The following is a 178,157-nucleotide window of genomic DNA, read 5'->3' as shown; positions in this document are numbered from 1 at the left end:
AGCGCGCGGCGCGCGCCCAGCGCGTCGATCTCGCGCGCCAGGTGGGCGAGGCTGCCGGCGCCGAAGACCACGCGCTGCGGCTGGCTGGTGTAGACGAAGTCGCGCATGGCCATGGCATCAGCGCTGGAAGTGCGGCGGGATCTGCGCATCGATGTTGACCCAGACGCTCTTGACCTGGGTGTACTCGCGCATCGCATCGAAGCCCATCTCGCGCCCATAGCCGCTCTGGCCGACGCCGCCGAAGGGCGAGCCCGGGTTGACGCGCTTGTAGCTGTTGATCCAGACCATGCCCGCATGCAGGTCGCGCGCGACCCTGTGCGCGCGCTGCAGGTTGCTGGTCCACAGGCCGCTGCCGAGGCCGTAGTCGGTGCCGTTGGCGATCTGCATCGCCTCGGCGTCGTCCTTGAAGGTGAGCACGGTGACGAAGGGGCCGAAAACCTCCTCCTGCGCCACGCGGTCGCGCCACGACTTTGCGCGCACCACCGTCGGCTCGACGTAGCAGCCTTTCGCGAGTTCGCCGCCGGGCGAGCTGCCGCCGGCGAGCAATTCTCCGCCCTCGCCTTTCGCCACTTCGACATAGCTCAGCACGCGTTCGCGGTGCTGAGCGCTCGTGAGCGGACCCATCTCGGTCGCATCGTCGAGCGGATTGCCAAGCCGGATGGACTTGGCGAGCGGAATGAACTGGTCGAGAAAGGCGTCGGCGATCTTCTCGTGCAGCATCAGGCGCGAGCCCGCGATGCAGGCCTGCCCCTGGTTGTGGAAGATGGCCCAGGCGCTGCCGTTGACGGCGGCGGGCAGGAAGGCGTCTTCGAACACGATGTTGGGCCCCTTGCCGCCGAGTTCCAACTGCACCTTCTTGAGGTTGCCGGCACTGGCCTGCACGATGCGCCGGCCGGTGGCGGTGCTGCCGGTGAACGCGATCTTCGCGATCTCGGGATGCTCGGCGATGTACTGGCCCGCGACGCTGCCCAGCCCCGGCAGCATGTTGACCACGCCGGCGGGCATGCCGGCCTCGGCCATGAGCTCGACGATCTTGAGCGAGCTGAGCGGCGTGATCTCGGCCGGCTTCATCACGATGCAGTTGCCGGCCGCGAGCGCGGGCGCCATCTTCCAGCTGGTGAACATGAGCGGGAAGTTCCACGGCACCACCTGGCCCACGATGCCGACCGGCTCGCGCAGCGTGTAGTTGAGGAAGCCCTCCTCCACCGGAATGGTCTCGCCCTGGAACTTGTCGGCCATGCCGCCGAAGTAGCGGAAGCAGGCCGCCGTGCGCGGCACGTCGAGCTTGCGCGAGTCGCGCACCGGATGGCCGGTGTCCAGCGATTCGAGGCGCGCGAGCTCTTCGGCGTTGGCCTCGATCAGGTCTGCGAGCTTGAGCAGAATGCGTCCTCGGTCGGCCGCGGCCATGCGGCTCCAGGCCGGGAAGGCGCGCTTCGCCGCGGCCACGGCACGGTCGACGTCGGCCTTGCCGGCCAGCGCGACTTCCACGATGGTCGAGTTGTCGTGCGGATTGAGCGTGGCCAGCGTCTCGCCCGACTCGGCGTCGACGAATCGGCCGTCGATGAAGAGCTGGTGGCGGATGGGGGTCTTGAGGCCTGCGGCCTGCTGGATGTCTGCGAGCTTCATGTCTTCAACCAGGGGTAGCGGGCCGTGTCCTTGCCGGCGTAGTCGGGATCGAGGTAGATGAAGCAGCGCTGGATCAGCCAGTCGCGCACCTCGAACACGTCGCACCAGCGGCCCGCGCCCCACTCGGGCACGCCCGCGCGCCAGGGCCCGTCGGCATGCTCGCCGTAGCTCGTGCCTTCGCAGGCGAACAGGTCGGTGCCCGAGAAGATCCAGTTGAAGCCGGCGTAGTCGTGGCGGATGGATTTGCCGCGGCTGCCGACTTCGCCGAAGAGCTTGCCGATCTCGTCCTTGCCGTTGGCCAGGCCCCATTTCGGAAAGTAGACCTGCGCGTCGCTCGCGAACAGGTCGAGGATCGAGCCGCCGGTGGAAGTGACGCCGCCGTTGTCGTAGGCCTTGAGGTATTCGAGCGCCACCGACTTGCGTTGCTCGTCGGTCATGGTTTGACGTGTGAGGGCCATGGTGTGTCTCCTTCTTTCACTTCTGCGATTGCATGTACTCGATGAGCGCGGCGCGCTTCTTCGGGTCGTCCTGGAAATAGACCATCGTGTTGCCCGGCGCGACCGCCTGGGTGTCGGTGAGCCACTTGTCGAGCAGCGCGCGATCCCAGGTCTTGCCCTTCATCGCGTCGACGTATTGCTTGGAGTAGGTGAAGCCGCCGTTGGCCGCCGCCGGCCTTCCGAGCAGGCCGAACAGGTTGGGCCCGACGCCGTGCGGCTCGCCCTTGCCGAAGCTGTGGCACTGGGTGCACGCGGTCTGCGCGAGGCGTTGGCCGGGCGATTGCGCGTGGGCCAGGTTCGCGGCGAGCGCCAGCACCGGGATGAGGAGCCAGGCCTTCATGCTGCGCTCCTGCCCTCGGCATGCGCCGCGTTCGCCGCGCGGTAGGCGAAGGCGATGATCGGCCCCAGCGTCGCGCCGCCGGCCCAGTAGGCACGGCCCGAGGCCGAGGCGACGCAATTGCCGACGCCGTAGAGGCCGGGGATCGGCCGGTCGCGGCCGTCGAGCACGCGGCCGTGCGTGTCGGTCTTCGGTCCGCCCTTGGTGTCGAGGGTGCCGGCGACGACCAGCGCCGCGTAGTACGGGCCGGCATCGGCCAGCGGCCACATCGTCGGGTTGGCGCGGCCCGGCTCGGCTTTCACGTCGCCGTTGAAGAGCTGCTCGACGATGCGCTCGCCGCGCTGGAAGTCGAGGTCCTTGCCGGTTTTCGCGAACTGGTTGAAGCGCGCGATGGCAGCCTGCAGGTTGGGCAGGAAGTCGGGCGCGAGCTTCGCGCCGCCGGTCGCGCCCGCGTACTTGGCCAGGCGCTCGTCGATGGCACGTGCCAGTTCCGCGAGCGTGGCGCCCTTGATCACATGGCGGTCGTCGGTGCCGGGCGGCACGATCAGCCGGCCGTATTCGGCGCTGGCCGAGTGCTGCTGCGAGCGCTGGTCCCAGACCGCGATGCGCACCAGGTTCGGGTACTCGGCCTTGGCGCCGTCCCATTCGAAGAAGGTCTGGGCCAGCTCGTTGTACTGCAGCTTCTCGTTGACGTTGCGCCGGCCGTACTTGTTGACGAAGAGCATCGAGTCGCCGGCCACCGAGAACATGCCCGAGATCGAGCCGTCCTTGGCGATCGCCTTCTCCAGCGGGATCGGGCAGGTCCAGGCGTAGTTCATGTTGCGCAGCTGAGCGCCGAGCGGGCCGGCGATCTGCACGAAGTCGCCCTCGTTGCTGGGCGCCGCGCAGCCGCCGTAGATCGGGCCGTTCAAGAAGTTCTTGCGCAGCTCGACGTTGTGCGTGAAGCCGCCGGTGGCGAAGATCACCGCCTTCCTCGCGCGCAGCCGTACCGTGGCATCGAGCTCGTCCTTCGCTTCGACGCCGATCACGCGGCCGGACTTGTCCTGCAGCACCTTGGTCACGCGCATGCCGGTGCGGATCGGAATGCCCTCCTGCCGTGCCTTGGCCGACAGCGTGCGCACCGCCACCAGGCCGCCGTCGGACATGCTGGGGATCGCGTCCTTCGGCACCAGCACGCGGCCCTTGGGCGCCTTGTCTTCCGGCAGCTCGGCGAAGTAGTCGGGCACGTCGGCCACGTGGCGATAAGGCAGCGCGCCCTTGGCCGCCAGCAGCTCGGCCGCCGGCGAAGCGCTGTCGTAGAAAGCGGAGCACATGTCGTACTCCCATGGCGTGAGGCCCAGGCGGGGATGCGCCGGATCGTAGGTCTGCGGGCTCGACAGCCGCGCCACGTACTTCAGGAAGTCGGGCTTGGGGTCGGCGATGCCGGCCTTCTTCATCGCCTCGTTGTTCGGCACCCAGTACCAGAACGCGGCCTTGGCTGTGGTGCCGCCGATGCTGCCGGCTTTCTCGAGGATCACCGCGCTGTTGCCCTGCCAGCGCGCGAACAACGCCGAGGCCAGGCCGCCGCAGCCGCTGCCGCAGACCACGACGTCGTAGCTCGCGTCGAAAGTCGGTGCGGCTTCGGCTTCCTGCGTCGAAAGGCCCAGCGTCGCCGCAGCGACGGCCGCCGAGCCTGCGCCGGCCTGCTGGATGAATCGTCGGCGCGAAGCTGCGCCGGCATCGGACCGGATGCGGTCTGCCATCTCTTGTCTCCTAAACACAGAAGGACGCGCCGCTCCGCGGCGCGTTTTCCTCTAGAACGTTACGGGGATCTCGGGGCTCTCGCCCTTCTGGATCTCATAGACCAGGCTCGGCGAGCCGTTCTCCCACACCAGCAGCATCGAGCGCTTCGGGCTGAAGCCCTGGTGGCGGCAGTAGGCGGGCATGGCGGCCATGTCGCCGGCCTTCATGATCACGCGGGCCATGGGCTTGCCGGTGTTCTTGTCGCCGCAGTCCCAGTGGATCTCGTCGGTCATCTGGAAGAACCACTCGACCCGGTCGTTGCCGTGGATGATCGGCAGGATGTGCTCCTCGGTGGTCGGGCACATGAAGCTGTGCTTCACCACCGAGGTGAAGCTCGGGTTCCAGGTGACCTGCGAGCGGCTCAGGAAGCCGAAGAGATTGAAGGCATGCACCTCGTTCTCGAAGCCGGGTTCCGGATGCAGCTCGGGCTCCCCCTGCGGCACGTCGGCGAAGGCGCGGTTGACCGGCGCGCCGGTGTCGTCGCTGCGCAGTCGGAGGTCGTCCTTCAAGCCGACGCAGCGCTTGGCGAGCTCGCGCGCCCGGGTGATCTTGGCGGTGTTGTTGCCTTTCTTGCGACCGTAGGGCGAGCCGGTTTCCTGCGGTGCGCTGAAGGGGTCGAAGCTCTCGTTGGTCCAGTCGTCGAGCATGGCTTCGAAGGTGGCGCGGATCTGCGCGGTCGGGAAGTTCTCCAGCAAGTCGATGCCGGCTTCCTTCATCGTGCCGTTGAAGCTGCCGGCGTAGAGATCCACCGACTGGTAGTGGTTGACGGTGCCGACCACGTCGTCGAAATTGACCCAGCCGTAGAAGAAGCCCCAGGCCACGTCGCGCATCAACGCGCGCAGGTAGTTGCCGGCGTCCATGGTGTGGCTCATGGGCCGGCCGTCCTTGGTCTTCCAGGTGATGTGGACGAAATACTCGTCGCGCCGGAAGCCGAAGCTGCCGAGCGAGAAATCCTTGTAGCCAAGCGCGGCGTCGGGCTGCGACGCGATGACCTTGGCGAGTTCTGCGGGTGCGTTCATGTTGTATGACTCCATTGTTTCGATGCTGGCTGCTGTCCCCTTCGGGGAACACCGCGGAGCCGGCTTTGCCGGGCCGCTGGTGTTGCCCCCGGAGAGGGGGTTGGCGTAGCGACACGAAGTGCGCGCAGCCTGGGGGTGGTCAATGTGTCTGGCAGATCTCGGCCCACTTCTCGACCGAGAGTTCGCCCTTGCAGGTCTGCAGCACGATCACGCCGGGCTCGCCGGGCGCGCGAAACTGGTAGGCCGTGTTCTTGGGCAACAGGCCCTGGTGGCCGCGCGTGAGCTTCATCCAGCCCATCTTCTGGCCCTTGGGTTCGCCCTTCACGAGCACGGCGCCGTTCTTCTCTTCGTCGGCGACGGTTTGGGAAGCGTCGAGCTTGGCCAGGTGGATCTCGACCTCGCCATCCATCACCAGCGCGAACTCGTCGTGCGCGCAGGTGTACCAGGATGAGGCGCCTTCGGCGCGCAGGGTCTCGAGCACGTAGATCTGGTTCTGGCCAAACACGACCTTCTCGTAGGGCTTGCTCTTGCTCGCGATCTCGAAACAATTCGAGAAGGCGTAGTGGCGCACGTCGTCGGCGATCGGCTCGACATGGCCTTTGTCGAAATGCTTGAGGGACCCGAAGCGGGTCTGGTAGCCGGTAGTGGTCATGGGGCTTGTCTCCTGGGTCGTCGAAGCAGCGGTGTGCTGCGATGGCTGAACTCTAGGAAACGAAAGCCCCCTCGGGTAGGGCCTAAATGCGGGCCGCATTGTTCGGCAGATCCGCTCAATCCGCAGGGTTAACCCGGGAGCGGAACGAACGGATAGCGTCCTACTCGCTGGGATGAGGAGGCGGCAGGCCGCTCATGGAAGCCTGATGAAGCGCTGAGCGGTCAAGGGCTCGAGCACGGGAATGTTGACGAAGGTGCTGACCGCGAACGCCAGTCCGAGCAGCAGCACCAGCAACACGAGGCCGCGCTCCTTGAAGAGCTTCTCCGGCTTCTGGGCCGCCGAGCCGGGCTGCATGGAGAGCGCGAGGTACTGCCCGAAAAGCGCCACCACGAGCGGCATCAGGATGAGGTATTCGATGCGGTACTTCAGCAGGAAGACCGCCAGGAAGAAGGCCGACAGCATCGCGTAGACGAAACACGAGACCGTGAGCGAGGTGTCCGTGTAGCCCGCGAAGCTGACGCGATAGCGCACGAGCAGTCCGCGGCCGTGCGAGGCCACGATCTCCCTGTACTCCGACAGTCGCTTCGCCGCCATGAGGAACGCGCCGCCCAGCCAGTAGGAAAGGATGACGGAGCCGGGCGGCACGGTCGTCGGATCGATCATGGCCCAGCCGATCGTCAAGCGAAGGGGGTTGTTGACCGATTCCGAGATCACGTCGAGGTAGGCCTTGTCCTTGCTTCGCAGCGGCGGCACGTTGTAGACCAAGCCCTGCAGCGCGAACAGCACGGCGACCAGCAGCATCGTCCCGCTCGCCAGGTATGCACTGCCGATGCCCAGGGCCAGCCAGCAGAACCACTCCAGCAGCACCCAGCGGCCGAGCAACTGGCGCTGGACGGCCGAGCGCTGCGACTTGGTCGGGTGGTGCCTGTCGGATTCACGGTCCAGCCATTCGTTGATGACGTAGTTGGCGGACGCGATGCCGACGGCCGAGAGCAGGCCGAGCACGACCTGCTGCGCGACGTCGTCGGCATGAACCCCGCGCAGCAGGTACGCCAGGACCATGCCGGGAACGATGAGGATGTGCTTGGTGCTGTGGTCCAGGCGTGCGATGGCGAGGTAGTCGGCGGGCCGTCCGGCTTGCCGGGCGGCGGGGCGCGAATGCGAGGCGGGTGCGGAAGACATGGGCGTTGCTGTGTTCCATTGTTCGATGGGGCCGGGTATCAGCGATCGAGCACGTAGACATCGAAGCTCTCGTCGCTGCAGCAGGCGGGCGCAAAGCGCTCGATGCGACGCGTGGCCGCAAGGAACCGCTCCACCTGTTCGGGGCTGGTGGACAGCGTCCAGCTGTAGCCCTCGGTGATCGTCCGCGCGGGTGCCGAACGATCCAGCCGCTCCGCGAGAAGGATGACGACCGGCTGGCCGGTCGAGTCGCGCACGCGATGCGCATCGGCCAGGATGTCGTCCAGGGTGAGGGACTGGCGGGCGCGCCGCGTGAACACGACAACCTTTCCGAATCGCTGCTCGCGCATCAGGTAGGTGCGATTCGCAACGTAGTACGCGAGCGGCTCGACCAGGTAGTCGGGATCGCCCAGGATCGTCGCGTCGCGCAATTCAGGATGCCGCGCCATCAGCCGCCCGAAGTCACGGCTGCGGCTTTCCGGCGCATCGGCCTGGGCGAGTTGGGCCAGCTTGAAGAGTCCGCCCGGGACCTGGAGCAGAACGATGGCCACGAACAGCGCCGCGCCCATCTCGCCCACGCGCCGCCGCAGGGCGAAGCCGCCAGGCGACGGTGCGGCCTCGCGCCACACGATCCAGTACAGCGAAACGAGGAACATCAGCCAAAGCGCCTGATGCCGATAGCTTCCGGGATAAAGAAACGCAAAGAAGACGCAGAAGCCGAAAAGCGCCACCCAGACGGCGACCAGTGCAGCGGGCCGGCGCACCAGCCCGAGCGCGCTTCCGACCATCAGCACCGAGGTCAGGATGTAGAGCGCAAGGGTCCGGGGCTGATCCTCGCCGGACAGAGGCTCGAGCAGATCGCTGAAGAGCCGGTATCCGGACACTTCGCCGAACGAGGACGAGGGCAACAGCAAGGCCTTTGCCATCGCCGCAGCGGTGCCGCCTTCCGGCCGCGCGATCTGTGCCGCGTCGTTGAATGGCGGATAGATGGTCGCGACGCACAGCGCCGCGCCCAAGGCCGCGAGGGCCGCGTTCAGCGCGAAGTTGCGCCACGCGCGCGCTGGCGCGGGAGGCCGTTGCCAGGCCAGGTCGAGCATCCAGAAAAGCGCGAATGCGCCCGCCAGCAGCACGGCATGCGCGCTGGAGTTCGCGAGCACCAGCAGGAGCAAACCCAGCGCGATGCCGCGGTCCCGATATCGTCTATAGAGGGTGGCGAACGCGAACATCGCCAGCATGCCGATGCCGTAGTTGCGCGCCACCACCGCGTATTCGTACAGCCCGGCCTGGCCGAGCAGCACGCCGGCGATCAGCACCCATCCGAACGGCGAGTGCCGTGTCAGCAGGCAGGCGGACGCGAGTGCCACCAGGAAGGACACGGCAGGCAGGACCACCGGCGACGCCACGACGGTGTGCGCTGCGCGCAGCAGCAGGTACCAGATCACTGGATGGCCTTCGCCCTGCAGGCCGCGCAGCATCGCCAGCATGCCCTCGCCTTGCAAGGCCAGCGACAGCGCGCGCACCTCATCGCGCCAGAACACGTGGCGCGACATGAGCGCGAGCACGAGCAAGGTCCAGACCGCCACCGTGGCGACAGCGAAGCCCTTGCCTGCTCCCGAGCGTGCCGGCGAGAAGACCCAGCCGGAAGTGTTCATTGATGGTCCCTTTGAACAGCCTGCGCCGCTCTCCAGCGGCAAGGCGCGCGGTCAATGCGACGCGGCCTGCGAGTTGCCCGTTTCTGTGAAACGCCGGTGTGAGTTTGTGAAGAGATGTGGCGCGCTTTTCATACCATGCGCTCGTGCCCAGAGCACGGCTCGTCGGCACCACATCGAAACACCAGAGTGCGTCATTGAAGGCCCGCCTTCTGTCAGCGAGATGTCAATGCTCTGTAGGAATTGCGCCAACGGCGGCGTTCAGGCGGCTCCGTATCTAAGCGTCTGCAATCAAATCGGCCGGCAGCAAGCCGCGCTCGATCATCGCGGCATCCCACGGCGGCACGCGCGAGAAGGCCGCGGTGATGTGCTCGATGAAAAGGCGCAGCTTGAAGGCGTTGCGCGAAGTGCCCGCATAGACCGCGCTGAGCGAGAACGAGGACAGCTGGTGTTCGGGCAGCACCACCTGCAGATCGCCGCCCAGGATCGCATCGCCCGCCACCAGCGTCGGCAGGCAGACGATGCCGGCATGTTCGAGCGCGTATTCGCGCAGCAGGTGCACGCTGTTGGTCAAGAGCGCGGCGCTCATGTAGATCGTCACCTGCTCGCCTTCGTGATGGAAGGTCCAGCGGTCGCGGGTCGGATAGCCGGAATAGAGGCCGAGCGTGTGCTTGTGCAGGTCGCGCGGACTCTGCGGCGCGCCGTGCGTGCGCAGGTACTCGGGCGTGGCGCAGAACACGCGGCGCACCGGGAAGAGCGGCCGCGAGACGAGTTCGGTGGAAGCGGCCGGAAAGATCTGCAGCGCACAGTCCACGCCGGTCTTGACCGGATCCACCACCGCGTCGCTCACGATCAGTTCGAGGTGGATGTCGGGGTAGCTGACCTGGAAGGCGCGCAGCAGCGATGCAAAGTGGCCGAGCACGAAGCCGGTCAGCGCGTGGATGCGCAGCGTGCCGGTCGGCCCGGCACGCGCGCCGCGCATCTGGTCCATGATGTCATTGGCCCGCCCGACCAGTTCGGTGCAGTCGCGCAGGAAGGCCTGCCCGACGTCGCTGAGCCGCACGACCCGCGTGCTGCGGTGGAAGAGCGGCGCGCCGACGTGGTCTTCGAGCTGCTTCACGCGGCTGGTGACCACCGACTTGGCCACCCGCATCTGCCTGGCGGCCTCGGCGAAGCTCTGGGTCTGCGCGACGCGGACGAATGTCTCTATGTTTTCGAGGCGGTCCATCGATTCAGCGCGACACCCATGCCGCCGGCGCGCCCGGCCTCTCTTCGCTCATTGCAGGGCGCGGGCAGCGCCGAGGATCACGTCTTCGGACGGGAGCTTGCCGATGCCGGCCATGCCCTCGGCGGCGCACTCGATGTCCATCCAGCGCACGATGCCGTCGCGATCGATCATGAACATCGCCTTCAGCTGCGGCCATTGCCGATCGATATCGGCCAGGTCGGCCGGCGTGTTGACGTAGCCGTCGAGTTCCTGCAGCACCCTGCCGGCCTCGGGGATCGGCAGCGGCTCGGGCAGTTCGCCGGTGGGGTTGATCCGGGTGGTCTCCATCTCCTGCATCATCGCCGGCGTCGGCTCGGGCTTCGGCACCCTGAACGCGCGGTGCGTCGTCAAATCGGGGTCGGACGCCAGCCGCAGCCGCGTCGGCCTGAACTTGAAATACAGCCGCGCGTTCTCCGGCGCCGTCGCCACCACGGCCAGGCTCTCGACGCCCAGCGCCTTGAGCTTGCCCTCGAGCGCGCCGAGCTGGACGATCTGTCGTCGGCAGAACGGACACCACAGGCCGAGCATCAGCGAGAGGAACAAGGGGCTGCGCCCGCGGTAATCGGCGAGCGAAACGGTCTCGGGCCCGGCCACTGCCGGCAGCGCGAAATCGGGGGCGGGTTCGCCCGGCATCACGGGTTGACTCATCGCGGATGTCATGTCGAGGCTCCTTCCGGCAGGTTCAACAAAGGAACGGAAGCACCATCAGGGCGTCGGGCTCGAGGCCGGCGCGTTCGCAAACCGCCTGCGCCTTCGCGAGATAGGCCTCGGCCTCGGCCGGGCGCCCAGTGTCGAGATACAACGTTGCCAAACCATCGTAGCAGGGAAAGAGCAGTTGAGGCTCGTCGACCTGCTCGGCCAATTGCAACGCCTCCCGGTACCACGCGAAGGCGCGCGCATGATCGCCATGGCACTGGTGGATCTGGGCCAGCACGATCAGCGGCACCGCGAGGTGATCGAGCAGCCCGAGCCGGCGGTCCAGGCTGGCCGCGGCGTGCGCCGCCGCGATGCCCTCGGCCTCGCACCGATTGGTCAGTGCGCAGTAGGCCACCGCCAGGTTGGCATACAGCCGCGACTGGAAGCCGAGGTCACCGACCTTCTTGGCGGTTTCGAGTCCGCGCAGGCAGGTCTCGATGCTGCGCTGCGGATCGAGCGACGCGTACAGCACGCCCAGGTTGGTGTAGCCGCGGCAGGCCGCCTGCAGAAGGTTGTTGGCTTCGGCCTCGGCGACGCTGCTTTCGATATGCCCCACCGCCTCGACCGGCCGCCCCAGGCGCGCCAGCGCGATGCCGAGCGTGTTGCATGCCTCGGCGCGCACGACGTTGGCCTCACGCGTGCGCCCGGTGGCATCGGCGGGCACCTCGGCCAGCGCGCGCTGCGCCAGCGTCAGGGCGGTGGCGTTGTCGCCGGCACGAAAGGCGAGCCGGCCCATCTCCTGGAACAAGTGCGCGCGTTCGATCGCATCGCCGTCTTCGCCCAGGCGAGCCAGGCCGGCGTTGAAGCAGGCACCCGCGCGCTCGCGCTCGCCGGCCTCCCAGTGCAGGCCGCCGATCTTGCGCAGCAGGCGCGCAGCCCGCACCGGATCGCGCTGCCCTTCGACCGCCCGCTGCACGAGCTCGTAGTGCGCCAGCGCCTCGGCGCGCCGGCCCTGCAGGCCGAACAGGTCGCCGAGCCGCTCGCGCGCGTCGAGCTCCGCGGCCTCGACCTCGGCCGCTGCGGCAGCCGTGTCCACCGATGCCTCGGCCAGAGTGCGCAGCGCGCGCTCGTAGTGGCGGATCGCGTCGTCGTTCGCATAGACCGCGCGCGCCCAGTCGCCGGCGGCCAGCAGGTAGTGCGCGCCACGCGCCTTGTCCGGCGACAGGCTCCAGTGGTGGCCCAGCGCCTCCAGCTCGGCCAGGCGGCGCGGGCCGCGGCCTTCGCCATCGGCCGGGGCCTGCGCATCCGCGCCGAGCTCGGCTTCCAGCGCGCGGCCCGCGCGCTGGTGCAGCTCGGTGCGACGCGCCAGCAGCAGGTTTTGATAGGCCACCTCGTGCAGCAAGGCGTGCGTGAAGCGCCAGCGTTGTTCGCTGGACCCGTCGGCGCGAATCAGGTCGGCCACGGCCAGCCGGTGCAGCGCCGCCTCGGTCGACCTCGGCTCGCTTGCGATGCGCTGCAACAGCGCGCGGTCGAACTCGGCCCCCAGCACGGCCGCTTCCTGCAGCGCCCGGCGGTCCTCGGCGGCCAGCCGGTCGATGCGCGACAGCAGCAGGCCATACAGCGTGGGCGGAACATCCGGCGCGTCGCAATCTGCCGCGCACACCCAGCGCCCTTGCTTGCGCACCAGCAGGCCACGGCCGGCCAGGCTGCGCACGACTTCCTCGACGAACAGCGGGTTGCCGCCGGCGCGGGCCGCGACGAAATCGCGCATCGGCGCCAGGCCGTCGTCGGCAGCAGGGGCTCCGAGCAGATGGTTCACCAGCGAGCGGGCGTCCTCGTCGCCGAGCGGGCCGAGCTCGACCGTCGAGTGCTCGGCGAGCAGGGTGCGCAGCGCGCGCCCATCGGGGCGCTGCGAGACCAGCAGCATCAGGGGCCGGTCCGCCAGCTGGTCGACGACCTCGCGCAGCAGGTCCACCGAGGCCGCGTCGGCCCATTGCAGGTCGTCGATGACGACCATGACCGGCTGCCGCGCCAACCGCCGCTCGAGCAGAGCGCGCGCCGCCAGCGTGATCTGGCGCTGCAGCTGTTCGGGTTCGATGTCGCGGGGGCGGGCCTCTTGAATGCCGAGCAGGTAGTTCAGCACCTGCGCCACTGCATCGGCCTCGTCCGCATCGGCACCCAGGGCCTGCAAACCCTGTTGCAGCTTGCGCCGGGCCGCCTCCAGCGTGTCGGCCTCCTCGACGCGGTAGGCCTCGCGGAACAGCGCGCCGAAGGTGCCGTAGGTCGGCTCTCCGAGCGACGAGCAGGTGGTGCGGCGCACGACCGTCGCGGCGAACCGGCCGTCGCTTTCGAGCCGCGCGAACAGCTCGGCAAGAAGGCGCGACTTGCCCGCGCCGGCCTCCCCGATCACGCTGACGAGCTGGGCCTGGCCGCGCTGCATGCGGTCGCATGCGGCCAGCAGGCACGCGATCGCCGCGTCGCGCCCGACCAGCGGCGCCGCCAGTCCGAGTTCGGCCAGGCCGCGCGCGGAGGCCAGATCCGTGCGCGCGCCGGCCAGGCGGTGAACCCGCATCGGCTGCACCTTGCCGCGCAGCGCCAGCTCGACGGCCGGCTCGAAGGCGAAGCGGTGCCGCACCATGGCCTGCGTCGCCTCCGACACCAGCACCGTGCCCGGCTCGGCGGCCGCGAGCAGCCGCGAGGCGGTGTTCACGGTATCGCCGGTGACCGCGTAGGCGCTGCCGGCGCCCTGCCCCAGGCTGCCGGCCACCACCGCGCCGGTGTGGACGCCGATATGCAGCGTCACGGGTCGCCCGAGGCGCGCCGCCCACTGCCGGCTCAGGCGGTCCACGCGTTGCATCATTTCCTGCGCGGCCTCGAGCGCACGCAGCGGGTCGTCCTCGTGCGCACGCGGCGCGCCGAACACCGCCATCACCGCATCGCCGACGAACTTCTCGACGAAGCCGTCGTAGTGCGCGATGGCCTTCGCCATCGTCTCGAACAGCGCGTTCTGGAAGCTGCGCAGCGTTTCGGGATCGAGCCCTTCGGCCAGCGAGGTGAAGCCCGTCAGATCGGCGAACAGCACGGTGACCTGGCGTCGGTCGCCCTCTTGCTCAGAGTTGTTCTGCGCCGGATGGCGCGCCGCGCCGCAGCGCGGACAGAAGGCGAAATCCGAGTCGCTGACGCAACCGCACGCCGGGCAAAGACAGGTCGTGGCCATTGGAGCCCGATGCTGCGCCACTTCGGGCCATTGCGCCACTGGCAAGCATGCTTGCTGCTAACCTCGACCCATGTTCAATCCCTCCCAAGAGGAAGTGCGTCGTTTCTTCTGCGACGTCTTCGCCAAGAGCCGCCAGGGCCTGCCGATGGAAGCGCTGGAAGTCATCGCCAGCCGCTGGATCGACGAACACCCCGAGTACCACGCCGACCTGGCCGATGCCGATGCCGCGGTGGCGCGGGTCTACGACGGCAAGGACGGGCGCGAGAACCCGTTTCTCCATCTCTCGATGCACCTGTCGATCAGCGAGCAGTGCTCGATCGACCAGCCGCGCGGCATCCGCCAGGCGGTCGAGCTGCTGGCCGCGCGCCGCGACTCGCTGCTCGATGCGCACCACGAGGCGATGGAATGCCTGGGCCGGATGATGTGGGAGAGCCAGCGCGCCGGCCGGCCGCCCGACGGCGAGGCCTATGTGGCCTGCGTTCAGCGGCGCGCCACGCGCGACTGAGCCATACCGGCCTCGCGCAGCAGCGCGATCAGCGCCTGCCGCGCGGCCGAAGGCTCGGCATCGCTGCGCAACAGCAGACCGACCGGCTCTTCGGTGCCGGCGGTGTCGATCGCCAGCCGCACCAGCTGGCCGCTCGCGAGGTCGTCGCGCGCGGCGCCGATGGGCGTGAACCAGACGGCGTCGGAACGGATCAGCAACGCGCGCGCCACCGAGAGATCCAGCGTCTGCGTCACGTGCGCGGGCAGGCGCAGACCCAATCCGGAAAGAAAGCTCTCGGTGTGGTGGCGCGGGATGGTGCCTTCTCCGTAAATGACGAGCGGATGGCGCAGCACCTCCTGCACCGAAGGCGCGCCGCTCGCCAGTGGATGGCCGGCGCGCGCCACCAGCGCCAGCGGCTCCGTGTAGAGCAGCTCGAAGGTGAGCCCCGCCATCAGCTGCGGGTCGCTCATGCGGCCGGCCACCAGGTCCAGCTCGCCCGCGCGCAGGGCATCGAGCAACGGGCCGTTGGCGCCGGTCTGCACCTGCACCTGCAGCGTGGGCAGCCGCTCGCGCAGCGCCGCCAGCGCAGCGGGCAGCAAGGACGGGGCGACGCTCGGCAGCGCGCCGATGCGCAGGCGCTGCGGGCGCGTGCCCGACGCCGGCATCACGGCCTCGGCGCTGGCATCGAGCGCTTCCAGCACGCGCAGCGCATGCGCCAGCAATTGCTCCCCGGCCACAGTGAAGCCCTGGATGCCGCGCCGGCCGGCGCTGCCGCGTTCGACCAGCCGGGCGCCGGCCAGGGTTTCGAGCTCGGCCAGGGTCTTCGATACCGCCGGCTGGCTCAGCGCCAGGCGCTCGGCCGCCCGCGCCAGGTGGCGCTCCTGCGCCACCGCCACCAGGCAGCGCAGGTGCCGCAGCTGGACGCCACGGACGAAGGCTTCGGAACTGGCCGCCATCGAATTACTGTTGGTTATGAAAAATCGCCAAGACGTCAATTTACATCAGCAATGCGCATGAATAGAGTCGGCTTCATCCCCACGATCCCGGAGACAAGCCCATGACCACACTCACGCCGCGCGACTGGCCCAGCCATCCCTCCTACGTTTATTCCGGCTACAAGTCGACCGCGAAGCGCGGGCCGCTGCAGCCGCTGATTCCGCTCAAGGCCTCGCTCGGCGAACTGCGCCAGCCGGTCTACGGCCACAGCAGCATCGGCGAGCTCGACCACGACCTGACGCGCAACGCGCGCAAGAATGGCGAGCCGCTGGGCGAACGCATGATCCTCACCGGCCAGGTGCTCGACGAGCGCCGCCGCCCGGTGCGCAACACGCTGGTCGAGCTGTGGCAGGCCAACGCGGCCGGCCGCTACGTGCACAAGGTCGACCAGCACGACGCGCCGTTGGACCCGAACTTCCTCGGCGCCGGCCGCTGCCTGACCGACAACGAGGGCCGCTACCGCTTCCTCACCATCAAGCCGGGCGCCTACCCCTGGGGCAACCATCCCAATGCATGGCGGCCGCAGCACATCCACCTGTCGCTGTTCGGCGAGCACTTCGCGAGTCGCCTCGTGACGCAGATGTACTTCCCCGGCGATCCGCTGATGCAGTACGACCCCATGATCACCGGCACGCCGGAGAAGGCGCGCAACCGACTGGTCTCGGACTTCAGCCTCGACGTCACGGAGGACGGCTATGCGCTCGGCTACGTGTTCGACATCGTGCTGCGCGGCGCCGACGAAACGCCCTTCGAAACCCGTTGAGCCAGGAGACACGCACCATGATGAGCGCACTCGAAACCAATTTCGGCCAGACCCCTTCGCAGACGGTCGGCCCCTACTTCGCCTACGGCCTCACGGCCACCCAGTACGGCTACGACTTCGACCAGCCTTTCGACGCAGTGCTCGCGCTCGATGGCGCGCGCGGCGAACGCATCCGGATCGAGGGCCGCGTGATCGACGGCGACGGCAAGCCCATCAACGACGCGCTGGTCGAGATCAGCCAGGTCGACGGCACCGGCGCCTATCCGAAGTCGGTCGAGGATGCGCAGGCCATCGGCTTCCGCGCCTTCGGCCGCGCCGGCACGGGCACCGATCCTCAGAACCGCTTCGTCTTCCACACCGTCAAGCCCGGCGCCGAGACGGCGGGCGAAGCGCCGCACATCAACGTGATCGTGCTGATGCGCGGCATGCTGCTGCACGCCTTCACACGCATCTATTTCAGCGATGAGGCGAAAGCCAATGGGGAGGACAAGGTGCTTGCGAGCGTACCGGCCGAGCGCAGGAAGACGCTCGTCGCCGAGCGCAGCGAGACGGGCGGGGCCGTGACCTATCGCTTCGACATCCACATGCAAGGCCCGCAAGAGACCGTCTTCTTCGATGTATGAACGACGGCTGACAACAAAAAGGCCCGAGAGGCTGGACAAAAACAAAGCCCGCTTGAAAGCGGGCTTTGTCCTTCTGTGGTGTGCGCTTCTTATTTGGCCCGGTGGATGCGCGATTCCGGCACCGTCTTCAATTCGCCCGGCAGCGAGCTGATGTAGCTGGCCAGGTCCTTGAGTTCGGCATTGCTGAACTTCTTGGCCTGGCCGCTCATCACGCCGTTGGAGCGGCCGATCTGCAGGTTCTTGTCGACCTTGTAGGACCTCAGCGCCACGTAGAGGTAGTCGGCATGCTGACCCGCCAGCTTGGCCACCGTGCCGTCGTTCGGGGTGTTGAAGTTGACGCCGTGGCACTTGGTGCAGGCGTTGTCCTTGTCGCGCGAGATGAGGGCCTGCACGCGTTCGCTCGGCTGCTTGACGGCGGTGGCCGGCGGCGCGTCGCCTTCCTGCACGCCGAGCTGGCTGTAATAGGCGGCGAGGTCGGCGACGTCCTGCTCGCTCAGCGTGTCGGCGATGGCGCGCATGGTCGGGTGCTTGCGGTCGCCGCCCTTGTAGGCTGTGAGCGCCGAGGCGATGTAGGTGGCGCTCTGGCCCGCGATCATCGGGACCTTGTGGATCTCAGGGAAGCTGGCCTGGTAGCCGATGATGCCGTGGCAGCCCACGCACATCGCCACTTTCTTCGAGCCGTTTTCGGCATTGCCCGTGATCTTCTGAGCTTGGGCCGAGACCGTCACGCAAGCGACAGCGAAGGCAAACATCGTGGTCAACAACTTGTTCATTTTGCGCGCACAATCTCGTGGAGATACAGATTTCAGATCAACTTTTGATTATATGCGGGGGCCCTCTGCGGTCCCATGCGTGAAGCACCGGGCGTTGCGCGTCGCAGTTGAATGATGTGTCATTTCATCCACCCTGCTCCACGCCACTCATGAAATTCAAGGGTTCCGACAACTACGTCGCCACACAGGATCTGATGCTCGCGGTCAACGCCGCCATCACGCTCAAGCGCCCGCTGCTCGTCAAGGGCGAACCCGGTACCGGCAAGACGATGCTCGCGGAAGAAGTGGCGCAGGCACTCGACCTGCCGCTGCTCCAGTGGCACATCAAGTCGACCACCAAGGCCCAGCAGGGCCTCTACGAATACGACGCGGTGAGCCGGCTGCGCGATTCGCAGCTCGGCGACGCACGCGTGAAGGATATCCACAACTACATCGTCAAGGGTGTGCTGTGGCAGGCCTTCACCTCCGACGAGCCAGTGGCGCTGCTGATCGACGAGATCGACAAGGCCGACATCGAATTCCCGAACGACCTGCTGCGCGAGATCGACCGCATGGAGTTCTACTGCTACGAGACGCGCGAGCTGATCCGCGCCAAGCACCGGCCGGTGGTCTTCATCACCTCCAACAACGAGAAGGAGCTGCCCGACGCCTTCCTGCGCCGCTGCTTCTTCCACTACATCAAGTTCCCCGATGCCGACACGATGAAGAGCATCGTCGCGGTGCATTTCCCCGGCCTCAAGCAGGAGTTGCTGGCCTCGGCCATGAAGACCTTCTACGACGTGCGCAACCTGCCGGGCCTGAAGAAGAAGCCTTCGACTTCCGAGCTGCTCGACTGGCTCAAGCTGCTGGTGGCCGAAGACATTCCGCTCGAGGCGCTGCAGAGCAAGGACGACAAGGTCGCGGTGCCGCCGTTGGTGGGCGCGCTGCTCAAGAACGAGCAGGACGTGACGCTGTTCGAGAAGCTCGTCTTCATGCAACGCCACAACCGATGAGCGAAGGCCGCCAACCCACCCGCCAGTTGCTGCTGCTTGGCGTGGCACAGGCGGTCATGTTCGTCGTTGGCGCGCTCCTGGGCCGCTGGCTCGGCCTCGCGCTCGGCTTCGACGCCCTGGGCAACGGCGGCTACAGCAACAGCGCCATTGCCGGCATCCTGCTGATCGGCCTCGGCGGCGGTGGCGGCGTGCAGATCGCACGCGCCTGGTACATGCGCAAATACGGCTCTCCGAGGAGTTGACGATGGGGTTTGTCGAGCCAGTCACGCTCAGCTCGCGCGGCATCGCGCTGGTGCCGCTCGCGCTGGCGCACGAAGAAGGCCTGCGCGCCGCAGCGGCCGACGGCGAGCTGTGGAAGATCCGCGTCACCTCGGTGCCCGAGCCGCAGGACACGCGCGGCTACATCGAGAGCGCACTGCAGATGCGCGAGGCCGGCAACCGCTTCGCCTTCGCGGTGACCGACGAAGCGAGCGGCACCGTGCTCGGCTCGACGAGCTATCACGACATCCTGCCCGCGGTGAAGCGCGTCGAGATCGGGTACACGTGGTACGCCAAGCGCTGCCAGCGCACGCACGTCAACACCACCTGCAAGCTGCTGATGATGACGCACGCCTTCGATACCCTCGGCTGCCACGTGGTCGGCTGGCGCACGGACAATTTCAATCACGCGTCGCAGCGCGCCATCGAACGCCTCGGCGCCAGGAAGGACGGCGTGATCCGCGGCCATGCCCTACGCCGCGACGGCACGATCCGCGATACGGTGATGTACAGCCTGCGATCGGGCGAGTGGCCCGAGGTGCGCGCCCAGTTGCTCTATCTGCTGGACAAGCCGCGTCCCGAACCCAAGGAGTGATGCGCCATGCTGATCGACTTCTTCTACACCCTGCGCTCGGCCAAGCTGCCGGTCTCGGTCAAGGAATACCTGACGCTGCTCGAAGCGCTGCAGGCCGACGTGGTGGGCCCGAACTCCGACGATGCCTTCGGCCTCGACGACTTCTACTACCTCTCGCGCACTGCGCTGGTGAAGGACGAGAAGCACTACGACAAGTTCGACCGCGCCTTCGCCGCCTACTTCAAGGGCGTGGAGATCGTGACCGACTTCACCAAGGAAGTGCCGCTCGACTGGCTGCGCAAGACGCTGGAGCGCGAGTTCACGGCCGAGGAGAAAGCCAAGATCGAGAAGATGGGCTGGGACGAGCTCATGGAAACGCTCAAGAAGCGCTTCGAGGAGCAGAAGGAACGCCACGAAGGCGGCAGCAAGTGGATCGGCACCGGCGGCACCTCGCCCTTCGGCCACGGCGGCTACAACCCGCAGGGCGTCCGCATCGGCGGCGCGGGCAAGAACAAGAGCGCGGTCAAGGTGTGGGACCAGCGCGCCTACAAGGACTACGACGACAGCCAGGAACTCGGCACGCGCAACATCAAGATCGCGCTCAGGCGGCTGCGCAAGTTCGCGCGCGAGGGCCACGAGGACGAGCTGGACCTCGACGACACGATCCGCTCGACGGCGGCCAACGCCGGCTACCTCGACATCAAGATGCGGCCCGAGCGCCACAACAACGTCAAGGTGCTGTTGCTGATGGACGTGGGCGGCACGATGGACGAGCACATCCAGCGCGTCGAAGAGCTGTTCTCGGCCGTCAAGACCGAGTTCAAGCACCTCGAGTTCTATTACTTCCACAACTGCGTCTACGACTTCATGTGGAAGAACAACCGGCGCCGCTTCTCCGAGAAGTTCGCGACCTGGGACATCATTCGCAAGTACAACAAGGACTACAAGCTGGTCTTCGTCGGCGACGCCACCATGAGCCCCTACGAGATCCTGCAGCCGGGCGGCAGCGTCGAATACAACAACGAGGAAGCCGGCGCCGAGTGGATCCAGCGCCTGACCCACGCCTTCCCGAAGTTCGCATGGATCAACCCGGAGCCGCAGGGCGTGTGGCAATACCGGCAAAGCATTGCCGTGATGCAACAACTCGTGTCGCATCGCATGTATCCGCTTACTCTCAAGGGCCTCGAAGAGGCCATGCGACTGCTGTCAAAATAGCCCCCGCATGCAGCAAGCACGCGGCGGGATAGGCCATCCGTAGAGCCGCAAACGCGTAAAAAAGTTGTCACAACGTTGAGACCTCAGGTTACAGTTAACACCTAAGGATTCAAATAAGGCGTTTTGTTGACGCTGCGTCCGCAGGAGGTGTGCCATGTCTGCCGTGCTTTCTTTTCCGCTGGACTCCCCGGTACTCGAGCAGCCTTTGGCCGGCGCATTGCTGGAAGCGCGATTCCAGCCACCGGCCGATTTCATCAGCATCCGCGGCATGCGCCTGCCACGTGCCGAGCTCGTCGACCGCTCCCTTTTTGCACCCGAGCAGCGCGAACGCCTGCACCAGAAGTTGCTGGCCGCCTCGCCGTTCCCGCACCTGGTTCTCGAGAACATCTTCCACCCGACCCTGCTGGAGCTCGTGGCCGAAGAGTTCGACATGCTTCCCGACGGCGGCTGGGCCGACATCAAGACCCAGTACGAATCGACGCGCCGCTCGGTGCTCGGCGTGGCGCTGGGCCCGGCCTCGCAGCTGTACTTCGACATCATCAATTCGGGCTGGTTCATCGACTGGCTGTCGTCGCTCAGCGGCGTCGATTACCTGCTGCCCGATCCCAAGCTGTTCGGCGGCGGGCTGCACGAAAGCAGGACCGGCGCAACCTTCGCCGTGCACCGCGACTTCAACCGTCACCGGCATCTGGGGCTGAAGAACGAGATGGTCTTCATCACCTACCTCAACAAGGGATGGGACCCGGCCTGGGGTTCCGGGCTCGAACTCTGGGACAAGAAGCAGGACCGCTGCGTGACCACCGTGCAGCCCGAGTTCGGCCGCACCATCGTGCTGCCGCACGGCCCCGCGAGCTACCACGGCCACACCAAGCCGCTGCAGGCGCCGGACGGCCGGCCGCGCCGTTCGGTCGCCGCCTACTACTACACCAGCCCGCTCGCCGGCAAGCAGCACGGGGACGAATCGGCCTCGGTCTTCATGAAGACGCACCGCGTCGACCGCGTCAAGGCGCTGGCCCGCATGCTGACGCCGCCTGTGGTCTGGCTGCTGGCGCGAAAGGTCAGCGGGCGCGCCTGAAAAAGGAGCCCCGCGCTCCCCCGCCCGTCGAGGGCGCCCTCTGCGCATGCTGTCAAAATGGCTGCATGCTCAGGGTGGTTCGCTCTCTCGCGCCGGCGTGGATGCCGGCGTTCTTTTGTGCAGGCACCCTTCTGTTGCAAGGGTGCAGCCTGCTGCCGAAGAGCGAGCCGGCGGAAACGCAAACTGCCGCGAGCCCGGTAACCAGCAGCGACAGGCCGGCATCGCAGCGCGACGCGTTCACGGTGGAGGTGAAGGCGCCCGACACGGTGCGCGACTACCTCGTGCGCAATCTCGAAATCCAGCGCTACCGCCAGCTCGACGATCTCGGCGCGGCCGAACTCTCGCGCCTGATGGTGGCCGCCGAAGGAAACGCACGCGAGCTGCTCGGCACCCTCGGCTACTTCACGCCCACGCTCACGCTGGAACTGCGCGAGACGCCTGAAGCCAAGGCGCCGCGCGAGGTGACGATCACGGTCGAGCCCGGCGAACTCACGCGCGTCGCCAACGTGCAGATCGGCTTCGGCGGGCCGATCGAGAGCGACGCCGCGGCCGAGACCCAGCGCGACACGATCCGCACCGACTGGCCGCTGCGCGCCGGCCAACCCTTCACCCAGCTGGCCTGGGACAACGCCAAGGCCGCCACGCTGCGCAGTCTGACGGCCAAGCGTTTCCCCACCGGCAGCATCAGCGCGAGCCGCGCCGAAATCGACGCCGACCGCAGCGAGGCCAAGCTCAGCCTCAACTACCAGTCCGGCCCGGCCTACCGCTTCGGCCCGCTGGACGTGCGCGGCAGCGAGCGCTACGACGCCGACGGCACGCGCCGGATCGCGCGCATACCCACCGGCAGCGACTACGACCAGCAGAAGCTGCTCGATGCGCAGCAGCGCCTCGCGAGCAGCGGCTACTACGACTCCGTCTTCCTGACCCTCGACACCGACGGCACCAACCCGCTGTGGGCGCCGGTCATCGCCCAATTGCGCGAAGCGCCGCTGCAGAAGGTGGTGCTGGGCGTCGGCTTCACCACCGACAGCGGGCCGCGGCTTTCGATCGACCACATCCACAACCGCATGCCGCTGCTCGGCTGGCGCGCCGTCTCCAAGCTCTCGGTGGACCGCGAAACCAAGTCGCTGGGCACCGAGTGGAACGCGATCCCCGACGACAAGGGGTGGCGCTTGTTCGGCTCGGGTCTGCTGAAGAACGAAACCTCCGGCAGCTACAAGGTCGACAGCGGCCGGCTGCGCGGCGGACGCAGCAAAGCCGGCGACCACATCGACTTCAACTACTTCCTGCAGTACGACTACACGCAGAACCGCGGCATCGCCGCACCGCCGTCGGCCTCGGCGCTGAGCGTCAACTGGGGCTGGACCGGCCGCTACTTCGACAACGCAGGCGCACCGACGCGCGGCCACGGCCTGGCGCTGGAGCTCGGCCTCGGCTACACGCTGACCGGCGAGCACCTGCCCTTCACGCGCGTCTACGGGCGCTGGCTCGGCATCGTGCCGCTCGGCACCGTGAAGAGCGACGACGGGACTCAGGCCCGCAGCGGCCGCATCCAGCTGCGCGCCGAGGCCGGCGCCCTGGTGGCCCAAGATCGCGCGCAGATCCCCTCCACGCTGATGTACCTGACCGGCGGCGACACCACGGTGCGCGGCTACAGCTACCGCCAGATCGGCACCGTGCGCAGCGACGGCCAGATCGTCGCCGGCCGCTACCTCGGGGTCGCCAGCGTCGAATGGCAGCGCCCCTTCGTCTATCGCGGAAAGATGACCGAATGGGAGAGCACGGTGTTCGTCGATGCCGGTGCCGTGGCCGACAAGCCCGGCGAACTCAAGGCCAAGGTCGGCGTCGGCGTGGGCGCGCGCTGGCGCAGCCCGGTGGGACCGGTGCAGGCCGACCTGGCCTACGGCGTGGACACGAAGAGATTCAGGCTGCACCTGCGGCTGGGCTTCACCTTCTGAAATGCAGGAACAGACGCAGTCCCCCGCCCCGTCGCCGAAGCGCTCGCTCGGCCGCCGTGCGCTGCGCGCACTGGCCTGGAGCCTCCTCGGCCTGGTCGTGCTGGTGGCGGGGCTCACGGCCGGCGCCTGGTGGTGGCTGGGCTCGAACGAATCGCTGGCCTTCGCACTCGCGCGCGCCGCGCTCTACCTGCCCGCGGGCCAGACACTGGAAAGCCGCGAAGTCACGGGCTCGCTGCGCGCGGGCGGGCGCATCGGCTGGCTGCGCTGGCAGAGCGAAGCGCTGGCGGTGGAAGTGCACGAGGCGAAGATCGGCTGGCAGTTGGCGCCGCTGCTGAAGCGCAAGGTGCAGCTCGGCGAAGTGCATGCGGCGCAGCTGCTCATCGAGCGTCGCGGCCCGGTCGACGACAAGCCGCTCGAGCCCCTGGAGCAGATCGTGCTGCCGGTCGAGGTCGAGCTGCCCTTCCGCATCGACGAACTGCGCTGGGTCGGCCCGCCCGCGCTGCAGGCCACCCAGCTGGCCGGCAGCTACCGCTATGCCGGCGCCGAGCATCAACTCGAGGTGAGCGGCGTGGACATCGCCGACGGCCACTACAGCGCGCGCGTCAAGCTGCAGGGTCCGGCGCCGATGGCAATCGATGCCGCGCTCGACGGCCGGGTGCGCGCCCCGCTGGCCGAGGACCGCGGCATCGACGTGCTGGCCCAGGCGACGGTGAAAGGCACGCTCGCCGGCGCCGATGCGCGGCTCGCGGTGGCGGCGCAACTGAAGCCGGCCGAAGACAGCACGGCGGCGCCGATGCAGGCGCAGCTCGACGCCCACATCGCGCCCTGGCTGCCGCAGCCCGTGATCGACGCCAAGGCCGATCTGCAGAACGTCGACTTGGCCCGCCTGTGGCCCGAGGCGCCGGCCACGCTGCTGAGCGGCAAGGTCGAGGCCGGCCCCGACGCGGGCAGCTCAGGCGCCGCCACGGTCTGGCAGGCCAGCGCCGACATCCGCAACGCCGAGCCCGGCCCCTGGGACACCGGCAAGCTGCCCGTCGAGCGGATCGAGGCGCGCGCCAGCTTCGACGGCACGACCTGGACCCTGCCCCAGGCGACCGTGCGCGCCGGCGGCGGCCGCATCGAGGCCGAGGGCCGCTGGAGCCCCGCACCCGCGCCGTGGCAAGCGCGCGCGAAGGTGCGCAGCGTGCGTCCCGGCGCGCTGCATACCGAGCTTGCCGGCGCACCGGTGAGCGGCAGCATCAATGCCGAGCAGCGCGGCGAAGCGCTGATATTCGACGTGGCGCTGCAGGCCGAGGGCGGCGCCGGCAGCAAGGCGATGGAAGGCCTGCGCCTCGACCGCGCGCTGGCGCGCGGCCAGTGGCAGGCGCAGGCGCAGGTGCTGGAGCTGCGCGCGCTGCGCATCGAGGCATCGAACGCCAGCGTCGAAGGCAAGCTGCAGGCGCGCGTCGCAGACCAGGCCGCGAGCGGCGACTTGAAGCTTGCGATGCCGGGCGGCGGCGCCCAGGTGCAAGGCCGCATCGCGCCGGCCAGCGGCGGCGGCGAGATCAAGGCCCAGGTCGACGATGCGGCCGCGCTGCAGGCCTGGGTCGAGCGCCTGCCCGGGCTCTCGGCCGTGTTCGCAGGCATGACGGCGCAAGGCAGCGCGCGGCTCGATGCCAGTTGGCAAGGCGGCTGGCAAGCCGTGCAGCGGCGCCTGCAGAACGCCAGCGAACCGGCGCCGCGCGGCTCGGCCGAGCCCACGCTGAAAGCCAACCTGTCCGTGCCGCGCCTGGACCTGCGTCTGGCGCCGCCCGCCAACGGGCCCGCGACCACCGTGCTGCTGCGCGAGCTGCGCGCCGAACTCGCCGGCAGCCTGGCGCAGGCCACGCTGGACTTGAAGGGCGAGGCCCGCAGAGGCACGCAGAAGTTCACGCTCGACACGCGCGCCAGCGGCGGCCTGGAGCGGGCGAAGCAGTGGCGCGTCGCGGTCGCCAGCTTGCGCGCGCAGATGCAGGACAGCGCCGCCGCCAGCACCGGCCCCTGGACCGTGGAGCTGAGCCGCACCGTCAGCGCCACGCTGCGCAGCGGCACGGCTGACCGCCTCGACGTGGAGGCCTCCGCCGCGGCCGCCACGCTGCGCGGACCGGCGCCCGGCACCGTGCGCATCGAGTGGGAACCCCTGCGCTACAGCCACCGCGGCGGCGCCTCCAACCGCGCCTTCCGCCTGCAATCGAAGGGCCGCCTGCAGGGCCTGCCGATGGCCTGGGCCGAGGCGCTGGGCGGTGGCGCCGCGCTGGCCGAGGTCGGCATCAGCGGCGACCTGCTGTTCAACGGCGACTGGGACATCGATGCCGGCGATGCGCTGCGCGCGCGCGCCCGGCTCAGGCGCGAAAGCGGCGACATCCGCGTGCAGGCCGGCGAGGCCGCGCTGGTCACGCGCATCACGAGCCGCGGCACCGGCAGCGCGAGCGAACGCAGCATGAACGCGGCCGGCGACGGCCCGAGCACGCCGGCCGGCCTGCGCCAGGCCGAGCTGCGGCTCGATGCCGAGGGCGATACCGTGCGCGCCGGCCTGGCCTGGGACAGCGAGCGCGCCGGCCAGATCAACGCCGAAGCCAGCACGCGCGTGCAGCAGCGCGCGGGCGGCTGGCAATGGGCGGCCGATGCGCCGCTGGCCGGCCGCGTGACGGCGCGCCTGCCCAATCTCGGCGTCTGGTCGATGCTGGCGCCGCCGGGCTGGCGCGTGGCCGGCACACTGGAGGCCGACGCCGCACTCTCTGGCAATCGCGCGCTGCCGCGCTGGAACGGCACGCTCGGCGCCGACAAGCTCGCGCTGCGCGCGCTGGTCGAGGGGCTGGACCTGCGCGACGGGCGCCTGCGCGCGACGCTCACCGGCGAGCGCATCGAGATCACCGAGTTCACGCTCAAGGGCGGCACCGGCAGCAGCGCGCGCATCCCGGGCCAGAGCGGCAACCTCAGCACTGCGGCCAGCGAGGCCGCGAGCGATGGCGGCACGCTCTCGGCGCGCGGCGAGCTCAGCTGGGGCGCGGCGCCGGCCGCCGGCACCGGCATCCGCATGGCCATGCAGGCCCAGCTGCGCGCGCTGCGCATGCTGGTGCGCAGCGACCGCCAGGTCACGCTCTCGGGCGACCTGCAAGCGCGGCTCGACGGCGGCCAGTTCAGCGTGCGCGGCAACCTCAAGACCGACCGCGCCGTCGTCATCCTGCCCGACGAGACCGCGCCCGGCCTCGGCAGCGACGTGGTGGTGCGCTCGGCCGCCAAGGACCGCGAGGCCGCCGAAGCCACCCGGCGCCAGGCGGTGCGCGACGATGCGCAGGTGGCCAAGGCGCAGACCGCGAAGCCGCCCGACATCGCGGTCAACTTCGATCTCGGCAATGATTTCGCGGTGCAGGGGCGCGGCCTCACCACGCGGCTGGAGGGCAAGCTCGACATCCGCAGCACCGCGTTGAACGCGCCGCCGCGCATCACGGGCGAGGTCAGGACCGTCAAGGGCCAGTACCGCGCCTACGGCCAGCGGCTGGACGTGGAAACCGGCGTGGCGCGCTTCAACGGCCCCTTCGACAATCCGGCACTCGACATCCTCGCGATCCGGCCCAACATCTCGCAGCGCGCCGGCGTCCAGATCAGCGGCACCGCACAGACGCCACGCGTGCGGCTGTATTCCGAGCCCACGCTGTCGGACGCGGAGACGCTGTCGTGGGTGGTGCTGGGCCGCGCCTCGGCCACCAGCGGCGGCGAATCGGTGCTGCTGCAGCAGGCCGCGCTGGCCTTGCTGGGCGGGCTCGGCAAGGGCGGCACCGGCGGCGGGCTCGCGAGCCGCTTCGGCCTCGACGAAATCGGCTTCAAGGGCCCGGGCAGCGGCGGCGACCTGCGCGAATCGGCCGTCACGGTGGGCAAGCGCATCTCCCAGGATTTCTACGTCACCTACGAGCGCAGCCTCTCGGGCACCCTCGGCTCGCTGTTCATCTTCTACGACCTGACCCGCCGCCTGACCCTGCGCGGCCAGGCCGGCCAGCAGAGCGGGATCGACCTGATCTACACGGTGAAGTACGACTGAACTGGTAAAGTCGCCATCGCCTTCGTCCTCGTAGTTCAATGGATAGAACGGGGTCCTCCTAAGACTCAGATACAGGTTCGATTCCTGTCGAGGGCACCAGTAAGTTGTTGATTTGATTGATATCGTTTGACGGCCGGGACAAGCGCGGGGCGACGCCCCGCGTGCAAGTGAAGCTGAGTCGCTTGGTCTGATGCCCTCGCAGTTCGGGGCCACGCAAGCCTACGAAGCGTGCGCATGCGGGTGGCCGGCAGGCGTGCTTTTTTATGCCCGCGCGTTGGAATTCGCGACAGCCGCCGGCATCGAGGAACCGCCCGTCAAGGGCGGGCGCCGAAGCAACCTCTACCAGCGCCGACTGACTGTCAGTTCCAAGCGTAGGGCGGCAAACTTAAACCGGGCTTAGGAAGCCGCCTACCAATTCTCCAAGGGCGGTCGAGCCACTGGGGAGCACGTGAACTTCCTTTTTAAGGTCATTCACCTGTGGAAGCCATCGCGGCTGCGACCTAATATTCGATCATGGAACCAAATCGAGACCCCGCCGAGGTTTTCGAAGAGCTGGCTGTGATGGCTGGCCTCCTGAAGGCTGGTGAACCGGTCCCGCCCGCTGTGCGGACCTTTGCTGAATGTGTAGTCACCGAGTGCGCTGCGCTCGGCGATGGCTATGGCACCGAAGATGGGACCGCAGGGGACCAGATACGGGCCAGCTTTCTTGAGTAGCGACCCTCGTCTGTACGAGGCTATGGGGCGCCTTCACCAAGCTTCAGGACGGCCTTGAGCGGTCCTGACGGCCGGGGGAAACTGGCACGCCGGATCGGCCAGGCGCTCGCCGCTGAGGTCTACTCAGTGCTGCGCCCACAGGGGCCGGGGGAGATATGCCATGTCCCTTTTCTTTGCAGCCGCCGAAGCCTTGATCGCCGACTATCTGAACGGACGCACCTTGCCGGAGGCCGTGCACAAGGCTGTAGTGCTTGCGGCCCGAACACGACTGCTCCACGGGGAGGAGCCCGTCCTTGACGAGGCGCTGTGCAGTGACATTGACCGCGAGGCGAATGAACCGATTCCGTCATCGGCTAAGGGAATCCGAGCGGGTCTCTAACCGGCCCGAAGGCTGTCGAGGGGCACTTGCCGACTAGGCAGAGCGGTGGTGGCGAATGTCCAGCCAATCCAGCAGCGTCGTGATGGTCAGGCCGGCGAATGACGCAACTTCCAAGACCAGCGCCACAACGACAGCCAGCAGCTGCGGGTCGGGCAGATCGAACTCGAGGAGATCCAAGAGTGAACGCTCTGGCGGAGGGGCTATGGGCGGAGGTGGAAAGACAATCTCAACCCCGACCAAGCTGGACAGCGAGATCGTCGCCAGCAGGAACATCCAGGCAAACAACCGTTGAAGTCTCTTGCACATCTCTGCTGGTGACCCCATGTCGCTTTGTCCTTTCCAACCCCAGTTCGGCCGTATCGCCTCATCCGACAAGGGCGCGCTGGCTATTGCATCCGAGAGTACGCCTTAAGTATTCATGGCTCCATAGGCGCTTTGTCATGACGCACATGGCTGCAATGCACCGGGGCACCGCGGAGGCGACAGCAGCGGCTGCCAGAATTCGCCCATGACCGCCCACCCCGCAGCACACGACCTCGCCGTCCTCATCGGCCGCTTCCAGCCCTTCCACAACGCCCACCAGGCCCTGCTGAAGAAGGCGCTCGAAGCGGCACCGCGCGTGGCGGTGGTGATCGGCTCCGCCTTCCAGGCGCGTTCGCCGAAGAACCCCTTCAGCTGGCAGGAGCGCGCGGAGATGATCCGCCTTGCACTGCCGGGGGCCGACCGCGAGCGCGTGCTCTTCGTGCCGATGCGTGACCACTTCGACGACGAGCGCTGGTTCGCCGAGGTGCGGCAGGAGATCGATGCGGCGCTCTCCGCGCAAGGTGCATCCCTGCCCTCGTCGACCGTGCTGATCGGCCACGTCAAGGACGCCACGCGCGACTACCTCCACGGCTTCGAAGGCTGGACGCTGCAAGCGGTGGAGCGCGTTCACACCGCGAGTGCGAACGCGGTGCGCGCCGCGATCTTCGGCAACGCGAAGGACGCGCCGCAAACGCTGGCCCGCGCCGTGCCGGCGAGCACTCTCGCCTTCCTGCGCGCATGGATGGCCGCGCCGCTGTTCGGCCAGCTTGCGCAGGAGTGGGAGATCCTCCGACAGCACGACGAGTCATGGGCCGCATCGCCTTACCCGGTGGTGCTGGTCACGGTCGATTGCGTCGTGAAATGCCGCGACCACGCGCTGCTGATCCGCCGCGGCCATGCGCCGGGCAAGGGCCTGGCCGCGGTGCCGGGCGGCTTTCTCGAACAGCGCGAGACCACGCTGCAGTCCGCGCTGCGCGAACTCGAGGAAGAAACGCACCTCGATCTTCCGGCCGCCACGCTGCTCGCCTGCCTGGCCAGCACCGAGGTCTTCGACCGCCCCGATCGCAGCCAGCGCGGCCGCACCATCACCCACGGGCATTTCTTCGATCTGGGCGATCGCGAGCTGCCGGCGGTGCGCGCGGACGACGACGCCGAGGCCGTCGAGTGGGTGCCGATCGGCGAACTGTGCGCGCGCGAAGAGCAGTTCCTGGACGACCACTTCCAGATGCTCGATCACTTCCTCGGGCTGCTGCCCCGGCCGGCCGCGCTGGCCTGAGCCTTCTTCGCTTCAGGCGAGCGCTTCGGCCGCGAGCGGCGTGCTCGCGCGCCCGCGCTGCAGGGCTTCGATCTGCTCGGCCAGGTAGAGCGCATCGCGCGCCACGCCGGAGAAACGACCCGAGCCCCAGGTGTGCAGCCACGGCAGCCCGAGGAAATAGAGCCCGGCCTGCTGCGTCACGCCGCGCAGGTGCATCGGCTCGCCGCGCCCGTTGAACACCGGCGCATCGACCCAGGCGAAGTCGGGCAGGAAGCCGATGCACCACAGCACGCTCGTGATGCCCGACGCGCGCAGGCTCAGCGTGGCCCGTTCCTCGGCGGGCTCCCACACCGGCACGTAAGGAACGCCCGGCGGCGCATCGATGCCGTTGCCGGCGATGAACTTGTCGATCGACGCATTGATGCTGTTGAAGACCTGGTCCGCATGATCCAGGTGCTCGCGCAGGTTGGGCTGGAACTGCAGCAGGTCGCCGTCGAGCCCGGTCAACAGGCCGTAGAGCTCCATGCCCTCCAGCGCGAAGCGGCGCAGGTCGATGTCACGCCCGCCGTCGCGGCCGGTCACGTAGTGGTTGGTGTTGTCGCGCACGCCTTCGCGCAGCGGATGCTCGGTGACCGGCATGTCGTAGTAGTTCATGTCGGCCAGCCAGTCGACCACGTCCTTGCCGCGGTAGAAGCGCGCGCAGCGCGGCGCATTGCCGGTGGCCAGGAACACCTTGCGGCCGGCGAGGTGCAGGTCTTCGGCGATCTGCGCGCCCGACTGCCCGCAACCCACCACCAGCACCGCGCCCTCGGGCAGCTGCGCCGGATTGCGGTACTGCGCCGAGTGGTACTGCACCACCGACGAGGGCAGGCGCTCGGCCATGCGCGGCACCACCGGCTTGTGGTAGCCGCCGGAGGCCACCACCACCTGGTCGGCGGTGAAGCGGCCGGCGCTGGTCTCGACCGTGAAGCGATCCGCCTCGCCGGCGCGCGAGACCTTGTCGACGCTCACGCCTTCGAGCGCGGGCGCCTGCACCTGCTCGACGAAGCCGGCCAGCCAGGCATTGAGCTCGTCCTTGACCATGAAGCCGTGCGGATCGCTGCCGGTGTAGGACCAGCCGGGCAGATTGCACTGCCAGTTGGGCGTGACCAGGCAGAAGGAATCCCAGCGCTGCGTGCGCCAGGTGTGGACCAGGCTGCGCTTCTCGATCACCAGGTGGTCGATGGCGCGCTGCTGCAGGCAGTGACTCATCGCGAGGCCGGCCTGGCCGCCGCCGACGATGATGATGCTGTAGTGGGTGCTTGAAGTGGTGGGCATGTGGGGCATCTCGAAAAGGAGGCGAAGAGAGGTCAATCGAAGGCGATCACGGTGACCTGCACATCGGGCTCGTCGCCGAAGCGCAGGGCGATGGCCTCGATCTCGGCCAGCTGGTCCATCGCCTGCGAACAGGCGAAGCCGTACTTGGCGCGCACCCGCTCGGAAGCGATGACCAGCGCCTCGCGCACGCGGGCCACGAAATCGCCGAGCGCGTAGCGCTGGCCGGGGATCAGGTAGTCCTGCACCACGAGCGAAGGCGAATAGCAGCGCGTCTCGCTCTGGTCGGGCCAGCGCACGTTGAAATGCATGACGGGCATGGTGTTTCTCCCTTCAACGGCGTCGGTAGAGCGCGACATGGCGCTCGGCGCTCGTGGCCCAACTGAAACGGCGGGCAAGACGTTCCGAGGACCGGGCAATCCAATCGGGTGATGCACTGTCCAATGCGGCCGCGATCGCGCGGGCGATGGATTCCGGGTCGAGGGGATCGGCCCAGCTGCAGTCCTCCGCGTCCAGATACTCGGTGAAGGGCGCGATGCGCGAGACCACGACCGGCACGCCGCTGGCCAGCGCCTCGAGCACGACCAGGCCGAAGCCTTCGCGCACCGAGGGCATCGCCACCGCGTCGGCCAGCCGGTAGAGGCCGGGCATCTCGGCATCGGCCAGCGGGCCGGTGATCAGGAGCGGCTGAAGAGGGCCGGTCGGCAGCTCGGCGGCCCGCACCAGCGCGGCGAAGTCGTGCGCGTACTTCGCGTGGTCCAGCAGGCTCGCGCCGCCGGCCACCACGAGCTGGAGATCGGGCCGCGTGGCGCGCAGCCGGATGAAGGCCTGCAGCAGGCGCAGCGTATTCTTGCGTTTCTCGACGCCGCCCACGGCGAGCAGCACCGGCGCATCCGTGCGAATGCCGAGCCTGCGCGCCAGCGCTGCATCGCCCGCTTCGGGCACGGGCGTGAAGCGCCGGGTGTCGATGCCGTTCCATACCTCCGATGCGTCGATGCCGTGCTGCTTCGACAGCACCTCGTGCCACTGGCGGCTCAGGCAGAACACCTGGCTGGCTTCGGTGACCGAGCGCTGCTGCCAGCGCATCAGCTGCGCGTCAGCGAAATCGTCGAGATGGTGGACGGTGCGCACGAAGCCGTCGATCAGTCCGCGTTCGCGCAGGGTGGCCAGCGCGTTGCCGCCGATGCCGTCGTGGCAGTGCAGCACGTCGAAGCGGGTGTGCTGCAGCAAGGCCGAGAGGTGCGAGACATAGGCCTCGATGCGCTGGCCGACCATCTCCACCATGTTGCGCGACGCGCCGGCGACCGGCACCAGTTCGGTGGCGCAACGCACGGGCCGGAAGAAGTTCTGGCCCGGTGCGGCCGGCGCCATCACAGTGACCTGGTGGCCGGCATCGTGCAGGGCATGGGCGAGCTCGATCGTGTGCACCACGCCGCCGCGCGGGTTGACCGAATGCGTGAGCAGGCCGATCTTCAGCGGCGCCTGCGTGCGGCCTTCGTCACGCATGGAGCACCTGCGCATCGGCAGCCTCGCAGATGAAGGCGTCGCGGTTCAGGTCCCAGAACAGTTCGCGCTCGGCGCCCTGCTTGAGCACCAGCGTGCGCGTGTCGTTGACGTCGCCCACCACGGCACAGGCGAGGTCGCGCGCGGCAAAGCGGGCCAGCACGCCGGCAAGCTTCTCGGGGCGCACGCTGAGGATGAAGCCGTAGCTGGGGAAGGAGCTCAGCCAGCGCAGCAGGGGCACGCCGGCCGGACGCGGCATAGCGTCCAGGTCGATCACTGCGCCGGTCTGCGAGCATTCGAGCAGCATCAGCGCCGTGCCCACGGCACCGGCCATGCTGATGTCCTTGGCGGCATCGCAAAGGCCCGCTTCCGCCAGCTGCGGCAGCAGCTCCAGATCGCCGCGCAGCCGCGCGGCCGGGGCGCGGGTCGATGCGTTCCAGTAGGGGAAGGGCTCCTCGTAGGCGCCGCGCAGATCGACGGCCATCACGAGCTGGTCGCCGGGGCGCGCGGAGAAGCTGGTCAGCAGCTTCCGCGCGCGGCCCAGGATCGCCACCGCCAATTGCGGGCGCGTGCTGCGATTGTTGCTGTGGCCGCCGACGATCGGCACCGCGTATTTCGCCGAGGCCTCGGCCATGCCCTTGAGCATCTGGTCCGCCGGGTCCATGCCGGCGCTCCAGAGCGCATCGACGACAGCCGTCGGCCGGCCGCCCATCGCGTAGATGTCGCTCACGTTGACCATCACCGCGCAGTAGCCCGCGAACCAGGGCATGCGTTCGATGAAGTCCTCGACCAGGCCTTCGATGGCGAAGAGCAGATAGCCGCCCTGGCCGTCGGGAATGGCCGCGCAGTCGTCGCCCAGCGGCACCACCTGCGACAGGTCGGCAGCGCCGCCCGGCAGCGCCTGGCCGAGCGCCGACACGATATCGGAGATATCGCGCTTGTGCGCGAAGCCGCGGCTCGCGCGCAGCTCGGCAACGATCTCGGCCAGGCTTGTCATGCGGTGCCCTTGCGACGCGACACGAAACCGCTCACGGCATCGTGGCAAGGCGGATAGAAGTCCAGCTCCGCCTGCATCTCGGTGTGCGGCCGTCCGTGGATGGCCAGTTCGCCGAGCGAGCGCCAGTGCAGCTTGTGGAAGAGCGCCACGTTCTGCGACTGCACATGCGCCAGAAAAGTCTCGCAGCCCTGCGCATGCGCGCGCGACACGGCCAGCCGGATCAGCGTCGCGCCCAGGTGCCCCTGGCTGCGGAACGAGGGATGCACCGCCAGCCGCGAGCCCCACCAGAGGCCCGGCGCCGCTTCGTGGATGCGCACCGTGCCCACCACCTGGTCGGGCATGCCGCCGAGGCAGGACATGGCCACCAGCAGCTGGGCCTGCGCATCGATCGCATCGCGGTCGTCGCCGGCGAAGATGCCTTGCTCGATGCAGAAGACGGCGCGGCGCAAGGCATGCGCCTCGTCGCGCTCCCAGGCCTGCGCGGCCTCGCGCACGAGGAACTCGACCGGCGCGTACTGCAAGGCCGGTTCGACGACGTCATCGAGGATGCAGGGCATGTTCAGCTTTCGTAGACCGACAGCGACGAGCAGGCGCCGCACTTGCCGCAGCCGGCCTTGATGTCGCTGGACCGGAGATTGGCTTCGCCCAAGCTGCGGCCGAGCGGTTGCAGGATCGATTTCATGAACTCCGGCGAGGGCGCAGGATGGTCTTCCAGCGGCGTCCCGCTGATCGGCACGAAGGGCACCACGAAGGGATAGACGCCGAGCACCAGCAGGCGGTCGCAGATCTCCAGGATCGCTTCGCGCGTGTCGCCCAGCCCGGCCAGGATGTAGGTGCTGACCTGCCCCCGGCCGAACACGCCGACCGCCGCCTCGAAGGCGCTCATGTAGCGCGCGACCGGCACGCTGGCCTTGCCAGGCATCACGCGCTCGCGCACTTCGGGCGTCACCACTTCGAGGTGCATGCCCAGCGAGTCGATGCCCGCGGCCTTCATGCGATGGAACCACTGGTCGTCGTCGGGCGGCTCGCACTGGCCCTGGATCGGAATGTCCACCGCCGCCTTGATCGCGAAGGCGCTCTCGCAGAGGATCCGCGCGCCGCGGTCGGTGGCGTTCGGCGTTCCGGTGGTCAGCACCATGTGCTTGACGCCATCGAGCAGCACCGCGGCGCGCGCGACCTCGGCCAGCTGTTCGGGCGTCTTGCGCGCGATGGTCCGTCCCGCCGCGAGCGACTGGCCGATCGCACAGAACTTGCAGCTCTTCTTCCGGCTCTCGTAGCGGATGCAGGTCTGCAGCACGGTGGTGGCCAGCACGTCCGAGCCGTGCAGCGTCGCGATGTGCGAGTACGGCACGCCGTCGAAGGTCTGCATGGCATAGAAGCGCGGCTGCTTCGGAAAGCTGATGCGCGCGATCGGGATGCTGCCGCGCGTGAGGGTGCTGCGGCCTTCCGCATCCGGCGCCTGCGCCGTGAACGGCGAGTTCCACGCGCTCGAGGTGTGGACCGGCACCATGATCGTGTGGCCGTCGACTGTGACGGCCTTGTGGTCCGACGGCCCCGCGCCGCCGCGGCGGCTGGCCGCGCCGGCGCCCGGATCAGCCAGCCGCAAGCCGAAGGACTGCAGCTCGGTCATCAGTTGCCGGCTCGATGGGGTTTGGCTCGTGGTCATGGCGGGTGCTCCCGGTGTCGTTGGATGAAGTGCCCGATGCGGGCGTGCCGTGCATGGGCTGCGTGGTCGTGGCGGGGCGGTCGTTCAACGCCAGGCTAAGGAGCTCGGGCCGCGCGTAGTGGCCGACCGAATCCATCATTCGCTTGCGCTTGGCAATCAAGGCCATGTCGAGGTCGGCGATCACCATGCCCTCGCCCTCGGTGAGCGGCGGCGCCAGGTGCTTGCCTTCGGGCGAGACAATGGCCGTGTGGCAGCCGCCGCGCAGCGCCTTCTGCAGGCCTTCGTCGGGCGTGACGGCGCGGATCTGTTCGTCGGCCAACCAGCCCGTGGCATTGACCACGAAGCAGCCCGACTCCAGGGCGTGATGGCGGATCGTGACCTCCATCTGCTCCGCGAAGATCGGCCCGACCAGCGAGCCGGGGAACTGCGCGCAGTGGATCTCTTCGTGCTGCGCCATCAGGCTGTAGCGCGCCAGCGGGTTGTAGTGCTCCCAGCAGGCCAGCGCGCCGACGCGGCCGACCCGCGTGTCGACCACCTTGAGCCCGGCGCCGTCGCCCTGGCCCCAGATCATGCGTTCGTGGTACGTCGGCGTGATCTTGCGGCGCTTGAGCGCAAGGCGGCCGTCGGCGTCGAAGACGAGCTGCGTGTTGTAGAGGCTGCCGTGGTCGCGCTCGTTCACGCCCAGCACCACGACCACGCCGCGCGCCCTGGCCCGTTCGGCCACCGCGTCCGTCACCGGGCCTGGCACCACGACCGCCCGCTCCATCAGCCGCAGATGGGCCGGGCCCTGCTGTACCGGCGGCTGCACGAAGGAGAAGTACGGGTAGTAGGGCACGAAGGTCTCGGGGAAGACCGCGAGCTGCGCGCCTTTGGCCGCGGCTTCGTCGATGGCCTCGCAGACCTTGTTGACTGTGCCGTCGGGGTTCTCGAAATCGGGCGCGATCTGAATCGCAGCGGCCCGGACGATGCGTGGTGTCGACATGGCAGCGCCCCGGTTCACAGCGTCCAGGTGTCCAAAATAAAGGCGTTGGCCTTGCGATGCAGCAGGATGATGTCGAGCACGTCGAGCGGATTGATCGGCCTGATGCCCGGGATCAGCGCGCCTTCGCCATGGCCGTACAGCGCCTGCAGCGCGAAGCGGCAGGCGTAGACCTTGCCGCCCTCTTCCATGAACTTGGTGATCTGCTTGTTGAAGTTCTGGTGGCCCGGAAAAGCTTCGTCGCCGAGCGTCGGAAAGCCGCGCTGCACGCCCAGCGTGACGCCGGGGCCGTACAGCAGGATGGAAGTCTCGAAGCCCTTGCGCTTGAGGCGCGTGGCCTGCAGCAGGTTGACGAAGCCGATCGAGCCTTCGAAGGCGACCGTGTGGAAGGTGACGAGCGCTTTCTCGCCCGCTTCTGCCTTCACGTCTTGGAAGACTTTTTCTTCGTAGTCGACGAGGTGTTCGCCGGCGGCGTTCGCGGGTTTGAGGACTTTGGGCATGAGGTACTCCGGTAGAGGAAAAGACGTTGATCGGTGGGTTGCGCGCCCTTCGATTTCGCACGCTCTGTGCCACTGGCCGGCGGCCTGTTTGCGATCAAGTCGCGATCAACGAGAAGCGGTGCGGCCTGCGGCCCGGCAAAAAAATTCCGAGGCCCGCCAAAGGGCCGCCGGACGAGGTTCAGGTGGCCGCTTTTGCACTCGATTGAGGCACCCGCCATGCAATCAATGCACCCGATCAATGGACCTGCATGCACGCGATCAATGCATCCGGGCCAGAGAAGCCCGGCACGCTTCATGCGTCGAATGTGCTGCGCCCATGCAATCAACCCATGCGATCAACCACCCCATGAGCAAGACCACCCAGCAATGGCAAAAGCGCCTGGAGAGCAGCAACAAGCCGGCCTACCTGCTGCTGGCCGACCTGATCGCCGACGACATCCGCACCGGCCGCCTGATCGCGCGCGACAAGCTGCCCACGCTGCGCGACCTGGCGGCCGATCTGCATCTCAACTACACGACCGTTGCACGCGGCTATGCAGAGGCGCGCAAGCGCGGGCTGATCGATTCGCGCTCGGGCACCGGCACCTTCATCCGCGGCGGCAGCCCGAGCCTTCCGCTGCGCGGCGGTGGCGGCGCCGAAATGACGATGAACCTGCCGCCCGAGCCGCAGGATGCGGCGCTGTTGGAACGAATGAGCGAGAGCGCCGGCCGCGTCATGGCCGAAGCCGGCATGTACGAACTGCTGCGCTATCAGGACTTCGGCGGCACGGCGCGCGACCGCGAAGCCGGCATGCAGTGGATCCGGCCCCGCGTTCCCGATTGCCGGCTGGACCAGATCCTCGTGTGCCCCGGCATCCACAGCGTGCTCACCGCGCTGTTCTCGCAGCTCGCGCGACCGGGCGAGCTGATCTGCGTGGAAGCGCTGACCTACCCCGGCGTGAAGGCGATCGCGACCCAGCTCGGCATCCAGCTGCATGCCCTGCCGCTCGACGAGGAGGGGCCGATGGGCGAGTCCTTCGAGCATGCCTGCAAGACGCTGCGACCGAAGGCGCTGTACTGCAACCCCACGCTCAACAACCCGACCACGGCCACCATGTCGCGCGCACGCCGCGAGGCGCTGGCCGACATCGCGCTGCGCTACGCCATTCCGATCATCGAGGACGACGCCTACGCGATGCTGCCGCGGCAGGTGCCGCCCGCCATCGCCACCCTGGCGCCGGAACTGACCTACTACATCACCGGCTTCTCGAAGACCCTGGGCGCGGGCCTGCGCAGCGCCTACGTGCGCTCCCCCGGCGCGCGGCAGTCGCAGCGGCTGGCCGGCGCGATGCGCGCGACCACCGTGATGTCATCGCCCATCACGAACGCGCTGACCACGCTGTGGGTGGAAGACGGCACGGCCGACGCCATGCTGCAGGCCATCCGCGCCGAGTCCACCGTCCGGCAGGCCCTGGCCAGCCGGCACCTGGGCGCGCACGGCATCGCCGCGCAGAGCGAGGGCTTCCATCTGTGGCTGCCGCTTTCCTCCGCCTGGAGCCCGGTCGAGTTCGCTTCCTACCTGCGCACGCAGAACGTCGGCGTGGTCGCCAGCGCGGCCTTCTCCACCGACGGCACCCCGCCGGAGGCGGTGCGCATCTGCCTCGGCGGGCCGATGTCGCGGGAGGCGTGCGACCACGCGCTGCGCCTGATCGCCGACACGCTGGCCCATCCGCTGCATCCGCACGCCACGGTGATGTAGCGCCCTGTAGGCCAACGCCCACGTGCGCGCATTGCCTTCTCCGGCAGGGCGGGAGGGGGGCGACGGCTAACCTGCTTGCACATTCAGTTCCTCCTCCCGGCGCTACGGCGCCGTTGCACAGCGCCCAACGGGGCGCTGTTTTTTTGCTGGCTGCTCAGTGCGTCTGGCGGCGCAGCGCCTGCACGTCGGCATGCAGCGAAAGCGCCCAGGCGCGGCGATCGCGGCCCCAGGCAGGCTGGGGCTCGCCGAAGCGCACGATCGCCAGCAGCGGCGGCGCCTTCAGCACCTGCCACAGCGAGCTGGCCAAGTTGTCGTCGTCGATGTAGCGCGGCGCCTGGCTGGTTTCGCCGGTGGCGGCATCGGCAAAACGCAGCGCGATGGGCTGCACCGGCGCGCCCGAGGAGATGGCGGCCTGCAGCAGGTTGGCGTGGAAGGGCAGCACGCTGCTGCCGTCGCTGGTGGTGCCCTCGGGGAACACCGCGATCAGGTCGCCGTTCTTCAGCGCCTCGGTCATGTGGTGCACCACGCGCAGCGCATCGCGGCGGCGTTCGCGCTCGATATACAGAGAGCCGGCACCGTTCGACAGCGTGCCGATCAGCGGCCAGTACTGCACGTTCGCCTTGGAGACGAAACGCACGTGGCGCGCCGCGTGGATGGCGAGGATGTCGAGCCACGAGAGGTGGTTGCTCACCATCAGCACCGGCCCGTGGGTCGGCGGCGTGCCCTGCACCACGAGGCGGATGCCCATCAGGGTCAGCATGCGCTCGGCCCACTGCTGCACGCGCTGCTCGCGCTCCGCGGGCGAGAGCTTGTGGAATTGGCTGCGGATGGTCCACCAGCCGACATGCGCGTGAGCCAGGGCGCGCACCAGCTTCAGGAAGGCGGACAGGGCCTGCATCGCGCGGTGTTCCCCCGGTCAGCCGTGGACCAGCCGTCCGTCCACCAGCGTGAAGCGCGCCTGCCCGCGCAGCGCGTAGCCGCCGAAGGGCGTGTGCTTGCCCTGGCTGCGCAGCGCCTCGGGCCGTACCTGCCATTCGAGCGCGGGATCGACGACGCAGAGGTCGGCGGCCAGGCCCGGCGACAGCCGGCCCGCTTCCTCGACGCCGATCAGCTTTGCCGGCGCCGCGCTCACGACCTCGATCGCGCGCGCCAGTCCGGCGCCGCTCTGCTCGCCCCATTGCAAGGCCAGCGGCAGCAGCAGTTCGAGCCCCGTCGCGCCCGGCTCGCTTTCGGCGAAAGGCAGGGTCTTGGCATCGGCCTCCACCGGCGTGTGATCGGACACCAGCGCGTCGATAGTGCCGTCGGCCAGCCCGGCGGAAAGTGCATCGCGGTCGCGCTGCTGGCGCAGCGGCGGGTTGAGCCGCGCGCGGCTGTCGAAGTAGCCGATGTCGGTGTCGGCCAGGTGCAGCGAGTTGATGCTGACGTCGCAGCTGAGCGGCAGGCCTTCGGCCTTGGCGGCGCGCACCAGGGCCACGCCGGCCGCGCTCGACAGGCGGCACAGGTGCACGCGCGCGCCGGTGCTGCGCATGAGTTCGACGATGGTGAAGATCGCGATCGTTTCGGCCGCGACCGGCACGCCGGCCAAGCCGAGCCGCGTGGCGAGCGGGCCGCTGGCGGCCACGCCCTTGCCCAGGTCGCGGTCCTGCGGGCGCAGCCACACGGTGTAGCCGAAGGTGCTGGCGTAGAGCAACGCGCGCTGCAGCACCTGCGTGTTGCCCAGCGGGATGTCGGCCTGGCCGAAGCCGATGCAACCGGCCTCGGTGAGCTCGGCCATTTCGGTGAGCACTTCACCGGCGAGGCCGCGCGTGAGCGCGCCGAGCGGGAACAGGCGCGCGCTCTGCATCTTCTCGGCGCGGAACTTGAGCATCTCGACCAGGCCGGGCTCGTCGAGCACGGGGTCGGTGTCGGGCGGGCAGACCAGGCTGGTGACGCCGCCGGCCACCGCCGCGGCCATCTCGCTTTCGAGCATGCCTTCGTGCTCGTAGCCGGGTTCGCGCAGCCGCGCGGCCAGGTCGACCAGGCCGGGCACGACGAGGCAGCCCTGGGCATCGAGCGTGCGGTCGGCGCGGAAGTCGGCGGGTGTGCTGCCGATGGCGAGCACCTTGCCGTCGGCGATGGCCACGTCGGCCTGGCGGTCGATGCCCGACGCAGGATCGATGACGCGCCCATTGGTGATCAGGATTTTCATGCTTCGTTTCCGGCGACGATGCTCATCACGGCCATGCGCACCGCGATGCCGAATGTGACCTGCGGCAGGATCACGCTCTGCCGGCCGTCGACCACGGCCGAGTCGATCTCGACGCCGCGGTTGATCGGCCCCGGATGCATCACGATCGCATCGGGCTTGGCGAGCTGCAGCTTCTCGGGCGTGAGGCCGTAGGTCTTGAAGAATTCCTGCGACGAAGGCAGCAGCGCGCCGCTCATGCGCTCGTTCTGCAGCCGCAGCATGATGATCACGTCGCAGTCCTTGATGCCTTCCTCGAGCGTGTGGCACACGCGCACGCCCATCTGCGCCATGTCGCCCGGCACCAGCGTCTTGGGGCCGACCACGCGCACCTCGGCGCAGCCCAGCGTGGTGAGGCCGTGGATGTCGGAGCGCGCCACGCGCGAGTGCAGCACGTCACCGACGATCGCCACCGTGAGGTTGGAAAAGTCCTTCTTGTAGTGGCGGATCGTGTACATGTCGAGCAGCCCCTGCGTCGGGTGCGCGTGGCGGCCGTCGCCGGCATTCACCACGTGCACGTGCGGGGCGACATGTTGCGCGATCAGGTAGGGCGCACCCGATTCGCTGTGGCGCACCACGAACAGGTCGGCCGCCATCGCGCTCAGGTTGGCGATGGTGTCGAGCAGCGATTCGCCCTTGGTCGCCGACGAGCGCGCGATGTCGAGGTTGATGACGTCGGCCGACAGCCGCTTGGCCGCGATCTCGAAGGTAGTGCGGGTGCGGGTCGAGTTCTCGAAGAAGAGGTTGAACACGCTCTTGCCGCGCAGTAGCGGCACCTTCTTCACCTCGCGGTCGCTCACGCTGGTGAAGTTGGCGGCGGTGTCGAGGATGTGGGTGACGATGTCCTTCGGCAGACCCTCGATCGAGAGCAGGTGGATCAGCTCGCCGTTCTTGTTGAGTTGGGGGTTGCGTTTATAGAGCATCAGGCTTTTTCCACTTTGAAGCTGAATACGCCTTTGTCGTCATGCGCGAGGGCGAGCGATTGCTCGGCGGGTAGCTCGAGCTTGGCCGCGGCGAAGTCGGCCGCCACCGGCAGCTCGCGCCCGCCGCGGTCGACCAGCACCGCCAGCCGCACGCAGGCTGGCCGGCCGAAGTCGAACAGCTCGTTGAGCACCGCGCGCAGGGTGCGGCCGGTGTAGAGCACGTCGTCGAGCAGCAGCACGTCGGCGCCATTGACGTCGAAGGGCAGATGGGTCTGCGCGCTCGCGGCCAGGCCCCGGCGCGCGAAGTCGTCGCGGTGCATGGCCGAGGAGATGGTGCCGGGCGCGCCCGGCAGCCCCAAGTCCTTCTGCAGCCGCTCGACCAGCCAGGCACCGCCGGAGGTGATGCCGACCGGGCGGGTGTCGGGCCGCATCAGGGATTTCACGCCGCGCAGCAGCTCGAGGTAGAGCGCTTCGGCGTCGGGAATGGAGTTCACGGAAGGCTCCTCAGGAACTGTTCAAGAATGATGCAGGCCGACGCGGCATCGGCATCGCGCGCACCCGAGGCCAGCGCCTCGGTTGTGCTGTAGCGCTCGTCGACCTCGTAGACGGGCAGCCCGAAGCGGCCTCTCAGCTGGCGGGCGAAGCGCTGGGCGGCCCGGGTGTTGTCGTGCGGCGCGCCGTCGGGGTGGTAGGGAACGCCGACCACCAGAGCGTCGGGCTGCCACTCGCGGATGCGGGCTTCGACCTGGGCAAAGCGTGCGTCGCCCTCGGCCTTGATGGTGGCTTGCGGCGTGGCGCTCTTCAACAGCCGGTTGCCGCTCGCGACACCGGTGCGCTTCTGCCCGAAGTCGAAGGCCAGGAAGCTTTGGAAATGGGAGGGAACGGAAGCAGGAGGGGCAGCGCTGTCAGGCATCGCCAAAACCCTCACGCATGCCCCGCGTCGGGCGACAGCGTCCAGGCCTCGAGGCCCAGCAGCGACAGGGCCCGGTCGTAGCGCTGCTCGATCGGCGTGTCGAAGATCACCGCCGGGTCGGCAACCACCGTGAGCCAGCTGTTCTCGGCCAGTTCGGATTCGAGCTGGCCCTCGCCCCAGGCCGCGTAGCCGAGCGAGACCAGCACCTTGCGCGGGCCGGCGCCGGTGGCCAAGGCCTCCAGCACGTCCTTGGAAGTGGTCATCTCCAGCCCGCCAGGAATGGTCATGGTCGAGGCGTAGACGGATTCGTTGGGCCTCTCGGCATCGGAGAACACCGGCTCATGCAGCACGAAGCCGCGCTCGGTCTGCACCGGGCCGCCCTGGAACACGGGCGCGCTGCCGAGCTCGGGGCGCGAGAGGTGGAGCTCGATCTTCTCGAACAGCACCTTGAGATTGATGTCGCTGGGCTTGTTGATCACCAGGCCGAGCGCGCCGCGCTCGCTGTGTTCGCAGAGGTAGACCACGCTGCGGCTGAAGGCCTTGTCTTCCAGCCCCGGCATCGCAATCAGGAAGTGATGCGTGAGGTTCATCGGGGCAGAATCGGAGGCCATGCCGCCGATTTTACTGGCCGTCGACAAAAGCTATCCCAAGGGCCTGATGTGGTTCCGCCGCGACCTCCGGGTGGACGACAACGCGGCGCTCTACCACGCGCTGCGCAATTGCCGGCAAGTGGTCTGCGTGTTTGTCTTCGACCGCGCGATCCTCGATGCGCTGCCGCGCGTGGACCGGCGCGTGGAATTCATCCGCGAATCGCTGGTCGAGCTCGATGCCGAGCTGCGCGCGCTGGGCGGCGGGCTGATCGTGCGCCACGCGGTGGCCGAGGACGAAATCGCGCCGCTGGCGCGCGCGCTGGATGTGCAGGCCGTGTTCGCGAACCGCGACGACGAGCCCGACGCCCTCGCGCGCGACGCCAAGGTTTTCGGCGCGCTCGCCAATGCCGGCATCGCCTTCCACACCCACAAGGACCAGGCCGTCTTCGAACGCGACGAGCTGCTGACCCAGACCGGCCAGCCTTACACGGTATTCACGCCCTACAGGCGCGCCTGGCTGGCCAAGGTCGATGCCTTCTATCTGAAGCCCTACCCCGTGCGCGGCTACGCCGATGCGCTCGCGCCCGCGCCAGAGAAATTCAGCGCGCCGGTGCCGACACTGGCGGAGATCGGCTTCGAGCCCAGCAATCTGGCCGAGCTCGACATCCCGACCGGCAGCCAGGGCGCCGCCGCACTGGTGGGCGACTTCTTCCAGCGCATCGACCGCTACGACACGGCGCGCGACTACCCCGCGGTGCGCGGCCCCAGCTACCTGGGCGTCCACCTGCGCTTCGGCACGGTCTCGATCCGGCAGCTCGCGGGCATGGCGCACCAGCTCTCGCAGCAGGGCGGCGCGGGCGCCGCGACCTGGCTCGGCGAGCTGATCTGGCGCGACTTCTATTTCCAGATCCTGGCCCACCATCCGCATGTGGCCGAGGGCGGCGAGTCGCGCAGCTTCAGGCCGGAGTACGACAAGATCCAGTGGCATCACGGCAAGCACGCCGACCTGCTGTTCGACGCCTGGTGCCAGGGCCAGACCGGCTACCCGCTGGTCGACGCCGCGATGGCGCAAATCAACCAGAGCGGCTACATGCACAACCGGCTGCGCATGGTGGCGGCCAGCTTTCTGTGCAAGGACCTCGGGCTGGACTGGCGGCGCGGTGAGCGCTACTTCGCGCTGCACCTCAACGACTTCGAGCTGTCGTCGAACAACGGCGGCTGGCAGTGGGCGAGCTCCAGCGGCTGCGATGCGCAGCCCTACTTCCGGATCTTCAATCCCGTGACGCAAAGCGAGCGCTTCGACCCCGAAGGCAAGTTCATCCGCCGCTACCTGCCGCAGCTCGCGAAGCTGCCCAACGCGGCGATCCACGCGCCATGGACCGCCAAGCCGCTGGAGCTGGAAGCGGCCGGGGTGAAGCTGGGCGAGAACTATCCGAAGCCGATCGTCGACCACGCCGAAGCGCGGGAGCGGACGCTGCAGCGCTATGGGGTGGTGCGCCAGGCGCTCGACAAGAGAAAGGGCAGCGCCTGAGGGCCCTGCCCCATCCGGCTCAAGCCGCCATCGCCACCGGCACCTCGGCGCTGGTGTAGCTGCGCACCAGCCGCAGCAGCTCTTCTTCGGAGTAGGGCTTGCCGAGGTAGTGGTTGACGCCCAGCGCACGCGCGTGATCGCGGTGCTTCTCGGCGATGCGCGAGGTGATCATGATGATCGGCAGGCCGGCCAGCGACTCGTCGGCGCGGATGTTGCGCGCGAGGTCGAAGCCGTCCATGCGCGGCATCTCGATGTCGGACAGCACCACGGCCGGCCGTTCCTGCTGCAGGCGTTCGAGCGCCTGCAGGCCGTCGGCCGCCAGCGACACGCGGTAGCCTTCGCGCTGCAGCAAGCGCTGCGTGACGCGCCGCACCGTGATCGAGTCGTCGACCACCAGCACCAGCGGAATCTGCGGCGCCGGCTGGGGCAGCGCGGGTTCTGCGCTGCGCACGCCCTGCGACGACGACGCCGCCGCTGCGCCCTTGGCCTGAAGCTGGCGCGCTTTCTCGCCATGCACCGCGGCCAGCGCGACGGGGTTGTAGATCATCGCCACCGCACCGGAAGCCAGCACCGAGATGCCAGCCATGCCCGGCAGCCGCGAGAGCTGCGGCCCGAGGTTCTTGACCACGACTTCCTGGTTGCCCAGCACTTCGTCGACGTGCAGCGCCACGCGCTGCTGCGCGCTGCGCACCATGACGATGGTGTTGGTCTTGCCGATTGCGCGGTCGCTGCGCGCCGAGGACTGCAGCAATGCGCCGGCCCAGAAGAAAGGCACCTGCTCGCCGGCGAAGGCATAGCGCTGGTTGAGGTATGCGGTTTCGAGTTCGGAGCCGCTGGCGCGCTGAACCAGTTCCACCAGGTTGGACGGCACGCCGATCGAGGTGGCGCCGGTGCGCAGCATGACCACGTGGGTCACGGCGGTGGTCAGCGGCAGCACGAGCTTGAAGCTGGTGCCCTCGCCCGCCTTGCTCTGGGTTTCGATGCGGCCGCCGAGCGCCGCGATCTGCGCGCGCACCACGTCCATGCCGATACCACGGCCGGCCAGCTCCGACACCTGCTCGGCTGTCGAGAAGCCGGGCTGGAAGATCAGTTCGGCGGCCTCGTCTTCGCTGAGCTTCTGGCCTTGGGCGATCAGACCCAGGGACTGCGCGCGCTCGACGATGCGCTTGTGGTTGAGGCCCGCGCCGTCGTCGCGGAAGCTCACCGAGACGTCGTTGCCCTCGTGGTGCAGTTCGATGACGATCAGGCCGCTGGCATCCTTGCCGGCCTTCTCGCGCGCCGCCACGTCCTCGATGCCGTGCGCGACGCAGTTGCGCAGCAGATGCTCGAAGGCGGGCGTCATGCGGTCCAGCACGCCCCGGTCCATCTCGATCGAGCCGCCGACGATGTCCAGGCGCACCTGCTTGCCGGTGTCCTTGGAGGCCTGCCGCACCACGCGATAGAGACGCTCGGAAATGCCTTCGAACTCCACCATGCGCGTGCGCAGCAGCCCGCGCTGGAGTTCGCGCGTCTGGCGCGCCTGCGCGCTGAGGTCGTCTTCGGTCGCCTGCACGGTCTTCTGGAGCGTGCGCTGGACGGTCGCCACGTCGTTGACCGACTCGGCCATCATGCGCGTGAGTTCCTGCACGCGCGTGAAGCGGTCGAACTCGAGCGGGTCGAAGCCCTGCTGCGAGTCCTTGGCCTGCGCGAGGCGCGATTGCATCTGGCTTTCGGCCTGGACCTCGATGTCGCGCAGCTGCTGGCGCAGGCGGTCCAGGTTGCCGGTGAGGTCGCCCAGCGAGCTGCGCAACTGGCCCAGTTCGGCCTCGAGCCGCGAGCGCGTGATGATGACCTCGCCGGCCTGTGCCACCAGGCGGTCGAGCAGGTGGGTGCGAATGCGCACCGCCTGGCTCGAGATGTTGCGCAGCGGCGTGAGCGCGGACGGCGAGGGCAGCGCCACCGCGCGGCGCGCTGTATCGGCCTCGGCGACGGGTGCCGGCTCGGGCGTGCCTGCCTTCGGCTCGGCCGTGTCGGCTCGCGCTTCTGCTGCGGCCGATACGGCGGGCGCTGCCGGAGCGGCAGCGACCACCCGCTGCACCAGCTCGGTCTGGATGGCGTCGTCGGCGGCACGCAGCCCGTCGAAGGTGGCCTGCAGCGTGTCGAAGCGGGTCAGCAAGTGCTCGATCGCCTGGCGGTCCGCACCCTCGGCGCTGATCGCCTCGATCTCGGATTCCATGCGGTGGGCACGTTCGCCCAGTCGCATGGCGCCGGCCAGCCGGGCACTGCCCTTGAGCGTGTGCAAGGTGCGCAGCGTGGAGGCGCGGGGCGCCGGATCGTCGGGATGCTGCGACCACTCGCGCAATGCCGTGCCGAGCTGAGGCAGCAGTTCGGCCGCCTCTTCCTCGAAGATCGGGAACAGGTCGACGTCGATCACGTCGGTGACGTCGATCGCGTCCTCGGAATCGTCGAGCGCCACATCGGCCACGGCGAAGCGCAACGAGGCTGCGGACCCGATCGCCGCTTCGCCCATGTCGAGCGGCATCGGCGAGGCGGCGACATCGCGCAGCGCGCGCATGGTTTCTTGGGCGGGCTCGTGCAGGAAGCCGGCGGCGAACTGGTGCAGCAGGCGCCGCAACTCTTCGGCCGCCGTCACCAGCACGGCGCCCTGCGCCGGCGTGCCGCGGCCCTGCATGTGCAGATGCTGCAGCGCCGCCTCGATCGAGCGCGCCATGTCCGACAGGCCCTGGAAGCCCACGGTCGCGGAACTGCCGGCGAGCGAATGGGCGAGCCCGATGGTCGAGTCCGACACGCGTTCGTGCGATTCGAGCGCCCACTCGCCGACCTCGATGGCCAGCTGGCGCGACCATTCGTCGGCTTCGTTGAGATAGACGTTGTAGAGCGCGATGCCGATGCGAAGCGGGCCGATCACCTTGACCTGGTCGTCGGCGCTCGGTGCGGCCGGACGCTCGGGCTCGGCTTCGGGCCCTGCGCTTGCCGCAACCGCCTCGGGTTCTGCTTGCAGCGCTTGCGGCAGTTCTTCCAGCGCCTCCTCGGCGAGCGCCGGGGCTTCGGGCTCCGGCATGGCTTCAGGCTCGACGTGCAGCGCCTGTGCCGGCTCCGGCGTCGGCTCGGGTTCCGCCACGGGGGCCGGGATCGAGGCAGGAGCCTCGAAGACGGGCTCGGCCGGCAGCGCCAGCGCCGGCTCGATCGAGACGTGCGCGGTTTCGAGGAAGTCGATTTCTTCGAGCTCGGCCGGCGGCACGGGCTCTTCCAGCGCAGGGGCCGGCTTGGCTTCGAAATCGAGGAAATCGGTCGAAGCGAAGTCGTCGGCGGAGGCGGTGGCGGAAGGAGGCACCGGCTCCGGTGCGGCCTCGCTCGGCGCCTCGAAAGCCATCGGCGCCATGTCGAGTTCGAGCTCGGGCAGTTCCGGCAGGGGCAGCGGTTCGGGCTGCGCGTCGGGCGCAGCCTTGGCCTCGGCCATCGTTTCTTCGGCCGCGATGTGGCGCGCCGCTGCCACCAGGGCTTCGGCATCGGCCACGCGCGCCGGCGGCGCGATCGGCTCACCCGTGCGCAAGGCTTCCGCCACGCTGCGGAAGGGTGCGGATTGCCAGCCGTGCGGCTCGTTGGCAGCGATGGCTTCGACCCACTTGGCGAAGTCCGTCAGTGCGCGCTTGGTGCCGGCAAGCAATTCGGGCGTAGCCGGACGCTGGTCGGCCAGCCAGGTGTTGAGCACCTGCTCGAAGGACCAGGCAGCCTCGCCGAAATCCATCAGCCCGACCATGCGCGAGCTGCCCTTGAGGGTGTGGAAGGCGCGCCGCAGCACGGTCAGCTCGCCGTTGTCGTCCGGCTGCGCGCCGAGCGCCGACACGGCAGCCAGGCCGTTGTGCAACACCTCGCGGGCCTCGTCGAGGAAGATGTTCTGGAGATCGTCTTCCTCGAGCTCCGTCACTTCGGTGTCGGGCAGGGCCTCCAGCGGTGCGGGGCCGGTGATCTTGGCGGTCCAGCTCGCGGTGGCCTTGCTGAATTCCTCGATCGGCGAAGGCGCCTTGCGGGTCGGGCCGGCCAGCGCGGCGAGCTTGGCCGCGATCTGCGCATCGACTTCCTCGACGCTCAGCACGGTGTCGGTGACCGAGACCGGTCCCGATGCGGAGGCAAAGGAAACCGGCGCCGTCGCTTCGGGCTCGGCGGTGTCGTTGGCCTGGCGGCCCATCAGCGGCTTGAGCTCGCCGGCTTCGCCGTCGAACACGAACAGGCGCTTGGCCAGCGCCGGCTGGTAGCCGAGCATGTCGATCAGGAAGCCCAGCGCGCCGAGGTTGTTGCCGAGCGCATCGAAATCGCTGGCTTCGGTGGCGGCGGCTTCCTCGGCCAGCAGTTGGTCGACGTTCTCGCGCATGCGCTGCACGGTCTGCGCGGCCTGGTCGAGGCCGAGCACCGAGAACACGCCGCGCATCTGCAGCAGCTGGGTCGGTACCGTACGCAGCACGCTCTTGTCGGCCGGGCGGCGGAAGAACTGGTCGAGCGACTTCTCGAGTTCGCTCAGGTGGGCGCGCAGTTCGCCGACCACCGTGCCCATGGTCTGGCGGTCGCTCACGCGGCGATAGAGCTCCTCCATCCACGGCTCGAGCGGTTCCGAACGGCCGCCTTCGCGCACGCGTTCGATGCGGCCGGCCAGTTGCACCGTGCGGGCCGTCAATTGCCGGTCGTGCGGATCGAGATCTTCGAAGGCGGCTTCGAGATAGAGGACCGAGGTCGCGACTTCCATCGCCAGCTCGGTGGCCGGCGGCTTGCCCGAACGCAGCGAGGCGTCGACCGCATTGTTCAGGGCCTGCACCATCGGCAGGCTCGGCGGATGCAGCTTCTGCAGCGATTCGCCGAGCTGGGCGAAGGTGTCGGCCACCTGCCGCGTGCGCGAAACGTCGCCGCCCGAGAGCGCCGACCACATTTCCTTGGCGGCCTCGATGCGCTTGCGTGCCTGCGCGAGTACCAGCGGGTCGAAGCGGCCGAATTGTTCGATCGCGTAGTCGACCTTCTGCTCGTTGGCCACGCCCCAGGCGACGCGCACCGCGCGCAGCGTGGCGGCTTCGTCGCGCGGGCCGGGCACGGCTTGCGCGCAGAAGAACAGCAGGTCCTGGCCGAGGCGGTCCGACACCGTGTTGTCACCGCGCGCCAGGGTGGCGTACTGCAGCAGCACGCGCGAGGCCGCGCGCTTCACATGGGCATCGGTCGGAATCAGCGACAGCGCCAGGGCTTCGAAGAAGCCGGCCGCGAGGGTCCAGAAACTGGCGACGCGCGGCACCGAGGCGCCGCGCCCCAGGCCCAGGCACAAGGCCTGAAGGCGCCGCGCGGCATGGTCGTCGCCGCTCTTGACGATCTTGAGCACTTCGCGGTCGAGCTTGGAGCGGACCGCCGGGTCGTACACCAGCGCGGTCTGCGTCGGCGCCGGCTTGATCTCGACCCAGCGCCAGCTCATGCTCCACAGGTCGGCCGGGTGGACGCGTTCGTTGCCGACCAGTTCCAGCACGTCGCGGTACTGGGGGAACAGCGCGACCGAGGACACGGTCTTGCCCGCCAGCAGCGCATTGAGGAAATCGGTGGCGGCGAAGCCCGCGCGGTCGATCTTGTGGACGGCGGCTTCGGTGCAGCGCGCCGGCTCCGTGATGAAGCTCTGGACCGCGAACTCCATCGCGCCCAGCACCAGCGCCGGCGCCGTATGGCCCACCATCTGCAGCGCACCGACGGCTTGGTGCAGCTGCTGCCGCGCCAAGCGCAGCGGCGTGGTGTCGGTCTCCGGGGCGCTGCCGGCCTCGCGGGCAAAGCGCCGCAGCGTCTTGCTGACGTTGTCGAGCGACTTCTGAATTTCTCCGAGCACCCAGGCCAGCGGCCCGAGATCTTCGGTGGCTGGCGCGTTGCCAGCTACTGGGGCGGTGGCAGGGCTTTGAATCGACACGTTCTGCGCTCGGCGTTCAGACAATCTTGAAACGTGACACCGACTGGCGCAGTTCCTCGGCCATGTGCGAGAGCTCGCGGACCTGCTGCGCGGTGGTGCGCGTACCTTCGCCGGTCTGCTCCGTCACGGCGAAAATGTGCTGGATGTTGGCTGCCACGACGTTGGCCGAATCGGCCTCGCGGGACGCGGACTGCGAGATCTGCTCGATCAGCTCGGCGAGGCGGCGCGACACGCGGTCGATCTCGGACAGCGCGGTACCGGCGTTGTCGGAGAGCTTGGCCCCTTCCACCACACCCTGCGTGGAGCGCTCCATGGCGCCGACCGCATCCTGCGTGTCGGTCTGAATGGCCTTCACCAGCGCGGAGATCTGACGCGTGGCGTCCGCCGAGCGTTCGGCCAGTCGCTGCACTTCTTCCGCCACCACCGAGAAGCCGCGGCCGGCCTCGCCGGCCGACGCGGCCTGGATGGCGGCGTTGAGCGCCAGCACGTTGGTCTGTTCGGTAATGTCCGAGATCAGCTCGGTGATTTCACCAATCTCCTGCGAGGATTCGCCGAGGCGCTTGATGCGCTTGGAGGTTTCCTGGATCTGGTCGCGGATCGAGTTCATGCCGCCGATCGCGTTCTGCACGGCCTGCAGGCCGGAGGAAGCGGCTTCCAGCGACTGGCGCGCCACCGTGGCCGACTCTTGCGCTTGCGAGGACACGCCGTTGATTCGCTCGGCCATCGTCAGCACCGACTGGCCGGTTTCGCGAATCTCGCGCAGCTGTTCGGTCGAGGCAGCGAGCAGCTCGGTCGAGGTGCTTTCCACCTGCGACGTCGTCTGCGCCACACGCGTGGCCGTGTTCTGCACGTTGCCCACCAGCAGGCGAAGTTCTTCCACCGTGTAGTTCACCGAGTCGGCGATGGCGCCCGTGATGTCTTCGGTCACCGTGGCTTCCTGCGTCAGATCGCCTTCGGCCACCGTTTGCAGTTCGTTCATGAGCCGCAAAATGGCCGCCTGGTTGGCGGCATTGACGCGGCCCGCGTCTTCGCTCGCGCGCTCGGCAGCGAGGCGTTCGCGCTCGGCAGCCAGCGCACGTTCGCGGCCTTCGCGCACCTGCACGAAACCGATCGCACCGGCCAGCGCCAGCGCGGCCAGCGACAGCACGAACAGCATCACCACCGTGCCGGCGCCGAGGCCGGTGCGGGCAGAGAGCTTGTCCTGCAGGTCGCCGAGCGAGGTGCGCAGCGGTTCGCTGTCGGCCAGGATGGCGGCCTGCGCTTCGCGCGCGGCGACCAGGCCCTGGAGGTTGCCCAGAATGGCGCCGGCTTGCGTGCGCGTCTGTTCGTAGGTCTTGAGAATGGCCTCAAGCTGCTGGCGCGTCTGCGGATCGCGCGAGCCGGGCAGGCGCTGCTGGGCATTGCCCTCGAGCAGGCCGCGCGTGACTTCCTGGAAGGTATTCAGGTCCTTGCCGAGCAGGAACACGGCGTCGGGGCTCACACCTTCGACCGTGAGGAACTCGTTGGCCGACTTGCCGATGCGCTGTGTCAGCATCACCAGCTGGCCGGCGGCCGAGATCTCCGGCAGGCTGGCGTTCTGCTGCATCTTGAGCGAGGCCACGGTCTCGGTCATTTCGAGCAGATCCGAAGACTGGCGATTGATGTCGCGCAGCGCGTTACCGACCTGCGTCAGGATCTGCTGCTGGGCCAGCACGGCCTTGGCGCTCTTGTCCGCGCGCTCGACCAGCGGCGTGATCTTGCCGAGCTCGGCGTCGTACTGGCCGCCCACGCGCTCCAGCTTGAGCGAATCGTCGCCGTTCGCCAGGCCCTGCACGCGCCGCGTGAGGTCATCCGAGCTGTCCTTGACTTCCGCGAAGGCGGGAACGTTGCCCACCAGCGCCTGCGAGACCGACTTGGCGAGACGCTGCGACTGCATCAGCGACTGGCCGGTGGCCGCGACCTGTTGCGCCAGCCGTTCGGCGCGCAGGATGGCGGAGCCGGCGACGAGCAGCAGCAACAGCACCACGGTCGCGAGCACGATCGCGAGCACGCGCTGCTGGCGCGCCGGGTTCGAGCGCAGCGAGCGCACCGCGCCCGCGGGCCCCGGCGGAACCGCACCCTGTGTTTCGGCCTGCGCCGGTTCATCGAGGCTGCCGGCCGGCGCCTGGTCGTTGGCGGCGTCCATGGCGAGGACCGCGTCCGGCGTCGGCTCGGGCACCGAATCGCGTCGGATGCGCACCGTCTTTTCTTCGGGCGGCTGCAGGGTTTCGACGCTGTCGAGCGACAGTGTCGAAGCGCTGTCGACGCGCAGGGTGCCGTTGTCGCCCGCAGGCAGGAATTTCTTGAACTTGTCGGCGATCGAGCTCACGGTCGGTCCTTCAGGTAGTGATCGGTGCCAAGCGTTCCGCTCAGGCGCCGATGCTCAAAAATTGAGGTTGCTGGGATAGCGCCTGCAGGTTGATTTCCTGCCAGCGCCCGCCGGCGGCGTCGGTGTACGAATGTCCCAGCCAGGCCGGGGCGTCGCCATCCGGGGCCTGCGATTCGGTGAAGGCTTCGACGCCGCGCAGACCGACCAGCCGGTCGATCAGCAAGGCGCAATTGACTTCAAGCATCTCGTTGAGTGCAACGAGGCGTGATTGGGCGCGCGCCGCTTCGCTCTGCACGGGTGCGGCGGCCGAGCCCGAGGCGAAAGTGGAAAGCTGCACGATGCCGTACAGCCCGCCGCGCAGGTTGGCAACGCCCAGGAACCAAGGCTCGGTGTACGGCACGGCCTGCGGGGGCGTCCACGGAAAAATCTCGCCGGCGTGGCCGAGCGGAAACAGGTACTTCGACTCACCCGCCTCCACGGCGAGCCACGAAGCGGAAACGCCCGAGGTGCGCGCCGCCTGCAGGCGGCTGGCAAGCCGGGACTGGAATGCGCGGAGAGCGTCGCGGTTGGCCATGTACGGAAAACTGTCGGATCAGGCGAGCGCGCTGATCTTTGCCATCAGCTCGGCGGCATTGACCGGCTTCACGATGTAGTCGCGGGCACCCTGGCGCATGCCCCAGAGGCGATCGGTTTCCTGGTTCTTGCTCGTGCACATGATGATCGGCACCGATGCGTATTGCGGATTGCGGGCGATCGCGCGCGTGAGCTGGAAGCCGTTCTGGCCCGGCATCACAATGTCCATGAGGATCAGGTCGGGCTGCTCTTCCTCGAGCCGGCGCATCGCGTCCTCGGCATTCTCGGCGGTTTTCACCGAAAAGCCGTTCTTTTGAAGAAGTTCGGTGAGAAAGATCAATTCCGTCTTGGAATCGTCGACCACGAGTACCTTGCGAATAGCCATTACTGCACTTCCTGCGAAACGATGCCGAACTGCTGCACAGCCTGGAGCAGTTGGTCTTTGGTGAAGGGTTTGGTGAGATAGTCCTGCGAGCCGACCATGCGGCCGCGCGCCTTGTCGAACACGCCATCCTTGGAGGAGAGCATCACGACCGGGACATTGGAAAAATGGGCGTTGCGCTTGATGATGGCGCAGGTCTGATAACCGTCGAGGCGCGGCATGAGGATGTCGCAGAAGATGAGGTGCGGCTTGTGATCATTGACTTTCGACAATGCGTCGAACCCGTCTTCGGCCAGCAGGACCTCGTGGCCTCCCTGCTTGAGGAAGATCTCGGCGCTGCGCCGAATGGTGTTGCTGTCGTCGATGACGAGCACCTTGTAACCCGATCCGTTCGCGCTCATTCGCACGCTCCTTTAATACCACGATGACCGCAACGCCCTCGACGAGGGACGCAAAGAAGCACGCCCTATGCCATGCTTCAGATTTCAACCATTTCGAAGTCTTCCTTGCGCGCCCCGCATTCGGGACAGGTCCAGTTCATCGGAACATCTGCCCATGCCGTGCCGGGCGCAATACCATCTTCTGGCACTCCCACCGCTTCGTCGTAGATCCACCCGCAAATCAGGCACATCCAGGTTTTCGTATTCATCGCAGCTTAAAGTCCCTGTTCATAGAATGCAACGATCGTATCCAAACGTATCAACAAAACCCGTGACAAGCGTCTCAGATATGCCACCATCTGGTGAGCCCTGTGGCGTATGACAACTTTCCTACTACCACCAGAGCACGACCGCAAAGTGAGCGATCTTACCGACCCCCCGAACGATGAAACCGCCGAAAGCGAGTTGAATCCGCCGTGCGTGCTGGTCTTCAACGCGAGCGATCCGAGCGGAGCCGGCGGCCTGGGCTGCGATGCCCTGGCCATGGCATCAGTCGGCGCCCACATGCTGCCGGTCGTGACCGGCGCCTACGCGCGCGACACCGCTGAAATTTTCGATCACTTCACCTTCGATGAGGAGGCCGTCGCCGAACAGGCGCGTGCCATTCTCGAAGACGTGGAGGTCCAGCTCATCAAGGTGGGCTTCGTCGGCTCGCCCGAGAACCTCAGCACCGTGGCCGAGACCGCGACCGACTATCCCGAAGTGCCGGTGGTCGCCTACATGCCCAACCTCTCCTGGTGGGAAGACACGCAGATCGAGGCCTATCTCGATGCGTTTCGCGAGCTCGTGCTGCCGCAGACGACCGTGCTGGTCGGCAACCACAGCACGTTGTGGCGATGGCTGCTGCCGGACTGGGCCGGCGAGCGCCCGCCCACCGCGCGCGACATCGCCAAGGCGGCCGGCGAAGTCGGCGTGCCCTACACGCTGGTGACCGGGCTGGTCCTGCCCGATCAGTTCATCGACAACGTGCTTGCATCGCCGCAGTCGGTGCTAGCGAGCGAGAAGTACGAGCGCCTCGATGCCGTGTTCGCCGGCGCGGGCGACACGCTCTCCGCCGCGCTGGCCGCGCTGCTCGCCAGCGGCACCGACCTGGTCGCGGCCACCACCGAAGCGCTGAGCTACATGGACCGCTGTCTCGATGCCGGCTTCCGCCCCGGCATGGGCCACGTGCTGCCCGACCGCCTGTTCTGGGCCCAGCCCGAGGACGACGAAGACAACGACGACGATCCCGCCTCTCCCACTGACTTTGCCCTGCCTCCACACGACACTCGCCACTGATGCCACACGCCACCGACAAGAACGACATCCTCTTCGAGCGCGCCCGCGCCGTGATTCCAGGCGGGGTCAACTCGCCCGTGCGCGCCTTCAGGGCCGTCGGCGGCACGCCGCGCTTTGTCAAGCGCGCGCAGGGCGCCTACTTCTGGGATGCCGCGGACCAGCGCTACATCGACTACATCGGCTCCTGGGGACCGATGATCCTGGGCCACGGCCATCCCGCAGTGGTCGATGCGGTACAGCGCGCCGTGACAGAGGGCTTCTCCTTCGGCGCACCGACCGAGCGTGAGATCGAACTCGCCGAAGCCATCCTGGCACTCGTGCCGTCGATGGAGATGGTGCGCCTCGTGAGCTCCGGCACCGAAGCCGCGATGAGCGCGCTGCGCCTGGCGCGCGGCGCGACCGGGCGCAAGTACATCATCAAGTTCGAAGGCTGCTACCACGGTCACGCCGATGCGCTGCTGGTCAAGGCCGGCTCGGGCCTCGCGACCTTCGGCAACCCGACCTCGGCCGGCGTGCCGCCCGAGGTGGTGCAGCACACGCTGGTCCTCGAATACAACAACCTCGCGCAGCTCGAGGAAGCATTCACGCTGCATGGCCACGAGATCGCCTGCCTGATGATCGAGGCGATCGCCGGCAACATGAACTTCGTGCGCGCGAGCGCCGCCTTCGCCCAGCGCTGCCGCGAGCTCTGCACGAAGCACGGCGCGCTGCTGGTGTTCGACGAGGTCATGACCGGCTTCCGCGTCGGCCTGCAGGGCGCCCAGGGCGTGCTGGGCATCACGCCCGACCTCACGGTGCTGGGCAAGGTGATCGGCGGCGGCATGCCGCTCGCGGCCTTCGGCGGTCCGCGCGCGATCATGGAGCAGCTCGCGCCGCTCGGGCCCGTGTACCAGGCCGGCACGCTCTCCGGCAACCCGGTGGCCACGGCCTGCGGCCTCGCGACATTGAAGGAAGTGGCCAGGCCCGGCTTCTTCGACGCGCTGTCACACAAGACCCGTACGCTGGTCGACGGGCTGAAGTCGGCCGCCGCGGCGGAAGGCATCGCCTTCAGCGCCGACAGCGAAGGCGGCATGTTCGGCTTCTTCCTGCTTGATGCGCTGCCGCAGAACTACAGCACGGTCATGACCACCGACAACACGAAATTCAATGCCCTGTTCCACGGCCTGCTCGACCGCGGCGTCTACATAGCGCCGGCGCTGTACGAGGCCGGCTTCGTGAGCGCGGCCCACAGCGACGAAGACATTGCCGCAACAGTCGAGGCGGCGCGCCAAATCTTCAAGACGCTGCGCGCATGAGACTCCGCAGCTTGCCGCCCTGGCTGGTCCTCGCGCCCGGCCTGGCCTTCGCGCAGGCCGATATCGGCAAGGCCTGGTTCAACGCCGGCTACTTCTCCCATCACTTCGACCGCGACAAGGGGCTGGCGGACGGCAACCCCGGCCTCGGCATCGAATGGCCGCTCGACGAGACCTACTCGCTCACCGCCGGCCTGTTCCGCAACAGCGACCGCGAGCGCTCGCACGCTCGCATTACGTCGGGCTATACGTCATTCCCTTGGAGTTCCATGGCGTGAAGTTCGGCGCCGTGGTCGGCGCCTTCGACGGCTACCCGCGGTCCAACAACGGCGGCTGGTTTCCGGCGCTGATCCCGACCGCGGCCATCGAAGGCAAGAACTGGGGGCTCAACATCGCCATCGTTCCCAACATCAGGAACCGGCTCTACGGCGCGATGAGCTTCCAGCTCAAGTACCGCTTCGGAGCCTAGGGCCTGCTAACAGGCCCTCTAGTGCCTGAAATGGCGCACGCCTGACAGCACCATGACCACGCCGCGTTCGTCCGCGGCATCGATCACCTCCTGATCGCGCATCGAGCCGCCGGGCTGGATCACGCAACTCGCGCCGGCATCGACCACCACGTCGAGCCCGTCGCGGAACGGAAAGAAGGCGTCGCTCGCGACCGCCGTGCCTTGCAGCGACAAGCCCGCGTGCTGTGCCTTGATGCTCGCGATGCGCGCCGAATCGAGCCGGCTCATCTGGCCGGCGCCGACACCCATGGTCATGCCGTCGGCGCAGAACACGATCGCGTTGCTCTTGACGAACTTCGCGACCTTCCATGCGAACAGAAGATCCTGCAGCTGCTGCGGCGTGGGTTGCTTCTTGCTCACCACCTTGAGCTCGTCGATCGAGAGCTCGCGGTTGTCGGCGGTCTGCATCAGGAGGCCAGAACCGATGCGCTTCACGTCCACCGCGTTGCGGCCGTTGTCCCAGTCGCTGGTGCCGCCCGGCGGCAGCGCGATCTCCAGGATGCGCACATTGACCTTGCTCTTGAACACCTCGAGCGCCTCCGGCGCATAGCCCGGCGCCATCAGCACTTCGACGAACTGCTTGCTCACAGCTTCGGCCGCGGCACGGTCCACCGGCCGGTTGAAGGCGATGATGCCGCCGAAGGCCGAGGTCGGATCCGTCTTGAAGGCCTTGGCGTAAGCCTCGTGTGCATCCTTGCCCACGGCAACGCCGCAGGGGTTGGCATGCTTGACGATCACGCATGCCGGCGTGTCGAAGCTCTTCACGCACTCCCAGGCCGCATCGGCATCGGCGATGTTGTTGTAGCTGAGCTCCTTGCCCTGCAGCTGCTTGGCCGTGACCAGCGAACCGGGCGCGGGGTACAGGTCGCGGTAGAACGCGGCCTGCTGGTGCGGGTTCTCGCCGTAGCGCAGGTCCTGCAGCTTGATGAAGCGGCCGTTGCTCTGCGCCGGGAAGAGCGCATGGCTGCCGTCGCCCTGAATGCCCGAGAGGTAGTCGCTGATCGCGCCGTCGTACTGACTGATGCGGTTGAAGGCGGCGACGGAGAAGGCGAACCTGGTCTTGTCGCTGAGCTTGCCGTCGGCCTTGAGCTCGGCCAGTGCCTGCGGGTATTGCGCCGCGTCGGTCAGCACGCCGACGTCCTTCCAGTTCTTCGCCGCGCTGCGCACCATGGCCGGGCCGCCGATGTCGATGTTCTCGATCGCGTCCTCCAAGGTGCAGCCGGGCTTGGCCACCGTGGCTTCGAAGGGGTAGAGGTTGACCACCAACAGGTCGATGGTGTCGATGCCGTGCGCCTTCAGCGCCGCCATGTGCGCCGGCACGTCGCGCCGCGCCAGCAGGCCGCCATGCACCTTGGGATGCAGCGTCTTCACGCGGCCGTCGAGCATCTCGGGAAAGCCGGTGAGCTCGGCCACTTCGGTCACCGGCAGGCCGGCATCGGCCAGCAGCTTGGCGGTGCCGCCGGTCGAGAACAGGCGGATGTCCAGCGCGTGGAGCGCCTGCGCGAATTCGAGGATGCCGGTCTTGTCGGAAACGGAAATCAGTGCATTCATCAAGGACTACTTCAGGAGTTTGTGTTCGACCAGCTTTTTTCGAAGCGTGTTGCGATTCAGGCCCAACCACTGCGCGGCCTTGGACTGGTTGCCTTCGGCCCGCGTCATCACGACGTCGAGCAAGGGTTTCTCCACCACGCGCACCAGCATCTCGTACATGCCATCGGGTTCGGTGCCGCGCAGGTCACGGAAATAACTGTCCAGACTGTTGCGCACGCAGTCTTCGATATGTTTCTTGCTCATGGCCCTCTTCTCTTCTTCTGTTCTTCAATTCATGCAGGCACTTCGGCTGCCTGCTCATCCCTTTGCGCTTGCGCGTCATCGGCGACCGGAATGCGATCCATCCGTGCGGCCAGCGTGTCGAAAAAATCGGCCACCGCGGCGAGTTGCGCGTCGCAGTCCTCGATGGTGTTCATCCGGCCCCTGAATTCCTCGCCGTCGGGCAGCGTGCGGACGTACCAGCCGATGTGTTTGCGCGCGGTGCGAACACCGCTGTAGTCGCCATAGAGCGCGTAGTGCTGCTGCAGATGGTCGAGCATGAGGCGGCGCACCTCGGCCACGAGCGGCGGCGCGAGCTGCGTTCCGGTCGCGAGGAAGTGCGCGATCTCGCGAAAGATCCACGGCCGCCCCTGCGCGGCACGGCCCACCATCACGGCGTCGGCGCCAGTGAGTGCGAACACTTCACGCGCTTTCTCGGGCGAGTCGACGTCGCCGTTGGCGACCACCGGCACGCGCACGGCCGCCTTGACGGCCGCAATGGTGTCGTATTCGGCCTGGCCCTTGTAGCCCTGCTCGCGCGTGCGGCCGTGCACCGTGAGCATCTGCACGCCGGCCGCTTCGAAGCGGCGCGCCAGCGCCACCGCGTTGCGATGGTCTTCGCTCCAGCCGGTGCGCATCTTGAGCGTGACCGGGACCTTGTGCGGCATCGCAGCACGGACCACCGCCTCGACGATCTCGAGCGCCAGCGGCTCGTCGCGCATCAGCGCCGACCCGGCCCACTTGTTGCAGACCTTCTTGGCCGGGCAGCCCATATTGATGTCGATGATCTGGGCACCGCGCTCGATGTTGTATTGCGCCGCCTCGGCCATCATGGCTGCATCGGTGCCGGCGATCTGCACCGCAATGGGGCCCGGTTCGCCATCGTGGTTCGCGCGGCGCGAGGTCTTGAGCGAACCCCACAGCTCCTTGCGCGAAGTGACCATCTCGCTCACCGCGTAGCCCGCACCGAGTTCGCGGCACAGCATGCGGAAGGGCCGGTCGGTGACGCCCGCCATGGGCGCAACGAACAGCCGGTTTTCCAGCGCGATGTTGCCGATCTGCAGGGTCATGGAGGGAAAGTTGGCACGCGCCTGGCTGCTGAAAAATGAGGCACGATTGTAGCGGCGCGAAGCGAGAGGCGCTGAAACGATTTGCGATTTCATCGAGTTTCATCGCGCACGCGGACAGCGTATACGCCGACGCTGCATAACACCGCGCCTTTCTATACTCCGGCGCACATGCAAGCCTGGCTCGACTCACTCTTTGCGCTTCTTGCGCTGCCGCAATTCGGGCTCAGCACCCTCTTCGTTGCTGCCTTCGTGTCGGCGACCCTGTTGCCGGTCGGCTCCGAGCCGGTGCTGTTCGGACTGCTCAAGCTCAATCCCGAAATGTTCTGGTCCGCGGTCGGCGTCGCGACGATCGGCAACACCTTGGGCGGCATCGTGGACTGGTGGATCGGCTACGGCGCACACAAGGTGGCCGACAAGTATTCGCACTCCAAGCACCATCTGCGTGTGCTCGGCTGGCTGGAACACCTGGGGCCCAAGGCTTGTCTGCTGGCCTGGCTGCCGATCGTCGGCGATCCGCTCTGCGCGGTCGCGGGTTGGCTCCGGCTCTCGTTCTGGCCTTGCGTGATCTACATGGCGATCGGCAAGTTCGCGCGCTATGTCACGATGACGATTGCCCTTCTCTACATCTGGCCAAATTGAGGCGGCCGCGCCATCAGGTCAAGAGCCCGTACGGCCCGCCACGCTCGAGCGCGCGCATGTAGGCCGGCCGTGTATGGATGCGCTCCAGATAAGCCATGAGCTTGGGCCGCGACGCATCGAGCCCGCCGCGCGCCAACGCGGCTTCCACCGGAAAACTCATCTGGATGTCGGCGCCCGAAAACGCATTGCCGGCAAACCATTTGCTCTTGTCGAGTTCGCCTTCCATGAAATCCAGATGGCTCTTGATGTTCGGCATGATGAAGGCGGCCTTGGCCTTGCCCGCGATCGCCTTCGCGATCGGCTTGGCGAAGAAGGGCATCTTCGCCTTCTCGATCTGGTCGAACATCAGCTTCAGCAGGAGCGGCGGCATCGCCGAGCCTTCGGCGTAGTGCAGCCAGTAGCGGTAGCGCAGCGCTTCGGTCGTGCCCGCCGCCGGCGCGAGGCGGCCATTGCCGTAGCGCTCGATCAGCGTCTCGACGACCGCACCCGACTCCGCGAGCGTGTGGCCTTCGTCGGTCGTCACCACCGGCGACTTGCCCAGCGGATGCACCGCGCGCAAGGTGGGTGGCGCGAGCATGGTCTTGGGATCGCGCTGATAGTGAACGATCTCGTAGGGGAGCTCGAGTTCTTCGAGCAGCCAGAGTACGCGTTGCGAACGGGAGTTGTTGAGGTGGTGGACTGTGATCATGGCGAGCTGAAGTGCGAACGGGTCAGGAGCTGAACAGGAAGTTCATCACATCCCCGTCCTTGACCACGTACTCCTTGCCTTCCGCCCGCATCTTCCCGGCATCCTTCGACCCCTGCTCGCCCTTGAAGGCGATGAAGTCGTTGAAGGCGATGGTCTGGGCGCGGATGTAGCCCTTCTCGAAATCGGTGTGGATCACGCCGGCCGCCTGCGGGCCGGTGTCGCCGACGTGGATGGTCCACGCGCGCACTTCCTTCACGCCGGCGGTGAAGTAGGTCTGCAGGCCCAGCAGCGTGTAAGCCGCGCGGATCAGGCGATTGAGGCCCGGCTCTTCCTGGCCGATCTCGGCAAGGAACATCTTCTTGTCTTCCTCGTCCATGTCGGCCAGCTCGGCTTCGATCTTGGCGCAGATGGCGACCACGGGCGCGTTCTGCGCGGCGGCGTATTCGCGCAGCCGGTCGAGGAAGGGGTTGTTCTCGAAGCCGTCCTCGGCCACGTTGCCGACGAACATCGCGGGCTTGGCGGTGATCAGCGAGAACTGCTTGATCAAGGGCTTGTCTTCCTTGCTGAACTCGATCGCGCGCACCGGCTTGTTCTCGTTCAGCGCGGCCTGGCATTTCTCCAGCAGCGCGACCAGCTTGATCGCCTCCTTGTCGCCCGAGCGCGCGGTCTTGGTGTGGCGGTGCAGCGCCTTCTCGACCGTGGCCAGGTCGGCCAGGCACAGCTCGGTCTGGATCACCTCGATGTCGGAGATGGGGTCGACCTTGCCCGCAACGTGGATCACGTTGTCGTCCTCGAAGCAGCGCACCACATTGACGATGGCGTCGGTTTCGCGGATGTGCGCGAGGAACTGGTTGCCCAGGCCTTCGCCCTTGCTGGCGCCGGCCACCAGGCCCGCGATGTCGACGAACTCGACGATGGCCGGCACGATGCGCTCGGGCTTCACGATCTCGCTCAACTGGGCGAGCCGCGGATCGGGCACTTCGACCACGCCGACGTTCGGCTCGATGGTACAGAAAGGATAGTTCTCGGCCGCGATGCCTGCCTTGGTCAGCGCGTTGAAAAGGGTGGACTTGCCGACGTTGGGCAGGCCGACGATGCCGCACTGGAGACTCATGGCGGGGCTTTCAGAATGCTTTGGGGAACCGGGGATTTTAGGCGCCCGGCCTCGCTTCAGTCGAAGCGCAGGTTTGCGACTACCGTCTGGCCGCGCTTCAGCATGTGCTCCACGCCCTGCAGCACGATCGCATTCATGCCGAAGGTGATGGCGCCGTCGACGCGGGCGTCGGCGCGGTAGGTCCGCAGCATGTCGCCCACTTCGGGGCTGCTTTCGGCCGTGGCCGGGTCGATGTCGGGGATCGAGCAGCGCGAGCAGGGCTTCACCGGTCGAAGTTGCGCCTCGCCCTCGGCGGTCGCGATGTACAGCGTGTCGACGCGGTCCTCGTCGTGCGCCTCGATGCCGGCGAGCACGACGTTGGGGCGGAAGCGCTCGATCCCGACGGCGCCGTGGCCGGCCGCGGCCAGCCGCGCGTTGAGCTCGGCCAGCGAGCCCTCGCTGACCACCAGCAGCGGATAGCCGTCGGCGAACTGGTTGGGTGCCTCGATATCGCCGGTCCACTGGAGGCTCGACAGCCGCTGGTGCTCGGGATCGAAGCGCACCAAGCGCAGCTTCTGCGGCCGGCCCGGCTGCGAGAGGAAGTCGCTGAACCATTGGGCCGCGATGTCGCCCATGTCGTAGGCCGGCACCTCGTCCTTCCACACGCGCACGCGCACCGGCGCTTCGACGCGGTCGAAGGCGATGTGCAGCGCCAGCATGCCGGGTGCGCGCAGCACCATCTCGGAATGCTTCATCTGCGGCCGGATCAGCGCCATGCGCGGCAGCTGGCGCTGGGTGACGAACTCGCCGTTCTCGTCGACCACCATCCAGGCGCGGTCGAACTCCAGGCCGGTCTCGATCAGCAGCGCCTCGGGGAGCTCGACGCCGGCGCAGGACTTGATCGGGTAGACGAACAGGCGGGCGATGGTGGCTTGGAGGTCGAAGTCGGAGGCAGTCACGTGGAGGTCCTTGGGCTGAAGCCGGTGATTGTCCCGCACGACGCCCGCCGGGAAAGGCAGGCTCCTACAATGCCCCGATGGCTCTTCCACCCGAGGTTTGCATTCGCGGCGCCGGCATCGTCGGCCGCACGCTCGCGCTGCTTTTGGCGCGCGAACGCGTTCGCGTGGCGCTGGTGGCGCCGGCCGCGGCCCCCCCGGGGCAGGATGTGCGCGCCTACGCGCTCAATGCGGCCTCGAAGGCGCTGCTCGAATCGCTGCGCGGCTGGCCCGATGCGGCGCATGCCACGCCGGTGCGCGAGATGCTGGTCTACGGCGACGAAGGCGGCCGCGTGCAGTTCCATGCCGCGCGGCAGAAGGTCGAGGCGCTGGCCTGGATCGTCGATGTCCCCGCGCTCGAGCAGCAGTTGAGCGACGCGGTGCGCTTCCAGCCGCGCATCGAGATCGTCGCCGAGCCCGTGCCGGCGCCGCTGACGGTGGTCTGCGAAGGCCGCATCAGCGCCACGCGCGAAACACTGGGCGTGCGCTACGAAGTGACGCGCTATCCGCAACACGCGATCGCGGCGCGGCTCCAGGCCGAAGAGCCGCACGACGGCGCCGCGCGCCAATGGTTCAACGACAAGGGCGAAGTGTTCGCGCTGCTGCCGCTCGGCGACAGGCAGCTCGCGCTGGTGTGGTCGGTCGACCAGCTGCGCGCGCCGGCCCTGCTGGCACAGACGGCCGACGAGTTCAACACCGCGCTGCACGACGCCAGCCACGGTGCGCTCGGTGCGCTGCGGCTCACCAGCGAGCGCGCGGCCTGGCCGCTGCAGCGCGCCATCGCCGACCGCTGGACCGGCCAGTTCACCGACGGCAGTTCCTGGGCGCTCGCGGGCGATGCCGCGCACACGGTGCATCCGCTTGCAGGCCAGGGCTTGAACCTGGGTCTGGCCGATGCCGCAGCATTGGCCAACGTGATCAAGGACCGCGACTACTGGCGCAGCGTGGGCGATGCCCGGCTGCTGCGCCGCTACGAGCGGGCCCGCCGCACCGACGTGCTCTCCATGAGCCTGGCCACCGACGGCCTGCAGCAACTCTTCGCGCACAGCGCCGATCCGTTGCCGGCGCTTCGCAACTGGGGCATGCGCGGCTTCGACCGCACGCGGCTCGTCAAGAACTGGATCGCGAAGCAGGCCATGGGCCTGCACTGAATTCCGCCGGAAGAAACAACACCATGAAATCCGCTCCTGCCCTTTTTGCCGCGCTGACTCTGGTCAGCACCCTGAGCGCCAGCGCCGGCGAGGCCGAGATCCGCCAGAACCTCGCTGCGCGCATTCCGCAGTTCGCGAAGATCGACGAGATCACCAAGTCGCCGATGCCCGGCCTCTACGAGGTGCGCATCAACGGCTTCGAGATCTACTACACCGACGAGCAGGGCAACTACCTGTTGCAGGGCAACCTGATCGACGTGAAGGCGCGCCGCAACCTCACCGAAGAGCGGGTCGAGAAACTCAGCGAGGTCGCTTTCGACAAACTGCCCGTGAAGGATGCCTTCAAGATCGTGCGCGGCAACGGCAAGCGCAAGCTGGCGGTGTTCGAGGATCCGAACTGCGGCTACTGCAAGCAGTTCGAGCGCGACCTGACCAAGGTCGACAACGTGACCATCCATCTCTTTCTCTATCCGGTGCTGGGGCCGGACTCGGTCGTGAAGTCGCGCAACATCTGGTGCGCCAAGGACAAGGCCCGTGCCTGGACCGACTGGATGGTGCGCGGCGTCGCGCCCGAGACCGCCGAATGCGACACCAGCGCGCTCAACCGCAACCGCGAGTTCGGCCAGAAATACAACATCACCGGCACGCCCACGCTGATCTTTAGCAACGGCACGCGCGCGCCGGGCGCGATCCCGGCCGAACAGGTCGAAAAACAACTCGCCGCTGCCAACTGATGGCGGCGCCGGCCATCCACTACCGCGTCGAATGCGCGGACCGCAACGCGCACCTGTTCGCCGTCACGCTGACCATCGAGCGGCCTGCCGCGCAGCAGCGCGTCGCATTGCCGGTCTGGATTCCGGGCAGCTACCTGGTGCGCGAATTCGCAAAGAACCTGCAGCAGTTGCAGGCATCGCAGGGTCGGCGCAAGCGGGCCCCGCAGCAACTCGACAAGCACAGCTGGCAGATCGATTGCGCGCCGGGCAAGCCCCTGGTGCTGCGCTACCAGGTCTGCGCCTACGACAACTCGGTGCGCACCGCGTGGCTCGATCGCGACCGCGGCTTCTTCAATGGAACCAGCCTGTGCCTTCGCGTCGAAGGCCAGACCGATGGGCCGCACGCGATCGAGGTGCTGGCGCCGCCGCTCTTGGCGCCGGGCGAGCGCTGGTCGTGCGCGACGGCGCTGAAGCCCGCCAAGGTCGACCGCCGGGGCTTCGGCAGCTACCTCGCCGCCGACTATGACGAGCTGGCCGACAGCCCGGTCGAGATGGGCATGTTCTGGAGCGCCGAGTTCGAGGCCTGCGGCGTGCCGCATCGCTTCGTGGTCGCAGGCGCGCCCGCTTCTTTCGACGGCGAACGGCTGATCGCCGACACGCGTGCCATCTGCGAGACGCAGATGCGCTTCTGGCACGGCGACAAGGTCGGCAAGCGCGGCGGGTCCAAGCCGCCGCATGACCGCTACGTCTTCATGCTCAACGCGGTGGATGACGGCTACGGCGGCCTCGAGCACCGGCACTCGACGGCGCTGATCTGCACCCGCCGCGACCTGCCCCAGCTCGCCGTCAAGAAACAGCCCGAGGGCTACACCACGCTGCTCGGGCTGATCAGCCACGAGTACTTCCACACCTGGAACGTGAAGCGCCTGCGACCCGCCGAGTTCGCGCGCTACGACTACGGACAGGAGAACTACACCCACCTGCTGTGGCTGTTCGAGGGCTTCACCAGCTACTACGACGACCTGCTGCTGCGCCGCGCCGGCCGCATCGACGACACCGGCTACCTGCGCCTCGTCAACAAGACCATCAACCAAGTGCTGCAGGCGCCGGGCCGGCTGGTGCAGTCGGTGGCCGACGCGAGCTTCGATGCCTGGATCAAGTACTACCGGCAAGACGAGCAGACGGCCAACACCACGATCAGCTACTACACCAAGGGCGCGCTGGTGGCGCTGTGCTTCGACCTCACGCTGCGCGCCGAAGGCAAGGGCTCGCTCGACGAGGTGATGCGGCTCTTGTGGAAGAAAAGCAGCGGCGGACCGATCGACGAAGCCGCCTTCGCCGCCGCGCTCGAAGCCGTTGGTGGGCGCTCCTTCGTCGAGGAGATCGCGAGCTGGGTCCACTCGACCGAGGAACTGCCCCTGGCCGATCTGCTGCGCAGCCACGGCGTCGTCGCGCTCGAAGACCCTGCGCAGCGGGCGCAGGAACTCGGCCTGCGCGTGGCCGAGGCGAACGGCAGCGTGCAAGTCAAGATGGTGCTGCGCGGCGGCGCGGCCGAGCAGGCCGGCTTCTCGGCCAACGACGAATGGATCGGCATCGAGCTCGGCGCCTCCAAGGGCCACAAGGCGCAGGGCTGGCGGCTCGGCAAGCTCGATGACTTGGCGCTTTATCTCGGGCCGCTGAAGAAGATCACGGCACTCGTCGCGCGCGACCGGCGGCTGCTGCGCCTGCCGCTCACGCTGCCTGGCGACGTGACGACCTGGCGCCTCGCCGCGCAGGACCCGGCCAAATTGACGCGCTGGCTCGATCCGCAGTAAGACCTTCCCCTCTGTTCGTTTCAAGGAGACCCGCATGAGCTACGAGAACATCGAAGTCCGCACCGAGGCCGGCAAGGTCGGCATCGTGACGCTGAACCGCCCCAAGGCGCTGAACGCGCTCAACGATGCGCTGATGACCGAGCTCGGCAATGCGCTCAAGGCCCTCGACGCCGACGAGGCGATCGGCTGCATCATCGTCACCGGCAGCGAGCGTGCCTTCGCCGCGGGCGCCGACATCGGCGCCATGGCCAGTTACAGCTTCACTGACGTCTACAAGGGCGACTACATCACGCGCAACTGGGAAACCATCCGCAGCGTGCGCAAGCCGGTGATCGCGGCCGTGAGCGGCTTCGCGCTCGGCGGCGGCTGCGAGCTCGCGATGATGTGCGACTTCATCATCGCGGCCGACAACGCGAAGTTCGGCCAGCCCGAGATCAAGCTCGGCGTGATCCCGGGCGCCGGCGGCACGCAGCGCCTGCCGCGCGCGGTGGGCAAGGCCAAGGCGATGGACATGGCCCTGACCGGCCGCATGATGGACGCCGCCGAGGCCGAGCGCTCCGGGCTGGTGAGCCGCGTCGTGCCCTACGACAAGCTCATGGACGAGGCGCTGGGCGCCGCGCTGGTGATCGCCGACTTCTCGCAGGTCGCGGTGATGGCGGCCAAGGAGTCGGTCAACCGCGCCTTCGAGAGCAGCCTCGCGGACGGCGTGATGTTCGAGCGCCGCCTGTTCCACGCGCTCTTCGCCACTGCCGACCAGAAGGAAGGCATGGACGCCTTCGTGAACAAGCGCAAGGCCGCGTTCAAGCACCAGTAAGGCGGCCTTAGCGCGGCGCTGCCGGCGGCGGCCCGGCCTCGGGTTGCGCTGCGGCCTCCGGCGCCTGCACCGCGTTGCGCAGGGCCTCGTTCAAGGCGGCCAGCGCCGGCGCCGACGGCGCGCCGGTGGCGGGCAGCGCACGGCCTTCGCGCCAGCGCACCTGGCCGCGCGCGACTTCGAACACCGCCAGCACCTCGCCGTTGCGCTCGAGCGAGATGCGCCATTCAGGCGTGGACACCAACGGCTGTCCGCCGACCGCCGTGATGGCGGCCGATCCCAGCAGCGCATTGAGATCGAGCGCTTCGGCGCGCGACAGGCTGCGGCTTGCGCCGCCGCGCTGTGCGATCGTGATGCGATTCCATTGCGAAAGCGCCGCGAAGGTGGGCGGCTCCGTCGCCTCGGTTCGCACAGTCGGAGACGCAGGGCGTGCCGCGCGTGCGGCACCGGCCGCATCGCCCGGTGCGACGAGCCCGGCCGGCGGGCTCGCCGGAGGCGCAAAGGCTTGTTTGGCCGCGGCTTCTTCTTCGCGACGGGCTCGGGCGGCGAGGGAATCCCGCGGCGCGGGACGTGCCGCCGCGTCAGCCGAAGGTTCGGCCGGCACGACGGGCGCGGCCGGGGTAGGCGGTGCGGACTGCGCAGCAGGTGCTTGGGGTGTTTCCTTCTTCTTGGACTCGGCTTCATCGGCCTGAGGGCGCGCCAGTGCCGGCGGCGGCGCGGGTGCTGCCGGTGCCTCCAGCACAGGTGCAGGCGGTGCCGATGACGGAACGGAAGCCGATTCGGTCGGCGGCGCAGGCACGGTCGAAGCCGGCGGAGCGGGCACAGTAGGCGCGGCAGGTGCCTCGACGCGCGGCGCCTGCGCAGCGACCATCGCCTCCCCGTCGGGCCGCGCGCCCGGCACCGGCTCGCGCTGCCAGAGCACGGTCACCAGCGTCGCGACCAGCACGGTGGCGAAAGCCGCGTTCCATGGCATGCGCGAGCCGCCGCCCAAGCCCACCAGGCGTTGCCACCACGGCCGCGCCTGCGGCTCCCGCGCGTGCGTGATGGAAGCCGGCGCTACGGCGTCGTGCGCCCGCTCCAGGATCGCCTTGCGCAGCCGCCAATGGGGCACCGAAGTGTGGTCCGGTGCATGCGCCAACGCGCGCCGCAGGGCGTCGTCTTGAAGATCGTTGTCCGTGCTCATGCCCGAAGCTCCAGCACCGACAGATAGCGCTCCATGCACCCGCGCAGCTTCTTCAAGCCATAGCGCAGCCGGCTGCGAACGGTCTCGAAGCCGACGCCGAGCGTGTCGGCCAGCGCTTCCACCGTGAAGCCGTCTTCGTGGTGCAGCAGGAAGGCGGCGCGCTGTTCGTCCGGCAACTCGTCGAGGCAGGCCAGCAGGCGGCGGCCAGCGGCGCGCCAGAACGCGAGCTCTTCGGCCGATGGGTGCGCGGCAGCGGAAGCCGTGCCGCCATCGCTCAGCAGGCCGCGGCTGAACAGCTGCGCGGCCTCGAGCCCGTCGCCGTCTTCGTCGTGGGCATAGAAGGACACCTCGCGGCCGCTCAGGCGCAGCCGGTCCATCGCCAGGTTGTGCGCGATCGTGAAGGCCCAGGTGCGCCAAGTCGCGCCCTGCGGCGAGAAGCTCTCGCGCGCCGCGATGATGCGCATCCAGGTGTCCTGGAACACCTCGTCGACTTCGGCCGCGAGCCGCACGCCGAGCAGGCGCCGGACGAAGCGGAACAGCGCGCTTTCGTGGCGGGCATAGAGCGTGTCGAAGGCGCTTGCGTCGCCGCCTGCGTAGGCGAGCATCAGCTGATCGTCCGGCATGGCGTCGTGGAGGGCGGCGTTCGCAACAGAGGGGGCAAGCATCGGCAGATTTTCACCTCACGTTCTACGGACTGCGCCGCCGTTCGGGGTTAGCACCCCCTCAAAAAATATCGTCGGGACTTAACCCGACCGACGCCGCCCCGCCGTATCAGCCTGCATCCACAACCCGGAGCTGCTGATGACCACCCGCCTTTCCCTCCTTCGACGCCCGCTCGTCGCACTGCTGTGCGCCCAGCTTCTCTTGAGCGCCTGCAGCGCCACCGAACTCGCACCCGGCGCCGCGCGCTGGCCCACGCCGGCGCCGCAGCCCGAACCCGCGAACTTCCCTTCGCCGCAGTGGCCGGGGAACGTGGTCACGCGCACGGTGCCGAATTTCGAGGCGCCCTCGGCCACCCATTGCGCGAGGCCGGTGCAGACCTACGAGACGCCGGGCCGCACGGGGCAGGACGCACGGCGCGATGAGGCGCCCGCCGTTTACGGCGAGGCCCGCCCATCTCTGAGTCGCGAAGCCAAGTCGAAGCGTAGCGCGCCGGGCGAGGCGGCATCCGATGCCGCGGTCGCCATGCCGGCGCCTGCGGCTCCCGCTGCCGGCGCAACCAGGGAGGCACTGGTCGCCGAAGCCGAGGCGCCGCGCTTTGCACCGCCGGCGCCCAGCGCGCAACCCATTCAACGCCCCCGGCCGCAACAGCAGGTGGTCAGCGCCGGCATGGTCGACGACAACGCCGACTTCTCGGCCTACCTTCAGTTCCGCCAGCGCACCCAGGTGGCGCATCGCGAGCGCGATGTGAGCGAGCGCTACCTGCTACAGGTGCGCAACGCACGCGGCATGGCCGTGCCCGATGCCGAGGTCGCGGTGCAGGCCGCGAACGGCGCCGCCATGTGGGCCCGCACCGACACGGCCGGCCGCGCCTGGCTGCATCCCAACGCCTTCGATCCCTCGGGCAGCCAGGTGTACGAAGTGGCTGTGCGCAAGTACGGCCAGCAGGGCACGACCTTCCTGCGCCGCGGGCAGAAAAGCGCGGTCGAGCTGGTGCTGAATACGGCCGCTGTCCCGCAGCGCGCGCGCCTGGACCTGGTCTTCCTGATCGATGCCACCGGTTCGATGGGCGACGAGATCGGCAAGCTCAAGAGCACGCTGCGCACCATCGCCAACGAGGTGGCGCAACTGCCGAGCCGGCCCGACACCTGCTTCGGGCTGGTGGCCTACCGCGACCGCGGCGACGCCTTCCTCGTGCGCCGACACGACTTCACCAACGACCTGGGCGCTTTCCAGACGGTGCTCGATGCGCTGCAGGCCGCCGCCGGGGGCGACTACCCCGAGGCGATGAACGAGGCGCTGCACGAGACCGTGCACCGGCTGAGCTGGCGTGGCACCGGCGCAACCCGCCTGGTGGTGCTGCTGGCCGACGCGCCGCCGCACCTCGACTACGGCGGTCCGCAATACGACGACGACATGATGGCCGCGCTCGGCAAGGGCATCAAGGTGTTCAGCGTGGGCGCGAGCGGGCTCGACAAGCAGGGGGAGTACGTGCAGCGCCAGATCGCGCAGTACACCGGTGGGCGCTTCGTATTCCTGACCTACAGGGAGGCAAGCAACCCCGCCAGCGGGCCCGGCCGCGAGACGGTGCACGACGTGAGCAACTATTCGGTGCAGACGCTGGACCGGCTGATCGTGCGGCTGGTGACGGAGGAACTGGCGAAACTCCCGAAGGCCGGCTGAAGGCCGTAGAGCCGGCTATAATCTCGGGCTCGGCTCTTTAGCTCAGTCGGTTAGAGCGATGGAATCATAATCCACAGGTCCGCGGTTCGAGTCCGTGAAGAGCCACCAAACCCGCCAAGAAAAGCCCGCTATCGCATCGGTAGCGGGCTTTTTTCATTGCCTTGCCAAGCGCCGCGCGCGAGCCTAAAAAGTCAGGCCGCACATCGCCTACGAGGAGTCGCCATGCCCGACGATCTGAGTCATTTCAAGCCGCTGGACCCCGGCCGGGTCAATGCCCTCGACCCCGTCGAGCTGCAGTACTGGTGCCAGCAGCTTCGCTGCAGCGAGACCGAGCTGCAGGACGCGCTGTCCAAGGTGGGCGACCACGTGACCGCGGTGCGCGATCGGCTGGCATCGCGTGAGTAGAGGCGCCCCTAGTTCTTGGGGCGCCAAGCGCTGAGGAATTCGGAGGTCTTGTCGTTCTGCCGCCGTGTCGCAGCAGCATCAGCCGAGGCGGACGAGGACGGCGAGGCGGAAGCATTGCCATTGCTGTCCTGAGGCTGCGCAGCGGGCGCACCGCTGCCCTTGCAGCCCGTCATGCACAGCACCAGCGTCGCCAGGCCGGCGACCGCAACCCACGATGTCTTCACAGTCAATTCCCCCGGTTTCGCCGTCCAGCCTGATGGCTGGCTTCGACGACCGTGAGCCTAACTGTTTTTGAAAACCAAAGCTCTAGTGTTCAGCACAAAAAGTCAGCAACAAGTACTACTTTTCTCACGCACATCGCGCTCGCCTGTAGCCATAATGTGCTACATGAAACTCCGTGGCAATGATGCTCCAGACGAGCCAGAGGACGAGTCCGACTACTCCTCCCTTGCGCCGCTCAACCGGGCGCATCTGACGCACGAGCCGGTTCGCCGCGTCCCGACGTGGGCCGGCTTCGCGTGCGCCGTGGCATTGGGTGCGGCGGTGGTCGAGGCGCTCCGGCGCCTGCTCGGTCACTGAGCGCCGAGCGCCAGCCCCGAGATCGATTCTTCACCGCCGGCGAGTGCTTCGGCGCGTGTCAGGATGCCCTGCAGGATTCCCGGCAGCTCGAACACTGCGCGGTTGTGCATCTTGTGGGTCGCGGTGCGGTAGTTGTCCAGATCGCGGACCAGTTCGTCCACCGCGCCGGGCACCTTGGCATAGCTCGCGCATACCAGGCCTACCCCATGCTCGCGCACCCATTGGGCGTTGTAGCGCTCCTGCGGCAAGGTCCAGCTGTTGCACACCACGATCACCGGCAGATGCAGTTGCACCGCCTCGCTGACACTGCCCGGGCCGGGCTTGCCGATGAAGAAGTCGGCCAGTTGCATGTAGCGGGCGACGTCGGGCGTGAAACCCAGCACCAGCCGCGGCGCGCGCGCCGGTTGTGCGCGCAACGCTTTGGCGAGCGCTTCGTTGTGGCCGCAGGCCAGGATGAGCTGGGTGTCGGGCAGGCGCTTCGCGATGCCGAGCATGGCCTTGGAGCCTTGCCCGCCGAAGAGCACCAGGCCGGTTGGGCGATCGGGGTCCAGCCCCAGGCGGCGGCGCTCGGCAGCCCGATCGACGGACTCTGTCTCGTAGAAGGCCGAACGGATCATCATTCCCGAGGTCGCATGGATGCGATCATCCGTGTAGCCCGCTTCACGTGCCTGCTGCACGGCGCGTTCCGAGCCGCAGACGAAATGCTGGTCCTGCCCTTTCTCGATCCAGAAGTGCGGCGGGTGATCGGCCAGATCGGTCAGCACCGTCACGTAGGGCACGCCCGGCAGCGCCGAGGCGACCGACTCGTAGAGCGGCCGGTTGAAGTTCGGAATCAACGACACCACCATGTCCGGCTCGGTCGCCAGCCAGTGCTGCTGCAGCGGGCGCACCAGCTTCGGCTTGGCCCAGCGAATCACGGCCTGCAGCACCTTGAGCTCGTGCGCCAGCCCGATCGTCCAGCCGCGCGCGAGCCGCTTGTTGTAGACGTCCTCCGGGTCCATGCCGGTCAGCTTGCGAAAGCTGTCCTTCGGATCCAGCACTTCGCGCAGATTGACCAGGCGCACGGTCCAGGGCAAGCCCTCGCGCTGGATGGCCGCCTCGAGCGCCAACGCGGAGGCACGGTGCCCGCCGCCGGCGTCGAAGTAGACGAGGTCGACGGTTCGCTGGGCCGGGTGGCGCGAGGAAGTCGATGGCGCGCGCGTCATGCGTGCGCCGGCTCGCGCCGGGAAGCGGCCCGCCCGGCCCGGGTCGCGACCGGCATGTGCTCTGCCCAGCGCAGGATTTCGAGCCTGCCGTCGGCATGCTCGGCCAGCGCCGTGAGGCTCTCGACCCAGTCGCCGTCGTTGGCGTAGAGGATGCCATCGATGTCGCGCAGCACGGCATGGTGGATGTGCCCGCAGACCACGCCCTGCACGCCGCGCTTGCGGGCCTCGCGCGCCACCGCGTTCTCGAAGTCGCCGACATAGCTGACCGCGCGCTTGACCTTCTGCTTCAGGTACTTGGACAGCGACCAGTAAGGCAACCCCAGGCGCGCACGCAGCGAGTTGAGATACCGGTTCAGCTTGAGCGTGAACTCGTAGAGCGAGTCTCCCACGTGGGCCAGCCACTTCGCGCACTGGATCACGCCATCGAACAGGTCGCCGTGCATGATCCAGAGCTTGCGGCCGTCAGCCGTCTCGTGGATCCATTCGTCGGCCACGTCGATGCCGCCGAAGTTGTGATGCAGGTACTTGCGCGCGAACTCGTCGTGGTTGCCCGGAATGAAGATCACGCGCGTGCCCTTGCGCGCCTTGCGCAGCAGCTTCTGGATCACATCGTTGTGCGGCTGCGGCCAGTACCAGTGGCGGCGCAGCTGCCAGCCGTCGATGATGTCGCCGACCAGGAACAGGGTCTCGCACTCGGTGTGCTTCAGGAAGTCGAGCAGCGCCTTCGCCTGGCAGCCGGGCGTGCCCAGGTGCAGGTCGGAAATCCAGAGGGTGCGATAGCGTTGGGGAGGACGCGTGACTTCCTCGTCTTCCGCGGAGGAGGACAGGTCGGCCGTGTTGCGCCATGCACTAAGAAAAGCGTCATCGCGTTGCATGGGTCGTCATCGTCGCCAGCGCGGATGACGGCGCCGTGGCGACGCGGTGAAGCTTCAATGACAGTGCAAATGCGCCACGGCGGCGCTGTCATCCGGCCGCGCAGCGGTGAATCTCGATGGTCGAGTGCCTGATTTCTTCGTGCATCGAAAAGGTCGCACGAACGTCATCGGGCGTCAGCGTTGACGAATGCGTGACAACGCTCAATGCGCACGCATAGGCGCCCTGGCCGACGCGCCACACGTGCAGATCGGCCACGCGCGTTTCCGAATCCGCCAAGCCCTGCTCCACGCCCTCGCGGATCTCGTCGACCACCGGATGGTCCATCTCGCGGTCGAGCAGCACCTTGCCGGTTTCGACAAGCAATCCCCGCGCCCAGCTCGCGACCAGCACGGCACCGACGATGCCCATCAGCGGATCGAGCCAGGCCCAGCCGTAGAGCCAGCCGCCGGCGAGCGCGACGATGGCGAGCACCGAGGTCGCGGCGTCGGCCACGACGTGCAGGTAGGCGGAGCGCAGGTTCAGGTCATGGCCGTGATCGTGCGCGTGGTCGTGATGGGCGTGGTCGTGGTGGTGATGCGCACCACCACCACCGAGCAGCCGCGCGCAAAGCAGGTTGACCAGCAGCCCCAGCACGGCCACGACGATCGCTTCCTTGTAGTGGATCGCAACGGGCGACCACAGCCGCTCGAGCGAACCCACCACCATCAGCACCGCGACGCCGAGCAGGAACAGCGCGCTCGCAAAGCCACCCAGCACTTCGATCTTCCAGGTACCGAAGGCGAAGCGCCGGTCGCCGGCATAGCGCCGCGCCGCCGCATAGGCGAAGGCGCTGAGCCCGATGGCCACGGCGTGCGAACTCATGTGCCAGCCATCGGCCAAGAGCGCCATCGAGTTGAACCACCAGCCGGCGCCGATTTCCAGCAGCATGGCGGCGGCCGTGATCCACATCACGAGCCGCGTGCTGCGTTCGGCGGCATGGCTGTCGCCCTGGAATCGGTGTTCGTGCTGCCACCCGCTGAGATCGTGCGTATGCATGAAAAAAGACCCTCAGTTGCCGAACATGTCGCCGTCGCGCTGCGGCGCCGCGACGCCCAGATGCCGGTACGCGGCCAGCGTGGCGATGCGCCCGCGCGGCGTGCGCTGCAGGTAGCCCTGCTGGATCAGGTAGGGCTCGATCACGTCCTCGATGGTGCCGGCCTCCTCGCCGATGCTGGCCGCGATGTTGTCCAGCCCGACCGGACCGCCGTCGAAGCGGTGGATGACGGCCTCCAGCAGCTTGCGGTCCATCAGGTCGAAGCCCTGCGGGTCGACATCGAGCATGGCCAGCGCCTTGTGGGCCAGGTCTTCGGTGATGCGCCCGTCGCCCTTGACCTGCGCATAGTCGCGCACGCGGCGCAGCAGGCGGTTGGCGATGCGCGGCGTGCCGCGCGAGCGGCGTGCGATCTCGAGGCCGCCGGCCTCGTCCATCGGCACGGCCAGCAAACCGGCGCTGCGGCGCACGATGCGCGCCAGTTCCTCGGCCGTGTAGAACTCCAGCCGCGCGACGATGCCGAAGCGATCGCGCAGCGGATTGGTCAGCATGCCGGCGCGCGTGGTGGCGCCGACCAGCGTGAAGGGCTGCAGGTCGAGCTTGATGCTGCGCGCCGCCGGGCCCTCGCCGATCATGATGTCGATCTGGTAGTCCTCCAGCGCCGGGTAGAGGATTTCCTCGACCACCGGCGAGAGGCGGTGAATCTCGTCGATGAAGAGCACGTCGTTGCGCTCGAGGTTGGTGAGGAGCGCCGCCAGATCCTTGGGCTTCTCGAGCACCGGGCCCGAGGTCTGGCGCAGGTTCACGCCGAGCTCGGCCGCGATGATGTGAGAGAGCGTGGTCTTGCCGAGGCCCGGCGGGCCGAAGAGCAGCACGTGGTCGAGCGCCTCGGCGCGGTGGCGGGCGGCGCCGATGAAGATCTCGAGCTGCTCGCGCACCTTGGCCTGGCCGACGTACTCGTCGAGCAACTTGGGCCGCAGGGCGCGCTCGATCGCCTCTTCGTTGGGCGAGGCGGGCGCGGCGGAGACCACGCGTTGCGGGGCCGGAGCGAAATCGTCGGTCTGGATGGTCATGGGCGGTAGGCTGAAGGAACAGTTTAGTCGGCCGAACGGCCATCCGAGTGCAGCACCGGGGCCTCCGAGACGGATGCCTCGTGCAGAATGCGCGACCGAGGAGGGTACGAGAAGCGTGTCGATCTACGAACTGAAGCCGCGATTCCAGGCCCTGCTGCGGCCGCTGGTCGTGCGCCTGCACGCCATGGGCGTCACGGCCAACCAGGTCACCGTGGCGGCCTGCGCGATCTCGGTCGCGCTCGGCCTCTGGCTCTTCTTCGCCGCGCCCTCTCCGGCCGCCTTCGCGCTGATCCCGCTCTGGATGTTCCTGCGCATGGCCTTCAACGCGATCGACGGCATGCTGGCGCGCGAGCACAACCAGCAGAGCGCGCTCGGCGCCTTTCTCAACGAGCTGACCGACGTGCTCTCCGATGCGGCGCTCTACCTGCCCTTCGCGCTGGTCGCACCGTTCAGCCCCTTCTGGGTCGGCGTCGTGATCGTGCTGGCGGGCTTGAGCGAGTTCACCGGCGCGCTGGGCCCGACGGTGGGCGCCTCGCGCCGCTACGACGGTCCGCTCGGCAAGAGCGACCGGGCCTTCGTGTTCGGTGCGCTCGGCCTCTACATCGCGCTCGGCGGCCCGCTGCCGGCATGGAGTGCATGGCTCATGCCGATCGTCGCGGTGCTGGTGGCCTGGACCATCGTCAACCGCATCCGCCGCGCGCTGGCCGAAGCCGGCGCCGCAACCCGCACCTGAGACGAGAAATCCGAATGACCGACGCCCGCGTGCCACACGAACACCACTTCAGCACCCACGACGACGTGTCGCTGTTTTACCGGCACTGGCCGGCGACGGGCAGCGCGCGGCGCGGCGCCATCGTGCTGTTCCACCGCGGCCACGAGCACGGCGCACGCATGGCGCATTTGGTCGACGAGCTCGATCTGCCGGACTTCGATTTCTTCGCCTGGGATGCGCGCGGCCACGGCAAGTCCCCGGGCCAGCGCGGCTACAGCCCGAGCTTCGCGACCTCGGTGCGCGACGTGCAGACCTTCGTCCAGCACATCGCCAGCGCGCATGGCGTGCCGCCCGAGGACATCCACGTGATCGCGCAGAGCGTGGGCGCGGTGCTGGTCGCGACCTGGGCGCACGACTATGCGCCCCGGGTGCGCGGGCTCACGCTGGCTTCGCCGGCCTTCAAGGTCAAGCTTTACGTCCCCTTCGCGCGGGCCGGCCTCGGGCTCATGCACAAGCTGCGCGGGCTGTTCTTCGTCAACAGCTACGTGAAGGCGAAGTTCCTCACGCACGACCCCGAACGCATCGCGAGCTACGAAAGCGATCCGCTGATCTCGCGGCCGATCGCGGTCAACATCCTGCTGGGCCTTTACGAGGCGGCCGATCGCGTGGTGGCGGATGCCAATGCGATCACGCTGCCCGTGCATCTGCTGATCTCCGGCGCCGACTGGGTGGTGCATCACAAGCCGCAGCACCTGTTCTTCGATCGGCTCGGTAGCGCGATCAAGACCAAGTTGGAATTGCCCGGCTTCTTCCACGACACGCTGGGCGAGAAAGACCGCGCGCCCGCGGTGCAGGCGATCCGCGAATTCATCCTGCGCCTGTTCGACGAGGCGCCGCAACCCGTCGACCTGCGCTCGGCCCACCTGAGCGGCGAGACCGCCGATGAATCGCGCGCGCTCGCCGAGCCGCTGCCCGCCCTGTCGCCGCGCAGAGCCTACTGGGCGATCACCCGTGGAAGCCTGCGCTTCGGCGGCCTGCTGTCGCGCGGCGTGAAGCTGGGGCACGAGACGGGTTTCGATTCGGGCAGCACGCTCGACTATGTCTACCGCAACGAGCCCCGAGGCGCCGGGCCGATCGGTCGCTCCATCGACAGAACCTACTTGAATTCCATCGGCTGGCGCGGCATCCGGCAGCGCAAGGTCCATGTCGAAGAGCTGCTCCGCGAAGCGATGGAACGACTGGCCGAGCAGCACCGCGAAGTGCGCCTGATGGACATTGCCGCCGGCCACGGCCGCTACGTGCTCGACGCGGTGCAGGCCAGTCCGGTCAAGGCCGGCTCGATCCTCTTGCGCGACTACAGCGACATCAACGTGCACGACGGCCGCGCGCTGATCGCCGAGAAGGGCCTGGAAGATGTCGCGCAGTTCGTCCAGGCCGATGCCTTCGACCGCCTGGGTCTCGCGAGCGTGGTGCCGCGGCCCACGCTGGCGGTGGTCTCGGGCCTCTACGAACTCTTCCCCGACAACGAGATGGTGAGCCGCTCGCTGGCCGGCGTCGGCGACGCGGTGGAAGACGGCGGCTACCTGGTCTACACAGGCCAGCCATGGCACCCCCAACTGGAGATGATCGCGCGCGCCCTCACCAGCCACCGCCAGGGCGATGCCTGGGTCATGCGACGCCGCACGCAGGCCGAGATGGACCAGCTGGTCGAAGCGGCAGGCTTTCGCAAGATCGACCAGCGCATCGACGAATGGGGCATCTTCACGGTCTCGCTGGCCGTACGCACCGGTCCATGAAACCCTCGCGCGGACCACGGCCCTGGAAGCGCGCCGCCGCCTGGCTGGCGCTGCTCGGTCCGCTGTTCTATGCCACCTACGGCTTCGCCAACTGGTGGGCCGCAACACGCGCGCACGTGCCGGTGCTGGTGTTCGAGTGGGAGCGGGGCGTGCCCTTCTGGCCCTGGACCATCTTTCCGTACTGGACCATCAATGCCTTCTATGCGCTGTCGCTCTTTCTCGCGAGCGACCGCCATACGCTGGATCGACATGCAGCGCGGCTGCTGACAGCGCAGGTTCTTGCGGTCAGCTGCTTCATCCTCTGGCCGCTGCGCTTCAGCTTCGGGCAGCCGGCGGTCGAGGGCGCACCGGCCTTCCTGTTCGACGCGCTGCGCGGCTTCGATCAGCCCTTCAACCAGGCGCCCTCGCTGCACATCGCGCTGGCGGTGATCCTGTGGGACTGGTACCGGCGCCTGATCCATACGCGCTGGGCGCGCGCACTGCTGCATGTCTGGGCCTTTGCGATCTGCGCCTCGGTGCTCACCACCTGGCAGCACCACTTCATCGACATCCCGACCGGTGCGCTGCTGGGCCTGGTCTGCGTCTGGCTCTGGCCGCTCGAACGCGTGCTGGCGATGCCGCGCGCCTGGCGGCTCGCGCGCGGCCCGCAACGCTGGAAGCTGGCCGGCTTCTACGCGGCGGGTGCGCTGCTCTTCTTCGCCGCGGCGCTCGGCCTGCGCGGTGCCGCGCTCTGGCTGATGTGGCCGGCCTTGTCGCTCGCGCTGGTGGCGCTGAACTACGCAGGCCTGGACGCGCACGGCTTCCAAATGGACCACCACGGCCGCATGCACTGGGCCGCGCGCTGGCTGTTCGCGCCCTACCGCCTGGGCGCCGTCGTCAACGCGTGGCTCTGGACACGGCGGCTGCCCGCCTCGGTCGAAGTGGCGCCCGGCCTGCGCCTCGGCCGCCTGCCGACGCGCGCCGAGTGGGAGGCCGCGGGACGGCCGCGGCTTCTGAGCCTCTGTGCCGAACTGCAGACGCTGCCGGTGCCCGGCGCGCGCTGCGTGCCGATGCTCGATCTCACGGTACCGACGGCACTGCGGCTGCAACGCGCCGTCGCCGTCATCGAGGGCCAGCGCCGCAGCGGTCAGGCGGTGTGGGTCTGCTGCGCGCTCGGCTTCTCGCGCAGCGCGGCCTCGGTGATCGGCTGGCTCGGCGTTCACGGCGCCGCCGGCACCATGGCGCTCGCGCACGATGCGGTGCGCCGCGCGCGCCCGCAGATCGTGCTGCGCCCGGCCTGGCTCGCCGCGCTCGATCAACTGGCCACCTCGGGAAAGACACGCGATGAATGACGACAACGACCGCGCACTGTGCACGGCCACGGCCGGATTGCTGCGCGCCAGCGACGCGCTCGCCTTTTGGGGCCTTGCCCTTTCCTTCATCTCTGGTCTGGTGCTGGCTCTGACGGGGCGCTCGCTGGGCTCGGCCGCCTGGATCGCCTACGCGGCCGTCGCGTTGATCGGACTGCCGGAGCGCTACCTCGCGCTGCGCCTGCGGTTCGACGCAACCCTGTTCGACGGGCTCGCGACAGCGACGATCGCGTCGCTGCCCTCGATGGACCGCGCGCTCGAACAGCTCGGCCTGCGGCGCGGTGGCGACGGCTCGCGCCCGCTGACCGATCGCGTGCTCGGCACTCGCCAACTGGTGCAGCGCCACGGCATCGCGGTCATCGCGCAGACCATCGTCTTCGCGATGGCGCTCGCGATGCAGGACTGGCGCTGAGGCCACGCATGAATCCCGAGGAGTTGTCATGAGTTCTTCCGAATCGGGCGGGCTGCGCAAGGCGGCGGCCGTCGTCTCGGCCTGGCTGATCGTCGTCTTCGCCAAGCTCCTGACCGGCGTGCGCGCCATCTGGGCCGGCACCAGCCCGAAGGCCGAGCAGACGCTCTACTTCGCCAACCACACCAGCCATGGCGACTTCGTGCTGCTGTGGGCCACGCTGCCGCCGGACCTGCGCGCGCTCACACGGCCGGTGGCCGGGCAGGATTACTGGGACGCCTCGCCGCTGCGCCGCTTCATCGGCCGCGACGTGTTCAACGCATTGATGATCCGCCGCGACGGCAGCGCCGCCGGCGGCGAAGCGGCCAACCCGGTCGACCAGATGACCGAGGCGCTGCGCTCGGGCGACTCGCTGATCATGTTTCCCGAAGGCACGCGCAACATCGGCGAGGAGGTGCTGCTGCCGCTCAAGAGCGGGCTCTACCACCTGGCCCGCGCCTGTCCTCAGGTGCGGCTGGTGCCGGTTTGGATCGAAAACCTCAAGCGCGTGCTGCCCAAGGGCACGCTGGTGCCGATTCCGCTCGCCTGCAGCGTGCGCTACGGCACGCCGATCAGCCTGGCCGAAGACGAAGACAAGAACGCGTTCATCGCGCGGGCGCGCGCGGCGATGCTCGATCTGCGGCCCGAGTACGACCGCGCGGAAGAGATCTCGCCATCATGAACATCTCTGCCTCCACCGAGACCACGCTCACGCTCTTCGGCGGCGTCGCCGGCGTGCTGATCCTCGCCTCGGCCATCGGCGCGCTGCTCAAATGGCGCGTGGCGCAGGGCCAGCCCCATTCGGTGATCGACAACCTGAACTCGCGCGTCAACGCATGGTGGGTGATGGTCGCGGTGATCGGCATCGCTTTCGCGTTCGGCAAGGGCGGCGTGATCCTGCTGTTCTACCTGATCTCGTTCTACGCGCTGCGCGAATTCATGAGCCTGGCCTATACGCGGCGCGGCGACCACCATGCGATCGCGCTCGCCTTCTTCGTCGCGCTGCCGGTGCAGTACTTCCTGATCTGGATCGAGTGGTACGGGCTCTACTCGATCTTCATCCCGGTCTACGCCTTCCTGGTGCTGCCGATCCTCGCCGCGGTCGGCGGCGACACCAAGCGCTTCCTCGAGCGCACGTCCAAGGTGCAGTGGGGGCTGATGGTCTGCGTGTTCTGCATCAGCCACGTGCCGGCGCTGCTGACCTTGCAGATCCCTGGCTTCGAAGGCCGCAACCTGCTGTTGATCGCCTTTCTCGTGATCGTGGTGCAGGGCAGCGACGTTCTGCAGTACGTCTGGGGCAAGCTCTTCGGCCGGCGCAAGGTGGCGCCCGAGCTCTCGCCGTCGAAAACCTGGGAAGGCCTGATCGGCGGCGTGGCCAGCGCCACCGCGCTGGGCGCCGCGCTCTACTGGGCCACGCCCTTCAATGCCTGGCAGGCGGCGCTGATGGCGCTGACCATCTGCGTGATGGGCTTCTTCGGCGGCCTGGTGATGTCGGCCATCAAGCGCGACCGCGGCGTCAAGGACTGGGGCACGATGATCGAAGGGCACGGCGGCATGCTCGACCGGCTCGACTCGGTGATCTTCGCGGCGCCGATCTACTTCCACGCACTGCGCTACTGGTGGGTTCCATGACGGCATCCGAAGAGGCGTCACTATTTTTCGAGACTGCGGCGCAATGGAAGAAGTGGCTCGCCACCCATCACGCCACATCGGCGGGCGTGTGGCTGCGCCTCGCGAAGAAGGACAGCAGCGAGCGCTCGGTGAGCTATGCCGAAGCGGTCGAGGAAGCGCTTTGCCAGGGTTGGATCGATGGCCGGAAGAAGGCCGATGACGACAGCTTCTGGCTGCAGCGCTTCACGCCGAGGTCGGCCAGGAGCGTCTGGTCGAAGATCAATCGCGACAAGGCCATGACGCTGGTGAAGGAGAAGCGCATGCGGCCGGCCGGCAAGGCGCAGATCGATCGGGCGAAGAAGGACGGTCGCTGGGAAGCGGCCTACGACGGCGCACGCACGTCCGCCATCCCGCCCGATCTGAAGGCCGCGCTCGACGCCGATCGCCACGCGGCCGCCTTCTTCGAGACGCTGGATGCCGCCAACCGCTATGCAATTCTGTGGCGCCTACAGACTGCCAAGAAAGCAGAGACGCGCGAACGCCGACTCGCGCAGTTCGTGGCGATGCTGGCGCGCCACGAGAAGATCCACGCCTGAACGCTACTTCGCCAGCGCCTTCAGCGCCAGCTTGATTCCTTCGCCCACCGCCACATCCTTCGGCAAGGCCTTGAGCGAGGCGGCGGCCTCCTTGTCGCTGTAGCCCAGCGCGACCAGCGCTTGCAGGATGTCGGCCTGCGCATCGGTCGCCGCATGCGCAGGCGCGCCGATGTCGGCGCCCAGCTTGCCCTTGAGTTCGAGCAAGAGCCGCTCGGCGGTCTTCTTGCCGATGCCGGGAATCTTCACCAGCCGCCCCGCGTCCTGCAGGGTGATGGCCTGCGCGAGCTCGGCGACGCTGAGGCCGGACAGCACGCCCAGCGCCATGCGCGGTCCGACACCCGAGATCTTGATGAGCTGGCGAAAAGTGGCGCGCTCGTCGGCGCTGCCGAAGCCGTAGAGCACCTGCGCATCCTCGCGCACCACGAAATGCGTGAGCAGCGAAACGCGTTCGCCGGTGGAAGGCAGGTTGTAGAAGGTGCTCATCGGCACGTCGACCTCGTAGCCAACGCCGTTGCAGTCCACCACCACCTGCGGCGGATTGCGTTCGGCCAGGATGCCGGTGAGTTTGCCTATCATGTGTGCCCTTCTCGCTTTGAAATGAAATCCGCGTGATTCTGCGACACACCTTCGCCCCGCCCAACAACACGCGCCTGGGGCACCTCTGCGGGCCGCTCGACGCGCACCTGCGGCGTATCGAGGAGGCGCTCAACGTCAAGATCGCGCACCGGCACGAGCAGTTCAAGATCGAGGGGCCCAAGCTCAACGCACAGCGCGCGATGGACGTGCTGCAGGCGCTCTACGAGATCGCCCAGCGCCCGATCGATGCGGCGGTGGTGCAGCTCACGGTGGCGGGCGACAGCTCGATGACCGAGGCCGACGACGGCGCGGTGACGCTGGCCACGCGCCGCACCGACCTGCGTGCGCGCACGCCCAACCAGAGCGTCTACCTCGACAACATCGCCAACCACGACATCACGATCGGCATCGGCCCCGCCGGCACCGGCAAGACCTACCTCGCCGTGGCTTGCGCGGTCGATGCGCTGGAGCGCAGCGCCGTGCAGCGCATCGTGCTCACGCGCCCCGCGGTGGAAGCCGGCGAACGGCTCGGTTTTTTGCCCGGCGACCTCACGCAGAAGGTCGACCCCTACCTGCGGCCCTTGTACGACGCGCTCTACGACCTGATGGGTTTCGATCGCGTGCAGAAGGCCTTCGAGCGCAACACGCTGGAGATCGCGCCGCTTGCCTTCATGCGCGGCCGCACGCTCAACAATGCCTTCGTGATCCTCGACGAGGCGCAGAACACCACGCCCGAGCAGATGAAGATGTTCCTGACGCGCATCGGCTTCGGCGCCAAGGCGGTGGTGACCGGTGACGTGAGCCAGATCGACCTGCCCAAGGAGCAACTGAGTGGCCTGATCGATGCCGAACGCGTGCTCAGGCGCGTCAACGGCATTGCCATCACGCACTTCACCAGCGCCGACGTGGTGCGGCATCCACTGGTGGCGCGGATCGTCGATGCCTACGACGGTGCGCGCAAGCGCGCTGCGAGCCGCTGAGATGGCGCTCGCCGCCTTGTCGCTGTCGCTGCAGTTCGCGCGCTTTCGCGACGCGGCGCGCCACCGCGCCGCGCTGCCGCGCCACCAGGTCGCGCGCTGGATCCGCCATGCGCTCGATGCCGACGGCGAGATCACCGTGCGCATCGTCGATGCCGAGGAAGGCCAGCAGCTCAACCGCGAATTCCGCGGCAAGGACTACGCGACCAACGTGCTGACCTTCGACTATGCACAAAGCCCGGTCGTGATGGCGGATCTGGTGCTCTGCGCGCCGGTGGTTGCGCGTGAAGCGAAGGAACAGCGCAAGACACTGGCCGCGCACTATGCGCACCTGCTGGTGCACGGCACGCTGCATGCGCAGGGCTGGGACCACGAGACTGGTGAGGCCGACGCCGAGGCGATGGAGGCGCGAGAGATCGAGATCCTCGCGCGGCTCGGCATCAAGAACCCCTACTGAAGCTCACGGCGATATCTGCAGCGGAATCGTGACCGGCCCGTCGTTCACCAGCCGCACCTGCATGTCGGCGCCGAACTCGCCGGTGGCCACCACCGGATGCGCGTCGCGCGCCCGGGCCACGAAGTACTCGTAGAGCCGGCGCCCCTCGTCGGGCGGCGCCGCCTGCGTGAAGCTCGGGCGGTTGCCGCCGCTCACATCGGCCGCCAGCGTGAACTGGCTCACCACCAGCAGGCCGCCGCCGATGTCCTGCACGCTGCGGTTCATCTTGCCGGCCTCGTCCGAGAAGATGCGCAGCTTCAGGATCTTCGCGAGCAGGCGATCGGCCAAGGCATCGCCGTCGCCGCGCTCCGCGCAGAGCAGCACGAGCAGGCCTGCATCGATGGCGCCGACGGTGCGGCCGCCGATGTCGACGCGCGCTTCGGCCACGCGCTGGAGCAGCGCCTTCATGCGTCGTCCTCGATCTGCGTGGCGCGCGCTTCCATGCCCAGCGGCAGCAGCTGGATGGTCACGCGCAGGCCGGGCACCGCGTCCATCAGCGCCTGCTCGAGCGCATCGCGCAAGGCCGCTGCGCGCTCGAGCGACCAGTCGCCGGGCACGTGCATGTGCAGGTCGGCAAAGCGGCGCTGGCCGGCACGGCGCGTCGCGATGTCGTCGAAGCGAAGCTGCGCGCCCTCGGGCACGCTGGCGGCAAAGCTTTCCAGCGTGGCGTGCAGCAGCGCCTGCGACGCGGGGTCGAGCGCCTCGTCCATCAGCCCCTGCGACGAACGCCACACCAGTTTCACCCCTTCGCGCGCGATGTTCAGCGCCACGCCGATCGCGAGCAGCGGATCGAGCCAGAGCCAGCCCGTGAGGCCGACCGCGGCGATGCCGATCACGACCGCGGCCGAGGTCCAGACATCGGCCAGCAGGTGCCTCCCATCGGCCTCCAGTGCGATGGAGCGGTGCACGCGCGCCGCGCGAAACAGCGCGAAAGCCAATGCGGCATTGAAGCCCGAACTGAGGATCGACAGCGCCAGGCCCCAGCCCAGCTTGTCCAACGGCTCGGGCGAGAGCAGCCGCAGCACCGCCGCCCAGAGGATAGCGATGGCCGCGCCGATGATCAGGATGCCTTCGAAGCCCGACGAGAAATATTCGGCCTTGTGATGGCCATAGGGATGGTCTTCGTCGGCCGGCCGCGCGGCGATCGTGACCATCGCGAGCGCGAACATCGCGCTGGCCAGGTTCACGAAGGACTCCATGGCGTCCGAGATCAGGCCCATGGAGTTCGTCAGCCAGCCGGCCGCACCCTTGAGCACGATCGTGATCAGCGCGACGGCGATCGAGGCGCGCAGCAGCAACTGCGGGCTCAACGCGGCCGGAGACGAAGAACGGTCGGTGGTGGACAAGGGAAAACGAGACATCGCCGCAGAAAGGTGGCGAATTATCGTGGCACGGCCGCGGTGCTCGCCCTCGCTTACCATGTGCAGGAACAAGAAACCCGGACAGGAGTGCTCATGAAGAAACGCTTGGCCATGAGCTTGTGCGGTCTGCTTCTGCTCGCCAGCGCCGGCGCTCTGGCCCAGGCGCTGGCCGCGGAGCATGCCGGCATCCTGAAGTCGGTGCGCGGCAGCGTTCAGCTTCTCAACACCGACGGCACCGCGCGTCCGGCGCACGCCGGCGACGCTATCGCACCGATCGACCGCATCGTCACCGAGGCCGACTCGGCCGCCAGCCTGGTGCTGCGCGACGGCACGACGATGGTGGTGGGGCCCTCATCGCGGCTCGACCTCAAGCAGTTCCATTTCGATCCGGCCACGCGCGACGGCGGCTTGCTGGTTTCGCTGCTCCGCGGATCGCTGCGCATGGTGACCGGCCTGATCGGCAAGACCCAGCCCGACGCCGTGCGGATCGAGACGCAGACCGCCACCATCGGCATCCGCGGCACGGACTTCATCGTGCAGGCGGACGCGCAGCAGTGAACACGTCTCGCCTTTTCTCCGGGCTTGTCGTTGCCGTCCTGTCGGCTACGCTGCTGGCGGCCTGCTCCAGCACATCACCCTCGTCTTCGTCCACGCGGGTTGTGTTGTTGCCGCAAGCCGACGGCAGCTCGTCGGCCCTGGTCGTGCGCAGCAACAATGACTTCGAAGAGACGCTCTCGAAACCTTATCAGCGCGCCACGACCGCCACGCGTGGCGCGCCGGTGGTCGATCAGGCCGATCCGGCCCGGGTGCAAGCCGAACACAAGTTGCTCTTCGAGCTGCTGCCACCCCCGGTCCCGCACTAAACGGCGTATTTCAGGTCCCCAGTGCGCTGAAGAGCAGGCTCCGGCTCAGCTCAAGCTGACGCGCGCGAATTTGCGCTTGCCGACTTGCACGACATAGCTGCCCGCCGCCAGCTTGAGTCCCTTGTCGCTCACCACGCTCGAATCGACCCGCACGCCGCCGCCATCGATGAGCCGGTTGCCTTCGGAGGTCGAGGCCGCCAGCCCCGCCTGCTTGAGCACCTGGGCGATGCCCAGCGGCGCGCCCGAGAGCGCCACCTCCGGAATCTCGTCCGGCACGCCGCCCTTGCTGCGGTTGATGAAATCCTGCTCGGCCGCCTCGGCCGCCGCCTGGCTGTGGAAGCGCGCCGTGATCTCCTTGGCGAGCGCGACCTTGGCATCCTTCGGATTGCGGCCGCCCTCGACCTCGGCCTTGAGCGCCGCGATCTCGGCCAGCGAGCGGAAGCTCAGCAAGGTGTACCAGCGCCACATCAGCGTGTCCGAGATCGACAGCACCTTGGCGAACATGGTGTTGGCGTCCTCGCTGATGCCGATGTAGTTGTTCTTGCTCTTCGACATCTTCTCGACGCCATCGAGCCCCTCCAGCAGCGGCATAGTGAGTATGCACTGCGGCTCTTGGCCGTATTCTTGTTGGAGATGTCTGCCGACCAGTAGATTGAACTTCTGGTCGGTGCCGCCCAGTTCGAGGTCGGACTTGAGCGCCACCGAGTCGTAGCCCTGCATCAGCGGATAGAGGAACTCATGCACCGAGATCGACTGGCCGGCTTTGAAGCGCTTGCTGAAGTCGTCGCGCTCCATCATCCGCGCCACGGTGTACTTGGCCGCCAGCTGGATCATCCCGCGCGCACCCAGCGGGTCGCTCCACTCGGAGTTGTAACGAATTTCGGTCTTCGAGGGGTCCAGCACCAAGCTGGCCTGCCGGTAGTAGGTCTGGGCGTTGGCCTCGATCTGCTCGCGCGTGAGCGGCGGCCGGGTGCTGTTGCGGCCGGAGGGGTCGCCGATGGTGGTGGTGAAGTCGCCGATCAGGAAGATCACGGTGTGGCCGAGGTCCTGCAGCTGGCGCATCTTGTTGAGCACCACCGTGTGGCCGATATGGATGTCGGGCGCCGTCGGGTCCAGGCCCAGCTTGATCCGCAACGGCTTGCCGGTCGCCTCGGCGCGCTGGAGCTTCCTCACCCACTCATCCTGGGGCAGCAATTCGTCGACCCCACGAAGTGAAACTTCAAGGGCGCGTCCTACACCATCGGACAGGCTTGCGGTTGTAACAAAATCGGGGTTCATGGCGCTTTTTGGCTGATTTGACTATGGCCGAAGCTATACTCAGCCCGACTTTTCAAGCGCCGGATTCTAAGCGGCGCTTTTTTTTCCGCACCGTCCTGCCGCCCGTCCGACACGGTCTTTGCAGCGCGGATTTGCTGAACCTGAGCTGGAATTCGAAGTTTGATCAACGGCATTCTTGCCGCCGAGGAGGCGCTTGCTTCCCGCGTGGCCTATACATTCCGGACGTACCCGAGGCAGATCACGGCGGCCATCGCCGCGCTGCTGCTGTCCGCCGGCGGCGGTGCCTTCGCCGTTGCATCGCTCGGCCCCGATGCGTCCGAGCTGCCCGTCAAGCAAGTGTTCGAAGCCGTCACCCCACGCTCCTTCGCCGACCAGGTGGAAGCGCTCGATACCCACGGTTTCACGCTGTTCCGTACCGAAATCACCCGTTCGAGCGACACGGCCGAAGCGCTGCTGCGCCGACTGGGCATCGACGACGCCGCAGCAGCCGCCTTCGTGCGCGGCAATGCCGAGGCTCGCATGGCCCTGTTCAGCCGCGTCGGCCGCACCGTGACCGCCGAGGCCACGCAAGAAAACACCTTGCAAAAACTCAGCGCCCGCTGGATTCCCGACGGCGACGGCGGCTTCAAGCGCCTGGTGGTCGAAAAGATCGGCGCCGGCTATCGCGTGCGCACCGAAACCGACGCCCTGACCCCGGGCAGCCGGCTGGCCAGCGGCATCGTTCGCAGCTCGCTCTTTGCGGCCACCGACGATGCACGCATCCCCGATTCCGTGGCGAGCCAGCTGGCCGACATCTTCTCGGGCGACGTCGATTTCCGCTCGCTGCGCAAGGGCGACCGCTTCGCCGTCGTCTACGAAACCTTCGATGCCGACGGGCAGACGCTGCGCAGCGGCCGTGTGCTGTCGGCCGAGTTCGAGAGCAACGGCAAGCTGCACCAGGCATTGTGGTTCCAGGAGCCCGGGCAAAAGGGCGGTTACTACCGTCCCAACGGCGAGAGCCTGCGTCGCGCGTACCTGAACTCGCCGGTCGAGTTCTCTCGCGTGTCGAGCGGCTTCGCGATGCGCATGCACCCCATTCTCAACAGCTGGCGCCAGCACAACGGCATCGACTATGCCGCGCCCACCGGGACGACCGTGCGCAGCGTGGGCGACGGCACGGTGGAATTCGCAGGCACGCAGAGCGGCTACGGCAACATCGTGATCGTGAATCACCGCAACCACCAGCAGACGGCCTATGCGCATCTGAGCCGCATCGACGTCAAGGTCGGCCAGAGCCTGAGCCAGGGCCAGACCGTTGGCGCGGTCGGCTCCACCGGCTGGGCCACCGGTCCGCACCTGCACTTTGAGTTCCGGGTGAATGGCGAATACCAGGATCCGGCCACCATCGCCCAGCAGGATGGCGGCGTGCCGATCACCGCGGCGGCGCGGCCGGCCTTCGAGCGCCTTGCCGGCGCTACGCGCACGGAACTGGCTGCCGCCTTCTCGGTCGTCCAGGCCAGCGCAGACTAGGCGTTTTTCGCTCCCGGCGATGGCTGAAGAGCTCTTCATCGGCCTGATGTCCGGCACTTCGCTCGACGGTGTCGACGGCGTCCTGGCCGACTTTTCGGAAGGACGCATCGCAGTGCGGGCACACGCCACCGCCAGCTTTCCCGTTTCTCTGCGCGCCGAGCTGGAGGCGCTCAATGCGCTGGGCGGCGACAACGAATTGCACCGAGCCGCACTGGCCGGCAATGAGCTCGCAAGGATTTACGCGAGCGTGGTGCAACAGCTGCTGGCCGATACCGGCACCGCCGCCGAGGCCGTGACGGCCATCGGTGCACACGGCCAGACGGTGCGCCACCGGCCGGGCGAGTTCGACGACGTCGGCTACACGTTGCAGATCAACAATCCCTCGCTGATCGCGGAGCTCACGGGCATCCGGGTGGTGGCCGATTTCCGCAGCCGCGACCTCGCAGCCGGTGGCCAGGGCGCGCCGCTGGTGCCCGCTTTTCATCGGGCGCTGTTCGCGCGCGACGACCAGGCCGTCGCCGTGCTGAACATCGGCGGAATCTCCAATCTGAGCCTGCTGCCGGCCGGCAGCGGCACGGTGCTCGGCTTCGATTGCGGGCCGGGCAACGCGCTGCTCGACCACTGGTGCCAGAGCCACAACGGCCAGCCCTTCGACCATGCCGGCCAGTGGGCTGCCAGCGGCCGGGTGCTGCCCGACCTGCTCTCGCGTCTTCGGTCCGACGCCTACTTCGCCAAGGCGCCGCCCAAGAGTACCGGGCGGGACCTGTTCAACCCGACCTGGCTGGCCTCGCATCTGGGCACCTCGGCGGCCGCGCCGGCCGACGTGCAGGCGACCCTGGCCGAGCTGACCGCTACGGTCTGCGCCGCGGATCTGCAGCGCCATGGCGCCGGCAGCGAGCTGCTGATCGTCTGCGGTGGGGGCGCGCTCAATCACCACCTCCTGGCCCGCCTGCAGGCGCTGCTGCCCACCGTGAAGGTGGTCTCCTCCGCCGACCGCGGCCTGCCGCCCCAGCAGGTCGAGGCTGCGGCCTTTGCCTGGCTGGCGCGCAGCACGATGCGCGGCGAATCGGGCAACCTCGCCAGCGTGACCGGCGCCCGCGGCGCACGCGTGCTCGGCGCCATCTACCCGGCCTGAAGGCCTGGAAAACCTCGGGCAGCAAAAAGCCGCCCGAAGGCGGCTCTTTGGCGGAGGGTTACTGCATCAGGCCGAGAAGCTCGATCCGCAGCCGCAGGTGCTGGTGGCGTTCGGGTTCTTGATCACGAACTGGGCGCCCTGCAGATCTTCCTTGTAGTCGATCTCGGCACCGACCAGGTACTGGTAGCTCATGGCGTCGATCAGGAGCGACACGCCGTTCTTGGTCATGGTCGTGTCGTCCTCGTTGGTGATTTCATCGAAGGTGAAACCGTACTGGAAGCCGGAGCAGCCGCCGCCCTGCACGAACACGCGCAGCTTGAGGTCGGGGTTGCCCTCTTCTGCGATCAGGTCAGCCACCTTGGCGGCCGCACTGTCCGTGAAGATGATCGGCTCGGGCATCTGGGTCTGGATGTTTTCGGCAACGGCACTCATGTGGGAGAACTCCTGTGGAGGCCGAACGTGCGGCCAATGAGAGTGATGCTACTGCAATCAGCAAAAAGCCGCCCGAAGGCGGCTCTTTGACAGTGCGAGCGATAAGCCCAAAAGGCGATCAGCGCTTCGAGAACTGCTTGCGGCGGCGTGCGGAATGCAGACCGACCTTCTTGCGCTCGACTTCACGCGCATCGCGCGTCACGAAGCCGGCCTGGCTCAACACCGGCTTGAGCGTCGCGTCGTAGTCGATCAGCGCACGGGTGATGCCGTGGCGCGTCGCGCCTGCCTGGCCCGATTCGCCGCCGCCCGCCACGTTGACCATGATGTCGAAGGTTTCGACGTTGTTGGTCAAGAAGAGCGGTTGCTTGGCGATCATGATCGACGTTTCGCGGCCAAAGAAATCCTGGATGTCTTTGCCGTTGACCGTGATCTTGCCGGTGCCTTTTTTCAGAAACACGCGGGCGACGCTCGATTTGCGACGGCCGGTGCCATTGTTCCATTCACCAATCATTCTCAAGGCTCCTTACAGTTCCAGCACTTTGGGCTGTTGGGCGGTATGCGGGTGCTCTGCGCCGCCGTACACCTTGAGTTTCTTGATCATTGCGTAGCCGAGCGGGCCCTTGGGCAGCATGCCCTTGACGGCCTTTTCCAGGGCGCGGCCCGGATGCTTGGCTTGCATGTCGCGGAAGTTGGTGGCCGTGATGCCGCCCGGGTAGCCCGAGTGGCGGTAGTACACCTTGTCAAGCGGCTTGGCGCCGGTGACGCGCAGCTGGGCTGCGTTGATGATGACGATGAAGTCACCGGTATCGACGTGAGGCGTGTAAATGGCCTTGTGTTTGCCGCGCAAACGGAGAGCAACTTCGCTGGCTACTCGTCCGAGGACCTTGTCGGTCGCGTCAATCACAAACCACTCGTGCGTCACGTCAGCGGGCTTGGCGCTGAACGTTTTGGTCATGAGTTTTCCTGCAAAGGAAGGTTTGGCGGGCCCTTTTCCACGGTCGGCGTTCCTCTGGCGGGAATCTCTTAGGTGGGGTTTTGAAGCTTCGCCGCGGGGCCACAAAAGCGCTGCGAAGCCAACGATTATACGAAGAATCGATCCAGCCGGGCAAATCCGGGGCCCCGGCGCCCTAGCGAATCACGCGAACGAGTTCGATCGATTCGCTCGTGCTGCTCGAATTGCCGCGCCGATGCTGAGCCTCGAAGCGCACGACGCGGCCCAGCTCGCGGGCGTACCAGGCTGTGGCCTCGAACGGCGTCCCGACCAGGGAGGCGCCGGTGCCGTACGAGGCATAGATCCATCCCGTGTACGCGATCTGGACGGCCCGGACTTCCGTTCCGTCCACGCGCATCGATCGTTCGCCGACGACGACGGCATCCAGTTCGTGCCGCCACTTCTCGCCCGTGGTCGCGACATAGTCTAGGTGCCAGCGCATGCCTGGCTTGATGTCCTTGCGACCCCATCCGCCCGGCGGCGAAGACGAATCGAAGTACCCGCCGGCCGGAGAAGCGACTGTCACAACCCGTCCGTCCGCCTTCTCGATCCGGCCGCCCATGTTGAAGAACAGTTCGTCGTCCGTGATGCGATCCAGCCGGTAGACGACCGAAGCACGGTTTCCGGTCAGTCGGTCCGTGCGTACATATTCGAGCGCATTGCCGGGACGAAGGGGATCGGTCAACCCGCGCGGGCCCATCGCGCCATCGCCGCCCTCGGCGCGGCGCGCCATCGCAGCCTGCGCCCGGGCGGGGATTTCCGCGACGAAGTCGGCCGGCACCGCGAAGTTGAGGCTGCCGGCTTCGCGCACGCCGAAAGTCGTGATGCCGACCAGGCGCCCCTCGCTGTCGAACAACCCGCCGCCGCTCGAGCCGGGAGAGATCGGCGCTGTGGTCTGCAGCAGGCGGGCGTCGGCAAGATCGCCACCGCGCAGGCCCGACAGGATCCCCTCGCCGAGGGTGTTCTCGAAGCCGCGCGGGCTGCCGATGGCATACACCCGCTGTCCCACGCGCGCCGCGCCGGCCGGTGCGATCTGCAACGGCGCCACGCGGAAGTTGGCCACCTTGATCTGGCACAAGTCCCGCTCGACGTCCGGATATTCGAGCGTCGCGCCGTAGGTGACGTTGTCTTGCCGAATCACGAAGCTGCTCGCCTTGGCCAGTACGTGGCAATTGGTGACCAGGCGGCCGGGCGCGACCACCACAGCGCTGCCGCCGCGCAGCGGGCGCTCCTGGGCATCGAAGGTGCGCACGGTCCAGACGCCGGGCGAGACTTTTTCGAACAGCGCGTCGGGTTCCAGCGCCTGCGCGCCGCTGGTGGCCAAGCCGCCTGCGATGAGCAGCGAGGTCCAGCGCAACGAATTCTTCATTGCCATCGTCATGGCTTGGCCGGCAGCAAGGCGTTGAGGTCGTCCATCGAGACCCGTGCAGCGGATGCGGGAACCGCACCAGCCGGCTCGGGCGCCGCCGGGCGAGCGCCTTGGGCGCTGCTGCCGCCGGGATCCTTCTTCGCCACCACAGTGCCGGTCACGGGGGGCTTGGCGGCGGCAAGCGGGGTCGTCGTGCCCACGCTCACCCCCGCCACGGGCTGGTCGCCCTGCTGCGTGCTGCGGTCGAAGGTGCGCTCCTCGCCGAAGACGAGTTGCATCCAGCTCGGATAGTTGAAACCCGAGCCGGTCCCCACATCGATCGCGGCGCCGATTGCACCGCCGATGAGGACGTTGCCCACCATGCCCGCATTCACGCGTGAAACGGCCGATCCGACGGCTGGCGCCTGTCCCGCCTGCGTGCAGTGGATCGAAAGATTGCCACCCGAGCGCCGCACGGGCACGCTCTGTCCGGACAGCCCGAGGGCCTCCCCCTTGTCGTTGGAAAGCCTGCATTCCGCGCCTTCGACCGTCTGTCCGCCCGGGGTGAGCGTCTCGATCTTCACGGTCTGCGTGGTGCCGTGCGTGACGGAGGCGCAGCCCGTCAAAATAGACAGAACGGCTGCGCCCACGCACAGGCCCCAGAATCGCCAGCTTGCTCCTCGCATCCTCGACCCCTCTTGTAATTCAATGTTACGGCGCGTGAGTCTAGCGTTCCCCCGTTCATCTTCCAGGCACTATTTCTCATGTTCAGCTACCGCCACGCCTTCCATGCCGGCAACCACGCCGACGTGCTCAAGCACACGGTGCTGATTGCCACGCTCGACCACCTGCTCGAAAAAGAGGCGGCCCTGACGGTGGTCGACACGCACGCAGGTGCCGGCCTCTACCGGCTCGACGGCGACTACGCGGGCACCAGCGGCGAGGCCGCCGAGGGCGTGCTGCGCCTCCTTTCGGAGGCGAAAGACGCGGCCGGGGCACCGCTGCCCGATGCGCTCGCGCGCTACCTCGAAGTGGTCCGCGACTTCAACCCCAAGGGCGGCGCGCGCATCTACCCCGGCTCGCCCTTCATCACGCACCACCTGCTGCGCGAGCACGACAAGCTCAAGCTCTTCGAGCTGCACCCGACCGATGCGCGCACCCTCGACGCCAACATCGCGCAGCTCGAGGCCGGGCGCCAGATCGCGGTGCTGCGCGACGACGGTTTCGGCAGCGCGACCAAGTTCCTGCCGCCGCCCTCGCGCCGCGCGCTGGTGCTGTGCGACCCGAGCTACGAGATCAAGAGCGACTATGCGCGCGTGCTCGATTTCGTGACCGCGGCGCTCAAGCGCTTCGCGACCGGCACCTATGCCGTGTGGTATCCGATCATTCCGCGGCCCGAGGCGCACGACCTGCCGCGCCGGCTCAAGACGCTGGCCACCAAGGCCGGCAAGTCCTGGCTGCATGCGACGCTGACGGTCAAGTCGAGCAAGATCGTCACCGACGCGTCGGGTGCCACGCACCGGCCGGGCCTGCCGGCGAGCGGCATGTTCCTGATCAATCCGCCCTACACGCTGAAGGCGCTGCTCGAGCCCGCGCTGCCGCAGATGGCGCAGCGCCTCGGCCAGGATCGCCACGCCGCCTCCTCGCTCGAGAGTGGCGGCTGAGCCGGCCGCCGCGGCGCGCTTCAGCGCCGCTGGCGCGGCGGCACTTCGCGGCTTCGTCTGGCCGCAGGAGGCTTCTTGGCAGGCGCTTCGGCAGCCGGCGCCGCGTCCGCTACCCCATTCGCCTCGACCACCGCGCCGGCACAGCGCGCGCCGTTCTTGTCCATGATCGACAACGCAACCTGCTTGATGCCCATCCCCAGCATGCCGATCGATTCGGCCGCGGCACGGCTCAGGTCGATGATGCGGCCCGAGGCATACGGCCCGCGGTCGTTGATGCGGACCAGCACCTCGCGCCCGTTCACCAGGCTGCGCACGCAGACGCGGGTGTTGAAGGGCAGCGTCTTGTGCGCGGCCGTCAGCTCCGTCATGTCGAAGCGCTCGCCGTTCGCGGTCTTGCGCTGGTGGAACTGGATGCCGTACCAGGAAGCGCCGCCGCGCTCGAAGATTTCGCGCGGGCCCGCGTCGCCCGGTGCGCCGTCGTCCGGCAATTCGTCGGCACCCGGCCCCGCGAGGTCATAGCGCGCCGAAGGCACCTGCGAACGCGGCGGCGCGCCGGGCGGCAGCGCGGGCTGCCGCGCCAGCGGCCGCAATCCCTGCGCGCCCTCGCCGGGCGAGGACGAGCGCGGCGTGGTGCAACCCGCCAGCCAGACGGCGGCGGCGACGAGCGCCAGCCGTCCGGCGAGGCGGCGCGACCTCATTCGTCCCAGCCCAGCCGCTCCAGCAACGCGAGCGTCGCCACCGACTGGTTCATCGTGTAGAAGTGCATCGCCGGCGCGCCGCCGCTGGCGAGGCGCGCGCAGAGCTCGGTCACCACGTCGAGACCGAAGGCCTTGATCGAGGCCATGTCGTCGCCGAAGCCCTGCAGCCGCAGCCGGATCCAGCGCGGGATCTCGGCGCCGCAGGCATCCGAGAAGCGCATCAGCTGGGTCGAGCTCGTGATCGGCATGATGCCCGGCACGATCGGCGCCGCGAGCCCCAGCTTGCGTGCCTCGTCGACGAAGCGGAAGTAGGCCTCGGGGCTGAAGAAGTACTGCGTGATCGCCGAGTCAGCGCCCGCATGCATCTTGGCCGCGAAGGCCTGCAAGTCCGCTTCGGGCGAGCGTGCCTGCGGATGCACTTCGGGATAGCAGGCGACCTCGATATGGAAATCGCGGCCGGTCTCTTCGCGGATGAAGGCGACGAGATCGCTCGCATAGTGGAACTCGCCGCCCATGCCGTAGCCGCTCGGCAGGTCGCCGCGCAGCGCGACCAGGCGCTTGACGCCCATGGCCTTGAGCTCCGCCAGCTGCTCGCGCACCGTGCTGCGTGTGGCGCCGATGCAGGAGAAATGGCAGGCGGCATCGACGCCTTCGCCGAGGATCTCGCGCACCGTGCCGAAGGTGCCCTCGTGCGTCGAGCCGCCGGCGCCGTAGGTCACCGAGCAGAACTCGGGCTGCCGCACGTAGAGCTGCTGGCGCACGGTGCGCAGCTTGGCCGCGCCTTCGGGCGTCTTCGGCGGAAAGAATTCAAAGCTCAACGGAAGGCGCACGGCCGGCTCCTGGTTCGCCGTTCGCACGAACGGCATGGATGAAGAATTCGCGGTTGCCGTCGCCGCCCGTGATCGGGCTGTCGAACCACGCTGCAACGCGCAGGCCGAGCTCCGCGCACGCCGTGCGCAGGCGCTGTTCGACCACTGCAAAAAGCGCCGCATCGCGCACGATGCCGCCCTTGCCGACCTGTCCCGGCTGCAACTCGAATTGAGGCTTGACCAGCATCAGAAGTTCACCGGCCGGTGTGAGAAACGGTATCAGCGCGGGCAGCACCAGCGTGAGCGAGATGAACGAGAGATCGCCGACGATCAGATCGAAATGCGTGTAGTCGGGCGAAGCATCGGCCCAGGCGGACGCGTCGAGCGTGCGCGCATTGACGCCTTCGACGGCGGTCACGCGCGCATCCTCGCGTATCCGTGCATGCAGCTGGCCATGGCCCACGTCCACGCCCACCACATGCGCGGCGCCGCGCTGCAGCAGGCAGTCGGTGAAGCCGCCGGTCGACTGGCCGACGTCGAGGCAGCGCTTGCCCTGCACGTCGATGCCGCTCGCAGCGAGCGCGCCTTCGAGCTTGAGCCCGCCGCGCGAGACGTAGCGCGCCTCGGCCGCATCGACGAGCTCGAGTTCGGCCGTCTCCGGCACCTCGTCGCGGTTCTTGCCGACCACGCGCCAGGTCGTGCCGTCGCGCCAGCGCAGGCCGCCCGCGATCAGCCGCACGGCCTGCGAGCGCGAGGCGGCCAGGCCGCGTTCGACGAGCAACTGATCGGCGCGCACGCGCTCCGCTCAATAGCGGTAGGTGTCCGGCTTGTAAGGGCCGTTCTTGTTCACGCCGATGTAGGCGGCCTGTTCGTCGGTCAGCTCGGTCAGCATCGCGCCGACCTTCTTCAGGTGCAGGCGCGCCACCTTCTCGTCGAGGTGCTTGGGCAGCACGTAGACCTTGCCGGCCTGGTAGGCATCGGGCTTGGTGAAGAGCTCGATCTGGGCGATGGTCTGGTTGGCGAAGGACGAGGACATCACGAAGCTCGGATGGCCCGTGCCGCAGCCCAGGTTCACGAGGCGACCCTTGGCCAGCAGAATGATCTTCTTGCCGTCCGGGAAGGTGATGTGGTCGACCTGCGGCTTGATCTCTTCCCACTCGTACTTCTCGAGCGAGGCGACGGCGATCTCGTTGTCGAAGTGGCCGATGTTGCAGACGATCGCCTGGTCCTTCATCGCGGCCATGTGCTCGTGGCGGATCACGTCGCGGTTGCCGGTGGTGGTCACGAAGATGTCGGCCTTGTCGGCGGCGTACTCCATGGTGACGACCTTGTAGCCTTCCATCGCGGCCTGCAGCGCGTTGATCGGGTCGATCTCGGTCACCCACACCTGGGCGCTCAGCGCGCGCAGGGCCTGGGCCGAGCCCTTGCCCACGTCGCCGTAACCGGCCACGCAGGCGACCTTGCCGGCGATCATCACGTCGGTGGCGCGCTTGATGCCGTCCACCAGCGATTCGCGGCAGCCGTAGAGGTTGTCGAACTTGCTCTTGGTCACCGAGTCGTTCACGTTGATGGCGCGGAACAGCAGCGTGCCCTTGGCGCTCATCTCGTTCAGGCGGTGCACGCCGGTGGTGGTCTCTTCGGTTACGCCGATGATCTCGGCCGACTTGCGCGTGTACCAGGTCGCGTCGACGGCCAGCTTGGCCTTGATCGCCGCGTAGAGGATGCGCTCCTCGTCGCTGGTCGGGTTGGCCAGCACGCTCTGGTCCTTCTCGGCCTTCTGGCCCAGGTGCATCAAGAGCGTGGCGTCGCCGCCGTCGTCAAGAATCATGTTCGGGCCTTCGCCGGCCGAGCCCTTGGGACCGAAGTCGAAGATGCGGTGGGTGTAGTCCCAGTAATCTTCGAGCGACTCGCCCTTGATCGCGAACACCGGCGTGTTGGTGGCCGCGATGGCGGCGGCGGCATGGTCTTGCGTCGAGAAGATGTTGCACGAGGCCCAGCGCACGGTGGCGCCCAGCGCCTGCAGGGTTTCGATCAGCACTGCGGTCTGGATCGTCATGTGCAGTGAGCCGGTGATGCGTGCGCCCTTCAGGGGCTGGCTCTTGGCGAATTCTTCGCGGATGGCCATCAGGCCGGGCATTTCGGTTTCCGCGATGCGGATTTCCTTGCGGCCCCAGGCGGCAAGGGAGATATCGGCGATGGCCTGGTCGGCGGTGGACTTGAGAACGGCGCTCATGTGGACTCCAAAACAAGTTTGAATGATGCCGCTGTGTTCGGGGGACGAGACTCACCGCGAGAACAGCGGGTGAGCGTGGTTGCGAAGGGGTCCGAGCCTCACGCCTGGCGGCGCTGCAACGCTCCTCGGAAGCGGCATTTTAGCGCGTGCCGCTTTTCCGTCGCCAGCGGCGATGTGCGGATCGGCCTAGACTGCAACGCCCCCCAACCGCCGCCCTCGCGGCCCCATCATCATGTTCAAAGTCAAGCTCTTTGCTGCATCGTTCGTGATTGCCTTGTCCGCCGCGGCGGCGGCGCAGGAAACCGTGCGCGTGCGCGGCGTCATCGCGCGTGCCGATGCGAATTCGCTGACCGTGAAGGACCGCAGCGGCGAAACCGTCACGATGGTGCGCCCTGCCGACATGAACGTCTCAGAAGTCATTCCGCTCACGCTGGCCGACATCAAGCCGGGCAGCTTCGTCGGCGCCGGCGCCGTGCCGCAACCCGACGGCACGCAGCGCGCCGTGGAAGTGCTTGTGTTTCCGGAGGCCGCGCGCGGGACCGGCGAAGGCTTTCGCCCCTGGGACCTGATGCCCCAGAGCACGATGACCAACGCCACAGTGGCGCAGCTCGAAGCGGCGCCGTCCTCAGCGCCGGGCGGCCACAAGCTGCTGCTCAAGTACAAGGACGGCGAGCAGACCGTCATCGTGCCGCGCGGCACGCCGGTCGTGACCTTCAAGCCGGGCAATGCGGACCAGGCGGCCCTGGTGGTGCCTGGCGCCAAGGTGGTGATCACCGCGCAGGTGAAGGAAGGCAAGCCCACCGCGCTGCGCATGCTGGTCGGGCGCAATGGCTTCACGCCGCCGATGTGACGGCTCGTTAAAATTGCGGGCTTTGCCGCCAGCAGCCCGCGCCCGTGAGCGCGCTCCGCGTTCACCCCCATGACCTTCGCCTCCGAAACCCGCCGCCGCCGCACCTTCGCGATCATTTCCCACCCCGACGCCGGCAAGACCACGCTGACCGAGAAGCTGCTGCTGTTCTCCGGCGCGATCCAGATCGCCGGTTCGGTGAAGGCGCGCAAGGCCTCGCGCCACGCCACCTCCGACTGGATGGAGATCGAGAAGCAGCGCGGCATCTCGGTGGCCAGCTCGGTGATGCAGATGCTCTACCGCGAGCACGTGATCAACCTGCTCGATACGCCGGGCCACAAGGACTTCTCCGAAGACACCTACCGCGTGCTGACCGCGGTCGACTCGGCCCTGATGGTGATCGACGCGGCCAACGGCGTCGAAGCGCAGACGCGCCGCCTGATCGAGGTCTGCCGCCAGCGCGACACGCCCATCATCACCTTCGTCAACAAGATGGACCGCGAGGTGCGCGAGCCGCTGGAGCTGCTCGACGAGATCGAGCGCGAACTCGGCATGCCCTGCGTGCCGATGACCTGGCCGGTGGGCCAGGGCAAGAGCTTCGGCGGCATCGTGAACCTGCGCACGCAGGCGATGACGGTGTTCGAGTCGGGCAGCGAACGGCTGCCGCAGGACTTCGAAGCCATGCCGCTGGCCGAGCGCGAAGCGCTGCAGAGGCGCTTCGGTCACGAGTTCGACACCGCCATGGAGAGCATGGAGCTCGCCACCGGCGCCTCGCCCACCTGGGACCGCGAGGCCTTCCTCGCCGGCAAGCAGACGCCGGTGTTCTTCGGCTCCGGCGTCAACAACTTCGGCGTGATGGAAGTGCTCGACGCGCTGGTCGACCTCGCGCCGCCGCCGCAGCCGCGCACCAGCACAACGCTGGTCAACCGGCAGCCGGTGGTCAAGGAGATCCAGCCAGAAGACAAGGACTTCGCCGGCGTCGTTTTCAAGGTGCAGGCCAACATGGACGCCAATCACCGCGACCGCATCGCCTTCGTGCGCATGGCCTCGGGCAAGTACACGCCGGGCATGAAGCTCAAGGTGCAGCGCACCGCGAAGGAGCTGCGCCCCACCAGCGTCGTGACCTTCATGAGCCAGCGCCGCGAGGCGGTGGAAGAGGCCTATGCGGGCGACATCGTCGGCTTCACCACCCACGGGGGCGTGCAGTTGGGCGACACCATCACCGACGGCGCCTCGCTGCAGTTCACCGGCCTGCCCTTCTTCGCGCCCGAGCTCTTCATGACCGTGATTCTCAAGAACCCGCTGCGCACCAAGCAGCTGCAGCAGGGCCTGGCCCAGCTCGGCGAGGAAGGCGCGATCCAGGTGTTCCGGCCCGAGGTCGGCGGGCCGATGCTGCTGGGCGCCGTGGGGCAGCTGCAGTTCGAGGTGGTGCAGCATCGCCTGAAGACCGAATACGACGCCGACGTGCGGCTGGAAGGCTGCCAGTACACCGGCGCGCGCTGGATCACGGCCGACACGCCGGCCGAGCTGCGAGCCTTCACCGACGCCTACCCGGCGCGCATGGCACTCGACGCAGCGAACACGCTGGCTTACCTCTGCACCTCACCCTACGACGTGCGGCTGGCGCAGGAGCGCTTCCCGAAGATCCATTTCCATCCGCTGCGCGAGCATGCGGGGCTTGCACTTCAAACGGCCGGTTGATGCTCCCACTGAGCGCATGGCCCACTGAAGATCGCCAGCAAATCGCAGGCGTCCTTACCGACATCGACGACACGCTGACCACCGAGGGCGCCATCACGTCCGATGCGCTGCAGGCGCTGCACGACCTGAAGGCGGCTGGCCTGCCGGTGATCGCGATCACCGGCCGCTCCGTGGGCTGGAGCGAGCCCTTCGCGCCGGTCTGGCCGGTCGATGCGATCGTTGCAGAGAACGGCGCGGTGGCGCTCGCGGCTTCACCGTCGGGTGCGCTCGACAAACGCTACCGCCAGGATACCGCGACGCGCAGCGCCAACTTCGCACGCATGCAGCAGGCCCTGGCGCGCGTCGAGCGCGAAGTGTCGGGCGCCAGGCGCGCCACCGACTCGCCGGGCCGCGAGACCGACATCGCAATCGACCACAGCGAATTCGCGCACCTGGGCGAAGCGCAGATCGCGCAGGCGGTGCAGATCATGCGCGCCGAAGGCATGAACGCGACGGTGAGCTCGATCCACATCAACGGCTGGTTCGGCGACCACAACAAGTGGGTCGGCGCCTGCTGGATCGTGCGCGAGCTCTTCGGCCGCGACCTGGGGGCCGAGCTCGATCGCTGGGTCTACGTGGGCGACTCGACCAACGACGTGCTGATGTTCGAGCGCTTCCCGCACAGCGTGGGCGTGGCCAACATCCGCCGCTTCGAGCCGCAGCTGACGACGCTGCCGCGCTACATCAGCGCCGGCGCGCGCGGCGCCGGTTTCGCGCAAGTGGCGGCCGCGCTGCTCGACATCCGCTGAAGCGGCCTAGCGACGCTGCGCCTGCGCCCAGCGGACGATGTCGGCGCTACCCATCGCGCCCGCCTGCCGCGCAATCTCGCGCCCGCCGCTGAACAGCGCCAAGGTGGGAATGCTGCGGATGCCGAAGCGCTCGCCCAGCGCTGGCACAGCTTCGGTGTCGACCTTGGCCAGGCGGAACTGCGGCTCGAGCCGGGCGGCGGCCTGCTCGAAGGCGGGTGCCATCTGGATGCAGGGGCCGCACCACGGCGCCCAGAAATCGACCAGCACCGGGATCTCGTTGCGGCCGAGATGGCGGTCGAAGGCGGCTTCGTCCAACGCCGTGGAGTGGCCGACGAACAGCGGCCGGTGGCAGTTGCCGCAGTCGGGCGCGCTCCCCAGCTGCGCACTGCGCACGCGGTTGGTCGTGTGGCAATGCGGGCAGACGACGTGCAGCGATTCGGTCACGGGGCGCTCACTGCGGCTTGGCGAGCCCCAGCTTCTCGATCAATGCCTTCTCGCGCGTGAAGGTGGTCTGGGCGAACTTCGTGTAGTCGGCCGAGCTCATGTAGATGGGCAGCATGTCGTAGCGGCCCAGCGATGCGACGTAGCTGGGCTCTTCCATCGCCTGCTTGAAGGCGTCGTGCAGCTTCTTCACCACCTCGGGCGGCGTACTCTTGGGCGCGCCGATGCCGAAGGGCGAGTTCTGCACGATGTCCAGGCCCAGCTCCTTCAGCGTCGGCGCATCGGGGAACTTGGCCAGTCGCTTTTCGCCCCAGGTGTTGAGCACGCGCAGTTTGCCTGCCTCCACCTGCGGCGCGAAGCCGGTGCTGTCGGCCGCAGCCATCAGCTGGCCGCTGAGCACGGCGAGCATCAGGTCGGCGCTGCCCTTGTAGGGCACGTGCTGCAGCTCGATGCCGGCCTTCTGCGCGATCAGCTCGGTCGTGAGGTGGGGGCTGGTCAGGTTGCCGGTCGAGCCATAGGTCAGCCTGCCGGGATTGGCCTTGGCATAGGCGACGAAGTCCTTCCATGTCTTGAACGGACTGTCGGCCGGTACGACGATGCCGAAGGCGTAGCCGGTGACGTTGATGACGTAGCTGATGTCCTTGACCGGGTCCCAGTTGATCTTGGTCGTGTAGGGCAGGCGGAACACGCCGAGCGGGATCTGGGCGATGGTGTAGCCGTCGGCAGGCGCGGTCTGCAGCGCCTGCGCGGGCAGCGTGCCGCCGGCGCCGGGCTTGTTCTCGACCACGACCTGCTGGCCGATGATCTTCGAGGCGTTCTCAGCCAGCTGCCGCATCGTGATGTCGGTCGGGCCGCCCGCGGGGAAGGCAATCACCAGCTTGATGGGCCTGCTCGGGAAGGCCTGCGCATGGGCGGCGGTGGCCGCGAAGCCGAGCAGGGCGAGGCACAAGAGAGAACGACGAAACATGAGGCGGGCTCCGGATTGCAGGGGCAGCCATTTGGCAGCGCGCGCCTCGCGAGGGCAATCGGGTTTCACCCCGGGGCGCGTCGCGCAGGCGTCAGCGCCGCCGTTCAGCCGGCGCGCTGCATGAAGCCGTCGAGCACATTGACCGCGTTGGTACCGACCTCGGCGACCGCATAGCCGCCCTCGAACACGAACACGGTCGGCAGGCCGGCGTGCGCCAAGTCTTCGCCGATGCGCAGGTAGTCGGGCGTGGCGAGCTTGAAGCCGGCGATCGGATCGCCCTCGAAGGTATCGAGCCCGAGCGACACGACCAGCGCGCCCGCCCGGAAGTCCACGATGCCGCGCAGCGCGCTCTGCAGCGCCTCGCGCCAGCGCGCGAAGCCGGTGCCGCGCGCAAGCGGCAGGTTGCGGTTGAAACCCAGCCCCGCGCCCACGCCCTCTTCGTCCGCATAGCCCAGGTAGTAGGGGTACTCGGTGTGCGGGTCGCCGTGGATGCTGGTGAACTGTACGTCGGCGCGCTCGTAGAAGATGGCTTGCGTGCCGTTGCCGTGGTGGTAGTCGATGTCCAGCACCGCGACCCGTTCGACGCCGGCGTCGCGCAGCGCCTGCGCCGCGATCGCCGCGTTGTTGAGGAAGCAGTAGCCGCCGAAGAAGTCGGCGCCCGCGTGATGGCCCGGCGGACGCGTGAGCGCGAAGGCGGCGCGCTCGCCGCGCAGCACATGCGCCGCGGCGGAGAGCGCACAGCCGGCACCGGCCCGCGCCGCCGTCCAGGTGCCTGCAGTGAGCGGCGAGCCCGAGTCGTACGAGAACAAGCCCAGGCGCGCCGGGAAGCTCGCCGGCAGCACGTCGGAGCGAAAGCTACGGATCGGCCAGTACGACGGCAGCGCATCGCGGGCCGCATTGGCAGGATCTAGCGCGACCCATTCGTCCCAGGCGCCTGCAAGGAATTCGAGGTAGCGCGGCGCATGGACGCGCGCGATGGCCGCGTCGTCGAACTCGGCAGGGCCTTCGATCGGGCCGAGCCCACGCTCCTTCAGTTCCCGCAGCACGTAGTCCGCACGCGCCGGCACCTCGAAGCAGGGCACCAGCTCGCCGCGGAACATCTCCACCTTGCCGTGGTGCAGCACGTGCTGGTCGTTGTAGACGGTGAGCATCAGGCTTCCTTGCGCGCCCGGACCGGCACGGCCGGCTGCACCGGCACAGGTGGCACAGGCAGCTTCAGCACTTCATGCCGGCCGGCCCCGCGCGCCAGCACCGGCGCCAGCGCCACGCCGGTGTGCGTACGCAGCTTCACCACCTCCTCGGGCGGCGCCGCGGCGACCACGCGCCCGCCGCCGTTGCCGCCTTCGGGGCCGAGGTCGATCAGCCAGTCGGCCTCGGCGATCACGTCGAGGTCGTGCTCGATCACCACCACGCTGTGGCCGCCGTTCACCAGCCGATGCAGCACGTGGATCAGCTTCTCGACATCGGCCATGTGCAGGCCGACGGTCGGCTCGTCGAGCACGTAGAGCGTGTGCGGCGCCTTGTTGCCGCGGCGCGTGACATCGTCGCGCACCTTGCTGAGCTCGGTCACGAGCTTGATGCGCTGGGCCTCGCCGCCGGAAAGCGTCGGCGAAGGCTGGCCCAGCGTGAGGTAGCCGAGCCCCACGTCCTTGAGCAGCTGCAGCGGATGGCTGATGTTGGGCATGGCGGCGAAGAACTCGACCGCCTCGTCGACCTCCATCTGCAGCACATCGCCGATGCTCTTGCCGCGCCAGCTCACGGCCAGTGTCTCGGGATTGAAGCGCGCGCCGTGGCAGACCTCGCAAGGCACCTTGACGTCGGGCAGGAAGCTCATCTCGATGGTGCGCACGCCGGCGCCATCGCAGCCAGGGCAGCGGCCTTCTCCGGTGTTGAAGCTGAAGCGCGCCGGCCCGTAGCCGCGCGCCTTGGCCTCCAGCGTGTCGGCGAAGAGCTTGCGGATGGTGTCCCAGAAGCCGATGTAGGTGGCCGGGCAGCTGCGCGGCGTCTTGCCGATCGGCGTCTGGTCGACCTCCAGCACGCGGTCGATGGTCTCGTAGCCCTCGACGCCCTTGCAGCCCGCCCAGGCCGGGCGCTTGCCTGCGGCGTCGGCATCGCGGCCGGCCTTGGTCATGCGCTGGACCACGACCGCGTACACGTTGGCCAGCAGCACGTCGCGCGCCAGCGTCGACTTGCCGGAGCCGCTGACGCCCGTCACCGCGACCAGCCGATGCAGCGGCAGCGAGACCGTGACTTCCTGCAGGTTGTGCAGGTCGGCGCCGCGCACGCTGAGCCAGCCGGGCGCGCCGGGCTCGGGCGCCGGCACCGGACGGCGCGGCTGCAGCGGATGCTTGATCGCATCGCGCAGATAACGCCCGGTCTGCGAATCGCCCGCGCGCTCGAGGTCGGCGACCGAGCCCTCGGCGACCAGCCGGCCGCCGCGCTTGCCGGCGCTGGGGCCGATGTCGATGATGTGGTCGGCGCGGCGGATGGTGTCCTCGTCGTGCTCCACCACCACCAGCGTGTTGCCCTTGTCGCCCAGCTTGTGCAGTGCGTCCAGCAGGATCTGGTTGTCGCGCGCGTGCAGGCCGATGGTGGGCTCGTCGAGCACGTAGCACACGCCCTGCAGATTGCTGCCGAGCTGCGCCGCGAGGCGGATGCGCTGCGCCTCGCCGCCGGAAAGCGTCGGCGCGCCGCGGTCGAGCGTGAGGTAGCCGAGGCCCACCTCTTCGAGGAATTCGAGGCGGCTCTTGATCTCCGGCACCAGGTCGCGCGCGATTTCCGCCTGGCGACCGGTCAATGCCAGTTGCTCGAACCAGATGCGGATGTCGGTGACGCTCATGCGCGCGAGCTGGGTGATGCCGATACCGCCCTCACCCCAGCCCTCTCCCGCAAGCGGGAGAGGGAGCAGTGCGGGCTTCGGCTCCCTCTCCCCGCTGGGGAGAGGGTTGGGGTGAGGGGCACGCCCGCCGCCAAACAATACCGCCCGCGCCGTCGCATTCAGCCGCGTCCCCTCGCAAGTCGGGCACACCACGTCGCCCACGTCCTCGGCCTCGGGCTCCGCAAAGGTCTGCTCGCGCCCCTTCTGATCGTCGGCCATCACCGAGTCGTCGTAGACCTTGCGCTGTTCCTTGGTGAGCTTGACGCCGGTGCCCACGCAGTCGGGGCACCAGCCGTGCTTGCTGTTGTAGGAGAAGAGGCGTGGATCGAGCTCCGCATAGCTGGTGCTACAGACCGGACAGGCGCGCAGCGTGGAGAACACGTGCGTGCGGCCGATGCCGCCGGTCGGCGCGTTGGCCATCATGGCGCCGCGCAGGCCGGTGAGATCGCTCAGCACCTGCACCACGCCCTTGCCGTGTTCGAGCGCCTTGGCCAGCGCCTGGCGCAGTGCGGTCTCTTCCGAAGGCAGCACATCGAGGCTGGCCACCGGCAGCTCGATGCTGTGCTCCTTGAAGCGGTCGATGCGAGGAAAACCGGTGGTGGGCAGGAACTCGCCGTCCACCCGCAGGTGCGTGTAGCCGCGCGGGCGCGCCCAGTCGGCCAGCTCGGTGTAGACGCCCTTGCGGTTGCTCACCAGCGGCGCCAGCAGGCCGATGTGCTGGCCCTTGAAGTTCTTGAGCAGTTGCGCCGCGATGCTGTCGGGCGTCTGCGGCTGGACCGCGGCGCCGTCGTGGATGCAGTGCTGGATGCCGAGCTTGACGTAGAGCAGGCGCAGGAAGTGCCAGACCTCGGTGGTGGTGCCCACGGTGCTCTTGCGGCCGCCGCGCGAGAGGCGCTGCTCGATCGCGACCGTCGGCGGAATGCCGTAGACCGCATCCACCTCCGGCCGGCCGGCCGGCTGCACGATGCTGCGCGCATAGGCGTTGAGCGATTCGAGGTACCGGCGCTGGCCCTCGTTGAAGAGGATGTCGAAAGCCAACGTGGACTTGCCCGAGCCGCTGACGCCGGTGACCACGCTGAACTTGCCGCGCGGGATGTCGACCGACAGGTTCTTGAGGTTGTGCTCGCGCGCGTTGACGATCTGGACCGCGTCGCGGCCGGACGCCGGCTTCGCGCGCGCCGCATAAGAGCGCGCCGCCCGCTCCGCCACCTTGTAGGCGCCGGGACCGACGGCCAGGTCGTAGTCGAGCAGCGCGGCGCCGGTGAACGAGGCGCGGTTCTCGCGCACCTGCTCGGGCGTGCCGACCGCCACCACCTGGCCGCCGCCCTCGCCGCCCTCGGGGCCGAGGTCGATCAGCCAGTCGCTGGCGCGGATGACGTCGAGGTTGTGCTCGATCACCACCAGCGAATGGCCGGCGTCGAGCAGCTTGCGCAGCGCGCGCATCAGGCGCGCGATGTCGTCGAAGTGCAGGCCGGTGGTCGGCTCGTCGAACAGGAACAGCGTGCCCTTGCGCGCCAGCGGCTGCTTGCTGGCGCTGCCGTTCTTGGCCGCCTCGGCGAGGAAGCCGGCGAGCTTGAGGCGCTGGGCTTCGCCGCCGCTGAGCGTGGGCACGGGCTGGCCGAGCTTGACGTAGTCCAGGCCCACGTCGGCGATCGGCTGCAGCACGCGCAGCACCTCGCGGTCGTTCGTGAAGATGGCGGCGGCCTCGGCCACCGTGAGCTCGAGCACGTCGGCCACGTTGAAGCTGCGCTCCGCGCGCTCGATCCTCACCTCCAGGATCTCGGGCCGGTAGCGCTTGCCGTCGCAGTCGGGGCAGCGCAGGTACACGTCGGAGAGGAACTGCATCTCCACGTGCTCGAAGCCCGAGCCACCGCAGGTCGGGCAGCGCCCGTCGCCGCTGTTGAAGCTGAACTTCGATGCGGTGTAGCCGCGCTGGCGCGAGAGCGCCGCGGTGGCAAAGATCTCGCGGATCGCGTCCCAGGCGCCGACGTAGCTCGCGGGATTGGAGCGCGCCGTCTTGCCGATCGGCGACTGGTCGACGAAGACCACGTCGCTCAAATGATCGGCGCCGAGCATGCGGTCGTGCGCGCCGGGCGATTCGGTCGCCTTGCCGAAGTGGCGCATCAGCGCGGGCGCCAGCACGTCCTGGATCAGGGTCGACTTGCCCGAGCCGCTGACGCCGGTGATGCAGACCAGCCGCGAGAGCGGCAGCTCGACCGTGATGTTCTGCAGGTTGTGCTCGCGCACGCCTTCGAGGATGAGGCGCGGCGTGTTCTCGCTCACCATGCGGCGGAAGCCCATGCCGATCTGCTTGCGCCCGCCGAGGTACTGGCCGGTCAGCGTCTCGGCGTCGCGCAGGGCGTCGGTGCTGCCGTCGAACACGATCTGCCCGCCGCGCACGCCGGGGCCGGGGCCCATGTCGATCACGCGGTCGGCGGCCAGCATCACGGCCGGGTCGTGCTCCACCACCACCAGCGTGTTGCCGGCGTCGCGCAGGCGCAGCATGGCCTCGGTGATGCGGTTCATGTCGCGCGGATGCAGGCCGATGCTGGGCTCGTCGAGCACGAACAGCGTGTTGACCAGCGAGGTGCCGAGCGCGGTCGTGAGGTTGATGCGCTGCACCTCGCCGCCGCTGAGCGTGCGGCTCTGACGGTCGAGCGTGAGGTAGCCGATGCCGACGTCGTGCAGGTAGCGCAGCCGCGTGGTGATTTCCTCGAAGAGCAGCTTGAGCGCTTGCACGTCGCCGTCGCTGACGGTGCTGCTGTTGCCATGGCTCTCGATGCCGTCGAACAGGCGCCGCAGCCGCTCGATCGGCAGCAGCATCAGGTCATGCAGGCACAACCCCGGCAGCGCCTCCAGCTGCTCGCGCGGCCACTTCACGCCGACCGGCATGAAGCGCTTCGAGGGTTCGAGCACCGCGTCGGCATCTTCCTTCGTGCCGATACGCCACAACAGGCTATCGAGCTTGAGACGCGCGCCCGCGCAAGTCGGGCACGGCGTATAGCTGCGGTACTTGGACAAGAGCACGCGGATGTGCATCTTGTAGGCCTTGCTCTCCAGGTAGCCGAAGAAGCGGCGCACGCCATACCACTGCTGGTTCCACTTGCCCTTCCAGTTCGGCGAGCCCTCGATCACCCAGGCCTGCTGCTCGGGCGTGAGCTTGTTCCACGGCGTGTCGCGCGGAATGCCGGCCGCCTCGGCATGGCGCATCAGGTCGTCCTGCGCTTCCTTCCAGGCCGGCGTCTGGATGGTCTTGATGGCGCCGGCGCGCAGCGTGAGCTTGTCGTTCGGAATCACGAGGCCGAGGTCGACGCCGATCACGCGGCCGAAGCCGCGGCACATCTCGCAGGCGCCCACGGCCGAGTTGAAGGAGAACATCGACGGGATCGGGTCGCCGTAGCGGATGTCGCTTTCGGGGCAGTGCAGGCCGGTCGAGAATTTCCAGATCTCCGGCGCCGCACCTTCGTCTGCGGACAGCGCGTAGACCGTGAGCCGCCCGCTGCCGCGCTTGAGCGCGACCTCGATCGCCTCGATCACCCGCGCTCTTTCCGCGCCGGCCATGCGGAAGCGATCGGCCACCACGTCCAGCACCTTGCGCGGCCCGGTCGGCGTGGCAATCTCGCGCTCGCTCTGCACGCGCGTGAAGCCGCTGGCCGACAGCCACTGCGTGACCTCATCGGCCGTGGTGCCGGCCGGCAGTTCGACCGGGAAGGTCAGCACCACGCGCGGATCGCCGGCCGCGGCCGCGCGCGAAGCAAGCTCGGCATAGATGGTGTCAGGCGAGTCGTGGCGCACCGGCAGCGCGGTCTCGCGGTCGAACAGCTGGGCTGCGCGCGCGAACAGCAGCTTGAGGTGATCGTTGAGCTCGGTCATCGTGCCGACGGTCGAGCGCGAGGAACGCACGGGGTTCGTCTGATCGATCGCGATGGCGGGCGGCACGCCCTCCACCTTGTCGACCGCCGGTTTGTCCATGCGGTCGAGAAACTGCCGTGCATAGGCCGAGAAGGTCTCGACATAGCGGCGCTGGCCCTCGGCATAGAGCGTGTCGAACACCAGGCTCGATTTGCCCGAACCGCTCGGGCCGGTCACCACCGTCATCTCGCCGGTGCGAATGTCGAGGTCGAGGTTTTGGAGATTGTGCTGGCGTGCACCGCGAATCCGGATGGAGCCCTGTGTCATGAGTGCCTTGGGGGTGGGGCAGACATTCTAGGAAGCCGGCGCGGGCTTCGTGCAAAGCTGCACATGGCCGGTCGAGAGGCAGGGGTTTTCCCGAATGAGGGCTAAGCGACATTTGGTAACAAATAGTGCCCTTGCCTTTCTCCGCTCCCACTCCTCTCTAAGGATCCTCCATGAACAAGATGCGCGTGCTTTGCACAGCCGTCGTGCTGGCGCTCGGCACCATGAGCGCTTCGGCGCAGATCCTGATCGGCCAGACGGCCGGCATGACGGGCTCGGTCGCCGCCAGCGTCAACGAGACGATCGCCGGCGCGCAGCTGGTGATCGATGCGGCCAATGCTCAGGGCGGCATCGGCGGCGAAAAGATCGAGGTGCTGCGCATGGACGACGGCTTCGACGTCAAGCGGACGAGCGAGAACGCACGCGTGCTGATCGAGGAAAAGAAGGTGGTGGCGCTGTTCATGAGCCGCGGCACGCCGCATTCGCAGGCCATCATCCCGTGGCTCGACAAGAACGACGTGGCACTGATCGGCCCCTCCACCGGCGCCATGGTGCTGCACAAGCCGGTGCAGAAGCACGTGTTCAACGTGCGCTCGACCTACCAGCGCGAGGCAGAGAAGGCCGTGGCGCACCTGCTCACCATCGGCGTGAGCCGGATTGCGGTGGTGCATGTGACCGACTCCTTCGGCCAGGACGCGCTCGAAGGTGCCATGAACGGCTTCAACAAGGCCAAGGCGACGCCGGCCGCGACGGTGACGGCCGACCGCGACAAGCCCGACTACGCGGCCATCGTGCCGAAGATCACGGCCGCCAATGCGCAGGCCGTGGTGTGGATCGGCTCCGGCACCGCGGTGGTCGAAGGCGTCAAGGCGCTGCGCGCGGCGGGCTCGGCGGCCCAGGTCGTCACGCTGTCCAACAACGCCTCATCGGGCTTCATCAAGCAACTTGGCGAAGCGAGCCGCGGCGTGATCGTGGCGCAGGTGTTCCCCAACGAACGCTCGATCGGCCATCCGATGGTCAAGGAAGCGCTGGCGCTGGCGCGCGCCAAGGGGCAGAACGAGCTTTCGCCGGCCGCCCTGGAAGGCTTCGCCTCGGCCAAGGTGCTGGTCGAGGCGCTGCGCCGCGCCGGCCCGAAGCCGACCCGCGCCAAGGTGCTCGCCGCGCTGGAGAGCATCCGCAACCTCGACCTGGGCGGCGGCCTGGAGGTGAGCTACTCGCCGCAGGACCACTCGGGGATCGATTTCGCCGATCTGTCCATCATCAGCGACGGAAAGTTCAAACGCTGAAGCCGCTTACTTCGGCGCGCTGGCCGCCGGCGCGGCCGGCTCCGGCGCATGCATCGTGTCGCCGCCGTGCTTCTCACCCGACATGTCGACCTTGTCCCCCGCTTGCATGATCACGAACAGGGCAATGGCGGCGAAGATGACGAAGCCGACGGCGAGTTTCCACATGGGTTGAGTCTCCTGAATGTTCAAGAAAAGGGCCTCGTGCCGTTCCGGCGCGAAGCCCCTTTGTTGAACAGAGGGCCGGAGCCCTCCGATTTCAGTCGTTGGCGTAGATGTCGACGTCTTTCGTCTCGCGGATGAAGAGCGTGCCGATGACCAGGGTCATGGCGGCAATCACGATCGGATACCACAAGCCGTTGAACATGTTGCCGGTGCTGGCCACGATCGCGAAGGAGATGGGCGGCAGCAGACCGCCGAACCAGCCGTTGCCGATGTGGTACGGCAGGCTCATCGAGGTGTAGCGAATGCGTGTCGGGAACAGTTCCACCAGCATGGCGGCGATCGGGCCGTAGACCATCGTGACCAGGATCACGAGGTAGGTCAGGATGGCGACGATCACCACCTTGTTCATCTTGGCGGGGTCGGCCTTGGACGGGTAGCCCGCGGCCTTCAGGTCATCGCCGATGCTCTTCTTGAACGCTGCGATGCTCTTGGTGGAGGCCTCGTCGAACTTCGAGCTCACCACGGTGCCGGTCGGCGCTTCGACGGTCTTGTCGCCGATCTTGACGATCGCCTTCGAGCCCGGCGCACCTGCGACGTTCTCGTAGCTCACCGAGTTCTGCGCCAGGTAGCGCTTGGCAATGTCGCACGAGCTTCTGAAGTCGATTTCGCGCGCGACCGGATTGCCCTGGAAGGAGCAGGTCGCGGGATCGGCGGTCACCGTCACGGCTGCGGTCGCCTGCGCCCTGGCCAGGTCCGGGTTGGCCGCTTCGGCCAGCATCTTGAAGACCGGGAAGTAGGTGACGACGGCCAGCAGGCAGCCGGCCATGATGATGGGCTTGCGGCCGATCTTGTCGGACAGCGTGCCGAACACCACGAAGAAGGGCGTGCCGATCAGGAGCGATGCGGCAATCATCAGGTTGGCCGTGATGCCGTCCACCTTGAGCTGCTGCGTCAGGAAGAAGAGCGCATAGAACTGGCCCGAGTACCAGACCACGGCCTGGCCGGCAGTGAGGCCGACGAGTGCCAGGATCACGATCTTGAGGTTCTTCCACTGCCCGAAGGATTCGGTCAGCGGCGCCTTCGAGGTCTTGCCCTCGGCCTTCATCTTCTGGAAGGCCGGCGACTCGGAGAGCGAGAGCCGGATCCACACCGAGATGGCCAGCAGCGCGATCGAGACCAGGAACGGAATGCGCCAGCCCCAGTCGCTGAAGGCCTGTTCGCCGATCCAGGTGCGCACACCGAGGATGACCAGCAAGCTCAGGAACAGGCCCAGCGTGGCCGTGGTCTGGATCCACGAGGTGTAGGCGCCGCGCTTGCCGTGCGGCGAGTGCTCGGCCACGTAGGTGGCAGCACCGCCGTACTCGCCGCCGAGCGCGAGGCCTTGCAGCATGCGCAGCGCAATCAGGATCACCGGCGCCGCGACGCCGATGGTCGCGTAGCTGGGCAGCAGGCCGACGATGAAGGTCGACAGGCCCATGATCAGGATGGTCACCAGGAAGGTGTACTTGCGCCCGATCATGTCGCCGAGACGGCCGAACACGATGGCGCCGAAGGGCCGCACCAGGAAGCCCGCCGCGAAGGCCAAGAGCGCGAAGATGAAGGCCGCGCCCGCATCCAGGCCGCTGAAGAACTGCTTGGCGATGATCGCCGCGAGCGAACCGTAGAGATAGAAGTCGTACCACTCGAACACGGTGCCGAGCGAAGAGGCGAAGATGACTTTCTTCTCCTCCGAGGACATGGGCCGGGGTACGGGCATCGGCCTTCCCCGTGAATCAAGTGTGGCTGCCATTTGGTCGTCTCCTAGGAATTCGGCCCACGGCGTGGGACCTAGGGCGATTCTTGGGGCGGCGACTGACCCAGGGCTTTCGCCAAACTGAATCGATGCTGACGGTTTAAGGTGAAACCCGAAGCGTACGTTTCAGCTTGTAAGAAACTCAGCGATTGCGGCGCAGCAGCGAAGGCCTTTGGTCGGCGCCGTCCCACTGCGGGCCTGCGAACCAGGCATCGCCGGCGAGGTAGGCGCGCAGCATCACGAGGCCGTCGAAGCCCCAGAACAGGCGCCCGTCGACCGCGTAAGCCGGCACGCCGAACACGCCGCTTGCCACGGCTTCGTCGGTGTTGGTTTTGAGCTGGGCCTTGACTTCGTCGCCTGCGCCGTCGCGCACCTGCTTCAAGCGCGCGGCGAGCGCGGCCAAACGCGTGGCATCGCTCGCTTCGCCGCCGCCCTGCCAGACGTCACGGAAGATGGTTTCGGCCACATGGCGGTTGATGTCGCCGTCCGGCGTGGTGGCCAGCGCGAGGCGCAGATGCGGCAGCGGGTTGTAGGGGTGCGAAGCCGGCATCTCGATCGCGATGCCGTTCGCTTGACCCAGCCACAGCACATGGCGGTAGGTCCAGGCTCGCTTGGCGGGGACCTCGGCCGGGCCGAGCTGGCCATGGTGCTTGAGCAGCGCGCCGAGCAGCACCGGCCGGTAGGCCACGCTGTAGCTCAGCCCCTCGAGCGCCCGCGGCAGATGCTCGAAGGCCAGGTAGGCGTAGGGCGAGATGAAGTCGAGATGGAAAGTGATGTGCTTCATGGGCATTCCGCTTCGTCGGGGTGGGCCGCCTTGCGCTCTTCGATGCGCAGCCAGACGGCCTCTTTGGCCGCGTCGTCCATGCGGCTCCAGCCCGCGATCTCCTCGAGCGTACGGAAGCAGCCCTCGCACAGCCCGCTCTGTGCATTCATGCGGCACACCGAGGTGCAAGGCGATGGAACGGCTTGCGCGGACATCGAGCTCACACCACGTCCGCGACCGGTGCGCCGGTCAACCCTTCGAGATCGTGCGGGCGCAGCCGCACCACCGCATGCGGATGGCCGGCCGCGGCCCAGACGTCCTCGAAGCGGAACAGCTCGCGGTCGATCAGCATGACCGGCGGCATGGCGTGCGCGAAGGGCGAGACGCCGCCGATCGAGAAGCCTGTTGTGCTCTTGACGAAATCGGCGTCGGCACGGCCCAGCTTGCCGACCAGCGCCTCCACCTTCTTCTCGTCCACGCGCTTGTCGCCCGAGGTCACGACCAGCACCGCCGTGTCGTCGCTCTTGCGGCGGAACACGATGCTCTTGGCGATCTGCCCCACTGCGATGCCCAGCGCATCGGCCGCCTGCTGCGCCGTGCGGCAGGCATCGTCGAGCATCTGCGGCGCGTGGGGATGGCCCCTGTCCTGCAGCAGGCGCGCGACGCGCTGGACGCCATCTGGAAGCGAAGTCAGTTCAGCGCCGCACATCAATTGGCCCTCTTGATGCGGATGGCCTTCGACACCCGCGAGTTCGGCTCGCGCCCCAGCGCCTCGTTGATGTAGACGCCGGCATCGATCAGCAGATCGAGTTCGATGCCGGTCGCGATATCCATGCCGTGCAGCATGTAGACCACATCCTCGGTCGCGACATTGCCGGTCGCGCCCTTGGCAAAAGGACAGCCGCCGAGCCCGCCCACCGAGGTATCGAACTGCCACACGCCCATCTCCAGGCTCGCGAGCGTGTTGGAGAGCGCCTGGCCGTAGGTGTCGTGGTAGTGGCCGGAGACATCGTCCACGCCGTAGTGCTTCAGCGTCACCTCGAGCGCGCGCTGCACCTTCACCGGCGTGCCGACGCCGATGGTGTCGGCCACGCCGACGTGCTGCACGCCGATGTTCTTCATGAGCCCGGCCAGCATGTCGACGCGCGAGGGCGCAATCTCGCCCTCGTAGGGGCAGCCCACCGTGCACGACATCGCGCCGCGCACGTAGATGCCCTTCTCGCGCGCCGCCTCGACGACTGGCCGGAAGCGCTCGATGCTCTCGGCGATCGAGCAGTTGATGTTCTTCTGGCTGAAGGCTTCGCTGGCGGCGCCGAAGACCACGATCTCGTCGGGCCATTCCTCGCGCGGCGCCGCGATCGCGGCCTCGAAGCCCTTCATGTTCGGCGTCAGCACCGAGTAGCGCACGCCCGGCTTGCGGCGGAGGCCGTGCATGACTTCGGCGTTGTCGGCCATCTGCGGCACCCACTTGGGACTCACGAAGCTGGTGACCTCGATCTCCTTCAGGCCGGCGTCCTGAAGGCGGTGCACCAGGCCGATCTTGATCTCGGCCGATACCGGCTGCTTTTCGTTCTGCAGGCCGTCGCGCGGACCGACGTCGACGATCTTGACTTTGGATGGAAGTTTCATACTTGCCTCTCGTGGAGCGAATCAGTATCCGCGCTCACGCCCGACCACGCCCGCAATGGGCTCTCCCTTCTCGACCGCCCGGATCTTGTCGGCGATCTGGGCGATCGAGGCCTCGCGCACGGTGCGCGCGGAACCGTGCGGCGTCACCGTGATCTTCGGATGGCGCCAGAAGGGATGCTCGGTGGGAAGCGGCTCGACCTCGAACACGTCGAGCGTGGCGCCGGCCAGCTGGCCGCTGTCGAGCAGCGGTATCAGGTCGGACTCCACCAGGTGCGCGCCGCGCGCCACGTTGATCAAGTAGCCGCCCGGCCCGCCGCCGTTCAGGCGCGACAGGTTCTCGCGGTTCAGGATGCCGCGCGTCGCCTCCGTCAGCGGCAGCAGGTTGACCAGCACGCGGCTCGCGCCCAGGAAGGCGTTGAACTCCGCCTCGCCGGCAAAACAGCGCAGGCCCTCGATGGCCTTGGGCGAACGGCTCCAGCCGTTGACCGGGAACTCGAACTGCGCAACAGCCTTCGCGACGCGCTCGCCCAGTACGCCGAGCCCCATCACGCCGACTGCGAAGTCCTCGCGCTCGCGCGGCTTGCGGAAACTCCAGCGGCCTTCGCGCGCGTCGGCCTCGTAGATGTCGAACTCGCGGAAATGCCGGATCAGCGCATGGCAGACGTACTCGGCCATCTGCACCGACATGCCGGCATCGTCGAGCCGCACCACCTGGGCTTCGGGCGGCAGCTTCAGCTTGAGCAGCGCATCGACGCCGGCGCCGATGTTGAAGATGCCGCGCAGCTTCGGCTGCTCGTCGATGAAGGCTTGCGGCGGTGCCCAGACCACGGCGTGGTCGGCTTGTGGCGTGCCGGGGCGCCAGTTCTCCACAACGGCTTCGGGCAGTGCAGCGCGCAGACCCTCGATCCATGCATCGGGGCGGTTGTCGGTGAGGCAGACGGTGATTCGCATTTGGAGGATTTTCGCTGTTCCGCATTCCATCCCCGTTCGCACTGAGCTTGGCCTGTCCTGAGCTTGTCGAAGGGCCGAAGTGCCGCCCCCGGCTTCGACAGGCTCAACCCGAACGGAGAGGTGGCTCAAGCCGCGATCCGCAGCAGCTCGGCACCTTCCGTGACCTGGTCGCCCGGCGCATAGAGCAGCTCCTCCACGGTACCGTCCGCCGGCGCCGCGATCGTGTGCTCCATCTTCATCGCCTCCATCACCGCCAGCGGCTGGCCGCGGCTGACCTTGTCGCCGGCCTTGACCGCGAAGGACACGACCTTGCCGGGCATCGGCGCGGTGAGCCGGCCACCCTCGGCCTGCACGTCGCCGGCATGGGCCAGGCGGTCGATGGCGACAATCCGCGTGGCGCCGTGCGCTGCGAAGATGTAGGCCGTGTCCTGGTCTTCGTAGACGTCCAGGGTGTGGCGCTGGCCGTTGAACTGGACCTCGAGCTCGCCCGTGGGGAAGCGGCCGATCACCAGCGGACCCGACACCTCGCCGACGCGTAGCATCAGCGCGCCATCGTGCAGGTAGCTCAGCTCGGCTGTCTGCGGCTCGCCGCGGAACTCGAAGGCGAAGGGCCGCAGCGCGATGCCGTGCGATTGCCAGCCGTCGCGGCGGCTGAAAGGGTCGGCCGAGGCGCTCGCGCCCTCTTCGAGCAAGGTGTGCGCGATCGAAGCCGCGGCCGCCAGCGGCAGGCCCAGCGCCTCCTGGTCGAACAGCACCGCGCGTTCGCGCTCGATCAGCGCGGTGTCGAGCTTCGCGTGGGCAAAGGAGTCGGTGCAGAGGATGCCGCGCAGGAACTGCACATTGGTCGCCACGCCGACGATGTGCGTTTGCGCCAGCGCCGCGTCCAGCCGGGCCAGCGCCTCCTCGCGCGTGGCGCCATGCACGATCAGCTTGGCGATCATCGAGTCGTAGAAAGGCGAGATCAGGCCGCCTTCGCGCACGCCGTCGTCGATGCGAACCCGGCTGCGCTGGAAGGCCGTGGCGTGCGGCTTGCGGTAGACGTGCAGCGTGCCGGTGGCGGGCAGGAAGTTGTTGTCCGGGTTCTCGGCGCAGATGCGCGCCTCGATCGCATGGCCGTGGATCTGCAATTGATCCTGCGTCAGCGGCAGCGCTTCGCCGGAGGCCACACGCAACTGCCATTCGACCAGGTCGAGCCCGGTGATCGCTTCGGTCACCGGATGCTCCACCTGCAGCCGCGTGTTCATCTCCATGAAGAAAAAGTTCATCTCACCATCGCCGCGCTGCTCGACGATGAACTCGACGGTGCCCGCGCCCACGTACTTCACCGCGCGCGCCGCCGCCACCGCCGCCTCGCCCATCTGCTTGCGCATGGCCTCCGTCATGCCCGGCGCCGGCGCCTCTTCCAGCACCTTCTGGTGCCGCCGCTGCACCGAGCAATCGCGCTCGAACAGGTAGACGTGGTTGCCCTGCGTGTCGCCGAACACCTGGATCTCGATGTGGCGCGGCCGCTGCACGTACTTCTCGATCAGCACCGCGTCGTCGCCGAAGCTGTTGATGGCCTCGCGCTGGCACGAAGCCAGTGCGGGCGCGAAGTCGACTGCCCTCTCGACCACGCGCATGCCCTTGCCGCCACCGCCGGCGCTGGCCTTGATCAGCACCGGGTAGCCGATGCGGTCGGCCTCGCGCTGCAGCAGCGCCGGATCCTGGTCGCTGCCGTGGTAGCCGGGCACCAGCGGCACGCCGGCCTTTTCCATCAGTTGCTTGGACTCGGCCTTCAGGCCCATGGCCTTGATGGCCGAGGGCGGCGGGCCGATGAAGACCAGACCGGCATCGGCGCAGGCCTGCGCGAACTCCTCGTTCTCGCTCAGGAAGCCGTAGCCCGGGTGCACCGCCTGCGCGCCGCTGGCCGTGGCGGCTTCGAGGATCTTTTCCCAGCGCAGGTAGCTGTCCTTCGGCGCGCTGCCGCCGAGATGGATGGCCTCGTCGCAGGCGCGCACGTGATTGGCATGGGCGTCGGCGTCCGAGTACACGGCGACCGTGCGGATCGCCATGCGGCGCGCCGTCGCGGCCACGCGGCAGGCGATTTCCCCGCGGTTGGCAATGAGAATCTTCTTAAACATGAGGAGTGTCTTCCGGGGAATTTTTCTTGAACTGGAATGCGGATACGACGCCAGGATCCGGCCGTCCGCTGAAGATGCGCGCCACGCGTCCGAACAGCGCCTTGAGGAAGCGCCAGCTCTTTCGGATCAGCCACACGCTGAGCACGAGCACGGCGATGAAGAGCACCGCGAACACCAGCGGATGCGCCACGGCCAACCAAAGTCCGGCCGGCACCATGCTGTCTTCGACCAGCGAGGCGCCGACATTGCTGAAGGGTTCGGGCGAGGTGTTGATGGCGGCGCGCGTGGTGGCCTTGGCCGCATGCGCCGTCGCCGCGAAGCCGCCGCCCAGCAGCGCGGCCACGATCGCCATCACCGCATGGTCGGTGCCGAAGACGCTGGCCGCGAGCGCCGCGCCGGCCGGAATGCGGATGGCCGTGTGCACCATGTCCCACAGCGAATCGAGGCCCGGGATCTTGTCGGCGAAGAACTCGACGAAGACCATGAAGCCGCTGGCCGCAATGACCACCGGATGCGCGAGCAGCTGCAATCCGCCCGGCAGCGGCACCCAGCCGAGGTAGCCGGCCAGTCCGGTCAACAGCACGACCAGGTAGAGCCGAATGCCGCTGGCCCAGCCGATGGCGGCGGCCAGCGCGAGCAGTTGCGGCAGGTCGAGCGAAGTCATTTTTGCCCGCCGAGCCAGGAAGGCTTGCGCTTCTGCAGGAAGGCCTGCACGCCCTCGCGGCCTTCCTCGCTGGCACGGATGTCGGCGATCCCTTGCACGGTCTTCGCGATCAACGCGTCGTCGATCTCGCGGCCTGCCACGTCGGCGATCAACTGCTTGCAGGCGCGCACCGCCGCCGGACTGGCGCCGGTGAAGGCCTTCACCAGCTCGGCCACCTTGGCATCGAGCGCGTCGGCTGCCACCACCTCATGCACGAAGCCGATGCGATGCGCTTCGGCCGCGGTGAAGCGCTCCGCCGTGAGGAAGTAACGCTGCGCCGCGCGCGTGCCCATCGCGCGGAGCACATAGGGACTGATGGTCGCTGGAATCAGGCCGATCTTGACTTCGCTCAGGCAGTACCAGGCCGTGTCGACCGACACCGCGACATCGCAGGCGGCGACCAGCCCCATGCCGCCCGCGTAGACGTCGCCCTGCACGCGCGCGATCACCGGCTTCGGGCTCTCATGGATGGTGCGCAGCATCGCGGCCAGACCGCCCGCATCGGCCATGTTCTGCTCGTGCGTGAAGTCGGCCGCGCGGCGCATCCAGTTGAGGTTCGCGCCGGCGCAGAAGGCCGGGCCGTTGGCGCCGAGCACGATCACGCGCACGTCGGCCGCGGCGCTCGCCTGCGAGAAGGCTTCGCCGAGCTCGCGGATGACGACATCGTCGAAGGCATTGCGCAGCTCCGGCCGGTTGAGCCAGATGCGCGCGACGGCGCCTTCGATCTCGAGTTCGAGCGTGGTGAAGTCGGTCATGTCAGTTCCTCAGGCGCATTTGGCGAGCAGGCCGAAGCCCATTCGGGAAACACCGCGGAACCGGCTTTGCCGGGCCGCTGGTGTTGCCCCCTGCAAGGGGGTTGGCGTAGCGACACGAAGTGCGCGAAGCCTGGGGGTGGGTTCATCCTTTTGCTTCCTGTTGCAGCAGATAGACCCAGTCGATCTCAGGGCCCGGCTGGACCATGGCCGTCAGCGCGGCCGTCAGCTGGCCGCGGTGATGGGTCGCGTGGTTGAACACGTGGCCGAGCGCCGGCGCAAAAGGAATGCGCACCTCTTCACCGTTGTTGCGCGTGTAGACCAGCTCGCCGTCGTAGCGCTCGGGCGCGAGCGTCGCGAGCCACGGGCTCCAGCGCGTCACCGCTGCACCCAGCGCCTCGCACAGCGCGGCGCGCTCGGCGTGCAGCTCGGTGTCGAGCGGGATGCGCGGCGAACGGCCTTCGGCGAAGCGCGCGTACCAGATGTTGTCGGCCACCAGCAGGTGGTTGACCGTGCGATGGACCGAGCGGAAGAAGAGGCCGCAGTCGCGATGCCAGTCGGCATCGGACAGCCCTTTCAGATTGGCGTCGAGCAGCGTGTGCGTGGCCCACACGTGGTAGCGGCCCAGGCTCGCGAAGTAGTTCGGAAGCGACATGGGGGCGTCTGCCTCACATGCGGAAGATGCCGAACTTCGGCTCGGGAATCGGCGCGTTGCGCGCGGCCGCCAGGCCCAGCGCCAGCACGCGGCGCGTGTCGGCAGGGTCGATGATGCCGTCGTCCCAGAGCCGCGCCGTCGCGTAATAGGGATGGCCCTGCGCCTCGTACTGCTGGCGGATCGGCGACTTGAAGGCCTCCTCCTCCTCCGCACTCCACTGCCCGCCCTTGGCCTCGATGCCGTCGCGCTTGACGGTGGCCAGCACGCTCGCGGCCTGCTCGCCGCCCATCACGCTGATGCGCGCGTTGGGCCACATCCAGAGGAAGCGCGGCGAGTAGGCGCGGCCGCACATGCCGTAGTTGCCGGCGCCGAAGCTGCCGCCGATGATGATGGTGAACTTGGGCACGTTGGCGGTGGCCACCGCCGTCACCATCTTGGCGCCGTGGCGCGCGATGCCTTCGTTCTCGTACTTGCGCCCGACCATGAAGCCGGTGATGTTCTGCAGGAACACCAGCGGGATCTTGCGCTGGCAGCACAGCTCGATGAAGTGCGCGCCCTTCTGCGCCGATTCGGAGAACAGGATGCCGTTGTTGGCGACGATGCCCACCGGCATGCCCTCGATCTCGGCGAAGCCGCAGACCAGCGTTGCGCCGAAGCGCGACTTGAACTCGTGGAACTCGCTGCCGTCGACGATGCGCGCGATGATCTCGCGCACGTCGAAGGGCTTGCGGGTGTCGGTGGGGATCACACCGTAGAGCTCGTCGGGGGGGAAGGCGGGTTCTCTTGAAACCGTTCGAGCTGAGTCCCCACCCGTTCGGGCTGAGCCTGGCCTGTCCTGAGCTTGACGAAGGGTCGAAGCCTGCACCGGCACTTCGACAGGCTCAGTGCGAACGGAGCGATTCAAGTTCGCCACCGCCGAGCGCGCCAGTGCCAGCGCATGCAGGTCGTTCTGCGCCAGATGGTCGGCCACGCCCGACAGCCGCGTGTGCACGTCGCCGCCGCCCAGGTCTTCGGCCGTGACCACCTCGCCGGTGGCCGCCTTCACGAGCGGCGGGCCGCCCAGGAAGATGGTGCCCTGGTTCTTGACGATGATCGACTCGTCGCTCATCGCCGGCACGTAGGCGCCGCCGGCCGTGCACGAGCCCATGACCACCGCGATCTGCGCGATGCCTTGCGCGCTCATGTTGGCCTGGTTGTAGAAGATGCGGCCGAAGTGATCGCGGTCGGGGAACACCTCGTCCTGGTTCGGCAGGTTGGCGCCGCCCGAATCGACCAGGTAGATGCAGGGCAGGCGGTTCTGCTCGGCGATCTCCTGCGCGCGCAGGTGCTTCTTGACGGTGACGGGATAGTAGGTGCCGCCCTTCACTGTCGCGTCGTTGCACACGATCATGCAGTCGACGCCGCTCACGCGGCCGATGCCGGCGATCAGCCCCGCGCCGGGCGCCGCGCCGTGGTACATCGCATGGGCCGCGAGCGGCGCGACTTCGAGAAAGGGCGTGCCGGGGTCGAGCAGCTGCGCGACGCGATCGCGCGGCAGCAGCTTGCCGCGCGCCGTGTGCTTGCTGCGCGCGGCCTCGCCGCCGCCGGCCTGGACCTTGGCGAACTGCGCGTGCAGGTCGTCGACCAGTGCGCGCATTGCGGTGGCGTTGGCCTGGAAATCGGCCGAGCGCGAGTTCAATTTCGTTTCGAGTTTGCTCATGCGGTTTTTTCTTCGTCCAGGCCGAGCTGGTGTTTCATCGCTTCGCGGATCTTGAATTTCTGAATCTTGCCCGTCACCGTCATCGGGAACTCGGTGACGAACTGGATGTACTTCGGCACCTTGTAGTGCGCGATCTGGCCCTTGCAGAAGTCGCGCACTTCATCAGCCGTCAGCGCCTGGCCCGGCTTGGGAATGATCCAGGCACAGAGCTCTTCGCCGTACTTCTTGTCGGGCAGGCCGACCACCTGCACGTCCTGCACCTTCGGATGGCGGTAGAGGAATTCCTCGATCTCGCGCGGGTAGATGTTCTCGCCGCCGCGGATCACCAGGTCCTTGATGCGGCCGACGATGTTGACGTAGCCCTCGGCATCCATGGTGGCGAGGTCGCCCGTGTGCATCCAGCCTTCGGCATCGATGGCTTCGTGCGTCTTCTCCTCGTCTTCCCAGTAGCCGTGCATGACGGAATAGCCGCGCGTACAGAACTCGCCCGAGACGCCGGGCTTGACGATCTCGCCCGTTTCCGGGTCGATGATCTTGATCTCGATGTGCGGCTGCACCGTGCCCACGGTCGAGACGCGCTTCTCGAGCGGCGTGTCGGTCGAACTCTGGCAGCTCACCGGGCTGGTCTCGGTCATGCCGTAGGCAATGGTGATCTCGCGCAGATGCATCTGCTCGACCACGCGCTTCATCACCTCGGTCGGGCACGGCGAGCCGGCCATGATGCCGGTGCGCAGCGTGCTGAGGTCGAACTCCTTGAAGCGCGGATGGTCGAGTTCGGCGATGAACATCGTGGGCACGCCGTGCAGGCCGGTGCAGCGCTCGGCCTGCACCGTCTGCATCACGGTGAGCGGGTCGAAGCCGTCGTTCGGATAGACGATGGTCGAGCCGTGCGTCAGACAGGCCAGGTTGCCGAGCACCATGCCGAAGCAGTGGTAGAGCGGCACCGGGATGCACAGCCGGTCTTCCGGCGTGAGCTTCATGCATTCGCCGATGAAGAAGCCGTTGTTGAGGATGTTGCGGTGGGTCAGCGTCGCGCCCTTGGGGAAGCCGGTGGTGCCGCTGGTGAACTGGATGTTGACCGGATCGCTGGCCTTGAGCGTCCGGCCGATCTGCGCGATGCGCGGATCGTCGGGGTTGCCGCTCGCCAGCAGCGCGGAGAAGCGTTGCGCAGCCGGCACCTCGTCGCCGGCGCCTTCCTTGTCGATCCACGCGATGTGCTTCAGCAGCGGGAGGCGCTGCGGGCCCAGTTCCCGCAGCATGCCGAGGTAGTCGCTGGTCTTGAACTGCGGCATCGTGACCAGCGCCCTGCACGCCACCTTGTTGAGCGCGTACTCGAGCTCGGCGGTGCGGTAGGCCGGATTGATGTTGACCAGGATGATGCCGACCTTGGCGGTGGCGATCTGCATCAGCACCCAGGGCGCGTTGTTGTGCGACCAGATGCCGACGCGGTCGCCGGGCGCGAGCCCCAGGCCGAGCAGCGCGCTGGCCAGGCGATTCGACTCACGCTGCAGTTCGAGGTAGCTCAGGCGCTTGTTCTCGTGCACGCTGACCAGCGCGTCGCGCTCGCCCTGCCGCGCCGCCATGTCGTCGAAGAAATCGCCGATGGTCTGCTCGATCAGCGGCACGTCGGTGGCGCCCTTCGCCAGGCTGCGCGTGACGGTCATGAAGAACTCCTTCAGGCGGTTTCGGCAAACAGTTCGCGGCCGATCAGCATGCGGCGGATTTCGCTGGTGCCGGCGCCGATCTCGTAGAGCTTGGCATCGCGCCACAGCCGCCCCACCGGGAACTCGTTGGTGTAGCCCACGCCGCCCAGCGCCTGGATCGCCTCGCCGGCCATCCAGGTGGCCTTTTCGGCCGAGTAGAGGATCGCGCCCGCGGCGTCCTTGCGGAAGGTGCGCGCATGGTCGTTGCGGTCGCAGGCCTTGCCCACCGCATACACGTAGGCCCGCGTGGCCTGCCAGGTCGAGTACATGTCGGCCAGTTTGCCCTGCATGAGCTGGAACTCGCCGATGCTCTGGCCGAACTGCTTGCGCTCGTGCACGAAAGGCAGCACCGCGTCCATGCAGGCGGCCATGATGCCGAGCGGGCCGCCGGAGAGCACCGCGCGCTCGTAGTCGAGGCCGCTCATCAGCACCTTGGCACCGGCGCCCTCGCCGCCCAGCACGTTTTCTTCGGGCACTTCGCAGTTGTCGAAGTAGAGCGGGTAGGTGTTGGAGCCGCGCATGCCGAGCTTGTCGAGCTTGGTGCCGGCCGAGAAGCCCTTGAAACCCTTCTCGACGATGAAGGCGGTCATGCCGCGCGCGCCCATCTCGGGCTCCGTCTTGGCGTAGATCACCAGCGTGTCGGCGTCGCCGCCATTGGTGATCCACATCTTGCCGCCGTTGAGCACGTAGCGATCGCCCTTCTTCTCGGCGCGCAGCTTCATGCTGACCACGTCGGAGCCGGCGTTGGGCTCGCTCATCGCGAGCGCACCCACGTGCTCGCCGCTCACCAGCTTCGGCAGGTATTTCTTCTTCTGCGCTTCGCTGCCGTTGCGGTGGATCTGGTTCACGCACAGGTTGGAGTGCGCGCCGTAGGAGAGACCGACCGAGGCCGAGGCCCGCGACACCTCTTCCATCGCCACGATGTGGGCAAGGTAGCCGAGCTCGGTGCCGCCGTATTCCTCCTTCACCGTCATGCCGTGCAGGCCGAGCTCGCCGAGCTTCTTCCAGAGGTCGTGGGGGAACAGGTTTTCGCGATCGATGTCGGCCGCGCGCGGCGCGATCTCGTTGGCGGCGAAGTTCTGGATCGCATCGCGCAGCGAATCGATGGTCTCGCCCAGGTCGAAGTTCAGGCCGGGGTCATGCATGGGGTTGTCTCCTCACAAGCGGTGTCGTTGGCGCCGGAAATCCCGCGCGGGAAGCCGCAGCTTACGCCCCCTGCCGTTGCAATTGGCGCCACAATGGTTGCATATTGCGTCATCAAGATCGCGTTCTTCCATGTCGTCTTCCCTCTTCAAACCGGCCGTCCGCGCCGCCACGCCCATGGCCTTCGTGCGAGCGATCGTGCTGGGCTACGAGCGCTACGGCATGGACCCGTCCCGGGCCCTGGAAGTGGCACAGATTGCGCCGCGCGATCTGAAGAATGCCCAGGCCCGCGTGACGGCCGCGCAGTTCGAGGTTCTGTCGGGTTTCGCGATGCAGGAGCTCGACGACGAGGCGCTCGGCTGGTTCGGCCGCCGCCTGCCCTGGGGCACCTACGGCATGCTGTGCCGCGCCTCGCTGACCTCACCCAACCTCGGGGTTGCCATCAAGCGCTGGTGCCGGCACCACCGGCTCCTGACCGAGGACATCGCGCTCGAACTGAAGGTGGCCGGCGGCGTGGCGACGGTGTTGATCCGGGAGCACGCCGCACTCGGCGAGCTGCGCGAGTTCTGCCTGGTGTCGAACCTGCGCTTCCTGCACGGCTATGCCTCCTGGGTCATCGATTCGCGGGTCTCGCTGCGCGAGGCCAGCTTTCCCTTCGAGGCGCCGCCGCACCGCGATGCCTATCCGCTGATGTTCGGCGGCGAGCTGCGCTTCGGCGCCGAGGCGGCCAGCTACAGCTTCGACGAGCGCTACCTGGCCCTGCCGCTGCAGCGCGACGAGCAGGCGCTGCGCACCATGCTGCGGCGCGCGCTGCCGCTCACCGTGCTGCAGTACCGCCGTGACCGGCTGCTGGGCCAGCGCGTGCGCGAGCTGTTGCGCACGCGCGGCAGGGAGGCGGCCACGGCCGAGGCGCTGGCTGCGATCCTGAACCTGTCGGCCCGTACGCTGCATCGCCAGCTGCAGGAAGAAGGCGTGTCGCTGCAGGCGCTGAAGGACGAAGTGCGCCACGAGCAGGCGGCCGAGCAGCTGCGCCGCACCGAGCGGCCGATCAAGCAGATTGCGCTGGCGGTAGGATTTCGCAACGAAAAAAGCTTTTCCCGTGCGTTCCGGACCTGGGCAGGTGTAACACCCGGCGCATTTCGTCGCGGCGGCGCATCGGAGGCCGGTCGCAGGCTTGCCTCGCGAGGATGATCCGTGACAAAGTTCATCGCTGCGCTCGCACCTGCGCTCAAGGCGCGAGCCCTCCCGCCCTAGGATCGAGGCATGCACACTCCCGACACCGACACCTCCGAATACGCGGCCCTGGTCGAATTCGCCGCCACCTCGGGCCGCTCGCGCATCCATCCCGCGGTGGTCGAGAACGCCGACAAGCTGATCGCCCGTTTCTGGTCGGCACGCGCCCAGGCCATGACGCAGGCCCTCGCCGCGATGGCCAAGGCCGCCACGCAGCGCACGAACTGAAGTTTTTCTTTTCCGCTCAGCGCTCGCGGGCGGCCAGCAGCGCCGGCAGCTGCGCCATGTCGCTGAACACCTGCGTCACGCCAACGGCCAGCAGCGCCTCCGGCCCGCTGTGGCCGAGATCGGAAGGGCTGTAGCCGAACACGGTGGCGCCCGCGGCGACGCCGGCCGTCGCGCCGGTCACCGTGTCCTCGACCACCGCGCAGCGCGCCGGATCGACGCCCAGCGCCGCGGCAGCGGCCAGGTACACGTCGGGCGCGGGCTTGGAGCGCGGCATCTCGTGGCCGCTGAAGATCCGGCCGGCGAAGCAGTCGAGGATGCCGATCTTGTCGAGCTGCAACTCCACCTTGTGGCGGTCGGCGCCCGAAGCGCAGGCGATGCGCCCGTCGAACGCCGCGTGCAGCGCGCGCACCGCGCCGGCCGCGTTGGGGATCGCGACCAACTCGCGTTCGAGCGCCTCGTTGCGGCGGCCGCGAAAGCCGTGCAGCCATTCGGGCGTGATGGCGAAGCCGGTGTTGGCCTCGATCAGCGCGGCCTCGTCCTTCACCGCCTTGCCGGTGAAAAGGCGCATCGACTCTTCCACCGTGAGCTGCCAGCCGAGCTCGCCGAGCATCTCGGCGAGCACGCGGTTGGTGATGGGTTCGGAGTCGACGAGGACGCCGTCGCAGTCGAAGAGGACGGCGTCGAAGGGGATGGAAGGCATGGGGCGATGGTATCAACCACCCTCTGCCTTCCCGGCTCAACGCGCCTGGATCGGGATGTAGATCTCGCCCCCGCCGGCCTTGAACTCGGCCGACTTGCCCGCCATGCCCTCGTCCAGGGCCTTCGCCTCGTCGATGCCGCGCTGCGCCGCGTACTCGCGCACCTCCTGCGTGATCTTCATCGAGCAGAACTTCGGCCCGCACATCGAGCAGAAATGCGCCACCTTGCTCGAGTCCTTGGGCAAGGTCTCGTCGTGGAATTCGCGCGCGGTGTCGGGGTCCAGGCCGAGGTTGAACTGGTCCTGCCAGCGGAACTCGAAGCGCGCCTTGCTGAGCGCGTCGTCGCGCGCCCGCGCGCCCGGATGGCCCTTGGCCACGTCGGCTGCGTGGGCCGCGATCTTGTACGCGATGATGCCCTGCTTCACGTCGTCGCGGTCCGGCAAGCCCAGGTGCTCCTTGGGCGTGACGTAGCACAGCATCGCGGTGCCGGCCCAGCCGATCATGGCGGCACCGATCGCGCTCGCGATGTGATCGTAGCCCGGCGCGATGTCGATGGTCAGCGGGCCAAGCGTGTAGAAAGGCGCCTCGTGGCAGTGCTTCAGCTGCTCGTCCATGTTGGCCTGGATCATGTGCATGGGCACGTGGCCGGGGCCCTCGATCATGGTCTGCACGTCGTGCTTCCACGCGATCTGCGTGAGCTCGCCCAGCGTGCGCAGCTCGGCAAACTGAGCCTCGTCGTTGGCGTCCGCGGCGCAGCCGGGACGCAGGCCGTCGCCGAGCGAGAAGCTCACGTCGTAGGCCTTCATGATCTCGCAGATCTCCTCGAAGCGCGTGTAGAGGAAGCTCTCCTGGTGGTGCGCGATGCACCACTTGGCCATGATCGAGCCGCCGCGCGAGACGATGCCGGTGCGGCGATCGGCCGTGAGATGGATGAAGGGCAGGCGCAGCCCGGCATGGATGGTGAAGTAGTCCACGCCCTGCTCGGCCTGCTCGATCAGCGTGTCGCGGTAGATCTCCCACGTGAGGTCTTCCGCCACGCCGCCGACCTTCTCGAGCGCCTGGTAGATCGGCACCGTGCCGATGGGCACCGGGCTGTTGCGCACGATCCAGTCGCGCGTGGTGTGGATGTTGCGGCCGGTGGACAGGTCCATCACGTTGTCGGCGCCCCAGCGGATCGCCCACACCAGTTTTTCCACCTCTTCCTCGATGCTGGAAGTGACGGCCGAGTTGCCGATGTTGGCGTTGATCTTGACCAGGAAGTTGCGCCCGATCGCCATCGGCTCGACTTCCGGGTGGTTGATGTTGGCCGGGATGATGGCGCGGCCGCGCGCCACCTCGTCGCGCACGAACTCGGGCGTGATGATCTTCGGGATCCGCGCGCCCATCGGGTTGCCGGCCAGGCGCTTCTCGCGCGCCGCGTCGGCCAGGTACTCGGCCATCCATTCGCGCTTGCCGTTCTCGCGCAGCGCCACGTATTCCATCTCGGGCGTGACGATGCCGCGGCGCGCATAGTGCATCTGGCTCACGTTCATGCCGGACTTGGCACGCAGCGGCGTGCGCTGCAGCCCCGAGGCGGCGGCGCGCAGCTCGGCCAGGCGCTGCGCATCGCGGTCGGCATGGGTGGCGCCGTCGTCGAGCATCTGGTGGGTGCGGCCTTGATAGCTTTCGGTGTCGCCGCGCTCGGCGATCCAGGCGCCGCGCACGCCGGGCAGGCCCTGGCGCACGTCGATCTCGGCCGAAGGGTCCGAGTATGGGCCCGAGGTGTCGTAGAGCGACACCTGCTCGCCGTTGGTGAGCAGCACGTCGCGCACAGGCACGCGCAGGTCGGGCCGGCTGCCGGCGATGGCGCTCTTGGTCGAGGCAGGAAAGGGCTCGCGCGTCAGCGTGAGCAGCGAGGCGAACTTGTCAGGGGCATTCATGCGGGGCACTCCGGTTCGTTGGACGGGTGCTCCGCGATCGCTCCAGGATCGGCACGGCGGAAAAAAGAATGTCCGGGGCCGGGGAGTCGCAGCTCTTCTTACGCTGGTATGAACCAGATCAAGTTCGCGGGTTCGGCGCTTGGCCATCTCAGCACACATCTGCGTGCACCCCGGAGCGGGGCCGATTCTAGGCCTCGCTCGCGGCAGGGATCAAGCGGGATGTGCGGCGATGTCCGGCGCGCCGCCCGGCAGTGCCTCTTCATCGACCTCGATCGCGGCGGCGGCCCTCCAGGCCGAGAGCCCGCCGGCGAGCACGCGCACGCGCGGCAAACCGGCCTTCATTAGCACGCGCGCGGCAGCGATGGCGGACTCGTCGTTGGGGCAGTCGCAGAACACGATGAGTTCGCGCCCGTCGGCAAAGGCAGCCAGCTCGACGGGGAGCTCGCGCAGCGCGATGCCGATGGCGCCCGGAATCGCGCGCGGATCCAGCGCGCGTCCCTCGGCGGAGCGCACGTCGATCAGCGTCGGGCGGGCACCGGCCGCGAAGGCTTCGCGCAGCGCGCCGGCCTCGATATGCTCGATGTCGTCGGCAGCGAGCGCGATGCGGCGCCGGCGATAGCGCCAGGCGACGAAAGCGACGAGCACCAGCGTGCCGACAGCCGCAGCCGTGAGGCCGACGCTGGACAGCACCGCCAGCACGTCCTGGATCGCCGCGTGGAAGATGCGGCCCAGCAGGAGGAAGCCCAGCGTCCAGATCAGCGCGGCCACGGTCTCGTAGGACAGGAAGCGCGTGTTCGACATGCCCAAGGCGCCCGCCATCGGCGGCGCGACCACCGACACGCCGGGCACGAACTTGGCCGCGATCAGCGACAGCCCGCCCCAGCGGCCGAGGATGGCCTCGCTGCGCCGTACGCAGGAGTCGGCCGACAGCGAGATGCGGCACAGGAGGCGCATCACACGGTAGCCCCAGCGGCGCCCGGCCAGGAACCAGGCTCCGTCGCCGAGGATGTTGCCGACCAGGGCGGCCGCCAGCACGGCGGCGAATGACACCTGCCCGCCGACCGACAATCCGCCGGCGACGACGAGAAAGGGCGCGGCCGGCACCGGCGCGCCGAGGCGGGTCGCCAGCGTGGCGAGGAACACCACGGCGGCACCCTGGGCCGAGAGGAGCGTGACGAGATCGTCCATCCGCTATTCCCCGGGCACGGGACGCCCCGCCGCAAAGCCTCCGGCGCTGCGCGTGGGCGCGATGCTGCGCAGATCGATGTCGGAAAAATAGGCCAGCCCGTGGCCCTGCGTGTTGTCCGCGTCGGCCGAGATCGCGACCGCGACCACGTCGGGCATGGTGTCGCCGGCCTCGTCGCCGAAGACGCGCCGGTAGTCGGCCAACAGGTTGCGGCGCTCGCTCGCCCACGTGCCCGGCGTGGCGGCCGGCCCCGACTCGAGCACCACCATGCGCATGCGCTGGGTGAAGGCGTTCACGAGCGTGCTGCCCTTGGCTTCCTTGTTGTCCCATACGTAGCACAGCGCTTCGCTGGGCACCTGCTCGCCCGTGGTGCGCCGTGCCAGCGCCAGGCGCGTGCGCTCGCCGAAGGACAGCCGGTCGGTGGGGAGGTCGAAGAACACGCAGAGCTTGGCCGCGCCGTCGTCGCCGCTGCGCTTGCGCAGGTCGGCGTCCTTCACGAAGTCGTCGACGCGCCAGCGCCAGGCCAGCGTGGTGGAGGCGTCGAGCGGCACCTGGGTGGCATGCACGAGGTTGCCGTAGGACTGGTCGGCCTCGACCTTCAGGACACGGCGGCCATCCTGCTGCACGACCTCGAAGCGGGTCGGCGTCTTGTTGGGCAGCGTGGTGAAGCGCCACGGCGCAGGGGCTTCGGCACCGCGCGCGCTCGAGAAAGGCGTGATGTCGGCGGCGTCGCCGGCGTGTGCCGCCGGGGCGCAGGCCATCCAGAGCGCAGCGCCCAGGACCGGTGCCGCCAACATGGCCCAAAGCCACTGCCGGTATGCGGTCGGAATCCTCGTGCTGCGGGTCATGTCGCCCTCTGGTCCAGGTTGTGTTGAAGTCTGGAAGAGAGTGTGCGGGCACAACGGCCGCGGATAAATAGGCCAAACGGAATCGGACTGTCTCTGTTCTGGACACAATGGCGCGCCGCGCGCTATCGAATTGCTAGCGCGCAATGCAGGCCGCGCGGGGCGGCAACAGATTTTTCAGTTGCCCCGCGGCTTCAGCGCAGATCGCCGTCGAGGTAGTACCAGCGGCTGACTGCGCCGTCGTCCTCGCGCACGAAGCGGCTGCGTTCGTGCAGCCGGGTCGCCACGCCCGCGCTGCTGCGCTGGCGGGCGACGAACTCGACCTCGGCATGGTCGGCGTCCAGCACCGAACGCGAGCGCACCTCGAGGCCCAGCCATTTGACGCCGGGCTCGAAGCCGAGCGTCGCAGGGCGCGTCGACGCGTGCCAGGTAGCGAGCAAATAGTCGGCCCGCTCGAGCACGAAAGCCGTGTAGCGCGAACGCATAAGCGATTCGGCGTCCGTCGCTGGCGTGCGCTCGAAATCGTCGAGGTAGCGCCCGCAGCACTGGGCATAGGGCAGCGGCAGCTCCCGGCGGTCGCGGCGTCCGCAGGGGCAGGGAACGCGCGCGGAGTTGGGAGAGGAAGTGGACATGAGGGAAGGACAGATTCTCGCGCATTGTGCAAACCCTCTCGCAAACCCTGAATCGCCACGATGGCGCGGCACTTGCTCGCGCACTAAGCTCGGCACAAAGAGGAGGCGGCCATGTACCTGAGAGCTTCGGAACAGCACGCGCTGCGCGGCATCTTCGCGCTGCTCGCAGAAAGCCAGGGCGAACGCGAGATCCGCGAGCGCATCGGCTGGGCACTGCTCGACCTGCTGCATGCCGACCAGTTCGCCTCCTTCGTGTGGGATGCCGAGAGCGGCAGCTTCGGCCGCCGGGTGGCGCTCAACATGGACCCGGCCAATCTCGACCGCTATGCCGAATGGCACCAGCACCATGATCCGATCACCTTCGTCCTGCAATCGCGCCGCCGTGCCACCCGCGTGACCGAAGTGATGCCGCAGCGCGAGCTGATGCGCACACCCTTCTTCAACGATTTCCTCTCGCGCGACGGCCTGCACTGGGGCATGAACCTGCACGCCTTCCATGGCGAGCGCGCGCTGGGCGACCTGCGCATCTGGCGCTGCGGGGGACGCGGCGACTTCGGCGAGCACGAGAAGGCGCTGCTGGACCTGATCGAGCCGGCCTTCGCCGGCGCGCTGCAGCGCGCGCAGCGCGTCGACGCAAAGCCTGCTGCTGCGTGGCCGCAGCTGAGCCCGCGCGAGCAGCAGGTCGCACGGGCGGTGCGCGAGGGTCTGACCGACAAGGACATCGCGCGGCGCATGGAAGTCGGCGTGCCGACGGTGCGCACCTACCTGCGGCGCATCTTCGGCAAGCTCGGCATCGAGCGCCGTTCGGCGCTGGCCGGCTGGACCGCGCCCGGCAGCGATCGCTGACTACTTCGTGGGTGCCGGCAGTCGGCCCAGCACCCCTTCGACCGCCAGCCCCAGCGCCAGCAGCTTGCGGTCGCTTCCCGCCGGGCCATCGAATTCCAGCCCGATCGGCAGGCCGCTCGTGGCGCCCAGGCCCGAGGGCAGTTGCAGGCCGGGGATGCCGGCGTTGCCGGCGGGGTCGGTGTTCTGGATCAGCGCGCCGAAGTTCTTCGGGCTGCTGGCCTCCGGCGTGGCTGCGAGCGCGACGCGCGTCACCGTCGGAAACACGAGCGCATCGAGCCTGTTCGCCTTGAAGGTGTCGCGGTAGAGCTTCTGCAGCGCCGGCCGGGCCTTGGCGATAGCGTTGTCGTAGGCAGGCTTGGCATCGACCACGCCGTTGGGGGCCGGCAGCTTGCGCGGGATCACGAGGCCTTCGAAGGCACCCTTGACATCGGGGCTGGCAGCGGCCGCGGCCAGCTGCCGGATGTCGACGCCGGTGCGGTACTTCGCGAGGTAGGCCACCATGTCGTCGTGCGCCTCGTAGAACGCGATCGGGAAGCCGGCCGCGCCATTGAGCTCCATCAGCTTGGGCATCTCGACGTCCACCAGCGTGACGCCTGCCGCGCGCAGCTTGGCCAGCGCCGCATCGGTGGCGGCTTTGGTGTCGGCATCGAGGTTCGCGAAGAAGGCCGGCACCACGCCGAGCCGCACGCGCTTCAGCTCGGCCGGCACCAACGGTGCGCCGCCGGCGATGGCTCCGTCGAGCAGCACCAGGTCGGCCACCGACAGCGCCATCGGCCCGGCGGTGTCGCGCGTGTGCGAGACCGGCGCGATGCCCTGCTGCGAATAACGGCCCACGGTCGGACGCAGCGCCGCGCATCCGTTGAAGGCGCAGGGAATGCGCACCGAGCCGCCGGTGTCGGTGCCGAGCGCAGCCGGCGCCATGCGCGCACCGAGCGCCGCGCCGTTGCCCGAGGAGGAGCCGCCCGCGATGCGGGTCGCGTCATAGGCATTGCGCACGCCGACCTCGGGCCCGCTCTGGAACGCGGGGTTGTAGCCCGTCACGCCGAAGGCCAGCTCATGCATGTGGGTCTTGCCCAGCACGATCGCACCCGCCGCGCGCAGCTTGGCGACCACGGGCGCATCCGTCGACGGCACGAAACCCTTCAACGCCGGTGTGCCGGTGGTGGCGGGCAGGCCCTGGACGTGTATGTTGTCCTTGATGACCACCGGCACGCCGGCCAGCGGCTTGCACGGGCCGCCGCGCTTGCGCGCGGTGTCGGCCGCGCGCGCGGCCTTGAGGGCGCCGGCCTCGTCGAGCGTGATGAAGGCATTGAGCTGCGGCTTGGCCCTGGCCTGCGAGAGGTAGGCCGAGACCAGCTGCTCGCTGGTCAGCGAGCCGGCGCAGAGGCGCTGCGCGGCCTCGCTGGCGGTCAGCGTGGCGATGTCCGGGGGCGCGGATTGCGCGTGGGACTGCAGGCCGAGCCCCGCGATGCACGAGAGGGCCGCTGCGCGAAGGGCCAGGACGGAATTCGAATGAGACATGGCGAGAGCTCCGAGGAGAGATGCCGCCATGTTGCGCCGCCGGGCGGCGCCTGTCTGTCATCCAGATCGATGACAGCAGAGCTAGGGCCTGCGTTGCACCGGCTTCCGAGCGCGCGCGAGGCGCGCCTTGGCCTGCTGGCCCACATGATCGATCAGCCAGCCGCCCAGCATGACCATTCCAAGCACGCCGAGAGTCATGAGATCCGTTGCCATGATGCGCTCCTCATCGTTTCCACTGGCACCAGTCTGGTCGTTCGCAGCGCGCGCGTGAATCCGCCAATCGGCAGGGAACCTGGCCGCAGGCGCCATACAGCTTTCGACAGTGCGAAGCTGCCATCTTCAAGCCAGGGCGCGCTGGATCAGGAGTTTCTGGATGTCGGAGGTGCCTTCGTAGATCTGGCACACGCGCACGTCGCGGTAGATGCGTTCCAGCGGGAAGTCGTTGACGTAGCCGTAGCCTCCGAGCGTCTGGATCGCCGCGCTGCACACCTTCTCTGCCATCTCGCTCGCGAAGAGCTTGGCCATCGCCGCCTCCTTGAGGCAGGGCCGGCCCGCGTCGCGCAGGCTCGCCGCATGCCAGATCAGCTGGCGCGCGGCTTCGAGCTGGGTCGCGCATTCCGCGAGCCGGAAGCCGACGGCCTGCTGCTCGAAGATCGAGCCGCCGAAGGCCTGGCGCTCCTTGGCGTAGGCCAGCGCCACCTCGAAGGCGCTGCGCGCCATGCCCACGCTCTGCGCGGCGATGCCGATGCGGCCGCCCTCGAGCGCGCCGAGCGCGATCTTGTAGCCCTCGCCCTCCTGGCCGATCAGGTTCTCCGCCGGGATGCGGCAGGCGTCGAAGTTGATCTGGGCGGTGTCGCTCGAATGCTGGCCCAGCTTGTCCTCGAGCCGCGCGACCGTGTAGCCCGACGCGTCGGTGGGAACGATGAAGGCGCTCATGCCGCGCTTGCCCGCGCCCTTGTCGGTGACGGCGATCACGATCGCGACCTGGCCGTTCTTGCCGCTGGTGATGAACTGCTTGACGCCGTCGATCACCCAGCCGTCCGCGTCCTTGCGCGCCGTGCTGCGCAGCGACGAGGCATCGCTGCCGGCCTGCGGCTCGGTCAGGCAGAAGGCGCCGAGCATCTGCCCTTGGGCCAGCGGTTGCAGCCACTTCTTCTTTTGCTGCGCATTGCCGTAGCGCATGAGGATCGCGTTGACCGGGCAGTTGGTGACGCTGATCGCGGTGCTGGTGCCGCCGTCGCCGGCCGCGATTTCCTCCAGCACCAGCGCGAGCGTCAGGTAGTCGAGGCCGGCGCCGCCGTCTTCCTCGGGCACGCAGATGCCGTAGGCGCCGAGCGCCGCCAGGCCTGCGTGCGCTTCCTTGGGAAAGCTGTGCTCGCGGTCCCAGCGCGAGGCATGAGGCCAGAGTTCGGCTTGCGCAAAATCGCGCACCGCGTCGCGGATCGCTTCCTGGTCGGCGTTGAGCAGCATGGTGACCCTCCTGCTTGCCTGTTTACTTCGATGCGCCGAGATCCATGATCAGCTTGCTGGCCATGTAGAGGCGGCGCGGGATGGCGTCGATCATCACGTACTCGGCGGAATCGCTGTGGTAGCCGAAGCCCGGCAGGCCCAGGCTTTCGATCACCGGCTTGCCCGAGAGCGCCGCGTAGGCCGCGTCGGTGCCGCCGCCGGTACGCTCCTCCACGCCGAGCGTGCCGCCCGCTTCCTTGTAGTAGGCCACCGCCTTGTCGACCAGCTTCTTGCCGCCTTCGCCGGCATTGAAGGCCGGACGGCCGCGCGTGGCCAGCACCTTGATCTCGGAGTTCGGCAGCTTTTTCTTCTGCGCGCGCTCTTCCAGCGTCTTCATCGCGGCTTCCAGGTCTTCGTTGCGCGCGTAGCGCACGTCGGCGTTGAGGCTGGCGCTGTCGGGAATGATGTTCGACACCGCACCGGCCTTCGCGATGGTCCAGTTGAAGCGCAGGTTCTGCGCCTTGTTGTCGATGTCCATGGTGCGCAGCACCAGGTCGGAGGCCTCGACCAGCGCATTGACGCCGAGCTCGGGCGCCGCGCCCGCATGCGAGGCCTTGCCCTTGATGTTGACCTGCACGTAGGCGATGCCCGAGGTGCCGAGCGAAAGCTTCTCGGCTTCGGCGCCGGTGGGCTCGAAGGAGAGCACGTAGTCGCTGGCCCTGGCCTCTTCCTGGATCAGGTCGCGCGAACCGAAGGAGCCCTTCTCTTCGTCGGTGTTGAACAGCACGGTGAGCGTGCCGAAATCCTGGAAGCCGCGCGCCTTGAGCAACTTCAGCGTGTGCAGCACGACCGCGTTGCCGCCCTTGTCGTCGGCGATGCCGGGGCCGTAGGCCTTGTTGCCTTCGACGCGGAAGGGCGCCTTGGCCAGGATGCCCTTCAGGTAGACCGTGTCCATGTGCGACATCAGGAGGATGTTCTTGCCGCCCTTGCCCTTCAGCTTGCCGACGATGTTGTCGCCGACCACGATGCCGGTCGACTTGCTGCGCGTGACAGTGAAGCCCAGCGCCTTGAGCTCATCCTCGAAGTACTTGCCCGCGGCGGCCATGCCCTCGGCGTCGCCGGTGCCGGTCTCGATGTTGACCAGCCGCTCCAGCGTCTTCACGACGGCCGGCTGCTCGGCGGTGGCGGCGCTGAAAAGCGCCTCGTCACGCGTCTGGCTCCAGGCGGCGGGGGCAAGGAAAGCGGTGGCGAACAGTGCGGCGAGCGCGTGGCGGGGAATGGCCGGAAGCATGAACAGGGTTTCCTAGGAGTGGGCAAGCCCATCATTCTAGGTACCGCTCAATGCGACACGGCTCGCCCCCTCGCCGAACAAGAAATGTCACAGCGCGCGGCGATATGGCAAAAAAATGTCAACCGCGCACCGTGCCTGTCGCTAGGCGGCGATCAGCGCGGCCGAGCGCGCAATGGCTCGCGCACTCAGCTTGGCGGCGGTTCGCAGCACGCCGTCCCAGTAGCGCTCGACTGCTTCGAGGCCGCCGGCTTTTTCCTGCAGCTCGAAGGGAACGCAGAGGGTCCAGTCCTTGATGCCGAGAAAGTGAGTTCGAAAGACCTCACCATGAAACTCGGCGGTCTCTTCCGCGCTGACGTCGCGCGTGATGGAGGGCCCGCTTTCGAACTGGGCCCGCAAGGCGCCCAGATAGCCCTTTGCCATGCTGGTTCGGAAGCGCGCGAGCTCGTGGTCCGTCAGCTTCTGGCGGGCCTCCAGGCCCAGGCCGGGCACCGTGCGGCCCCGTGCCTCGGGCGGCAGGCTGTCGTCGACATCGCCGGCGGCCCAGCACGCGTAGTAGTAGCCGCGGTCGGCGAGGTAGTCATAGGCCGTATGGATGCGCCCTTGGTCGACCAGTGCGCGAAGCTTGTCGAACTGAGCCTTCGAAATCGGAGACGGCATGAAAAGAGAACTCCAGCGTGGAAAGGTCGCGCATCGAATGGACGGCGCCTTTTTTTCCAACGGCCGCCGCCTTCGTTGCGGTCTGAACTGCAGTTATCGTGCCTGCTCTTGCCTCAGACCAATTCGAGCGCGACCGCCGTGCCCTCGCCGCCGCCGATGCACAGTGTCGCGACGCCGCGCTTCTTGCCTTTCTGCTGCAGCGCATGGATCAGCGTGACCATGATGCGCGCGCCGCTGGCGCCGATCGGGTGGCCCAGCGCGCAGGCGCCGCCGTGCACGTTGACGATGTGGTGCGAGACGTCGAGCTCGTGCATCAGCGCCATCGGCACCACGGCGAAGGCTTCGTTGACTTCCCACAGGTCGACGTCCTTCACGCCCCAGCCGGTCTTCTTGAACAGCTTGGCCACGGCGCCCACGGGCGCGGTCGAGAACCATTCGGGCTGCTGAGCGTGGGTGGCATGGCCGACGAGGCGCGCGATCGGCCTGGCGCCGAGCTTCTTGGCGGTGCTCTCGGTCATCATCACCAGCGCGGCGGCGCCGTCGTTGATCGACGAGCTCGAGGCCGCGGTGATGGTGCCGCCCTCTTTCTTGAAGGCCGGCTTGAGTTGCGGGATCTTGTCGAGCTTGACCTTGCCGGGGCCCTCGTCGATCTCGATCACGGTGTCGCCGCCGCGACCCTTGACCGTGACCGGCGCGATCTCGGCCTTGAAGGCGCCCGAGGTGGTGGCGGCCTTGGCGCGCTCCACGCTGGCGATCGCGAAGGCGTCCTGCTGCTCGCGCGTGAACTTGTACTTGGCCGCGCAGTCCTCGCCGAAGGTGCCCATCGAGCGGCCGGGCTGGTAGGCGTCCTCCAGGCCGTCGAGCATCATGTGGTCGAAGATGCGGTCGTGGCCCATGCGGTAGCCGCCACGGCCCTTGAGCATGAGGTAGGGCGCGTTGGTCATGCTCTCCATGCCGCCCGCGACCATGACTTCGTGCGTGCCCGCGAGCAGCAGGTCGTGCGCGAGCATCGCGGCCTTCATGGCCGAGCCGCACATCTTGCTGAGCGTGACGGCCCCTGCGCTGTCGGGCAGGCCGCCCTTGTAGGCCGCCTGTCGCGCCGGCGCCTGGCCCTGGCCGGCCATCAGGCAGTTGCCGAACAGCACCTCGCCGACCGCGTCGGACGCGATGCCCGCGCGCTCGACGGCCGCCTTGATGGCGACGCCGCCCAGGTCGTGCGCCGCGAGAGAAGAAAAGTCGCCCTGGAAGCCGCCCATGGGGGTGCGGGCGGCGCCGACGATGACGATGGATTCGGTCATGGAAGTTGCTCCTTTAGAAAAATGTGCACTAGCAAAAATCTACTCTCGCGCCCACCCCTGGCCCCATTCGCGAAACACCGCGGAACCGGCTTTGCCGGGCCGCAGGTGTTGCCCCCGGTAGGGGGTTGGCGGAGCGACACGAACTGTGCGCAGCCTGGGGGCGAGCTAAAAGTAAGGCGCATGGCCATCGTGAATGAACCGCTGCGCCTCGTCGTAGGGAAAAACGTCCAGCATCTGGCCGGCCTGGATGCGCTCCTTGTGGCTTTGCCAGAAGGCGGCGTCGAGCAGGTCGGCATGGTGGGCCATGAAGGCCTCGCGCACCAACTCGTTGCCGAGCAGGAAGGGGCCGAAGGTCTCGGGGAACACGTCCTTCGGGCCGACCGAGTACCAGACCTCGCCGCTCATCTCGTCTTCCTCGTGGATCGGCGTCGGCACGCGGCGGAAGTTGCAGTCGGTGAGGTATTCGATCTCGTCGTAGTCGTAGAACACGACCTTGCCGCCGCGCGTGACGCCGAAGTTCTTCCACAGCATGTCGCCGGGAAAGATGTTGGCCGCAACCATGTCCTTGATGGCATTGCCGTACTCGATGACCGCATGCTCCAGTTGCTTGCCCGCGCGCTTGGCATGCTCGGGATGCTCCATCTGGTCGAGGGCTTCGTGCAGGTAGATGTTGAGCGGGATCATGCGGCGCTCGATGTAGACGTGCTTGAGCACCACCTCCATCTCCCCGTTGCCGTCGCGGTCGCCGATCTCGAGCTGGCTGGGCGCGAACTTCTGGATCTCCTCGATCAGCTCGGGCTCGAAGCGGTCGAGCGGGAAGCCGACGTCGCTGTACTCCAGCGTGTCGGCCATGCGGCCCACGCGGTCGTGCTGCTTGACCAGCATGTACTTACCCTTGATCTGCTCGCGCGTGGTGTCCTTCTGCGGCGGGTAGAAGTCCTTGATGACCTTGAACACGTAGGGGAAGGACGGCAGGTCGAACACCAGCATCACCATGCCCTTGATGCCGGGCGCGATGCGGAACCTGTCGCTCGAGTAGTTGAGGTGGTAGAGGAAATCGCGGTAGAAGAGCGTCTTGCCCTGCTTGGCCAGCCCGAGTGCGTTGTAGATCTCGGCGCGCGGCTTGCGCGGCATCAGCGAGCGCAGGAACTGCACATAGGCCGAGGGCACTTCCATGTCGACCATGAAGTAGGCGCGCGCGAAACTGAAGAGCATCTGCAGGTCTTCCTCGCCGAAGAGCGCCGCGTCGATGTAGAACTTGTCCGCGCTGTCGTGCAGGATCGGCAGCGCGAAGGGCAGTTCGATGAAACCGTTGATGATCTTGCCGACCACGTAGGCGCCCTTGTTGCGGTAGAACAGGCCCGACAGCACTTGCAGCTGGAAGTTGGCGCGCAGCTTGACCTGGTGGAAGCGCCCGAGAATGGCGGCCGCCACGCGCTCGGCGTCGCGCTTCAGGTTGGCGTAGCCGCCCTGCAGCGCGTAGTCCTCGAGCATGCGCTCGATGGTGTCGGCCAGCGTCTCGCGCTCGGGGTAGTAGGCGCGGTAGGTGGGCGCATCGCGCGGCTCGATGTACTCGGTGCTGATGGCCGGCCGCACGAAGATGAAGTCGTTCTGGAAATAGGCGCGGTGCAGGATCTTGGTGGTTACCGAGTTGAAGAAGCTCTCGGCCAGCTCGGGCTGGTGGTGGTCGACCAGGAGGCCGATGAAGTGCAGCTTGACCTGGTGCCAGACGTCCATCGGCTGGTCGCCGGCCTTGAACTCCTTCTCGAGCCGCGCCACCGCCTCGCTCACCCGCAGATCGTAGAACTCGATGCGCTCGCGCTGCGCCCGCTGCTGGCCGTGCCAGTCGGCGGTTTCGAAGCGGTGCTTGGCGCGCGCCGACTCGGCGCGGAACAGCTGGTAGTGGCGGTTGAAGCCGTCGCGCATCGCCTTTGCGATGTCGTAGGCCAGCGGCGAGTCGAGGCGCTGGGGGAACATGGTCTCAGTCGGTTTCCTTGAGCACGTCCGGAACGGGTTGGGCGGCTTCGCCCGGCTTGCTCCACTTGTAGCGAATGCGCTGCACCGCTGCGCGGTACAGGTTGTCCAGCGGCTTGGAGCCGTCGACGGTCATGCCCAGGTCCTCGAGCAGCCCGTCGTGCACGCCGAAGGCCCAGCCGTGGATGGTGACCGTCTGGTTGCGGCTCCAGGCGTCGACCATGACGGTGCTGACCGCCACATTGACCACCTGCTCCGCCACGTTGAGTTCACACAGCGCATCGGCGCGCACGGTTTCCGGCAGGCTTTCGAGCATGACCCGGTGCCGGTCGCGCACGTCCTGGATGTGGCGGATCCAGTTGTCGGCGATGCCGATGCGCGCGCCTTCGAGCGCGGCCTGCACGCCCGAACAGCCATAGTGGCCAACCACCATGATGTGCCGGACCTTGAGGCGCTCGACCGCGAACTGGATCGCCGACAGCGCGTTGAGGTCGGAGTGCACCACGATATTGGCCACGTTGCGGTGCACGAACACTTCGCCCGGCTCGAGGCCGGTGATCTGGTTGGCGGGCACGCGGCTGTCGGAACAGCCGATCCACATGTACTTGGGGGTCTGCTGCTTCACCAGGCTGGTGAAGAAGCCGGGGCGATCGCGCTCCATCCGCGCAGCCCAGCTGCGGTTGTGGGAGAACAGGTCATCGAGGTTGTCGGGCATGGTGTTGTCCATTGTCGGTGACTGGGGTGAATATCGGGCCCTCAGCGGGCCTTGGGTTTGACGGCACGCGCGAGCGCGGCGCGCGCCTGCTTTTCCTGTGCGCGGACCTCGGCGAGGTTGGTCTCCAGCTCGGCCAGCTGGGCCTCGAGCTGGGCGCGGTGGTTGCCGAGCACGCCGAGAAAGCGCTGCAGCTGCGCGGCCGTGTCGCGCGGGCTGTCGTACATGTCGAGGATCTCCTTGGCCTCGGTCAGCTTCAGGCCGAGCCGCTTGGCGCGCAGGGTGAGCGTCAGCCGTGCACGGTCGCGCGCGGTGTAGACGCGCTGCTGCCCGGCGCGCTCCGGGGCGAGCAGCCCCATGTCCTCATAGAAGCGGATCGCCCGCGTGGTGAGGTCGAATTCCCTGGCGAGTTCGCCGATGGTGAAAGTCTGCGAAGGCATGATGCGGGTGCGGGGTTGCGGCGGTGACAGCACATTCGGGCTGCACTGCCTACAATGATGGCTCTTCCCCATGACGTTTACGTTAACGTCAATCGTACATGAACCTCCTCGAACGCGAACTCCAATACCCCTTCGGCGACACGCTGCCTGCACCGGGCGAGACTTTCGAGGTCGCGCCCGGCGTGCGCTGGATCCGCATGGCGCTGCCCTTCGCGCTCGACCACATCAACCTCTGGCTCTTGCGCGACACGCTCGACGGCGTCGAGGGCTGGACGGTGGTGGACTGCTGCATCGCCCACGATGCCTCGCGGGCGCAGTGGGAGCAAATCTTCACCACCCAGCTCGAAGGCCAGCCGATCCTGCGCGTGCTCGTGACCCACATGCACCCCGACCACATCGGCCTGGCCGACTGGCTGTGCGAGCGCTGGAACGCCCCGCTGTGGATCAGCGCCACCGACTACCACGTGGCGCGTGTGCTCACCAGCGCCGGCGACACGCTGGCCGGCGGCGACGCGGCGGCGGACTTCTTCGCCTCGCACGGCCTGGTCGACCCCGAATCGGTGGCCAAGATTCGCGCGCGCAGCAACTACTACGCGAACATGGTGCCCGCGGTGCCGGCCAGCTTCGTGCGCCTGCTCGACGGCGCCACGGTCTCGATCGGCGGGCGCGCCTGGCGCTGCATCAGCGGCTACGGCCACGCGCCCGAGCACATTGCGCTCTATTGCGAGGAGCTTGGCGCGCTGCTCGGCGGCGACATGATGCTGCCGCGCATCTCGACCAACGTGAGCGTGCATGCGGGCGAGCCCGAGGCCAATCCGCTGCGCCTCTTCCTCGACAGCATCGAGCGCTTCAAGACCCTGCCTGTGGGCACGCTGGGCCTGCCCTCGCACGGCAAGCCCTTCACCGGCATCCACCGGCGCGTCGAGCAGTTGCAGGAGCACCATCGCGACCGACTGGCCGAGCTGCTGGAGGCCTGCACGCAGAAGCCGCACAGCGCGGCCGAGGGCCTGCCGATCCTGTTCAAGCGCCAGCTCGATCTGCACCAGATGACTTTTGCGATGGGCGAGACGGTGGCCCACCTGCACCTCTTGTGGTTCGAAGGGCTGCTGCAGCGCCGCAAGGGCGAGGACGGCGTCTACCGCTTCGGCGTGTTCGCATGAACAACACGCTGGCCCAGCTGCGTGAGGGCCGGCTGGCCGGTGTCCGGCGGCTGGACCTCGCGTGCGGACTCACCGAGTTCCCGCGCGAGATCTTCGAACTGGCGGACACGCTGGAGGTGCTCGATCTCTCGGGCAATGCGCTCAGCGCCCTGCCGGACGACCTGGGCCGGCTGCACCGGCTGCGGGTGCTCTTCTGCTCGAACAACCGCTTCACGCGTCTGCCCGAATCGGTGGGGCAATGCGCGCAACTCGATATGGTGGGCTTCAAGGCCAATCGCATCCGCAGCGTGCCGGCCGCCTCGCTGCCGGCGTCGCTGCGCTGGCTGATCCTGACGGACAACGAGATCGAGGCCCTGCCGCCCACCATCGGCCGCTGCACGCGGCTGCAGAAGCTGATGCTTGCCGGCAACCGCCTGCAGTCGCTGCCGGCCGAGATGGCCGCCTGCCAAGGGCTCGAGTTGCTGCGCATCTCGGCCAACCGCCTCGATGCCCTGCCCGAATGGCTGCTCTCGCTGCCGCGGCTTTCGTGGCTGGCTTTCGCGGGCAATCCCTTCGACGATCGAGCCGAAGCGGCGGCGCTGGCCGCAGAGGCCATTCCGGCCATCGACTGGAACTCTCTCTCGCTGCAACACAAGCTCGGTGAAGGCGCTTCCGGCCTGATTCATCAGGCGGACTGGACCGGGGCTGACGGTGGCATCCAACCGGTGGCAGTCAAGCTGTTCAAGGGTGCCGTCACCAGCGACGGCTGGCCTCACAGCGAGATGGCGGCCTGCATCGCCGCCGGCGCGCACCCCAACCTGATAGCAGTGCGGGGCCAGGTCGGCAACCACCCCGAGGCCACGCCCGGCCTCGTGCTGGCGCTGGTGGATCCGCGCTTCGCCAACCTGGCCGGCCCGCCCAGCCTGGCTTCCTGCACGCGCGACGTCTATGCCGATGCCGCCGGCTGGCCGGTGCCGACCGCGCTGCGCATGGCGCGCGGCATCGCCTCGGCCGCGGCACAGCTGCATGCGCACGGCATCCTGCACGGCGATCTCTACGCCCACAACATCCTGTGGGACGGCCAGGGCGACTGTCTCCTGGGCGACTTCGGCGCCGCCTCCTTCCTGCCGTTGGACGACGGCGCGCAGGCCCAGGCGCTGCAGCGCATCGAGGTGTGCGCCTTCGGCCATCTGCTGGCGGAGCTGCTGGCGCGCTCCCGGCCGGCCAACGGCGAGGACCATGCCGCGCTCGCACTGCTGACTGGTCTTCAGGCACGCTGCGTGCAGCCCGAGCCCGCCGCGCGCCCGGCCTTCGCCGAGATCGCATCGGCCCTCGCAGCCGCCTGAGCGCGAACCCGCCATGCCCGCTCCCCTGCCGCTGCCCACCCGCGACGGCGTCGGCCCGAGCTGCGTCGCGCTGCCGCCCGGCCCCTGGCCCACCATCGCCGAGTTCCTGGTGCAGCGCTTCGCGGCCATCCCGCGCGCCACCTGGGAAGCGCGCATGCGCTCGGGCGAAGTGGTCGACGAGCACGGCGTGCCCGTCACCGAAACGCGGCCCTACCAGCCGCGGCTGCGCATCTACTACTACCGCTCGCTCGAGACGGAGCGCCGCATCCCTTTCGACGAAGTCATCCTGTTCCAGGACGAGCAGCTGCTGGCCGTAGACAAGCCCCATTTCCTGCCGGTCACGCCGGTGGGCAAGTACGTGCAGGAGAGCCTGCTCGTGCGCCTGAAGCGCAAGCTGGGCCTCGACGACCTGGCGCCCCTGCACCGCATCGACCGCGAGACCGCCGGCGTGGTGCTGTTCTCGGTCCAGCCCGCGACCCGCGGCATCTACCACGCGCTGTTCGCCGAGCGCGAGATCGCCAAGCACTACGAGGCCATCGTGCCCTGGCATGGCGATCTGGCGCTGCCCGCCGTGCGCCGCAGCCGCCTTGTGGACGATTCGCATTTCATGCGCATGCGGGAAGTGCCCGGCGAGCCCAACTCCGAGACGCACCTCGAGCTGCTGGAGGCCGGCGAGGGCTGGGCCCGCCTGCTTCTCGCGCCGCTTACGGGACGCAGGCATCAGCTGCGCGTGCACTGCGCAGCGCTCGGCATGCCGATCTGCAACGACGCGATCTATCCCGAGCTTCTGCCCGAAGGCGACGAAGACTTCGAGCGGCCGCTGCAGCTCTTGGCCAAGGGGCTGGCCTTTCGCGATCCGGTCACCGGCATTCGGCGCGAATTCAAAAGTGCAAGAGCGCTTTCACTGCCGCTTCGACCAAAGTCTTAGCCCGTTCATTCCGGCCTCAATCTGATGAATACTCGGGCCAGAGGTACCGATGAACGTATTGATGATTGATGACCACGTGATGTTCTTGCAGGGCATGAAGAACCTGCTGAGCGTCCTGGTTCCCGAGCTGCGCGTGGAGACCACGGGCGAAATGACGAATGCCGCGAAGCTGGTGGAGCTCGCGGAGTTCGACCTGGTGCTGCTCGACTGGCACCTGGCCGATTGCGATGGCGAAGAGTCCATTCGCCGGCTGCGCGATGCGGGCTGCATGGCGCGCATCGTGGTGCTGTCCGGCGAGACCAACGCCACGCTGATCCGCAACTCGGTCGACCTGGGCGCGGCCGGCTTCATTCCCAAGAAGTACAGCTCGGAAATGATGGTCGCTGCGCTGCGGCACGTGCTGGCCGGACGCATCTTCCTGCCGCTGGAAACCCTCAACGCGGCCCCGCCTGATGTCGAAGCCCAGCCGAACACGGGCAACGACCCTCGGCTCGCAGGCCTCACCGCGCGCCAGATGGACGTCTACCGCGCAGCCGCGCGCGGTCTGCCCAACAAGCTCATCGCACGCCAGCTCAACATCGCCGAGTCCACCGTCAAGGCCCACCTGACCGCGGTCTACACCGCGCTCGGCGTGCGCAACCGCACCGAGGCCGCCTACCAGGCATCGCGCGAGGGCATCCGCATTGACTGACACCGCGTCCGCGCCGATTCCGCTCGCCGGCAGCACGCGCGAGGCACGCATCGGGCGCCGCATTCTCGAGCGCCGGCTGGCGCTGATCCTGCAGTACTCGCGGCGCCTGCCGCTCAACTACCTGGGCTACATCCTGGTGGCCTTCATCGTCTGGCGCCAGGGCGTGCAGGTCTGGCCCTGGATCTGGCTGGCCCTCACCGGCGCCGTGATGGTGTACCGCTGGCGCCTGGGTCTGGCAGTGGAGCGCGCCGAACCCGAGACCCAGCTGCAGTACCTGCCGCGGCTGCTGCGCGGCTTCGACCTCAACGGCATCTCGACCGCGGCCATCGTTCCCTTCGCCTTCTTCGCGCCAGGAGACTTCGCGCCACTGGCGGTGGCCGCGGTGCTGATGGCCGGCTGCACCATCGGCGCCGCCTCGGTCGCGGGCTCGCAGCGCGCCTTCGTGGGCTTCTGCACGCTCACCTTCTTGTGCCTGGCCGGCGGCTGGGCCTGGCGCGGCGGGGCGGTGGGTTACATGTTCGGGGCCGGCATCGTGCTCGTCTATTTCATGCTGCTGGCCACCGTCAGAGACCAGGGACGCATGCTGCACAAGCTCATGAATGTGGTCGACGACAACGCGGTTCTGTCCGAAGCCGTGCGCCAGGAGCGCGACCGCGCCACCGCCGCCAGCGAGGCCAAGACGCGCTTCTTCGCGGCGGCCAGCCACGATCTGCGCCAACCGCTGCATGCGCTGTCGATCAACGCGACCACGCTGGACATCCTGGCTCGGCGCGCCACCGATCCGCTCCTGAAAGAGGTGAGCCGCGGCATCGGCAGCGCGCTGCGCCAGAGCAGCGGCCTCCTGGACGGCCTGCTGGACATCTCGCGCCTCGACGCCCACACCATCGAAGCCAAGTTCGCGCCGCACGACATCGGCGCCGTGCTGCGCGCCTCGCGCGACGAATATGCGGCGCTGGCGGCGCAGCAGGGCCTCTTCATGAAGGTGCTGGCGCCCGACGCGCCGCTCTGGGGCCTCACCGACGGCGACCAGCTGATGCGCATCGTCGGCAACCTCGTGAACAACGCCATCAAGTTCACCACCAGCGGCGGCGTGACGCTGTCGGCACAGCCGGGGCCCGACGGCCGGGTCGTGGTGCGGGTGAGCGACACCGGCCCCGGCATCCCGGAGAACGAGCGGGAGCGGGTGTTCGAGGAGTTCTACCAGATCGGCAACCCCTCGCGGGACCGCGCGCAGGGCCTGGGCCTCGGCCTCGCGATCGTGCGCCGCACGGCCGACCTGTTGAAGATCGAGCTCAAGCTGGACAGCGAGCCGGGCCGCGGCACCACCTTCGAGCTCCATATCGCGCCTGCCGTTCCGTTGGACGACTCCCACCCCGAGGTGGCGAATTCGCTGGCGCGTTCCTTCGACGGCACGCGCCTGGCCGTGCTGCTGGTCGACGACGAGGCCGAGGTGCTGTCCGCGATGTGCACCTATCTGCACCAGCTGGGCTGGTCGGTGAAGGGCGTCGCCAACGGCCTCAAGGCCGAGCAGGCGCTGGCCGAGGGCTTCGAGCCCGACGTGATGGTGGTGGACTACCGCCTGCGCGAAGAGACGGGCCTCGACGTGATCGAAAGACTGCGCCAGAAGAAGCCGGATCTGCCGGCCGTGATCGTGACCGGCGAGACCGCGCCGATGCGCTTCCGCGAGTTCTCGAGCGTGGCGGCGCGCATCCTGCACAAGCCGCTCGACGGCGACCGGCTCGCGCGCACCCTGCAAGAGGTGGTGCTGGCGCTGGACGAAGAGGAACCGCTGGCACCAAGGTGACGGCGGCCGGCGCCCGAGCGCACTAAGCTCCTGCGCATATTCAGGAGACACAGCGCATGGACACCACCCGACTCTTTTCGCTCGAGGGCCGCAGCGCCCTCATCACCGGCGGTTCGCGCGGCATCGGCCGCATGATCGCCGAAGGCTTCCTGGCGCAGGGCGCCCGCGTCTACATCTCGGCGCGCAAGGCCGCGGCCTGCGACCAGACGGCCAAGGAACTCTCGGCCTTCGGCCACTGCGTCTCGCTGCCGGCCGACGTGTCGACGCTGGAGGGCGCGCAAGCCCTGGTCGACGCCTATGCCAAGCACGAAGGCACGCTCGACATCCTGGTCAACAACGCCGGCGCCGCCTGGGGTGCGCCCTACGAGGAGTTCCCCGAGAGCGGCTGGGACAAGGTGGTCGACCTCAACCTCAAGACCCCCTTCTTCCTGACCAAGGCGCTGACGCCGATGCTCAAGAAGGCGGCTACCGACCACCTGGCGAAGGTCATCAACATCGCCTCGATCGACGGCATCTCGATCAATCCGCAGGAAACCTACTCGTACGCGGCCAGCAAGGCGGGGCTGATCCAGCTCACGCGCCGCATGGCGCTGCGCCTCGCGCAGGACCGCATCGTCGTCAGCGCGATCGCGCCGGGCGCCTTCGCTTCCGACATGAACAAGGTCGCGCGCGACCATGGCGACGAGATCAAGGGGCACATTCCGGCGGGACGCATCGGCGAGCCGGAAGACATGGCGGCTGCGGCGATCTACCTCGCATCGCGCGCTGGCGATTACGTGATGGGTTCGACGCTGGTCGTCGACGGCGGCGTCACGCACGCACGCTGAACGACACCCGGTTCACCACGTCGGAACCGGGTGCTCCTTGAGCTGCTGCCGCAGCGCGCCATAGTCCGGCAGCACGCTCTCGACCGTCTCCCAGAAGCGCGGGCTGTGGTCCATCACGCGCAGGTGGCTCAGTTCGTGCGCCACCACGTAGTCGATCACCGACATCTTGAAGTGCACCAGCCGCCAATGCAGCCGGATCGCGCCGTCGGCGCTGGCGCTGCCCCAGCGCGTGGAGGCGTTCGACAGCGCCAGCTTGCGCCAGGCCACGCCGAGGCGGGGCGCAAAGTGGTCGAGCCGCTCGGTGAAGACGCGCCGCGCCTGGCGCATGAGCCAGGCTTGCGCGGCATCGCGGATCTGGGCCTGATTGGCGTTGTTCGCCAGCGCGAGGCGCAGCGTGTGCGGCGCAACGCCCGCCCCCGCATCGAGCATCGCGCCGATGCCGTCGAAGGCATGGTGCGGATCGAGCCGCACCACCACCGGCTCGCCGAGAAAGGGAAAGCTGACGCCGTCCTTCCACTCGATGCGCGCTGCTTCCAGCCGCGCATGGCGCTGCTGCGTCTCGGACAGCTTGCGCAGGATCCAGTCGGCCTTCTCCTTCACCGCGGCATCGACATCGCGCAGCGCCACCCAGCGCGGCGCGCGCACCGACAGGCCCTCGGCACCGACCACGAAACCGATGGTGCGGCGCTTGCCGCGCGTGAACTCGTAGGCCACGCGGGCGTCGCCCAGCACGAGCTCGCGCGTGGCGCGCGGATGGACGAAGCTGGCCGGGCTCATCGCATCGGCCAGCGGGATCGCAGGCGGGAAGACGGTGCCCGCCGGCGCTTGTTCGACGGCGGGCGCAGGCGCAGGCGGCGCAGGCTCGTCGAACAGGTCGAGCGTGAACTGCAGTAGGCTGCGCATGGCCGGGCCTCAGGCCGAAACCGTCTCGGTCGAGACGTAGGCCTCGGGATCGAGCCGGCGCATCTCGCCCTCGATCCAGGCCTCGACCTCGCGCATCAGCTCGTCGGGCCGGCGCCCGACGCTCGAAATGGCCGGACCGATCGAGACATCGACCACGCCCGGGCGCTTGATGAAGGCCTTGCGCGGCCAGACCTTGGCCGAGGTCACGGCGATCGGGATCACCGGCACGCCGGTCTCGCACGCGAGCCGAGTGCCGCCGGTCTTGTAGACGCCCTGCCGGCCGCGCGGAATGCGCGTGCCTTCGGGAAACATGATGATCCAGATGCCCTGCGCCAGCAGCTCGCGGCCCCGCGCGACGACCTTGTTGAAAGCCTGCGTGCGCTGGCTGCGGTCGATGTGGATCATGTCGAGCCGCGCCATGGCCCAGCCGAAGAAGGGCACGTAGATCAGTTCCCTCTTGAACACGAAGGCCAGCGGATGCGGCATCAGCGTGGGCATCAGGAAGGTCTCGAAGGTCGACTGGTGCTTGACCAGCAGCACGCAGCCGGCGAGCTTGTCCTGGGGCAGGTTCTCCATGCCGCTCACGCGCGTCTTGATGCCCAGCAGCAGCCGCGCGCCGCCGATGGCCCAGCCGAGCCAGCGCGCGGCCATCCAGTACAGCGGAATGCCGCGCTTCCAGAGCGAGCTGACCACCATGATGATGCCCCAGGGGATCACCGTGACGAGCATCCACAGCGCGTGGACGAGAGAGCGAAGGAAGGCCATCAGACGGCCACCTGCAGGGTGGCCTGCTGCTCTTCGCGTTCCAGCAGGAAGTCGACGAAAGCCGCCAGATCGTCGTGGACCTGCGTGTTCGGCGGGTACTCGGGCGGCAACGGCGTCACGCCGCGGCAGGCCGCGCCCATGCCGGTCAGCAGCAGGTGCGGCTCGCAGCCGGCGGCCGCGCCGGCCTGCATGTCGCGCAGGCTGTCGCCCGCAACCGGCACGTGGGCCAGGTCGACGCCATAGCGCTCACCGATCTGGTGGAACAGGCCCGGCTTGGGCTTGCGGCACTCGCAGCCCTCGTCGGGGCTGTGCGGGCAATAGAACACCGCATCGACGCGGCCGCCCACCGCCGCCAGCATCTTGTGCATCTTGGCGTGCATCGCGTTGAGCGACGCCATGTCGAACAGTCCGCGGCCGAGCCCGGACTGATTGGACGCGATCACGACATGCCAGCCCGCATGGTTGAGCCGCGCGACCGCCTCCAGCGCGCCGGGCAGCGGCGTCCACTCGATGTCGCTCTTGACGAAGTCCTCGCGGTGCACGTTGAGCGTGCCGTTGCGGTCCAGGATGACGATTTTCATGATGTGCCGATCAGGTGGCGAGGCGCTCGAGCTGCGCCACGCGGTTCATCGCCGCATGCAGCAGCATCAGGAGGCCGAGTCGGTTGAGGCGCAGGTCGGACTGCTCGGCATTGACCATCACGCCGTCGAAGAAGGCATCGACCGGCTCGCGCAGCGCGGCCAGGGTTTGCAGCGAGGCGGTGTAGTCGCCGGCGTCGAACTGCGCATTGGCCACGGGCACGACCTTCTGCATCGCGGCATGGAGCGCCTTTTCGGCCGGCTCCTGCAGCAGCAGCTCGCTCACGTGCGCATCGGCTTCGGGCGACTTCTTGAGGATGTTGCCGATGCGCTTGTTGGCCGCCGCCAGCGCGGGCGCCTCGGGCAGCGCGGCGAAGGCGCGCACGGCGGCCAGCAGCTTGGGCACCTCGCCGAGGCGCTGCGGCTGGGGCGCCAGCACGGCGTCGACCTCCTGGGCGCTGGCGCCCTGCTCGCGCAGGCTGCCGGCCAGGCGGTCGTAGAGGAAAGCTTCAAGCGCCTCGGTCGGGTCGGCGAGCGCGGCTTCGCCCGCCTTCGGCGCGAAGGCGGCGAAGGCCTGGCCGAGCAAGGCGCGCAGTTCGATCGGCAGCTGGCGCTCGATCAGCATGCGGATCACGCCCAGTGCATGACGGCGCAGCGCGAAGGGATCGCGGTCGCCGGTGGGCAGGTTGCCGATGCCGAACATGCCCACCAGGGTCTCGAGCTTGTCGGCCAGCGCGACCACGATGCCGACGGGGTTGCGCGGCAGCTCGTCGCCCGCGAAGCGCGGCTTGTAATGGTCTTCGACCGCATCGGCCACCGCGGGCTCGAGCCCGTCGTGCAGCGCGTAGTAGCGGCCCATGGTGCCCTGCAGCTCGGGGAACTCGCCGACCATGTCGGTCACCAGGTCGGCCTTGGCCAACTGGGCGGCCTGCACCGCGTGCGGCGCTAGCGTGCTGTCGTGCGACGCGGCGCCCAGCTGCTCGCCGATGGCGTGCGCGATGCGCATCACGCGCTGCACGCGTTCGCCCTGGGTGCCCAGCTTGTTGTGATAGACCACCTTGGCCAGCGACTCGACGCGCGAGGCCAGCGATTTCTTGCGGTCCTGGTCGAAGAAGAACTTGGCGTCGGCCAGCCGCGGGCGCACCACGCGCTCGTTGCCGCCGATCACCGCGCCGGCATCGTCGGGCCGGATATTGCTGACCACCAGGAACTTGTGGGTGAGCCGGCCCGCGGCGTCGAGCAGCGGAAAGTACTTCTGGTTGGCCTTCATCGTGAGGATGAGGCACTCCTGCGGCACATCGAGGAACTCGCGCTCGAACTCGCACACCAGCACGTTGGGGCGTTCGACCAGCGCCGTGACTTCGTCGAGCAGCGCGTCGTCGTCGATCGGCTGCGAGCCCGTGCCGACCGTCAGCGCCGCCTCGGCCAGCTGGCGGGCGATCTCGAAGCGGCGGGCCTCGAAGCCCGCGATCACGGCGCCTTCGTCGGCCAGCTGCACCGCATAGCTGTTGGCGTCGCGCAGCACGATCGGATCGACCTGCGCCTCGAAGCGGTGGCCATGCGTTTCGCGCCCGGCCGAAAGGCCCAGCGCCTCGACCGGAACCACCGTGTCGCCATGCAGCGCCACCAGCCCGTGGGCCGGACGCACGAAGCTCACGCTGCTCCAGCCGGGCAGCTCGCAGCCGGTCTCGAGCTGGTAGCTCATGACCTTGGGGATCGGCAGCTTGGCGATGCTCTCGGCCAGCGCCTTCTGCAGCCCCTCGGCCAGCGTCGCGCCGCGGGCGGAGCTTTCGAAGAACAGGGCTTCGGCCTTGCCGTCCATCGCGCGCTTGAGGCCGGGCACGGCCGAGGCGTCGGCGCCCAGCGCGGCGAGGCGCTTGAGCAGTGCGGGGCTCGCGTTGCCGGAGGCATCGAGCCCCACCGTCACCGGCATGAGCTTCTGCGAGACCGCGCGGTCGGCGGCCTGCCCCAGGACGTTCGTGAGGTGCGCCGCGAGGCGCCTCGGCGAGGCGTAGGCGGTGAGCACCGAGCCGGCATCGGCCAGGCCCTGGGCCACCAGCTGGTCGCGCAGCACGCCGGCGAAGGCGTCGCCGAGCTTCTTCAGCGCCCTGGGGGGAAGTTCCTCGACGAAGAGTTCGACGAGCAGGTTGTTCTTGGAAGTCATCGCTCAGGCCGCCTTCTTCGAGATCTCAGCGACCCATTCGCGCGGCGCCATCGGGAATCCGAGCCGTTCGCGGCTTTCGTAGTAGCTCTGCGCGACGCTGCGCGCGAGATTGCGGATGCGGCCGATATAGGCCGCGCGTTCGGTCACGCTGATCGCGCCGCGCGCGTCCAGCAGATTGAAGCTGTGGGCCGCCTTGAGCACCTGCTCGTAGGCCGGCAGCGCAAGCTTTTGTTCCATCAGGTATTTCGCCTGCTTCTCGTGCGCGGCGAAGGCGGTGAACAGGAAGTCGGCGTCGCTGTGCTCGAAGTTGTAGGTCGATTGTTCGACCTCGTTCTGGTGGTACACGTCGCCATAGCTGATGCCGGGCGCCCATTCCAGTTCGTAGATGCTTTCCTTGCCCTGCAGGTACATCGCGAGCCGCTCCAGCCCGTAGGTGATCTCGCCGGTGATCGGCCTGCAGTCGATGCCGCCGACCTGCTGGAAGTAGGTGAACTGCGTCACCTCCATGCCGTTGAGCCAGACCTCCCAGCCCAGGCCCCAGGCACCGAGCGTCGGGTTCTCCCAATCGTCCTCGACGAAACGGATGTCGTTCTTCTTGAGATCGAAGCCCAGCGCTTCGAGCGAGCCGAGGTAGAGCTCGAGGATGTTGCTCGGCGCCGGCTTCAGCACGACCTGGTACTGGTAGTAGTGCTGCAGGCGGTTCGGGTTCTCGCCGTAGCGGCCGTCCTTGGGGCGGCGGCTCGGCTGCACGTAGGCAGCTTTCCAGGGCTCGGGGCCCAGCGCTCGCAGGAAGGTGGCGGTGTGCGAGGTGCCGGCGCCCACCTCCATGTCGTAGGGCTGCAGCAGCGCGCAGCCCTGGGCGTCCCAGTAGGACTGAAGCTTGAGGATGATTTGTTGGAAGGTCAGCATGGTGGGCCTGGTGGCCGGTCGGAGGCAGGCGGCTTCCGACGCGACGAGTCGGCCATTTTAAGAGCGCCCAGACGCAGGAACGGCCGCAGGGCTTGCGCCACTGCGGCCGGTTGTGCGGAGCCAGGTGTCGCGCCTTCCTCCGCGGAACACCGCGGAACCGGCTTTGCCGAGCCGCTGGTGCTGCCCCCTCGAAGGGGGTTGGCGAAGCGACACGAAGTGCGCGAAGCCCGGGGGGTGGGCTAATACTCCCAGAAGATGCGCTGGAGCTGCTTCGGATCGTTGGTCTTGGTGAGGGCCACCATTGCCAGGATGCGCGCCTTCTGCGGCTTCAGGTCGTGCGCGACCACCCAGTCGTACTTGTCGTCGGGCTGCTCGGCGTTGCGGATCACGAAGCCGTCGGACACGCGCGAGGTGCGGATGATCTGCACACCGTCGCCTCGCAGCTTCTGCAGCACCGGCACGATGCGGTCGGCCACCGAGCCGTTGCCGGTGCCGGCGTGGATCAGCGCCTTCACGCCGCTCTTGCCCAGCGCGTCGATCGCGGTGGCAGGTACGCTGCCGTAGCCGTAGACGATGTCGACCGCGGGCAGCGCCGTGATCTCGTCGATGTTGAACTCCGACTGCGTCGTGTGGCGCTTGACCGGCGCGCGGAACCAGTAGTTCTTGCCTTCGACGATCATGCCCAGCGGGCCCCACTGGCTCTTGAAGGCCTCGGTCTTGATGTTGACGACCTTGCTGACGTCGCGGCCGCTCTGGATTTCGTCGTTCATCGTCACCAGCACGCCCTTGCCGCCGGCATCCTTGCTGGCGGCGACGTTGACGGCGTCGAACAGGTTCAGCGCGCCGTCGGCCGAGAGCGCCGTGCCCGGGCGCATCGAGCCGACCACGATGATCGGCTTGGACGTGCGCACCACCAGATTCAGGAAGTAGGCGGTTTCCTCCAGCGTGTCGGTGCCATGGGTGATCACGATGCCGTCGACGTCGGCCTGCTTCGACAGAGCCGAAACGCGCTTGGCCAGCACCATCAGGTTGTCGTTGGTGAAGCTTTCCGAGGCGATCTGGAACACCTGCTCGCCGCGCACGTTGGCGACCTTGGAGATCTCGGGCAGGCCGGCGATCAGCTTGTCGACCGGCACCTTTGCGGCGGCATAGGTGGCGCTGTTGACGGCCGAGGCGCCGGCGCCGGCGATGGTGCCGCCGGTCGCGAGGATCACGACGTTGGGCAGGGATTGCTGGGCGTGCGCGATGGCGCTGGCGGCGACCAGCGCGGCGGCCGCCGCGAAGCTGCGGAAACGGGGGGCGAAGAACATGGAAGCTCCTGTTGGGGTGTGACTAATTTCACGAAGCCGCGAGACGATACCGGAAGCGTGCCACGCCGTCACAGCCCTGAAATGCCTTGTGTGCATGCGACGATGCAGGCCGCCCGGCAGCGCGCCGCGGGCGAGATCGGATCGAAGCGCTACCATCGCCACGGCGGCACAGCCCGCCCAAGCGATGACGAGCCCAACCCTTTCCCCCGCGCCCGTGGCGGCGCAGCAGATGCCGGCGCCGGACGGCCCGCTGTCGCGTGCCCGGCCGGGGCGCGAACGCATCCTGGCCGCGATCCGCAGCGCGGCCATCGCCGAATTCAGCCTGCATGGCCTGAAGGGCACTTCGACCCAGGCGATCGCGGCGCGCGCCGGCCTCACCAAGCCCCAGCTGCACTACTACATCGCCGGCAAGGAAGAGCTCTACGAAGAACTGCTGATGCAGGTGCTGCACGACTGGAAGGTGGTGTTCTCCTTCGAGGAGCATGCCAACGACCCGGGGGCCGTGCTGGGCGACTACATCCGCAAGAAGCTCGACCACGCCTTCGACAACCCCGAGATCTCGCGCATCTTCACGCGCGAAGTGCTCGACGGCGGCCGCAACCTCGAGCGGTACTGGCCCAACGCGCGCGCCTGGACGCAAAAGAAGGTCGACATCATCAACGGCTGGATCGCGCGCGGGCAGATGCGGCCGCTGGATGCGCGCCTGCTCTTGATGCACATCTGGGCGATGACGCAGAGCTACGCCGACTACGCGCTGCAGACGCGCGTGATGCTCGGGCTGCCGCCGGATGCGCCGATCGAGCGCGAACCGATCGCGCGCGAGCTGGTGGCTTTCGTGCTGGGCGGCTGCGGGATCAAGGCTTAGTCCTTCTTGTCCTGCGCATGCGCACCGTAGGGCGCCAGCGTGGTCAGCCGGCTGTCCCGCACCGGGCCGCCAACCGTGAAGTGATAGAGCGACTGGAACTCCAGGTCGCTGAAGCCGAACACCTGGTGCACCGGGTCGTCGAAGAAGCAGCCGATGCCCGTGGCTCCGATGCCCGCCGCTTCGGCTTCCAGGTAGAGCACCTGCCCGATCACCCCGGTTTCCCAGAAGAGCGGGCGATAGAACCAGGGGCCGTGCGTGAACAAGGCGTCCCGATACTCGGCGATCATGCCGAGCGAAAAGACCCCGTCGCCCGCGATGTCCTGCGAGCAGCTCACTTGCGTCGCGAGCTGTCTCGCATCGCCGCTTTCCAGCCTGTGAAGGGGAAGGTCCGCCGGGCATCCAGGGGGCCTGGACCAGTCGAAGTGCCGATGCATGGCGCGCTTGAGCTTGTCCAGTTTGGCCGGGTCGCGGACGAGTACGTACAGCCCCGGGTCGAGCCCGTCCACCCGATGAACGAACAAGGCGAGGTGGATGCGCGGCTCCCAGGCCATGGCATCCCAGGGCAACGGCCGCCGGTTCACCTCCAGTTCCACGCGCGGCATCACGCGCGCGAGCATGGCGTAGAAGCGCTCAGCCGTGATCGAGGTCCGGCCGTCGCAGGCCAGGAGGCTGCGCCGCTGGCGGATGATCCTGCCCGCCGACGGCCCGTTCGGGAACGCTGCGCTTCGATGCGCCGGGGCTGGCGCGTCGAACAGGTCCAAGCCATCGCGCTCGCCGGTCGGTTGGCGTGAGGCGAGCGTCACCTCGTCGATGACGGCCCAGTCGATCGGGTCGTCTCGGCTGAGTCGGTTCGCCGTTCCGCACCAGTCTTGCTTCGTGAGCTCGCGCGCCAGCAGCGGATCCAGGCCGAGCGGCAACGTGCGCTGCGCGCCTGCACACCACCGCCCGGCCGCCTCGTTCGGCCAGACGAGCATGACGAGCTCCGGCTGTTCGCGCTCGGCGCCTGCGAAGTCCTCGGCCCGGTTCAGCCCCAGCAAGGCTTCGATGCTTTCATCGGCCAGGCCATGGAGCACGACAGCGCTCCATCCCAGGGTCCCGGCTGCGATGCGAAGCGTGCCGACGGCATGGCCCGCGTCGTGCTGGCAATAGCGGAACGCGCGTTCGCCGTACTTCCACGCTTCGCGCCAGTGGATGGACGAGAGTCCGACCAGAAAGGCCTCTGGGGGAAACTCTCGCATCAGCTGCGCGAACCACTCAGCGGAGGCGTTGGCACGCCGTTCCAGACCGTGCTCTCTCGGCGCGTAGTGGTACAGGCCGGGTGCCGGCGCCAGCCCGGGACACGCGCCGATCAGCAGGTAGCCCTCGGTGGGATGCAGGTTGCCGCTCGAAGGGTTGCTGCGCAGCGCCCAACGCGTGCCGCCCGCCTGTTTCCAGGCCGACAGCGCAAGCGCGTACTCGAACAGCCGCGACAGCGAGCGGACCATGAGCGGCGCGCTCGGCACCGCGCCCCGACGATAGATCTCCTGGTAGCGAGGCGACACCGGCTCTTCGTCCGCGCCAAGGATGGGCAACTGCGTGAGCGGCGCCCCCTCGTAACGGCGGAACGGGTTGGGTTGGTTCACCCAATCCAGGGTGCCGGCGGAGCGCGCATAGCGGTGGAACTGGTGCTTGGTGCACTCGTGGTAGCGCAGCACCGCTTCGAGCTTGTCGGCGTCGTGCATCTCGGCGGTCGCCGGCGGCGGACGCTCAATTCAGCTTGATGTCGCCGTCGAACCCGACCTTGAGCCCCAGCGCCGGGATCTCCAGGGTCATGGTGGCAGCAAAGGTCTCGGCGCCGGTGCCGGCGGCGACGGCCTTCGCCACCGCCTGCTCGATTTCGCGCTGCGAGCTGACGCCGACCATCTTGAGGAACTTGCGAATGCTGAGGTTGAGTGTCTCGTCGTCCATCAGGATCTCCCGGTTGGTGTTACCAGAGCGGCTTGCTCAACTGCTGCGTGAACGAAGAGAACATCGCGTTGAAGCTGACGCTGATTCGTTCTTCTTCGCTCAGGTTGGCATCGACGGAGTGCTCCAGGAAGGAGGGAAACATCAGAAGCGTTCCGTTGCGCACCTTGACCACCACCTGGTCGGTGTTGTCAGCTGTCAGTTCCACGACCGGGGGCCTGATGACGGCGGTCTGGCGCCTCGGGTCATGAAAGTTGATGGCGTCGGCGCCCGGTGGGGTGCACACGTAGTAGACACCGCTCAGGAAATTGTTGGGGTGGCTGTGAATCTTGTGTGCGGCGCCCTTGGCCAGCACGGTGGCCCAGCAGGCCGTGATCTCGAAGGCATCGCCGATTCGCAGAAATCGCAGAAATCGCAGGATGCTCGTGACGCCGCGACGGACACACGAAACCAGGTCGCGAAAGTCCTCGCGTTCATGCACGGCCTGCCCCGACTGCCAGCCGCGGCCGGCTTCGAGCGGCGGCAGGCCGCGCCGCATGTCCGCCAGCGCTGCGAGGATGCCTCGTGCCAGCGCGTCACGCAAGCTGGCCTCGAACTGGATTTTCCAGACCAGGCTGGGAAACATCGGAATGACATCCGAGGCTTCCATCCACCGGTTGCTTTCCTTGACCATGGCCGCGCCTCGTCAGCATCACAGGCTGCCGGCGGCGGCGATGATCTGCGCCGCGCTCGGGAAGATGCTGAGGCTGTTGGGCCCGTCGAGCGCCTCGATCTGTGCCCACGCGACGATGCCGGCTCCATCGACCAGGAAGTGGCCGGCGAGCTGAGTGGCGTGGTTCGCGAGGATCGCAGTATCGACTTCGTCGAGCTCGAAGCCGTCCATGGCGTTGAGGATGGCGTTACTTGCCATCGGCTGCGTCGGTTCCGGCAGCTCGCCGGTCGGGTTGATGCGCGCGGCTTCGAATTCCGCCATGCTCGCGCGCGAAGGCCATTCGGACCGCTCGCTGCTGCCTTCGGGCAGGAATTCGATGTGCGGCACGCCGAAGGCCTGGTGCGTGCGGCAATCCGGGTCGCTCAGAAGCATGATCGGCGTCGGGTGGTAGCGGAAGTACAGCCGGGCGCGTTCGAGCGGCGTGTTGATCACGGCCAGGGTCTCGACCCCAATGGCGCGCAGCGCAGGCTGCAGGGCACCGAGCTGCATCACCTGCCGCCGGCAGAACGGGCAGTGCAGCCCGCGAAAGAAGCCGATCAGGAAGGGGCGGCCGCGCAGATCGGCAAGAGAAACTGCGCCTTCGACATTGATCGCGGGAAGCGCGAACTCGGGCGCGGGTTCTCCAGGTTGCAGCGGGCGCATAGGGTCTCCCACGGCATGTTCCTTTGTTGTGCGTTCAGGCGAACGACGGAAATTCGACCGTATCACTTGTCGAAGGAAGGCACAACGAGCAAGACCACTCCCTCTTTCGGTGCGGGATCGCTGGCATGTCGCTTGCATAAGCTGACCACTTGCTCTGATTAAGCGGTCAAACACCCATGCGCGTGCTCGTCGTCTACTGCCACCCGGTCGAAACCAGCTTCCACGCCGCCCTGCACCAGGAAGTGCTGCGCAACCTGCGCGCGGCCGGGCACGAGGTGGACGATTGCGATCTCTACGCCGAAGGCTTCAATCCCGTGCTCTCGCGCGAGGAGCGCCTGGGCTACCACGAGGTGCCGAGAAACCAGTTGCCGCTCAGGCCCTACATCGAGCGGCTGCAGTGGGCCGAGGGCATCGTGTTCTGCTTTCCGACTTGGTGCTTCGGCCTGCCGGCGATGCTCAAGGGCTACTTCGACCGCCTCTTCATGCCGGGCGTGGCCTTCGACCTCAGCGACCCGGCCAACGTGAAACCGAAGCTGACGCACATCAAGCGCATCTCGGCCGTCGTGACCTACGGCCGCCCGCGCTGGGTGGCCTGGTACATGGGCGACCCGCCGCGCAAGATCGTGACGCGCTACATGCCGCGCCTCACCGGCCGGCAGGCGCGCGTCGACTACCACGCGCACTACCACATGAACGTGGCGACCGAGCCCCAGCGCAAACGCTTCATGCAGCGCGTCGGCAACGCGATGGCGCGCTTCGCCTGAGCACACCTCCCTCTTCCCACACAGGACGCCCCATGCTCCACGGCTACATCCCGCCCCACCGCTTCCTGCCCTACCTGAGCTGGACCGAGATCGACGCGCTGCCCGACCGCGAGAACACGGTGATCGTGCTGCCCTGCGGCGCGATCGAGCAGCACGGGCCGCACCTGCCCTGTTCGGTCGACAGCGTGATTTCCTCCGGCGTGATGGGCAAGGCGCTCGAGCGCCTGCCGGCCGAGGTGCGCGCCTTCGCTCTGCCGACCATCACCTACGGCAAATCGGAAGAGCACCTGCACTTTCCCGGCACCATGACGCTGACCGGCACCACCTTGCTCTCGACCGTGACCGAGATCGGCGAGTCGGTCTACCGCGCCGGCTTTCGCAAGCTGCTGTTCGCCAACGGCCACGGCGGCCAGCCGCAGGTGCTGGAGATGGCCGCGCGCGAGCTGCGCCTGCGCCATGGCGACTTCGTGGTCGTGCCGCACGGCGTCTCGCGCCTGCCCAATGCCTCGAGCAGCCAAATCAGCGAACAGGAAAAGAAGCTGTCGATGCATGCCGGCCATTCCGAGACCGCGCTGATGCTCGCGCTCGCGCCCGACACGGTGCACATGGAACGTGCCGCGGCCAACTTTCCGCCGCCCTTCCCGATCAAGCTGCTGTCGGCCGACGGCCGCCCGGCCTGCGCCTGGACCGCGCGCGACTTCGGCCCGAGCGGCGTGATCGGCGACCCCACCAGCGCCACGCGCGAACAGGGCGAAGAGATCCTCGACACGCTCGCCGCGAGCTGGGTCCAGGCGCTGACCGAGCTCTACGCGCTGCGCTGGGTGGTGCGCGAAGAAGCCACCTGGGAGCGCGGGCACCAGCAGGGCTTCATCCAGTCCGCTTTCCAGCCCATTGCCTGAGGCCCGCTACTTGCATAGAGCGCCCGTTTCCATCGTTCTTTTTTTCCCACCGAGAGAGGTCCACACCATGCGCCACCATCCTGCTTTCCGCTTCGGTCAACTGGCTGCCGCAGCCGCCCTCGCCTTCGCTGTCGCCGCTCCGGCGCAAGCCCAGGACAAGTTCACCTACATGACGAACTGGTATGCGCAGGCCGAGCATGGCGGCTTCTACCAGGCGGTCGCGCAGGGCATCTACAAGAAGTACGGGCTGGACGTCACCATCAAGATGGGCGGCCCGCAGGTCAACATCACGCAGATGATGGCCGCCGGCCAGGCCGACTGCATCATGGGCTCGAGCGACATCCAGATGATGCAGGTGCGCGAAGGCGGCGTGCCGGTGGTCAACGTGGCGGCTTTCTTCCAGAAAGACCCGCAGGTCCTGATCGCGCACGACGACGTCAAGAAGTTCGAGGACCTGAAGGGCAAGACCATCCTGATCGGCTCGCAGGCCAACCGCGGCTACTGGCCCTGGCTGAAGGCCAAGTTCGGCCTCACCGACGAACAGACGCGGCCCTACACCTTCAACATCCAGCCCTTCGTGGCCGACAAGAACACCGCGCAGCAGGGCTACCTGACCTCCGAGCCCTATGCGATCCAGAAGGCGGGCGTGAAGAGCACCGTGCTGATGTTCAGCGACCACGGCTTTCCGGCCTACGCGACCACGGTGTCGTGCATGGACAAGACCGTGAAGGAGCGCAGCAAGCAGGTGGCGGCCTTCGTCAAGGCCTCGGCCGAGGGCTGGAAAAGCTACCTGGCCGACCCGGCGCCGGCCAACGTGCTGATCAAGAAGGACAACCCCAACATGACCGACGACCAGCTGGCCTACAGCGTCGCCAAGCTCAAGGAGATGGGCATGGTCACCGGCGGCGATGCCGCGACGATGGGCATCGGCGTGATCACCGATGCGCGCGCCAAAGCGAGCTACGACTTCCTGGTCGCTGCCAAGCTGCTCGACCCGGCCAAGGTCGAGATCGCGAAGACCTACACGACCGAGTTCGTGAAGGACGCCAAGGTCCTGCCCTGACATCGTCATGAATCGCATCGAGCCCGCTGTCCTCGCGCCGCCCGCGGCACCCGCTGTACCCGCCATGCCCGCGGTCGAGGTGCTCTCGGCGGAGAAGACCTACCCCAACGGCACTCAGGCGCTGCTGCCGGTGGACCTCGCCATCGCAGAAGGCGAGTTCGTCACGCTGCTGGGCCCCTCGGGCTGCGGCAAGAGCACGCTGCTCAAGATGGTGGCCGGCATGCTGGAGCCGAGCGACGGCCGCCTCCTGCTGTGGCGCAAGCCGGTGGCCGAGCTCCACAGCTGCGCCCACAAGATGGCCTTCGTGTTCCAGTCGCCGACGCTGATGCCCTGGGCCAGCGTGCGCAGCAACGTGCGCCTGCCGCTGGATCTGGCCGGCGTGCCGCGCAAGGAGGCCGACGCCCGCGTCGCGGAGGCGCTCGAGCTGGTGGGCCTGGACAAGTTCGCACAGGCTTTGCCGCGCGCGCTCTCCGGCGGCATGCAGATGCGCGTGTCGATCGCGCGCGGGCTGGTGACCCAGCCCGACCTGCTGCTGATGGACGAGCCCTTCGGCGCGCTGGACGAGATCACGCGCCACAAGCTCGATGCCGAGCTGCTCGACCTCTGGCGCAAGAAAAAGTTGACCGTGATCTTCGTCACCCACTCGATCCACGAGGCGGTGTTCCTGTCGAACCGCGTGATCATGATGGCGGCGCGGCCGGGCCGCGTGGTCGAGCAGGTCCTGATCGACGAGCCCTATCCGCGCAGCGCCGACTTCATGGTCTCGCCGCAGTTCAGTCGCTATGCGAAGCGGCTGCAGGACAGCCTGCTGCGCGCCAGCAATGGCACGCACGAGGAGTCCGCGGTTTGAGCGCGCGGCTGCCTCTTCTGCAGCAGCCGCGCGCGCAGCGCGTGCTGTATCCGGTGCTGGTGGGCGTGGTGCTGCTCGCACTGTGGCAGGGGTTGGTCACGGCCATGGAGCTGCCGCCCTACCTCGTGCCCTCGCCCTACCTGATGATGAAGACGCTCATCGCTGACTGGGTGCCGCTCGGAAACGCGCTGCTCGTCACGCTGAAGATCACCGTCCTGTCCTTCGTGGCGGCCACGATCGCGGGCGTGCTGATCTCCTTCCTCTTCGTGCAGAGCAAGCGCATCGAGACCGCGCTCTTTCCCTATGCCGTGCTGCTGCAGGTGACGCCGATCGTCGCAGTGGCGCCGCTCATCATCATCTGGGTCAAGAACCCGACCGCTGCGATGGTGGTGTGCGCGGCGCTGGTCGCGCTGTTCCCGATCATCAGCAACACCACGCTCGGCCTGCGCAGCGTCGAGCCCGACCTGCAAAGCTACTTCAAGCTCAACCGTGCGACGCGCTGGCAGCAGCTGGTGCGCCTGCGCATTCCGAGCGCGCTGCCCTACTTCTTCGGCGGGCTGCGCATCTCGAGCGGCCTGGCGCTGATCGGCGCCGTCGTGGCCGAATTCGTGGCAGGCACCGGCGGCTCCGGCGCGGGGCTGGCCTACCAGATCCTGCAGGCCGGCTTCCAGCTCAACATCCCGCGCATGTTCGCGGCCTTGCTGCTGATTTCATTGACCGGCGTCGCGCTGTTCGTGCTGATGGCCTGGCTCACCAAGCTCGCGCTCGGCTCCTGGCACGCGAGCGAACTTTCACAAGACTGATTTCTTCATGAACGCGCCCGCATCCGCCATCGAGCAATTGCATCTGGAACTGCCCGAACTCGACTGGATCACCGACGAGAGCCGCATCGCCCGGCTCTCGCAGGACTTCTCGTGGTTCAGCCCGGTGCTGCAACGCCAGCTGAAAGACAAGCGCGCGGATGCCGTGGTGCGCCCGCGCACCGAAGACGAGATCCGTGCGGTGGTGAGCGCCTGCGCGCGCCGCGGCGTGCCGATCACGATCCGCGGCAGCGGCACCGGCAACTACGGCCAGACCACGCCGCTCGCAGGCGGCGTGGTGCTCGACATGACGGGCTACAACGCCATGCAATGGGTGCGCCCCGGCGTGGCGCGCGCACAGGCGGGCATCCGGCTCGGCGAGCTCGAGAAGCACACGCGGCCTTCGGGCCAGGAACTGCGCTGCGTGCCCTCCACCTACCGCAGCGCGACATTGGGCGGGCTCTTCGGCGGCGGCTTCGGCGGCGTGGGTTCGATCAACTACGGGCCGCTGGGCGCCACCGGCAATGTGCTGGGCCTGCGCGCGATGACGATCGAGGCCGAACCGCAGGTCGTCGAGCTGCGCGGCGCGGAAGCCTTGCGCATGCACCACCTTTGGGGCACCAACGGGCTGGTGCTCGAGCTCGAGGTGGGGCTGGCACCGGCCCATCCGTGGCTGGAGAGCCTGGACGTCTTCGAGTCCTTCGACCAGGCGCTGGCCTTTGCCGATGCACTCGCCCATGCACCGGGGATCGTCAAACGCGAGGTCGCCTTCTTCGGAAGCCCGGTGCCGGACCACCTGGCGCAGCTGGCCGAGCATCTGCCGAAGGGCTGCCATGCGGTGCTCTCTCTGGTGGCCGAATCCTGCGAGGCGCCGATGCTGGAACTCGTTGAAGCGCACGGCGGCACGGTGAGCTACCGCAAGACGGCCGAGGAGGTGCAGAAGAGCAACCGCACGCTGATGGAGTTCACCTGGAACCACACGACGCTGCATGCCCTCAAGGTCGACAAGAACCTGACCTATCTGCAAAGCGGCTTCACGCCGGGACAGCATGTGCAGCAAGTCGCCGAGATGGAGCAGTTGTTCGCGGGCGAGGTCATGATGCACCTGGAGTTCCTGCGCACTGCCGCAGGCCTGATGACCTGCAGCGGGCTGCAGCTGGTGCGCTTCACGACCGAGGAGCGGCTCGACGAGATCATCCGCCTGCACCGCGAGCGCGGCGTGCACATCAACAACCCGCACGTCAACATCGTCGAGGACGGCAAGGCCGGCGGTCCGCTGCCGCCCGAGGTGATCGAAATGAAGAAGCGCTTCGACCCGCAGGGCCTGCTCAACCCCGGGAAGTTGCGCGACTGGCCTGTCGCCGGCTGAGCAGCAGCTTCGCCGCCACGATCAGCAGCGCCAGCCCCCACAGCGGCCAGAGGCCGAAGCGCGAGACCCACATCGCATAGGGCGTCAGTCCGGTGCGGCCTTCGACCTCTGCCACCAGCACGCCGCGCGTGAGCCGCGGCAGCGCATGCGTGACGCGGCCGCGGTGGTCGATGACGACGGTGGCGCCGGTGTTGGTGGCGCGCACCATCGGTCGCTGGAACTCGAGGGCACGCATGCGCGAGATGGCCAGGTGCTGGTCGATCGCGATGCTGTCGCCGAACCAGGCGATGTTGCTCACGTTGAGCAGCATGGTGGGCGCGCTGGCTTCGTCGCGAAAGTTCGCGCCGATCTCGTCACCGAACAGATCTTCATAGCAAATGTTGGGCGCGATGCGCTGGCCCTGCCACGCGAAGGGCGGCTGCGCGAGGCCGCCGCTCTTGAAGTCGCCGAGCGGGATGTTCATCATCTCGGTGAACCAGCGGAACATCCCCGGAATGAATTCGCCGAAGGGCACGAGGTGGTGCTTGTCGTAGCGATAGGGTGTGCCCTGGCCCGGGCCGAAGCCCAGCACGGTGTTGGTGTAGAGCCGGCCATCGCCCAAGGGCAGGCCCACGATGGCGGCCTGCTTGCCGTTCGCATAGCGCGCAGCGATCGCATCGAGATAACCGGGCGGCAATTGCGAAGGCAGCAGAGGCAGCGCAGTCTCGGGCGTGATCACGAGCGATGCGGTCGCGCTCTGCAGCTGCTCGCCGTACCAGCTCAGCGCGGTCGCGATGCCGCCGCCCGGAATGAATTTCTCGTCCTGCGGGATGTTGCCTTGCAGCAGCGCGAGGCCGAGGCGGCCGCGCGACTGTGCTGCCTCATCGGCTTCGCCGCGTGCCGCGCCGATGAGAGCGGGCACGCAAAGCAGCACCAGCGCCACGGCGACCGGCGCCGCCAATGCGCGGCCGCGCACATGGCGAAGCAACAGGGCTGCCAGCGTCGCGATGCCCGCGGCCAGCATGCCGACGCCGTAGACGCCGAGCCAGGGCACATAGGCGGCAAGCGGCCCGTCGACGTGCGCGTAGCCGCCGGCACCCCACGGAAAGCCGGTGAACAAGCTGTTGCGCAACAGCTCGGCCAGGGTCCACAGGGCCGCGAACAGCGCGGCCGCGTACGCCCGGCTGGCGGGTGCGAACGCGACGAAGAAGGCACAGGCCGCGGCGTAGTACAGCGCCAGCGCCGCAGAGAGCGCAAGCACCGCCAGCGCAGCGAGCGGCGCAGCGAGGCCGCCGTAGGTGTGCATCGAGACGAAGAGCCACCAGAAAGTGCCGCAGAGCCAGGCGGTCGCGAACAGCCAGCCGTAGAAGGCTGCGCTGCGCCACGAAGAGCGCGGGCTGGTGCGAGCCCGCAGCGCATCGAGCTGCCAGGCCAGCGCCGCGAGCGAGATCAGCTGCAGCCACCAGAGCGGCTGTCCGTTCCAGGGGGCCGCGATGGCCGCGGCCTGCGCGAGCCCCGCGATGCCGAAGCCCAGCGCGCGCGCGAGCGTTTTCAATCGGTCGCGTCGTCGCCGCGTGCGGGCGAGACCTTGAACCAGCGCACCGCGCCACCCTTGGTGTGCAGCACGACGAAGTCGAAGGCGCCCAGCGCATAGTGCTCGCCGCGCTTGGGCACATGGCCCATCTCGTGCGCGATCAGGCCGCCGATGGTGTCGAAGTCTTCGCTCAGCACTTCTTCGTCGAAAACGATGCCGAAGGCCTCCGCCACGCGCTCGATCGGCGTGTCGCCCGAGACGCGGTAGGTGCGGTCGGCCAGGCCGAAGATGTCGCCCTCGTCCTCTGCGATGTCGAACTCGTCCTCGATCTCGCCGACGATCTGCTCCAGCACGTCCTCGATGGTGATGAGGCCTGCCACGCGGCCGAACTCGTCGATCACGATCGCGAGGTGGTTGCGGTTGCCGCGGAACTCGCGCAGCAGATCGTTCAGGCCCTTGCTCTCGGGCACGAAGGTGGCGGGGCGCAGCAGCGCGCGGATGTTCAGGCCCGGCGCGCGCTGCAGCTTGAGCAGGTCTTTCGCGAGCAGGATGCCGATGATGTTTTCTTTTTCCCCCTCGTACACCGGAAAGCGCGAGTGCGCGGTGTCGATCACGAGGTGCAGCAGCGCGTCGTAGGGCGCGTCGATGTTGACCAGGTCCATCCGCGGCGCCGCCACCATCACGTCGCCGGCGGTCATGTCTGCCATGCGGAGCACGCCTTCGAGCATCACGCGCGATTCGGCGCCGATCACATCGTTGTCCTCGGCATCGGCGAGCGTTTCGATCAGCTCGTCACGCGAGTCGGGGCCCGGATGGATGAATTCGGCGAGCTTCTGCAGAAAACTGCGCTTGTCTTCGCGTTCGACGGGCGCGCGTTCAGGGTGAGGGTCGGCCACTGCGGGAGGGCGGAGTTGGGGGGATCACAAGGATACCGGAAGAAGCACGTGCCTCCCCCGGTATGGCCCCGTTCAGGGCGAGGACTGGTCGCGGGCGGCGCGCACGCCGCTGCGGATTTCCTGCACGCTGGCGAGAAAAGCCCAGAACTGCTTGGCACGCATCTTGAGATGGAAATCGACTTCGGCGTAATGTTCCAGCGCGATCTCGCTCATGCGGCTGTCAAAGGTCGCATCGGGCAGTTGCAGGTGCGCCTCGGACTCGGAGCCGCTGCGCACCACGGTCGCACCGGCATTGCGCGCGATCTTGAGCATGGCGGCGTTCTCGCTCAGCGCGTGGATGAACAGCATGCCGACGCCTTCGTTGCGCGCGACCACCACCGCGCGTTCGAAGAGCCGCGCACCGTAGCCGCGCCCGCGCGCATGTTCGGCCACCGAGACGCCGAATTCGGCGCAATCCTTGTGCTGGTCTGCCGGGGCGAACGCGAGATGGGCCATCGCGATCAGGTCGAGACGACGGTTGTAGATGCCGAACAGCTCGTCGCGGTCGAAGTCCAGGCCGTCGACATAGCGCTGGACCTGCTCGTCGGAGGCTGCATAGCCGAAACGCAGGTAGCGATCGTGCGGCTTGAGAGCAAGAAGATGCTGCGCAATGCGGTCGCGCTCGCGTGGGCCGATCGAGCGGATCGGCACCATGACGGGTGCGGGCGCGGCGGCGCGTGGCTGGGTCTCAACCATCGGCGCTTTCAGGAAAGAGCCGAGGCCAAGCGAGGCTTTGAGGAGTGCCTTGGCGGTAAGCATGCATTCAATATAAGGGTTTTCCCCTAATCAACAAGACCATAGGGACGAAAAAGTAGGTCATTGGTAAACGAATACCAATCCCGTGGGGTGCACGCAACCAATATGTTGTTACACGGGCACAGCAGTGGTCGCCTTGACCCGGTCGAGCACGAAGCTGGTCTTGCAGTCCTGCACGCTGGGGTGCTTGAGCAAGGTGTCCATGATGAAACGGCTGTAGTGCGCCATGTCGGCGACGACCACGCGCAGGAGGTAGTCCATTTCGCCCGTCAGCGCGGCGCATTCGACCACCTCGGGCCAGGTCTGGACGCTGGCGCGGAACAGGTCCATGGGGTTGCGCTTGTGGCTCTCGGTGTGCTTTTCGAGCCGGACATTGAGATAAGCCGTGAGCCCCAGGCCGACCGCTTCGGGTTTCACGAGCGCCACATAGCGGTCGATCACGCGGCTTTCCTCCAGGCGCTTGACCCGCCGCAGCACGGCGCTGGGCGAGAGGCTCACCTCTTCGGCCAGTTGGTCGTAGGTGGCGTGTCCGTCAATCTGCAGGGTGCGCAGGATAATACGATCTTGCTTGTCGAGTGCGTCCATTTCTGTATTTTCGCAGTTTTCTTGCGTTTAAGCCGCACAGCAGGCGCAATAACGCTGAAATCATGATGACTGGCGCTTTTACAGTTCAACACGGACGCTGCGCATGCGCGGCGCGACACTGAATCCCGCCCTCCCATCCTCTCGCCTTCCATTGGAGACAAGCCCATGAGCACCGCCGACGCCCCCGCCTTCACCCCTTGGGAGAATCCCATGGGCACCGATGGCTTCGAATTCATCGAATATGCCGCACCCGATCCGGCCGCCATGGGCCAGGTGTTCGAGCGCATGGGCTTCAAGGCCGTGGCCAAGCACCGTCACAAGAACGTGTTGCTGTACCGCCAGGGCACGATCAATTTCATCGTGAACGCCGAGCCGGACTCCTTTGCTCAGCGCTTCGCGCGCCAGCACGGGCCCAGCGTCTGCGCCATCGCCTTCCGCGTGCAGGACGCCAAGGCCGCCTATGAGCGCGCCATCGCGCTCGGCGCCTGGGGCTTTGCCGACAAGGCCGGCCCGGGCGAGCTCAACATTCCGGCGATCAAGGGCATCGGCGACAGCCTGATCTACCTGGTCGACCGCTGGCGCGGCAAGAACGGCGCGCAGTTCGGCGACATCGGCAACATCGGCTTCTACGACGTCGACTTCGAAGCCCTGCCCGGCCTCAGCGCGATCGAAGCGCTGGCGCCCGAGGGCAACGGCCTGACCTACATCGACCACCTGACGCACAACGTGCATCGCGGCCGCATGAACGAGTGGGCGGACTTCTACGAGCGCCTGTTCAACTTCAAGGAGGTCAAGTACTTCGACATCGAAGGCCAGGTCACGGGCGTGAAGAGCAAGGCAATGACCAGCCCGTGCGGAAAGATCCGCATCCCGATCAACGAGGAAGGCAAGGAACAGGCCGGCCAGATCCAGGAGTACCTCGACCTCTACCACGGTGAAGGCATCCAGCACATCGCAATGGGCTCGGACAATCTCTACAAGACCGTCGACGCATTGCGCGCCAACGGCGTCAAGCTGCTCGACACCATCGACACCTACTACGAACTGGTGGACAAGCGCATTCCGGGCCACGGCGAAAACGTCGAGGACCTGCACAAGCGCAAGATCCTGATCGACGGCAAGAAGGACGCGCTGCTGCTGCAGATCTTCAGCGAGAACCAGCTGGGCCCGATCTTTTTCGAGTTCATCCAGCGCAAGGGCGACGACGGCTTCGGCAACGGCAACTTCAAGGCGCTGTTCGAGAGCATCGAGCTCGACCAGATGCGCCGTGGTGTGCTGGCCGCCGCACAATAGCCGCCCCATCACACACAGGAGCGCGGAATGCGTCAGACCTTTTGGATTCGCTCGTCATGGATCGCAGCCGCGGTCCTCGTCCTCGGCGGCTGCGCCATGAATCCGCAGCAGCGTGCGGGCGCGGCCTCGTCGCATCTCGACGCGGTGCAAAAGGCTGGCGTGCTTCGCATCTGCACGCCGGGCGACTACAAGCCTTTCAGCTTCCAGAAGCCGGATGCGAGCTACGAAGGGATCGATGTCGACCTGATGGCCAGCTTCAGCACCAGCCTCAATGCGAAGCCGGAATGGGTCAAGACGACCTGGGCCAATCTGCTGCCCGATCTTGCGGCCGGCAAGTGCGATCTGGCCGTGGGCGGCGTGTCGGTGACGACCGAGCGCCAGAAGCGGGCCTTCTTCAGCGCGCCCTACATGGTCAACGGCAAGACGCCGATCGCACGCTGCGCGGACGTCGCTAAGTACCAGAGCGTCGCCGACATCGACAAGCCGGAAGTGCGCGTGATCTTCAACCCGGGCGGCAGCAACGAGCGTTTCGCGCGCGCCAACTTCAAGCGCGCCAAGCTCACGATGCACGGCGAGAACGTGACGATCTTCGACGAGCTGCTCGCGAACCGCGCCGACGTCTTCGTGACCGAATCTGCCGAGGCCATCACCCAGCAGAAGCTGAAGCCGGGTCTGTGCGCCGTCAATCCCGACAAGCCGCTGCAATACGGCGAGATGGCCTGGATGCTGCCGCGCGACGACATGGCCTTCAAGGCCTATGTCGACCAATGGCTGCACCTGTCGCAAGCGGGCGGCGAGTTCCAGCGCGTGATGGACCGCTGGCTCAAGTAAGAAAACATCGGAGCTTTTCATGGAGACGCCAACAGGTGCGGTCATGCCCGCCGTCTACGGTCAATCGGAGCGCCCGCCGCGCGGCGACTATTCGCGCGGCGGCGCCGTTCTCGCCGACTACACCTGCCCGCAGGACTGGGCCAGCTACACGCCGGCCGACCACGACACCTACCGGCGTCTCTATGAACGCCAAGCCGCGCAGTTGCCGGGCCTCGCCTGCGATGCCTTCATCGCGTCGCTGCCTTCGCTCGGCGTGAAGGACCGCATTCCGCGCTTCGAGGAGATCAACGAGCGGCTCTACAAGGCGACGCGCTGGGAAGTCGTCGCAGTGCCCGGACTCATCCCCGAGTTGCCCTTCTTCACGCTACTCGCGAACCGCAAGTTCCCGGTGACGGACTGGATCCGCAAGCCCGAGGAGTTCGACTACATCGTCGAGCCGGACGTATTCCACGATCTGTTCGGCCATGTGCCGATGCTCTTCGATCCGACCTTCGCCGACTATGTGCAGCGCTACGGCCAGGGCGGCATCAAGGCGCACGAGCTGGGCGCCGGCGAGAAGCTTGCGCGGCTCTACTGGTACACGGTCGAGTTCGGGCTCATTCGCCAGCCGGACGGCTTGCGCGCCTACGGCGCGGGCGTCCTGAGCTCGGTCGGCGAGTTGCAGCACGCGGTGCGCAGTCCTGAGCCCTACCGGCTGCCGCTCGATCTGCTGCGCACCATGCGCACCCGCTACAAGATCGACAGCTACCAGAGCACCTACTTCGTCATCGACAGCTTTGCCCAGTTGTTCGAACTGACGGCGCCGGACTTCACGCCGCTCTACCAGGAACTCGCGATGCAGCCCGACATCGAGGCCGGCGTGCTGCTGCCGGGCGAATCCACGGCCTAGCTGTTTTCCCGGCGCGCTTCAGCGCGCGAGCAGGGCCAGGGTCTCGCGCCTCAACCTGGAATCGAAGGCCATCTCCACATGCGCACGCCCGTCGGCGAGACGGTTGTCGGCGCCGGGCAGCGTCGCGTTCGACGTCGGAAAGACGATGTTGTCGCAGTTCGAGTACCAGCAGGTGAAGGAAACCTGCCGCGTGCTGGCCCGCTCGCCTTCGATCTTCTGCATCCAATCGCCTCCCACTCGCATCTGGCGCCCATTGACCGTGCGGCCGAAGCGCGCGAGCCAGGTGCCGCGGTGCGGCGTGCCGATGGTGACGATGCGGTGCACGCGCGTTGGATCGGCGTCGCGCAGCCAGGCTCGGGCGGCGAGTCCACCCATGCTGTGGCAGATCAGCATCGGCGGCAGGGAGGTCGCTGCAGTCACCCGCAGGATCGCGTCGTCGATGGTCTGTGCATAGTGGTCGATCGAGCCGAAGACAGGCTCGAGATCGACCGCAACGAAGGCACGGTCGTCGGCGCGCAGTTCGCGCAACCAGGGGCTCCAGAAGCCGCGGTTGCATAGAAAGCCGTGGACCAGCACCACGCCCCTTCGACCGTTGGCCGGCAGGTGATCAGGCACGGCACGCGAATGAAAGGGCTGGTACCAGCAGAAAACGCGAGGCGCGAGCCAGCTCTCGGCCAGCCACGCCCTGATGCACTGGGGCACTCTGGCGCGGGCAAGAGGGTCGCGGCCGTTGATGCGGTAGCTCGCGACGAACTCGATCGCAAGGACGGTCGTGTGGGTACAGGTCAACGCAATGAGGCTGAGCACAGCCACGAGCGGCGACCGGCTCCACCAGATGCTCGCCCAGGCGATCGCGACAAGAAGACCGCCGAGCACAAGACACTGCTGGAGACGCGCAACCATGCGGGCGACTATCGCATGCGCGACAGATCGGGCGCCACCCTAGGACAAGCCCGCTGGCGGCAAGGCCGGACCCGCTTCGACAATCCGCGCCAAGGAGATCGCATGCAGTCATCCATATTGAAGAACTACCCGGCCGGCGTGCCGCAAGAAGTCCATCCCGAGCAGTACCGCTCGCTGGGGCAGCTGTTCGACGAATCATTCACGCGCTACGCCGAGCGGCCGTTTTCGGTGTGCATGGAACGATGGATGTCGTATGGCGAACTCGACGCGCTGTCGAAGGCGATGGGCGCATGGCTGCAGTCGCGTGGCTTGGAGCCCGGCGCGCGCGTGGCCATCATGCTGCCCAACGTGCCGCAGTTCGCCGTCACGATGTGCGGCGTGCTGCGCGCGGGCTACACCTGCGTCAACGTCAACCCGCTGTATACGGCGCGCGAACTCGAACACCAGCTGAAGGATTCGGGTGCGACGGCGATCGTCATCCTCGAGAACTTCGCGGCGACGCTCGAGCAGGTGATCGAGCGGACGCCCTTGAAGCACGTGGTGGTCGCCTCGATGGGCGATCTGCTCGGAGGCCTTTACGGCACCTGGATCACGGTGGCCGTGCGGCATCTCGCCAAGATGGTTCCGCCATACAAGCTACCGCTGGACAACGGGCGCACCGTCACGCCCTTTCCCCAGGTCATGGCCGAGGGCAAGGGGCGTACGCTGGCCCCGGACCCCAGCACGCTCGACTCGATCGCCTTCCTCCAATACACCGGTGGAACCACGGGGCTGTCGAAGGGCGCGGTGCTGACCCATCGCAACATCGTCGCCGCGACGCTGCAGGCCGAAGCCTGGTTCACGCCCGCACTGGAACGGACGGGCGATCTGTCCAAGGTCAACAGCATTGCCGCGCTGCCGCTGTATCACATCTTCGCGCTGACGCTGTGCCTGCTCGCGATCCGCCAGGGCTCGCACCTGACGCTGATCCCCAACCCGCGCGACTTCGACAAGTTCATCGCCGTGCTCAAGAAGCGACCCTTCCACATGCTGCCGGCGGTGAACACCTTGTTCAATGCCCTGCTGATGCACCCGCAGTTCAAGACCATCGACTTCTCGACGCTCTTTGTCTCGCAGGCCGGTGGCATGGCGGCTTCCGAGGGCACCGCCCGCAAGTGGTTCGAAGCCACGGGCTGCCCGATGATCGAGGGCTGGGGCATGAGCGAGACCTGCGCGATCGGGACCAACAATCCGGTCTCCAACACCGCATTCACCGGAACCATCGGGTTGCCGCTGCCCAGCATTGAAATCGCGATCAAGGACGACGAAGGCCGCTCGCTGCCCCCGGGGGAGGCGGGAGAGTTGTGCATCAAGGGGCCCAACGTCATGACCGGCTACTACAACCAGCCGGCCGAAACCGCGGCGGCATTCACCGCCGACGGCTTCATGCGGACCGGCGACATCGCGGTCATGCAGGAAGACGGCTACAGCCGAATCGTCGACCGCAAGAAGGACATGATTCTGGTGAGCGGGTTCAACGTGTTCCCGAACGAATTGGAAAATGTCATCTCGCTGTGCCCCGGCGTTGTCGAGTGCGCGGCGATCGGGGTGCCGGACGAGAAGCAGGGCGAGGCGATCAAGGTTTTCGTCGTCCGCAAGGATCACTCGCTGACCGAGGAGACCGTGATGCGCTACTGCAATGATCAGCTGACCGGCTACAAGCGTCCGAAGCACATCGAGTTTCGAGAGAGTCTGCCAAAGACGAATGTCGGGAAGATCCTCCGGCGCCAGCTGCGACCAGGCGCGACGGCTTGAGCGCGGCCGCTGGTCTGCCGGCGCAGCTCCAGGTTTTTGAGCGCGGATGGCTTTCGTCCAACAACATCCTCTTGGTGGGCCGTGACGAGACGGCCTTGGTCGACACCGGCTACGCGACGCATTGCAGCCAGACACTGGCGCTGGTTGAGGCCGCGCTCGGAGACCGGCCGCTCGACCTTGTGCTGAACACGCATTTGCACAGCGACCACTGCGGCGGCAACGCGGCGCTGCAGCGGCGTTATCCCATGGCGCGTACCTTCATTCCGCCGGGAGAGGCATCTCTGGTGCAAATCTGGGATGAGGATGCGCTGAGCTATCGGGCGACCGGGCAGCAGTGCCCTCGCTTTCGCTTCGACGGTCTTCTGGCGCTGGGCCGGGATGTGGTGCTGGGTGACCTGGCTTGGCAGGTGCATGCCGCGCCGGGCCACGACCCGCATTCGATCATCCTGTTCGAGCCCGGCTCACGCACCCTGATCTCGGCCGATGCGCTCTGGGAGAACGGCTTCGGCATCGTGTTTCCCGAGTTGGCAGGGGAGCCGTCCTTCGATGAGGTGGCTGCCACCCTCGACTTGATCGAAGCGCTGGATCCGGTATGCGTGATCCCGGGCCATGGGGGCGTCTTCAGCGAGGTGGCGGAAGCGCTTTCATTGGCGCGGCGCAGGCTTGAGGCTCTATCGCGTGATCCCGTCAAGCACGCACGACATGCGCTCAAGGTGCTCATGAAATTCAAGCTGCTGGAACTGCAGACGACGAGCGTCGACGAATGGAAAAACTGGGCTCGAAGCACGCCTTACTTCGATGTCATTCGTGCGCGCTTCTTTGCCTCGTCGTCCCTCGATGAGTTGAGCGCTGAGGTTCTTGCAGAATTGGTCAAGGCCGGAGCCGCCCTTGCCGATGAGACGGAAGTCCAAAACAAGTAGCCATTCATTGCTTTTGGAATACTCCAAAGCAAAAAGCCCAACCATTTCTGGTTGGGCTTTTTGGGGCTGTAAGAGCCTGACGATGACCTACTTTCACACGGGAACCCGCACTATCATC

At 67.8% G+C, this 178,157-nt stretch carries 172 protein-coding genes, 2 tRNA genes, 1 pseudogene and 2 riboswitches; of the genes and pseudogenes, 67 read left to right on the top strand and 108 right to left on the bottom strand.

Translation table 11 applies throughout. From position 1 onward, the window contains the following. The 12 genes and pseudogenes from BLS74_RS35175 to BLS74_RS23650 all read right to left on the bottom strand — a co-directional run. A pseudogene (locus BLS74_RS35175) lies at window positions 1-107 on the bottom strand (maleylacetate reductase); the annotation flags it as partial. A gap of 10 nt (window positions 108-117) precedes the next feature. Beyond that, complete coding sequence (locus BLS74_RS23700) at window positions 118-1,581, bottom strand: aldehyde dehydrogenase family protein (RefSeq protein WP_093109608.1); 1,464 nt, start codon at window positions 1,579-1,581, stop codon at window positions 118-120. Window positions 1,582-1,622: 41 nt separating this feature from the next. Next, entirely contained in the window at window positions 1,623-2,084 is a 462-nt protein-coding gene (locus BLS74_RS23695) for a nuclear transport factor 2 family protein (protein ID WP_093109598.1), read from the bottom strand. 16 nt (window positions 2,085-2,100) lie between these two features. Then, on the bottom strand, window positions 2,101-2,463 hold the full coding sequence (locus BLS74_RS23690; RefSeq protein ID WP_093109597.1) for a c-type cytochrome: 363 nt from the start codon (window positions 2,461-2,463) through the stop codon (window positions 2,101-2,103). After that, window positions 2,460-4,202 carry an FAD-dependent oxidoreductase gene (locus BLS74_RS23685; protein ID WP_093109596.1) on the bottom strand — a complete coding sequence of 581 codons (1,743 nt, stop codon included), beginning with the start codon at window positions 4,200-4,202 and terminating at the stop codon, window positions 2,460-2,462. The genes BLS74_RS23690 and BLS74_RS23685 overlap by 4 nt, the downstream gene beginning before the upstream one ends. Window positions 4,203-4,253: 51 nt before the next feature. Beyond that, complete coding sequence (locus BLS74_RS23680; RefSeq protein ID WP_093109595.1) at window positions 4,254-5,261, bottom strand: hydroxyquinol 1,2-dioxygenase; 1,008 nt, start codon at window positions 5,259-5,261, stop codon at window positions 4,254-4,256. Between the two features lie 139 nt (window positions 5,262-5,400). After that, window positions 5,401-5,913 (bottom strand): cupin domain-containing protein, encoded by a 513-nt coding sequence (locus BLS74_RS23675; RefSeq protein ID WP_093109594.1) that lies wholly within the window; start codon window positions 5,911-5,913, stop codon window positions 5,401-5,403. Window positions 5,914-6,105: 192 nt separating this feature from the next. Next, a complete protein-coding gene (locus BLS74_RS23670; RefSeq protein WP_093109593.1) occupies window positions 6,106-7,095 on the bottom strand; it encodes a UbiA family prenyltransferase in 990 nt (329 codons plus the stop codon). Between the two features lie 38 nt (window positions 7,096-7,133). Next, window positions 7,134-8,744 carry a hypothetical protein gene (locus BLS74_RS23665; protein ID WP_093109592.1) on the bottom strand — a complete coding sequence of 537 codons (1,611 nt, stop codon included), beginning with the start codon at window positions 8,742-8,744 and terminating at the stop codon, window positions 7,134-7,136. 274 nt (window positions 8,745-9,018) lie between these two features. After that, window positions 9,019-9,969 carry a LysR family transcriptional regulator gene (locus BLS74_RS23660; RefSeq protein ID WP_093109591.1) on the bottom strand — a complete coding sequence of 317 codons (951 nt, stop codon included), beginning with the start codon at window positions 9,967-9,969 and terminating at the stop codon, window positions 9,019-9,021. A 48-nt stretch (window positions 9,970-10,017) separates the two neighbouring features. Further along, window positions 10,018-10,668 carry a peroxiredoxin family protein gene (locus tag BLS74_RS23655; RefSeq protein ID WP_093109590.1) on the bottom strand — a complete coding sequence of 217 codons (651 nt, stop codon included), beginning with the start codon at window positions 10,666-10,668 and terminating at the stop codon, window positions 10,018-10,020. A 22-nt stretch (window positions 10,669-10,690) separates the two neighbouring features. Beyond that, on the bottom strand, window positions 10,691-13,861 hold the full coding sequence (locus BLS74_RS23650) for an adenylate/guanylate cyclase domain-containing protein (RefSeq protein ID WP_093109589.1): 3,171 nt from the start codon (window positions 13,859-13,861) through the stop codon (window positions 10,691-10,693). Window positions 13,862-13,931: 70 nt separating this feature from the next. On the opposite strand from BLS74_RS23650, the gene BLS74_RS23645 reads away from it, so the two are divergent. Continuing rightward, on the top strand, window positions 13,932-14,366 hold the full coding sequence (locus BLS74_RS23645) for a DUF1841 family protein (RefSeq protein WP_093109588.1): 435 nt from the start codon (window positions 13,932-13,934) through the stop codon (window positions 14,364-14,366). On the opposite strand, the gene BLS74_RS23640 is transcribed toward BLS74_RS23645, so the two are convergent. Beyond that, window positions 14,342-15,301 carry a LysR substrate-binding domain-containing protein gene (locus tag BLS74_RS23640; RefSeq protein WP_093109587.1) on the bottom strand — a complete coding sequence of 320 codons (960 nt, stop codon included), beginning with the start codon at window positions 15,299-15,301 and terminating at the stop codon, window positions 14,342-14,344. The genes BLS74_RS23645 and BLS74_RS23640 overlap by 25 nt on opposite strands. A 101-nt stretch (window positions 15,302-15,402) precedes the next feature. On the opposite strand from BLS74_RS23640, the gene pcaH reads away from it, so the two are divergent. After that, a complete protein-coding gene (gene pcaH, locus BLS74_RS23635; protein WP_093109586.1) occupies window positions 15,403-16,104 on the top strand; it encodes a protocatechuate 3,4-dioxygenase subunit beta in 702 nt (233 codons plus the stop codon). A 17-nt stretch (window positions 16,105-16,121) separates the two neighbouring features. Beyond that, on the top strand, window positions 16,122-16,727 hold the full coding sequence (pcaG, locus tag BLS74_RS23630; RefSeq protein WP_093109585.1) for a protocatechuate 3,4-dioxygenase subunit alpha: 606 nt from the start codon (window positions 16,122-16,124) through the stop codon (window positions 16,725-16,727). An 89-nt stretch (window positions 16,728-16,816) separates the two neighbouring features. Here the strand turns inward: pcaG and BLS74_RS23625 are convergent, their stop codons facing one another. Further along, the gene (locus tag BLS74_RS23625) at window positions 16,817-17,500 is read right to left on the bottom strand and encodes a c-type cytochrome (RefSeq protein WP_093109584.1); all 684 of its coding nucleotides are present in this window, start codon (window positions 17,498-17,500) and stop codon (window positions 16,817-16,819) included. A 149-nt stretch (window positions 17,501-17,649) separates the two neighbouring features. Between BLS74_RS23625 and BLS74_RS23620 the strand changes: the two genes are divergently transcribed. The 9 genes from BLS74_RS23620 (at window position 17,650) to BLS74_RS23580 (ending at window position 28,722) form a co-directional block, all read left to right on the top strand. After that, window positions 17,650-18,492, top strand: a complete 843-nt coding sequence (locus BLS74_RS23620) for an AAA family ATPase (protein ID WP_093109583.1) — start codon at window positions 17,650-17,652, stop codon at window positions 18,490-18,492. Continuing rightward, window positions 18,489-18,734 carry a hypothetical protein gene (locus BLS74_RS23615; protein WP_093109582.1) on the top strand — a complete coding sequence of 82 codons (246 nt, stop codon included), beginning with the start codon at window positions 18,489-18,491 and terminating at the stop codon, window positions 18,732-18,734. The genes BLS74_RS23620 and BLS74_RS23615 overlap by 4 nt, the downstream gene beginning before the upstream one ends. Window positions 18,735-18,736: 2 nt before the next feature. Beyond that, complete coding sequence (locus BLS74_RS23610; RefSeq protein WP_093109581.1) at window positions 18,737-19,345, top strand: GNAT family N-acetyltransferase; 609 nt, start codon at window positions 18,737-18,739, stop codon at window positions 19,343-19,345. Between the two features lie 6 nt (window positions 19,346-19,351). Beyond that, window positions 19,352-20,539 (top strand): vWA domain-containing protein, encoded by a 1,188-nt coding sequence (locus BLS74_RS23605; protein WP_093109580.1) that lies wholly within the window; start codon window positions 19,352-19,354, stop codon window positions 20,537-20,539. 154 nt (window positions 20,540-20,693) lie between these two features. Then, window positions 20,694-21,614, top strand: a complete 921-nt coding sequence (locus BLS74_RS23600) for a 2OG-Fe(II) oxygenase (RefSeq protein ID WP_093109579.1) — start codon at window positions 20,694-20,696, stop codon at window positions 21,612-21,614. Between the two features lie 65 nt (window positions 21,615-21,679). After that, a complete protein-coding gene (locus BLS74_RS23595; protein WP_093109578.1) occupies window positions 21,680-23,572 on the top strand; it encodes an autotransporter assembly complex protein TamA in 1,893 nt (630 codons plus the stop codon). Between the two features lies 1 nt (window position 23,573). Continuing rightward, window positions 23,574-27,629 (top strand): translocation/assembly module TamB domain-containing protein, encoded by a 4,056-nt coding sequence (locus BLS74_RS23590; RefSeq protein WP_093109577.1) that lies wholly within the window; start codon window positions 23,574-23,576, stop codon window positions 27,627-27,629. Between the two features lie 24 nt (window positions 27,630-27,653). Then, a tRNA-Arg gene (locus BLS74_RS23585) sits at window positions 27,654-27,728 on the top strand. A 775-nt stretch (window positions 27,729-28,503) separates the two neighbouring features. After that, window positions 28,504-28,722 carry a hypothetical protein gene (locus tag BLS74_RS23580; protein ID WP_093109576.1) on the top strand — a complete coding sequence of 73 codons (219 nt, stop codon included), beginning with the start codon at window positions 28,504-28,506 and terminating at the stop codon, window positions 28,720-28,722. A gap of 33 nt (window positions 28,723-28,755) precedes the next feature. On the opposite strand, the gene BLS74_RS23575 is transcribed toward BLS74_RS23580, so the two are convergent. After that, complete coding sequence (locus tag BLS74_RS23575) at window positions 28,756-29,046, bottom strand: hypothetical protein (RefSeq protein ID WP_139191731.1); 291 nt, start codon at window positions 29,044-29,046, stop codon at window positions 28,756-28,758. A gap of 184 nt (window positions 29,047-29,230) precedes the next feature. Between BLS74_RS23575 and BLS74_RS23570 the strand changes: the two genes are divergently transcribed. Continuing rightward, a complete protein-coding gene (locus BLS74_RS23570; RefSeq protein WP_093109574.1) occupies window positions 29,231-30,301 on the top strand; it encodes an NUDIX domain-containing protein in 1,071 nt (356 codons plus the stop codon). Window positions 30,302-30,313: 12 nt separating this feature from the next. Here BLS74_RS23570 and BLS74_RS23565 read toward each other — a convergent pair whose 3' ends face one another. The 8 genes from BLS74_RS23565 to BLS74_RS23530 are packed head-to-tail and all read right to left on the bottom strand — an operon-like array spanning window position 30,314 to window position 37,239. Beyond that, on the bottom strand, window positions 30,314-31,606 hold the full coding sequence (locus BLS74_RS23565) for an MSMEG_0569 family flavin-dependent oxidoreductase (RefSeq protein ID WP_170855689.1): 1,293 nt from the start codon (window positions 31,604-31,606) through the stop codon (window positions 30,314-30,316). A 23-nt stretch (window positions 31,607-31,629) separates the two neighbouring features. Further along, on the bottom strand, window positions 31,630-31,914 hold the full coding sequence (locus BLS74_RS23560) for an MSMEG_0570 family nitrogen starvation response protein (RefSeq protein ID WP_093109572.1): 285 nt from the start codon (window positions 31,912-31,914) through the stop codon (window positions 31,630-31,632). 13 nt (window positions 31,915-31,927) lie between these two features. Next, window positions 31,928-33,100, bottom strand: coding sequence for an MSMEG_0565 family glycosyltransferase (locus tag BLS74_RS23555; protein WP_093109571.1), 1,173 nt, complete (start codon window positions 33,098-33,100; stop codon window positions 31,928-31,930). After that, window positions 33,093-34,094 carry a sll0787 family AIR synthase-like protein gene (locus BLS74_RS23550; protein ID WP_093109570.1) on the bottom strand — a complete coding sequence of 334 codons (1,002 nt, stop codon included), beginning with the start codon at window positions 34,092-34,094 and terminating at the stop codon, window positions 33,093-33,095. The genes BLS74_RS23555 and BLS74_RS23550 overlap by 8 nt, the downstream gene beginning before the upstream one ends. Then, window positions 34,091-34,651, bottom strand: coding sequence for an MSMEG_0567/Sll0786 family nitrogen starvation N-acetyltransferase (locus tag BLS74_RS23545; RefSeq protein ID WP_093109569.1), 561 nt, complete (start codon window positions 34,649-34,651; stop codon window positions 34,091-34,093). The genes BLS74_RS23550 and BLS74_RS23545 overlap by 4 nt, the downstream gene beginning before the upstream one ends. 2 nt (window positions 34,652-34,653) lie before the next feature. Beyond that, window positions 34,654-35,724, bottom strand: coding sequence for an MSMEG_0568 family radical SAM protein (locus tag BLS74_RS23540; RefSeq protein WP_093109568.1), 1,071 nt, complete (start codon window positions 35,722-35,724; stop codon window positions 34,654-34,656). Further along, window positions 35,687-36,742 (bottom strand): Nit6803 family nitrilase, encoded by a 1,056-nt coding sequence (locus BLS74_RS23535; protein WP_093109567.1) that lies wholly within the window; start codon window positions 36,740-36,742, stop codon window positions 35,687-35,689. The genes BLS74_RS23540 and BLS74_RS23535 overlap by 38 nt, the downstream gene beginning before the upstream one ends. Window positions 36,743-36,756: 14 nt before the next feature. Further along, the gene (locus BLS74_RS23530; protein WP_093109566.1) at window positions 36,757-37,239 is read right to left on the bottom strand and encodes an MSMEG_0572/Sll0783 family nitrogen starvation response protein; all 483 of its coding nucleotides are present in this window, start codon (window positions 37,237-37,239) and stop codon (window positions 36,757-36,759) included. Between the two features lie 346 nt (window positions 37,240-37,585). Here BLS74_RS23530 and BLS74_RS23525 point away from each other — a divergent pair, with 346 nt between their 5' ends. After that, a complete protein-coding gene (locus tag BLS74_RS23525; RefSeq protein WP_093109565.1) occupies window positions 37,586-38,977 on the top strand; it encodes an aminotransferase-like domain-containing protein in 1,392 nt (463 codons plus the stop codon). Window positions 38,978-39,131: 154 nt separating this feature from the next. Here BLS74_RS23525 and BLS74_RS23520 read toward each other — a convergent pair whose 3' ends face one another. From BLS74_RS23520 to BLS74_RS23495, 6 genes are read right to left on the bottom strand one after another with little or no spacing between them, the layout of a single operon-like run. After that, window positions 39,132-39,875, bottom strand: a complete 744-nt coding sequence (locus BLS74_RS23520; protein ID WP_093109564.1) for a lysophospholipid acyltransferase family protein — start codon at window positions 39,873-39,875, stop codon at window positions 39,132-39,134. Between the two features lie 18 nt (window positions 39,876-39,893). Further along, the gene (locus tag BLS74_RS23515) at window positions 39,894-41,165 is read right to left on the bottom strand and encodes a dihydroorotase (RefSeq protein ID WP_093109563.1); all 1,272 of its coding nucleotides are present in this window, start codon (window positions 41,163-41,165) and stop codon (window positions 39,894-39,896) included. Then, window positions 41,162-42,124, bottom strand: coding sequence for an aspartate carbamoyltransferase catalytic subunit (locus BLS74_RS23510; protein WP_093109562.1), 963 nt, complete (start codon window positions 42,122-42,124; stop codon window positions 41,162-41,164). Before BLS74_RS23510 ends, BLS74_RS23515 begins: the two co-directional genes overlap by 4 nt. After that, entirely contained in the window at window positions 42,124-42,618 is a 495-nt protein-coding gene (pyrR, locus tag BLS74_RS23505; protein ID WP_093109561.1) for a bifunctional pyr operon transcriptional regulator/uracil phosphoribosyltransferase PyrR, read from the bottom strand. The genes BLS74_RS23510 and pyrR overlap by 1 nt, the downstream gene beginning before the upstream one ends. Further along, window positions 42,615-43,037 carry a Holliday junction resolvase RuvX gene (gene ruvX / locus BLS74_RS23500; RefSeq protein ID WP_093109607.1) on the bottom strand — a complete coding sequence of 141 codons (423 nt, stop codon included), beginning with the start codon at window positions 43,035-43,037 and terminating at the stop codon, window positions 42,615-42,617. Before ruvX ends, pyrR begins: the two co-directional genes overlap by 4 nt. Window positions 43,038-43,048: 11 nt before the next feature. Beyond that, window positions 43,049-43,648, bottom strand: coding sequence for a YqgE/AlgH family protein (locus BLS74_RS23495; protein WP_093109560.1), 600 nt, complete (start codon window positions 43,646-43,648; stop codon window positions 43,049-43,051). On the opposite strand from BLS74_RS23495, the gene BLS74_RS23490 reads away from it, so the two are divergent. Beyond that, a complete protein-coding gene (locus tag BLS74_RS23490; protein ID WP_093109606.1) occupies window positions 43,647-45,158 on the top strand; it encodes a cryptochrome/photolyase family protein in 1,512 nt (503 codons plus the stop codon). The genes BLS74_RS23495 and BLS74_RS23490 overlap by 2 nt on opposite strands. A gap of 19 nt (window positions 45,159-45,177) precedes the next feature. On the opposite strand, the gene BLS74_RS23485 is transcribed toward BLS74_RS23490, so the two are convergent. The 6 genes from BLS74_RS23485 to BLS74_RS23460 all read right to left on the bottom strand — a co-directional run bounded on the left by BLS74_RS23485 (window position 45,178) and on the right by BLS74_RS23460 (window position 55,035). Then, window positions 45,178-51,084, bottom strand: a complete 5,907-nt coding sequence (locus BLS74_RS23485; RefSeq protein ID WP_093109559.1) for an Hpt domain-containing protein — start codon at window positions 51,082-51,084, stop codon at window positions 45,178-45,180. 16 nt (window positions 51,085-51,100) lie between these two features. After that, window positions 51,101-53,431, bottom strand: a complete 2,331-nt coding sequence (locus tag BLS74_RS23480; RefSeq protein WP_093109558.1) for a methyl-accepting chemotaxis protein — start codon at window positions 53,429-53,431, stop codon at window positions 51,101-51,103. 40 nt (window positions 53,432-53,471) lie between these two features. Further along, entirely contained in the window at window positions 53,472-54,005 is a 534-nt protein-coding gene (locus BLS74_RS23475; protein WP_093109557.1) for a chemotaxis protein CheW, read from the bottom strand. 18 nt (window positions 54,006-54,023) lie between these two features. Then, the gene (locus tag BLS74_RS23470; RefSeq protein WP_093109556.1) at window positions 54,024-54,389 is read right to left on the bottom strand and encodes a response regulator; all 366 of its coding nucleotides are present in this window, start codon (window positions 54,387-54,389) and stop codon (window positions 54,024-54,026) included. After that, window positions 54,389-54,787: a response regulator gene (locus tag BLS74_RS23465; RefSeq protein WP_093109555.1), complete on the bottom strand. Its 399-nt coding sequence runs from the start codon at window positions 54,785-54,787 to the stop codon at window positions 54,389-54,391. The genes BLS74_RS23470 and BLS74_RS23465 overlap by 1 nt, the downstream gene beginning before the upstream one ends. Window positions 54,788-54,864: 77 nt before the next feature. After that, window positions 54,865-55,035, bottom strand: a complete 171-nt coding sequence (locus tag BLS74_RS23460) for a rubredoxin (RefSeq protein ID WP_093109554.1) — start codon at window positions 55,033-55,035, stop codon at window positions 54,865-54,867. 109 nt (window positions 55,036-55,144) lie between these two features. Between BLS74_RS23460 and BLS74_RS23455 the strand changes: the two genes are divergently transcribed. The 4 genes from BLS74_RS23455 to BLS74_RS35165 are packed head-to-tail and all read left to right on the top strand — an operon-like array spanning window position 55,145 to window position 57,865. Then, window positions 55,145-56,104: a bifunctional hydroxymethylpyrimidine kinase/phosphomethylpyrimidine kinase gene (locus tag BLS74_RS23455; RefSeq protein WP_093109553.1), complete on the top strand. Its 960-nt coding sequence runs from the start codon at window positions 55,145-55,147 to the stop codon at window positions 56,102-56,104. After that, window positions 56,104-57,399, top strand: coding sequence for a glutamate-1-semialdehyde 2,1-aminomutase (gene hemL, locus BLS74_RS23450; protein WP_093109552.1), 1,296 nt, complete (start codon window positions 56,104-56,106; stop codon window positions 57,397-57,399). Before BLS74_RS23455 ends, hemL begins: the two co-directional genes overlap by 1 nt. After that, on the top strand, window positions 57,396-57,674 hold the full coding sequence (locus tag BLS74_RS35170) for a hypothetical protein (RefSeq protein WP_244503974.1): 279 nt from the start codon (window positions 57,396-57,398) through the stop codon (window positions 57,672-57,674). Before hemL ends, BLS74_RS35170 begins: the two co-directional genes overlap by 4 nt. Then, the gene (locus BLS74_RS35165; protein WP_244503973.1) at window positions 57,671-57,865 is read left to right on the top strand and encodes a hypothetical protein; all 195 of its coding nucleotides are present in this window, start codon (window positions 57,671-57,673) and stop codon (window positions 57,863-57,865) included. The genes BLS74_RS35170 and BLS74_RS35165 overlap by 4 nt, the downstream gene beginning before the upstream one ends. Window positions 57,866-57,883: 18 nt before the next feature. Here BLS74_RS35165 and purH read toward each other — a convergent pair whose 3' ends face one another. From purH to dusB, 3 genes are read right to left on the bottom strand one after another with little or no spacing between them, the layout of a single operon-like run. Beyond that, the gene (gene purH / locus BLS74_RS23440; RefSeq protein WP_093109551.1) at window positions 57,884-59,455 is read right to left on the bottom strand and encodes a bifunctional phosphoribosylaminoimidazolecarboxamide formyltransferase/IMP cyclohydrolase; all 1,572 of its coding nucleotides are present in this window, start codon (window positions 59,453-59,455) and stop codon (window positions 57,884-57,886) included. 6 nt (window positions 59,456-59,461) lie between these two features. Then, window positions 59,462-59,698, bottom strand: a complete 237-nt coding sequence (locus BLS74_RS23435; protein WP_028259705.1) for a Fis family transcriptional regulator — start codon at window positions 59,696-59,698, stop codon at window positions 59,462-59,464. Between the two features lie 29 nt (window positions 59,699-59,727). Further along, window positions 59,728-60,783, bottom strand: coding sequence for a tRNA dihydrouridine synthase DusB (gene dusB, locus BLS74_RS23430; protein WP_093109605.1), 1,056 nt, complete (start codon window positions 60,781-60,783; stop codon window positions 59,728-59,730). A gap of 168 nt (window positions 60,784-60,951) precedes the next feature. Here dusB and BLS74_RS23425 point away from each other — a divergent pair, with 168 nt between their 5' ends. Next, the gene (locus BLS74_RS23425; RefSeq protein WP_093109550.1) at window positions 60,952-61,422 is read left to right on the top strand and encodes a YqaA family protein; all 471 of its coding nucleotides are present in this window, start codon (window positions 60,952-60,954) and stop codon (window positions 61,420-61,422) included. Between the two features lie 13 nt (window positions 61,423-61,435). Here BLS74_RS23425 and BLS74_RS23420 read toward each other — a convergent pair whose 3' ends face one another. The 3 genes from BLS74_RS23420 to BLS74_RS23410 are packed head-to-tail and all read right to left on the bottom strand — an operon-like array spanning window position 61,436 to window position 64,162. After that, window positions 61,436-62,110, bottom strand: a complete 675-nt coding sequence (locus tag BLS74_RS23420) for a glutathione S-transferase (RefSeq protein ID WP_093109549.1) — start codon at window positions 62,108-62,110, stop codon at window positions 61,436-61,438. Window positions 62,111-62,132: 22 nt separating this feature from the next. Next, on the bottom strand, window positions 62,133-63,224 hold the full coding sequence (gene ychF, locus BLS74_RS23415; protein ID WP_093109548.1) for a redox-regulated ATPase YchF: 1,092 nt from the start codon (window positions 63,222-63,224) through the stop codon (window positions 62,133-62,135). A 56-nt stretch (window positions 63,225-63,280) separates the two neighbouring features. After that, window positions 63,281-64,162, bottom strand: a complete 882-nt coding sequence (locus tag BLS74_RS23410; protein ID WP_093109547.1) for an MOSC domain-containing protein — start codon at window positions 64,160-64,162, stop codon at window positions 63,281-63,283. Window positions 64,163-64,239: 77 nt separating this feature from the next. Here BLS74_RS23410 and BLS74_RS23405 point away from each other — a divergent pair, with 77 nt between their 5' ends. The 4 genes from BLS74_RS23405 to BLS74_RS23390 are packed head-to-tail and all read left to right on the top strand — an operon-like array spanning window position 64,240 to window position 68,690. Continuing rightward, on the top strand, window positions 64,240-65,349 hold the full coding sequence (locus BLS74_RS23405) for an FAD-dependent monooxygenase (protein ID WP_093109546.1): 1,110 nt from the start codon (window positions 64,240-64,242) through the stop codon (window positions 65,347-65,349). A gap of 23 nt (window positions 65,350-65,372) precedes the next feature. Beyond that, entirely contained in the window at window positions 65,373-66,083 is a 711-nt protein-coding gene (locus tag BLS74_RS23400) for a DsbC family protein (RefSeq protein ID WP_093109545.1), read from the top strand. Beyond that, window positions 66,083-67,876, top strand: coding sequence for a M61 family metallopeptidase (locus BLS74_RS23395; protein ID WP_093109544.1), 1,794 nt, complete (start codon window positions 66,083-66,085; stop codon window positions 67,874-67,876). The genes BLS74_RS23400 and BLS74_RS23395 overlap by 1 nt, the downstream gene beginning before the upstream one ends. Before the next feature lie 34 nt (window positions 67,877-67,910). Continuing rightward, window positions 67,911-68,690: an enoyl-CoA hydratase gene (locus BLS74_RS23390; RefSeq protein ID WP_093109543.1), complete on the top strand. Its 780-nt coding sequence runs from the start codon at window positions 67,911-67,913 to the stop codon at window positions 68,688-68,690. 7 nt (window positions 68,691-68,697) lie between these two features. Here the strand turns inward: BLS74_RS23390 and BLS74_RS23385 are convergent, their stop codons facing one another. Then, complete coding sequence (locus tag BLS74_RS23385; RefSeq protein ID WP_093109542.1) at window positions 68,698-69,870, bottom strand: hypothetical protein; 1,173 nt, start codon at window positions 69,868-69,870, stop codon at window positions 68,698-68,700. Beyond that, complete coding sequence (locus BLS74_RS23380) at window positions 69,867-70,535, bottom strand: sigma-70 family RNA polymerase sigma factor (RefSeq protein ID WP_093109541.1); 669 nt, start codon at window positions 70,533-70,535, stop codon at window positions 69,867-69,869. The genes BLS74_RS23385 and BLS74_RS23380 overlap by 4 nt, the downstream gene beginning before the upstream one ends. Before the next feature lie 136 nt (window positions 70,536-70,671). On the opposite strand from BLS74_RS23380, the gene BLS74_RS23375 reads away from it, so the two are divergent. From BLS74_RS23375 to BLS74_RS23365, 3 genes are all read left to right on the top strand, one after another. After that, complete coding sequence (locus BLS74_RS23375; RefSeq protein WP_093109540.1) at window positions 70,672-72,213, top strand: vWA domain-containing protein; 1,542 nt, start codon at window positions 70,672-70,674, stop codon at window positions 72,211-72,213. 31 nt (window positions 72,214-72,244) lie between these two features. Continuing rightward, a tRNA-Met gene (locus BLS74_RS23370) sits at window positions 72,245-72,321 on the top strand. Window positions 72,322-72,435: 114 nt separating this feature from the next. Beyond that, a complete protein-coding gene (locus BLS74_RS23365; RefSeq protein WP_093109539.1) occupies window positions 72,436-72,618 on the top strand; it encodes a DUF3606 domain-containing protein in 183 nt (60 codons plus the stop codon). 8 nt (window positions 72,619-72,626) lie between these two features. Here BLS74_RS23365 and BLS74_RS23360 read toward each other — a convergent pair whose 3' ends face one another. Beyond that, window positions 72,627-72,842, bottom strand: a complete 216-nt coding sequence (locus BLS74_RS23360) for a hypothetical protein (RefSeq protein ID WP_093109538.1) — start codon at window positions 72,840-72,842, stop codon at window positions 72,627-72,629. A gap of 163 nt (window positions 72,843-73,005) precedes the next feature. On the opposite strand from BLS74_RS23360, the gene BLS74_RS23355 reads away from it, so the two are divergent. Further along, the gene (locus BLS74_RS23355; RefSeq protein ID WP_139191730.1) at window positions 73,006-73,197 is read left to right on the top strand and encodes a hypothetical protein; all 192 of its coding nucleotides are present in this window, start codon (window positions 73,006-73,008) and stop codon (window positions 73,195-73,197) included. Here the strand turns inward: BLS74_RS23355 and BLS74_RS23350 are convergent. The 4 genes from BLS74_RS23350 to ruvB form a co-directional block, all read right to left on the bottom strand. Next, window positions 73,191-74,402 carry a glycosyltransferase gene (locus BLS74_RS23350; protein WP_093109536.1) on the bottom strand — a complete coding sequence of 404 codons (1,212 nt, stop codon included), beginning with the start codon at window positions 74,400-74,402 and terminating at the stop codon, window positions 73,191-73,193. The two genes, BLS74_RS23355 and BLS74_RS23350, sit on opposite strands and share 7 nt — an antisense overlap. Further along, the gene (locus tag BLS74_RS23345; RefSeq protein WP_093109535.1) at window positions 74,399-75,277 is read right to left on the bottom strand and encodes a UDP-2,3-diacylglucosamine diphosphatase; all 879 of its coding nucleotides are present in this window, start codon (window positions 75,275-75,277) and stop codon (window positions 74,399-74,401) included. The genes BLS74_RS23350 and BLS74_RS23345 overlap by 4 nt, the downstream gene beginning before the upstream one ends. A gap of 88 nt (window positions 75,278-75,365) precedes the next feature. Continuing rightward, on the bottom strand, window positions 75,366-76,313 hold the full coding sequence (gene dmeF, locus BLS74_RS23340; RefSeq protein WP_093109534.1) for a CDF family Co(II)/Ni(II) efflux transporter DmeF: 948 nt from the start codon (window positions 76,311-76,313) through the stop codon (window positions 75,366-75,368). A 12-nt stretch (window positions 76,314-76,325) separates the two neighbouring features. Next, entirely contained in the window at window positions 76,326-77,381 is a 1,056-nt protein-coding gene (gene ruvB / locus BLS74_RS23335) for a Holliday junction branch migration DNA helicase RuvB (protein ID WP_093109533.1), read from the bottom strand. A 115-nt stretch (window positions 77,382-77,496) separates the two neighbouring features. On the opposite strand from ruvB, the gene BLS74_RS23330 reads away from it, so the two are divergent. The 7 genes from BLS74_RS23330 to BLS74_RS23300 are packed head-to-tail and all read left to right on the top strand — an operon-like array spanning window position 77,497 to window position 83,893. Then, complete coding sequence (locus tag BLS74_RS23330; RefSeq protein WP_093109532.1) at window positions 77,497-78,114, top strand: CDP-alcohol phosphatidyltransferase family protein; 618 nt, start codon at window positions 77,497-77,499, stop codon at window positions 78,112-78,114. Window positions 78,115-78,128: 14 nt separating this feature from the next. Then, on the top strand, window positions 78,129-79,889 hold the full coding sequence (locus BLS74_RS23325; protein ID WP_093109531.1) for a bifunctional alpha/beta hydrolase/class I SAM-dependent methyltransferase: 1,761 nt from the start codon (window positions 78,129-78,131) through the stop codon (window positions 79,887-79,889). After that, a complete protein-coding gene (locus tag BLS74_RS23320; RefSeq protein WP_093109530.1) occupies window positions 79,886-81,220 on the top strand; it encodes a phosphatase PAP2/dual specificity phosphatase family protein in 1,335 nt (444 codons plus the stop codon). Before BLS74_RS23325 ends, BLS74_RS23320 begins: the two co-directional genes overlap by 4 nt. After that, entirely contained in the window at window positions 81,213-81,650 is a 438-nt protein-coding gene (locus BLS74_RS23315; RefSeq protein ID WP_093109529.1) for a hypothetical protein, read from the top strand. Before BLS74_RS23320 ends, BLS74_RS23315 begins: the two co-directional genes overlap by 8 nt. Before the next feature lie 28 nt (window positions 81,651-81,678). Continuing rightward, a complete protein-coding gene (locus tag BLS74_RS23310) occupies window positions 81,679-82,368 on the top strand; it encodes a lysophospholipid acyltransferase family protein (protein ID WP_093109528.1) in 690 nt (229 codons plus the stop codon). After that, window positions 82,365-83,318: a phosphatidate cytidylyltransferase gene (locus tag BLS74_RS23305; protein WP_093109527.1), complete on the top strand. Its 954-nt coding sequence runs from the start codon at window positions 82,365-82,367 to the stop codon at window positions 83,316-83,318. Before BLS74_RS23310 ends, BLS74_RS23305 begins: the two co-directional genes overlap by 4 nt. Continuing rightward, window positions 83,315-83,893: a YdeI/OmpD-associated family protein gene (locus tag BLS74_RS23300; protein ID WP_093109526.1), complete on the top strand. Its 579-nt coding sequence runs from the start codon at window positions 83,315-83,317 to the stop codon at window positions 83,891-83,893. Before BLS74_RS23305 ends, BLS74_RS23300 begins: the two co-directional genes overlap by 4 nt. Before the next feature lie 3 nt (window positions 83,894-83,896). On the opposite strand, the gene ruvA is transcribed toward BLS74_RS23300, so the two are convergent. Next, window positions 83,897-84,469: a Holliday junction branch migration protein RuvA gene (gene ruvA / locus BLS74_RS23295; RefSeq protein WP_093109525.1), complete on the bottom strand. Its 573-nt coding sequence runs from the start codon at window positions 84,467-84,469 to the stop codon at window positions 83,897-83,899. 32 nt (window positions 84,470-84,501) lie between these two features. Here ruvA and BLS74_RS23290 point away from each other — a divergent pair, with 32 nt between their 5' ends. Together BLS74_RS23290 and ybeY are read left to right on the top strand one after the other, a co-directional pair. Next, on the top strand, window positions 84,502-85,449 hold the full coding sequence (locus BLS74_RS23290) for a PhoH family protein (RefSeq protein ID WP_093109524.1): 948 nt from the start codon (window positions 84,502-84,504) through the stop codon (window positions 85,447-85,449). A gap of 1 nt (window position 85,450) precedes the next feature. Continuing rightward, on the top strand, window positions 85,451-85,903 hold the full coding sequence (gene ybeY / locus BLS74_RS23285; RefSeq protein WP_093109523.1) for an rRNA maturation RNase YbeY: 453 nt from the start codon (window positions 85,451-85,453) through the stop codon (window positions 85,901-85,903). Window positions 85,904-85,906: 3 nt separating this feature from the next. Here the strand turns inward: ybeY and dtd are convergent, their stop codons facing one another. Both dtd and BLS74_RS23275 read right to left on the bottom strand, forming a co-directional pair. Further along, window positions 85,907-86,350 carry a D-aminoacyl-tRNA deacylase gene (gene dtd, locus BLS74_RS23280; RefSeq protein WP_093109522.1) on the bottom strand — a complete coding sequence of 148 codons (444 nt, stop codon included), beginning with the start codon at window positions 86,348-86,350 and terminating at the stop codon, window positions 85,907-85,909. After that, window positions 86,347-87,303 (bottom strand): cation diffusion facilitator family transporter, encoded by a 957-nt coding sequence (locus tag BLS74_RS23275; RefSeq protein WP_093109521.1) that lies wholly within the window; start codon window positions 87,301-87,303, stop codon window positions 86,347-86,349. Before BLS74_RS23275 ends, dtd begins: the two co-directional genes overlap by 4 nt. A 93-nt stretch (window positions 87,304-87,396) precedes the next feature. On the opposite strand from BLS74_RS23275, the gene BLS74_RS23270 reads away from it, so the two are divergent. Together BLS74_RS23270 and BLS74_RS23265 are read left to right on the top strand one after the other, a co-directional pair. Beyond that, window positions 87,397-87,861 carry a FecR family protein gene (locus tag BLS74_RS23270; protein WP_093109520.1) on the top strand — a complete coding sequence of 155 codons (465 nt, stop codon included), beginning with the start codon at window positions 87,397-87,399 and terminating at the stop codon, window positions 87,859-87,861. Next, window positions 87,858-88,166, top strand: a complete 309-nt coding sequence (locus tag BLS74_RS23265) for a hypothetical protein (protein ID WP_212733689.1) — start codon at window positions 87,858-87,860, stop codon at window positions 88,164-88,166. The genes BLS74_RS23270 and BLS74_RS23265 overlap by 4 nt, the downstream gene beginning before the upstream one ends. A gap of 45 nt (window positions 88,167-88,211) precedes the next feature. On the opposite strand, the gene tyrS is transcribed toward BLS74_RS23265, so the two are convergent. Next, window positions 88,212-89,444, bottom strand: coding sequence for a tyrosine--tRNA ligase (tyrS, locus tag BLS74_RS23260; RefSeq protein WP_093109519.1), 1,233 nt, complete (start codon window positions 89,442-89,444; stop codon window positions 88,212-88,214). Window positions 89,445-89,603: 159 nt separating this feature from the next. On the opposite strand from tyrS, the gene BLS74_RS23255 reads away from it, so the two are divergent. Both BLS74_RS23255 and BLS74_RS23250 read left to right on the top strand, forming a co-directional pair. Beyond that, a complete protein-coding gene (locus BLS74_RS23255; RefSeq protein ID WP_093109518.1) occupies window positions 89,604-90,953 on the top strand; it encodes a M23 family metallopeptidase in 1,350 nt (449 codons plus the stop codon). A 19-nt stretch (window positions 90,954-90,972) separates the two neighbouring features. Next, window positions 90,973-92,088: an anhydro-N-acetylmuramic acid kinase gene (locus BLS74_RS23250; protein ID WP_093109517.1), complete on the top strand. Its 1,116-nt coding sequence runs from the start codon at window positions 90,973-90,975 to the stop codon at window positions 92,086-92,088. A gap of 66 nt (window positions 92,089-92,154) precedes the next feature. Here BLS74_RS23250 and erpA read toward each other — a convergent pair whose 3' ends face one another. The 5 genes from erpA to BLS74_RS34825 form a co-directional block, all read right to left on the bottom strand. Then, window positions 92,155-92,520, bottom strand: coding sequence for an iron-sulfur cluster insertion protein ErpA (gene erpA, locus BLS74_RS23245; RefSeq protein ID WP_019656358.1), 366 nt, complete (start codon window positions 92,518-92,520; stop codon window positions 92,155-92,157). 118 nt (window positions 92,521-92,638) lie between these two features. Beyond that, window positions 92,639-93,031, bottom strand: a complete 393-nt coding sequence (gene rpsI, locus BLS74_RS23240; protein ID WP_093109516.1) for a 30S ribosomal protein S9 — start codon at window positions 93,029-93,031, stop codon at window positions 92,639-92,641. 12 nt (window positions 93,032-93,043) lie between these two features. After that, the gene (gene rplM, locus BLS74_RS23235) at window positions 93,044-93,475 is read right to left on the bottom strand and encodes a 50S ribosomal protein L13 (RefSeq protein WP_028249522.1); all 432 of its coding nucleotides are present in this window, start codon (window positions 93,473-93,475) and stop codon (window positions 93,044-93,046) included. Between the two features lie 172 nt (window positions 93,476-93,647). Continuing rightward, window positions 93,648-94,835 (bottom strand): S1C family serine protease, encoded by a 1,188-nt coding sequence (locus BLS74_RS23230; protein WP_170855688.1) that lies wholly within the window; start codon window positions 94,833-94,835, stop codon window positions 93,648-93,650. Window positions 94,836-94,888: 53 nt separating this feature from the next. Continuing rightward, complete coding sequence (locus BLS74_RS34825; protein WP_212733688.1) at window positions 94,889-95,443, bottom strand: hypothetical protein; 555 nt, start codon at window positions 95,441-95,443, stop codon at window positions 94,889-94,891. 180 nt (window positions 95,444-95,623) lie between these two features. Between BLS74_RS34825 and rlmJ the strand changes: the two genes are divergently transcribed. Further along, window positions 95,624-96,523, top strand: a complete 900-nt coding sequence (gene rlmJ / locus BLS74_RS23220) for a 23S rRNA (adenine(2030)-N(6))-methyltransferase RlmJ (protein ID WP_093109514.1) — start codon at window positions 95,624-95,626, stop codon at window positions 96,521-96,523. Between the two features lie 20 nt (window positions 96,524-96,543). On the opposite strand, the gene BLS74_RS23215 is transcribed toward rlmJ, so the two are convergent. From BLS74_RS23215 to ahcY, 4 genes are read right to left on the bottom strand one after another with little or no spacing between them, the layout of a single operon-like run. Next, entirely contained in the window at window positions 96,544-97,221 is a 678-nt protein-coding gene (locus BLS74_RS23215) for a septal ring lytic transglycosylase RlpA family protein (protein ID WP_093109513.1), read from the bottom strand. Continuing rightward, window positions 97,218-98,051 carry a methylenetetrahydrofolate reductase [NAD(P)H] gene (gene metF, locus BLS74_RS23210; RefSeq protein ID WP_093109604.1) on the bottom strand — a complete coding sequence of 278 codons (834 nt, stop codon included), beginning with the start codon at window positions 98,049-98,051 and terminating at the stop codon, window positions 97,218-97,220. Before metF ends, BLS74_RS23215 begins: the two co-directional genes overlap by 4 nt. After that, a complete protein-coding gene (locus BLS74_RS23205) occupies window positions 98,029-98,826 on the bottom strand; it encodes a TlyA family RNA methyltransferase (RefSeq protein ID WP_093109512.1) in 798 nt (265 codons plus the stop codon). Before BLS74_RS23205 ends, metF begins: the two co-directional genes overlap by 23 nt. A 9-nt stretch (window positions 98,827-98,835) precedes the next feature. Further along, window positions 98,836-100,263, bottom strand: a complete 1,428-nt coding sequence (gene ahcY / locus BLS74_RS23200) for an adenosylhomocysteinase (protein ID WP_093109511.1) — start codon at window positions 100,261-100,263, stop codon at window positions 98,836-98,838. Window positions 100,264-100,327: 64 nt separating this feature from the next. Beyond that, window positions 100,328-100,395, bottom strand: a riboswitch (S-adenosyl-L-homocysteine riboswitch). A 100-nt stretch (window positions 100,396-100,495) separates the two neighbouring features. On the opposite strand from ahcY, the gene BLS74_RS23195 reads away from it, so the two are divergent. From BLS74_RS23195 to BLS74_RS23185, 3 genes are all read left to right on the top strand, one after another. Then, window positions 100,496-101,113: a hypothetical protein gene (locus BLS74_RS23195; protein WP_093109510.1), complete on the top strand. Its 618-nt coding sequence runs from the start codon at window positions 100,496-100,498 to the stop codon at window positions 101,111-101,113. Between the two features lie 69 nt (window positions 101,114-101,182). Next, window positions 101,183-102,811, top strand: coding sequence for a peptide chain release factor 3 (locus BLS74_RS23190; protein WP_093109509.1), 1,629 nt, complete (start codon window positions 101,183-101,185; stop codon window positions 102,809-102,811). Further along, window positions 102,811-103,599 (top strand): HAD-IIB family hydrolase, encoded by a 789-nt coding sequence (locus BLS74_RS23185; RefSeq protein WP_093109508.1) that lies wholly within the window; start codon window positions 102,811-102,813, stop codon window positions 103,597-103,599. The genes BLS74_RS23190 and BLS74_RS23185 overlap by 1 nt, the downstream gene beginning before the upstream one ends. A 6-nt stretch (window positions 103,600-103,605) precedes the next feature. On the opposite strand, the gene trxC is transcribed toward BLS74_RS23185, so the two are convergent. The 4 genes from trxC to uvrA all read right to left on the bottom strand — a co-directional run bounded on the left by trxC (window position 103,606) and on the right by uvrA (window position 112,064). After that, complete coding sequence (trxC, locus tag BLS74_RS23180; protein ID WP_093109507.1) at window positions 103,606-104,043, bottom strand: thioredoxin TrxC; 438 nt, start codon at window positions 104,041-104,043, stop codon at window positions 103,606-103,608. Between the two features lie 7 nt (window positions 104,044-104,050). Next, window positions 104,051-105,007, bottom strand: a complete 957-nt coding sequence (locus BLS74_RS23175) for a tripartite tricarboxylate transporter substrate binding protein (RefSeq protein WP_093109506.1) — start codon at window positions 105,005-105,007, stop codon at window positions 104,051-104,053. A gap of 104 nt (window positions 105,008-105,111) precedes the next feature. After that, window positions 105,112-106,158 (bottom strand): histone deacetylase family protein, encoded by a 1,047-nt coding sequence (locus BLS74_RS23170; protein WP_093109505.1) that lies wholly within the window; start codon window positions 106,156-106,158, stop codon window positions 105,112-105,114. Further along, window positions 106,158-112,064, bottom strand: a complete 5,907-nt coding sequence (gene uvrA / locus BLS74_RS23165) for an excinuclease ABC subunit UvrA (RefSeq protein ID WP_244503972.1) — start codon at window positions 112,062-112,064, stop codon at window positions 106,158-106,160. Before uvrA ends, BLS74_RS23170 begins: the two co-directional genes overlap by 1 nt. A gap of 170 nt (window positions 112,065-112,234) precedes the next feature. Between uvrA and BLS74_RS23160 the strand changes: the two genes are divergently transcribed. After that, a complete protein-coding gene (locus tag BLS74_RS23160) occupies window positions 112,235-113,347 on the top strand; it encodes an ABC transporter substrate-binding protein (protein WP_093109504.1) in 1,113 nt (370 codons plus the stop codon). Between the two features lie 6 nt (window positions 113,348-113,353). Here BLS74_RS23160 and BLS74_RS34515 read toward each other — a convergent pair whose 3' ends face one another. The 14 genes from BLS74_RS34515 to BLS74_RS23090 all read right to left on the bottom strand — a co-directional run bounded on the left by BLS74_RS34515 (window position 113,354) and on the right by BLS74_RS23090 (window position 127,421). Further along, the gene (locus BLS74_RS34515; RefSeq protein WP_170855687.1) at window positions 113,354-113,512 is read right to left on the bottom strand and encodes a hypothetical protein; all 159 of its coding nucleotides are present in this window, start codon (window positions 113,510-113,512) and stop codon (window positions 113,354-113,356) included. 91 nt (window positions 113,513-113,603) lie between these two features. Further along, window positions 113,604-115,298 carry an MFS transporter gene (locus BLS74_RS23155; RefSeq protein WP_093109503.1) on the bottom strand — a complete coding sequence of 565 codons (1,695 nt, stop codon included), beginning with the start codon at window positions 115,296-115,298 and terminating at the stop codon, window positions 113,604-113,606. Window positions 115,299-115,443: 145 nt separating this feature from the next. Further along, on the bottom strand, window positions 115,444-116,085 hold the full coding sequence (locus tag BLS74_RS23150) for a 2-hydroxychromene-2-carboxylate isomerase (protein ID WP_093109603.1): 642 nt from the start codon (window positions 116,083-116,085) through the stop codon (window positions 115,444-115,446). Then, window positions 116,082-116,279, bottom strand: coding sequence for a DUF1289 domain-containing protein (locus BLS74_RS23145; protein WP_093109602.1), 198 nt, complete (start codon window positions 116,277-116,279; stop codon window positions 116,082-116,084). Before BLS74_RS23145 ends, BLS74_RS23150 begins: the two co-directional genes overlap by 4 nt. 5 nt (window positions 116,280-116,284) lie before the next feature. Further along, window positions 116,285-116,773 (bottom strand): YbaK/EbsC family protein, encoded by a 489-nt coding sequence (locus BLS74_RS23140; protein ID WP_093109502.1) that lies wholly within the window; start codon window positions 116,771-116,773, stop codon window positions 116,285-116,287. After that, a complete protein-coding gene (locus BLS74_RS23135; RefSeq protein WP_093109501.1) occupies window positions 116,773-117,693 on the bottom strand; it encodes a hydroxymethylglutaryl-CoA lyase in 921 nt (306 codons plus the stop codon). The genes BLS74_RS23140 and BLS74_RS23135 overlap by 1 nt, the downstream gene beginning before the upstream one ends. Before the next feature lie 21 nt (window positions 117,694-117,714). Beyond that, window positions 117,715-118,644 (bottom strand): 2-hydroxyacid dehydrogenase, encoded by a 930-nt coding sequence (locus BLS74_RS23130; protein WP_093109500.1) that lies wholly within the window; start codon window positions 118,642-118,644, stop codon window positions 117,715-117,717. Between the two features lie 125 nt (window positions 118,645-118,769). After that, window positions 118,770-120,764, bottom strand: coding sequence for an acetyl/propionyl/methylcrotonyl-CoA carboxylase subunit alpha (locus BLS74_RS23125; RefSeq protein WP_093109499.1), 1,995 nt, complete (start codon window positions 120,762-120,764; stop codon window positions 118,770-118,772). Further along, on the bottom strand, window positions 120,757-121,428 hold the full coding sequence (locus BLS74_RS23120) for a DUF4126 domain-containing protein (protein ID WP_093109498.1): 672 nt from the start codon (window positions 121,426-121,428) through the stop codon (window positions 120,757-120,759). Before BLS74_RS23120 ends, BLS74_RS23125 begins: the two co-directional genes overlap by 8 nt. After that, window positions 121,425-122,222 carry an enoyl-CoA hydratase/isomerase family protein gene (locus BLS74_RS23115; RefSeq protein ID WP_093109497.1) on the bottom strand — a complete coding sequence of 266 codons (798 nt, stop codon included), beginning with the start codon at window positions 122,220-122,222 and terminating at the stop codon, window positions 121,425-121,427. The genes BLS74_RS23120 and BLS74_RS23115 overlap by 4 nt, the downstream gene beginning before the upstream one ends. A 142-nt stretch (window positions 122,223-122,364) precedes the next feature. Then, the gene (locus BLS74_RS23105) at window positions 122,365-122,874 is read right to left on the bottom strand and encodes a DinB family protein (RefSeq protein ID WP_093109496.1); all 510 of its coding nucleotides are present in this window, start codon (window positions 122,872-122,874) and stop codon (window positions 122,365-122,367) included. 13 nt (window positions 122,875-122,887) lie between these two features. After that, window positions 122,888-124,573: a carboxyl transferase domain-containing protein gene (locus BLS74_RS23100; RefSeq protein WP_093109495.1), complete on the bottom strand. Its 1,686-nt coding sequence runs from the start codon at window positions 124,571-124,573 to the stop codon at window positions 122,888-122,890. Then, complete coding sequence (locus BLS74_RS23095) at window positions 124,570-126,237, bottom strand: AMP-binding protein (protein WP_093109494.1); 1,668 nt, start codon at window positions 126,235-126,237, stop codon at window positions 124,570-124,572. The genes BLS74_RS23100 and BLS74_RS23095 overlap by 4 nt, the downstream gene beginning before the upstream one ends. Before the next feature lie 11 nt (window positions 126,238-126,248). Further along, complete coding sequence (locus BLS74_RS23090; RefSeq protein WP_093109493.1) at window positions 126,249-127,421, bottom strand: isovaleryl-CoA dehydrogenase; 1,173 nt, start codon at window positions 127,419-127,421, stop codon at window positions 126,249-126,251. A 130-nt stretch (window positions 127,422-127,551) separates the two neighbouring features. On the opposite strand from BLS74_RS23090, the gene BLS74_RS23085 reads away from it, so the two are divergent. Both BLS74_RS23085 and BLS74_RS23080 read left to right on the top strand, forming a co-directional pair. Beyond that, entirely contained in the window at window positions 127,552-128,610 is a 1,059-nt protein-coding gene (locus BLS74_RS23085) for an AraC family transcriptional regulator (RefSeq protein WP_093109492.1), read from the top strand. A gap of 72 nt (window positions 128,611-128,682) precedes the next feature. Continuing rightward, entirely contained in the window at window positions 128,683-128,880 is a 198-nt protein-coding gene (locus BLS74_RS23080; protein WP_093109491.1) for a hypothetical protein, read from the top strand. 16 nt (window positions 128,881-128,896) lie between these two features. Here the strand turns inward: BLS74_RS23080 and BLS74_RS23075 are convergent, their stop codons facing one another. The 5 genes from BLS74_RS23075 to BLS74_RS23055 form a co-directional block, all read right to left on the bottom strand. Continuing rightward, window positions 128,897-129,580: an HAD family hydrolase gene (locus BLS74_RS23075; protein ID WP_093109490.1), complete on the bottom strand. Its 684-nt coding sequence runs from the start codon at window positions 129,578-129,580 to the stop codon at window positions 128,897-128,899. Window positions 129,581-129,616: 36 nt separating this feature from the next. Next, on the bottom strand, window positions 129,617-131,497 hold the full coding sequence (gene thiC / locus BLS74_RS23070; protein WP_093109489.1) for a phosphomethylpyrimidine synthase ThiC: 1,881 nt from the start codon (window positions 131,495-131,497) through the stop codon (window positions 129,617-129,619). A gap of 78 nt (window positions 131,498-131,575) precedes the next feature. Next, window positions 131,576-131,680, bottom strand: a riboswitch (TPP riboswitch). A 27-nt stretch (window positions 131,681-131,707) separates the two neighbouring features. After that, a complete protein-coding gene (locus BLS74_RS23065; protein WP_093109488.1) occupies window positions 131,708-132,685 on the bottom strand; it encodes a rhodanese-like domain-containing protein in 978 nt (325 codons plus the stop codon). Between the two features lie 3 nt (window positions 132,686-132,688). Continuing rightward, entirely contained in the window at window positions 132,689-133,531 is an 843-nt protein-coding gene (locus BLS74_RS23060) for a DUF3047 domain-containing protein (RefSeq protein WP_093109487.1), read from the bottom strand. Between the two features lie 191 nt (window positions 133,532-133,722). Then, window positions 133,723-134,160: a YchJ family protein gene (locus BLS74_RS23055; RefSeq protein WP_093109486.1), complete on the bottom strand. Its 438-nt coding sequence runs from the start codon at window positions 134,158-134,160 to the stop codon at window positions 133,723-133,725. Window positions 134,161-134,271: 111 nt separating this feature from the next. On the opposite strand from BLS74_RS23055, the gene BLS74_RS23050 reads away from it, so the two are divergent. After that, complete coding sequence (locus BLS74_RS23050; RefSeq protein ID WP_093109485.1) at window positions 134,272-135,006, top strand: helix-turn-helix transcriptional regulator; 735 nt, start codon at window positions 134,272-134,274, stop codon at window positions 135,004-135,006. On the opposite strand, the gene iaaH is transcribed toward BLS74_RS23050, so the two are convergent. The 9 genes from iaaH to BLS74_RS23005 all read right to left on the bottom strand — a co-directional run bounded on the left by iaaH (window position 135,007) and on the right by BLS74_RS23005 (window position 144,348). Next, window positions 135,007-136,527 (bottom strand): indoleacetamide hydrolase, encoded by a 1,521-nt coding sequence (iaaH, locus tag BLS74_RS23045; RefSeq protein WP_093109484.1) that lies wholly within the window; start codon window positions 136,525-136,527, stop codon window positions 135,007-135,009. 81 nt (window positions 136,528-136,608) lie between these two features. After that, window positions 136,609-136,740, bottom strand: coding sequence for a hypothetical protein (locus BLS74_RS35555; RefSeq protein ID WP_280142657.1), 132 nt, complete (start codon window positions 136,738-136,740; stop codon window positions 136,609-136,611). A gap of 126 nt (window positions 136,741-136,866) precedes the next feature. Beyond that, complete coding sequence (locus BLS74_RS23035) at window positions 136,867-137,997, bottom strand: acyl-CoA dehydrogenase family protein (protein WP_093109482.1); 1,131 nt, start codon at window positions 137,995-137,997, stop codon at window positions 136,867-136,869. 22 nt (window positions 137,998-138,019) lie between these two features. Next, the gene (locus BLS74_RS23030; RefSeq protein WP_093109481.1) at window positions 138,020-139,267 is read right to left on the bottom strand and encodes a glutamate carboxypeptidase; all 1,248 of its coding nucleotides are present in this window, start codon (window positions 139,265-139,267) and stop codon (window positions 138,020-138,022) included. 141 nt (window positions 139,268-139,408) lie between these two features. After that, window positions 139,409-139,924, bottom strand: coding sequence for a hypothetical protein (locus BLS74_RS23025; RefSeq protein WP_093109480.1), 516 nt, complete (start codon window positions 139,922-139,924; stop codon window positions 139,409-139,411). 113 nt (window positions 139,925-140,037) lie between these two features. Continuing rightward, window positions 140,038-141,222 (bottom strand): acetyl-CoA C-acyltransferase, encoded by a 1,185-nt coding sequence (locus BLS74_RS23020; protein WP_093109479.1) that lies wholly within the window; start codon window positions 141,220-141,222, stop codon window positions 140,038-140,040. 165 nt (window positions 141,223-141,387) lie between these two features. Next, the gene (gene aceK / locus BLS74_RS23015; protein ID WP_093109478.1) at window positions 141,388-143,199 is read right to left on the bottom strand and encodes a bifunctional isocitrate dehydrogenase kinase/phosphatase; all 1,812 of its coding nucleotides are present in this window, start codon (window positions 143,197-143,199) and stop codon (window positions 141,388-141,390) included. A gap of 4 nt (window positions 143,200-143,203) precedes the next feature. Further along, window positions 143,204-143,911 (bottom strand): carbonate dehydratase, encoded by a 708-nt coding sequence (gene can, locus BLS74_RS23010; RefSeq protein ID WP_093109601.1) that lies wholly within the window; start codon window positions 143,909-143,911, stop codon window positions 143,204-143,206. 41 nt (window positions 143,912-143,952) lie between these two features. Continuing rightward, the gene (locus BLS74_RS23005) at window positions 143,953-144,348 is read right to left on the bottom strand and encodes a MerR family transcriptional regulator (protein WP_093109477.1); all 396 of its coding nucleotides are present in this window, start codon (window positions 144,346-144,348) and stop codon (window positions 143,953-143,955) included. 98 nt (window positions 144,349-144,446) lie between these two features. Between BLS74_RS23005 and BLS74_RS23000 the strand changes: the two genes are divergently transcribed. Genes BLS74_RS23000 through BLS74_RS22975 form a run of 6 tightly spaced genes read left to right on the top strand, consistent with a single transcriptional unit; the run spans window position 144,447 to window position 151,083 of the window. Beyond that, on the top strand, window positions 144,447-145,508 hold the full coding sequence (locus BLS74_RS23000) for an MBL fold metallo-hydrolase (protein WP_093109476.1): 1,062 nt from the start codon (window positions 144,447-144,449) through the stop codon (window positions 145,506-145,508). Continuing rightward, entirely contained in the window at window positions 145,505-146,833 is a 1,329-nt protein-coding gene (locus tag BLS74_RS22995; RefSeq protein WP_093109475.1) for a leucine-rich repeat-containing protein kinase family protein, read from the top strand. The genes BLS74_RS23000 and BLS74_RS22995 overlap by 4 nt, the downstream gene beginning before the upstream one ends. Before the next feature lie 13 nt (window positions 146,834-146,846). Then, the gene (locus BLS74_RS22990; RefSeq protein ID WP_093109474.1) at window positions 146,847-147,761 is read left to right on the top strand and encodes a pseudouridine synthase; all 915 of its coding nucleotides are present in this window, start codon (window positions 146,847-146,849) and stop codon (window positions 147,759-147,761) included. A 49-nt stretch (window positions 147,762-147,810) separates the two neighbouring features. Then, entirely contained in the window at window positions 147,811-148,452 is a 642-nt protein-coding gene (locus BLS74_RS22985) for a response regulator (protein ID WP_093109473.1), read from the top strand. After that, on the top strand, window positions 148,445-150,256 hold the full coding sequence (locus tag BLS74_RS22980; RefSeq protein ID WP_093109472.1) for a hybrid sensor histidine kinase/response regulator: 1,812 nt from the start codon (window positions 148,445-148,447) through the stop codon (window positions 150,254-150,256). The genes BLS74_RS22985 and BLS74_RS22980 overlap by 8 nt, the downstream gene beginning before the upstream one ends. 56 nt (window positions 150,257-150,312) lie before the next feature. Continuing rightward, on the top strand, window positions 150,313-151,083 hold the full coding sequence (locus BLS74_RS22975; protein ID WP_093109471.1) for an SDR family oxidoreductase: 771 nt from the start codon (window positions 150,313-150,315) through the stop codon (window positions 151,081-151,083). Between the two features lie 12 nt (window positions 151,084-151,095). Here the strand turns inward: BLS74_RS22975 and BLS74_RS22970 are convergent, their stop codons facing one another. The 6 genes from BLS74_RS22970 to BLS74_RS22940 form a co-directional block, all read right to left on the bottom strand. Next, window positions 151,096-151,986 (bottom strand): M48 family metallopeptidase, encoded by an 891-nt coding sequence (locus BLS74_RS22970; protein ID WP_093109470.1) that lies wholly within the window; start codon window positions 151,984-151,986, stop codon window positions 151,096-151,098. Between the two features lie 9 nt (window positions 151,987-151,995). After that, window positions 151,996-152,751: a lysophospholipid acyltransferase family protein gene (locus BLS74_RS22965; RefSeq protein WP_093109469.1), complete on the bottom strand. Its 756-nt coding sequence runs from the start codon at window positions 152,749-152,751 to the stop codon at window positions 151,996-151,998. After that, complete coding sequence (gene gmhB / locus BLS74_RS22960) at window positions 152,751-153,332, bottom strand: D-glycero-beta-D-manno-heptose 1,7-bisphosphate 7-phosphatase (RefSeq protein WP_093109468.1); 582 nt, start codon at window positions 153,330-153,332, stop codon at window positions 152,751-152,753. Before gmhB ends, BLS74_RS22965 begins: the two co-directional genes overlap by 1 nt. Window positions 153,333-153,342: 10 nt before the next feature. Continuing rightward, entirely contained in the window at window positions 153,343-155,493 is a 2,151-nt protein-coding gene (gene glyS / locus BLS74_RS22955; RefSeq protein WP_093109467.1) for a glycine--tRNA ligase subunit beta, read from the bottom strand. A gap of 3 nt (window positions 155,494-155,496) precedes the next feature. After that, on the bottom strand, window positions 155,497-156,402 hold the full coding sequence (glyQ, locus tag BLS74_RS22950) for a glycine--tRNA ligase subunit alpha (protein ID WP_093109466.1): 906 nt from the start codon (window positions 156,400-156,402) through the stop codon (window positions 155,497-155,499). A gap of 239 nt (window positions 156,403-156,641) precedes the next feature. Further along, on the bottom strand, window positions 156,642-157,712 hold the full coding sequence (locus BLS74_RS22940; RefSeq protein ID WP_093109465.1) for an asparaginase: 1,071 nt from the start codon (window positions 157,710-157,712) through the stop codon (window positions 156,642-156,644). Between the two features lie 184 nt (window positions 157,713-157,896). Between BLS74_RS22940 and BLS74_RS22935 the strand changes: the two genes are divergently transcribed. Beyond that, the gene (locus tag BLS74_RS22935) at window positions 157,897-158,577 is read left to right on the top strand and encodes a TetR family transcriptional regulator C-terminal domain-containing protein (protein WP_244503971.1); all 681 of its coding nucleotides are present in this window, start codon (window positions 157,897-157,899) and stop codon (window positions 158,575-158,577) included. On the opposite strand, the gene BLS74_RS22930 is transcribed toward BLS74_RS22935, so the two are convergent. The 4 genes from BLS74_RS22930 to BLS74_RS22915 are packed head-to-tail and all read right to left on the bottom strand — an operon-like array spanning window position 158,574 to window position 161,887. Then, window positions 158,574-160,298, bottom strand: a complete 1,725-nt coding sequence (locus tag BLS74_RS22930; RefSeq protein ID WP_093109464.1) for a SagB/ThcOx family dehydrogenase — start codon at window positions 160,296-160,298, stop codon at window positions 158,574-158,576. The genes BLS74_RS22935 and BLS74_RS22930 overlap by 4 nt on opposite strands. Before the next feature lie 25 nt (window positions 160,299-160,323). Continuing rightward, window positions 160,324-160,524, bottom strand: coding sequence for a DUF6494 family protein (locus BLS74_RS22925; RefSeq protein ID WP_093109463.1), 201 nt, complete (start codon window positions 160,522-160,524; stop codon window positions 160,324-160,326). A gap of 19 nt (window positions 160,525-160,543) precedes the next feature. Further along, window positions 160,544-161,194 (bottom strand): 2OG-Fe(II) oxygenase family protein, encoded by a 651-nt coding sequence (locus BLS74_RS22920; protein ID WP_093109462.1) that lies wholly within the window; start codon window positions 161,192-161,194, stop codon window positions 160,544-160,546. 18 nt (window positions 161,195-161,212) lie between these two features. Further along, window positions 161,213-161,887, bottom strand: coding sequence for a redoxin domain-containing protein (locus BLS74_RS22915; RefSeq protein ID WP_093109461.1), 675 nt, complete (start codon window positions 161,885-161,887; stop codon window positions 161,213-161,215). A gap of 164 nt (window positions 161,888-162,051) precedes the next feature. Here BLS74_RS22915 and BLS74_RS22910 point away from each other — a divergent pair, with 164 nt between their 5' ends. The 6 genes from BLS74_RS22910 to BLS74_RS22885 all read left to right on the top strand — a co-directional run bounded on the left by BLS74_RS22910 (window position 162,052) and on the right by BLS74_RS22885 (window position 167,620). Continuing rightward, entirely contained in the window at window positions 162,052-162,639 is a 588-nt protein-coding gene (locus BLS74_RS22910; RefSeq protein WP_093109460.1) for an NAD(P)H-dependent oxidoreductase, read from the top strand. Between the two features lie 32 nt (window positions 162,640-162,671). After that, window positions 162,672-163,538 carry a creatininase family protein gene (locus BLS74_RS22905; RefSeq protein WP_093109459.1) on the top strand — a complete coding sequence of 289 codons (867 nt, stop codon included), beginning with the start codon at window positions 162,672-162,674 and terminating at the stop codon, window positions 163,536-163,538. A 67-nt stretch (window positions 163,539-163,605) separates the two neighbouring features. After that, the gene (locus BLS74_RS22900; RefSeq protein WP_244503970.1) at window positions 163,606-164,601 is read left to right on the top strand and encodes an ABC transporter substrate-binding protein; all 996 of its coding nucleotides are present in this window, start codon (window positions 163,606-163,608) and stop codon (window positions 164,599-164,601) included. Window positions 164,602-164,608: 7 nt separating this feature from the next. Further along, window positions 164,609-165,451 (top strand): ABC transporter ATP-binding protein, encoded by an 843-nt coding sequence (locus BLS74_RS22895; protein ID WP_093109458.1) that lies wholly within the window; start codon window positions 164,609-164,611, stop codon window positions 165,449-165,451. Further along, window positions 165,448-166,254 carry an ABC transporter permease gene (locus tag BLS74_RS22890; protein ID WP_093109457.1) on the top strand — a complete coding sequence of 269 codons (807 nt, stop codon included), beginning with the start codon at window positions 165,448-165,450 and terminating at the stop codon, window positions 166,252-166,254. The genes BLS74_RS22895 and BLS74_RS22890 overlap by 4 nt, the downstream gene beginning before the upstream one ends. Before the next feature lie 7 nt (window positions 166,255-166,261). Further along, a complete protein-coding gene (locus tag BLS74_RS22885) occupies window positions 166,262-167,620 on the top strand; it encodes an FAD-binding oxidoreductase (RefSeq protein ID WP_093109456.1) in 1,359 nt (452 codons plus the stop codon). Here BLS74_RS22885 and lnt read toward each other — a convergent pair. The 4 genes from lnt to BLS74_RS22865 form a co-directional block, all read right to left on the bottom strand. Continuing rightward, complete coding sequence (gene lnt, locus BLS74_RS22880) at window positions 167,580-169,154, bottom strand: apolipoprotein N-acyltransferase (RefSeq protein ID WP_093109455.1); 1,575 nt, start codon at window positions 169,152-169,154, stop codon at window positions 167,580-167,582. The genes BLS74_RS22885 and lnt overlap by 41 nt on opposite strands. Continuing rightward, window positions 169,151-170,029, bottom strand: a complete 879-nt coding sequence (locus tag BLS74_RS22875) for an HlyC/CorC family transporter (RefSeq protein WP_093109454.1) — start codon at window positions 170,027-170,029, stop codon at window positions 169,151-169,153. Before BLS74_RS22875 ends, lnt begins: the two co-directional genes overlap by 4 nt. Before the next feature lie 72 nt (window positions 170,030-170,101). Next, entirely contained in the window at window positions 170,102-170,827 is a 726-nt protein-coding gene (locus tag BLS74_RS22870; protein WP_093109453.1) for a GNAT family N-acetyltransferase, read from the bottom strand. Between the two features lie 108 nt (window positions 170,828-170,935). After that, window positions 170,936-171,409, bottom strand: a complete 474-nt coding sequence (locus tag BLS74_RS22865) for an Lrp/AsnC family transcriptional regulator (RefSeq protein ID WP_093109452.1) — start codon at window positions 171,407-171,409, stop codon at window positions 170,936-170,938. Between the two features lie 165 nt (window positions 171,410-171,574). On the opposite strand from BLS74_RS22865, the gene hppD reads away from it, so the two are divergent. From hppD to phhA, 3 genes are read left to right on the top strand one after another with little or no spacing between them, the layout of a single operon-like run. Beyond that, window positions 171,575-172,702, top strand: a complete 1,128-nt coding sequence (gene hppD, locus BLS74_RS22860) for a 4-hydroxyphenylpyruvate dioxygenase (RefSeq protein ID WP_093109451.1) — start codon at window positions 171,575-171,577, stop codon at window positions 172,700-172,702. 27 nt (window positions 172,703-172,729) lie between these two features. Then, the gene (locus BLS74_RS22855; RefSeq protein WP_093109450.1) at window positions 172,730-173,533 is read left to right on the top strand and encodes a transporter substrate-binding domain-containing protein; all 804 of its coding nucleotides are present in this window, start codon (window positions 172,730-172,732) and stop codon (window positions 173,531-173,533) included. Window positions 173,534-173,552: 19 nt separating this feature from the next. Beyond that, window positions 173,553-174,422 (top strand): phenylalanine 4-monooxygenase, encoded by an 870-nt coding sequence (phhA, locus tag BLS74_RS22850; RefSeq protein WP_093109449.1) that lies wholly within the window; start codon window positions 173,553-173,555, stop codon window positions 174,420-174,422. Window positions 174,423-174,440: 18 nt separating this feature from the next. Here the strand turns inward: phhA and BLS74_RS22845 are convergent, their stop codons facing one another. Next, window positions 174,441-175,037, bottom strand: a complete 597-nt coding sequence (locus BLS74_RS22845; RefSeq protein WP_348272436.1) for an esterase/lipase family protein — start codon at window positions 175,035-175,037, stop codon at window positions 174,441-174,443. 390 nt (window positions 175,038-175,427) lie between these two features. On the opposite strand from BLS74_RS22845, the gene BLS74_RS22840 reads away from it, so the two are divergent. Continuing rightward, entirely contained in the window at window positions 175,428-177,119 is a 1,692-nt protein-coding gene (locus BLS74_RS22840; protein ID WP_093109447.1) for an AMP-binding protein, read from the top strand. Further along, on the top strand, window positions 177,116-178,039 hold the full coding sequence (locus BLS74_RS22835) for an MBL fold metallo-hydrolase (protein WP_093109446.1): 924 nt from the start codon (window positions 177,116-177,118) through the stop codon (window positions 178,037-178,039). The genes BLS74_RS22840 and BLS74_RS22835 overlap by 4 nt, the downstream gene beginning before the upstream one ends. The last annotated feature ends 118 nt before the right edge of the window (window positions 178,040-178,157 follow it).

The organism is Variovorax sp. CF079 (assembly GCF_900101545.1).
Lineage (GTDB): Bacteria > Pseudomonadota > Gammaproteobacteria > Burkholderiales > Burkholderiaceae_C > Variovorax.
The sequence above is the reverse complement of the archived record's forward strand: the minus strand, read 5'-3'. Positions and strand labels throughout refer to the sequence as shown.

Excerpts from the sequence above, each read along its gene's own strand:
- BLS74_RS23695 (WP_093109598.1), bottom strand. The coding sequence starts at position 2,084 with ATGGCCCTCACACGTCAAACCATGACCGACGAGCAACGCAAGTCGGTG.
- BLS74_RS23690 (WP_093109597.1), bottom strand. The coding sequence starts at position 2,463 with ATGAAGGCCTGGCTCCTCATCCCGGTGCTGGCGCTCGCCGCGAACCTG.
- BLS74_RS23685 (WP_093109596.1), bottom strand. The coding sequence starts at position 4,202 with ATGGCAGACCGCATCCGGTCCGATGCCGGCGCAGCTTCGCGCCGACGA.
- BLS74_RS23680 (WP_093109595.1), bottom strand. The coding sequence starts at position 5,261 with ATGAACGCACCCGCAGAACTCGCCAAGGTCATCGCGTCGCAGCCCGAC.
- BLS74_RS23675 (WP_093109594.1), bottom strand. The coding sequence starts at position 5,913 with ATGACCACTACCGGCTACCAGACCCGCTTCGGGTCCCTCAAGCATTTC.
- BLS74_RS23670 (WP_093109593.1), bottom strand. The coding sequence starts at position 7,095 with ATGTCTTCCGCACCCGCCTCGCATTCGCGCCCCGCCGCCCGGCAAGCC.
- BLS74_RS23665 (WP_093109592.1), bottom strand. The coding sequence starts at position 8,744 with ATGAACACTTCCGGCTGGGTCTTCTCGCCGGCACGCTCGGGAGCAGGC.
- BLS74_RS23660 (WP_093109591.1), bottom strand. The coding sequence starts at position 9,969 with ATGGACCGCCTCGAAAACATAGAGACATTCGTCCGCGTCGCGCAGACC.
- BLS74_RS23655 (WP_093109590.1), bottom strand. The coding sequence starts at position 10,668 with ATGACATCCGCGATGAGTCAACCCGTGATGCCGGGCGAACCCGCCCCC.
- BLS74_RS23650 (WP_093109589.1), bottom strand. The coding sequence starts at position 13,861 with ATGGCCACGACCTGTCTTTGCCCGGCGTGCGGTTGCGTCAGCGACTCG.
- BLS74_RS23645 (WP_093109588.1), top strand. The coding sequence starts at position 13,932 with ATGTTCAATCCCTCCCAAGAGGAAGTGCGTCGTTTCTTCTGCGACGTC.
- BLS74_RS23640 (WP_093109587.1), bottom strand. The coding sequence starts at position 15,301 with ATGGCGGCCAGTTCCGAAGCCTTCGTCCGTGGCGTCCAGCTGCGGCAC.
- pcaH (WP_093109586.1), top strand. The coding sequence starts at position 15,403 with ATGACCACACTCACGCCGCGCGACTGGCCCAGCCATCCCTCCTACGTT.
- pcaG (WP_093109585.1), top strand. The coding sequence starts at position 16,122 with ATGATGAGCGCACTCGAAACCAATTTCGGCCAGACCCCTTCGCAGACG.
- BLS74_RS23625 (WP_093109584.1), bottom strand. The coding sequence starts at position 17,500 with ATGAACAAGTTGTTGACCACGATGTTTGCCTTCGCTGTCGCTTGCGTG.
- BLS74_RS23620 (WP_093109583.1), top strand. The coding sequence starts at position 17,650 with ATGAAATTCAAGGGTTCCGACAACTACGTCGCCACACAGGATCTGATG.
- BLS74_RS23615 (WP_093109582.1), top strand. The coding sequence starts at position 18,489 with ATGAGCGAAGGCCGCCAACCCACCCGCCAGTTGCTGCTGCTTGGCGTG.
- BLS74_RS23610 (WP_093109581.1), top strand. The coding sequence starts at position 18,737 with ATGGGGTTTGTCGAGCCAGTCACGCTCAGCTCGCGCGGCATCGCGCTG.
- BLS74_RS23605 (WP_093109580.1), top strand. The coding sequence starts at position 19,352 with ATGCTGATCGACTTCTTCTACACCCTGCGCTCGGCCAAGCTGCCGGTC.
- BLS74_RS23600 (WP_093109579.1), top strand. The coding sequence starts at position 20,694 with ATGTCTGCCGTGCTTTCTTTTCCGCTGGACTCCCCGGTACTCGAGCAG.
- BLS74_RS23595 (WP_093109578.1), top strand. The coding sequence starts at position 21,680 with ATGCTCAGGGTGGTTCGCTCTCTCGCGCCGGCGTGGATGCCGGCGTTC.
- BLS74_RS23590 (WP_093109577.1), top strand. The coding sequence starts at position 23,574 with ATGCAGGAACAGACGCAGTCCCCCGCCCCGTCGCCGAAGCGCTCGCTC.
- BLS74_RS23580 (WP_093109576.1), top strand. The coding sequence starts at position 28,504 with ATGTCCCTTTTCTTTGCAGCCGCCGAAGCCTTGATCGCCGACTATCTG.
- BLS74_RS23575 (WP_139191731.1), bottom strand. The coding sequence starts at position 29,046 with ATGGGGTCACCAGCAGAGATGTGCAAGAGACTTCAACGGTTGTTTGCC.
- BLS74_RS23570 (WP_093109574.1), top strand. The coding sequence starts at position 29,231 with ATGACCGCCCACCCCGCAGCACACGACCTCGCCGTCCTCATCGGCCGC.
- BLS74_RS23565 (WP_170855689.1), bottom strand. The coding sequence starts at position 31,606 with ATGCCCCACATGCCCACCACTTCAAGCACCCACTACAGCATCATCATC.
- BLS74_RS23560 (WP_093109572.1), bottom strand. The coding sequence starts at position 31,914 with ATGCCCGTCATGCATTTCAACGTGCGCTGGCCCGACCAGAGCGAGACG.
- BLS74_RS23555 (WP_093109571.1), bottom strand. The coding sequence starts at position 33,100 with ATGCGTGACGAAGGCCGCACGCAGGCGCCGCTGAAGATCGGCCTGCTC.
- BLS74_RS23550 (WP_093109570.1), bottom strand. The coding sequence starts at position 34,094 with ATGACAAGCCTGGCCGAGATCGTTGCCGAGCTGCGCGCGAGCCGCGGC.
- BLS74_RS23545 (WP_093109569.1), bottom strand. The coding sequence starts at position 34,651 with ATGCCCTGCATCCTCGATGACGTCGTCGAACCGGCCTTGCAGTACGCG.
- BLS74_RS23540 (WP_093109568.1), bottom strand. The coding sequence starts at position 35,724 with ATGACCGAGCTGCAGTCCTTCGGCTTGCGGCTGGCTGATCCGGGCGCC.
- BLS74_RS23535 (WP_093109567.1), bottom strand. The coding sequence starts at position 36,742 with ATGTCGACACCACGCATCGTCCGGGCCGCTGCGATTCAGATCGCGCCC.
- BLS74_RS23530 (WP_093109566.1), bottom strand. The coding sequence starts at position 37,239 with ATGCCCAAAGTCCTCAAACCCGCGAACGCCGCCGGCGAACACCTCGTC.
- BLS74_RS23525 (WP_093109565.1), top strand. The coding sequence starts at position 37,586 with ATGAGCAAGACCACCCAGCAATGGCAAAAGCGCCTGGAGAGCAGCAAC.
- BLS74_RS23520 (WP_093109564.1), bottom strand. The coding sequence starts at position 39,875 with ATGCAGGCCCTGTCCGCCTTCCTGAAGCTGGTGCGCGCCCTGGCTCAC.
- BLS74_RS23515 (WP_093109563.1), bottom strand. The coding sequence starts at position 41,165 with ATGAAAATCCTGATCACCAATGGGCGCGTCATCGATCCTGCGTCGGGC.
- BLS74_RS23510 (WP_093109562.1), bottom strand. The coding sequence starts at position 42,124 with ATGCTCTATAAACGCAACCCCCAACTCAACAAGAACGGCGAGCTGATC.
- ruvX (WP_093109607.1), bottom strand. The coding sequence starts at position 43,037 with ATGCCTGACAGCGCTGCCCCTCCTGCTTCCGTTCCCTCCCATTTCCAA.
- BLS74_RS23490 (WP_093109606.1), top strand. The coding sequence starts at position 43,647 with ATGCCGCCGATTTTACTGGCCGTCGACAAAAGCTATCCCAAGGGCCTG.
- BLS74_RS23495 (WP_093109560.1), bottom strand. The coding sequence starts at position 43,648 with ATGGCCTCCGATTCTGCCCCGATGAACCTCACGCATCACTTCCTGATT.
- BLS74_RS23475 (WP_093109557.1), bottom strand. The coding sequence starts at position 54,005 with ATGGCCAACCGCGACGCTCTCCGCGCATTCCAGTCCCGGCTTGCCAGC.
- BLS74_RS23470 (WP_093109556.1), bottom strand. The coding sequence starts at position 54,389 with ATGGCTATTCGCAAGGTACTCGTGGTCGACGATTCCAAGACGGAATTG.
- BLS74_RS23465 (WP_093109555.1), bottom strand. The coding sequence starts at position 54,787 with ATGAGCGCGAACGGATCGGGTTACAAGGTGCTCGTCATCGACGACAGC.
- BLS74_RS23460 (WP_093109554.1), bottom strand. The coding sequence starts at position 55,035 with ATGAATACGAAAACCTGGATGTGCCTGATTTGCGGGTGGATCTACGAC.
- BLS74_RS23455 (WP_093109553.1), top strand. The coding sequence starts at position 55,145 with ATGACAACTTTCCTACTACCACCAGAGCACGACCGCAAAGTGAGCGAT.
- hemL (WP_093109552.1), top strand. The coding sequence starts at position 56,104 with ATGCCACACGCCACCGACAAGAACGACATCCTCTTCGAGCGCGCCCGC.
- BLS74_RS35170 (WP_244503974.1), top strand. The coding sequence starts at position 57,396 with ATGAGACTCCGCAGCTTGCCGCCCTGGCTGGTCCTCGCGCCCGGCCTG.
- purH (WP_093109551.1), bottom strand. The coding sequence starts at position 59,455 with ATGAATGCACTGATTTCCGTTTCCGACAAGACCGGCATCCTCGAATTC.
- BLS74_RS23435 (WP_028259705.1), bottom strand. The coding sequence starts at position 59,698 with ATGAGCAAGAAACATATCGAAGACTGCGTGCGCAACAGTCTGGACAGT.
- dusB (WP_093109605.1), bottom strand. The coding sequence starts at position 60,783 with ATGACCCTGCAGATCGGCAACATCGCGCTGGAAAACCGGCTGTTCGTT.
- BLS74_RS23425 (WP_093109550.1), top strand. The coding sequence starts at position 60,952 with ATGCAAGCCTGGCTCGACTCACTCTTTGCGCTTCTTGCGCTGCCGCAA.
- BLS74_RS23420 (WP_093109549.1), bottom strand. The coding sequence starts at position 62,110 with ATGATCACAGTCCACCACCTCAACAACTCCCGTTCGCAACGCGTACTC.
- ychF (WP_093109548.1), bottom strand. The coding sequence starts at position 63,224 with ATGAGTCTCCAGTGCGGCATCGTCGGCCTGCCCAACGTCGGCAAGTCC.
- BLS74_RS23405 (WP_093109546.1), top strand. The coding sequence starts at position 64,240 with ATGGCTCTTCCACCCGAGGTTTGCATTCGCGGCGCCGGCATCGTCGGC.
- BLS74_RS23400 (WP_093109545.1), top strand. The coding sequence starts at position 65,373 with ATGAAATCCGCTCCTGCCCTTTTTGCCGCGCTGACTCTGGTCAGCACC.
- BLS74_RS23395 (WP_093109544.1), top strand. The coding sequence starts at position 66,083 with ATGGCGGCGCCGGCCATCCACTACCGCGTCGAATGCGCGGACCGCAAC.
- BLS74_RS23390 (WP_093109543.1), top strand. The coding sequence starts at position 67,911 with ATGAGCTACGAGAACATCGAAGTCCGCACCGAGGCCGGCAAGGTCGGC.
- BLS74_RS23385 (WP_093109542.1), bottom strand. The coding sequence starts at position 69,870 with ATGAGCACGGACAACGATCTTCAAGACGACGCCCTGCGGCGCGCGTTG.
- BLS74_RS23380 (WP_093109541.1), bottom strand. The coding sequence starts at position 70,535 with ATGCTTGCCCCCTCTGTTGCGAACGCCGCCCTCCACGACGCCATGCCG.
- BLS74_RS23375 (WP_093109540.1), top strand. The coding sequence starts at position 70,672 with ATGACCACCCGCCTTTCCCTCCTTCGACGCCCGCTCGTCGCACTGCTG.
- BLS74_RS23365 (WP_093109539.1), top strand. The coding sequence starts at position 72,436 with ATGCCCGACGATCTGAGTCATTTCAAGCCGCTGGACCCCGGCCGGGTC.
- BLS74_RS23355 (WP_139191730.1), top strand. The coding sequence starts at position 73,006 with ATGAAACTCCGTGGCAATGATGCTCCAGACGAGCCAGAGGACGAGTCC.
- BLS74_RS23350 (WP_093109536.1), bottom strand. The coding sequence starts at position 74,402 with ATGACGCGCGCGCCATCGACTTCCTCGCGCCACCCGGCCCAGCGAACC.
- BLS74_RS23345 (WP_093109535.1), bottom strand. The coding sequence starts at position 75,277 with ATGCAACGCGATGACGCTTTTCTTAGTGCATGGCGCAACACGGCCGAC.
- dmeF (WP_093109534.1), bottom strand. The coding sequence starts at position 76,313 with ATGCATACGCACGATCTCAGCGGGTGGCAGCACGAACACCGATTCCAG.
- ruvB (WP_093109533.1), bottom strand. The coding sequence starts at position 77,381 with ATGACCATCCAGACCGACGATTTCGCTCCGGCCCCGCAACGCGTGGTC.
- BLS74_RS23325 (WP_093109531.1), top strand. The coding sequence starts at position 78,129 with ATGACCGACGCCCGCGTGCCACACGAACACCACTTCAGCACCCACGAC.
- BLS74_RS23320 (WP_093109530.1), top strand. The coding sequence starts at position 79,886 with ATGAAACCCTCGCGCGGACCACGGCCCTGGAAGCGCGCCGCCGCCTGG.
- BLS74_RS23315 (WP_093109529.1), top strand. The coding sequence starts at position 81,213 with ATGAATGACGACAACGACCGCGCACTGTGCACGGCCACGGCCGGATTG.
- BLS74_RS23310 (WP_093109528.1), top strand. The coding sequence starts at position 81,679 with ATGAGTTCTTCCGAATCGGGCGGGCTGCGCAAGGCGGCGGCCGTCGTC.
- BLS74_RS23305 (WP_093109527.1), top strand. The coding sequence starts at position 82,365 with ATGAACATCTCTGCCTCCACCGAGACCACGCTCACGCTCTTCGGCGGC.
- BLS74_RS23300 (WP_093109526.1), top strand. The coding sequence starts at position 83,315 with ATGACGGCATCCGAAGAGGCGTCACTATTTTTCGAGACTGCGGCGCAA.
- ruvA (WP_093109525.1), bottom strand. The coding sequence starts at position 84,469 with ATGATAGGCAAACTCACCGGCATCCTGGCCGAACGCAATCCGCCGCAG.
- ybeY (WP_093109523.1), top strand. The coding sequence starts at position 85,451 with ATGGCGCTCGCCGCCTTGTCGCTGTCGCTGCAGTTCGCGCGCTTTCGC.
- dtd (WP_093109522.1), bottom strand. The coding sequence starts at position 86,350 with ATGAAGGCGCTGCTCCAGCGCGTGGCCGAAGCGCGCGTCGACATCGGC.
- BLS74_RS23275 (WP_093109521.1), bottom strand. The coding sequence starts at position 87,303 with ATGTCTCGTTTTCCCTTGTCCACCACCGACCGTTCTTCGTCTCCGGCC.
- BLS74_RS23270 (WP_093109520.1), top strand. The coding sequence starts at position 87,397 with ATGAAGAAACGCTTGGCCATGAGCTTGTGCGGTCTGCTTCTGCTCGCC.
- tyrS (WP_093109519.1), bottom strand. The coding sequence starts at position 89,444 with ATGAACCCCGATTTTGTTACAACCGCAAGCCTGTCCGATGGTGTAGGA.
- BLS74_RS23250 (WP_093109517.1), top strand. The coding sequence starts at position 90,973 with ATGGCTGAAGAGCTCTTCATCGGCCTGATGTCCGGCACTTCGCTCGAC.
- erpA (WP_019656358.1), bottom strand. The coding sequence starts at position 92,520 with ATGAGTGCCGTTGCCGAAAACATCCAGACCCAGATGCCCGAGCCGATC.
- rpsI (WP_093109516.1), bottom strand. The coding sequence starts at position 93,031 with ATGATTGGTGAATGGAACAATGGCACCGGCCGTCGCAAATCGAGCGTC.
- rplM (WP_028249522.1), bottom strand. The coding sequence starts at position 93,475 with ATGACCAAAACGTTCAGCGCCAAGCCCGCTGACGTGACGCACGAGTGG.
- rlmJ (WP_093109514.1), top strand. The coding sequence starts at position 95,624 with ATGTTCAGCTACCGCCACGCCTTCCATGCCGGCAACCACGCCGACGTG.
- BLS74_RS23215 (WP_093109513.1), bottom strand. The coding sequence starts at position 97,221 with ATGAGGTCGCGCCGCCTCGCCGGACGGCTGGCGCTCGTCGCCGCCGCC.
- ahcY (WP_093109511.1), bottom strand. The coding sequence starts at position 100,263 with ATGAGCGCCGTTCTCAAGTCCACCGCCGACCAGGCCATCGCCGATATC.
- BLS74_RS23195 (WP_093109510.1), top strand. The coding sequence starts at position 100,496 with ATGTTCAAAGTCAAGCTCTTTGCTGCATCGTTCGTGATTGCCTTGTCC.
- BLS74_RS23190 (WP_093109509.1), top strand. The coding sequence starts at position 101,183 with ATGACCTTCGCCTCCGAAACCCGCCGCCGCCGCACCTTCGCGATCATT.
- BLS74_RS23185 (WP_093109508.1), top strand. The coding sequence starts at position 102,811 with ATGCTCCCACTGAGCGCATGGCCCACTGAAGATCGCCAGCAAATCGCA.
- BLS74_RS23175 (WP_093109506.1), bottom strand. The coding sequence starts at position 105,007 with ATGTTTCGTCGTTCTCTCTTGTGCCTCGCCCTGCTCGGCTTCGCGGCC.
- BLS74_RS23170 (WP_093109505.1), bottom strand. The coding sequence starts at position 106,158 with ATGCTCACCGTCTACAACGACCAGCACGTGCTGCACCACGGCAAGGTG.
- uvrA (WP_244503972.1), bottom strand. The coding sequence starts at position 112,064 with ATGACACAGGGCTCCATCCGGATTCGCGGTGCACGCCAGCACAATCTC.
- BLS74_RS23160 (WP_093109504.1), top strand. The coding sequence starts at position 112,235 with ATGAACAAGATGCGCGTGCTTTGCACAGCCGTCGTGCTGGCGCTCGGC.
- BLS74_RS34515 (WP_170855687.1), bottom strand. The coding sequence starts at position 113,512 with ATGTGGAAACTCGCCGTCGGCTTCGTCATCTTCGCCGCCATTGCCCTG.
- BLS74_RS23155 (WP_093109503.1), bottom strand. The coding sequence starts at position 115,298 with ATGGCAGCCACACTTGATTCACGGGGAAGGCCGATGCCCGTACCCCGG.
- BLS74_RS23150 (WP_093109603.1), bottom strand. The coding sequence starts at position 116,085 with ATGAAGCACATCACTTTCCATCTCGACTTCATCTCGCCCTACGCCTAC.
- BLS74_RS23145 (WP_093109602.1), bottom strand. The coding sequence starts at position 116,279 with ATGTCCGCGCAAGCCGTTCCATCGCCTTGCACCTCGGTGTGCCGCATG.
- BLS74_RS23140 (WP_093109502.1), bottom strand. The coding sequence starts at position 116,773 with ATGTGCGGCGCTGAACTGACTTCGCTTCCAGATGGCGTCCAGCGCGTC.
- BLS74_RS23135 (WP_093109501.1), bottom strand. The coding sequence starts at position 117,693 with ATGAAACTTCCATCCAAAGTCAAGATCGTCGACGTCGGTCCGCGCGAC.
- BLS74_RS23130 (WP_093109500.1), bottom strand. The coding sequence starts at position 118,644 with ATGCGAATCACCGTCTGCCTCACCGACAACCGCCCCGATGCATGGATC.
- BLS74_RS23125 (WP_093109499.1), bottom strand. The coding sequence starts at position 120,764 with ATGTTTAAGAAGATTCTCATTGCCAACCGCGGGGAAATCGCCTGCCGC.
- BLS74_RS23120 (WP_093109498.1), bottom strand. The coding sequence starts at position 121,428 with ATGACTTCGCTCGACCTGCCGCAACTGCTCGCGCTGGCCGCCGCCATC.
- BLS74_RS23115 (WP_093109497.1), bottom strand. The coding sequence starts at position 122,222 with ATGACCGACTTCACCACGCTCGAACTCGAGATCGAAGGCGCCGTCGCG.
- BLS74_RS23105 (WP_093109496.1), bottom strand. The coding sequence starts at position 122,874 with ATGTCGCTTCCGAACTACTTCGCGAGCCTGGGCCGCTACCACGTGTGG.
- BLS74_RS23100 (WP_093109495.1), bottom strand. The coding sequence starts at position 124,573 with ATGAGCAAACTCGAAACGAAATTGAACTCGCGCTCGGCCGATTTCCAG.
- BLS74_RS23095 (WP_093109494.1), bottom strand. The coding sequence starts at position 126,237 with ATGACCGTCACGCGCAGCCTGGCGAAGGGCGCCACCGACGTGCCGCTG.
- BLS74_RS23090 (WP_093109493.1), bottom strand. The coding sequence starts at position 127,421 with ATGCATGACCCCGGCCTGAACTTCGACCTGGGCGAGACCATCGATTCG.
- BLS74_RS23085 (WP_093109492.1), top strand. The coding sequence starts at position 127,552 with ATGTCGTCTTCCCTCTTCAAACCGGCCGTCCGCGCCGCCACGCCCATG.
- BLS74_RS23080 (WP_093109491.1), top strand. The coding sequence starts at position 128,683 with ATGCACACTCCCGACACCGACACCTCCGAATACGCGGCCCTGGTCGAA.
- BLS74_RS23075 (WP_093109490.1), bottom strand. The coding sequence starts at position 129,580 with ATGCCTTCCATCCCCTTCGACGCCGTCCTCTTCGACTGCGACGGCGTC.
- thiC (WP_093109489.1), bottom strand. The coding sequence starts at position 131,497 with ATGAATGCCCCTGACAAGTTCGCCTCGCTGCTCACGCTGACGCGCGAG.
- BLS74_RS23065 (WP_093109488.1), bottom strand. The coding sequence starts at position 132,685 with ATGGACGATCTCGTCACGCTCCTCTCGGCCCAGGGTGCCGCCGTGGTG.
- BLS74_RS23060 (WP_093109487.1), bottom strand. The coding sequence starts at position 133,531 with ATGACCCGCAGCACGAGGATTCCGACCGCATACCGGCAGTGGCTTTGG.
- BLS74_RS23055 (WP_093109486.1), bottom strand. The coding sequence starts at position 134,160 with ATGTCCACTTCCTCTCCCAACTCCGCGCGCGTTCCCTGCCCCTGCGGA.
- BLS74_RS23050 (WP_093109485.1), top strand. The coding sequence starts at position 134,272 with ATGTACCTGAGAGCTTCGGAACAGCACGCGCTGCGCGGCATCTTCGCG.
- iaaH (WP_093109484.1), bottom strand. The coding sequence starts at position 136,527 with ATGTCTCATTCGAATTCCGTCCTGGCCCTTCGCGCAGCGGCCCTCTCG.
- BLS74_RS35555 (WP_280142657.1), bottom strand. The coding sequence starts at position 136,740 with ATGGCAACGGATCTCATGACTCTCGGCGTGCTTGGAATGGTCATGCTG.
- BLS74_RS23035 (WP_093109482.1), bottom strand. The coding sequence starts at position 137,997 with ATGCTGCTCAACGCCGACCAGGAAGCGATCCGCGACGCGGTGCGCGAT.
- BLS74_RS23030 (WP_093109481.1), bottom strand. The coding sequence starts at position 139,267 with ATGCTTCCGGCCATTCCCCGCCACGCGCTCGCCGCACTGTTCGCCACC.
- BLS74_RS23025 (WP_093109480.1), bottom strand. The coding sequence starts at position 139,924 with ATGCCGTCTCCGATTTCGAAGGCTCAGTTCGACAAGCTTCGCGCACTG.
- BLS74_RS23020 (WP_093109479.1), bottom strand. The coding sequence starts at position 141,222 with ATGACCGAATCCATCGTCATCGTCGGCGCCGCCCGCACCCCCATGGGC.
- aceK (WP_093109478.1), bottom strand. The coding sequence starts at position 143,199 with ATGTTCCCCCAGCGCCTCGACTCGCCGCTGGCCTACGACATCGCAAAG.
- can (WP_093109601.1), bottom strand. The coding sequence starts at position 143,911 with ATGCCCGACAACCTCGATGACCTGTTCTCCCACAACCGCAGCTGGGCT.
- BLS74_RS23005 (WP_093109477.1), bottom strand. The coding sequence starts at position 144,348 with ATGCCTTCGCAGACTTTCACCATCGGCGAACTCGCCAGGGAATTCGAC.
- BLS74_RS23000 (WP_093109476.1), top strand. The coding sequence starts at position 144,447 with ATGAACCTCCTCGAACGCGAACTCCAATACCCCTTCGGCGACACGCTG.
- BLS74_RS22995 (WP_093109475.1), top strand. The coding sequence starts at position 145,505 with ATGAACAACACGCTGGCCCAGCTGCGTGAGGGCCGGCTGGCCGGTGTC.
- BLS74_RS22990 (WP_093109474.1), top strand. The coding sequence starts at position 146,847 with ATGCCCGCTCCCCTGCCGCTGCCCACCCGCGACGGCGTCGGCCCGAGC.
- BLS74_RS22985 (WP_093109473.1), top strand. The coding sequence starts at position 147,811 with ATGAACGTATTGATGATTGATGACCACGTGATGTTCTTGCAGGGCATG.
- BLS74_RS22975 (WP_093109471.1), top strand. The coding sequence starts at position 150,313 with ATGGACACCACCCGACTCTTTTCGCTCGAGGGCCGCAGCGCCCTCATC.
- BLS74_RS22970 (WP_093109470.1), bottom strand. The coding sequence starts at position 151,986 with ATGCGCAGCCTACTGCAGTTCACGCTCGACCTGTTCGACGAGCCTGCG.
- BLS74_RS22965 (WP_093109469.1), bottom strand. The coding sequence starts at position 152,751 with ATGGCCTTCCTTCGCTCTCTCGTCCACGCGCTGTGGATGCTCGTCACG.
- gmhB (WP_093109468.1), bottom strand. The coding sequence starts at position 153,332 with ATGAAAATCGTCATCCTGGACCGCAACGGCACGCTCAACGTGCACCGC.
- glyS (WP_093109467.1), bottom strand. The coding sequence starts at position 155,493 with ATGACTTCCAAGAACAACCTGCTCGTCGAACTCTTCGTCGAGGAACTT.
- glyQ (WP_093109466.1), bottom strand. The coding sequence starts at position 156,402 with ATGCTGACCTTCCAACAAATCATCCTCAAGCTTCAGTCCTACTGGGAC.
- BLS74_RS22940 (WP_093109465.1), bottom strand. The coding sequence starts at position 157,712 with ATGTTCTTCGCCCCCCGTTTCCGCAGCTTCGCGGCGGCCGCCGCGCTG.
- BLS74_RS22935 (WP_244503971.1), top strand. The coding sequence starts at position 157,897 with ATGACGAGCCCAACCCTTTCCCCCGCGCCCGTGGCGGCGCAGCAGATG.
- BLS74_RS22930 (WP_093109464.1), bottom strand. The coding sequence starts at position 160,298 with ATGCACGACGCCGACAAGCTCGAAGCGGTGCTGCGCTACCACGAGTGC.
- BLS74_RS22925 (WP_093109463.1), bottom strand. The coding sequence starts at position 160,524 with ATGGACGACGAGACACTCAACCTCAGCATTCGCAAGTTCCTCAAGATG.
- BLS74_RS22920 (WP_093109462.1), bottom strand. The coding sequence starts at position 161,194 with ATGGTCAAGGAAAGCAACCGGTGGATGGAAGCCTCGGATGTCATTCCG.
- BLS74_RS22910 (WP_093109460.1), top strand. The coding sequence starts at position 162,052 with ATGCGCGTGCTCGTCGTCTACTGCCACCCGGTCGAAACCAGCTTCCAC.
- BLS74_RS22905 (WP_093109459.1), top strand. The coding sequence starts at position 162,672 with ATGCTCCACGGCTACATCCCGCCCCACCGCTTCCTGCCCTACCTGAGC.
- BLS74_RS22900 (WP_244503970.1), top strand. The coding sequence starts at position 163,606 with ATGCGCCACCATCCTGCTTTCCGCTTCGGTCAACTGGCTGCCGCAGCC.
- BLS74_RS22895 (WP_093109458.1), top strand. The coding sequence starts at position 164,609 with ATGAATCGCATCGAGCCCGCTGTCCTCGCGCCGCCCGCGGCACCCGCT.
- BLS74_RS22885 (WP_093109456.1), top strand. The coding sequence starts at position 166,262 with ATGAACGCGCCCGCATCCGCCATCGAGCAATTGCATCTGGAACTGCCC.
- BLS74_RS22870 (WP_093109453.1), bottom strand. The coding sequence starts at position 170,827 with ATGCTTACCGCCAAGGCACTCCTCAAAGCCTCGCTTGGCCTCGGCTCT.
- BLS74_RS22865 (WP_093109452.1), bottom strand. The coding sequence starts at position 171,409 with ATGGACGCACTCGACAAGCAAGATCGTATTATCCTGCGCACCCTGCAG.
- hppD (WP_093109451.1), top strand. The coding sequence starts at position 171,575 with ATGAGCACCGCCGACGCCCCCGCCTTCACCCCTTGGGAGAATCCCATG.
- BLS74_RS22855 (WP_093109450.1), top strand. The coding sequence starts at position 172,730 with ATGCGTCAGACCTTTTGGATTCGCTCGTCATGGATCGCAGCCGCGGTC.
- phhA (WP_093109449.1), top strand. The coding sequence starts at position 173,553 with ATGGAGACGCCAACAGGTGCGGTCATGCCCGCCGTCTACGGTCAATCG.
- BLS74_RS22840 (WP_093109447.1), top strand. The coding sequence starts at position 175,428 with ATGCAGTCATCCATATTGAAGAACTACCCGGCCGGCGTGCCGCAAGAA.